Origin of the sequence: Shewanella sp. AS1, from assembly GCF_021412565.1 — a bacterium.
GTDB lineage: Bacteria > Pseudomonadota > Gammaproteobacteria > Enterobacterales > Shewanellaceae > Shewanella.
Window position 1 is genome coordinate 1 of the sequence record NZ_JAKCLJ010000005.1, and the last position, 230686, is coordinate 230686.

The 230686-nt window shown below is 49.5% G+C and carries 170 protein-coding genes, 2 tRNA genes, 1 other RNA gene, 1 pseudogene and 2 riboswitches (1 of these 176 cut by a window edge); of the genes and pseudogenes, 76 read left to right on the forward strand and 98 right to left on the reverse strand.

The window, feature by feature from the left end; genetic code table 11:
- From LZP69_RS08695 to LZP69_RS08710, 4 genes are all read right to left on the reverse strand, one after another.
- Positions 1-4903 (reverse strand): beta strand repeat-containing protein (locus LZP69_RS08695; RefSeq protein ID WP_234199919.1); only part of this gene is annotated, 4903 nt, incomplete at its 3' end.
- Positions 4904-4912: 9 nt separating this feature from the next.
- A complete protein-coding gene (locus LZP69_RS08700) occupies positions 4913-6238 on the reverse strand; it encodes an HlyD family type I secretion periplasmic adaptor subunit (RefSeq protein WP_234199921.1) in 1326 nt (441 codons plus the stop codon).
- Complete coding sequence (locus LZP69_RS08705) at positions 6235-8313, reverse strand: peptidase domain-containing ABC transporter (RefSeq protein ID WP_234199923.1); 2079 nt, start codon at positions 8311-8313, stop codon at positions 6235-6237. Before LZP69_RS08705 ends, LZP69_RS08700 begins: the two co-directional genes overlap by 4 nt.
- Positions 8310-9965, reverse strand: coding sequence for an ATP-binding cassette domain-containing protein (locus LZP69_RS08710; protein ID WP_234199925.1), 1656 nt, complete (start codon positions 9963-9965; stop codon positions 8310-8312). Before LZP69_RS08710 ends, LZP69_RS08705 begins: the two co-directional genes overlap by 4 nt.
- A 526-nt stretch (positions 9966-10491) precedes the next feature.
- Here LZP69_RS08710 and LZP69_RS08715 point away from each other — a divergent pair.
- Positions 10492-11688, forward strand: a complete 1197-nt coding sequence (locus LZP69_RS08715; protein WP_234199927.1) for a conjugal transfer protein TraF — start codon at positions 10492-10494, stop codon at positions 11686-11688.
- 32 nt (positions 11689-11720) lie between these two features.
- Here LZP69_RS08715 and LZP69_RS08720 read toward each other — a convergent pair whose 3' ends face one another.
- Together LZP69_RS08720 and metJ are read right to left on the reverse strand one after the other, a co-directional pair.
- Positions 11721-12449, reverse strand: coding sequence for a sulfite exporter TauE/SafE family protein (locus tag LZP69_RS08720; RefSeq protein ID WP_234199928.1), 729 nt, complete (start codon positions 12447-12449; stop codon positions 11721-11723).
- A gap of 87 nt (positions 12450-12536) precedes the next feature.
- Complete coding sequence (gene metJ / locus LZP69_RS08725) at positions 12537-12851, reverse strand: met regulon transcriptional regulator MetJ (protein WP_234199929.1); 315 nt, start codon at positions 12849-12851, stop codon at positions 12537-12539.
- 222 nt (positions 12852-13073) lie between these two features.
- Here metJ and metB point away from each other — a divergent pair, with 222 nt between their 5' ends.
- The 4 genes from metB to LZP69_RS08745 all read left to right on the forward strand — a co-directional run bounded on the left by metB (position 13074) and on the right by LZP69_RS08745 (position 18092).
- Entirely contained in the window at positions 13074-14240 is a 1167-nt protein-coding gene (metB, locus tag LZP69_RS08730) for a cystathionine gamma-synthase (protein ID WP_234199930.1), read from the forward strand.
- 19 nt (positions 14241-14259) lie between these two features.
- The gene (locus LZP69_RS08735; RefSeq protein WP_234199931.1) at positions 14260-16653 is read left to right on the forward strand and encodes a bifunctional aspartate kinase/homoserine dehydrogenase II; all 2394 of its coding nucleotides are present in this window, start codon (positions 14260-14262) and stop codon (positions 16651-16653) included.
- Between the two features lie 205 nt (positions 16654-16858).
- Positions 16859-17749 carry a methylenetetrahydrofolate reductase gene (gene metF / locus LZP69_RS08740; RefSeq protein ID WP_234199932.1) on the forward strand — a complete coding sequence of 297 codons (891 nt, stop codon included), beginning with the start codon at positions 16859-16861 and terminating at the stop codon, positions 17747-17749.
- A gap of 121 nt (positions 17750-17870) precedes the next feature.
- On the forward strand, positions 17871-18092 hold the full coding sequence (locus tag LZP69_RS08745) for a cysteine-rich CWC family protein (RefSeq protein WP_234199933.1): 222 nt from the start codon (positions 17871-17873) through the stop codon (positions 18090-18092).
- Between the two features lie 113 nt (positions 18093-18205).
- Here the strand turns inward: LZP69_RS08745 and LZP69_RS08750 are convergent, their stop codons facing one another.
- Entirely contained in the window at positions 18206-19108 is a 903-nt protein-coding gene (locus LZP69_RS08750) for a hydrogen peroxide-inducible genes activator (protein WP_234199934.1), read from the reverse strand.
- 301 nt (positions 19109-19409) lie between these two features.
- On the opposite strand from LZP69_RS08750, the gene katG reads away from it, so the two are divergent.
- Positions 19410-21623: a catalase/peroxidase HPI gene (katG, locus tag LZP69_RS08755; RefSeq protein WP_234199936.1), complete on the forward strand. Its 2214-nt coding sequence runs from the start codon at positions 19410-19412 to the stop codon at positions 21621-21623.
- A 64-nt stretch (positions 21624-21687) separates the two neighbouring features.
- Here the strand turns inward: katG and LZP69_RS08760 are convergent, their stop codons facing one another.
- From LZP69_RS08760 to uvrA, 3 genes are all read right to left on the reverse strand, one after another.
- On the reverse strand, positions 21688-23493 hold the full coding sequence (locus tag LZP69_RS08760) for a DEAD/DEAH box helicase (RefSeq protein ID WP_234199937.1): 1806 nt from the start codon (positions 23491-23493) through the stop codon (positions 21688-21690).
- A gap of 236 nt (positions 23494-23729) precedes the next feature.
- The gene (locus LZP69_RS08765; protein WP_234199939.1) at positions 23730-24740 is read right to left on the reverse strand and encodes a M28 family peptidase; all 1011 of its coding nucleotides are present in this window, start codon (positions 24738-24740) and stop codon (positions 23730-23732) included.
- A 204-nt stretch (positions 24741-24944) separates the two neighbouring features.
- Positions 24945-27767, reverse strand: a complete 2823-nt coding sequence (uvrA, locus tag LZP69_RS08770) for an excinuclease ABC subunit UvrA (RefSeq protein WP_234199940.1) — start codon at positions 27765-27767, stop codon at positions 24945-24947.
- Positions 27768-27996: 229 nt separating this feature from the next.
- Here uvrA and LZP69_RS08775 point away from each other — a divergent pair, with 229 nt between their 5' ends.
- From LZP69_RS08775 to LZP69_RS08790, 4 genes are all read left to right on the forward strand, one after another.
- Entirely contained in the window at positions 27997-29364 is a 1368-nt protein-coding gene (locus LZP69_RS08775; protein ID WP_234199942.1) for an MFS transporter, read from the forward strand.
- A gap of 78 nt (positions 29365-29442) precedes the next feature.
- Positions 29443-30087, forward strand: a complete 645-nt coding sequence (ssb, locus tag LZP69_RS08780) for a single-stranded DNA-binding protein (RefSeq protein ID WP_234199943.1) — start codon at positions 29443-29445, stop codon at positions 30085-30087.
- Positions 30088-30228: 141 nt separating this feature from the next.
- Positions 30229-31221 carry an NAD(P)H-quinone oxidoreductase gene (locus LZP69_RS08785; protein ID WP_234199944.1) on the forward strand — a complete coding sequence of 331 codons (993 nt, stop codon included), beginning with the start codon at positions 30229-30231 and terminating at the stop codon, positions 31219-31221.
- A 290-nt stretch (positions 31222-31511) separates the two neighbouring features.
- Positions 31512-31943: a hypothetical protein gene (locus tag LZP69_RS08790; protein ID WP_234199945.1), complete on the forward strand. Its 432-nt coding sequence runs from the start codon at positions 31512-31514 to the stop codon at positions 31941-31943.
- Positions 31944-32090: 147 nt separating this feature from the next.
- Here the strand turns inward: LZP69_RS08790 and galK are convergent, their stop codons facing one another.
- The 4 genes from galK to cutA all read right to left on the reverse strand — a co-directional run bounded on the left by galK (position 32091) and on the right by cutA (position 37543).
- A complete protein-coding gene (galK, locus tag LZP69_RS08795) occupies positions 32091-33263 on the reverse strand; it encodes a galactokinase (RefSeq protein WP_234199946.1) in 1173 nt (390 codons plus the stop codon).
- Between the two features lie 323 nt (positions 33264-33586).
- A complete protein-coding gene (locus LZP69_RS08800; protein WP_234199947.1) occupies positions 33587-35215 on the reverse strand; it encodes a cation:proton antiporter family protein in 1629 nt (542 codons plus the stop codon).
- Positions 35216-35390: 175 nt separating this feature from the next.
- Complete coding sequence (locus LZP69_RS08805) at positions 35391-37223, reverse strand: protein-disulfide reductase DsbD (protein WP_234199948.1); 1833 nt, start codon at positions 37221-37223, stop codon at positions 35391-35393.
- Positions 37220-37543, reverse strand: coding sequence for a divalent-cation tolerance protein CutA (gene cutA / locus LZP69_RS08810; RefSeq protein WP_234199950.1), 324 nt, complete (start codon positions 37541-37543; stop codon positions 37220-37222). The genes LZP69_RS08805 and cutA overlap by 4 nt, the downstream gene beginning before the upstream one ends.
- A gap of 273 nt (positions 37544-37816) precedes the next feature.
- Between cutA and LZP69_RS08815 the strand changes: the two genes are divergently transcribed.
- On the forward strand, positions 37817-38371 hold the full coding sequence (locus LZP69_RS08815) for an FxsA family protein (protein ID WP_234199952.1): 555 nt from the start codon (positions 37817-37819) through the stop codon (positions 38369-38371).
- A 49-nt stretch (positions 38372-38420) separates the two neighbouring features.
- Here LZP69_RS08815 and LZP69_RS08820 read toward each other — a convergent pair whose 3' ends face one another.
- Positions 38421-40256: a protein kinase domain-containing protein gene (locus LZP69_RS08820; protein ID WP_234199954.1), complete on the reverse strand. Its 1836-nt coding sequence runs from the start codon at positions 40254-40256 to the stop codon at positions 38421-38423.
- A 207-nt stretch (positions 40257-40463) separates the two neighbouring features.
- Between LZP69_RS08820 and LZP69_RS08825 the strand changes: the two genes are divergently transcribed.
- Positions 40464-40808: a hypothetical protein gene (locus LZP69_RS08825; protein WP_234199956.1), complete on the forward strand. Its 345-nt coding sequence runs from the start codon at positions 40464-40466 to the stop codon at positions 40806-40808.
- 125 nt (positions 40809-40933) lie between these two features.
- Positions 40934-41593 (forward strand): thiopurine S-methyltransferase, encoded by a 660-nt coding sequence (locus LZP69_RS08830; RefSeq protein WP_234199957.1) that lies wholly within the window; start codon positions 40934-40936, stop codon positions 41591-41593.
- A gap of 143 nt (positions 41594-41736) precedes the next feature.
- Here LZP69_RS08830 and LZP69_RS08835 read toward each other — a convergent pair whose 3' ends face one another.
- Positions 41737-42783, reverse strand: a complete 1047-nt coding sequence (locus tag LZP69_RS08835; RefSeq protein ID WP_234199958.1) for a porin — start codon at positions 42781-42783, stop codon at positions 41737-41739.
- A 648-nt stretch (positions 42784-43431) separates the two neighbouring features.
- Here LZP69_RS08835 and tcdA point away from each other — a divergent pair.
- Positions 43432-44244, forward strand: a complete 813-nt coding sequence (gene tcdA / locus LZP69_RS08840) for a tRNA cyclic N6-threonylcarbamoyladenosine(37) synthase TcdA (RefSeq protein ID WP_234199959.1) — start codon at positions 43432-43434, stop codon at positions 44242-44244.
- Between the two features lie 259 nt (positions 44245-44503).
- Positions 44504-45115: a superinfection exclusion B family protein gene (locus LZP69_RS08845; RefSeq protein ID WP_234199960.1), complete on the forward strand. Its 612-nt coding sequence runs from the start codon at positions 44504-44506 to the stop codon at positions 45113-45115.
- Positions 45116-45235: 120 nt separating this feature from the next.
- Here the strand turns inward: LZP69_RS08845 and LZP69_RS08850 are convergent, their stop codons facing one another.
- Complete coding sequence (locus LZP69_RS08850; RefSeq protein WP_234199961.1) at positions 45236-45370, reverse strand: DUF3149 domain-containing protein; 135 nt, start codon at positions 45368-45370, stop codon at positions 45236-45238.
- Positions 45371-45663: 293 nt separating this feature from the next.
- On the opposite strand from LZP69_RS08850, the gene LZP69_RS08855 reads away from it, so the two are divergent.
- Positions 45664-45748 (forward strand) — tRNA-Leu (locus LZP69_RS08855).
- Between the two features lie 78 nt (positions 45749-45826).
- A tRNA-Leu gene (locus LZP69_RS08860) sits at positions 45827-45913 on the forward strand.
- A gap of 125 nt (positions 45914-46038) precedes the next feature.
- Here the strand turns inward: LZP69_RS08860 and LZP69_RS08865 are convergent.
- The 3 genes from LZP69_RS08865 to LZP69_RS08875 all read right to left on the reverse strand — a co-directional run bounded on the left by LZP69_RS08865 (position 46039) and on the right by LZP69_RS08875 (position 50164).
- Entirely contained in the window at positions 46039-47100 is a 1062-nt protein-coding gene (locus tag LZP69_RS08865) for a site-2 protease family protein (RefSeq protein ID WP_267962063.1), read from the reverse strand.
- Between the two features lie 174 nt (positions 47101-47274).
- The gene (locus LZP69_RS08870) at positions 47275-48945 is read right to left on the reverse strand and encodes a DUF342 domain-containing protein (protein ID WP_234199963.1); all 1671 of its coding nucleotides are present in this window, start codon (positions 48943-48945) and stop codon (positions 47275-47277) included.
- A gap of 184 nt (positions 48946-49129) precedes the next feature.
- On the reverse strand, positions 49130-50164 hold the full coding sequence (locus tag LZP69_RS08875; protein ID WP_234199965.1) for a methyltransferase: 1035 nt from the start codon (positions 50162-50164) through the stop codon (positions 49130-49132).
- A 337-nt stretch (positions 50165-50501) separates the two neighbouring features.
- On the opposite strand from LZP69_RS08875, the gene LZP69_RS08880 reads away from it, so the two are divergent.
- Positions 50502-52970 carry a putative bifunctional diguanylate cyclase/phosphodiesterase gene (locus LZP69_RS08880; protein ID WP_234199967.1) on the forward strand — a complete coding sequence of 823 codons (2469 nt, stop codon included), beginning with the start codon at positions 50502-50504 and terminating at the stop codon, positions 52968-52970.
- Positions 52971-53017: 47 nt separating this feature from the next.
- On the opposite strand, the gene LZP69_RS08885 is transcribed toward LZP69_RS08880, so the two are convergent.
- The 7 genes from LZP69_RS08885 to LZP69_RS08915 form a co-directional block, all read right to left on the reverse strand.
- Positions 53018-54424: an alkaline phosphatase gene (locus LZP69_RS08885; RefSeq protein WP_234199968.1), complete on the reverse strand. Its 1407-nt coding sequence runs from the start codon at positions 54422-54424 to the stop codon at positions 53018-53020.
- Between the two features lie 13 nt (positions 54425-54437).
- On the reverse strand, positions 54438-55385 hold the full coding sequence (gene gshB / locus LZP69_RS08890) for a glutathione synthase (protein WP_234199970.1): 948 nt from the start codon (positions 55383-55385) through the stop codon (positions 54438-54440).
- Between the two features lie 61 nt (positions 55386-55446).
- Complete coding sequence (gene rsmE / locus LZP69_RS08895) at positions 55447-56178, reverse strand: 16S rRNA (uracil(1498)-N(3))-methyltransferase (RefSeq protein ID WP_234199972.1); 732 nt, start codon at positions 56176-56178, stop codon at positions 55447-55449.
- Between the two features lie 3 nt (positions 56179-56181).
- The gene (locus LZP69_RS08900; RefSeq protein ID WP_234200154.1) at positions 56182-56925 is read right to left on the reverse strand and encodes an endonuclease; all 744 of its coding nucleotides are present in this window, start codon (positions 56923-56925) and stop codon (positions 56182-56184) included.
- A gap of 234 nt (positions 56926-57159) precedes the next feature.
- Positions 57160-57702, reverse strand: coding sequence for a SprT family zinc-dependent metalloprotease (locus LZP69_RS08905; RefSeq protein WP_442800675.1), 543 nt, complete (start codon positions 57700-57702; stop codon positions 57160-57162).
- 90 nt (positions 57703-57792) lie between these two features.
- Positions 57793-58953, reverse strand: coding sequence for a hypothetical protein (locus tag LZP69_RS08910; protein WP_234199974.1), 1161 nt, complete (start codon positions 58951-58953; stop codon positions 57793-57795).
- Positions 58954-59196: 243 nt separating this feature from the next.
- On the reverse strand, positions 59197-60108 hold the full coding sequence (locus LZP69_RS08915; RefSeq protein ID WP_234199975.1) for a LysR family transcriptional regulator: 912 nt from the start codon (positions 60106-60108) through the stop codon (positions 59197-59199).
- Between the two features lie 121 nt (positions 60109-60229).
- Between LZP69_RS08915 and LZP69_RS08920 the strand changes: the two genes are divergently transcribed.
- Positions 60230-64780: an ATP-binding protein gene (locus LZP69_RS08920; protein ID WP_234199976.1), complete on the forward strand. Its 4551-nt coding sequence runs from the start codon at positions 60230-60232 to the stop codon at positions 64778-64780.
- A gap of 142 nt (positions 64781-64922) precedes the next feature.
- On the opposite strand, the gene LZP69_RS08925 is transcribed toward LZP69_RS08920, so the two are convergent.
- From LZP69_RS08925 to LZP69_RS08955, 7 genes are all read right to left on the reverse strand, one after another.
- Complete coding sequence (locus LZP69_RS08925) at positions 64923-65183, reverse strand: DUF5062 family protein (RefSeq protein WP_234199977.1); 261 nt, start codon at positions 65181-65183, stop codon at positions 64923-64925.
- Positions 65184-65318: 135 nt separating this feature from the next.
- Entirely contained in the window at positions 65319-65738 is a 420-nt protein-coding gene (locus LZP69_RS08930) for a nitrate reductase cytochrome c-type subunit (RefSeq protein WP_234199978.1), read from the reverse strand.
- A 29-nt stretch (positions 65739-65767) separates the two neighbouring features.
- On the reverse strand, positions 65768-68248 hold the full coding sequence (gene napA / locus LZP69_RS08935; RefSeq protein ID WP_234199979.1) for a nitrate reductase catalytic subunit NapA: 2481 nt from the start codon (positions 68246-68248) through the stop codon (positions 65768-65770).
- Positions 68238-68510, reverse strand: a complete 273-nt coding sequence (locus LZP69_RS08940) for a chaperone NapD (protein WP_234199980.1) — start codon at positions 68508-68510, stop codon at positions 68238-68240. Before LZP69_RS08940 ends, napA begins: the two co-directional genes overlap by 11 nt.
- Before the next feature lie 240 nt (positions 68511-68750).
- Entirely contained in the window at positions 68751-69902 is a 1152-nt protein-coding gene (locus LZP69_RS08945; RefSeq protein WP_234199982.1) for a lipocalin-like domain-containing protein, read from the reverse strand.
- Positions 69899-72400, reverse strand: coding sequence for an ABC transporter permease (locus LZP69_RS08950; RefSeq protein WP_234199983.1), 2502 nt, complete (start codon positions 72398-72400; stop codon positions 69899-69901). Before LZP69_RS08950 ends, LZP69_RS08945 begins: the two co-directional genes overlap by 4 nt.
- A 34-nt stretch (positions 72401-72434) precedes the next feature.
- Positions 72435-73103, reverse strand: a complete 669-nt coding sequence (locus LZP69_RS08955; RefSeq protein ID WP_234199984.1) for an ABC transporter ATP-binding protein — start codon at positions 73101-73103, stop codon at positions 72435-72437.
- A 306-nt stretch (positions 73104-73409) separates the two neighbouring features.
- On the opposite strand from LZP69_RS08955, the gene LZP69_RS08960 reads away from it, so the two are divergent.
- Positions 73410-78695 carry a PAS domain S-box protein gene (locus tag LZP69_RS08960; protein WP_234199985.1) on the forward strand — a complete coding sequence of 1762 codons (5286 nt, stop codon included), beginning with the start codon at positions 73410-73412 and terminating at the stop codon, positions 78693-78695.
- Positions 78696-78788: 93 nt separating this feature from the next.
- Positions 78789-79805, forward strand: coding sequence for a response regulator (locus tag LZP69_RS08965; RefSeq protein ID WP_234199986.1), 1017 nt, complete (start codon positions 78789-78791; stop codon positions 79803-79805).
- 136 nt (positions 79806-79941) lie between these two features.
- Here the strand turns inward: LZP69_RS08965 and ygfZ are convergent, their stop codons facing one another.
- Together ygfZ and serA are read right to left on the reverse strand one after the other, a co-directional pair.
- Positions 79942-80907, reverse strand: a complete 966-nt coding sequence (gene ygfZ / locus LZP69_RS08970) for a tRNA-modifying protein YgfZ (protein ID WP_234199987.1) — start codon at positions 80905-80907, stop codon at positions 79942-79944.
- 163 nt (positions 80908-81070) lie between these two features.
- Positions 81071-82300, reverse strand: coding sequence for a phosphoglycerate dehydrogenase (gene serA, locus LZP69_RS08975; protein ID WP_234199988.1), 1230 nt, complete (start codon positions 82298-82300; stop codon positions 81071-81073).
- Between the two features lie 167 nt (positions 82301-82467).
- Between serA and LZP69_RS08980 the strand changes: the two genes are divergently transcribed.
- From LZP69_RS08980 to katB, 5 genes are all read left to right on the forward strand, one after another.
- Positions 82468-83076 (forward strand): DUF2238 domain-containing protein, encoded by a 609-nt coding sequence (locus tag LZP69_RS08980; protein WP_234199990.1) that lies wholly within the window; start codon positions 82468-82470, stop codon positions 83074-83076.
- Between the two features lie 151 nt (positions 83077-83227).
- Positions 83228-83893, forward strand: a complete 666-nt coding sequence (locus LZP69_RS08985) for a helix-turn-helix transcriptional regulator (RefSeq protein WP_234199991.1) — start codon at positions 83228-83230, stop codon at positions 83891-83893.
- 137 nt (positions 83894-84030) lie between these two features.
- Positions 84031-84468 carry a PaaI family thioesterase gene (locus LZP69_RS08990; RefSeq protein ID WP_234199993.1) on the forward strand — a complete coding sequence of 146 codons (438 nt, stop codon included), beginning with the start codon at positions 84031-84033 and terminating at the stop codon, positions 84466-84468.
- Positions 84469-84629: 161 nt separating this feature from the next.
- A complete protein-coding gene (locus LZP69_RS08995; protein WP_234199994.1) occupies positions 84630-84872 on the forward strand; it encodes a hypothetical protein in 243 nt (80 codons plus the stop codon).
- 481 nt (positions 84873-85353) lie between these two features.
- Positions 85354-86811: a catalase KatB gene (katB, locus tag LZP69_RS09000; protein ID WP_326490259.1), complete on the forward strand. Its 1458-nt coding sequence runs from the start codon at positions 85354-85356 to the stop codon at positions 86809-86811.
- Positions 86812-86929: 118 nt separating this feature from the next.
- On the opposite strand, the gene LZP69_RS09005 is transcribed toward katB, so the two are convergent.
- Positions 86930-87484: a TMEM165/GDT1 family protein gene (locus tag LZP69_RS09005; protein ID WP_234199996.1), complete on the reverse strand. Its 555-nt coding sequence runs from the start codon at positions 87482-87484 to the stop codon at positions 86930-86932.
- Between the two features lie 686 nt (positions 87485-88170).
- Between LZP69_RS09005 and LZP69_RS09010 the strand changes: the two genes are divergently transcribed.
- Both LZP69_RS09010 and LZP69_RS09015 read left to right on the forward strand, forming a co-directional pair.
- A complete protein-coding gene (locus tag LZP69_RS09010) occupies positions 88171-89370 on the forward strand; it encodes an aromatic amino acid transport family protein (protein WP_234199997.1) in 1200 nt (399 codons plus the stop codon).
- A gap of 218 nt (positions 89371-89588) precedes the next feature.
- Complete coding sequence (locus LZP69_RS09015; protein ID WP_234199998.1) at positions 89589-91745, forward strand: S46 family peptidase; 2157 nt, start codon at positions 89589-89591, stop codon at positions 91743-91745.
- 131 nt (positions 91746-91876) lie between these two features.
- Here the strand turns inward: LZP69_RS09015 and LZP69_RS09020 are convergent, their stop codons facing one another.
- From LZP69_RS09020 to LZP69_RS09045, 6 genes are all read right to left on the reverse strand, one after another.
- On the reverse strand, positions 91877-92767 hold the full coding sequence (locus LZP69_RS09020) for a dienelactone hydrolase family protein (protein WP_234199999.1): 891 nt from the start codon (positions 92765-92767) through the stop codon (positions 91877-91879).
- Positions 92768-93006: 239 nt separating this feature from the next.
- Complete coding sequence (locus LZP69_RS09025) at positions 93007-93510, reverse strand: NlpC/P60 family protein (protein ID WP_234200001.1); 504 nt, start codon at positions 93508-93510, stop codon at positions 93007-93009.
- Positions 93511-93676: 166 nt separating this feature from the next.
- Positions 93677-94390 (reverse strand): 23S rRNA pseudouridine(2604) synthase RluF, encoded by a 714-nt coding sequence (locus LZP69_RS09030; RefSeq protein WP_234200003.1) that lies wholly within the window; start codon positions 94388-94390, stop codon positions 93677-93679.
- 37 nt (positions 94391-94427) lie between these two features.
- Positions 94428-95132: a DUF998 domain-containing protein gene (locus LZP69_RS09035; protein ID WP_234200004.1), complete on the reverse strand. Its 705-nt coding sequence runs from the start codon at positions 95130-95132 to the stop codon at positions 94428-94430.
- 273 nt (positions 95133-95405) lie between these two features.
- Positions 95406-96734, reverse strand: coding sequence for a Na+/H+ antiporter NhaC family protein (locus LZP69_RS09040; protein WP_234200005.1), 1329 nt, complete (start codon positions 96732-96734; stop codon positions 95406-95408).
- Positions 96735-96953: 219 nt separating this feature from the next.
- Positions 96954-97928, reverse strand: a complete 975-nt coding sequence (locus LZP69_RS09045) for a LysR family transcriptional regulator (protein WP_234200006.1) — start codon at positions 97926-97928, stop codon at positions 96954-96956.
- Positions 97929-98056: 128 nt separating this feature from the next.
- On the opposite strand from LZP69_RS09045, the gene LZP69_RS09050 reads away from it, so the two are divergent.
- From LZP69_RS09050 to lgt, 3 genes are all read left to right on the forward strand, one after another.
- Positions 98057-99514, forward strand: coding sequence for an NAD-dependent succinate-semialdehyde dehydrogenase (locus LZP69_RS09050; RefSeq protein ID WP_234200007.1), 1458 nt, complete (start codon positions 98057-98059; stop codon positions 99512-99514).
- A gap of 34 nt (positions 99515-99548) precedes the next feature.
- A complete protein-coding gene (gabT, locus tag LZP69_RS09055; RefSeq protein WP_234200008.1) occupies positions 99549-100826 on the forward strand; it encodes a 4-aminobutyrate--2-oxoglutarate transaminase in 1278 nt (425 codons plus the stop codon).
- A gap of 231 nt (positions 100827-101057) precedes the next feature.
- Positions 101058-101843 carry a prolipoprotein diacylglyceryl transferase gene (gene lgt / locus LZP69_RS09060; protein ID WP_234200010.1) on the forward strand — a complete coding sequence of 262 codons (786 nt, stop codon included), beginning with the start codon at positions 101058-101060 and terminating at the stop codon, positions 101841-101843.
- A 160-nt stretch (positions 101844-102003) separates the two neighbouring features.
- On the opposite strand, the gene LZP69_RS09065 is transcribed toward lgt, so the two are convergent.
- The 5 genes from LZP69_RS09065 to LZP69_RS09085 form a co-directional block, all read right to left on the reverse strand.
- Complete coding sequence (locus LZP69_RS09065; protein ID WP_234200012.1) at positions 102004-102744, reverse strand: SIMPL domain-containing protein; 741 nt, start codon at positions 102742-102744, stop codon at positions 102004-102006.
- Positions 102745-103162: 418 nt separating this feature from the next.
- A complete protein-coding gene (locus tag LZP69_RS09070) occupies positions 103163-103408 on the reverse strand; it encodes a hypothetical protein (protein WP_234200014.1) in 246 nt (81 codons plus the stop codon).
- Positions 103409-103941: 533 nt separating this feature from the next.
- Positions 103942-105582, reverse strand: a complete 1641-nt coding sequence (locus LZP69_RS09075; protein WP_234200015.1) for a PepSY-associated TM helix domain-containing protein — start codon at positions 105580-105582, stop codon at positions 103942-103944.
- Entirely contained in the window at positions 105579-105878 is a 300-nt protein-coding gene (locus LZP69_RS09080; protein WP_234200016.1) for a hypothetical protein, read from the reverse strand. Before LZP69_RS09080 ends, LZP69_RS09075 begins: the two co-directional genes overlap by 4 nt.
- A 3-nt stretch (positions 105879-105881) precedes the next feature.
- Entirely contained in the window at positions 105882-106136 is a 255-nt protein-coding gene (locus LZP69_RS09085) for a hypothetical protein (RefSeq protein ID WP_234200017.1), read from the reverse strand.
- A gap of 142 nt (positions 106137-106278) precedes the next feature.
- Between LZP69_RS09085 and LZP69_RS09090 the strand changes: the two genes are divergently transcribed.
- Positions 106279-108321 carry a TonB-dependent receptor gene (locus LZP69_RS09090; protein WP_234200018.1) on the forward strand — a complete coding sequence of 681 codons (2043 nt, stop codon included), beginning with the start codon at positions 106279-106281 and terminating at the stop codon, positions 108319-108321.
- A 336-nt stretch (positions 108322-108657) separates the two neighbouring features.
- Here the strand turns inward: LZP69_RS09090 and nrfD are convergent, their stop codons facing one another.
- The 4 genes from nrfD to LZP69_RS09110 all read right to left on the reverse strand — a co-directional run bounded on the left by nrfD (position 108658) and on the right by LZP69_RS09110 (position 111379).
- Positions 108658-109599 carry a cytochrome c nitrite reductase subunit NrfD gene (nrfD, locus tag LZP69_RS09095; RefSeq protein ID WP_234200019.1) on the reverse strand — a complete coding sequence of 314 codons (942 nt, stop codon included), beginning with the start codon at positions 109597-109599 and terminating at the stop codon, positions 108658-108660.
- On the reverse strand, positions 109596-110288 hold the full coding sequence (locus tag LZP69_RS09100) for a 4Fe-4S dicluster domain-containing protein (RefSeq protein ID WP_234200020.1): 693 nt from the start codon (positions 110286-110288) through the stop codon (positions 109596-109598). Before LZP69_RS09100 ends, nrfD begins: the two co-directional genes overlap by 4 nt.
- A 10-nt stretch (positions 110289-110298) precedes the next feature.
- Positions 110299-110754, reverse strand: coding sequence for a cytochrome c3 family protein (locus tag LZP69_RS09105; RefSeq protein WP_234200021.1), 456 nt, complete (start codon positions 110752-110754; stop codon positions 110299-110301).
- A 115-nt stretch (positions 110755-110869) separates the two neighbouring features.
- Entirely contained in the window at positions 110870-111379 is a 510-nt protein-coding gene (locus tag LZP69_RS09110) for a DUF2726 domain-containing protein (RefSeq protein ID WP_234200022.1), read from the reverse strand.
- Positions 111380-111849: 470 nt separating this feature from the next.
- Here LZP69_RS09110 and LZP69_RS09115 point away from each other — a divergent pair, with 470 nt between their 5' ends.
- Positions 111850-112728 (forward strand): LysR family transcriptional regulator, encoded by an 879-nt coding sequence (locus LZP69_RS09115; protein ID WP_234200023.1) that lies wholly within the window; start codon positions 111850-111852, stop codon positions 112726-112728.
- 98 nt (positions 112729-112826) lie between these two features.
- On the opposite strand, the gene LZP69_RS09120 is transcribed toward LZP69_RS09115, so the two are convergent.
- Complete coding sequence (locus LZP69_RS09120; RefSeq protein ID WP_234200024.1) at positions 112827-113837, reverse strand: LysR family transcriptional regulator; 1011 nt, start codon at positions 113835-113837, stop codon at positions 112827-112829.
- Between the two features lie 393 nt (positions 113838-114230).
- Here LZP69_RS09120 and LZP69_RS09125 point away from each other — a divergent pair, with 393 nt between their 5' ends.
- The 3 genes from LZP69_RS09125 to LZP69_RS09135 all read left to right on the forward strand — a co-directional run bounded on the left by LZP69_RS09125 (position 114231) and on the right by LZP69_RS09135 (position 126091).
- Entirely contained in the window at positions 114231-119366 is a 5136-nt protein-coding gene (locus LZP69_RS09125; protein WP_234200025.1) for a S8 family serine peptidase, read from the forward strand.
- Between the two features lie 642 nt (positions 119367-120008).
- On the forward strand, positions 120009-125057 hold the full coding sequence (locus LZP69_RS09130) for a S8 family serine peptidase (RefSeq protein ID WP_234200026.1): 5049 nt from the start codon (positions 120009-120011) through the stop codon (positions 125055-125057).
- A gap of 578 nt (positions 125058-125635) precedes the next feature.
- Positions 125636-126091 (forward strand): hypothetical protein, encoded by a 456-nt coding sequence (locus LZP69_RS09135; protein WP_234200027.1) that lies wholly within the window; start codon positions 125636-125638, stop codon positions 126089-126091.
- 477 nt (positions 126092-126568) lie between these two features.
- Here the strand turns inward: LZP69_RS09135 and metH are convergent, their stop codons facing one another.
- Complete coding sequence (gene metH, locus LZP69_RS09140) at positions 126569-130300, reverse strand: methionine synthase (RefSeq protein ID WP_234200028.1); 3732 nt, start codon at positions 130298-130300, stop codon at positions 126569-126571.
- Positions 130301-130679: 379 nt separating this feature from the next.
- Positions 130680-130855: riboswitch (cobalamin riboswitch) on the forward strand.
- 30 nt (positions 130856-130885) lie between these two features.
- On the opposite strand from metH, the gene LZP69_RS09145 reads away from it, so the two are divergent.
- The 10 genes from LZP69_RS09145 (at position 130886) to LZP69_RS09190 (ending at position 143187) form a co-directional block, all read left to right on the forward strand.
- Entirely contained in the window at positions 130886-131863 is a 978-nt protein-coding gene (locus LZP69_RS09145; RefSeq protein WP_234200030.1) for an ABC transporter ATP-binding protein, read from the forward strand.
- Positions 131863-132942, forward strand: a complete 1080-nt coding sequence (locus tag LZP69_RS09150; RefSeq protein WP_234200032.1) for a FecCD family ABC transporter permease — start codon at positions 131863-131865, stop codon at positions 132940-132942. Before LZP69_RS09145 ends, LZP69_RS09150 begins: the two co-directional genes overlap by 1 nt.
- A 166-nt stretch (positions 132943-133108) precedes the next feature.
- Positions 133109-134659 carry a cobyric acid synthase gene (locus LZP69_RS09155; RefSeq protein ID WP_234200033.1) on the forward strand — a complete coding sequence of 517 codons (1551 nt, stop codon included), beginning with the start codon at positions 133109-133111 and terminating at the stop codon, positions 134657-134659.
- A gap of 30 nt (positions 134660-134689) precedes the next feature.
- Complete coding sequence (cobO, locus tag LZP69_RS09160) at positions 134690-135307, forward strand: cob(I)yrinic acid a,c-diamide adenosyltransferase (protein WP_234200034.1); 618 nt, start codon at positions 134690-134692, stop codon at positions 135305-135307.
- A 259-nt stretch (positions 135308-135566) separates the two neighbouring features.
- The gene (locus LZP69_RS09165) at positions 135567-136466 is read left to right on the forward strand and encodes a cobalamin-binding protein (RefSeq protein ID WP_267962058.1); all 900 of its coding nucleotides are present in this window, start codon (positions 135567-135569) and stop codon (positions 136464-136466) included.
- 58 nt (positions 136467-136524) lie between these two features.
- The gene (locus tag LZP69_RS09170) at positions 136525-136908 is read left to right on the forward strand and encodes an MAPEG family protein (RefSeq protein WP_234200036.1); all 384 of its coding nucleotides are present in this window, start codon (positions 136525-136527) and stop codon (positions 136906-136908) included.
- A gap of 36 nt (positions 136909-136944) precedes the next feature.
- The gene (locus LZP69_RS09175) at positions 136945-137379 is read left to right on the forward strand and encodes an HNH endonuclease (protein ID WP_234200037.1); all 435 of its coding nucleotides are present in this window, start codon (positions 136945-136947) and stop codon (positions 137377-137379) included.
- A 253-nt stretch (positions 137380-137632) separates the two neighbouring features.
- Positions 137633-141316: an ATP-binding protein gene (locus tag LZP69_RS09180; RefSeq protein WP_234200038.1), complete on the forward strand. Its 3684-nt coding sequence runs from the start codon at positions 137633-137635 to the stop codon at positions 141314-141316.
- On the forward strand, positions 141317-141970 hold the full coding sequence (locus LZP69_RS09185; protein WP_234200039.1) for a hypothetical protein: 654 nt from the start codon (positions 141317-141319) through the stop codon (positions 141968-141970).
- Complete coding sequence (locus tag LZP69_RS09190; RefSeq protein ID WP_234200040.1) at positions 141967-143187, forward strand: phosphoenolpyruvate carboxylase; 1221 nt, start codon at positions 141967-141969, stop codon at positions 143185-143187. Before LZP69_RS09185 ends, LZP69_RS09190 begins: the two co-directional genes overlap by 4 nt.
- 55 nt (positions 143188-143242) lie before the next feature.
- Here LZP69_RS09190 and LZP69_RS09195 read toward each other — a convergent pair whose 3' ends face one another.
- Together LZP69_RS09195 and LZP69_RS09200 are read right to left on the reverse strand one after the other, a co-directional pair.
- Positions 143243-144622, reverse strand: coding sequence for a sigma-54-dependent transcriptional regulator (locus LZP69_RS09195; protein WP_234200041.1), 1380 nt, complete (start codon positions 144620-144622; stop codon positions 143243-143245).
- Between the two features lie 3 nt (positions 144623-144625).
- Positions 144626-146557 (reverse strand): ATP-binding protein, encoded by a 1932-nt coding sequence (locus LZP69_RS09200; protein WP_442800676.1) that lies wholly within the window; start codon positions 146555-146557, stop codon positions 144626-144628.
- A gap of 443 nt (positions 146558-147000) precedes the next feature.
- Between LZP69_RS09200 and LZP69_RS09205 the strand changes: the two genes are divergently transcribed.
- Complete coding sequence (locus LZP69_RS09205; protein ID WP_267962059.1) at positions 147001-148788, forward strand: flavocytochrome c; 1788 nt, start codon at positions 147001-147003, stop codon at positions 148786-148788.
- 132 nt (positions 148789-148920) lie between these two features.
- Here LZP69_RS09205 and LZP69_RS09210 read toward each other — a convergent pair whose 3' ends face one another.
- Entirely contained in the window at positions 148921-149910 is a 990-nt protein-coding gene (locus LZP69_RS09210; RefSeq protein ID WP_234200043.1) for a class 1 fructose-bisphosphatase, read from the reverse strand.
- A 188-nt stretch (positions 149911-150098) separates the two neighbouring features.
- Here LZP69_RS09210 and LZP69_RS09215 point away from each other — a divergent pair, with 188 nt between their 5' ends.
- A complete protein-coding gene (locus tag LZP69_RS09215) occupies positions 150099-152366 on the forward strand; it encodes a S9 family peptidase (RefSeq protein ID WP_234200044.1) in 2268 nt (755 codons plus the stop codon).
- A gap of 200 nt (positions 152367-152566) precedes the next feature.
- On the opposite strand, the gene LZP69_RS09220 is transcribed toward LZP69_RS09215, so the two are convergent.
- The 3 genes from LZP69_RS09220 to arcA all read right to left on the reverse strand — a co-directional run bounded on the left by LZP69_RS09220 (position 152567) and on the right by arcA (position 156762).
- Positions 152567-154111, reverse strand: a complete 1545-nt coding sequence (locus LZP69_RS09220) for a S8 family serine peptidase (RefSeq protein ID WP_234200045.1) — start codon at positions 154109-154111, stop codon at positions 152567-152569.
- Positions 154112-154140: 29 nt separating this feature from the next.
- Positions 154141-154728 carry a hypothetical protein gene (locus tag LZP69_RS09225; RefSeq protein ID WP_234200046.1) on the reverse strand — a complete coding sequence of 196 codons (588 nt, stop codon included), beginning with the start codon at positions 154726-154728 and terminating at the stop codon, positions 154141-154143.
- Between the two features lie 1314 nt (positions 154729-156042).
- Complete coding sequence (gene arcA / locus LZP69_RS09230; protein WP_234200047.1) at positions 156043-156762, reverse strand: two-component system response regulator ArcA; 720 nt, start codon at positions 156760-156762, stop codon at positions 156043-156045.
- A 586-nt stretch (positions 156763-157348) separates the two neighbouring features.
- Here arcA and LZP69_RS09235 point away from each other — a divergent pair.
- The 3 genes from LZP69_RS09235 to LZP69_RS09245 all read left to right on the forward strand — a co-directional run bounded on the left by LZP69_RS09235 (position 157349) and on the right by LZP69_RS09245 (position 160684).
- On the forward strand, positions 157349-157780 hold the full coding sequence (locus LZP69_RS09235) for a DUF3293 domain-containing protein (RefSeq protein WP_234200048.1): 432 nt from the start codon (positions 157349-157351) through the stop codon (positions 157778-157780).
- Between the two features lie 129 nt (positions 157781-157909).
- Positions 157910-158085, forward strand: a riboswitch (Lysine riboswitch).
- A gap of 131 nt (positions 158086-158216) precedes the next feature.
- A complete protein-coding gene (lysC, locus tag LZP69_RS09240) occupies positions 158217-159575 on the forward strand; it encodes a lysine-sensitive aspartokinase 3 (protein ID WP_234200049.1) in 1359 nt (452 codons plus the stop codon).
- Entirely contained in the window at positions 159575-160684 is a 1110-nt protein-coding gene (locus LZP69_RS09245) for a succinylglutamate desuccinylase/aspartoacylase family protein (RefSeq protein ID WP_234200051.1), read from the forward strand. The genes lysC and LZP69_RS09245 overlap by 1 nt, the downstream gene beginning before the upstream one ends.
- 9 nt (positions 160685-160693) lie before the next feature.
- Here LZP69_RS09245 and asnC read toward each other — a convergent pair whose 3' ends face one another.
- The 5 genes from asnC to LZP69_RS09270 all read right to left on the reverse strand — a co-directional run bounded on the left by asnC (position 160694) and on the right by LZP69_RS09270 (position 163384).
- Positions 160694-161155 (reverse strand): transcriptional regulator AsnC, encoded by a 462-nt coding sequence (gene asnC, locus LZP69_RS09250; RefSeq protein ID WP_234200053.1) that lies wholly within the window; start codon positions 161153-161155, stop codon positions 160694-160696.
- Between the two features lie 102 nt (positions 161156-161257).
- Positions 161258-161935 (reverse strand): bifunctional tRNA pseudouridine(32) synthase/23S rRNA pseudouridine(746) synthase RluA, encoded by a 678-nt coding sequence (gene rluA, locus LZP69_RS09255; protein ID WP_234200054.1) that lies wholly within the window; start codon positions 161933-161935, stop codon positions 161258-161260.
- Between the two features lie 184 nt (positions 161936-162119).
- Positions 162120-162407: a hypothetical protein gene (locus tag LZP69_RS09260; RefSeq protein WP_234200056.1), complete on the reverse strand. Its 288-nt coding sequence runs from the start codon at positions 162405-162407 to the stop codon at positions 162120-162122.
- 58 nt (positions 162408-162465) lie between these two features.
- Positions 162466-162999 (reverse strand): class I SAM-dependent methyltransferase, encoded by a 534-nt coding sequence (locus tag LZP69_RS09265; RefSeq protein ID WP_234200059.1) that lies wholly within the window; start codon positions 162997-162999, stop codon positions 162466-162468.
- Entirely contained in the window at positions 162974-163384 is a 411-nt protein-coding gene (locus LZP69_RS09270; protein ID WP_234200060.1) for a hypothetical protein, read from the reverse strand. The genes LZP69_RS09265 and LZP69_RS09270 overlap by 26 nt, the downstream gene beginning before the upstream one ends.
- Positions 163385-163697: 313 nt before the next feature.
- Here LZP69_RS09270 and LZP69_RS09275 point away from each other — a divergent pair, with 313 nt between their 5' ends.
- The gene (locus LZP69_RS09275) at positions 163698-164687 is read left to right on the forward strand and encodes a 2-hydroxyacid dehydrogenase (protein WP_234200061.1); all 990 of its coding nucleotides are present in this window, start codon (positions 163698-163700) and stop codon (positions 164685-164687) included.
- Between the two features lie 103 nt (positions 164688-164790).
- A complete protein-coding gene (locus LZP69_RS09280) occupies positions 164791-165528 on the forward strand; it encodes a dienelactone hydrolase family protein (protein ID WP_234200062.1) in 738 nt (245 codons plus the stop codon).
- 48 nt (positions 165529-165576) lie between these two features.
- On the opposite strand, the gene LZP69_RS09285 is transcribed toward LZP69_RS09280, so the two are convergent.
- Complete coding sequence (locus LZP69_RS09285) at positions 165577-166548, reverse strand: magnesium transporter CorA family protein (RefSeq protein ID WP_234200063.1); 972 nt, start codon at positions 166546-166548, stop codon at positions 165577-165579.
- A 3-nt stretch (positions 166549-166551) separates the two neighbouring features.
- Positions 166552-167097: a mechanosensitive ion channel family protein gene (locus LZP69_RS09290; protein WP_234200064.1), complete on the reverse strand. Its 546-nt coding sequence runs from the start codon at positions 167095-167097 to the stop codon at positions 166552-166554.
- Between the two features lie 305 nt (positions 167098-167402).
- Between LZP69_RS09290 and LZP69_RS09295 the strand changes: the two genes are divergently transcribed.
- The 3 genes from LZP69_RS09295 (at position 167403) to ahpF (ending at position 170713) form a co-directional block, all read left to right on the forward strand.
- Positions 167403-168146, forward strand: a complete 744-nt coding sequence (locus LZP69_RS09295; RefSeq protein ID WP_234200065.1) for a spermidine synthase — start codon at positions 167403-167405, stop codon at positions 168144-168146.
- A 231-nt stretch (positions 168147-168377) separates the two neighbouring features.
- Positions 168378-168947 carry an alkyl hydroperoxide reductase subunit C gene (gene ahpC, locus LZP69_RS09300; protein WP_234200066.1) on the forward strand — a complete coding sequence of 190 codons (570 nt, stop codon included), beginning with the start codon at positions 168378-168380 and terminating at the stop codon, positions 168945-168947.
- 200 nt (positions 168948-169147) lie between these two features.
- A complete protein-coding gene (gene ahpF / locus LZP69_RS09305) occupies positions 169148-170713 on the forward strand; it encodes an alkyl hydroperoxide reductase subunit F (protein ID WP_234200068.1) in 1566 nt (521 codons plus the stop codon).
- A gap of 95 nt (positions 170714-170808) precedes the next feature.
- Here the strand turns inward: ahpF and LZP69_RS09310 are convergent, their stop codons facing one another.
- The gene (locus tag LZP69_RS09310; protein ID WP_234200070.1) at positions 170809-171144 is read right to left on the reverse strand and encodes a DUF3144 domain-containing protein; all 336 of its coding nucleotides are present in this window, start codon (positions 171142-171144) and stop codon (positions 170809-170811) included.
- Between the two features lie 186 nt (positions 171145-171330).
- Here LZP69_RS09310 and ung point away from each other — a divergent pair, with 186 nt between their 5' ends.
- The gene (gene ung, locus LZP69_RS09315) at positions 171331-171999 is read left to right on the forward strand and encodes a uracil-DNA glycosylase (RefSeq protein WP_234200072.1); all 669 of its coding nucleotides are present in this window, start codon (positions 171331-171333) and stop codon (positions 171997-171999) included.
- Between the two features lie 102 nt (positions 172000-172101).
- On the opposite strand, the gene LZP69_RS09320 is transcribed toward ung, so the two are convergent.
- From LZP69_RS09320 to LZP69_RS09335, 4 genes are all read right to left on the reverse strand, one after another.
- The gene (locus LZP69_RS09320; protein ID WP_234200074.1) at positions 172102-172509 is read right to left on the reverse strand and encodes a copper resistance protein NlpE; all 408 of its coding nucleotides are present in this window, start codon (positions 172507-172509) and stop codon (positions 172102-172104) included.
- 118 nt (positions 172510-172627) lie between these two features.
- Entirely contained in the window at positions 172628-173278 is a 651-nt protein-coding gene (locus tag LZP69_RS09325; RefSeq protein WP_234200075.1) for a 5-formyltetrahydrofolate cyclo-ligase, read from the reverse strand.
- Positions 173279-173780: 502 nt separating this feature from the next.
- Positions 173781-173961, reverse strand: a non-coding RNA gene (gene ssrS / locus LZP69_RS09330) — 6S RNA.
- A 95-nt stretch (positions 173962-174056) separates the two neighbouring features.
- Positions 174057-174365 carry a cell division protein ZapA gene (locus LZP69_RS09335; protein ID WP_234200076.1) on the reverse strand — a complete coding sequence of 103 codons (309 nt, stop codon included), beginning with the start codon at positions 174363-174365 and terminating at the stop codon, positions 174057-174059.
- Positions 174366-174634: 269 nt separating this feature from the next.
- On the opposite strand from LZP69_RS09335, the gene LZP69_RS09340 reads away from it, so the two are divergent.
- From LZP69_RS09340 to gcvP, 6 genes are all read left to right on the forward strand, one after another.
- Positions 174635-175204: a UPF0149 family protein gene (locus LZP69_RS09340; protein ID WP_234200077.1), complete on the forward strand. Its 570-nt coding sequence runs from the start codon at positions 174635-174637 to the stop codon at positions 175202-175204.
- A 61-nt stretch (positions 175205-175265) separates the two neighbouring features.
- Positions 175266-176588 carry a 2-octaprenyl-6-methoxyphenyl hydroxylase gene (gene ubiH, locus LZP69_RS09345; RefSeq protein WP_267962060.1) on the forward strand — a complete coding sequence of 441 codons (1323 nt, stop codon included), beginning with the start codon at positions 175266-175268 and terminating at the stop codon, positions 176586-176588.
- A gap of 29 nt (positions 176589-176617) precedes the next feature.
- Complete coding sequence (locus LZP69_RS09350) at positions 176618-177826, forward strand: FAD-dependent monooxygenase (RefSeq protein ID WP_234200078.1); 1209 nt, start codon at positions 176618-176620, stop codon at positions 177824-177826.
- A 478-nt stretch (positions 177827-178304) separates the two neighbouring features.
- Positions 178305-179399 carry a glycine cleavage system aminomethyltransferase GcvT gene (gcvT, locus tag LZP69_RS09355; protein ID WP_234200079.1) on the forward strand — a complete coding sequence of 365 codons (1095 nt, stop codon included), beginning with the start codon at positions 178305-178307 and terminating at the stop codon, positions 179397-179399.
- Between the two features lie 64 nt (positions 179400-179463).
- Positions 179464-179853, forward strand: coding sequence for a glycine cleavage system protein GcvH (gene gcvH, locus LZP69_RS09360; protein WP_234200080.1), 390 nt, complete (start codon positions 179464-179466; stop codon positions 179851-179853).
- A 123-nt stretch (positions 179854-179976) separates the two neighbouring features.
- Positions 179977-182865: an aminomethyl-transferring glycine dehydrogenase gene (gene gcvP, locus LZP69_RS09365; RefSeq protein ID WP_234200081.1), complete on the forward strand. Its 2889-nt coding sequence runs from the start codon at positions 179977-179979 to the stop codon at positions 182863-182865.
- Positions 182866-183229: 364 nt separating this feature from the next.
- Here the strand turns inward: gcvP and LZP69_RS09370 are convergent, their stop codons facing one another.
- The 6 genes and pseudogenes from LZP69_RS09370 to LZP69_RS09395 all read right to left on the reverse strand — a co-directional run bounded on the left by LZP69_RS09370 (position 183230) and on the right by LZP69_RS09395 (position 187998).
- Positions 183230-184324 carry a Fic family protein gene (locus LZP69_RS09370; protein ID WP_234200083.1) on the reverse strand — a complete coding sequence of 365 codons (1095 nt, stop codon included), beginning with the start codon at positions 184322-184324 and terminating at the stop codon, positions 183230-183232.
- 206 nt (positions 184325-184530) lie between these two features.
- Positions 184531-184632 (reverse strand): annotated as a pseudogene (locus LZP69_RS09375) (dCMP deaminase family protein); the annotation flags it as partial.
- A gap of 16 nt (positions 184633-184648) precedes the next feature.
- Positions 184649-185746, reverse strand: a complete 1098-nt coding sequence (locus LZP69_RS09380; protein WP_234200085.1) for a Fic family protein — start codon at positions 185744-185746, stop codon at positions 184649-184651.
- Positions 185747-185952: 206 nt separating this feature from the next.
- Positions 185953-186387, reverse strand: coding sequence for a dCMP deaminase family protein (locus LZP69_RS09385; protein ID WP_234200087.1), 435 nt, complete (start codon positions 186385-186387; stop codon positions 185953-185955).
- Between the two features lie 170 nt (positions 186388-186557).
- Positions 186558-187139 (reverse strand): hypothetical protein, encoded by a 582-nt coding sequence (locus tag LZP69_RS09390; protein WP_234200089.1) that lies wholly within the window; start codon positions 187137-187139, stop codon positions 186558-186560.
- 223 nt (positions 187140-187362) lie between these two features.
- A complete protein-coding gene (locus LZP69_RS09395; RefSeq protein WP_234200091.1) occupies positions 187363-187998 on the reverse strand; it encodes a MarC family protein in 636 nt (211 codons plus the stop codon).
- A 912-nt stretch (positions 187999-188910) separates the two neighbouring features.
- Here LZP69_RS09395 and LZP69_RS09400 point away from each other — a divergent pair.
- The 4 genes from LZP69_RS09400 to LZP69_RS09425 all read left to right on the forward strand — a co-directional run bounded on the left by LZP69_RS09400 (position 188911) and on the right by LZP69_RS09425 (position 198747).
- Complete coding sequence (locus LZP69_RS09400) at positions 188911-190224, forward strand: molybdopterin-dependent oxidoreductase (protein ID WP_234200092.1); 1314 nt, start codon at positions 188911-188913, stop codon at positions 190222-190224.
- A gap of 5 nt (positions 190225-190229) precedes the next feature.
- The gene (locus tag LZP69_RS09405) at positions 190230-190904 is read left to right on the forward strand and encodes a c-type cytochrome (RefSeq protein ID WP_234200094.1); all 675 of its coding nucleotides are present in this window, start codon (positions 190230-190232) and stop codon (positions 190902-190904) included.
- Between the two features lie 322 nt (positions 190905-191226).
- Positions 191227-196272 (forward strand): S8 family serine peptidase, encoded by a 5046-nt coding sequence (locus tag LZP69_RS16680; protein WP_326490257.1) that lies wholly within the window; start codon positions 191227-191229, stop codon positions 196270-196272.
- 321 nt (positions 196273-196593) lie between these two features.
- Entirely contained in the window at positions 196594-198747 is a 2154-nt protein-coding gene (locus LZP69_RS09425; protein ID WP_234200096.1) for a TonB-dependent siderophore receptor, read from the forward strand.
- A 105-nt stretch (positions 198748-198852) separates the two neighbouring features.
- Here the strand turns inward: LZP69_RS09425 and LZP69_RS09430 are convergent, their stop codons facing one another.
- The 3 genes from LZP69_RS09430 to LZP69_RS09440 all read right to left on the reverse strand — a co-directional run bounded on the left by LZP69_RS09430 (position 198853) and on the right by LZP69_RS09440 (position 201181).
- On the reverse strand, positions 198853-199095 hold the full coding sequence (locus LZP69_RS09430) for a DUF3297 family protein (RefSeq protein ID WP_234200098.1): 243 nt from the start codon (positions 199093-199095) through the stop codon (positions 198853-198855).
- Between the two features lie 128 nt (positions 199096-199223).
- Positions 199224-200000: an SDR family NAD(P)-dependent oxidoreductase gene (locus tag LZP69_RS09435; protein ID WP_234200099.1), complete on the reverse strand. Its 777-nt coding sequence runs from the start codon at positions 199998-200000 to the stop codon at positions 199224-199226.
- Positions 200001-200011: 11 nt separating this feature from the next.
- Positions 200012-201181, reverse strand: a complete 1170-nt coding sequence (locus LZP69_RS09440) for an acyl-CoA dehydrogenase family protein (RefSeq protein ID WP_234200101.1) — start codon at positions 201179-201181, stop codon at positions 200012-200014.
- Between the two features lie 763 nt (positions 201182-201944).
- Here LZP69_RS09440 and LZP69_RS09445 point away from each other — a divergent pair.
- From LZP69_RS09445 to LZP69_RS09460, 4 genes are all read left to right on the forward strand, one after another.
- Complete coding sequence (locus LZP69_RS09445; RefSeq protein WP_326490258.1) at positions 201945-202808, forward strand: DMT family transporter; 864 nt, start codon at positions 201945-201947, stop codon at positions 202806-202808.
- Positions 202809-202921: 113 nt separating this feature from the next.
- The gene (locus tag LZP69_RS09450; protein WP_267962061.1) at positions 202922-203161 is read left to right on the forward strand and encodes a hypothetical protein; all 240 of its coding nucleotides are present in this window, start codon (positions 202922-202924) and stop codon (positions 203159-203161) included.
- 131 nt (positions 203162-203292) lie between these two features.
- Positions 203293-205470 (forward strand): OsmC domain/YcaO domain-containing protein, encoded by a 2178-nt coding sequence (locus tag LZP69_RS09455; RefSeq protein WP_234200102.1) that lies wholly within the window; start codon positions 203293-203295, stop codon positions 205468-205470.
- 498 nt (positions 205471-205968) lie between these two features.
- Positions 205969-206580, forward strand: a complete 612-nt coding sequence (locus LZP69_RS09460; protein ID WP_234200103.1) for a hypothetical protein — start codon at positions 205969-205971, stop codon at positions 206578-206580.
- A gap of 132 nt (positions 206581-206712) precedes the next feature.
- Here LZP69_RS09460 and yghU read toward each other — a convergent pair whose 3' ends face one another.
- From yghU to LZP69_RS09490, 6 genes are all read right to left on the reverse strand, one after another.
- Complete coding sequence (gene yghU, locus LZP69_RS09465) at positions 206713-207573, reverse strand: glutathione-dependent disulfide-bond oxidoreductase (RefSeq protein WP_234200104.1); 861 nt, start codon at positions 207571-207573, stop codon at positions 206713-206715.
- A gap of 91 nt (positions 207574-207664) precedes the next feature.
- The gene (locus tag LZP69_RS09470; protein WP_234200105.1) at positions 207665-209602 is read right to left on the reverse strand and encodes a TRAP transporter permease; all 1938 of its coding nucleotides are present in this window, start codon (positions 209600-209602) and stop codon (positions 207665-207667) included.
- A gap of 190 nt (positions 209603-209792) precedes the next feature.
- The gene (locus LZP69_RS09475; RefSeq protein ID WP_234200106.1) at positions 209793-210719 is read right to left on the reverse strand and encodes a TAXI family TRAP transporter solute-binding subunit; all 927 of its coding nucleotides are present in this window, start codon (positions 210717-210719) and stop codon (positions 209793-209795) included.
- A gap of 323 nt (positions 210720-211042) precedes the next feature.
- Complete coding sequence (locus LZP69_RS09480; RefSeq protein WP_234200108.1) at positions 211043-213118, reverse strand: M13 family metallopeptidase; 2076 nt, start codon at positions 213116-213118, stop codon at positions 211043-211045.
- A 208-nt stretch (positions 213119-213326) separates the two neighbouring features.
- Positions 213327-213569 carry a YdcH family protein gene (locus tag LZP69_RS09485; protein ID WP_234200110.1) on the reverse strand — a complete coding sequence of 81 codons (243 nt, stop codon included), beginning with the start codon at positions 213567-213569 and terminating at the stop codon, positions 213327-213329.
- A 125-nt stretch (positions 213570-213694) separates the two neighbouring features.
- The gene (locus LZP69_RS09490; RefSeq protein ID WP_234200111.1) at positions 213695-214753 is read right to left on the reverse strand and encodes a PepSY-associated TM helix domain-containing protein; all 1059 of its coding nucleotides are present in this window, start codon (positions 214751-214753) and stop codon (positions 213695-213697) included.
- Positions 214754-214998: 245 nt separating this feature from the next.
- Between LZP69_RS09490 and LZP69_RS09495 the strand changes: the two genes are divergently transcribed.
- A complete protein-coding gene (locus LZP69_RS09495) occupies positions 214999-215691 on the forward strand; it encodes an energy-coupling factor ABC transporter permease (protein ID WP_234200113.1) in 693 nt (230 codons plus the stop codon).
- 74 nt (positions 215692-215765) lie between these two features.
- Here LZP69_RS09495 and proC read toward each other — a convergent pair whose 3' ends face one another.
- Genes proC through putP form a run of 4 tightly spaced genes read right to left on the reverse strand, consistent with a single transcriptional unit; the run spans position 215766 to position 220580 of the window.
- Positions 215766-216665 (reverse strand): pyrroline-5-carboxylate reductase, encoded by a 900-nt coding sequence (gene proC, locus LZP69_RS09500; RefSeq protein WP_234200114.1) that lies wholly within the window; start codon positions 216663-216665, stop codon positions 215766-215768.
- Between the two features lie 44 nt (positions 216666-216709).
- A complete protein-coding gene (locus LZP69_RS09505) occupies positions 216710-217957 on the reverse strand; it encodes a glutamate-5-semialdehyde dehydrogenase (RefSeq protein WP_234200115.1) in 1248 nt (415 codons plus the stop codon).
- 15 nt (positions 217958-217972) lie between these two features.
- Entirely contained in the window at positions 217973-219073 is a 1101-nt protein-coding gene (gene proB, locus LZP69_RS09510; protein WP_234200116.1) for a glutamate 5-kinase, read from the reverse strand.
- A gap of 10 nt (positions 219074-219083) precedes the next feature.
- On the reverse strand, positions 219084-220580 hold the full coding sequence (gene putP, locus LZP69_RS09515; protein WP_234200117.1) for a sodium/proline symporter PutP: 1497 nt from the start codon (positions 220578-220580) through the stop codon (positions 219084-219086).
- 598 nt (positions 220581-221178) lie between these two features.
- Between putP and LZP69_RS09520 the strand changes: the two genes are divergently transcribed.
- Positions 221179-222099 (forward strand): mechanosensitive ion channel family protein, encoded by a 921-nt coding sequence (locus LZP69_RS09520; protein ID WP_234200118.1) that lies wholly within the window; start codon positions 221179-221181, stop codon positions 222097-222099.
- A gap of 30 nt (positions 222100-222129) precedes the next feature.
- Here LZP69_RS09520 and mgtE read toward each other — a convergent pair whose 3' ends face one another.
- On the reverse strand, positions 222130-223485 hold the full coding sequence (mgtE, locus tag LZP69_RS09525; protein ID WP_234200119.1) for a magnesium transporter: 1356 nt from the start codon (positions 223483-223485) through the stop codon (positions 222130-222132).
- Positions 223486-223719: 234 nt separating this feature from the next.
- Between mgtE and LZP69_RS09530 the strand changes: the two genes are divergently transcribed.
- Both LZP69_RS09530 and LZP69_RS09535 read left to right on the forward strand, forming a co-directional pair.
- A complete protein-coding gene (locus LZP69_RS09530) occupies positions 223720-224253 on the forward strand; it encodes a YbhB/YbcL family Raf kinase inhibitor-like protein (RefSeq protein ID WP_234200120.1) in 534 nt (177 codons plus the stop codon).
- Positions 224254-224468: 215 nt separating this feature from the next.
- Positions 224469-224858 (forward strand): universal stress protein, encoded by a 390-nt coding sequence (locus LZP69_RS09535; RefSeq protein ID WP_234200122.1) that lies wholly within the window; start codon positions 224469-224471, stop codon positions 224856-224858.
- A gap of 135 nt (positions 224859-224993) precedes the next feature.
- Here the strand turns inward: LZP69_RS09535 and LZP69_RS09540 are convergent, their stop codons facing one another.
- The 5 genes from LZP69_RS09540 to ppiC all read right to left on the reverse strand — a co-directional run bounded on the left by LZP69_RS09540 (position 224994) and on the right by ppiC (position 228959).
- Positions 224994-225305, reverse strand: coding sequence for a hypothetical protein (locus tag LZP69_RS09540; RefSeq protein WP_234200124.1), 312 nt, complete (start codon positions 225303-225305; stop codon positions 224994-224996).
- The gene (locus LZP69_RS09545) at positions 225298-225633 is read right to left on the reverse strand and encodes a helix-hairpin-helix domain-containing protein (RefSeq protein ID WP_234200125.1); all 336 of its coding nucleotides are present in this window, start codon (positions 225631-225633) and stop codon (positions 225298-225300) included. The genes LZP69_RS09540 and LZP69_RS09545 overlap by 8 nt, the downstream gene beginning before the upstream one ends.
- A 46-nt stretch (positions 225634-225679) precedes the next feature.
- Positions 225680-226024 (reverse strand): VOC family protein, encoded by a 345-nt coding sequence (locus LZP69_RS09550; RefSeq protein WP_234200127.1) that lies wholly within the window; start codon positions 226022-226024, stop codon positions 225680-225682.
- A gap of 785 nt (positions 226025-226809) precedes the next feature.
- A complete protein-coding gene (locus tag LZP69_RS09555) occupies positions 226810-227766 on the reverse strand; it encodes a hypothetical protein (RefSeq protein WP_234200128.1) in 957 nt (318 codons plus the stop codon).
- A 914-nt stretch (positions 227767-228680) separates the two neighbouring features.
- The gene (ppiC, locus tag LZP69_RS09560) at positions 228681-228959 is read right to left on the reverse strand and encodes a peptidylprolyl isomerase PpiC (protein WP_234200129.1); all 279 of its coding nucleotides are present in this window, start codon (positions 228957-228959) and stop codon (positions 228681-228683) included.
- Between the two features lie 366 nt (positions 228960-229325).
- Here ppiC and LZP69_RS09565 point away from each other — a divergent pair, with 366 nt between their 5' ends.
- Positions 229326-230225, forward strand: coding sequence for a LysR family transcriptional regulator (locus LZP69_RS09565; protein WP_234200130.1), 900 nt, complete (start codon positions 229326-229328; stop codon positions 230223-230225).
- A gap of 91 nt (positions 230226-230316) precedes the next feature.
- Here the strand turns inward: LZP69_RS09565 and LZP69_RS09570 are convergent, their stop codons facing one another.
- Positions 230317-230686, reverse strand: partial view of a LutC/YkgG family protein gene (locus LZP69_RS09570; RefSeq protein ID WP_234200131.1) — the 3' portion only. Its footprint extends 200 nt past the window's final position; 370 of the gene's 570 nt are visible here — the last part of the coding sequence; its start codon lies off the right edge, out of view — the gene reads right to left on this strand; its stop codon occupies positions 230317-230319.

A 230686-nucleotide genomic window follows, 5' to 3' on the forward strand; every position in this document is an offset into this window, starting at 1 on the left:
CCACGTCTGAGCCGGTGACTTTACCTGAGATGCTCGCATCTTCCTTCACGCTTTGGGCAGCGATGGCGTTCACCACCGGTGCATCGTTGGTGCCGGTGAGGTTAATCACCAAGTCTTGGGTGTCACTCGCTCCCGCCGCATCGGTCACGGTGATGGCGATGGTTAGGGTCAGTGGATCGCCTTCGGCCAAAGATTGATAGGCTGCATCACTAGGATCAAAGCTGTAACTGCCATCGGCGTTTAAGGTAAAGCCTGGAACGGCGTTGGCAATCGAATAGGTCGCCGTGTCGTTGACATCGATATCGGTGGAGGTGATAGTGCCGGAATAAACCGCATCATCTTCTTTAAGTGACACTGCTGCAATTGGGTCAAGCACTGGCGCATCGTTGAGGTTATTAACCACCAAATCGAAGGTACTGGTGACGGTTGCACCCTGACTGTCGGTAGCGGTGACGGTAATGGCCTGAGTCCCGACATCGCTGTTGCCTGGGGTACCGCTAAAGGTGCCGGTGCTGGCATCGAAGCTCAGCCAGGTTGGCAGACCGCTTGCTGATAGGGTTAAGCTGTCGCTGGTGTCGATATCCGCAAACGTGCCTGCAGGCACGCCAAAGCTAAAGGCGGCGTCTTGGTCAACACTTTGGTCAGTCAGTGCCGCTGCAACGGTGGGCGCATCGTTAGTGCCGGTGACCGTAATGGTCAGGGTCTGCACATCAGACGCACCTTGGCTGTCGGTGCCGGTGACATCGACGTTAATGACTTGCTGCTGACCTTCAGCCAGTGACTGATAAGCCGCATGAGAGGCATCAAATGACCAGCTGCCGTCGCTGTTGACGGTTAAGCCATCCACAGGGCTTGCGATGGTGTAAGTGATGGTGTCACTTGCATCCACGTCTGAGCCGGTGACTTTACCTGAGATGCTCGCATCTTCCTTCACGCTTTGGGCAGCGATGGCGTTCACCACCGGTGCATCGTTGGTGCCGGTGAGGTTGATCACCAGGTTTTGGGTATCGGTTAAGCCGGCTGTGTCGGTGACCGTGACTGGAATAGTCAGGGTCTGGGCCTGGCCTTCAGCCAAGCTTTGATACGCCGAATCGCTTGGGTCAAATTTCCATGAGCCGTTACTGTTAAAGGTTAAGCCTGCAACTGGCGCTGCAATCGAATAGATCGCCGTATCACCCACATCAATGTCAGTTGAGGTGATGGTGCCGGAATAAACCGCATCATCTTCTTTAAGTGACACTGCTGCAATTGGGTCAAGCACTGGCGCATCGTTGAGGTTATTAACCACCAAATCGAAGGTACTGGTGACGGTTGCACCCTGACTGTCGGTAGCGGTGACGGTAATGGCCTGAGTCCCCACATCGCTGTTGCCTGGGGTACCGCTAAAGGTGCCGGTGGCGGCATCGAAGCTCAGCCAGGTTGGCAGACCGCTTGCTGATAGGGTTAAGCTGTCGCTGGTGTCGATATCCGCAAACGTGCCTGCAGGCACGCCAAAGCTAAAGGCGGCGTCTTGGTCAACACTTTGGTCAGTCAGTGCCGCTGCAACGGTGGGCGCATCGTTGGTGCCGGTGACCGTAATGGTCAGGGTCTGCACATCAGACGCACCTTGGCTGTCGGTGCCGGTGACATCGACGCTAATGACTTGCTGCTGACCTTCAGCCAGTGACTGATAAGCCGCATGAGAGGCATCAAATGACCAGCTGCCGTCGCTGTTGACGGTTAAGCCATCCACAGGGCTTGCGATGGTGTAGGTGATGGTGTCACCTGCATCCACGTCTGAGCCGGTGACTTTACCTGAGATGCTCGCATCTTCCTTCACGCTTTGGGCAGCGATAGCGTTCACCACCGGTGCATCGTTGGTGCCGGTGAGGGTAATCACCAGGTTTTGGGTATCGGTTAAGCCGGCTGTGTCGGTGACCGTCACCGGAATGGTTAGGGTCAGTGGGTCGCCTTCGGCCAAAGATTGATAGGCTGCATCACTAGGATCAAAGCTGTAACTGCCATCGGCGTTTAAGGTAAAGCCTGGAACGGCGTTGGCAATGGCGTATGTTGCCGTATCACCCGCATCAATGTCAGTTGAGGTGATGTTGCCATTAACTACTGCACCATCCTCAACTGCGGTCACGCTGCTGATGGGGTTCAGTACAGGTGCGTCGTTGATGTTATTAACCACCAAATCGAAGGTGTTGGTGACGGTTGCGCCCTGGCTGTCGGTGGCGGTGACGGTAATGGTCTGAGTCCCCACATCGCTGTTGCCTGGGGTACCGCTAAAGGTGCCGGTGCTGGTATCGAAGCTCAGCCAGGTTGGCAGACCGCTTGCTGATAGGGTTAAGCTGTCACCGGTGTCGATATCCGCAAACGTGCCTGCAGGCACGCCAAAGCTGAATGCACTGCCTTGGTCAACACTTTGGTCAGTCAGTGCCGCTGCAACGGTGGGCGCATCGTTGGTGCCGGTGACCGTAATGGTCAGGGTCTGCAGTGCAGACGCACCTTGGCTGTCGGTGCCGGTGACATCGACGTTAATGACTTGCTGCTGACCTTCAGCCAGTGACTGATAAGCCGCATGAGAGGCATCAAATGACCAGCTGCCGTCGGTGTTGAGTGTCAGACCATCGACAGGATTGGCAATCGAATAGGTGATGGTGTCATTGCTGTCTACATCTGAGCCGGTGATTTGGTCTGAGATGCTGGCATCTTCCGCCACGCTTTGGGCAGCGATAGCGTTCAGCACCGGTGCATCGTTAGTACCCGTGAGGGTAATCACCAGGTTTTGGGTGTCACTGTCACCTGCGGTATCAGTGACCGTCACCGGAATGGTTAGGGTCAGTGGATCGCCTTCGGCCAGAGATTGATAGGCTGCATCACTAGGATCAAAGCTGTAACTGCCATCGGCGTTTAAGGTAAAGCCTGGAACGGCGTTGGCAATGGAGTATGTTGCCGTATCACCCACATCAATGTCAGTTGAGGTGATGGTGCCGGAATAAACCGCATCATCTTCTTTAAGTGACACTGCTGCAATTGGGTCAAGCACTGGCGCATCGTTGAGGTTATTAACCACCAAATCGAAGGTACTGGATACACTACCGCCGTGATTGTCGGTGGCGGTGACGGTAATGGCCTGAGTCCCCACATCGCTGTTACCAGGGGTACCGCTAAAGGTGCCGGTGCTGGCATCGAAGCTCAGCCAAGCAGGTAAGCCGGAGGCTGATAAAGTCAGCGTATCATTGCTATCAATATCACTGAAACTTCCTTGAGGGACTGTAAAGCTAAACTTGGCACTTTCGATTGTAATTTGGTTTTGAATGACTGAGCTGATCATGGGGAGGTTGTTACTTCCCATGATGTTGATAGTGATGGCTTGTGTTGTACCATCGACAGAGTGAACGACTAGGCTTTCGCTGACAGACTCACCAAGGCCCAGACTTTGTAGCGCGTTTTGTCCATTATCCGCACTGTATGTCCAGTAGCCTGTTTGATCTAGGGTCAGGGAACCGAATTGGCCCTGTATGGTTTCTGCAATAAAATGATCTTGGCCTAAGTCTGGATCTATGATCGTAAGTTGGCCATTTGCGACTAGGTTACCTGCACTGAGATTTTGCCCTTCAACCAGTGACGCACTGGCAATACCACTAATACTCGCAGCTTGATTAGTACCGTGAATTTCGATGGTAATTGTTTGGCTGACGCTTTGACCTGAGCTATCCGTTGCTAGTATCTGAAAGGTTTCAGCTGCAACATCGCCAGCGTTAAGCCCGAGTGTATCGGTAGAGGTATTATCAAGTTGATACTGCCATGCGCCAGTTGTGGCATCTAGGGCGAGTTGACCAAATTGCCCAATCGTTTGTGGCGTCGACCATTGGATGGTATCGCCTGCATCGGGATCGGTTGCGATTAACTGACCTAAAACTGTGTCGACAGCTCCCATCTCATTGAGGCTGGCATTAAATACTCCCGAGATCTGTGGTAGATCGTTACTGCCATTGATCACGACATCAAGAACGGTTTGTGCTTTACCACCTGTGCTATTTGTGGCAGTGATGACAAATTGTTCAGTGTGTTGCTCACCTTGTGCCAATGCATTGGTTTGAGCCAATGCATTGTCTAATTGGTAGTGCCAATCACCATTGTTTGTGTCGAGCGTTAGCTCACCAAAAACGCCTTGAATGTGGTCACTGGACCATAGGATTGAAGCACTGTTATACCCATGGGCGATGAGTTTTCCACTAACATTATCTGTACTGCTATCTTCGGTAAGGGATTGTGGAGTCTGGCCATCGATACGCAGTGGTTTATTGGTGACAAAACCAGGTACTATGGGTTTAGTCTGCGTTACCGGCGCTGTAGTTGTGTTGTTATCTGACTGTGCAGCAATATAAAACGCTGGGGGTGTTGACCCCAGGGCATGGGCGATCGGCGTTAGCTGGTTGCCAATCGAGGCATTATCTTTAAATCCTGAGAATGAATCCAATCCTGTGGTTTCGGTAGAACCCTTATTGACAGGCTCTGCATGTGCAACTGCGTCAGGTGTTGCTGTGTCTTGCGCTGGAAGTGGTGATGCTGTTGCTACCGACCCCGTTTCTTTAGCCGTTGTTGGCGGAGCAACTTTTGGGCTATCGTTAGTGGCTTCAGGGGTAATGTCCTTTTCCCCTTCAGCAGCATGTAGATTCTCAGGTGCTTTTTCTTGTTGCGCATGCTGGAGTTCCCAAGACTTATTAGCAACAAGATCTTGGTTATAGTTACCTTTTACTCTGGCGTCTTTAAACTCTTTGACTTTGAGTTTTTTAACGTCTTTATCCATTTGCTGAGCCTTGCGTATGGATTTTTCATCTCTTTTTCTTGCATCAGCTTTTGCTTGAGCTTGTTTCTTTAGCTCTTCGGGTGTGGGGTGTTTCTTTTGGCTCATTTACTTCTCCTAACGTTCACCGAAGGCTTGAGTTACGTTGGTAAAAACGGGTTTCCATAGGTATTGGAATACGGTTTTGTCACCTGTGATAATGTCGGCTTCACCTGTCATGCCAGGGATGAGCATTAATTTTCCAGGTTGACTTCCAAAATAGGGCTTCTCGATGGCGATCTGTACTTTATAGTATACGCCGCCTTTCTCATCTGAGTCGGTGCTAGGCGAGATCCGCTGTACTACACCGTCGATTGCGCCATAGCGGCTGTAATCGAAGGCATCAATTTTGATACGTGCTTTTTGTCCTACAGTGACAAAGCCGATATCTCGAGGTGAGAGTCGGGCTTCAAGTAGAGCAGTCGGCGTAGTGGGTACTATCACGGCCACTGTGCCCCCCGGTTGGATCACACTGCCTGTGCTGTTGTTGGGGATGGTTTGGATAATACCATCAACAGGGGAAACCACAGTGGTTTGCTGTACCTGGGAGTCCGAGGACTTGAGGCGGGCGATGATCCCGAGCAGCTCTGCCTGGGCTTCTGTACGTTTTTCTCCCACCTCTTTGAGTAAGGTTGCCTGTTTTTGCTCAAGTTGTTTATTCAGGTTTTCGATATTACGTTGTAAGACCTGATGTTTACCCTGTAAGCCTTTGAGTTCTCGATTGTAAGAGTCCAATTTCTGCTGTGCTTCAAGCATAGTAAGTTTAGATACCGCCTGAGCTTCTTTGACTGAATTCATCATAGTTAACGTCTGTTTAGCAGAGGCAATTTGACTTTTGAGTAGTGGGAGTTCCTGTTCTATACCGTCGAGTTCCGCCTGGGATTTAGCTATGTCAGATAGCGACAGCTGCGCTATGGCGGCTTTCTCTTCATTCATTCTTTTCAGGTTTTGAATATGCTCATTGACTAAGATGGGATAGTCGGCAACATAGATTTGAAAATTAGCTTCACGTCCTTCGATAAAGGCATTATAGCGTTCGATTTTAAGCTCTAAATTAGCTTTTTTACTCAGGAGTTCTTCGAGTACGGCCTCACTGTCAATTGCCACAAATTGGGCGATAGGATCGCCCTTTTTGACCATATCCCCTTCGCTGACCTCAATAGAGGCTAAAGTTCCCCCTAACTGGCTTTGAATGACCTGACGATGACCTAAAGGTACCACTTGGCCGTTAGCTTTGGCTATCTCTTCAATATTGGTAAAAATTGACCAAAGAAACATGATTAAGACTACTGACGCAGTGAAAATCGTGATCTGCTTTATCGCTTTTTTCTCAGCAGGGGCTTCAATGGCTTCGGCAAACTCATGTTCTGGCCAGGAGCGATGGGTGAGTTGACGATCATTCATTTTGATGCCTCCAAAATGGATGTTGCTGCAGTATTAGCTTCATCCTCTGTTTGATTCGGGATTGGACCGGCATATATCACAGTCCCTTTATCTAAAATAACGACCTTGTCCGCTTGTTTTATCAATTCCTGATCATGACTGGTAAACAAGATAGTCGTATTTCCTCTTAACTTATTTAATGTGTTGATAAAGGCTTTTTTGGCGATAGGGTTTCGATTGGATATAGGTTCGTCCATCACCAATAGTGGTGATTTTTTCAATAATGCCCGGGTTAGATTCAGTGCATCGCCTCTGACGGTTAAGAACACATTGGAACCTTGAGAGATTAATTGTGTATTGAGATCATCATCTAACGCTGCCAGTAGGGATTTGCCTCCAGCAGCATAGATCGCTTCACGCAACTCTTCATCAGTGGCATCGGGTTTAGCCAGGCGTAAGTTGTCTGCCACTGTACCTGGCATCATCTCGCTGTTGTTGGAACTGAAGGCGACCCATTGACGTAAAATTTCTGGATCGAACTGTTTTAAGTTTTTACCATCGATAGTCACATAGCCAGCTTGTGCTTCAATAATGCCAACAATGGACAGTAACAGTGAGGATTTACCACAACCATTAGGGCCAATAATGGCCACGATTTCCCCCGGCGCGACATCAAACGAAACCCCTGACAGTGCCGGTTGAGTCTCGGCGCTATAACGTAAAGTTAAGTGTTTGACCGAAATAGGGGGGGCTTTTTGTAAATTAGGCACGTCCAGTCTGAGTTCATTAAACTCTGTAGGAACCTCCATAAAACGGTCAAATTGCTTGATTGCGCCATCCATCATGGTGAACTTTTGTTGTGATGCCATGGCAACTTGAGCCGGGCCTGTAATACGCCAGATCAGCATCACACAGGCGATAAGCGCCCCTGAGGATATGCTTTGATTTAACACCAAAAAAATACCAGTAAAGACAGTTGCCAAGGCGGTGAGTAACCCCATAGCATGGGCTATTGCCTCTTTCAAACCGTTGCGCTTGGCATAGATAAAGTTTTGGCGGCAATGTTCTTTTGTGCGGCGCAGAAATTGGGTATACCAGCCCTCGGTTTCGCCCGCCATTTTTAGTTGTAATAGGGTTCTGGATAACTCATTTAAGCTATTTTGATATTCACTGTTTATCTGGGGGGTGGCTGCCTGAGTGTATTTATTGAGCAGTTTCATCACCAGGAAAAAGAGTACCAGCATGATGATAGGTACTAAAACTAGCCAGCCACTGAGCGCGGCGATGGCAATTAACGCGATTAGGGTAAAGGGCACATCGATTAACCCTGAGCCGCCAGGACCAGAGATTAAGCCACGAACCTTCTCAGCATTGTTGAGTCGGGCAAGATGATTTGACAATCCCACTCTAGATAGAATAGTCAGTGGCATACTGAGTAGGCGATTAAACGTAATACCTGAGAGATCCCGGGCAAAGCGGTTACTCGCTGCAGCCACTTGTTTTGCTCTGAGCATGCGACTGGATATATAGATAGCGAGCGCCAAAATGGCACCTAATGCAATATTAGGCAGGATACTGGGAGACTGACCGCCAATGACTCTGTCGTAAACCACCATAGTAAATAATGGGATGGCCAAACCGGTAAGGCTGGATAAGATACTGAGCCAAAATAGGGGGCCGAACCATTTAGTGCGTTTCTTTAAATGAGAAGCAAATACACTGGCTCTTTTCTGAGAAGGTAAGGTTTCAATAATAAACACGCGACCGCTATTTGGCAGCGTGGCTAAGGGCTCCCATTTACCATTATCACTGAAATATTGGAAATTTTGATCACTTCTACGGGCCAATAAGGGAGCCCCATTTTCCGGTAAAAGGATAAAGGGATACAGGGTGTGGATCAGCAAGTTCTTATCTATGTTTTGGACATTGATCCCCACATGATGCTTCTTCAGCAATATGTAGGTTTCTAGGTAAGTCAGCTGCTCCTGAAGATCGCTATTGGCGATATTACTAGCCTGAACTGTTAGCCCAAGTTGTTTAAAAAGGCTAACCAGTAAGGTTTTGGGGCAGTTGTTATAAGTGGTGGCTTGCGTCATTGCTTACCTCCACGCTTTGGCGTAATAGCATTTTCACTTGGATTCGTTATATCCAGAGTTAAATCGCTGATCTGGATAGCTTCAGTAAAATAGGAGTTGATGATTACGGTCATTTCGCCTTTATATTCTTGCAGTAATACCAGCAGACGCATTTGTGCGTCTGCATCTAATGCCACTAGAGGATCATCAAGCAGTAAAATGGATGGTGATTGCGATAGCGCCCTGACCAAAGAGATCAATTTTACTGCACCTTTATTGAGTTGCTGACTGTCGTTATTGGCAACCACTGTCTGATACCCTGAAGGTAATTGGGCTATGGCTTCCGACAGGCCAAGTTTATCCGCCAGTTCCATAGCATAGGCATCTCTTTCATGTCTGAAGAGGGTCAGGTTATCTAAAATTGAACCAGCAAAAAGGGTGGCTACAGGTGCAACATAGGCGATGGATTGGCGATACTCATTGCCATCATGATCTTGTAAAGGCACCCCAGCAATGGAAATTTGTCCCTGTTGCGGCTGATTGAATGCGGCTAATGTCGTCAGCAACAAACTGGCGTGAGTGAGAGGGTTCGATCTTAATGTGACTATGCTACCGGGGGGAATTTCCAAGTTAATGTTATCCAGTTTTGCGCTGGTTTGTTTGCAGCTAACGCCCGTAAATTTTATTGGCCCAAGGGGCAATTTCTGGTTATAGCAAGTTTTACTGTTAAAGGATTCTTGTGGGACAGCGACTAAGGCATTGACTTCCTGCATTGCATTCTGTGCCGTAATAAATTTTGCCCGCAGACTACCTAAGGCGCTTAGTGGTGCAATAGCTCTGCCTGCAAGAATCGAACAGGCGGCGAGTCCACCTGTGGTCATGTCGCCATTAAGTACCTCAAAGCAACCGATCAATACCAAAGCCAAAGTTGTGGCCTGGGAGGCACCTTGGATAAGTTCTTGCAGTTGCGATGAGAGCCAATCGACTTCAGCTTGTTGTGCTAAGCGTTTGTGGTTGAGCTCCTTGTAGTTGTAGGTGATCCTCGATTCCAGTGCTAAGGATTTTGCTGTTGTGAGCCCGGATAAGACCAACATAAGTAAGCGTGTCCGCTCATTATCGGTCAGGTTTAATTCGGTGGTTGCCAGGGTGAGTTTTTGGCCGATACGGTAAACCTGGATCCCTGCTATTACCCAGACCACGACAGGAATAAACACCAGTGGGCCACCTATATAAGCAACTAATGCTAAGAAAATTAATACAAAAGGAAAATCCATCAGGGCGACCGTTGCCTGACCTGAGTGCATCTCTCGCATGGTTGCTATGCTATTGATACCACGGTATATTTTTCCACTTCCTAGGGATTCAACATGGTGATAATCGGCTTTTATCAGACGTTCAACTAAGGTTTTGGTCGATTGTAATTCAAAATTCGCGGCAGAAGCGCTCAATACCCAGCTACGGGTATAACGTAATAACAATTCAAGTAAGATAGCTAAACTGACACCAATGACGAGTACTTGGGCTGTACCATAGCCTTCATTGGGAAGAATGCGGTCATAGATTTGCAAGATAGTAAAAGGCAGTGCCAACGACAACAAGTTAATGAGTGTCGATGACAGTAAAAGTTCGATAAACGACTTATTTTTTACTAGTGGATGAAAAGATGGATTCATTCTTAATTTAGCCCTTTACTGCTAACGTTAGCCTTGTATATAACGATGTAAAATCTATTTGTTAACATTAGCATTAACGAATCAGAGTGTAAATTGAGCAAAACTCCTTATTTTTACGATAAATATAATGTAATTACCAAATGATAATGCTAAATCCATCTTGCATATATTTTGCATTTTTTTGCGTGTTGCAGATCACTGTTTCGAGAGGTGTTGGTGTTGTTTCTTATAATGATTTGCTAGGAGATATTTGTTTTGTGACCAATTGTTAGTAACTGTTTGCTAATATGTTTTTAAAATTCTAGGCTATCATGATGAAGTAACAAATTTATTACTCAAAGATGAATTAAAATAAACTTAAAACATAATTAATAACCATGGTTGCTTTTGTTGCGGAATGTGTTGCGTAATCTTGATTAAATTGTTGGCTTTATTTCTTCATAACCCTGCCTACCTGTGATTATTGAGCTATCTTTAATTTGGTTATTTTCGCTATAAAAAATAACGATGACTCAGGGGGTATGTGATGAAATTTTCAACAAAGATATTAGCTGTAACACTGTGCAGTTTATCTGGTTTAGTCGTCGCTGGGCCGCAATATCATGAGGCACGTAGTGATGCCATGGGCGGCGTCGGTGTTGCGTCATCTAATCCAGAAGGTGCCGCTTTCATTAACCCTGCTCTATTAGCGATTCATGCACCAGACCAAAGAGGTGGAGTCATGATGTTGCCCGTCTTAGGTGCAGAAGTTTCGAATCTCAGTGATTTTCAGGATCAGTTTGATGAAACTCAGGCAACCTATGACGATCTAGATGTTGCGATACTTACAGGTAACGTCAATGAGATTGATAGTTTAAGAACCCAGCTTATCCAAGATCTGCAAGGCCTGGATAATCAGATGGCCTTTGGTAATCTAGGCATGGGCCTTTCGCTTGTTCTACCAACGAAAAAGATGCCTATAGCATTGTTTTATAAAACCTATATTGATGCTGTTGGTGTTGCAGATGTGGCACAGACAGATATAGATGATTTGCAAAACATCGACCCGAATAATCCCCCCGCATTGCGGGATCTGGATTCTCAAGGTGTGGTCCTTGCTGGCGCCGTGTCTGACTTCGGGGTGGCGTTGAGTTTTCCCCTCTCTATTGTCAATATGCCGATTTCGGTGGGGGTGTCACCTAAACTGCAGCGTATCGATACCTACAACTATGTGATCAGCGCCAATAATTTCGATTACAGTGATTTTGACGATGATAAATACCGTAATAGTGATAATGCGTTCAATCTGGATATTGGATTGGCGATGCAACCTGTAGAAGGCATGACCTTAGGCTTATCAGGGCGAAACCTGATCAGTCATAATGTGGACACAGTCGTGTCAGATGGCCGCAGCTTTACCTACCATACTGAGGCCAGATACACAGCCGGGATCGCCTATGAATGGGGGATATTCAATGTGGCGAGCGATCTGGATCTCAGTACTAATGAAAGTTTTGACGTACTTGGGCAAACTCAGTACTGGCGTTTTGGTGGTGAGATGAAGCCAATGGATTGGGTGGCCCTGCGCCTGGGTTATCGTCTCGATCTGGAAGATACGGTTGCCGATATCTACTCTTTTGGTGCCGGCTTTAGCATAGGCAGTACATTTAATTTGGATTTGACCGGCATCTTAGGAACGGACGATACCGTTGGTGGCGTGATCCAAACCTCTTATCACTTTTAGCCGTAAGGCACTGCTCTGGCTGATGAGAAGTATCAGCCAAATAAGGCTAGTAATGACTTGCCTGTCAGTAGCAGGGCGCTTAAACCACAGAGCAGCAGGGTGACACTTCTCACCCTCTGCTTATCTATATGCCCCACTAATCTGTTTGCCAACAGATAGCCCAGAAACACAGCCGGTAGAAAAATGAGCGAGATGGTGAAATGCCATTTCGTTATTAGTCCTGCGAAACCCAAGATAATCAAGGCAATCAATGAGCTGAAGATAAAAAATGCCGATAATGCGGCTCTAAATAGCTTGGGATCTTTACCCGCCAGTAGGATCGCCATTGGCGGTCCACCTATCGCGGCGATATTGCCAAAAATCCCTGAGATGATACCAGCCCCAAAGAGGGTTCTACGGTTAATGGGTAAAGAAAAGCGAAATATGCTGAGGGTGACTGCGAGGGCAACGATAGCGGCAATCGCCAATCCCAACAGGGGTTGTGGCGCGACTAACAGCAGTATTGCGCCTAAGATGCCCCCCGGAATGCGGCCAAGGAGGGCATATTGCAACGGACTGAATTCCAGCCCACGCCCCTCTCTAAACAGGGTGAGTAGTGCGGTGGAAAAACCCATGATAATCACAGGGGCCGGCACCAGTGCAGGCTCAATCAGGTAGAGGAGCGGGGTGGAGACCACTGCCATGCCAAAGCCGATAAGACTCTGAACCAGCGCGCCAACGAAAATGACCAAAGAGGAGAGGATGATGATTTCAAAGGACATTTGTAGATCCATCATAGCCTCTTTACATTCGAAGTGGGTTTATAACAGGCGAGGATTATTCCCTTGCTATTATAATAAGTGTAGCTATTACTCCAGCTCTTCCCATTCTATGCCCATCTCAGTCATGAGTCGTTTGACTTCAGCCGGGATGCTATCAGGCTTATCTTTGGCAAGATCGTTATCATGGGGAAGAGGCTGGCCAGTATAGGCATGTAAAAATGCTTCACAGAGGAGTTCACTGTTAGTGGCGTGTCTAAGGTTATTCACCTGACGACGTGTACGTTCGTCGGTTAATATTTTAAGCACCTTAAGAGGAATTGAGACTGTGATTTTTTTCACTTGCTCATTCTTCTTACCATGTTCAGCATAAGGGCTGATATAATCGCCATTCCACTCAGTCATTGACTCACCTGTAAATTTTAATTTTGGGGCAGATTCTATACCCTTACAAATCACAGTCAAATTATTGCCTCGAATTTTTGAGAAATGCAAATAGATTTCTAAATGTTTGGACGTCTAAACGTCTAAATATGTTGACGTCCAACTATTGCTTAGGTAAATTTAGACGTCCAGACATCTCTTTTGGTCATGACCTTTTGTCCATCAATTTTCAGGAGTAGCAAGATGACAGCGCGTAAATTAGCCACAGCCGCCGTTCGTAGGGGCATAGAATCTGATACTCAGCATGGTGCTGTGGTTCCGCCTATCTATTTGTCGACTAACTACTCCTTCGATGGCCATAAAAATCCTCGCGACTTCGATTACAGTCGCTCCGGCAATCCGACTCGTTCTATTTTAGGTGATGCGATAGCCGAACTGGAGTGCGGCGCAACTGGGGTGATCACCTGCACGGGCATGGCGGCGATCACTTTAGTGACCAGTTTGCTTGGGCCTGACGATCTGCTGATCGTGCCCCACGACTGTTATGGTGGTAGCTATCGCCTTTTTACCAATCTAGCCAATAAAAATGCCTTTAAACTTATCGTTGTGGATCAGACCGACAGCGAGGCATTGGCCAAGGCGATCGCGCAGCAACCTAAGATGGTCTGGCTGGAAACGCCTTCTAATCCCTTGCTGCGGGTGGTGGATATCGAGGCCATCGCCGCGACGAGCCATAGAGTGGGGGCGAAAGTCGTAGTGGATAACACCTTCTTGTCGCCTATCTTGCAGCAACCTTTGCAGCTGGGTGCCGATATAGTGATCCACTCGACCACTAAATATATTAATGGTCACAGCGATGTCGTTGGCGGCGCCGTGGTGGCCAAAGACGCCGAGCTCGGCGAGCTGCTGCATTGGTGGTCGAACACCCTGGGATTAACGGGGTCGGCGTTCGATAGTTATTTGACCCTGCGGGGTCTGCGTACCCTAGCATTGCGGATCCGTGAGCATCAGGCCAATGCCCAGAAAGTATTGGCGGTATTGACTCGTCACAGCGCGGTGGAAAAAGTATATTATCCAGGACTGAAAGATCATCCAGGCCATGAGATCGCAGCCAAACAACAGAAAGGGTTTGGCGCTATGCTCAGTTTTGAGCTTAAGGGCGGTGAAGATCAATTGGTGACCTTTTTAGCGACGTTAAGCTGCTTCTCTGTGGCCGAAAGTCTGGGTGGGGTGGAGAGCCTGGTTGCCGTGCCCGCCACCATGACCCACAGGGCGATGGAGCGAGAAGCGCGTCTCGAGGCGGGCGTAAAAGATACCTTGATCAGACTCTCTGTGGGTATCGAAGATGGCGACGATCTGGTAGCCGATATACAGGCGGCATTAGATGCTGCTAACGCAGTTAGTTGTTAACAGTATTGAGGAGCAGAGAATGACACCTTGTCATTTGCATAAATTTGGTGGTTCGAGTCTGGCCGATGCCGATTGTTACCGCCGTGTCGCTCACATTTTACTTACCCATGGCCACAGTGATGATTTGGTCGTGGTGTCTGCCGCGGGTAAGAGCACCAATTTTCTCTATAAACTGCTGGACTTAAGCGACAGCAAACAGCTGTGGCAGGAAGAGCTGCAGCTGTTGATTAGTTATCAGCAGAATCTTATCGAGCAGTTGCTCTCCAATGAGCAGGCGCGCAGCTTGCGCGAGCGACTCTCCACAGATAAATCTCAGTTGAGCACCTTACTCGCCCTTACCGAGCTCAATGACTATCAACGTAATCAGGTGGTGAGCTTTGGTGAGCGCTGGTCTTCAAGGCTGCTGGCTGCCCTGCTGCGAGAGTCAGGTGTGGCCGCTGCCGATGTGGATGCCCGTACCCTGCTGGTCGCCGATGAGGGGGCTGTGCCACAGATCCGTATCGAGGAATCGAGACGTAAACTGCAAGCCTTATTGGCACAGCATGCCAACGAGCGACTGGTGATCACTGGCTTTATCTGCGCCAATGATAAAGGGGATACGCTGCTTTTAGGGCGAAACGGCTCAGATTACAGTGCAACCCTGTTTGCCAGTTTAGCCAATATCGATCGCGTGACCATCTGGACCGATGTGGAAGGGGTATTTAATGCCGATCCCAATCGGATCAATGATGCTAAATTATTAAAGAGTATGTCGCTCACCGAGGCCAATCGACTGGCTCACTTAGGTTCCCCTGTGCTACATAGTCGAACCTTGCAGCCTTTGTTTGATACAGAGGTGAGCCTGGCCGTTCGCTCCAGCTATGCGCCCCATACCGATTTTACCCTAATCGCGCCTAAGAGCTCCCAGGCCAGCGCCCCTGTGGTCACCAGCCTGCCCAGTGTCTCGCTCTTTAGCCTGAATCTGTCTGCCGAACTGCCACAACTGCTGGACGCTTTTGTCGAGGCTGGGCTGACGCCGCTGGCATACTGGGCCTTGGCCCATAAGCGCGTCGAACTGGCCTTTACCCATGAGAACCAGAAACAGGCACAGGTGATTTTTGAGGCGAACCGTCAAGCTTTAGGGATTGAGGATCTGCAAGTCAATCAAGAGCTAGGTCTGGTGGCGCTGGTCAGTGCCGATGCCAATCTGTACCGCCGCGGTTTTGCGCGTTTGCTCAGTCGTGATGCTCATCCCTTATGCAATGATGGCCTGAGCCTGGTGACTTTGGTGCCTAAGAAGCAGGTTAATCTGTTGACACAAAAGGTCCATCGTCGCTGCGCCGGTCCGCGTAAACGTATCGGTATTTTACTGCTGGGTATCGGCAATATTGGTGAGGCCTGGGTCGATCTGTTTAAGCGGGCGCGGTCAGCACTGAATAAAGAGCTGGAAGTGAGTGTCGAACTTGTGGGGCTATTGAGCTCGAAACGGGCATTACTCAGTGAGACTGACATTGATTTAAGCAATTGGAAACAGGAGTTTGAGCAGCGTGCGACACCTTGGCAATACTCTCATCTATTTGAGCAGTTAGAAAATCTTGAGTGTGATGAGCTAATTGCGCTGGATATTAGCGCGAGCGCAGACTTAACCTTGCAATACCCTGAGTTTTTTGCCCGCGGGATCCATATCGTCAGTGCCAATAAGCTGGCTGGCTCGGGTCCGCTGACCTTTTATCAGGAGCTGAAACAACAGCTGGGTAATCGCCGTTTGTTTTGGCGCTATAACGCCAGTTGTGGTGCTGGCTTGCCAGTGCAACATGTGCTCAATGATCTGCATAACAGTGGTGACGATGTTCAAGCTGTCGGAGGCATTTTCTCCGGTACCTTGTGTTGGCTGTTCGAAAACTATGATGCCAAGAAGCCTTTCTCCGAGTTAGTGCATGAGGCTAAGGCCCTTGGGATCACCGAGCCCGATCCTCGCGACGATCTGTCTGGTCGTGATATGCAACGTAAGCTGCTTATTTTGGCCCGTGAGATAGGTTACGAGCTTGAGCTTGATGATATCGCACTGCAATCTTTGGTGCCTGCTCACCTGGCTGAGATTAAATTAGACGCCTTTCTTGAGCGCATGTCGCAGCTCGATGATGAAATGTTCAGGCAATATCAGGCGGCAGCAGAGCAAAATAAAGTATTGCGATATGTTGCTTCCCTTGAGCTGGTTGAATCTAAGTTGAAGGCTCAGGTCGGCATCGAGTGGGTCGATAATCATCATCCCTATGCTAATTTAACTCCTGGGGATAATGTGTTTGTGATCCGCAGTCATTTCTATCAGAGCAATCCGCTGATCATCCGTGGTCCCGGTGCCGGACGTGAGGTGACCGCGGCGGCAGTGCAGTCAGATCTGACGCAGATCTGTCGCGATCTCCTGCAGGAATAGGCCAGCGATTGGAGCAGCCCCATTCTGGTTTGTGACCAGAGTGGGGCTTTTTGTTACCAGCTCTAGGCTCTGCCAGAGATAGGGTCTACTTTTTAATAGATAATTGGACATTTGCCCTTGACTTCATTCTGAGTTTCTCTAGTATATGGACATATAGACGTCCAAACGTCTATACCTTTTAGTTAGATTTTCTGAGGAAATAGAGATGGCTTTTCACCACGCCCAACATGCAAATTCACTGAACCAAAGCTTGGCTGAGCTCAATGGTGACATCAATGTTTCTTTCGAGTTTTTCCCGCCGGCAACCCCCGAGATGGAAACCATACTCTGGGATTCTATTCGTCGTCTCGAGCCGCTTAATCCTAAGTTTGTTTCTGTCACCTATGGGGCCAACTCGGGTGTGCGTGACCGTACTCATGGGGTCATTGAGCGTATCCAGAAAGAGACGGATCTGGTGGCGGCCCCTCATCTCACGCTTGTGGATGCCAGCGATGAAGAGCTTATTGAGCTGGCGAAACATTACTGGAATTCGGGGATTCGCGATATTGTCGCTCTGCGCGGCGACTTGCCGGAAGGCAGCCCTAAACCGACCCGTTTTGCCAATGATTTAGTGCGTCTGCTGCGTTCGGTGGCCGATTTCGATATCTCGGTGGCGGCCTATCCAGAAGTGCATCCCGATGCGGCCAATGCACAGGCCGATCTGATTAACCTGAAGAAGAAGATCGATGCCGGTGCCAATCGCGCCATTACCCAATTCTTCTTTAATGTTGAGTCTTATCTGCGTTTTCGCGATCGCTGTGTCAGCGCCGGAATTGATGTTGAGATAGTGCCGGGTATCCTGCCCGTAACCAATTTCAAGCAGCTAAAACGTTTCGCGGGTATGACGAATGTGTCGCTTCCTGGCTGGTTACACAAGCAATTTGAAGGCTTGGATGATGATCCTTCTACCCGGCAGTTAGTGGGTGCCAACGTCGCTATCGATATGGTGAAAGTGCTGTCCCGTGAAGGGGTGAAAGATTTTCATTTTTATACCCTGAACCGCGCCGAACTGACCTATGCCATCTGCCATACCTTAGGGGTGAGACCGGGTAAGTAATTATTTATCATCAGTATTTTTGTCAAATTTAACAAGGCCTCAGTTTAAAAATCTGGGACCTTGTTGTTTTGTCGCGCTACAATGCTAGTGTTAAACCAGTTTCTCATCCTTTGATTGTGATATGAATCCCAGTACCTGTCCCCTCTGTCAGCAGCCTAATCATTGCGCTCTTAGTCATAATCGAGACGTCCAAACCTGTTGGTGTTACCAACAGGTGTTCGTCTCTAAATCTTCAGCGGTGCAGCAGCATGCTGCACTAAAGGATGTTCAACATTGTATCTGTCAGCGGTGTGCTGAAGGGTTACGACAAGAGGTCAGTTTAAGGATCCGCCGTCTAGATTAAGCGATTAAGTAACAGCAGCCCTGTAAAAAGCTGACTGTCACCGATTCCCTTGACTATCAGTCTTTGAACTTCTGGAGCTGATACTTCTTTTGCAAATTTATATTGTGAGCCTCTCAGGCACATTTCTTTGCCAACTGGGCATTGAAGAGTTTTTGCAGCAGGGTGATCTCATGGGTTCTGACATAGTTAGGTCGAATGATCAATGAGATGGTGCGATGGGGGCCGGGCTCGTTGAGATGGATGGCCCGTAGCTCAGATTCGTTAAAGATAAGTTGATCTAGCGCCATCTGTGGCACTAAGGTGCTACCGAGTTTACCTGCCACCATCTGGATTAAGGTGTGCAGGCTGGCGGAATCAAACTCTGAACTGGGATTTTGTTTCTGCAATTTACAGGCGGCGAGCGCATGATCTTTCAGGCAGTGGCCATCTTTGAGTAACATGAGTTTCTCTATCTCCAGTTCTTCACTGGTGATCTCCTGTACCCTGCTTGGGCATTCATCTTTATGGCTCACCCAGTAGAAGTCCTCCTGCCAGAAGTCGAAGCTCATCAGGCCATCTATGGGGAAGGGCAGGGCTAAAACTGCCGCATCGATATCGCCATTTCTGAGCATATCCACCAGCACATGGGATTGATCTTCTATGATCTTAAGCTTGAAGTCAGGATGATTTTTTCTCAGTTCAGGCAGTACCTTAGGTAAGAGATATGGCCCAATAGTAGGGATAACCCCTAGGGTCATGGCACCGGAGAAGGGGTGTTTATTCTGCTGTGACAGTTGCATGAGTTCATCGACTTCCAGCTTCACCTTCTTGGCTTTGGCAAGGATCTGCTTGCCGTCATTAGTAACGAGAACCTGCTTATTGTTACGCTCAAAAATGATCATCCCCAGCTGTTTTTCCAGCTCATTGATCGCCGTACTCAGGGTGGATTGCGACACATTACAGGCTTCTGCCGCCTTCTTAAAATGCAGGGCGCGCTCGAGGGCAAGGGCATAATAGAGTTGTTTTATCGATATCATAGTGACCTAATCGCAATCGTCATTGGCAGTTGGGTTAAGTGTAATAAAAACGGCTTTAATTCAATCGTTTGTACATTAACACAAATAAATACCAGCGCTATATTGGCACCGGGGAATAAACTGGGCATCATCTTGTTTTGTATTGTTTAACTAACTAAATATAAAAAACTTTTCATTTAAATTTAGCATTCATTAATTTAATCGATTGTTATCTTCAAGCTAATCAATTAGTCAAAAATAATTCTCATTTCTATCCTGATGGAGTAGTTCCAGATGAACAGATAGAAATGAGGAAATCATAATGTATAAGAAAATGTTACCTGTAGCCGCGGCGCTCTCTATGGCGCTATCTGCGGCAGCGGTTTCGACATCAGCGGTTGCCGAAAGCAAAACCAATCAGTTCTGGTGGCCCGATCAACTTAACCTGAGTCCACTGCGCCAGCATGGCGTCGAATCTAACCCCTATGGTGCCGATTTTGATTATGCCAGCGAGTTTTCTAAGCTGGATCTTGCTCAGCTTAAAAAAGATATTCAAACCACACTCACAGATTCTCAAGCCTGGTGGCCTGCGGACTGGGGACACTATGGGCCTTTGATGATCCGCATGGCCTGGCACAGCGCCGGGGTCTATCGTGTCCACGATGGTCGTGGCGGCGCCTCAGGTGGTCAACAGCGTTTCGATCCACTCAACAGCTGGCCAGATAACGCCAACTTAGATAAAGCCCGCCGTTTACTCTGGCCAGTAAAGCAAAAATATGGCCGTTCGATTTCATGGGCCGACCTAATGGTGCTCGCCGGTAACGTGGCGCTGGAGTCCATGGGCTTTAAGACCTTTGGTTTTGCCGGTGGTCGCACTGATGATTGGGAACCGGATTTAGTGTACTGGGGGCCAGAAACTGCCATGTTGACCGATGAGCGTCGCGACAACAAAGGTAAACTCAAAGGCCCATTGGCAGCGGTTGAGATGGGTTTGATCTATGTGAATCCAGAAGGCCCTCACGGTAAGCCAGATCCCCTATTAGCCGCTGAAGATATACGTATGGCCTTTGGCCGTATGGCGATGAACGATGAAGAGATAGTGGCACTGATTGCCGGTGGCCATACTTTAGGTAAGGCTCACGGTGCCAAGAAGCCAAGCGAGTGTGTGGGTAAAGAGCCTGCCGCCGCGGCTATTGAAGAGCAAGGTCTAGGCTGGAAGAACAAGTGTGGTAAAGGTGTAGGTGCCGATGCAACCACCAGTGGTTTAGAAGGGGCTTGGACTATTACGCCGACTCAGTGGTCGTCAAATTACCTAGATAACCTGATGAATTTCAACTGGGTACAGACTAAGAGCCCTGCGGGGGCAACCCAGTGGATCCCAGACAACAAAGAGGCGGCTAACTTAGTGCCAGATGCGCATATTGCGGGCAAGCGCCATGCGCCTATCATGTTCACTACCGACTTAGCCCTGAAAGAAGATCCAGCGTTTCGCAAGATAGTTGAGCGTTTTAGACAAGATCCGACGGAATTTGATAAAGCCTTTGCTAAAGCCTGGTTCAAGCTGACTCACAGAGACATGGGCCCACGGGCACGCTATGTGGGCAGTGAAGTGCCAAGTGAAGAGTTATTGTGGCAAGATCCCTTGCCAATGGCGCAAGGTAAAGCAATTGCAGCAAGCGAAATCGCCAGCCTGAAGAAGCAGCTGCTAGATTCTGGCCTGAGCAATAGCGAACTTATCCGCACCGCATGGGCTGCGGCATCGAGCCATCGTGTGACCGATATGCGCGGTGGGGCAAACGGGGCGCGTATTCGCCTTGAGCCGCAAAACCAGTGGCAAGTGAATAACCCCAAAGAACTGAAAAAAGCCCTGACTAAACTGGAGTCTGTGCAATCTAAGTTCAACGGCAAGTCATCGAGCAAGGTATCACTGGCCGACCTGATAGTACTGGGCGGAGCGGCTGCGATTGAAGATGCGGCGAAGAAGGCGGGTTATGATATCGAGGTGCCATTCGTGCCTGGCCGTGTCGATGCGACTCAAGCGCAGACAGATGTGCAATCTTTCAACTACCTTAAGCCCACTGCCGATGGTTTCCGTAACTATTACTCCGCTGAGAGTTATATGTCACCCACCGAGATGCTGGTGGATAAGGCTAACCTGCTTGGTCTGAATGTACCTGAAATGACAGTATTGGTCGGTGGTATGCGCGCCCTTAACGCTAACTATGATGGTTCATCTTACGGTGTATTTACCGATAAGCCGGGTCAGCTTAGTAATGACTTCTTCATCAACTTGCTCGATATGTCTACTGTTTGGAGCAAAGATGCTAAGCAAGAGGGAGTCTACCTAGGCCATGATCGCGCCTCGGGTGAGCTTAAGTGGCAAGCCACGCCAGTGGATCTGATCTTTGGTTCCAGCTCAGAACTCAGAGCCATTGCTGAAGTCTACGCCTCGAATGATGCCCGCGATAAGTTCGTTACTGATTTCGTGGCAGCCTGGGTCAAGGTGATGCAGTTAGATCGCTTCGATCTTAAATAAGCGATAAAGTCAGATAAGAACGGGGCGCAGTGCCCCGTTTTTTTTGTTGTCGGCTCAATGAAGATTAAGCCTTATCTCTGCCGCCTTTACGGTGTGGTTTCTTGTCGCCTAGAGGCTTACGGCGTCTAGGTGAACGCTCGCTGTCACTGCCGCCTTTAGGCATTTCTGTACCCGCTTCGCGTATGTTAAGCGGCTTGCCACAGACGCGCACTTTCTTCAGATGCTGAAGAATATCTTTTGGCATGCCATCTGGCAGATCGACAGCAGTGATCTGATCGAACAGCTGAATTTGACCTATGTAACGACTGTCGATGTTGGCTTCATTGGCGATGGCGCCAACTATGTTACCCACACCTACGCCATGGTCGCGACCCACATCGATCACATAGCGGCACATCTTCACATCCGGATGATCTTTGAGGGTATCGGCAGAGCCTAGGCTAGCCGGGGTAGGACGCGAGTCACGACGACCACCGCGATCGCTACGCTCACGTGTGCCACGATCACCACGTTCTCTGCGTTCGTCACTTCTATCGCGCTGACGCTCCTGCATTGGAGGCAGTTGTAGCGGACGCTCCTTCTGCACCAAATTAAGTAGGGCGGCGGCCAGGATATCTGTATCCACTTCCAGCTGTTGACACAACTGGGCAACGGCGCCTTCCATAAAGTCCAGCGATTCATTGTTAATGCAGCTGGCGACTTGCTCACCTAAACGTGACAGACGACGCTCGGTGACGGTTTCTGGACTAGGCACGTTCATGGGAGAGATACGGCTTTTAGTGGCACGTTCGATAGTGCGTAGCATACGCATCTCTCTGTGCGTCACAAACAGAATCGCCATACCGGTACGACCTGCGCGGCCAGTACGACCAATACGGTGAACATAAGCCTCAGTATCATAAGGGATATCATAGTTGATCACGTGACCGATACGCTCAACATCCAGACCACGGGCCGCAACGTCGGTGGCGATAAGAATATCGAGTTTACCGCTCTTAAGCTGATCGACGGCACGCTCACGGGCCTGCTGGTTCATGTCACCATGCAGGGGTGAAGAAGCATAACCTCGGGCTTCAAGCTTTTCGGCCAGTTCCACACAGCTGTTACGGGTACGTACGAAGATGATGATACCTTCGGTATTTTCTACTTCTAATACGCGAACCAGAGCCTCAAGTTTGTTGTGCTGAGAAACCTGCACGAAACGTTGCTCAATTGATTCAACTGTGGTGTGGCTGGCGGCAATGCTGATCTGAGTTGGTGATTGCAGATATTTATTGGCGACGCGTTTGATCTGTTCAGGCATAGTCGCCGAGAACAGCGCCAGCTGACGGGTCTGAGGCGTGTGTTCTAAGATCCACTCGATATCATCGATAAAGCCCATCTTCAGCATCTCATCGGCTTCATCGAGCACCATGGCTTTCAGAGTGTCCAGCTTGAGGGTGCCACGACGCATATGATCCATCACACGGCCAGGTGTACCGACTATGATCTGTGGACCGCGACGCAGGGCGTTAAGTTGCTGATGCATGCTCTGACCGCCGTAGATAGGCAGTACATGCAATCCCTTCATAAATTTAGAGTAGCTGGCAAAGGCTTCGGCAACTTGCACTGCAAGTTCACGGGTCGGGGCCAAGACTAAGATTTGCGGCACATTGACACTCGGATCCATTGCGTTAAGCAGTGGCAGGGCAAAAGCCCCGGTTTTACCTGTACCTGTTTGTGCCTGACCTAAAATGTCTTTACCGGCCATCAAAGGCTCGATACTAGCAGATTGAATTGGCGTTGGTTTTTCATAACCTAGCTCGTCAAGAGCACGCAACAAAGGCTCGGCAAGGCCGAGTTCACGGAAAGTTTTTTCACTGGATGACATGGGTTGTAACCTTGTGGTGTAACAAAAGTGCAGTGGCTGCACTCAAGATTTCATAGACAGAAAATCAACCCCGTGTCGACTTCCCGCACCGAAAACAATCAATAAGCCGATCATTATAGCAGCATCTTATTCGATTTGCTATATATAGCTATGATATTCACTAATAAATCATGATGTAGTTTAATAAATTATTATTTAACAATACGTTAATATTTTAAAAATAACAAAGTAGTCTACTATTTCTTGGACTTATCAAGAAGATAACTGTCAATAATTAGCAGTTTAAAAGCGGTTTCAGTTACAGCCGCTAGAAAATTCATATCTATCTTATCGGCCGTGTCACTCATTTGGTGATAATCCGGGTGTGGCGGCACACCAAAATAGAGCCAGGGAACACCTGCACGATAAAAAGGGTAGTGATCTGAGGCTCTTAGCCAATCGACCCTTTGAATTGACTTCCCGGCTTCGGGTGGATGATTGGCGCGGATACATAAGCCAACTGTGCTCTCTAGTGTCTGTTCTAACTGGTCAAATTGAGCAAAGCCCCGTCGTCCTTCCAGGTAGATACTGTTTCCCCTGGCTGGATGGCCTATCATGTCCAGGTTTATTACCAGCTCTATGTCGTTGATTGTGGGATGGCTGGTTTTATTGGTCAGCAGATCCACTAAGGCTTTGCTGCCAAATAGTCCAGGCTCTTCGGCGTCAGTGGCAATAAAGAGTAAATTGGTTGGCATGGACTGGGTATTGGCGTGGCTGGCGATGGCCAGCATGGCGGCGATCCCCGAGGCGTTATCGTCGGCGCCGGGATAATAGCGGCTGCCTTTCATGCCTAAATGATCATAGTGGGCGACGATAACACGCCATTTTTTCGTCGGGTTATCGGCCAGTTTCATGCCGACTAAGTTATAGCCCCTGTGTTTGGAAAACTGATATTCATATTCAAACTCCTGATCGAAATTACGCTGCCAGGGCACCAGACCAGATTGCAGCATGCGCACGATTAAATATTCCCTGGCAGCCGCCGCGCCTTTAGTGTTGGTTTTGCGACCTTCAAAAGGCGGTGAACTTAAGGTTTCAACATCTTTTTGTAGCTGGCGTTGATTGCTCCAGCTTAATTGGAATGGTTCTTGGCAGGATGGACCATCGCTACTAGCGCAGCCTCCCAGCATGAATAGGCTAATGACAGTTAATGCTAGCAGGGGAGAGTGCCTGCACAGATTGAAAGCCAAGTGCGATTTTGCGTCCATGAGAGATCACTTTTTATCCAAGATAGGTATTAAGCTAGCCCTAATGGGTTAAAAATGAAAGGCTTGGCTATCAAGAAATGCTGTATAGAAAATTGGTATAAAAATGCTGGTAAAGCAAAGTCAGTAAACAAAAAACTGTAAACAAAAAACCAGTGTATCGCTACACTGGTTTTTATCGTGATTTTTTACGATTATCGCTAATCGCTATTTCAGTAGGGGTTTGAGGAAGCGCGCCGTATGGGACGTCGGATGCTCTGCCACTTGCTCAGGCGTGCCGCTGACTAAAATAGTGCCGCCACCTGAACCGCCCTCTGGGCCGAGATCCACTATCCAGTCGGCGGTCTTGATCACATCCAGATTATGCTCAATCACCACTATGGTATTGCCGTGGGCCTTGAGGCGATGCAGGACATCGAGCAGCAGTTGAATGTCGGCAAAGTGCAGCCCTGTGGTGGGTTCATCGAGAATATACAAGGTCTTGCCTGTATCGCGTTTTGACAGTTCCTTGGCCAATTTAACCCGCTGGGCCTCCCCGCCTGAGAGAGTCGTGGCACTTTGTCCCAGGCCGATATAGGAGAGGCCGACTTCCATCAGGGTTTGTAGTTTGCGGGCGATGGCAGGCACGGCGTCGAAAAACTCCCGCGCCTCTTCCACAGTCATCTCCAGCACTTCATGGATATTCTTGCCCTTGTAGCGCACCTCTAAGGTCTCGCGGTTGTAGCGTTTGCTCTTACAACTGTCACAGGGAACATAGACATCGGGCAGGAAGTGCATCTCCACCTTAATCAAACCATCGCCCTGACAGGCCTCGCAGCGACCGCCTTTGACGTTAAAGGAGAAACGTCCCGGTTTGTAGCCACGGCTTCTGGCTTCCTGGGTGGCGGCAAACAGCTCACGAATCGGGGTGAAGATGCCAGTATAAGTGGCCGGATTGGAGCGAGGAGTACGCCCGATTGGGCTCTGGTCGATATCCACGACTTTGTCGCAATGATCCATGCCGACCACGCGCTTGTAGGGCGCGGGTTCATCGACTGTAGCACCGTTGAGTTGCCGGTGGGCAATTTTATAGAAGGTATCATTGATCAGGGTAGATTTGCCTGAGCCTGAGACTCCGGTAATACAGGTAAACAGACCCACAGGAATGGTCAGGTCGACCGATTTTAAGTTGTTACCCGTGGCGCCAAACAGCTCTATCACTTTGGTGGCGTCGAACTGGGCGCGCTCCTCGCTGATCTGGATCTGTTTCACGCCTGAGATATACTGGCCGGTGACCGAGGCTTCACAACGAATAATCTCGTCAAGTGTGCCATCGCAGATCACTTCACCACCGTGGACGCCAGCCCCCGGGCCGATATCGATAATATGATCCGCCATGCGAATGGCGTCTTCATCGTGTTCGACCACGATAACCGTATTGCCCAAGTCACGCAGGTGAATGAGGGTGTTTAACAGGCGTTCGTTATCCCTCTGATGCAGGCCGATGGAGGGTTCGTCCAGCACATACATAACCCCGACAAGGCCGGCGCCAATCTGACTGGCCAGGCGGATCCGCTGTGCTTCCCCGCCTGAGAGAGTATCGGCAGACCGTGACAGACTCAGGTAATTGAGGCCGACGTTGACCAGGAAGCCTAAGCGATCCCGCACCTCTTTTAAGATCTTTTCGGCGATCTGAGCGCGCTGTCCGGTTAGCGTCAGCTGCTCGAAATAGCCCATGGCCTCGCCGATGGACCAGTTGGTTAATTTGGGCAGGTTAAGATCTTCGATAAATACATGGCGGGCTTCTTCTCTCAGGCGCGAGCCGCCACAACTCTTACAGGGCTGAGTGCTGATATATTTGGCCAGCTCCTCACGTACCGAGTTGGACTCGGTTTCGCGATAGCGTCTATCCATGTTGTTTAAGATCCCTTCGAAGGGGTGATTACGCACCACCACATCGCCGCGATCGTTAATATATTTAAACGCAATGCTTTCCTTGCCCGAGCCGTGCAGCACTATCTGACGCACCTTGTCGCTCAGTGCTTGATAGGGTTTTTCCACATCGAATTTATAATGCTCGGCTAGGGAGGTGAGCATCTGAAAATAGTAGAAGTTACGTCTGTCCCAGCCTCGGATAGCGCCGCCAGCTAAGGAGAGTTCAGTATTAGTAATGACTCGCTCAGGGTCGAAAAACTGCTGTACGCCCAGACCATCACAGGTGGGGCAGGCGCCGGCGGGATTGTTAAAGGAGAAGATACGAGGCTCTAGCTCGGCCATGGAGTAGCCACAGTGAGGGCAGGCAAAATTTGCCGAGAAGATCAGCTCTTCACCCTCGCCATCCATGGATGCGACTGTGGCGATGCCGCCCGAAAGCTCCAGCGCTGTCTCGAAGGATTCTGCCAGACGCTGCTGAATATCATCGCGTACCTTAAAGCGATCGACTACTACTTCTATGGTGTGTTTGACGTGTAGTTCTAATGTTGGCGGATCTGACAGATCGCACACCTCGCCATCGATACGGGCACGGATAAAGCCTTGGGCCGCTAAGCTGTCGAGCAGCTTAACATGCTCACCCTTACGGTTGTTGATCACTGGCGCCAGCAGCATCAAACGGCTGCCTTCGGCTTGTTCCAGCACTTTATCTACCATCTGGCTGATGGTTTGCGCCGCCAGCGGTTGATTATGGGTTGGGCATCTTGGCTCGCCCACCCGGGCAAACAGCAGCCTGAGGTAATCGTAAATTTCGGTGATGGTGCCCACGGTCGAGCGCGGGTTATGAGAGGTGGACTTCTGCTCGATGGAGATAGCCGGGCTTAAGCCCTCGATATGATCCACATCGGGCTTCTCCATCAGGCTCAGGAATTGGCGCGCATAGGCCGACAGGGATTCTACATAGCGCCGCTGTCCCTCGGCGTATAAGGTATCAAATGCCAGCGATGACTTGCCTGAGCCAGAGAGGCCGGTAACGACAATCAGCTTGTCTCTTGGGATTGTCAGGTTGATGTTTTTGAGATTGTGGGTACGGGCGCCACGAATTTCAATCTTGTCCATCTTGCTCTCTGATTGACCGAATAAAAAAGAGGGTAATTATCACATAAAATTAAACTGGGTCATAGAAAACTAGGACTTAAAATCTTGACTCGACTGGGTGGCTTAGTTTAACCATCTCAGCCGAGCCAGGGGGCTGAGATGGATTATGTTTCATCTTTTTCTTTTTGAGCTGCTTCCTTGCATCTGCTAGTATGCGCTCCTTATTGATTACTTTAGAACAGGGCAAGAAATGGCCAAAAATGGACTGTCTAAGACTGAGCAAAGAGTCGCATTTTCGTTAGCCAGTGTATTTGGTTTGCGCATGATGGGCTTGTTTATGATCATGCCTGTGTTTGCACTTTATGGACAACACTTAGAAGGGTTTTCGCCATTGTGGGTCGGCATTGCCATTGGTGCCTATGGATTAACCCAGGCGCTATTGCAGATCCCTATGGGGATCTTATCCGATAAATATGGCCGCAAGCCGATTATCCTGGGGGGACTGCTGCTGTTTGCCATCGGCAGTCTGGTAGCTGCCATGTCGGATACCATTTATGGCGTAGTCGCCGGACGGGCGATGCAGGGGATGGGCGCCATTGCCGCCGCCGTCCTAGCTTTGGCCGCAGACTTAACCCGAGATGAGCAGCGAACTAAGGTGATGGCGATCATCGGCATGTGTATCGGATCTTCATTTGCACTCTCTTTACTTTTTGGCCCCATAGTGGCCCAGCATCTTGGTTTGTCAGGCTTGTTTGCCATGACCGCAGGTTTGGCCATTTTAGGCATGTTGATCGTACAGCTGCTGGTGCCAAATCCCATCACTCAGGCGCCTAAGGGCGATACTGTGGCGGCGCCCGCTAAGCTCAAAGCCATGCTGACCGATCCCCAGCTGTTTCGTCTCGATGCCGGTATTTTTATTCTGCATCTGGTACTGACGGCTGTGTTTGTCGCCCTGCCACTGGATCTCGTCGATGCCGGACTGGCAAAAGAGAAGCATTGGATGCTCTATTTCCCTGCCTTTGTGGGGGCGTTTTTGCTTATGGTGCCGCTGATCATTATCGGGGTGAAGAAGAAAAACACTAAGGCGACCTTCCAGGTGTCACTATTGATCATGATGGCGGCGCTCGCGGTGATGGCGCTGTTTGCTCACAACTTGGTGATGCTGAGTCTTGCCATCCTCTTGTTCTTTACTGGCTTTAACTATCTTGAAGCCTCTTTGCCGAGTCTTATCGCCAAGTTCTGCCCCGTGGGAGACAAAGGTTCAGCTATGGGGGTCTACTCCACCAGTCAGTTCCTCGGCGCCTTCTGTGGTGGTTTGTTGGGCGGCGGAGCCTATCAGCTGATGGGCGCAGAAGGGGTGTTTGCCGTAGGCCTTGGCCTGATGGCACTCTGGCTCTTGTTGACCTTAGGCATGAAAAATCCTGTATTGCTCAAGAGCTACACCTTAGAAGCCAAGGTGCAGGGAAAAGAACAGGCCCGCGCCATGGCAACCAAGCTGTCTCAACTGACCGGCGTCGCAGAGGCTATGGTGGTACTTGAGGAGCAGGTCGCTTATTTGAAAGTTGATGAGCATTTCGATTTGAGAGAAGCGCGGGCTGTGTTAGGCTCTGTCAATTAGCTTTTTAATGCTTGAGTTTTGTTCAGTATTTAAGCAGTATCGATTTTTAGCATATTAAGAATATCGCAGGAGATTTCAATGGCCAGTCGTGGTGTCAATAAAGTAATTTTGGTGGGCAATCTGGGACAGGATCCAGAAGTGCGTTACATGCCAAGTGGCAGTGCCGTAGCGAATATTACTGTGGCCACAAGCGAATCGTGGAAGGATCAACAAGGCCAACAGCAAGAGCGCACCGAGTGGCACCGAGTGGTGATTTTCGGCAAGCTGGCTGAAATCGCGGGAGAGTATCTGCGCAAAGGCTCTCAGGTTTATCTGGAAGGTAAGCTGCAAACCCGTAAATGGCAGGATCAGAGCGGCCAAGATAAATACACTACAGAGGTGGTTGTCGATATCAACGGTTCTATGCAGATGCTAGGTGGCCGTAACCAGAATCAAGCGGGTCAAGCTCAAGGCGGTTATGCACCGCAGCAGCAGAACCAGTATGCACAGCAACAGGCTCCAGCCCAAAAGGCGACACCGCAGCAAGGTTACGCACAGCAGCAACCTCAGCAACAACAAGCCCAGCAGCAATCTCAACAGCAGGGCTATGCTCCTCAGCAGCAGGCGCCAGCCTACGCGCCTAAGCAGCAAGCACAGCAGCGCCCAGCGCCGCAGGCTCAGCAGCCACAACAGAACTTCACCCCAGATCTGGATGATGGTTGGGACGACGATATCCCCTTCTAGCAGACGGTTTATTTAAAACTGTAAAGTTAAAGCTCAATTCGTGTATGAACCCAGTGTAAAAGCTGGGTTTTTTATTGACGATTTTAGCCATTAGTCGATACATTCCATAGGGTTAAAATCATTAACGAGCAGGAGTGCAGTATGCAGTGCAAGCAGATTCAGTTTGTGGCGCCGGGAGGCCCTGAAGTTCTGTCTCTGGTCAATGGCGAGGTGGCGGCACCTGAGGCAGGACAGGTGTTGATTAAGGTAAGCTATGCCGGTGTTAACGGCCCTGATATCGCCCAGCGTAAGGGGCTTTATCCCGCGCCGCCGGGGGCGAGTGATATTTTAGGGCTGGAAGTCTCAGGCACTGTCGTCGCCGTGGGGGAGTCGGTCACTCAGTGGCAGGTAGGCGATCTGGTGTGCGCCTTAGTGCCTGGCGGAGGCTACAGCGAGTACGTGGTGACTTGGGCTGACCACTGTTTACCTATCCCGAGCGGTGTGACCTTGGCTCAGGCGGCGGGATTGCCCGAGACCTTTTTCACCATTTGGGGACACCTGTTTATGCGCGGCGTTCTTAAGGAGGGTGAAACCCTCTTGGTTCACGGTGGCTCTGGCGGCATAGGGTCGGCGGCCATCGCCTTGGCTAAACAGTTTGGCGCTCGGGTGATCGCTACCTGCGGCAGTCAGGAAAAGTGCGATTACTGCCTGGGACTCGGCGCCGATTTTGCGTTTAACTATCGTGAGGATTGGCTGACTCAGGTGCTTGAGGTGGCACCGCAAGGGGTCGATGTCGTGCTGGATATGGCCTCGGGTGACATGATCAACTTAAATCTTCAAGCACTGGCCATGGAGGGACGGCTAGTAACTATCGCGCTGCAGCGAGGGGCGACGGCTAATGTGGATGTGTTTCGCCTGATGTCAAAGCGACTCACTTGGACCGGGGCGACTCTGAGGCCGCAATCGGTTGAGGCTAAGGCGGCGATTGCCCAAGCATTAGTGGAGACTGTATGGCCACTGTTTGCCAAGAGCGAAAACTCGGCCTTGATCCCTCAGGTTTTTGCACAATTTCCGCTGGATCAGGTCACTAAGGCTCACCAGCTGATGGAGTCGGGGCAGCATAGGGGCAAAATCCTGTTGGCGGTTGCGCCATAGTCGGTTCAGAGGGCTGAGGAGTCGGTCTCCTAAGAGGTGAAATTAGCTTGCAGAAAAAACTTGAATAACTTGTTTGTTCGGCTAAATTCGTTACTAGTATCTGCAGAGTGCACAATTTGATAGCAGTTGGTAAAAATAGATCGATTTGGCTATTGATTTCTGTCGGTATTTAATAAAAATGTGGGCATAATCGCTGCAGTCTGTTTTTGTGCGATAACACTGACAGAGCAAACGCTTGTCTGCTTGATCATTTTATATTGGTATGTGTTGATTTAAGGGTATTAGCATATATGTATGACACTTCTAAAGAACCTGTCTGGTATGGTGAATTACGCACAGCTCGCGGTAACACCATCCTTATTCACGATAAGGAGTTCCCAGAAGCTTCTGCTGGGCGCATTTATCTCTACAATACGGTAAGAAATGCCGTGATCGAATATGCAGAAGATATCGTTAAGGTAAATCTGCATGATCTAACGGGTGAGGAGTTGAGCGCAGCAAAAACGGAATATGATGCTAACTGGCAAGCGGCACGTGCGGCCTTTATGCAGCAGCATTCGGGTTGGGTTGAGGCGATACATGCTAAGCCTGCTCCGGCACCCAGGAAGGCAAAGGTTGACGCTGACGATTCAAACAGCGATGACGATGATGACGATGCCGAATTGGAAGTGGATAGTTTAGACGATGATTTTGACGATTGGTCCGATGACGATGAGTCTTAATCTCGTTACCTTGTAAAAGTGTCTACTGGGGTTGAGGCGCAAGTTTATTGGCCTCAACCTGGTATGATCCCCTCAGGCTTTCCCTGCTTAAACTCTTCGCTACTTATTTCTCCCTCTGCCTACAGCCTTTATTTTGCTTTTTAACGATCAGAGATCGTAAATTTCATCATCCATTCGACTGGCTCCGTCGCTAGCTGAGCAGAGATAAACCGTGGCTTCGATACCGGTTTTCGCCTGATATTGCTGCTCGACGGCATCGACAACGGCATCGGTAAGGTCGTGATCCACTAAGGCCACCACGCAGCCCCCAAAACCTCGACCCGTCATGCGTACGCCACCCTTATCGCCGACCACCTGGTGGATGATCTCAACCAAGGTATCTATCTCCGGGGTAGAGATGTCAAAATCATCGCGCATGGAAGCGTGGGATTGGGCCATCAATTCGCTGAGTTTACTGATATTGCCATCTTGCAGCGCATGGGCGGCATGCTGAGTACGGCGGTTTTCTGTCAATACATGGCGTGCGCGGCGGTAATTGACTTCTGGAAGCTGATCTTGAGCGGCTTCTAAGGCTGGCAGTTCGAGGTGGCGCAGGGTTTCGATACCGAAATGATCGGCGACAAATTCACACTCCTGACGCCGTTTTTGATACTCGGCCTCTACCTGGCCCCGAGCCACATTGGAGTTAACTATGATCAGACTCAGGCTCTCAGGAATAGAGACTGGCTCGCTGTCGAGATCTTCGCAGTCGATCAGCAGGGCATGATCCTGCATTCCGAGCGCACTGATCATCTGATCCATAATCCCGCCACAGTAGCCGACAAACTGATTCTCCCCCCGCTGGGCGATTTGTGCCACCGCCAGTGGTGAGAGGCGCAGTTGATTACTGTCGTTAATCGCGGTACCAAAGGCGATCTCTAGGGCGGCGCTCGATGAGAGGCCTGCACCTACAGGCACATCGCCGACCACGGCCAGATCCATCCCCTTGGTTTTGAGCCCAGATGCCGCCATCGCGGCAGTAAAGCCTTTGAGATAATTGACCCAAGCTTGGTCGGGATTCATCTGCCCCTCCTGACCGAAATGCCAGGTGTAGAGCTTGCCGGGAAAGGCGCTGGACACGGCTCTGAATAGATCGTCATCTCGGTTTCTCACCGCGATAATCGTATGGAAGTTGATCGCGGCAGGCAGGACAAAGCCGTCGTTATAATCTGTGTGTTCGCCGATTAAATTGACTCGGCCTGGGGCAAGATAGAGGTCATCGGCATTAGTGCCAAAGGTTTGCACAAATAGTTTGTTCACGCGCTGTGCGGGATTTGCCATGCTTTACATTTCTCATGAAAGGTCATCTTCTCTGCTCAATGATAAGGCAGTTTTTCTCGGCGCCCTAACAGTTAACTTGCGCCGAAACTCGTTCCATTACAATTTTATAGCACGACTTTGTGTCGGGGTGACAGCGTTTTTTATCAAAGGGAACAGAGATAAGGAATAAAGATTAAGAGCGGCTTTGGCTAGGGTGTCGGGCATAGAGGGCGGAGAGAGGGGAAGGGTAAGGCGGGCAATTAACCGCTGGCTCTTTAGCGGGATCATTTTCAAAAGCTGATCCCGCTAGATAGCTTATCGGCGCCTTGCTAAAACAGAGCCGTTTAGGCAGTTTTTTCTGTCTCATCGACAGCGAGATCGGCTAGGTGCTGCTCGCCTGAGGTTAACTCATGCAGTACATGGTCGACAAAACCGGCCCCGGCGGCTTCATAGAGGTTAAACACGCTATGCACTCCAGACTCCTTGAGTGAGGCGGCATCCTCGCTGTATTGAACTATGGCACTGAGCTTGCCTTGGTAATTGAGGCGCTGCAGCTGCTTGACCGCAAACAGATTCCCTATGTGGTTTGGCATTGCCAGCAGTACTAGCTCCAGATTGGGCGCGCGGTCGAGCTTTTCCCAGAAGTCGGTATCGGCGGCATCCCCCTGAACCACGTTACGCCCGGCCTGCCTATGGAAGTCGACTAACTCCTGTTTATGTTCGACGCCTAAGATCTCACCCTCAAACTTATTGGCTAACTCGTCATAGGCACCGCTACCGACACGCCCCATGCCTAAGATTAGAAAACGGGGATTGCCGACACGGATCTGCCTGTCTTCAGGATGCAGCGGATGACGTTCTAGTCGTTTCAACCTGTGCTGATACTTCTGATAGATACGGCTGGCGGCGTTGTTCAATGGTGCGGCCAGCAGGAAGCTGAGGCTTAAGGCGACGGCGATAATGATCATCCACTGTGCAGGCAGCCAACCCTTGCTGGTGGCGACGGCGGCGACAATCAGACCAAATTCGCTGTAGTTACCCAGGTTAAATGAGGTTAGTAAGGAGGTGCGAGATCTGAGCTTAAAGTGAGTGAGCAGATAGAGAAACAGTATGATCTTAATCGGCACCACTAACACCAGTAGGGCAGCGAGGCCGATATCGGCAAAGCTGGGTAGCCCGTTCAACCCCACAGTTAAGAAGAAGGCGACCAGGAAAAGCTCTTTAAAATAGAAGAGTGACTTAGCCAGCTCGGAGGATTTTGCGTGTCCCGCCAGTAAAATGCCTATCACGAGTGCGCCGAGATCCGGCTTTAGCCCAACTAGCTCAAACAGACCGGCTCCCAGCACCAGTGCCATCACTAAACCAAAGAGTACCAGTAACTCACCATGACCGACGCGATCGAATGCCTTATAGATAAGGGGCTTGGCCAGTGGCAGCAAGATCAATCCCAGTGCCCATATCGAAGGAATATCGCCCTTGGAGATGGTTAAAAACAGCACGGCGAAGATATCCTGCATGATGAGGATACCAATGGCAACGCGGCCATAGAGGGATTGCATATCGCCCTTATCTTCGAGCACTTTTACCGCAAAAATGGTGCTGGAAAAACTTAAAGCAAAGGCCAGCAGGGCGAGTTGATTAAGCTCAAGACCGCTGAGTTGCTCCAGCCCCAATAAGCCGAGAAGTTTAAGCAGAGGCACCAGAAAGACTATCGATGCTAACAGATGCAGACTCGAACCCGCCCATACCTCGGCCTTAAACAGGCTGCGAATATCCAGCTTGAGCCCGATGGCAAACAGCAGCAGTATGACACCCAGGTTAGCCAGTTGCTCGAGTAGCGGCAGGCTGGACTCATCGATCCCGAAAAGATAGAGCACAAATCCCGCCACCAGATAACCGATAAGCGGTGGCAGGCCGATACGTTTGACCAGCAGGCCGCAGGCTAAGGTAATGATAAGAATGGCGGGTTCCATGTGACTCCTTGGATGTTGCTGATATCCGTTTGTGCCAGCTTATTGTATAAGGTCTGCCTGAATTTGAAATAAAAAAGTGATGGAATCCGCTTTATATTGTTTAACTAACAGCTTGTCGCGGTTAATAAAAAAGCCTCATTAAGAGGCTTTTTAGGGTGAATGCTACCGGACTTGCTTACTCTGCCAGCAGGCGGTCCAAGTGGGCGGCAAAGGCATCAGGCTTCATAAAGCCGGTGACGCGCAGCTCATCTCGCAGGGTGCCAGTGCCATCAAACATCAAGAGTGTGGGTAGCCCCAGCACATTGTAATGCTCTAACAGCTCGATATCGATGGCATCATTTTCGGTGACATCGGCCTGCAGAAATACCATCTGCCCCAAGCGCTGCTGCACCTCTGGGTCGCTGAAGGTGAATTTCTCAAACTCTTTACAGGCTACGCACCAGTCGGCATAGAGATCCAGCATCAGAGGTTTCCCCTGAGCCTTGGCCAGCGTGATTTCGCTTTCGAGATCGGCCAATGACTTGATTTTCTTATGGGTCACAGCCTGAGTGCTATTGAAACTGTGTGCCTGGAAACCCAGGCTGCTCATGACCGCCTGGAAGCCATAGGAGAAGCTGCCCAGTAAGATGAGTAGTAAGAGAACCGAGCGTACCGATTGCTTCCAGTTAAACTCGGTGAGCTTGTTCTGGTGCATCAGGTAACCGGCCAGCGCGACGCCCCAAAGTGCCCAGAGCAGATCCGACACTAGGCCGGTCCAGATACGTCCCAGCATCACGATAGAAACCAAGATCAGCAGGAAGCCGAAGACAGTCTTGATAACATCCATCCAGGCACCGGCTTTGGGAAGCAGTTTTCCGCCGGAGGAGCCGATAAGCAGCAGTGGTAAGCCCATGCCCATACTCAATACATAGAGGGCGAGGAAACCTTGCAGTAGATCGCCGGTAGAGGCGACATAGACTAAGATGCCTGACAGCGGCGCTGTGGTGCAGGGAGAGGCCACAAGACCTGAGATCACCCCCATCATAAACACGCCAAAGATATTCCCGCCCTTCTGGTTATTGGAGAGTTTGTTCATCTTCTCCTGCCAGCTCGATGGCAATCTCAGTTCATACAGGCCGAACATGGAGAGACTGAGCACCAAGAAGAGAATCGCCAGGGTGATGAGCACGGCTGGGTGTTGCAGTGCCGCCTGATACTTCATGCCTGCCGAGGCGACAATCAGCCCTAAGATGGAGTAAGTGATCGCCATCCCTTGGACATAGACCATAGAGAGGCTAAAGGCTTTGGCGGTAGACAGCTGTTTGCCCTGTCCAACGATAATGCCGGAGAGGATGGGGTACATGGGGAAGACACAAGGGGTCAGAGCCAGACCTATGCCGATGCCGAAGAAGATGATTAAGGTCCAGATCAGGCTATCGTCAGAGAGCTTCTGCGTCAGAAGATCTTGCTCAGTGATTGGCGCCTGAACCTGTGTCTCGGCTTGTGTTTGTGTCTGAGCTTTGGCCGGCACGGTAGCTTGACTGTCTGCCGTTGCCGGCAGCACACCGCTGTTTTGCGCGACGGCAGTTAATGTGGCGTGACGCTTGGTGGGCGGATAACAGAGTTTGCCCTCGGCGCAGCCCATAAAGGTGACCGTGAGGGTGCTGTTATCCAGCGCCTGTTTGATGGCGACCGGCACCTCAACAAAGGTGTAGAACACCTGCTGCTCACCGAAATACTCATCTGTGTGAGGCTTACCCGAGGGCAGTTGTATCTCGCCTAAGCTTGCGCCATCGGCCTCAAACTTGAGCTTATCGCGATACATATAGTAGCCATCGGCGATCACCCAGCTGAGTTTGATCTGTTGACCTTGCTGCTTAAAGTCGAATACAAATGCCTCATCGACCGGCATCAGTTTAGGTTCGTCTTTCAGGAAGCTGAATTTATTGCTGCTAAAAATGCCTTCGCTGTGCACTGTTGGGGCAAGCAGCAGAAGTGATGAGAGCAAAAGGAACAGTATTTTTTTCATATTTGTGTGGTTTCTTTAATCCAATCTAAATAAGCAGATGAGCCGGCTTTAATTTTTACGGCAATAAGCTCTGGCACCTCATAGGGATGCAGCGCCAGTATGGCCTGTTCGATTTTATCGAAACATGCACTGTGACACTTAATCTGCAGTGCATATTCCTGCTCTTCACAGACCTCATCCTGCCAACGATAAACCGAGGTAACAGGTGATGATATCTGTATACAAGCGGCGAGCCGTGCCTCGACTAAGCTTTTGGCAATGGCCTTGGCCGAATCGATATCGGGGCAGCTGGTCATCACGAGTAAGCAGTTGTCCTTCATGGGTGTATCTTCTCTTGGTTGAGCCTGTCTTTATTGAGCCTGTTTTTATTGAGCGTGAGCCGTTAAAGCTGGCTTAAGTCGCAGCGGTTACACTCTATCAAATGCTTGCTACTTTACGTGTTTTAGTCTCAGTTTGCATTAAGCAGTTACTAAAATAGTGAGCTTATCCAAGTTAACAACAGGCGGCTTTTTGGCCACTGGCTTGAAAGTAGACCCGTTAGTCCCCATTTAGTTTTCAATTAATTAAGAAAAGTTTTCTTCTGTGAGGTCAGCGTGTTTTTTATTCTGTTAATGATTTTTGTCCTGGTGCCCGTTATCGAGCTCAATGTGCTGATCCGTGTCGGAGAGAACATAGGTAGCTGGAACACTGTGGGACTGGTGATCCTCACCGCGGTTGTGGGTGTTTCTCTGGTGCGCAGTCAGGGGATTTCGACCCTGTTGCAGGTGCAGCAAAAACTGGCAAGAGGGGAGGCGCCCGGTCAGGAGATAGTCGAGGGCATGATGCTGGCCATGGCTGGACTCTTGCTGTTAATCCCAGGCTTTGTGACCGATTTTATCGGTCTGCTGCTGTTGACGCCGCTGACCCGCAAGCCTGTGGTTAAGCTGCTGTATAAGAAGATGCAGGTTCGTGTCAGCCGTCAGGGTGGCTTTCAGGCAGGTTTTGGCCCGGGCTTTCACCAGCAGCATCAGCAATCACCCTTCGAGAAGGACTCCTCTAAAGGCCATACTATCGATGGCGACTATGAACACAAGGATGACAAGGACAATAAAGAGACTGACTCACGCCGTCTTGATGACTCGAGCCATTTTGACGATAAGAATAAATAGTCAGGCAAACTTAGAATGGCCGTCGCTCGTAGCCCGCAGCTCGTCGCTATCAGTCATTTTCACCTAAACCTATCGCCTTGGGGTTTTTCGGATAGAAGCTATCTGGCTTGCTGTCGATATGGCTAAATAGGCGGGTATTCTTGTAGGGCAGTTTCATAAAACCCGATACCCCCTTGCCGTGAATCTTGTCCACATGACTGATGATACGATCTAGGCTTGCGCGAAATGCCGCCTGTTTGCGCGGATTAAGCAGGCGCAGATAGCTGTGTATCTTCATGTGATTAGGCAGCGCCTCAAAGATGATGCAACCTGTGTGGTGGATCTGGTTGATTCGATTGAGTTCGGTCATGATCTCAACGGGCAGCTCCAGGTTTTCATCGGGATCCGGCCCATCCTCAAAATAGGAATGCAGGCGGGATTTGTCCTCCAAGGAGGGCACATCGCCAACTTCGAAAGGCAGTTGCAGATCTGGGCTGGGAATAAAGGGCTGATTGATATCTTCTCGCTCGAGATGCAGCGTATCGCGGGCGTTAAAGAAGCAGGCCTTAAACACCCCTATTCGGCGAATGCCCCTGGCCAGAGTCACCATATTATTGACCGCCAGAGTCAGAGCCGCTTTCTCTTCACTGTTATAGGTCGCCAGATTCGAGTCGATATAGACGCCGGATTCCTGCCAGTGGATCGCCAGACCACCGACAAGTGAGTATTGACCAACCCGGCCGACCGCGGCGATAAAGCCTTTCTCCGTATCTCCCATGCCGGCCATAAAGTTGCGGTAGTATTTCTCCAGTTGCAGATCGTCCATTTTTTCTATGGGATCATCGGCATTATGCTCTTTTAAGAAAGATTTACGGGAACTATAGGTTACCGTTTCTACCTCTTGATGCCGGGCCTGCTGCCAGACAGGAATATCCGCCTGCAGCGGCGGCGAAGCCAGTTCAGGCAGATGCATTTTATGCTTATGGCGCATGCTCTTGAGGAAATAATCTCCTGCCTCATTGCGTGTGGCAGCATCGTCACTGAGCATACCATCTAAGGTGCGCGCTAGTTCGACGGGCAGGCCTATGCTGGTAGCGGGGATCACCTTGCTGCCAAAGCGGCTCGATTGCCCCGAGGCTAGGGCATAGAGGGTGGCCGCCGCCCCTTGCTCATCAAACCTTGGACTAGAAAGGGCGCCGTTTAGCTGCTCTTCCCCAATAAAATAGACATCGCCCATGCGGGCATTGGTGTGCTGCTGATCGCCAGAAAGCAGATCCATCACATTGTCATTGACCGGATTTCCCTTGGCGTCTCGCTGGGCGAACACAGCCGAGCCCCAGTCGATGAGCGACAATCTGTGGGTCTGCATGTCATAGACCAGATTTGAGGGTTTGATATCGCCGTGGACTAAGGGGCGCCCAGAGTGCAGGTATTGCAGTATATCGGCGAGCTGGCGGGCGATACTCATTATGATGGCGACCGGCAGCTTGCCGAGCCGTAAACAGAGTTTGTCGAGATCTTCCCCCGGCGCTCTCGCCATCACAAGTATTCCCTGTTTGCCGATCCGCTCAAATTTGATCACAGGGGGCACATTGGGGTGCTTGACCTGTGACAGCATAAAGGCCTCCTCTTCGAGGCGATCCTGAATATGCTGGGGCAGTGTCAGGCGGGAGAATTTAAATACATGGGCATGGTGGTGCTTATTAATACCGGAGAACACAAAACCATAGGCGCCTTTGCCCACCAGTTCGATATCATGGTAGCCAAGTTTACTCAGCTGTTTCTTACACAGGCGGATCCAGGCCTTATGCTTGCGGGCATCATCGGCTTTCAGCAGATAGATGGACTGCTCTTCTGAGATATAAAAGTGCTGCAGCTCAGGAGTGGGTGCGCTTAAGTCTGGCATGGGCGGGATCGTTTGTTAGGAATAAGGTTTTTATAGCAAGAAGAGGCTGGACTGCACAATAGCTGGATTTGTCTCATCTCATACGCCTAACGTATCTTTTCGGCGACGATATTGACCTATATCAAATCTTAGTAAGATGCATAAGAGTAATCTGAAGTGAATAGTTTCCACTTAACAGTTGCAGTATCCGATAAGAAGGAGAGAGTGATGGAAGAGGCAGAAAAAGCCCTGTTGATATCATTGCTTGAATATCCCAGGAAACGTATTGTGGAGTCGATGGATCTTAAATTTTGTCCCCATGCAGGCTTCTATAATACTACCGATATGCAGTGTATCCATTGCCACCAGGGCATGGAGTGTGTCTGGATGAATCGCAATGATGAGCTGGTTGCCGTTGAGCGAAAATCGGTAAAAGAGCTGAAACAGCAGTTATTGATTGCCGTCGATTTTATCGACTCGACTCTGACGCCCCATCATCTGTCGCGACGTAACTGCGAATGTGATAACTGTGTCTGGCTTCGAAAAGTGCAGCAAGTGATCGACCTGCCTTAAATTTTCTTTTCAATACGCGCTAATAAGATGAATTAGCGCGTATTTTATCTCTTCTTTGCATCTTTCCTGACTTGCCATTAAAGTAGCCTGCATTATTTTGTGATCTGGCTTCTTAAGGTGTAACTATGCAACCGAGTTTTTGGCATGAGAAATGGGCTTCTCAGCAGATAGGCTTTCACTTAGGTGAAATCAATCCTCTGCTGCTGAAATATTGGGACAGTCTATCCCTCCCCTCGGGAGCCCAGGTGTTTGTGCCTCTTTGTGGCAAGAGTCTGGATCTCTGCTTCTTGGCCGAGCAGGGGCTGGATGTGATCGGCTGTGAATTGAATCAAAGCGCGGTGGAGCAGTTTTTTAGTGAAAACCAGCTCGACCTTGAGGTGAGGCAATCGGGTGAGCATCAGTGTTATTCCACAGAGCAAATCACCCTCTATCAGGGGGATCTGTTTTGTCTGCCATCTGAGCTTATTAGCAGGGTGAGCGGCTTCTATGACAGGGCCGCCTTGATTGCCTGGCCAGAAGCGATGCGCCGTCAATATGTACAGCAGTTGGCTAAGTTGTTGCCCGCTGGCAGTAAGGGTTTATTGATCACCTTAGATTATCCCCAGGAAACCTTAAATGGCCCGCCGTTTGCCGTCTCCCATGATTGGGTAACGGCAAATATGAGCGAGTACTTTGAGGTGATACCTTTAAGCACTGAAGATGTGCTGAGTGAGAACCCCAGATTTGTCAAAAAACAGGTGCCCTGGTTAACTGAGTCTGTGTATCGTTTAACGCGCAAAGGCTAGGAGCTAGGGGCTAGGAGCTAGGAGCTAGGAGCTAGGAGCTAGGAGCTAGGGGCTGCGAAAATAGAGGTTAGATTCTAGATTCGAGAAAGCAAAAAGGCGACCCTGAGGTCGCCTTTTGTGTTTAAGCCAGTGGCTTAAAGCCATTAGAAGTCGTAACGAACACCAACAGAGAATACGTTATCATCTTCTAGGTCAGTTTTTAGACCAGCTACAGAGTGTTCACCTTCGTACATAGCGTAGTGAGCGAATACCATAGTTGACTTAGCGATACGGTAGTCAGCACCTACAGTCAGGTTAGTTACACTGATATCATCTTGAATAACTTTTGTGCCATTTGCATCAGTAACAGGGTTTACACCACCGTAGTATCTACCGAAGCCAGCTTCGTCGATACCGAATTGTACTTTCAGGTTAACGCCGTTCAGGTTGTAAGCTGCGTTCACAAAGTAAGTGTTGTTTGCATCAGAACCTGCTGCAACGCTTTCAGAGCTTTGGAATAGACCGCCAACTTTGAAATCACCAAACTTAACTTGAGCTACAGCACGGTATGCATCGATACCAGAGATGCCTTTGTTATATGCACCGGCAACATAGAAGTTTTGTGCCTTGAAGCCTTTATCACCAACTGTGACGCTTAGTGCATATTGGTCATCAGCATCAGCAACACCTGCTTGGTTGTTGTCTGTCATCAGGTAAGTAGCATTAACAGTGATCAGATCGGCAATCTTTGGTGAGTAGTACCAGATACCGTCTGCAGAACGAGTTTGTGCACCCACTAAACGATCGATATCGGCGTTAGTGTTACCGAACATGTCGATAGCACCTTCAGATTGCTTGAATACTGTGTCGTTACGACCCACAAGTACAGTACCTGCAGCAGTCTTAACACCTAGGTAAGTGTTACGTTGTGTGAAAATGGTAGAGCTAGAAGAAGTGTTCTCTACGCCGAACTCCATTTGGTAAACCATGTCAAAACCATCGGCGATGGTTTCAGTGCCTTTAACACCAACTAGAGAGAAGTTGTTTTCAATGACAGTGCCTTCTTTGCGTTCTTGTGTAGTAACGCCAGTGTCTGAGTTAGTTAAAGCGAGTTCTAAACGACCGTAGAAGTTAGGACCATCGGCTAGCGCGCCGAATGAAGCTAGAGTTAAAACTGATGCAATTGATGCCGAGATTACAGATTTTTTCATGTTTGTGCTCCCAAGAACTGAGTTCTTTCCATTTTTTTATGGTTATTAACATAGTTTTAGCATTTTGTTCCAAGAATCCGTCCCTGCAACAAAAGATGGCCTGAGTTTACAGCTTTATGTCAGCAAGATTGTGGCATGGATCAAATTTCTGTCCTTTCATATTCGCTTTACGTCGAATTTGTGAAAATTTGACCACTTTTAAACAAAATTGAAATGAATTTTGTAAAAGTCAGCTTTTTACTTATTTATAAGCAGCTAGCCACTACAGGTTAGTAAATTCGCCTCTTCTCTATATAAGTCGATGCTGAAATTGTAGGTGATTTGCTAACAAACGTTTAAAAATGTTTGAAAAATGTACAGTGACAGCATCTTATTATGAAGTTTTTGTGATCTGCGTCACTTAATCTGGTTGGCTGATGAGTAAATTACCGGTTTTTAACGCTTATTGCCGATCACATTCAGGCGGGTGAGGGGCGATTGTGGTTGAGGCTATTTTTGTTTTTCGGCTGCTGGAAATCGCTGTACCTCAATCTTGTGCAGGCATAGATTGTCGCTTTACTGGGCTTTAGGATAAAATTGCTGCCAATCGGTTTTTAAAATTGTTTTTAAGTTAGCTTTATCAAAAGTTAGCTTTGATTGGAGATAGCTTTGAGTCAAGCCAGACTAACAGATGCCTACCTGAATCGTTTTGCCGGAATAGGACGACTTTATGGTGCGGGAGCTTTGCACTTGTTTGCTCAGTCCCATGTCGTTGTCGTCGGGATCGGCGGTGTGGGCACTTGGGTGGCCGAATCTTTAGCCCGAAGCGGTATAGGTGAAATCACACTGATCGATCTCGATGATATCTGTGTTACCAATACCAATAGGCAGATCCACGCCCTTAAAGAGACCATAGGTGAGTCGAAAGTGGCCGTGATGGCGCAGCGGATTAAAGCGATTAACCCCGAGTGTAAGGTCAATGAAATTGAAGATTTTATTACTACAGACAATTTAGGGGAGTACTTCCAGGGTAAAAAGAGTGGTGGCACCTTAGATTATGTGGTGGATTGTATCGATGCGGTGAAGCCTAAGGCGGCGTTGATCGCCTGGTGTAAGCGGCAGAAACTCCCCATAGTGACAGTGGGCGGCGCCGGTGGCCAAACCGATCCCACTCAGGTGCAGGTGAGCGATCTGGCCAAGACCTATCAAGATCCGCTACTGGCGAAAGTCAGAAACTTGCTAAGGAGAGAATATCAGTTCTCTAAGAATGTGCAGCGTCGTTTCAGTATTGAAGCGGTATTTTCCACCGAGCAGTTAGTCTATCCTCAGGCCGATGGCAGTGTCTGTAATACTAAGGCCACGGCAGAAGGCAGCATGCGTATGGACTGTGCTTCAGGTTTTGGCGCCGTGACTGTAGTGACAGGTACCTTTGGTTTTGTGGCCGTAAGCCGGGTACTGACTAAGCTCGCCGCGAAAGCTTAAGCAATAAGCTCGTAGCACGAAGCTCGAAGCTCGAAGCTCGAAGCTCGAAGCGATTAGCCTGTGTCTCAGGCTGACTTTGATTGCACTAAGCAGAGTCAGCCTTTTCATTTTTATTTCTCATCTTTTGTTTCCCATTTCTCGTTTTATCTTTCGAGGCCGTTGGCACCTAACTTGCTTGGTTTACTCGGGCTATGATAGCTGTGCAGTTTTTTGACACTATATTTTGACACTAAATGAAGAGTGACTTTTGAGGGATGAAATGGAGAAGTTGAATTTATCGCTGTTTAAGCAGACGACACCTAAACAAGTGATATTTAACTTGATGCTTTGGCTGACCTTAGTTTGTATGGCATTACTGTTTGCTCCTGCCGGAGTGATGGCTGAGTTGAATCTGGCTCCGTTTGTGACTCAGTACGCCCAGCTACTTGGCCTGGGTCTGATCTTAGGGTCAGCTTATCTGTTGATGGGGGTGGTTAACTATTTCCTTGATGAAGCGATCGATTATCTAAAGACTAAGCGTGCCATCGAGACAATAGAGGAAAAAATCCAGCTGCTCGATCCCACTGAGCGTGCGCTATTAAGGGAGTTTTTTCTGCAAGGTGAGACCATTTTATCTTTGCCCGAAAACGAAACGGCGGTAAGAGGTTTGCTCGAATGTAAGATTCTGGAGTGTCTTGGCAATCAGAAGCATTATGCGATCCAGGGTTCGACGGCCGATTATAAAATTTCTATGCTGGCACGTCGTTATCTCAATCGTCAGGTATTACGCTTACCTGCGGGTGAGCCGAGTCAGGCACAGATGCAGCTGCTGATCCAGGCCAGACCCCATTTCATCCATACGGCCATGCCAACGCGCAAACATGCCGCCTGATGGTTATTGGCTAACATTAATATATTGAGATATTGAGATAATACTCAGAATTTTTGGTAAAAAAATGGGGGCCAAGCCCCCAAAGCAAATCAAAAAGCGTCTTAAATGAGAGTTTCGAGTTTAACTATCAGTTGATGCAGACTTCGCGATAAATAACCAGGTCAGGTATGACATTATGCCTATGGTCGCAAAAATCACGATCATGGACAGTAAACCAATGGGGTTACCAAACATTAAATCTAACCAGAATGCCATCGGTGAACTCCTTGTTCCTTAGGTATTTATCTTGATGTCTGGGTTAAAATAGCCTGTTTAGGTTGAATACTTGTTGATCTGGCGCAACATTTTGTTATCTAGGTGGTAACTTTTTGCCAACTTTCATTGTCCTGAATTTATACGCTGCCTTGGTTAGAATTAGGGGAAACCTGAGTTAGGCTGAATTTTGCTCATTTGAGAATTTCACCTCATCAAAAGGCTTGCCATTAGCTAAAGCACAGGTATAATTCCGTTCACTTGCTGGGGCCACCTGGTTAAGTCTATTTGATAATGCCGGAGTGGTGGAATTGGTAGACACGACGGATTCAAAATCCGTTTCCTTCGGGAGTGACGGTTCAAGTCCGTCCTTCGGTACCATTATCAAGTACAGCTTTAGGTGAATTATTTTAGTAAAATGTTCAGATAAAGCAGGGATTAAATCCCAATATCAATGATGCAGATGTGGTGGAATTGGTAGACACGCTAGCTTCAGGTGCTAGTGGCTTAACGGCCGTGCGAGTTCAAGTCTCGCCATCTGTACCAAACTTTAAGACCTTGCCTATGCAAGGTTTTTTTGTGCCTGAATTTTGGCTCTAAAAAATAGGGCTGCATTTGGGCAGCTCTATTCTTTAGAGCAAATAAGCTAAGAGCAAATAAGGTACGAGCAATTAACTCTGCAGTATCTTCAGCGGTAGGCCTAACATATCGTCGCCGCTACCGGCGAAATACCAGATGATTGCGATCAGGGCACCGACCGTGAGTAGATACCAGACGGCCGAAAACAGCTGGCCATATCTGTCCAGCGGCAACAGATGGCTCTGGTGGCGGCTTTTCCATTCAAACACAATTTCCATACTGCCGATAAGTAGCAAGAAGCCTAATAGGGCAAGTCCTAAACTGTAACTGATAAACACCCCGATGGCCGCGCCAGCAACGCAAGCAATCAGCCCCATCAGGCTATTCATAGAGAAGCTGATGCTTTTTAAGATATGGCCGCCATCCAGCGGCAGGATAGGCAGCAGATTAAACAAGTTGAGCAGGGCGTTGAAGGCGGCGAGGCCGGCAAAGAAAACATTGCCAGTGATCCAGTAAGCCAGCAGTGCGGCAATGGACATTAACAAGCCGAATGTCGGCCCCATGATGGAGATCACCACATCCTGCCAGCGGGTGTTGATCTTCTCATCGCTCAGTGCCAGCCCGCCCATGAAGGGAATTAAATAGATGCCTTTGGTTTTCATGCCGAAATATTTCATGGCGCGAATATGGCCGTACTCATGGAACATAAGGCAGGCGATAAGTGCGAGGGCAAACTGGAATGAGAATAGCCAGGAGTAAGCGGCGATACTGGCGCCCGCCAGCACGACTTTTATCATCTTGGCGCTTTTGAGCAGCTTAAATCCCAGGGAAGCTAGGCCGATAATGCTCAGCTGCTTCTTGACCTCAGGCGCTTGTCGCGGCGCCTGACGCTCGATATCTTTGGTGGTGCGCTGCCCTTGTGTGAGCACTTCATCATCTTTCAGTAATCGATAATCGAGAGAGAAAGGCTGCCAGAAGAGATCGATCTCCAGAGTGATCTTAATCCTATTGAGCGGCTCTGAGGTGTCAGATTCGACAGGGGTATGAGATTGATGCAATTCAAACTGATGGTTGCTTAAGCCTTCATTATTGGCTTTAGCTTGTTTGACTGAGACAAGTTGGTTATCCCAGTAGAGTTGTTGCCAGCCTGCCATTGAGCCTTCGAGGCGAAGCTCTTTACCTAAACAGTCGATTCTGAGGAGTTCCACGCTTTGTTTCTCACTCTATTATATTGATGTGGCGATTATGCCTGTTAAGGGGGAGAAATTAAAAGTGGCATCGGAGGTATGATGCCACGTTTTGAGCTTTATCGGTCGTTATCTGGGCGACTATTTGCGATTGCTGTGATCGAAATGGATCTCTTGGTTTTCGTTGGTCACTATGCAGGGACCGTGCTCCCTCTGGGTACGCTTGTGTGCTGGGCCAAGATGCAGTTCTACATTGGCGAAAATATGCTTACAGGCCTGGATATGGTAGTTGCGGTAATAGTTTTCAATCTCCTGCTGTAACATGCGATATTCAATCTCTACCTGCCCACACTCAGCTTGTATGCGCCGCTTTTCTTCCAGCATGCCCCGCACCTGCTCAACCATGAGTTCATCATCCTGCCATTGTGCTTTTGGTGGCAGTTTGTTCAGGCTGGCTTCGATATTGAGTCTGGCGACCGTCATCTGCTGAATGCTTTTATCGAACTGTTTAAGGCTTTCTTTCAGCTCACTGTAATTCATGGCGCAGTAGATTTCAGTTTTGGTACCGGCGGTGGCGCCAATGGTCACGGCCTTTACCCCTTTATTGGCGTGGATTGTGCCGCCAACCAGATCGCCGCGTCGCTCGCTGGCATCGCTGACCGTTAGAATTTCGTCTGTGGTGGTATTGCTGTGCAGCAACTGTTTGGTGATCAAAATATTACCAGTGGCTTTAAGCTCGGAATATTGCACAAACTGGGCGGCAATTTCGCCTTTGGCCTCCAAGCGGGTAGAAAGTTGCTCTTCCTTTAATTGACGACCTATCACCCCTTTACTGACAGTAATATCCCCCTGGGCGATGAGCTGCGCAGAGTCGACGAAGCCCATCACGGTAATATCCCCTGAGCTTTTCACCAGCATGCCCTCGTGGACATCGCCAGTGATCAGTATGCTGCCTTTAAAGTCGACATTGCCGTAACCGATGTCGACATTTTTTATTTGCAGTACATTATCGACCTGCATGCCGTTTGATGTCTGTACCGGCTGACCGGCGACAGTGGCGATCAAGACGTTAGGATCGGATTCGAGGAGTTTGCTGCCGGTGCCGGCAACTAAATTGATATCCTTACCCGCGATGGCGATAAGCTGATTGCCTATGACATTAAAGCCGTTGCTGCCTTGGGTGGCGGGGGTTTTCACCATGAGGATATCCTTGGGCTTGACCATGATCACAGCCCCCAGATTACGCATATCTACCGTGCCATCTTCGCGCTCCTGGGGCTGAAGCAGCCGTTCTCTGGCGAGGGGAACTTTGCGTGTGATAACGGCATTTTTGCCGTTGATTGCTGGCTTGCCGTGGGCGATGACATCACTGCAGCTTTGGCCCGGTTGCAGTGTCTTTACAGTGTGTAACAGATGCTCAATTTTACGCTTGCTTAACCCTTGGGTGATATTGTGCTGCTTGAGTGATTTTAAGATATCTTGCAGGGTGATCTCTTGTCCGCCCCAGGCCGCGGTTAAGCACACCTCGGCGCTCATGGCATCTTCTGACAGGCTAATGCTAATTTCGCCGTTGCGTCGTTCGGCTATCTCAAATGTGAGTTCGGTGAGGCCATCATCCTGTCCGATAAGTCGGTTAACTTGGGTGACGGCCTGCTCTATGGCGGGCAAACGGGGATAGAGCCTAGATAACTCGGGAAAAGACAGCAGCTCATTAATACCTTCGACACTGATAGGGCCATGAGTATTGGGTATGACTCTAAATTCAGCGAATAATCCATCACTTGTGAGTTGTATGAGCCCAGGCGCCAACATAGATCTTTTCCAAAGTTATATTTGTTATGAAATTGTTTTTATCTCTTGAGTATAACAGTAGAAAGTTTTGCCAATGAAGCCTTTATTAATGAGGCAGTTAAGTTAAGTTTAAACACAGTATTTATCGCTCTAAATAGGTGTTTTTTGCTGCAAATCCTATATTTTATGGTTGTTTTGTTTGTTTTTATCGGTTTGAGTAGATTTTGTACTTGTTGTTCTCGGCGGCAATGTTCACAGTTTTAAAATATTGAGCTATGGTTTCGCTGTAGGGTAGATGACGGTTGGCCACTATCTGCCAGGTTCCGTTTTGAATGAGCCGCTCCGCGCTATCGCGTACAAACTGGGTCGCAATATCGGTTGTGCTACTCAAGCCGTCATGGAAGGGGGGGTTAGAGATAATGGCATCGAAACTACCACTGGTTTGATGCAGACCATCTGATGGATAGACTTTGGCCTGCATGCCGTTAGCCGCCAGGGTCAGTTGGCAGGAGGCTAGAGCCATGGCATTGATATCGACACATTCCATCTTCAGAGTCGGCTGTGCCTTTAACAGTGCTACGCTGATAATTCCCGCGCCACAGCCAAAATCTAACACTCTGCCATGAAGTTGTGGCAGGTGTTCTAATAGGAGCTGGGTTCCGTTATCGAGTTTTTTCTCGCTAAAGACACCGACCAGATTGAAGATGGTTAACTCTCCCTGCGGGGTGGCCAAGGGGTAGCGTTTGACCCAGTCCTGCAGGTTCATTTTTGGGGGCTGCTCCAGCATCTCACTGGCAAACAGTAGGCAGTGACGGGCATTGTCCAATTTACTGGCCGGACCGAAATAGCTGGGCAGTTGCTTGGCGACAGAGCGAATGCCCCCTTTATTTTCTCCGACAATAAAGAGTTCCCCCCCCGGCGCGAGTTGATTTGCCGCCAGTTGGATGAGGTAGGGGGCGAGACTCTTAGATTTAGGATAGTAAATAATGGCACAGTCGAACGCAGGCTTGAGCTGCACCTCTTCAGGCAGCTGATGACCAAAATAACTTTCCAGCTTTTCTGTCTGGTGACTTGAAAGTTGCTGATAGTGGTTAAAGTCCAGTGCCAGGGCAGTTACTCGCTTGGCAAAATTCAGTAACTCTTTGGCAAATAAGTCACTTTCGAAATTGAGCAGTAAAACGTTTTTATCGCTAAATAGCTCGCTGTTTCGTAATAGGAGTTGTGAAGGGGTCGATAGCACGGAAAACCAGCCTGAGAAAAATTTGTTCCATTATATCTTCTATCCAGAGTGATTCAGTAACTATTTATTATGCCCTTGTGCTTATTCTTGTCTAAGCTGTAGCTAGGAACTGCTTTAGTGTAGGTTTTTTGTTTGGGCACTTACCTGCCCTGGAAAAATATAATGGAATTATGAATCAAACAGTTATAGCTTATCAGCATAGTCTGTCGACATGGATGTTAGCCGTATTCTCTCCCCTTATCCATCTCAATACAGCTGCAATTTTGATTGACCACTCATACAATGCTTATTGCAATAAGCATGCGTCTTTTGTGCCAACCGAAATAGGGTGACGGGCATGGCTAAGACACATTTCTTGAGTATCAGGTGGAAGTTACTGATTGTGGTCATGGCGATCCTTTTCTTGGTCGGTGGCGTGATCAGCGGCTTTGCCTATCTTCAGCTGCATCAGCAGCAGCTGGACATGCTCGAATCCCAGAAAGATGAGTTCGCCCAAAGTATAGATACCACTATGGACAGTGTTGTGGAGAACTCATTGCAGGCTGCAATGCAATTGGCTTTCATCGCCAAAGAGAGCGGCATAGAGGGTAGTCAGGCCTATCGACAGATGTTGGCTCGGGATTGGGCCGACATTCAGCTTTATTGGAACTTGAGTGCCTTCAGTCTATTTAGTATCGATGGGGTGCAACTGGCGCATGCTGGTAAGGAGCATACCGAAGATGATGTGCTCTGGTTATTGTCCAGCGAAGCCTCCTATGAGCTTGAATCCAGAGTGGTATGTGCCGCCAGCTGTGCAATTCAGGTTTTGGTGCCCACTCTGATTAAGAGTAAGCCCCACCTTTTTCTAATCGAGTCGACCCTGACTGAGATGCTGAGCCATTTTCGTGTCGATAGAGATGTAGAGCTGGCCATATTGGACGCTAGGCAGGAGCAGGCTGATAAAGAACAGTTTTGGCAAAGGGTGCTCTACAGTGTCAGTAACCGACCTATCAGCCTGGATTTGTTATACCAAATGGCTGACAAGTATGAGTGGGAGCAAGTGCTTGAAGGTGATGGGGTGTTTGACTATCAGCAGCAGCCGTGGGCGGTATGGTTTTTTCCATTAGACAGTGGCGATAACTCGCCTATGTTGGTGCTAATGACAAGCCTGGAGCTGTGGCAGCAGAGGGTCAGCACATTTCAGCAGGGGATGGCGGGTACACTATTGTTTGGCTTTCTGCTGGCCGGTGGTTTGATCTTATGGATAGTCAGGGCGCCGGTATTGAGTCTTGCTCATCATGCCAGAACCTTGCCCCTGTTGGCTGAGCATGAGTTTTCAGAAGTTAACTCGAGTGTGCCGCTTGTCCGTAGCTGGCTGCGCGATGAGGTCGATCTGATACATCAGGCCACCCGAGAGTTGTCTCAAACCATGCAGCGGTTTGAGAGTGATACCGATGAGTACACCAAAGAGCTGGAAAGACGTGCCATGCTGGACACGCTCACCTGTCTTCCCAATCAGTCCATGTTGTATCACGAGTTACAAAAGGCGATAGCCTGTATCGGGGTCAATAATGACAGGGTGGTTTTGTTATCGCTGGAGCTGGATGAGTTTCAGCGCATTAATGACACGCTAGACCATATTCATGTTGATGAGTTAATTAAGATTATTGCGGCGCGTCTGAGCAACAGTGTGCGTGAGAAGGACACGATATTTCGTCAAGAAGGTGACAAGTTCCTGATCTTATTACGCCATGTTAAAGGCGATCAGGAGGTGCGCACCTTGATCCACCGTATCTTTGCTGCCCTGCAATTTCCTGTCGTTTTGGGTAACCAGAAGTTGATTGTGACCGCGAGTATAGGTCTTACCTACTGCAATGAACCTCATATTACCGCAGAGGAGCTGATCTGGCGGGCAGCCCTCGCATTACACCATGCCAAGAGAGCCGGTCGCAGTAATTACCGCTTTTTCGACGAAGAGATGCTCAATCAGGCCAATGATTTTTCGACAATCGAGCTGGATATTACCCATGGGATGGAACAAGAGCAGCTGCTACTTTTCTTGCAACCTATAGTGGAACTTCCCTACGGTAAACTGGTGGGATTTGAGGCCCTGGTGCGTTGGTTCCACCCCGAGCGAGGCTTGATCATGCCGGGAGATTTTATCCCCAGAATTGAGAAGAGTGATGTCAGCATAGCCTTGAGCCACTATTTAATCAGAAAAGCCGTTGCATTGATTGGGCGTCTGCAACAGGCTGGGTGGGATGACCTTTACCTGTCGCTCAATCTCTCGGCCAAACAGTATTTAGATCAGACCTTAGTGCAAGTTCTGGCTGAAGAGTTGAGTAACAGCGGTATTTCAGGGCATTGCCTGTTACTGGAAGTCGCCGAAGATTTTGTTGTTGGGCAAGTAAAGCAGGCGATGGCCGCCATGGAAGCGATACAGGCTTTAGGGGTGAGGATCGCCATTGATGATTTTGGCACAGGCTATTCATTATTAAATCATTTTGAGCGTCAGTCCTTTGATTTATTAAAAATAGATCAATGCTTTATTTCAAATATGCTCGAAGGAAAGGCTGATTCTCATATCGTGACCAGGGTGATCGAATCTGCCCATAAACTGGGTAAGCAGGTGGTGGCCGAAGGCGTGGAGAGTCAGGCTCAGGTGGATTTTCTCAGCATGATAAATTGCGAATTTGCCCAGGGGTATCATTTCTCTCGGCCGCTGGAGATTGAAAGCGTTTTCAATATATTGAGTGCGATGCAAGCGGACAGGCTATGGCCTGTAAAGACGCTGCCCCAGCTGGTGATGGCCAAGCTGGGGAGCTGAGAGTCAGTTGAGGTTAACGCTTTCTTGGCAGACTCGATTTCAGCGGCCTACGTGTTCTTATCTAGCGTGACAAGGCTCGGTAAGGCCGTGTTTACTGGCTTTGTAGGCGCAACCGCTTTCGTCTGGGCCTTGGGTTGTGGCTCCTTGGGCAGCAGGCTGATCAGATGCTTGGCTATATCGGTATTATCCAGCTGACCGAAGAAGAGAGGCGATGCCGGCCCAGAGGCAAACACTTGTACATCTATGCCTGTATGGCCTTCTGTCGTCCAGCCGGTATTTGAGCGTTTATCTATCAGCTGTTTCAGGCTGGCATGCAGTCGCTTTTGTCCCTGCATTCTGGCGTTGGCAAGCTGTTGATACTCTTGCTCGTCCAGTTCCAAGCCGAGTCTGAGTTCCACCAGAGTACGCCAGTCATCAATTGCCACAGCATCTTTGGCGATCTTCTCTGGACTTGCCTGAATGGTGCGCAGTACTTGCGGATCCCAGCGATACTCATCGTTGGCGCCTATGGATAAGCCGCCCGTATTATGATCCGCCGTAACCACCATCAGGGTATCATTGTTGTTGCGAACATACTGTTCCACCACTTCAACGGCATTAGCAAATTCATGTATCTCGGCCATGGCACTCGCGATATCGTTATCATGGCCTGCCCAGTCGATAAGGCTGCCTTCGACTAACAGCACAAACCCTTTGTCATTGCGGGAGAGTAGTTCCAGGGCTTTTTGCACCATTTTACTCAGGCGATTGGTATTGGGTTCATCTATGGCCCAGGGCAGCTCTACCTCAGCAAACAGACCGATCACCTTTGGCTGATTGAGATCATTGAGCCGACTAAAATCTGACAGATAGTGATAACCCTTGGCCTCGAACTGTTTGATTAATGAGGCTGGGAAATATTTCTGCCCACCCCCTAACATCAGATCGGCATCTGTATTCAGGTAGCTCTGTGCCAAGGCGTCGTAGTGACTTCTGTCGGCTTCATGACTCAAGAAGGCGGCCGGTGTGGCATGGTTAATTTGTGAGGTGACCGCCACGCCTGTACTCATACCTCGGCGCTTAGCCAGTTCCAGCAGTGTGGGGATCGGCTGCTTATTGGTATCCACAGAGATGGCGCCATTATAGCTTTTCACTCCGGTTGCTAGGGCGGTAGCCGCGGCAGCCGAATCTGTGACTAAGCCGCTAACGGCAGCAGGATAGGTGCTGGCCTTACCCACAAACAGACGATCGAATACCGTTTGCTCTATCTCCTGGGTGTTGGGATTATCTTGATAGTAACGGTAGGCGCTGGTGTAGGCCGGCCCCATGCCATCGCCAATCATGATCACCATATTTTTGGGGCGATTGGGCGCTGAATCTATGGATAGCAGATCGGCAGAATCGGCAGAAACCGCGCCCCAACTCAGCAAGCTTGTACTCATTATCAGGCTGGCAAACAGCTTAATTCGCTTCATTATGACTCCAGTCTTAGGCCTTGATACGTTTCTCTATGGCATCCATCAACATGCCTGTAATATCCACATCGAAAGCGGCTTGGATCTCTTTAATACAGGTTGGGCTGGTGACATTAATTTCGGTGAGTTTATCACCAATCACATCCAGGCCAACGAAGATGAGTCCGCGCTTTTTCAGTTCAGGGCCTAGGGTGTTCGCTATAGCCCAGTCGCTGTCAGACAGTGGCTGAGCCACCCCTTTGCCGCCAGCGGCCAGGTTGCCGCGGGTCTCTCCTTTTTGTGGGATCCGTGCCAGCGAGTAAGGCACAGGTACACCATCTACGACTAAAATTCGCTTATCGCCAGCCGTGATATCGGGAATGAAGGCCTGGGCCATGGCATACTGCTGACCGTGGTTGGTTAAGGTCTCGATGATCACCCCAAGGTTGGGATCACCTGCTTTGACACGGAAAATGGAGCTGCCGCCCATACCGTCCAGCGGCTTTAAGATGATATCGCCCTTGTCTTGATAAAAACGGCGGATCCGCTGAGCATCGCGGGTCACTATGGTTTCAGGGGTAAACTCGCTGAACCAGGCGGTAAAGAGTTTCTCGTTGGCATCGCGCAGACTCTGAGGCTTGTTAACGATTAACACGCCTTGCTCTTCGGCGCGCTCCAGCATGTAAGTGGCATAGATAAACTCAGTATCGAAAGGCGGGTCCTTACGCATTAAGATCACGTCCAGTTCCGCCAGTGGCGTGTCCACCGCATCCTCGAGTTGATACCAGTTTTGTGGATCGTCCTGCACCGACAGGTTGCGCATACTCGCCATGGCAACCCCGTTCACCATGGCCAGATCTTTCATCTCCATATAAAACAGTTGATAGCCGCGAGCCTGCGCCGCTAATAACATGGCGAAGCTGGAATCTTTCTTGATATTGATGTCGTTGATGGGATCCATCACTATGCCAAGCTTGATCATAATATTCCTTAAACTGTGTCGGTCTGCTAAAGGCGGGGTGAGTAAAACCCTAATGTTAGCCTTATCCTAAGTCACCAAATTTGAGTTGCAGTGCGCTGATGGCTGTCAGGGCTGCGGTTTCAGTACGTAGCACTCTGGGGCCGAGCAGCACATCGGTAAAGGCGTGGGTTTCTGTCATGGCGATCTCTGCCTCTGACAATCCCCCTTCCGGGCCGATCAAGAGTCGCACCCGTGCCGTATTCAATGCTAAGCCATTGATACCGTGTGAGGCACGCGGATGCAAGTTGAGTTTTATCGCCTCGCTCTGCTCGCTGCACCACTGCTCCAGCGACATGGCTTCGCGAACCTGAGGCACGACGCTGCGTCCCGACTGTTCACAGGCGCTGATAACGATTTTTTGCCACTGCTGAATTTTCTTCTCCAGACGCTCACCGCTGAGCTTTACGCCGCAGCGCTCCGAAAACAGCGGGGTGATGGTGTTGACTCCCAGCTCAACGGATTTTTGCAGAGTAAAATCCATGCGATCGCCCCTGGAGATCACTTGCCCTAGGTGTAGATTCAGTGGCGATTCAGCGTCATTAATCGCTTTCGCTAACACCTTTACCTGCACATGTTTCTTACTGGCCTCGATGATTTCGCTTAAATAGTTGCAACCATCGCCATTAAACAGCTCCAGTTGTTCGCCGCTGCCCATGCGCAATACACGGCCAACATGGCCCGCCGCTTCGCTGTCGAGCATCACAAGCTTATCTGTGGCGAGTTCGCCGGTTTGGTAGATTCTGGGTATTCTCATTGCTTACTCCGCCACTTGTTTTATGTCATTTTGCCGCTGACATTGTGCTTGCACAAAGGGGTTATGATTGCCCTGATGTTTTGCTATGGCATTATCGCGTTGACACTCCAGGTGATCGACGGGATAACTTCTATCCCAGGCCTGAAAGAGTTTCAGCTGACTGCTGGCGATTTTTAATCCGTATGTGTGCTGCATATAGAGATAAGTACGGGCAATCTGGCCCCGAGTATAGCTGGGCGGCTCGACTTTACGATCCTTAAAGTCGACTGTCATGGCGCACTGCCCATATTGCAGGGCTTTAGCGTTCCACTGACTAAAACGATAGTTGCTGCGATCGCCGTTCACTTCACCTATGGCGGGCACAAGATTGTGCAGGTCGCTCTCCATCTTGGTGAACTCACTGTCTTGCTTGCCGCAATTTTTACGTCCGCCCTGTTGCCAGCATTGTCTTTGGTGACCAAATTCCCAGGCCGGTACTATATGTTCCCACTCGATTCGATTGGCACGTTTTTGTTGTTTTCGCACCTGATAGCCGCAGCGGTTAAAATCAGGCTGCCAGTTTTTGTTTGATGTATCTATGTCGCAACCACAATAGAAGCTGGTGGCCGACAACTCTTGAGTATAGATAAGACGGGCCACTTTTTTGGCTTGGGTAAAACTACTGGGGTGCGAGGCCAATGCGCCATGGCTGGCAACAGACAGTACAAGTGCAGTCAGTGCGACAGCGCACCGACGAGGTGAAATCATCAATCTGGCATCCCTAAAGAGTATGTTGGCTTTTTTGTATAAGGTCGCGAGTGGTATAAGGTCGCGATATGACCTTAGGCAGCCGACTACTTAGTATCAATCATTAGCGTTATGTCGCCGATTTTACGGGATCTGGGGCATGCTAAGCAAGGAGGGCGCCCTTGTGAATGATAGCCCTGGCCTACAATCAGGGCTTGCGCTCTGAGCTTGCAAGGCAGGTTTGCAAAGAAAGTGCTAGAGATTTGGGCTGAGGGGCTGCTGGCAGCGGCGACAGCGGTATTGGGTTTCCTTACGAACGACCTTGTTATGACGGCGGATACTCAGCTCTACTGGGCCGCAGTCGCAGCGGTAGGTGAAGGTTTTGCCTGCCACAGAGCGGGTATCCAGGCTGTGGGTGGTATCTGGCTTAAGGCCATAGATAGACACCATCAAGGATTGCCACTCCTTACCGTGAGGTTTGACCCGGCCAAAAAGCTGATAGGCAAGCAGATGGCAGATCTCATGGGGCACTACCTGCTGCATAAAAATGTCCGGATTCTCTTCCAGTAAGGTAGCGTTAAACCTAAGTTTATTGAGCTGCAGATGCGCCGTGCCTGCGCTCTTCCCTCTGAGTTTGAAGTTGACCTCAGGGCGCGGGAAAGAATGCTTGAGTTTACCCTCGGCCTGTTGATAACAGGATTCAACTTGGGATAGCAGCTGCGCCTGCTGCAATGTCTCTGTTGAGGCCATAGGTGAGATAGGCCTGTGAGTTTGTTTGCGAAACAGCGATTTAAACATAGGGCGTCAGGGTTAAGATAAAGTGCGATTGAAAAAATGAGCCCGCATAGGCGGGCACACTTTTAACGATACTTATCTTACGTCAGCTTGTTACAGAGTGCCAGCCGCCGCTTTAATCATCTCGGTGATCTGTGCCACTATCTGGGCTTCTGTCTCTGCCTCATAGGCGGCAACTCTCGGGGTGTGAATGTGACCGACAGGAATGGGGCTATTGAACTGCTTGCCTAACAACACGGCACGGTAGGAGATCTCGTTAGAGAGATAACTGCCGCCCGATCCCGCCACTGAGATTTCATCCTGGAGTTCGGCCAGGGATTTTGCCTCGAATTTGCCCCGGCTCAATGTAGCGACTGTGTGGTTGTCATTGATCTGCCACTTGCCTTTGACCGTCTGCATGGCGGTCACAGGCAGAGAAAACTCCACAAACTCCGGACCATTGAGTGTTTTGCCATCAAACATAGGGGGCTTAGGCGCCGTGGGGGTTGCACCTGTTAGCACATTGAGGTTATCGGGAGCTTCGGCGCTGCGGTTACGGCCGGGGAAACGTTCTAAGTCAAAGTCGGTACGTCCCATGCTGACGGTAAAAATCGCATCTACGCTGCTTTCTCGATACACTGGGGTCAGCAGAGATTCGATAATGCCTTGATCGAAATCGGCAAAACGTACCGGTATCATCACTGTCTCTACTTGAGCCTGCTTGCCATTGACCTTGAACTTATAACCATCGAGCGCCAGGGCCGTCAGTCCAGAGGGATTGCTCTGATCTATATGGCGGTCGAGAAAGAAAGGATCGAAACCGGTTAACAGTATACGGATCTGGGTATCATCATCGTAATGGATGTCGCTAAAGCCGCGGGACGCTTTCTCCACTGCATTCAGGGCAATATCTTGCTGCCAGGGGGCAAGCTTAAAGGCGGGCTGATTTTGCTTTAATGTCTGTTTCATCGACAGGCGGCTCCAGTAGAGGGCCCTGTCATCTTTTCCGCCGGACTGAACATCGCGCACGGCTTGCTGCCATAGGCGCTCGCCCTGATGAGCGACCATTTGAGTCATGACCAGTTCATCTTTTTGCTCACGATATTTACTACCAAGATCATCGACCAGCGCCTGATAACGTTCAACCACTTCCGGCATCGCCGCTTTGGCAGTGGGAATACGCGCTTCTTCCACATCACCTTGTGCCAATGCGGGCAGCGCTAAGCTACTTGAGATTAATAATGAGAGCGCCAGTGCTGAGGTACCATAGGTCATTAGCATTTCCTTGAAATTAGAGTCCAGAGGTATAACTGTTTTGAGTTTAATTTGAGTTTAATATTAGCTGTTTTTTTGTATTATTTTCTTGATATTACAGCTTTCTTACCTAAAGGCTAAATCCTTTGGCCTTTCTTGTCACTATACTGTAAACCAAACAGGTGCAGCTATCACTGTTAAAGATGACAAACTAAGGAGATGGGTGCTGCAGCTGCGAGTGAGGCGTTTGAGCATCCGTTTGGATTACATCATCAAGGATTGCAGTGATTCATGGCTGTTAAAACGTTTAGTAAAGAAATCTAAAAACACACTGATGTTGGTGGCTAACTGGCGCCGACTCGAATAGACACCATACACTTTGAAGGGTTCGATGGGCCACTCCTGAAGCAGCGGCACTAAGCTGCCACTGGCAAGTTCATTCTTGCACACAGAGTTAGATAGCATGGCGATGCCAAAATCATCCAAGGCCAACTGTTTGACCATCACGGCACTGTTTACCCTGACTTTACGTTTAAAGTTGACCATGGTTTTTTGCTCGCCTTTCCCCAGTGGCCAAATCGGCGCCGAACGTGAGGTACCCAATAAGATACCGCTGTGGTTTGCTAATGACTGAGGGGTTGCCGGTGTGCCACGTGTTTTAAGGTAGCCAGGACTGGCGACCAGTATGGGTTGACGTTCAAGCAATAGACGGGCGACCAGATCTGAGGATTGCAGTGGCCCGTATTTAATGGCGATATCGTAGCCTTCGCCAACCAAGCCAACATCGTTGTCGGTAAATTGCACATCTAAATCAACATTGGGATAGAGTCGCATAAAGCTACTACAGAGGTTGGCGATCAGCTCTTGACTGAAAGAAACAGGGATTGCTATGCGTAATGAACCAGATACGTCATTATGAGTATTTTCAATGGTTGCCTTGGCAGCTTCGATTTCATCGCTAATACTACTGCAATGCTGATAAAACAGTGCCCCTACTTGAGTCAGGCTTAAATTACGGGTATCTCGCTGTAATAAACGTACCCCAAGGGTCTCCTCCAGCTGGGCAATTTTTCGACTTATGGTGGATTTTGGTATACCTATATTGCGTGCCGCTTGGGAGAATCCTTTTGCTCTCACCACGGCGGCAAACAGCATCATACCGTTTAAATCTGGCATATTTTATAACTGTCTCAAATATGGAACAAAGCGTCTAAGCCAGTTTAATAGCATTTAACCTTATAAGAAAGCTATATTTATGGGCTAAAAATTTTAGAGGCTAAAGCAGAGGATCTAATTGATGACCAGCAACAATCAGCCCACAAACAAGACTCACGCGCAAACTGCCGACCCGCTGTTTCTCCAGGCCGAGCATTTGGCACAAGATTTTTCTCTGTTTCCTAAGCACAGCAAACAGAGTCTTTCAGAGCAGATCAATGGTCTGTTGACTGACGAAACCATCCAGGCAAATTTGAAGGCATTGGAACACTTAGATGTTGACGGTTATGTCGCGAAAGTGATTCAGCCCACTCTAGACAAGAGCCGCCCTGGCGCAAAACGTGTGATTGCCGATCTTAAAGGCAAGTTGATCACCGAAAAACACTTGGGGCCCTTCTATAGTGCTGAGATCGAACTGAACTTCGGTGTTCGTACCCGTCGCATCGGTTTTATTGCCCAGGAGCGTACCACCAGTAACGGCGCCTGGATGCCAGAGCATCATCTAGCCGCTTGTAGCGCGATTCGTCATTTTGCCGAACTCTCTATGCCGATTGTGTATCTTATCGATACCCCAGGCGCAGACGCAGGTGAAATCGCCAATAGCCAGAATCAGGCGCACACTATTTCGAAAGCCATAGCCGAAAGTGCCAATGTGGACGTGCCTACTGTCGGTATCGTTATCGGTGCCGGTTATTCGGGGGGCGCGATTCCATTAGCGGCCGCTAACATCCTGCTGTCGCTGCGCGATGGTATTTTCAACACCATTCAGCCACAGGGTCTGCAGAGCATTGCCCGTAAGTACAATCTGTCTTGGCAGGAGTGTGCTAAGTCTGTGGGTGTGTCGCCAGAAGAGCTTTACACCTCAGGTTGCATCGACGGTATTATCGATTTTTCTCCTTCCGATAAAGATGAGCGTCAACACAACCTGCGCCGTGCCATCATCAGCAGTATCGAAGCGGTAGAGAACGCCGCCGTGCAGTTTGTGCGTGAATCCAAAGATCTGCGTGAGCATTATGATCGCAGTCTAAAGCGTTTCCTTCACCCTTCGAAAAACCTCGAGGCGCTTGAGAACCACGCTGAGTTAGCGGTTGCTAACAACCCGACCATGCACCTTAACCTGTTCGGTAGCTCTTACCGTTACCTGCGTTACCTGACCCTGCGTAGTCGTATTCATTCTATTTCTCAGGAGCAATATGGCCGCCTGTCTAAGGTGAGCGTACCTGAAGGGGATCTGCTGGCGCGTATTCAGCAAGAGCAGGACAAGGTGTTCCAGTCTTGGTTATCCACGCCAGATAAGCTGGTTTACGATGAAGAGCTTAACAAGCTATGGGGCAATTTCACCGCCAAGCGTGATGAGATCTCAACCGAACGTAACATGCTCACGCGCTTCATCTTAGGTGAGCCAAAAGAGAATTATAAGAAGGCCCGTAAGGCGCTGCTTTTTAACATCGGCTGGTCACTGTACCACCGCTGGAAGAGCAATGCAGAAAACAACTTCAAAGGCTTGATCCAATATCTTGAGAGCCTGCCCGGTGAGGTAACACAAGCCGATTGGCCTGAGCTTAATGAGCTGACAGTGCTGGACGTGATAGTTCATGACGAGTTACGTGAAGACTTTATCTGGCAATGTCACAATATCCTGATCTTCAACGCCTTATATGACAATGTTGTGGGTAATTTGGCCTCGATCGCTAAAGAAGCCATGATGGCGAAGAGTCTGTCACGCGCCTCAGTGGATAACCTGCTGCATGACTCAATCGACCGCGCTATCTCTAAGCAAGACACGGCGAACGACAAGAATAAATTCTATAAGTGGCTGAAGTACTTTATGTCTCAGTCAAATCGTGCCGATCTACTGACCAAAACTGAGCAGTGGAAGAGTGTTGGTTTCCCTCAGCTTAACGACAGTCTGTTCGTTATCCTGACCTACTTCTTCGAGCGTCTGCTGCCTGAGTATTTTGCCAGCGAAGAGAAGAGCAGCGAATACACAGGTGCCATTAACCCTGTGCGTATCGGTCGTCGTAAAGACTTCTGGAACCGTTTGACTATGGGTTATCAGGATCTGCTGATCCAGAAGGTGCTGCGCGATGAGAAGCGTGCCGGCAAGATGACCTGGGAAAATGTGATCGCTAAGTTCTTCAATCATTTTGAAGAGCTACATGGCGATAAGATGTCGGCTAACCTGCTTAATTTCCCAGGTTTCCGTCTGTCGATTGAAGATGCATTGGATAAGGGCATACGTCCTTGTGGTTTAATCACAGGTCTTGCGGATTTCAATCACGGCGATCAAACCCTTCGTGTCGGTGTGGCTGTGTCGAATACTGCCTTCCAGGCCGGTGCCTTCGATATGGCTAGTGCCGAGAAATTCAGTGCCCTGCTTATCGAGTGTGCTAAGCGTAAGCTGCCGGTTATCTGCTTTATCAGTTCTGGTGGTATGCAGACCAAAGAGGGGGCGGCGGCGCTCTTCTCTATGGCGGTAGTGAACGATCGTATTACTCGCTTTATCCGTGATAACGAGTTGCCAGTGCTGATGTTTGGTTTCGGCGACTGTACCGGGGGTGCACAGGCGAGTTTCGTGACTCACCCATTAGTGCAGACCTACTACTTCTCTGGTACTAACATGCCGTTCGCCGGTCAGATGGTGGTTCCCGCTTATCTGCCATCGACGTCGACTCTGTCTAACTACTTGTCTAAAGTACCAGGCGCGATGAACGCCTTGGTGGTGAATCCATTTAGCAAGACTATCGATGATCAGCTTGGCAGTATCGATCCGCTTATGCCTAAGCCAACCCTAGAGGTTGAAGATGTGATCGCCGGTGCATTGTCGACTCTGGTGCCAGAGATGATGGTGGCCGAAGAGGAGATAGTCCAAGACGATCCACGTCAGTTGATGAAGCCTATCGACAAGGTATTGGTTCATGCCCGTGGCTGTACTGCGGTGAAACTGATCCGTAAGGCTCACGACAACAATATTAAAGTGGTATTGGTGGCGTCAGATCCCGACATGACTTCAGTACCCGCGGATATGCTGACCGAAAACGATAAGTTGGTGTGTATCGGTGGTAACACTTCCGATGAGAGTTACCTAAACGCCTACTCGGTACTGAAAGTGGCCGAGTATGAGAAGGTGGATGCACTGCACCCAGGTATCGGTTTCCTATCAGAAAGCCCACAGTTTGCCGCACTTTGTGTCAATAACGGCGTTAACTTCGTGGGTCCAAGCGTGCACAGCATGACGACCATGGGTAACAAGTCGAATGCGATTAAGACCTCGCAATCACAAAATGTCCCAGTCGTACCCGGTAGCCACGGTATTTTGACCAATGCCGAGCAAGCGGTGAACGTAGCAAATGAAATTGGTTACCCTGTGCTGCTTAAGGCGGTACAAGGGGGTGGCGGTAAGGGTATCCAGGTCGTTCAGCGTCCAGAAGATATGATTTCGTTATTCCAGAAGACCTCGACCGAAGCGGCTGCCGCCTTTGGTAACGGTGACTTGTACCTAGAGAAATATGTTACTTCACTGCGTCATATCGAAGTCCAGTTGCTGCGTGACAAGTTTGGTAATACCAAGGTACTGGGTCTGCGTGACTGTTCGGTTCAGCGTAATAACCAGAAAGTGGTCGAAGAGTCAGGTTCGACCATGCTGCCGGAAGAACTCAAGCAGCAGGTGATGGAATATACCCGCGCCTTAGGTGATGCAACCGATTACATGGGGGCGGGTACCGTTGAGTTTATCTATAACTTAGATGCCAACGAAGTCTACTTCATGGAGATGAACACGCGTCTGCAGGTAGAGCATCCTGTCACTGAAGCGACTTCTGGCATAGATATCGTGAGCGCAGGTTTCGATATTGCCGCTGGCCGCTCGATCGAAGATCTTGAACCACAGAATATTGGTTACGCTATCGAAGTACGTGTGACCGCTGAGAAAGCCGCCCTCGACAGTAACGGCGTGTTGCAGCTGGTGCCACATCCTGGCCTGATCACTGAATATGCGATGCCTGAGCGCGATGATATCGAAGTGATCTCTATCGCCGGTGAAGGCAAAGAGGTATCGCCCTACTACGACAGCTTGATCGCGCAGATCATCTGCCGCGGCGAGTCTCGTGAAGATGTGATCAACAAGCTACATGATTACTTGAAAGATCAAGTGGTTATCAAGGGTATTGCGACTAACATTCCATTGTTAACTCGCATCCTTAAAGATGGCACCTTCAATGAAGGCGTCTACGACACTAACTACCTGCCACGCTTTATGGCTGAGTTGGATGTACCAGCGCTGATTGCTGAGATGGAGTCTTCTATCGAAGTGGTGGGTGTCGATACCGAATCACTGCGCGTGGGTGAGAGTAATGAGCTGAAAGTATTGGCACAGGGTGCCGGTATCTTCTATACCTCGCCAGCGCCGGGTGAAGCGGACTTTGTTAAGGAAGGCGATATAGTCACAGTTGATCAGACTCTGGCGCTGACCGAAGCGATGAAGATGTTCTCTCAGGTAACTCTGGCTGGCTTTAACCGTCAAGATGCCATCCTATATCCAGAAGATAGGCAGTATCGCATCGAGCGTATCCTTAACGGCAATGGCCAGCAGGTGTCTCAGGGCGATCTACTCTTCGTGGTATCCCCTGTATAGGGCAGAGGTAAAGATAATCACCTGCTAGCAGGATTAAAAATACCCATCTTAGTGATGGGTATTTTTTTGCCTGAAATTAAGCTGGGTTAAAGATACAGGACTAGAGCTACAGGACTAGAGATACTGAAATAAAGACGCTGTGCTAATTAAGCAGGGCATGATCTTTAGGCAACTGCCGACTTATCCATAGAATCAATTTATGCTTCATATTGGGGCCATCTTCTTTATCGACGGCCAGAGGCTGAATCAGCTTATCCTGCACAAGCAGGCGATAGATACACTCCACCTTGTCTTTGGGAGAGACACCCTTGTCGAAATCGTCAAAGCCTCGCTTCTTGGCATACCCGACCCCTATCTCCATGGCCAGTTTTAACAGCTGTGCATCATGCTTACCTTGTTTCATAAAGCGCTCCATCTGTGATTCTTATGTATGACTCTAACACCTATTATGGTTATTTTGTGGGATAGCAAGCATAAAAAAGCCACTTTACTCATGGAGTAAAGTGGCTTTGAGATCTTAGCGAGAAAAGAAGCTGAGTTAGCGACTGAACTCGTTACCCACTAGCTCAGTTTTATTATCAGCCTGAGGCACATGACACTGATTACAGTTGTAAAAATGATCGTCTAGGCTGTTATCGGCCTTAAGGTGCTTACTGAAGATAGGCGTTGCTTTCATCCGCTTGGCCTTGTCACTGCTGTGACAGCTCATGCAACCATTCTTTTTTAAGGTGATGGGATAATCCGCCTTATGAGGGATCAGCGGTGGCTGATGCGCAAAAGTGCGTTCGATCGACTGACCCTTAGACGGGTAGCTTGGCATAGCGTCCGCAGGGCGCACCTCCGTCAGCTTAGCCTTACCCAAGGAATCAATGTTTACCGGCTCTGTTTGTTCATTTGTTTGTTGACCAGAACAGGCACCTAGCGCCATAAGCGCGACTAATGTGAGTATTTTCTTCATTGTTTTTTCTCCGCCTTAGGCTATTCGAGTTAGGCTTTGGTCACTTTGACCGGACACTTCTTGAAATCCGTCTCTTTCGAGAGCGGATCGGTTGCGTCCAGCAGCAGCTTGTTGACCAGCTGACGCGCATCGAAGAATGGCATAAATACCACGCCTCTAGGTGGCTTGTTGCGTCCTTTGGTTTCAACTCGGGTTTTGACTTCGCCTCGGGGAGAGGCCACCACGACCTCATCACCGCGTTGCAGACCACGTGCCTTGGCATCTTCGGGGTGCATAAAGATCTGGGCATCGGGATAGGCGCGATACAGCTCAGGCACGCGAGCCGTCATTGAGCCTGTGTGCCAGTGCTCCAGTACGCGGCCGGTGGACATCCAGAGATCATATTCGCTGTTTGGTTCTTCGGCGGCGGGCTCATAGGGCAGGGCGAAGATCACCGCTTTGCCGTCGGGCTTACCGTAGAAATTGTAACCTTCACCGGCCTTCACATAGGGATCGCTGCCTTCGACGAAGCGGCGCAGTGTCTCTTTTCCGTTGACTACAGGCCAGCGGGCACCGCGGTTCTCATGGTAAGTGTCGAAATCGGCCAGATCATGGCCGTGTCCGCGGCCAAATTGGGCGTACTCTTCGAACAATCCCTTCTGCAGATAGAAGCCAAAGGCGTCAGCTTCATCATTGAAGTCACCTTTGCAATCTGAGGCTGGGAACTTGTTGACCACACCGTTGGCAAACAGCACATCATAAAGTGTCTTGTCGGCGTATTCCGGCTTTTTGGCGACAAGCTCTGCAGGCCAGACTTCACTGACTTTAAAGCGTTTAGAAAACTCGACCAGTTGCCAGAGATCAGACTTAGCGCCTTCGGGCGCTTTCACCTGTTGATGCCACATATGGGTACGGCGCTCTGCGTTACCGTAGGCACCCTCTTTCTCGACCCACATGGCCGTTGGCAGGATAAGATCCGCCGCCATGGCGGTTACTGTTGGATAAGGATCTGATACCACGATAAAGTTATCCGGATTACGGAAACCAGGATAAATCTCATCATTGATGTTAGGACCCGCCTGCATATTGTTGGTACACATGGTCCAGTAGCAGTTCAGCTTGCCATCTTTGAGCATGCGGCTCTGCAGCACGGCATGGAACCCAGGTTTTGGCGGGATAGTCCCTTCTGGCAGTTGCCAGAGTTGCTCGGTTTTCGCTCTGTGATCAGGGTTAGCGACCACCATGTCGGCGGGCAGACGGTGGGCAAAGGTACCCACTTCACGGGCGGTACCACAGGCCGAGGGCTGGCCTGTCAGTGAGAAGGGACTGTTACCCGGAGTGGCGATCTTACCTGTGAGCAGGTGGATGTTGTACAGCATATTGTTGGCCCATACGCCGCGAACGTGCTGGTTGATCCCCATGGTCCACAGGCTCATCACCTTGATCTTAGGATCGGCGTAGGCCTTGGCCATGCGCTCCAGTTTCTCAGGCTCGACGCCACTCATCTTGGCGGCATACTCTAAGGTATAAGTGCTGACAAACTTGGCGTATTCATCGAAGCTGATCGGGGTCGACTTGCCATTGCCTGGGTTCTTGGCTTTCATCTCCAGCGGATGATCCGGGCGCAAGCCGTAACCTATATCTGTGGTGCCCAGGGCGAACTTGGTATGCTTGCTGACAAAGTCTTTGTTCACCGCACCGTTTTGAATGATGTAGTTGGCGATATAGTTGAGGATCACTAAGTCTGACTGAGGACGGAACACCATAGGGTTGTCCGCTAAGTCGAAGCTGCGGTTTTGGAAGGTCGATAACACATGTACCTGGCTGTTTGGATTGCTCAGGCGGCGATCCGACAGTCGCGCCCAGAGTACCGGGTGCATCTCGGCCATATTGGCGCCCCAGAGCACGAAGTGATCGGCGGCTTCAAAGTCGTCATAACATCCCATAGGCTCATCGATACCGAAGGTACGCATAAAGCCACCCACGGCCGACGCCATACAGTGACGGGCGTTAGGGTCTATGTTATTGGTGAGAAAACCTGCCTTATGCAGTTTTGAGGCGGCGTAGCCCTCCCAGACTGTCCACTGGCCCGAGCCAAACATACCCACGGCTGTTGGGCCCTTGGTCTTGATAGTGTTTTTCCACTTTTCAGCCATAGTATCGAAGGCGACATCCCAGCTAACAGGGGTAAACTCGCCCTCTTTATCGTATTGGCCATCCTTCATTCTAAGTAAAGGCGTGGTGAGACGATCTTTACCGTACATGATCTTAGAGAGGAAGTAGCCCTTAATACAGTTGAAGCCTTTGTTAACTGGACTTTCTGGGTCGCCCTGGGTGGCAACCACTTTACCGTTTTGGGTGCCGACCAATACGCTACAGCCCACACCGCAGAAACGGCAGGGGGCTTTGTCCCATTTTATCTCTGTATTTTCGGCGGCCTCGACTACCTTAACTGGCAGCGTGACGCCGACCGCAGTTGCAGCGGCAACGGCGGCATTGGCTTTTAGAAACTCGCGGCGGCTAATGCTCATTGTGTTCCTCACTTTCTTCTTCTGATTCGACTTGGTGATAGACAAGACTGCTGGACAACACCCCTTTAATGGCGTTGATCGCTTCGATATTGCTTAAGATGGCGCCCTGAGTGGCGCCTTCTAAGGTGACAATAAACTTACCTTCCTGGGTGACCGCATGGATTTCGGCACCTGGCAGGGATTCAAGCTCATTTTGTATAGCGGTAATTGCAGAGGGTGATGCGTGGATCACTAAACTGCTGACATGGTATTCCTGATTCATGCATATACCTTGGTCAATTGGGTTACTCTGAATAACTCAATAGCGGTAAACCCCTAGGGGTGGTTGGATGAAATTCAGTCTAAACCTTGTTTTTTATAGGGATATACCTCTTCGGAGGTAATCCTCTATTTCATCGATCCAGTTCAAAGTTTTGAGTATGACGGGTATCACAAATTTTGCGAGTTGATCGGCCGGGGACGTCAGCGGAAGTTTTTATGAAGCGGCTTTTAAAATGCATGATTAATAACCGGTTAGCTCCATGTAGCCTACGCCTGTGTGACTACCGGAAATTTTAATCGGGCCTTCCCAGTAACTGATAGACAGGGGCATCAGGGCATTGGGATTAAGGGGGCTAATATGCAGATCTATCCCCTGATTGGTCTCATCTGCCTTGGCAATTTTGATCTGCCAGCCGATGGGATAGGACTTGCCATTGAGGCTGTGCCACTTAGTTGCTTGCATTGTAATACGTTCGCTTGCAATGGTTTCTCCTTGACCGTCAGCGAACATGCGTCTGGCGCTGTAGAAGGGCGCGCCACCCTTGTTTGCGGGTCTTAATTGAAACAGCATCAGCGCCGAGCCATCGTCCAGGCGCAGAGAGAACCAATCCCATCCCTGTTGATTTCGATTGAGAAACTGCGAGCTCCACTCGCGATCCAGCCAGGCATCGCCTGTGACTTGAACCCATTGGTCGTTCAGTTTCACTTCGCCGGAAACTTGAATAAATGGCTGGCTGTAATAATAGGATGCCACGCTGCCATCAGGGGTCTTAATACTGTAGCCCTTGTCGCCTTGCAGTTGAAAAGGGGCGGTGGAGGTCAGAGAGAGCTGATACTCAGGGGCGCGATATTCGAGGATGTGCTCCCCTGCAGCTTGCTCTTTTAACTGCCCCTGTTCAACCTTAAGCTCGGCGGGAAACAGTCGGTTGCCTTCACTCTGCCAGCGCCAGTTTTCCAGCGCCAGGGTGATGGGAGATGGGAAAGCACCTGTCAGTGCCGCTCGCCCCCGAGACCAGCGTTCAGTTGCCAGATGTTGATCGACTGAGGTCAGCGCGGCATGAGCCATATAAAGTTGATTACTCGCCCAGGGGGAAAGTGAATGAGGCGGCTCGGAGGCGAGGGCGACGCGAAACTGAGTCCACTGTATGCCGATAGGTTCGCCGCTTGCTGTGGTCAGGTTGGCGGTGAGATACCACCATTCCTGACGAAAAGCCGGGTGGGCAAGATGATCGGCAGGAAAGGTGAATTTTTTGCCAGCCACCACCTTGTCAAATGCTTGAGCATCCTCGCCGAGGATCGTCCCCATGCTGTTGGCTCGTGACTCTTGATTCTGCTCACAAGCTGAGCTTGACAGCAGTAGGCAAGCGATAAGTAAAACACGAATGTACTTCATAGCACCTCACTCTGCAGGCTGCCGATAAGGGGCCTGCGGGTCTGGATATAGAGGGGCATGGCCACGGCTAAGGTGCTGATACAGAGTGCCAGCAGGATCACCTCGAAATAGGCAAGCCAGTTCCAGACCATAGGTATGGTCCAGCCAAAAGCTTGCAGTGTGACCTTATGGATTAGCAAATAGCCCAGCAGTGCCCCGGTCGGCAGTGCGATAACACAGGTGAGTAAGACGATCAGCAGCATCTGACTTAAGGCCATAAGACTAAGCTGGCGTCGATTGACCCCAAGACAGTAGAGCCTGGCGATGGCGGCCAGCCGGTTTTGGGTCAGCATGTAACAGGCGCTGAACAGGCCGATGGCGGCAACCAGCAGGGTGAGACTGTTGAGCACCTTAGTGATGGCGAAGGTGTGTGTAAACATGGCGATCGCCTGAGATTTTATCTTTTCCTGGCTAAAAATGAGTGTCGGTGAAAGTGAAAATTGCGCGGCGAGTTGCTGGCTGTAGGTGCCGATATTACCGCGATAATTGAGTCCAAGACTCAAAGGGACGCTCGAAAGCCCACTTGCGCGCCATAACTCAGGGGCGATCATCACTTCGCCATAGGGATTACCGTAATCGAAGTAGATCCCGGCAATTTGCAGTTCAAAGCCGTTCAGTCTGGGCAGAGTAAAAGTATCATTAAGTGCGAGGCTGTTCTTAATGGCAAAAGGCTCACTTACCAGTACCCATTGGCGCTGCTTGCCTGCTTGATTGAAAAAGTGCGGCCATAGCTCATCATGTGCCTGTTTGAGTATGCTGGTCTGTTCGATGGATTCTCTATCCCGAGTGAGTAGCTGAGTGGGTACCTGCCGGTATTGGGTGGTGATTTTCCACTGCTGATAGAGATCACTGACCTGGCTGTCATTACTGAGATAGTCAGCGATCGCCACTATTTTCTCTTGGGGCGGTCTGAGATAGAGCTGGGCATGCAGCCGGGCATCGAGCCACTGTTTCAGGGTGATCTCGAAGCTACCTACCAGGCTGTTCATGGCGATATTGGCACTGAGCGCCAGCAAGATGGCCATCATGGCCAGAGACAGTGGCGCGATTAACTCTTTGGTCTCCGCCACTTGATAACCCAGTAATCCACCGCGGGTCAGGGTTGAGAGGAAGTTAACCAGCCGCTGTAATAGCCAAGGTAAGGCGAGAGGAATACTGACCACGACTAGGCCTAAGAGTGCCATGGTCAGGTGATAGTCCCGGCTGAAGGGCATAAACACAGCGGCAATGGCGGCCAGCAGCAAGGAGGTAAACAGCTGCCATTTCTGGGTGATGCGAGCGTTAACCTGCACGCTATATTGCCCCGTGCTTTGGGCTAGGGGCTGGCGCATAATTTCACGAAACAGGGAGCCACAGGCCAGCACTGTGGCGGCAAAGGTAAGCAGAGCAGCCTGCAGCAGCCATTGCCAGCGCCATTGGCTGGTCGATATCGTGGCGCCGTAGAGTTGTTCCAGAGTGACATTGACTAATGGTTGCAGCCAGAGACTGAGCTGCAGACCTAAGATAAATCCCATTAGCGAGCCGATTAAAACCAACAGCAGCAGCTCGAGGATCAGTGCCAGCAGCAGGCTGGGTTTCATTACTCCCTGTTGCTGTAACTGGGTCAGCAGGCGTTTGCGTTTGAGCAGGCTGTATCTGACGCCGTTATAGGCGATAAAAAAGCCCACAATAAAAGCCAGCAGGCTCATGGCAGTGAGGTTAAGATGAAAGCTGCTGGTTAACGCTTTCATCCCATCACCTGAGTCATTGGCGATCAGCTGCCCTCTGTCACTTAACCAGGCTCGCAGTGGGGTCAATTGTCCCTCCAAGTCGCCAAAGAGGGCGATATAGCTCAGTTTCCCCGTCTGATTGAGTAGTGGCTGCGCCGCCGAAATATCCATTAACAGGCGATCCCCCAGGTGAAAATTGTCTGCTACTGGGATCAGCTCGATGCGCGTGTCAGCCAGTTGCAGGCTGTTTTTACCTAAGATATTTGCCTGAGTCTGGCTGATGAGTGCGATGTTTTTGCCACTGAGCATCTGACCAAGGGGCAGGAAAAAGGGGTTAAAGGAGGATGCCTTGTCAGGGAGATTGGACTTGGTAGCAAAGCGACGCCCCTGCAGGGCAGCGATAAGATCGATCCCCATCATCTGCCAGCGACGCTGCTGCTCATCTTCGACTGTGCCTTCGACAACCGCCAGACTCTGATCTAATCCAAGACGTTTTAAATCCAGATACACTTGCTCATCCAGGCTAGGGGTAGCTTTGGGGGTGATAAGCCAGTGGATCTGGCTGCCCAATAACTCATTGTTGTGGCTATAACTCTTGATGGCGCTCTCGTTGGTCGCCCGCACCCCAGTTAACAGGGTGACGGCTAAGATGATGCCAAGCAGTATGGCGCCGGCCTGCAGTGGCGCCTGAGTGTAGTGGGCGAGAAACACCCTTAGGGTCAGTCGGATCGCGTTTAGCTGTGTGTTCATGATGCTTTACTCATGACGCTTTACTCATGACTCTTTACTCATGGAGCAGGCCCTTGTCTAAATGCCAGCGCCTTTGCATAAACTCGGCGCATTCGCTGCTGTGGGTGACCATTAAGATGCTGGTGTTTTGCTCCTGGGCCAGTTCACAGATAAGTCCCATCACCTCCAGGCTGGTGACTTGATCCAGATTTCCCGTTGGCTCATCGGCCAGGAGTAATGCTGGTTTATGTGCAAGGGCCCGGGCGATGGCGACTCTCTGTTGTTGCCCGCCTGAGAGGGTTTCTACGGCGCGTTTTAGCAGGGGTCTAAGCCCTAAGGCATCTGTGAGGTGATCGCACCAGGCGTTCCAGCGTTGGCCATTAAGTGCTAATGGAAAGCAAATATTGTCGGCGACATTCAATGGTGTCAGCAGGTTAAATTGCTGAAACACCACCCCCAGTTGCTGGTGGCGAAACCGGCTCCAATGGGCATCGTTCCAATCGTCAGTGCTCTCGCCCAATAAGCTGAGTCGGCCTGAGGTGGGCGGGGTAAAACCGGCAATAATATTCAGCAAGGTGCTTTTGCCACAACCACTGGGGCCGGTTAAGGCCACGGTTTCGGCAAATTTCAGCGACAGTGAGAGGTTATCCAGCACCAGATGAAATTTATCGCCATCGGTAAAACCTTTACTTATCTGCTCCAGGGTCAGCACATGGCGACTCATCTCTTCTCCTTAACAACCCAAAATGTTTAGCTGGGATGATGGGGCTCCCTGTGGTTAAACATACAGTCCAATTGGTATTTATTCAAAGTTGCTTTGACTGGGATAATTGTCGTTCTTGGTTGGTATTTCAAGTTAATGAAGAAATTGATTTTATTATTGAATACCCCATAGCAAGCTGTTTAAATAAACTACACTTTGATTGAATTTTATGCGGCAATAGCTGAGTTCGATATGGTGCTGGTATTTTCATTTCAGATTTGTCTACACTGAGGCGAGTCATTGCTCTTTACGCTGTGGAATAGGGATATGAACAGGTTTCGAAGTTTTCGTAGTAGGATCTTATCGCTGATCGCCATCCCCTTAATTGGGATAATGGCTATCGCCTATGGCATTACCGCTTGGTTTAATTACCAAGCTGAAGAAAAATATATTTACGATGAGCTGGCTCGACAAGCCGATAATGTTGCAAGGCGTATGCAACTTTTTCTCTCCTCAGCCGAGAAAGATACCCAGGCGATTTCCGAAATGCTGGGTGAAGTCGGTGGTGACTCCGCCTACAGCAACGATATCCAGCTTAAGATGCTGCTCACGCGACGTTTAGAGCGTTATGATGATTTTTATGGCGCGGCTCTCGCATTTCGCCGTGATCGTGTCGCGGGGCGCAAACTCTATGCCCCTTATGCCTATCGTGATAAAGGCCAGATAAAGATCATAGATATAGGTGTCGATGGCTACGATTACACCGATGGCCAGTGGGATTGGTGGAATAAGGCGATAGACACTAGCCATGGCTATTGGTCTGCACCCTATTTTGATGAGGGGGCGGGTAATATTCTGATGATCACCTTCTCCCAATCTTTTGGTCATGCACCACCTTATGATGGTGTGTTGACTGTGGATTTAGCCCTCAATACCATTCCCTTTATCGCCGGTGTTGCTGCGGATCAAATTGTGATCATCGATGATCGTGGTGAATTGATCTATCACAAAGATAGCAAGCTATTATTGACTCAGGGTCGTGATAAATGGCTAGGGGAGCTCCCTGAAAATAAAGCCTTTATCGATCTGATGGCAGAGGGTAAAACCGGTAGCAGCTTGATTCAGGATAGTCGGGGAGAACGATTTTTAGCCAGTATTGGCATGGTGCCTACCTTAAGCTGGCGGGTGATCATCATGACACCCGAGAAACAGTTTTTGAGTCAGTTTTTTTACCACTCATCAACCATGACCTTCAACTTGTTTCTTATCTTCATCGTATTACTCCTGACCAGTTATCTTACTGCCAAGCGTTTAACCCGACCTATAGAAGAACTGGAGGAAGGAATTGTTAATTTTGCCGCCGGTAAGAGTAAAAGGATCGAGCAACCTGAGGGCGCGGTCAATGAGATAGTTACACTAACCACTAAATTTAATGAGATGGCATCGGTTTTGGAGGAACGTGAACAAGCCTTGCTGGACTCTCGCGGTAATCGTTTCGCCAAATTGATCGATGGCATGAGTGATAAGTCTTTCTATTGTTCACTCAATTCCGATGGCCAGATAGTGCAGGTGAGTGACGGAGTGGAAAAGGTATTAGGGGTCAGCCCATCCCTGCTCAAGCGTAAATATCAGCGGATGTTTTCCGATAATTCCATCAATGAGCAGAATTGGGAATATATGGATCTGGCGCTGCATGGACAGAACGTGCCCCCTCATCAAGTAGAGATGGTGGACGCGAAAGGCAAGTTACGCCAACTGGATCTGTTTATGCAGCCCTTAGTCTCAGACAATAATGAGCTGCTGTCGGTCGAGATGCTATTTAATGATGTGACGGAGCAGTTTTCCGCTGCCGCCTGGTCAAATGCGGTGCTGGAATCTGCGCCCGAGGCCATGCTTATCGTCAATGAGGCGGGCAAAATTGTCTTTACCAATACCCGATGCCAGACCCTGTTTGGCTATGACAGTGAGCAGATGTTAGAGCTCTCAATCGAACAACTGGTGCCAGAGCGAGCCCGGCAACACCACCCAGAGTTGAGGGCAAAATTTCTGGCCGAAGGCAAAGACAGAAAGATGGGTCGCGGCGCAGGATCTGAGCTGTTAGCCTTAAAGTCCAATGGCACCTCTTTTCCTGTGGAGATAAGCCTAGGGATCTTACCCGAAGATGGCGAAGGTGGCCGTCAGGTTGCTGCTTCTGTGCGGGATATGACAGAGGAGCTGGCGATTGCTAAACGGATCCGCGACAGTGAAAACCGTTTTCGTGGTCTGGTGACCAATATTCCTGGGGCCGTTTATCGAACTCGTATCGGCTTTAAGTGGGTGATGGAATATGTCAGCGACAATATCCTTGAGATCACAGGTTATCCCGCGGAAGATTTTATCGAGGGCAACAAACGCAACTTTGCCAGCGTGATTGTCGAGGAAGACAGCCAAATGGCGTTCGATGTTATCCAGCAGGGGATCACTGAACAGCGCAGTTTTGAGGTGCAATATCGGATCCAGCATAGAGATGGCAGTGTGCGTTGGGTGCATGAGAAAGGTAAGGCTATCTATGACGACGACGGTCGGCCTTTGTGGTTCGACGGCAGTATCAATGATGTGACTTTGAGTAAATTGGCGCAGGAAAAGATAGAGCAGTCGCAGCAGCAGTTAGAGACCATTACCGAATCTATTCCCAGCACTGTCTATCAGATGCGCTGGCGCAATACGGACGATCGCCAGTTTACCTTTCTGTCCAGTGCCTGTATCAGCACCTTGGGTTTTCATCGCATTCAGGCCATGAATGACTTTAATCTGGTGGTCAATTGTATTTTGGAGAAAGAGCTACCGCGTGTCACCTCCTTGCTGTCGGGGAAAAGTCCGGAGGGACTAAAATGGATCGAGGAGTTTCGTTATCGTCACCCTAAAGGGGACGTGCGTTGGTTACAGGCCGGGGCTCATGGCAGTTATCAGGAAGATGGCAGTATCATTTGGAACGGGTATCTGATGGATGTGACCGAACGTAAGCAACTCGATCATGAGCTGGCCAATCGAGAAGCCCATTTCAGGGCGCTGTTTGATAATGCAGGGATCGGGATAGTCAATATCGACGAACGCGGCTATATCATCGACTGTAATGAGCAGTTTAGTCAGTATTTACAGCAAGATGTGGCAGAGATTAAGGGCGGCTCTTTTTATGATCATGCCGATGAGCAGGACAGGGATAAAGCCAAGGCTATGCTACAACAGGCGGCCGAGCATGAAGATGGCAGTGTTCGGATGGCCATCAGATTAATCAACGGTGCCGATGAGTTGATGTGGATGGACGTCACCCTAACTCGCCTGCTGGATAAGCAAGGACAACTGATGTCAGCCGTACTCTCCATGGCCAATATTACCTCGCAGAAGAAATTACAGCTGGAACTCAGAGAGGCGAAAGATATTGCCGATGCAGCCAGTAAGGCAAAGAGTGATTTTCTTGCCAATATGTCCCACGAGATCCGCACGCCGATGAATGCCATTATCGGCATGTCGCAGCTCTGTCTGCAGACTGAACTTAACAGCCGCCAGCTCAACTATGTGCAGAAGATAGATAGAGCCTCTAAATCTCTGCTGGGGATCATCAACGATATTCTCGATTTCTCGAAAATTGAGGCAGGTAAGCTGGATATCGAATCCGTGCCTTTCCAGCTCGACACTATGCTCGAAGATCTGAGCGATATGTTTTCGGTTAAAGCGGCAGATAAACAGCTTGAATTGCTGTTTGCGGTTGCCCCCCATATTCCGCGGCAACTGGTGGGCGATCCCTTGCGTCTAAGCCAGGTATTAATCAACCTGATGAATAACGCCATCAAGTTTACCGATCAGGGTGAGGTGTTGCTGTCTATCAGCGAGCTGGAACATGATGACGACGATATTGTGCTGCGCTTTAGTGTGCGTGACAACGGGATAGGCTTAACCGAAGAGCAAAGAGGTAAGCTGTTTAAATCATTCAGTCAGGCGGACACCTCCACCACACGTAAATATGGCGGCACAGGTTTAGGTTTGGCTATCAGTAAACAGCTGGTCGAGCTGATGGGCGGCGAGATAGGGGTTGAAAGTCAGTTTGGTAACGGCAGTACCTTCTTCTTCACTGTTCGCTTAAAAGTCGCTGATCGCCAGCCCTTAAAGGTCGAACAGGAGTTGGGGGGAATGCGGATCCTCGTGGCCGATGACAATGCCACCGCCCGGGATATTTTACGCACCACATTAGAGAGTATGGACTTTGTGGTTGATACAGTGAAAAGCGGTGAAGAGGCGATCGCCCGGGCTGAAAAGAATGACTATCCCATCGCGCTTATCGACTGGCGTATGCCGGGCATGGATGGACTCGAAGCCGCCGATCAGATCCTCAAACAGCCCAATCCACCGAAACTGCTGATCGTCTCGGCCCATGCCAACGCCGAATTTATTGAGCAGATAGAAAAGAGTGAGATCTCAGGTTATATCACTAAACCCATCAGCGCCTCGCGTATGCTCGATGGCATCATGATGGCGTTGGGTAAAGCAGGGACTATGCCGGTTAGGCGCAAAGGCAGTGAAATCAGTGAAACCTTGCTCTCACAGCTCAAGGGTAAGCACATCCTGCTGGTGGAAGATAATGAGATGAATCAGGAGGTGGCGACCGAGTTCCTCGAACAGGTCGGGGTTGTCTTATCCATCGCCGAAAATGGTCAAATTGCCTTAGAGAAACTGGCCACCCAAAGCTTTGATTTAGTCCTGATGGATTGCCAGATGCCTGTGATGGATGGCTTTCAGGCGACAAAAGCCCTGCGTCAAAATCCCGAGTTTGCGTCACTGCCAGTGATTGCCATGACAGCCAATGCCATGGCAGCAGACAAAGAGATGTGTCTGCAGGCGGGGATGGATGATCACATAGCCAAACCCATAGAAGTCTCTATTTTGTATAAGACACTACTGCACTATCTTGGTGATGGGCCAAAGTCCCTAGATGGCCAGTTAGCGCAGCAGAAGCAGCAAGCCGATCCCGCTCTGTTCTGGCCACAACATGAGGCGCTGGATATAGACAAAGGCCTACAGCTGGTACAAAACTCGGTTCGACTCTATCGCCGTATCTTCGAGCGATTTTACACTGGGCAGATGCAGGCCGCCGAGCAGATCGATCTCGCGCTCGCGCAGAACCGGGTCGATGATGCGATCCGTTGTGCCCATACATTAAAAGGGGTGTCGGGTAACTTAGTCTGTCAAAGGTTAGTCGAGCTGGCCCGGGAGGTAGAAGCAAAACTGACAGAGTCTGCCAAAGCCGATGTCTCGGCTCAGTTAGCGGAGTTAAGTGCGCTAATCGCGTCAATTTGTGATGCTATAAGTGACTGGATGTCTCATATGCAGTTCGATGACAAAACCGCCTCGGATGCCAAGCCACAGCTCACTATGATGACCAGTGAGGAGCTAAGCGAGGCGGTAAAAGTGCTACTCGAGTTGCTCGATGATGCCGATTCAGGGGCGGTGGATAAGATCAACGAGATGAAGGGACGCATCCCTGCCGATCAATGGCAAAAAATCAGTCCAGCCTTAGCCATGATCAACAGTTATCAATTTGATGAGGCGGCTGAGTTGATCCAGGCCTATTTTGACTGATCAAGCTAGAGAAAATGAGCTTGTTTAAACGCGTTTTGGACGGCTAGCTATACTCAATAGGCTTGTACGACTTTTTTACTTGACGGAGGGGTTATGGATAATGCCACTGTGTTAGTTGTAGATGATACGCCGGAAAATATCGATATTCTGGTTGGTATCTTAGGCAGTGAATATAAAGTAAAAGTGGCTATCGATGGTCCTAAAGCCCTGGCCTTAGCGGCTAAAAGCAGTCCAGATATTATTTTGCTCGATGTCATGATGCCGGGCATGAACGGTTATGAGGTGTGTAAACGCTTAAAACAGGACCCACTCACCTGCCATATCCCGGTGATTTTTGTCACTGCGCTCTCTGAAGTCTCAGATGAGACTCAGGGCTTCGAACTGGGGGCGGTCGACTATATCACTAAGCCTGTGAGTGCGCCGGTGGTCAAGGCCAGAGTCAGGACTCACCTGGCCTTATATGATCAGAAACGCCTGTTGGAACAAGAGGTCAAGGCGCGAACCAAAGAGCTGGAAGAAACCCGTTTTGAGATCATCCGTCGTCTCGGTCGTGCCGCAGAATATAAAGACAATGAGACAGGATTACACGTGATCAGGATGAGTCATTATGCCCGGCTGCTTGCCCAGCAGCTAGGGATGCCTGACACTTACTGTGAACTGCTTTATAACGCTGCCCCCATGCATGATATAGGCAAGATAGGTACGCCGGATTCCATCTTGAAAAAACCGGGTAAACTCGATGATGAGGAGTGGCTGGAGATGCAGCGCCACGCCGAAATTGGCGCCGAGATCATAGGGGAGCATAACGATCCGCTATTGGAGATGGCGCGGCGCATCGCCCTGAGTCACCACGAGAAGTGGGACGGCAGCGGTTATCCTAAGGGGCTGTCCGGTGAAGATATCCCTATCGAAGGACGGATTGTGGCGATTGCCGATGTATTCGATGCCTTGACCTCGATTCGCCCCTATAAGAAAGCTTGGACCATAGAGGAGACTATGGCCTTGATTGAGAGCGAGGCGGGTAAACATTTTGATCCAGCCCTGGTCGAGCAGTTTAAACTGATCTTAGATGAGGCGATTAAGGTGCGTGACGCTCATAATGAAACTTAAACTTGGCATGAGATCCAAACTTAGCTGTCTGGATCAGCGATAAAATAAAATTAACCGTACACCATAAACAGTAAAAGGCGCATCATGCGCCTTTTTTCTTTAGCCATTTCGGGTCAGCCCTGATGGCTTGCCCTTGTTATGCTTCCTCTTCGAGAGAATAAGGCAGAGGCAATAGGCTTAAATCCGATGCCGGGTCGCCAGCGATACGCAGCTTGGCATCCATAGGTGTATCGTTGGCTAATACCGCAGTGAACAGCACTTGGCCATCCCTTTGTACCAGTTCGACAATGGTGCCAGCGCGGCGATAACTGTCATCCAGTGCTATCTCTAACTGGCTATCGGCGGCGACGGGCGAGCCTATACTACCGCTGACAATATAGAGGGCGCGCTTATTGCCGCCACGGTATTTCATGCGGGCCACAGTTTCCTGTCCCATGTAACAGCCTTTATTAAAGCTGATGCCATTGAGTGCCTGTAGGTTACACATCTGGGGGATAAACTGTGATGAATGGCTGGCGTCGATATTGGGGTATCCGGCAAGGATCTCCAGTGCCTGCCAAGCCGAAGCATGGTAGATGGGGGCGTCAATTTGGTTGAGCAGATTGTCGCTTGCCGCCTTACTGACGCCGAGAATATAGCGGCCGTCATGGTGCAGGATAAAGCCAGAATCAATCAGAGTCAGCTCTGGGCTTAATGGGCCAAATTGTGTGCTTAACCAGTTAGAGGCCTTATCACCGGCAACACCCAATAAGAGCCAGTTGTCGCTGGCGTCGGTTAATTCGGCTTTGCTGAACACTGCATATTTCTGCAACTGAGGCAGATCTTGGCTCAGGGTCGTCTTTGGCATCAGCATGAAGAGGGTGCCATCTTTGGCGAAGGTTCTGAAACTGGCGAGCATCTTGCCTTTAGGATCACAGTGAGCGCCCCAGCGCCACTGATCCGCTTCCAGTGAGCTGATATCGGTTGTCACCTGACCATGAATAAAGCTGTGTCCCTGTTCGCCTGTGATGGTGATTAACCCCAGGTGAGATAGTTGGGAAAAAAACAGTTCGGGTGTGGGGCCGTTTAGTGGCCAGGTTGGCGAAGAGGTCGACACTGTCATGAATAAGTCCAAGAGGTAAACAAATTGAGCCTTGATTGTAACCCTAATTAAATCGTGCGCAAAGGCTCAAACTCTCAGAGATAAAGCTGTTTTTTGGGATTGATAATTAAGCCGCCAGAGTTTGCTCATGGCGGCTTAAGGGATGGTGAGATCAGACGATAGTTTAGAACAACAGGCGAGTTCTGATGGTGCCATCAATCGCCTTCAACTCTTCCAGGGCCTCTTCAGCCTGATCTGAGTCCACTTCCATGACCACATAACCAATATCCGCCGTGGTTTGCAGGTATTGGGCCGCGATGTTAATGCCTTTTTCTGCAAACGCCTGGTTAATCTTGATCAGGATACCGGGACGGTTATGGTGCACGTGCAGCAGACGCGAGGTATCTTTATGTTGAGCCAGGGAGACTTCGGGGAAATTAACAGCCGTCATGGTCGAGCCATTGTCTGAATATTTCGCCAGTTTACCGGCCACTTCGATACCTATGTTTTCCTGCGCTTCCTGGGTGCTGCCACCTATATGTGGCGTCAGGAGCACATTGTCCAACCCGCGCAGCGGACTGATAAACTCATCATCGTTTGACTTGGGCTCGATAGGGAATACGTCGATGGCGGCGCCGGCAAGATGCTGCTCCTTGATGGCATCGGCCAGGGCTTCAATGTTCACCACAGTCCCGCGGGAAGCGTTGATTAATATGCTGCCTGGGCGCATACAAGATAGCTGTTCTTTGCCGATTAGCTCCTTGGTCTGCGGTGTTTCAGGCACATGCAGACTGACCACATCGGCCAGGGAAAGCAGCTGTTCCATTGAGTGCACCTGCTGAGCGTTTCCCAGCGGCAGTTTGTCTTCAATATCGTAGAACATGACGCGCATGCCCAAGGTCTCGGCAAGGATCCCGAGCTGAGTACCTATATGACCATACCCGATAACCCCTAGGGTTTTCCCCCTGGCCTCGAAGCTGCCTGCGGCACTTTTTAACCAACCGCCACGGTGTGAGATGGCGTTACGCTGAGGTATGCCACGCAGCAACATGATGATCTCGCCCAGCACCAGTTCGGCAACGCTACGGGTATTAGAGAATGGCGCATTGAAAACCGGGATCCCCAGTTTCTCTGCGGCGCTCAGATCCACCTGATTGGTGCCGATACAGAAACAGCCGATCGCAACCAGCTTGTCGGCATGTTGTAATACGGAGTCAGTGAGCTGGGTTCGGGAGCGAAGCCCCACAAAATGGGCATCCTTAACGGCATCGAGTAACTCGACTTCGCCAAGGGAGGCTTTGTGGTATTCAATGTTGTTATAACCTGCGCGCTTAAACACATCTACCGCAGATTGGTGAACGCCTTCCAGCAGCAGGATCTTGATCTTATCCTTGTCCAGCGAGTGTTTCGCCATGATTGGGGTACCCTCTTCGTCGGTTGTTGCTATTATGTGATGGTCATTTTTGTATCATAATCGTCGGAGCACCCTCAAAATAGCACTTTTTTTTGTCAGTGTGGAGGGCTAGATGGCTAAAATTATTAATTTAATGTTAAAACAATATCGTCTAAGGAGTATCCATTTTGAATAAAACGGCTCTGTGGCTCTTACTGTTTTTTGTTGTCTTAATCTGGTCTGGGATTCATCCTAAAGAGACCCTGACCTGGTTCCTTGAGGTGGTACCGGCGCTGCTCGCCTTGCCAATTCTTTATTTCACCCGCAAGCGCTTTCCCTTGACCTCTTTAGCCTATGTACTGATCCTTATCCATGCTGTCATCCTTATGGTTGGTGGGCATTACACTTATGCCGAGGTGCCGCTGTTCGATACACTGGCCGAGTGGATGGGCAGTGAGCGCAATAATTACGATAAAGTCGGGCATTTCGCTCAGGGTTTCATTCCGGCACTGCTGGCCAGAGAGGTGATTATTCGTGTTGCCATGGTAAAGCCCGGCGCCTGGTGTAATTTCTTTGTCTGCTGTTTTGCTTTGGCGTTATCGGCCTTGTACGAGTTGATCGAATGGTGGGTTGCAGTGCTCATCGGCGAGGATGCAGAGTCATTTCTCGGCACACAAGGCTATGTGTGGGACACTCAATCGGACATGGCGATGGCGCTGCTGGGCGCCATAGTGTGCGTGATAACCCTGTCTCGTTGGCATAATCGTCAGCTAACTGCTTATATTAACCTTAGGTAATGATTTGCCTTCAAAGCGTATGTGCCATACTGGAAGAATAGTTTTCATAGCGGTTTGATTATGCTTAGTAGCAGGTACAAGTGAGTGTTATTGGCGGGCTTGGGGATCGCAACATCTAGGTCGATTGGAAACTTTTCAGGGAGAGAACTGAATGAGTAAAACCTATGAGTTGGTGTTTTTACACCAGCTTTCAACGCCTTGTCATGTAGCCATTTTGGCAGAGTCGATAGGATTAAAGACTCGCATTATCAAGCAGGTGAGCGATCTCGATCCCGAGCGGGATCGTAACAGTTTTTATCTTATCGCCCAGCAGGGAGCCGCACTGGATAGCCAGGGTGTGCCCTTGATTGTCCCTAGATTACTGCCCCATGTGCCGGTCGCTCTTTATCTGGTTGAACGCGGCAGTTTAGTACCTGAGTCAGCTTTGCTGCTGGGAATACGTGGATTGCTTTTTTCCGATCAGAGAATGGATCTTTTGCTCACAGGGCTGAGAAAAATGGTGGGTGATGAGCTTTGGTATGACAGGCCCTTGATCTCCAAAGTGTTTAGACGCCTGGTCAATAGCCAGGATACTGAGCTTGAACTGACTCCGGATTCGGTCGCCATGCTGCAGCAATTGACGGGCAGAGAGCGCACTATTATTCAGCTGGTGTCCAGTGGCGCCAGAAATCGCGAGATAGCCGATCATCTTTGTATCAGCGAGCACACAGTAAAAGCGCATATCTCCTCTATTTTTAGAAAGACCCAATCCCGTAATCGTGTCGAGCTGTTACGCTGGGCACAGCACAATGTTTCTGCCTTAGATTCCAACCACTGATCCTCTGTATTCGATTGAACCCCCACCGTTAGCTGTTTGTTTTTTTGCGCCTGTTGAGCCTGAGGTTTCCAGTTTCATCTTACGCCTGAACCCAGTAGACTAGGCTTCTCTTTTTGCTAATGAAAATGGAATATCAGATGAGCATTTGGTTTAGACCTGTCACCCTGCAAGATTGTGAAAAAATGGACGCCGGTATGGGCGGCCAAGGAACATTGATGCAAACGTTAGGGATTAAAATAGTTGAAATTGGCGACGATTATATGAAAGCCACTATGCCAGCATCGCCCGCAGTACATAATCCATTAGGCATAGTCCATGGTGGCGCGAATGTGGCGCTGGCGGAAACCGTCGCCAGCTATGCGGCCAATTTTGCGGTGGATTTTACCCAGTACTATTGCGTTGGTCAGGAGATCAATGCCAATCATCTTAAGGCCTCACGCAATGGTACCTTAACGGCAACCGCCAGGCCGGTGCACCTGGGTAAACGCAGCTCAGTATGGGAGGTGCGAATTCATAACAGCGGTGGCGATCTTTGCTGTATCTCACGCATGACGGCGGCAGTCGTTAAACGATAACTCAATTCAAACACCTTACCCGATTAAACGGCTTCCCAGAAAGCCGTTTAGTTTGTCATTGAGTCAAATTACCACTTAGTCAATTTGCCACTGAGTCGATTTGTCACTTAGCCAATTTGTTATCCATACTAAACAGGTCTCTGGTTAACTGAGGTGGCTTTATGGAAGCTGCAACGATTTGGGAATGGGTAGGTTATCTGGCCTCTGTGGTGGTGGCTTTTTCTCTTATGATGGCCAATATCAAGAAACTGCGCTGGTGGAACCTGATTGGCGCGGCGCTGTTTGTCGCCTATGGTACGGCTATTTCGGCCTATCCGGTGGCATTGGTGAACTTCTTTATTGTGCTGATCGATGCTTATTATCTGGTAAAAATTTATCGAGCCGAGTCAGAGTTAACCGGCTAATCTCCTAAAGTTTCTTCTGGTTTTTTTGTTATCGCAGCTAAGGAGAGCATACTCCTTTGTGGCTGATGGCTTTATCCTCTGTGGCTGATGGCTCTTCTCTTGCTGTCGCTTGTCGATTATCTTCTTGTTTATTCTAGTGCTGCCTTCATCTGTTCATACCGAACATCTCACATTTCTCACATCTCTGATATCTCCAACACTTCTTTAGTCCGTTTTAGGTCTATCCATCACGAACGGTATTTTTAATCTAAAAAACAAATCAATCTCATCTGTTTTAATCGCTTTATCTGTTTTGTCGATTAACTTACTATTTCTTCATCGAGACAGCGAATTGATATCACCGCAAGAGGAGTTATCGCCATGTCCACCCTTTATGACTTGATTGAAGATTGGATTAACAACAAAGCGTAACCATTTAGCGCAGCAGCTTGAACACAAGCGCAACCAAATACACTTTAGGAGAAAAAAGATGAGCACTTCAATGAATTACCCCTTAACCAGCCAGAACGGCGCCCCGGTAAGCGACGATCAAAACTCACTGTCAGCGGGCGAGCGCGGACCATTACTACTGCAAGACTGGCACTTAATCGAGAAGCTAGCTCACTTTAACCGTGAGCGGATCCCCGAGCGTGTGGTGCATGCCAAGGGCACAGGGGTTTACGGTACTTTTACCCTGACAAAAGATCTGAGCGATTACACTATCGCGGAACACTTCATCGGCGAAGGCAAACAGACTGAGACTTTTGTGCGCTTTTCAACCGTAGGCGGTGAGATGGGCTCAGCGGACGCCGAGCGTGATCCTAGAGGTTTTGGCCTGCGTTTCTACACTAAGCGCGGTAATCACGACATAGTGGGTAACAATACACCGACCTTCTTCCTGCGTGATGGCATCAAGTTCCCGGACTTTATCCATACTCAGAAGCGTAACCCTATGACTAACCTTAAAGATCCCCAGGCGATGTGGGACTTCTGGTCACTTAATCCTGAGGCCATGCATCAGGTGACTGTGTTGATGTCGGATCGTGGTATTCCTGCCAACTATCGTCAGATGCACGGCTATGGTTCACACACTTTCTCTTTCTGGAATGCCAAAGGGGAGCGTTTCTGGGTCAAGTTCCACTTCAAGTCTCTGCAGGGGGTGGCCAACTTAACTAATGAGCAGGCGGATATGTTAAAGGGGATCGATCCCGACTCATCCCAGCGTGACATGGTCGCCGCCATTGAGGATGGCAACTTCCCGTGCTGGAGTGTTAATGTGCAGATCATGCCTGAGGCCGATGCCAACAGTTATCATATCAATCCGTTCGATCTGACCAAGGTATGGCCCCATGGAGATTATCCGCTGATCGAAATCGGTGTGCTTGAGCTGAACCGTATGCCACAGAACTACTTTGCCGAAGTGGAGCAGGTGGCGTTGGCGCCAAGCAATCTGGTGCCGGGTGTGGGCGCATCGCCCGATAAGATGTTACAGGCGCGTCTGTTTGCCTATGCCGATGCCCAGCGTTACCGCATCGGGGCTAACTATAATCAGTTGCCGGTAAACTGCCCCCATGCAACTAAGGCGAATCACCATCAACGTGGCGGTGCGATGGCCGGGACTGTGTGCCCATTAAGCGGCAGCCAGACGGGCGGCGATGCCAGTGCCAACTATGGTCCGAATACCACAAGTGCGGCATTAACCGAATCGGTCGATTTTGCCGAGCCACCACTGAGATTGGACGGCGAAGCGGCCCGTTACAGCCGTTATGGTCAGGATGATTATACCCAGGCGGGAGATCTGTATCGTTTATTCTCCGAAGAGGAAAAACAGCGCCTGATCACCACCATATCCGGTTCACTCCGTCAGGCGAGTCTGGATGTGCAGCGCCGCATGCTGGAGCACTTTATCCAGGCCGATAGCGACTATGGTCAGCGCATCAAACAGGCCTTAGGCTTGTAATCGTTAACGGGAGATAAAGAAGCCAGTGGAATTACCACTGGCTTCTTTGTTTTGGGCGCTCGGCTTTCCCCCTCGCACCACGTTCCTCGCTCTCGGCTCTCGGCCCCCGTCTCTGGCTTTACCAGATCAGGGTGGCGACACCGAGCAGGAAGAACAGCAGGGCGCAGCCACGGTGGATCCAGGTGAGCGGCAGCTTATCGGCGCTGAAGTGACCGGCAATCACCACGGGCACATTGGCTATCATCATCCCCAGAGTAGTGCCCGCAACGACCATGGCCAGCGCGTCATATTTGGCCGATAAGATCACGGTTGCCACCTGGGTCTTGTCGCCCATCTCGGCCAGGAAAAACAGGATAAAAGTCGCAAGGAAAGGGCCCATTTGATAGAAGCGGCTCTCCTCGGCATCCACCTTATCCGGCACTAACACCCAGAGCGCGATGGCGAAGAAGGAGAAGGCAACCAGATAAGTGGCAATTGCAGGGCTGAGCCAGTCTATCGCCCATTGACCAAACCAGGCGGCCGCAAAATGGTTCGCCAGGGTAGAGAGTAAGATCCCTAAGATTATCGCCGTTTTGTTTTTGAATCGCGCCGCAAGAATGAGGGCTAACAGCTGGGTCTTATCGCCAATTTCGGCAATAGCCACAGTGAGGGTTGAGGCAAGTAAAGCTTCCATAACAGGTCCTTAGGGGGCAAAAAATCCAAGCATAGTCCGCCGCCCCCTAAAGATTGAGCGGTAACCATACTTAGGTCTTGCTGGGCAAATTGTGTGACACAAACTTGCTGTGAGCACCATGGCATGTGGCCAAGTATGTTGATACTCACCCGTGAACCTTTGCGCCGAACCGGCAGCGGTTGTGGTTCACGTTAGCTACTCCCCTAAAGTCGTGGCGTCATTATACGGTTTTCGACTCAGTTGGCAAGTTAAGGGGAGGTGCCTGAGTTTGTCATTTTGGTTGAATTTTCGCTTATGGGATTAACAGTTCGCAACGATTTAGTTGTTGCTCTGTTTTAAAGCTGTATCTCATAAGAGGCTTAGTATCAGTTTGCAGCCAAGCCTCTTGCTCACTGAGTTTGCCTCTGTTAATGTGCCAGACAGTCATATTTATAGAGTTAAGGTAGCGATGAATCAGTTCTATCGATATTTGCCGCGATTTAGTTCGCCTCAGGAGCTTAATTAGATATCGAAGAATTAGATGAATTAAGCTGTTGAGGCCAATCCTACTCAGATCATGAGGTTTTGCGATCTGCTTGTTCGATTCGGAGGCTAAGCTTGATTTGTACCATTGCTAAATCCCGCCTTTGAAGCCGTTCTAGATCTGACCTTCCAAATTAAAGATAAATAAAAGACAGGACAATTTTGTGAACTTAAAAATGCTTGGCTCTATTGCCATAGTTGCAGGAACCGCTATTGGGGGCGGCATGTTGGCACTGCCGCTGGCCACCGCGTCATTGGGGACGATTCCCGCCTTACTGCTGTTAGTGGCCATCTGGGGCATATCTATCTATACCTCTTTGTTAATGTTAGAGATTAACCTGCGCGCTGGGGTTGGCCTCAATGTGCATATGATCACAGGCATGACTCTGGGTAAGGTGGGACAGTTTATCCAGGGCGCCTCTTTCTTAAGCCTGCTGTTTGCCCTGACCATGGTGTACCTGATGGGCGGCTCATCCTTGCTGGAATCCCGTTTCGAGCCATTAGGCATAGAGATGAGTCGTAACACGGCAATATTACTCTTCACGCTGATTTTCGGTGGTTTTATCGCGATCGGCGTGGCCTGGATAGACAAGGCCTCCAGACTACTGTTCACCGCTATGGTGGCGCTGTTTGTGGTGGTTGTGTTCTTTCTGCTGCCGGAAGTGAATCCGGCTTATATTCTGCGTGAGTCGGCCAGCACTCTGGTCTCTAAGGGCGAGTTGGGTAACCTTTGGTTAGCCGCGATTCCTGTGGTTTTCACCTCCTTTGGTTTCCATGTGTGTATCGCCACAATCGTGCGTTACTTAGATGGTGAGGCGATGGCGCTGCGTAAGGTGTTGATCATAGGCTCCACCATTCCTTTAGTCTGCTACATACTTTGGCTTATGGTGACCTTAGGCACAGTGGGCGGCGCGACGGTTCATGGTTTCGAGGGTTCCTTGCCTAAGTTGGTTGGCGCCCTGCAAGGGTTGGCACACTCCTCTGTTTTGCAACAGTGTATCGATCTGTTTGCTAACCTGGCACTTATCACTTCTTTCCTCGGGGTGACCATGAGTCTGTTTGACTATATTGCCGAGCTGACCCGTGCCAAAGAGAATGTGCCTGGCCGTATTCAAACCTGGCTGGTGACCTTTGTGCCGCCACTCCTGTGTGCTCTCTACTATCCTGATGGTTTTATTCAGGTGCTGGGTTTTGCGGCGATCCCGCTGGTGGTGATGATTATCTTCCTGCCGATTGCCATGGCGTTGCAGCAGCGTGTGCAAAAGCTGGGTGGTTATCAAGTTAGCGGCGGCAAACCCGCACTGGTGCTGTCTGGCATATTAGGGGTGATTATTATCGCCGCGCAATTGTGGGTTGCCCTGTAGCGCGTAACTTAAATGGCATCATCCTAATCAGCTATTTTACAGTTGCTTACAACTTCATCTCGTTTGAATGCATGCCAATTTAGGTGAATTTTAAGCCTTTTGTGATAAAGTCGGGTCTTACCCGGCTTTTTTGTATCTATCACATGGAAAGTCAGGGAGTGCCGACCGTTCGGCATTGATTGCTATGACCTTAAAGCATAATAAAAATGGATTTATAAATGAAAAAATTAATCTTATCCGCAGCGCTAGCGACCGCGTTTGCTGCCCACGCCGACGAAGGTATGTGGCAGCCTTACCAGCTTCCAGCAATGGCCGACGAACTCAAGGCCAAGGGATTAGAAATCGATGCTAAATCAATTTCTAAATTGACCGAATTCCCAATGAATGCCGTGATCAGCCTAGGTGGTTGTACGGCATCATTTGTCTCGCCAAAGGGCCTGGTCGTGACTAACCATCACTGTGCCTATGGCTCAATCCAGTACAACTCGACACCCGAGAAAAACCTGCTTAAAGATGGCTTCCTGGCTAAATCTTTCTCCGAGGAGCTGCCGGCGACTCCTGGTTCTCGTATCTATGTGACCGAGGAAGTGACCAATGTGACCGATAAGGTCAAAGAGGGTCTAGGTAGCCAGGTGGGTAACGCTTTTTATCGGGGCATTGAAGCCAAAGAGAAAGCCCTGGTTGCCCAGTGTGAGGCACAGGATGGCTATCGCTGTCAGGTTTACAGCTTCCACGGCGGACTGGAATATTATCTGATTAAGCAGCTTGAGATCCGCGATGTGCGCCTGGTTTACAACCCGGCGGTCAGCGTAGGTAAATATGGCGGCGATATCGATAACTGGATGTGGCCACGCCACACGGGAGACTTCTCCTTCTACCGAGGTTATGTGTCAAAAGAGGGCAAGCCTGCGGATTTCAGCAAAGACAACGTGCCTTACGAGCCAAAGAGCTTCCTGAAAGTGTCGGCTAAAGGGGTCAGCGAAGGTGATTTCGTTATGGTCGCCGGTTACCCAGGTCGTACCAACCGTTATCGCACCGCCAATGAAGTGCAGAACCAGTTCGAGTGGGCGTATCCGGAAGGTAAGATGCTGCGTGAACGTTTTATCGAGCTGATCAAAGCAACCGCGCCTGAGGGCAGCGATGAACGTATTAAGTATGAAAGTTTGATCGCGGGTCTGGCCAACTACGCTAAAAACTTCACTTCTATGATCGAGTTTTACGGCAAATCGACCATGCTGGCCGACCGTAAGGCGCTGGAAGCCGAGCTCTCTGCATGGATTGAGCAGGACAGCAAGCGTAAGGCACAATATGGCAAGACCCTGAACGAGCTGGACAAGCTGATTGTTGAAGGCCAGCAGAACCAGGAGCGCGACATCATACTGGGCTATTTGGGTTACACCACCATGCTGCCGACTGCTCGTCGTCTATACCGTCTGGCTAACGAGAAGCAACTGGATGACATGGCCCGCGAGCCAGGTTATCAAGAGCGCGATATGACTCGTTTCACCTCCAGCATGGAACGTATCGATCGCCGTTATGCGGCCAGCGTCGATAAGGCCCTAGTGCTGGATATGCTAAAGCGTTACGCCAAACTGCCGACTGAAGATCGTCTGCCTGCGCTGGATAAGGCGTTCGGCATTGGTAAGAAGTTTGACGAGGCTAAGCTGGTCAAGACGTTAGATAAGATGTATGCAGGTACCAAGCTTGGCGATAAAGAGACGCGCCTTGAGTGGATGAACAAGTCCGTTGCCGATTTTAAGGCCTCGAAAGATCCTATGATCCAGTTCGCCGTTGCCCTGTATGACACAGATATGGCCGAGGAGAAAAAATCTAAGGAACTGGCGGGTAAGCTGATGAAGGTGCGTCCAGAGTTTATGGCTGCCATCATAGCCTACAACAAGTCACTGGGTAAGCCTGTGTACGCCGATGCTAACTCTAGCCTGCGTGTGACTGTGGGTAATGTTAAAGGTTACTCGCCTCAGGATGGCTTGGTTGCCGTGCCTTTCACTCGCCTAGAAGGTCTTGCCGCTAAGGCGACCGGCGAAACGCCATTCGATGCCCCGGCTAAGCAGCTGGAGCTGATCAAGCAGAAGCAATATGGCGAATACTATATGAAAGCCATCGACTCTGTACCTGTGAACTTCCTCTCGACCTTAGATACCACAGGGGGTAACTCAGGCTCACCAACCCTGAACGGCCGCGCCGAACTCGTGGGTCTGCTGTTCGATGGTGTGTATGAGAGCATCATAGGTGACTGGGGTTATGATTCACAAACCAACCGCTCTATTCAGGTCGACAGCCGCTACATGCTGTGGGTGATGAAGTATCTGGATAATGCCGATAACCTACTGGCAGAGATGGAGATAGTGCATTAATCTTCTGGGCTGATCTTGTGACTGAGGCTTAGCCATAAATCAGCATTAAAAAGGCACTTAAGTTAACCGCTTAAGTGCCTTTTTGTTTCTTATTCCTATTTTTATGGCAGTGTTTTACGCTTTCATGGCAGCTACGCCAGCTTGTCGTTAAAGAAGGCTAAAGTACGCTGCCAGGCCAACTCGGCGTTTTTCTCATCATAACGGGCAGTCGAGTCGTTATGAAAGCCGTGCATGGCGCCCTTATACATGTGCATCTGATACTCGACACCAAGTGATTTAAGGTCTTTCTCATAGTCCGGCCAAGTGGCGTTGACCCTATTGTCCAGCTCCCCAAGCTGGATCAGCAGCGGCGCCTTGATGTTTTGTCGTAGGGCCTCACTGGCGGGTGTTCCGTAAAAGGGCACACCGGCACTCAGCAGTTGGCTGTCCACCGCCGCAAGGTAATTCACTATGTAACCCCCGAAGCAGAAACCCACGGCGCCCAGCTTGCCATTGCCGTTTTTATGGGTTTTTAGAAACCTGGCCGCCGCGACAAAGTCCTGCTGTATCTTGTCGCGATCCATTTTGCTCTGCATCGCCCGGCCTTCATCGTCATTGCCGGGATAACCTCCAAGCGGATAGAGTGCATCGGGGGCGAAGGCGATAAATCCTGCCTTGGCCAGACGGCGAGCCACATCTTTCACATAGGGATTTAAGCCGCGGTTTTCGTGGACAACCAGCACGACTGGCAGCTTACCCGTGTTATTGGTGGGCACTACCAGATAGCCCTGACCTTCACCGTGCCCCTGAGGCGAGGCAAATTTCTGGTAGCTGGCCTTGATATCGGGATCGTTAAAGGAGACCTGTTCGGCTAGGGCATAATTGGGCAGTAGGGCGCTGGTGAGCAGGGTCATCGAATACCCCAGAGCCACCAGGCTGGTAAGTTTGCCGATAAAGGTGCGGCGATCCATCATGCCATGGGCATATTCATCGTACCAATCGAAGGCCTCTCGCGGGATATGATCTGAAATAGGATGATTCATGGCATTTTCCTGTGCATTTTTTCTAGGGTGGGTTTAGGTATACAAACAAGTGGTTTGATTGGCTATTGAACTCTAGTCTAAATTTTGCACATTTTTTATTTTAAGCACCGCTTTAGGTATTTCGAGTAGAAATAAGCATGAGGAAGCATTATGGGAGTCTCACAGAGGCCTGTGATATTGAAAATAGTTGGACACTGGCCTGCAGCGGCGGCTGAAATTTGGCAAGAACCAAAGTCGAATCAGCGGCCAATCCGTCTGGCTTGCCAGAATTTATCCTTCCAATAATAATCACTCAGCCTGGAAATCATCACGCCTTTCGAGGTGGACGCATGCAAAAATTTCCCCTCTTCTAGGTAAATACCCACATGCCTTTGGGATCTTCCCGTCATAAAGAAAACCAGATCCCCGGCCTTTAACTCTTTCTTTGAAACTTTAGTGCCGACATTTTTCTGATGATCCGTCGCCCTGGGTAGCTTGATACCGAACTTATCCCTGTAAGTCACATACACAAAGCCCGAACAGTCGATCCCTTTGCTGCTCAGCCCGCCAATCTGGTATTTGGTGCCTTTCCACTGGGTATATTGTTGATACAGTGTCGATTTCACTTTGGCTGAATTCTGCAGCAGGGTTTGCTGGGACTTAGATAATGCAACCTCTTCCTTGGGAGCGGTAACAGGCACAGTGCTACAACCGGAAATAGACAGACCCAATAGCAAAATGAGGGATAGATAAGAGGCTTTCATCGCATAGTCACCTTGAGGAGTATCAATCAGACGATACTATCAAAAAAAGTGAGGTGCAGGCATATACAGGCATACACGGGTATAGAGTCGGGTGTGCTAAGCCTTAAGCTCGTAGCTCGTAGCTCGTAGCTCGTAGCTCGTAGCTCGTAGCTCGTAGGTGGTAGCTTTAAGCCTTAAGACTGGCCATCAGGTCTTGAATTTCCTGCGCCGTTAATGGCCGCATCTCACCACTGGCAAGATCGCCAAGTTGCAGGGACTGGATGGCGATACGCTTAAGGTCAATCACCCTGTAGCCAAGGGCCTGACTCATGCGGCGGATCTGGCGATTTAAGCCTTGGGTCAGGACTATCTCGAAACGGCGGTCGCTCAGTCGGCTAACCTGGCAAGGCAGAGTGGTTACCTTCTTGTAGCTAACGCCTGCGGCCATCCGGGCGAGGAAATACTCATTAAATGGCTTGTCCAGCTCGACATGATAGCGTTTGTGGTGCGCAAAGCTGGGGTGCATCAATCTTTGGGCCAGCTCGCCATCATTGGTCAGCAGCAGTAGCCCGTGGGAGTCTTTATCGAGACGCCCAACGGGATACAGGCGTGGCTGCTTAGGTAGCAGGTGAATAAGGCTGCTTGGGTCTTCTGGCCTCAGGCGACAATCTGTGCCAACGGCTTTATTGAGCAGCCAGTAAACCTTGTCGGCAATGGCCCCCAAAGCCTGGCCGTCGATACAGATAAGGCTCGCCGTTTGCTGTGTGGTTTGGTTCAGCGTGAGTTGGTCGACGTGTTTGGCTAGGGCGCCATCGAGTGTGACCCTGCCTTCGCGGATCAACCTTGCGGCTGCGCGGCGGGAGCAGTATCCAGTCTGGGCAATATAGTGGGCGATCCGCATAGGGTTTAATTGACAGCCTGTTTATCCGTCACCAGATCTATTGGTAACTGGCCGACATCTTAGTGGTGATCGCATCGTGATAGCTCTGTCTGGCGAGCTTCTTGATGCCGATCGCCAGCGTGATGCACCAGATCACCACCAGGCTGGTCTGACACCACATGACAAACGAGACAAGACAAAACCTCTGAGATTGATGAGGACAGGGATAGAAATCCAGAGTCTGCCAGTCCAGCAGAGCCGTGAGGCTTGCCGCGGCAAGGAACCCCAGCAGGCTGACCACAAACAGGGGACGGGAGCAGAGCTGCTTGTGATTGAGCCGGGCACAAAGGGTGAGAACATAGAGCAGCAGGGTCGCTATCAAAAAGCCGGTGGAAAATAGCCTGTGTTCAAACAGATAGTTAATGGGGTAGATGCCGATTAGGATGACAAACATCCCCACCAGATAACCTGACATGGCGATATATTTGCCAATCTCCGCCAGGCGCAGTTGTTGCAGCCCGTACATGGCCAGCAGGATGCATAGGCCGGCGACAATCAGTCCCATATTAAAGATATAGGCCAGGGGAGAGTCGATATAGTTACCGAGATAATCGGGTCTTTGATTAAAAACCAGCGGGCCAATTTGGGCAAATTTAGCCATAAAGGTGATCGAGATGCCTAGGGCGGAGATAAAAGCCCCAGCTAGAATGGCAATTACTACCATACGATGGAAATCGTAATTTATTGGATGTTCATTTGTCATAAGTTTGCCAGTTTATTGTTTTACAAAGAGCACGAATGGTTGGGCTCTCTTAATTTTTGGCTTTTTACTTGCGACTAAAATGTGCCAGTGAAAGCATTCCCTCTTGGCCTGTCGCAATAAAATGATATCCCTATGGTGACAGTCTATGTGAATTAGCTTAGTTTTTAAACTCCCAAATGCGTTTATCTTACAGCCGCGCAGATGAGCGACTGTAAGATACTATGAGTTTAGTAACTTGTATATCAGTGACTTTTGTATCAGTAGCTTAAGCGATTAGTGACGCTTACGGATTGTCACTATCACTACCGCAACGACGGCCAGCACTAGGCAGTACCAGGCGTGACTAACGGCTTCCAGCGGGCTGATACTGAAGGTAGAGGCGATAAGTAATGCCTGGGCACCGTAAGGGATAAGGCCCTGAATAATACAGGAGAAGATATCCAGCATACTGGCGGCGCGTTTGGGTGTTACCTGATGCTTCCCGGCAAGTTCCTTGGCAATGTCACCCGTGACCACAATAGAAACAGTGTTGTTGGCGACACAGGTGTTGGTCAGTGCAACTATACCAGCCATGCCGAGCTCGGCGGCGCGAGGAGAAGCCTCACCCTTGGCCTTGGAGAAACGCACGATCAGTTTTTCAATCTGCTTGTTTACATAGGCCAAACCACCGGCTTGCTGCATCAGTGCCGCGAGGCCACCCACCAACATAGACAGAATAAAGATCTCCTGCATATTGCTAAAACCGGCATAGATATCTTGACCAAACTTGATCACGCCATAGTCTGTGGTGAGCAGACCTGAGATACCAGCAAGTAATATACCCACAGTTAGCACCACAAATACGTTCAGCCCAGCTACCGCCAGCACTAAGATGGTCAGGTAGGGCAGTACCTTAATAAAGTCGATCTCCTGGGCGGCAATATCGGCCTGTCCCTGGGCGGCTAAGGTAAACAGCACCAGTGTGATAAGCGATGCTGGGATGGCGAAGATCAGGTTCTCTTTGAACTTGTCCTTCATTTCACAGCCTTGAGTACGGGTCGAGGCGATTGTGGTATCTGAAATGATCGACAGGTTGTCGCCAAACAGGGCGCCAGACATAACTGCACCAGCCATTAGGGCGAGATCTATCTGTGCCTGATCGGCAACCCCCAGCGCGATAGGCGCTACGGCGGCTATGGTGCCCATAGAGGTACCCATGGCGGTCGCGATAAAAGCGGCGATCACGAAGAAACCGGGCAGTAGCAGATTAGAGGGCACGAGTGACAGACCTAAGGCAACGGTTGCATCGACACCACCCGTGGCTTTGGCTACCGCGGCGAAAGCGCCCGCCAGCAGATAGATAAGACACATGGCGATGATGTTGGCATGGCCGATCCCGCCGATAAAGGTTTCGATACTCTGGTTGAGTTTCTGTTTCGAGATAAACAGCGCCAGTATGATGGCTGGCAAAATGGCTACAACACTGGGTAACTGATAGAAGGCGAAATCAACGCCCTGGCTTTGAAAGTAGAGGCCGGCACCGATAAACAGGGCCAGAAACAGAAACAGTGGTAATAGGGCAACAAAGGACGGCGTGTTGCTGGTGTCAGATGATGTTGTCAAAGTGTGTTCTCTCTTACTAAGACGTCTTGCGCCGAAGAACGTCAATTGAAATACAGGTAAATCCCCAGGGTTCCTTTGCCTCCTAGCCGGAACACTTCGCGCAAACGAAATGGATCCATTTGTGGGAATAGAGAATAGGAGATCCTAATACAAGTGTCAATTTAGACGTCTAGATGTTTTTACTTCTATTTATGCTTTTTAAATAAATTAGAGATATGTCTACTTTTGAGTCGGATTCATGGGAGATATATCCCGATTTTGCTGTGGCTCACTGAGGTTAAACACAGTTTTAAAGGCATTTACCAGCAGATCCACCTTGGCCGATTCCCGCGCCGCATGTTTAAACACCATGGAGAGATTGAACTGATAGCTGGCTTGCTCGCTGTGAATAATCTTCATCTGCCCGGCGCTGAGTTCCTGCTGGATATAGCTCAGGGGCAGGTAACCTATATAACAGCCAGACAGAATTAAGGTTTTACGAGTATCAAACTGATAGGCCTTAGCCGACAGGTTCAGGCGCTTTAATTGCTCGCGTCCCTCGGGATCGATATCGATACCTGGGTGGATAGAGGGGGTCTTGGCCAGCATTTCGGCGCTGATCTCCTCATCTTTGAGGTGAAAATAGGGATGTTCCTTACTGCAACAGAGGTAGATGGGTTCGCTGAAAATAGTGCGATAGTGCAACCCCTGGATCTGCTGGTAGCTGGGTAGCAGGCCGATATGGGCCTTATCCTGTAGCAGGGATTTTTCGATCTGGTGCAGGGCTTCACCATCTAAAATTAGATGAAGTTGGGGCTGGCGGGCATGGATATAAGCGATCACCTGTGCCAGTTTTTGCTGCAGTGTGTGTTCCAACTGATCGGCACAGAGGATCACCAGCTCGCCGATCAACTCTTCGCCTAAATTATTCACAAACATAGCGAAAGTATCGAGCGAGTCGAACAGTTCGATACAGGCGTGATACACAGATTGCCCCGCTTCGGTGAGAGCGAACCCTCCCCGGCCTCGACGGCAGAGTTTGAGCTTCATGCGACTCTCAAGATTCGCCATGTGCACACTTATGGTGGAGCGGGTCACCCCCAGCTCCGCCTCGGCGGCGGCAAAGCCACCATTCTCCACTACAGTGCGGAAAATACGCAGCAGACGCAGATCATATTCTGTGACTGTCTTGGGGATGATGGAGCTCTTACTCATGGGAAATTCTCATTAGTTTTACAGCTATAAAACTTTATGTTGATTATTTGGTATTTAACCTGAGCTGGATTTAGGATTCAATAGGCAAATAGATGCCTTAAGTCGAGCGATAGCTTGTGGGAGTGATTATGCAAGGAATACAAGATCAGGGGCTGATTAAACTCGCCTCCTATATAGATGGGCAGTGGCTGGAGAGTGATAAACACTTCGAGGTGATCAACCCGGCCAATCAGCAAGTGATCGCCAGGGTGGCAGATGCGGGCATTCAGCAGACTGAGGCGGCCATACTGGCGGCGAAAAAAGCCTTGCCTGCCTGGTCGAAAAAGTCGGCTAACGAGCGTGCCGCGCTGATGCGTAACTGGTTTAATCTGATGATGCAACATCAGGAAGATTTAGGCCGTCTGCTGACCTTAGAGCAGGGCAAGCCGTTGGCGGAGGCCAAGGGGGAGATCGCCTACGGCGCCGCCTTTATCGATTGGTTTGCTGAAGAGGGCAAGCGCATTTATGGCGATACCATTCCGGCGCCCGCCAATGACAAACGTATCTTAGTGATCAAACAGCCCGTGGGTGTTGTGGCTTCTATTACGCCCTGGAACTTCCCCAATGCGATGATCGCCCGTAAGGCGGCGGCAGCGCTGGGCGCAGGTTGCAGCTTTGTGGTGCGTCCGTCGCCATCGACTCCGCTATCTGCCTTGGCCATGGCCGAGCTGGCCGAGCGCGCCAGTATTCCGGCCGGGGTATTCAATGTGGTGGTGGGAGAAGATGCGGTGGGCATGGGCAAGGTGCTGACCCAGCATCCCGATGTGGCCAAATTTACTTTCACCGGTTCGACCGCCGTGGGCAAGCTGCTGCTCGCTCAGTGCGCTAGCAGTGTCAAGAAAGTCTCCATGGAGCTTGGCGGCAATGCCCCCTTTATCGTATTCGATGACGCCGATATCGATGCCGCCGTGCAGGGGGCGCTGCTCTCCAAATACCGCAACGCCGGTCAAACCTGTGTCTGCACTAACCGTATCTTGGTGCAAAATAAGATCGCGGCAGAATTTACCGAGAAGTTTACCGCTGCCGTGGCCAATCTCAGGGTTGGCGATGGCTTGGGGGATGGCATTAGTGTTGGGCCTATGATCTCGCCATCGGCGGTACAAAGTGTGCTTAAGTTGGTGGAGGAGACCCGGGCTCAGGGCGCGAAGGTGTTAACCGGCGGCGAGCCAAGCGCCCTGGGTGAGAGCTTCCTCGAACCTGTGATAGTCACCAATGTCACCAACGCCATGCCGCTGGCGCGCAATGAGATCTTTGGCCCTGTTACGCCCATCATCAGTTTCGACAGCGAAGAGGAGGCGATCAGGCTGGCCAATGATACCGAATATGGCTTAGCGGCCTACTTCTACGCTAGGGATATCGGACGTATCTTCCGTGTCGCCGAGGGGCTGGAATATGGCATGGTCGGTGTCAATGAGGGACTTATCTCCAATGCCGCCGCGCCTTTTGGCGGGGTGAAGCAGTCGGGCAATGGCCGCGAAGGGTCTAAATATGGGCTGGATGATTATTTAGAGATTAAGTATGTGTGTCTGGGTGGCTTAGATAAGTAGTCATCACAGTGGTGTTAACTGAGGACAGTTTAAGATGAACAACGCAGAATTACAGGCGCGCAAGGTCAAGGTCATTGCCCGCGGACAAGGCAACAGCTATCCCGTGTATGTTGAGCGGGCGAAGAATGCTGAAATCTGGGATGTGGAAGGCAAGCGCTATATCGATTTTGGTACCGGCATAGCCGTGTGCAATACCGGCCACAGTCATCCTAAGGTGGTCGAGGCGGTCAAGGCGCAGTTGGATAACTTCAGCCATACCTGCGTCATGGTTAATCCCTATGAGTCCGCGGTCGAGTTGGCGGAAAAGCTCACTCAGCTTGCCCCAGGCGCGAGCGACAAGAAGGCGATTTTCGTTACCACAGGCGCCGAGGCGGTGGAGAACTGCGTTAAGATCGCCCGCGCCTATACTGGTCGCCGCGGGGTGATCGCCTTTAACGGTGGCTTTCATGGCCGCACCAATTTGACCATGGCGCTGACGGGCAAGATAAGCCCCTACAAGCATCAGTTCGGCCCCTTTGCCGGGGATATTTTTCATGCCCCTTATCCCATTGAGTTGCATGGGATCAGTGTTAAAGACTCACTCAAGGCGATCGCCAATCTGTTTAAGGTGGATATTGCCCCCTGTGATGTGGCGGCGATTATTGTCGAGCCAGTGCAGGGCGAGGGCGGCTTCTATCTTGCGCCCCCTGAGTTTTTACGCGCCCTGCGCGAGCTGTGCGACCAGCACGGCATAGTGCTGATTATGGATGAGATCCAGACTGGCTTTGGGCGCACAGGCAAGATGTTCTGCTGTGAATATGCGGGTGTAGAGCCGGATCTTATCACTATGGCGAAAGGGATTGCCGGTGGTTTTCCGCTTTCTGCCGTGGTGGGTAAGAGTGAGATCATGGATGCGCCCCTGCCGGGCGGCCTTGGCGGCACCTATGGTGGCTCGCCTGTCGGCTGCGCGGCGGCGCTGGCCGTGTTGGATGTGATAGCAGATGAAAATCTGGTAGCGCGGGCAAATCAGATAGGCGCCTACTTTAATGAACAGCTAACAGCCCTGCAGCAGGATTATCCAAAACTGATTGCTGATGTGCGTCATCAGGGCGCTATGATTGCCATCGAGCTGATAGAAGAGGGCGATGTCGATAGGCCAAACACCGCCCTGACCCAGGCGATTATCGCCAATGCGGCCAAACATGGTTTAGTGCTCTTGGCCTGTGGTTTCTATGGCAATGTGATCCGTTTCCTACCGGCGCTGACCATTACCGATGAGGTGATGGCGGAGGGCTTACAAAAGTTTGCCGAGTTGTTTTCCGAGCAGGCTTAGCTAGTCTGATGGAGTATTAGTGAGTCTGATGGAGTAAAAGGCCGGACAAGTCAGTTTTCTCGGCCTTTTTATCTTGTTTTTGCTGCCTGCTAAATCGCTTTAATTAATGGGATTTAATTGTACAATCCCTTGAATAATCATGTTGAAGCGCGTAAAACACCCATTCGGTCACTCAATTTTTCGCGAGTCACTCGGCTGGCAGGCTTTGATTTATACAAGGGAGCAAAGCATTTGAACCACCTAGTTTGGAATATCGATCCTGTGATGATCTCCTTTATGGGATTACAGATTCATTGGTATGGCGCCCTGTTTGCGCTTGCCATCGCCAGTGGATTTCAGGTGATAAAACACATCTTTATCCGTGAAAAACTGCCGGTCGAATCTCTGGATAACCTGCTGATCTACTCAGTGGTGGGCATAGTGCTCGGGGCGCGACTGGGTCATGTGCTGTTTTACGATCCCAGTTATTATTTTTCCCATCCGCTGAAAATCTTCGCCATCTGGGAAGGGGGACTTGCCAGCCACGGCGGTACAGTCGGCGTGGTGATTGCCATGTATCTGTTTAAGCGTCAGGCGAAACTGCCTTTTCTGTTTCTGCTCGACCGGCTTGCCATTGCCACAGGGATCTTCTGTGTGTTTGTGCGCATGGCGAATTTTGCCAACTCGGAAATTGTTGGGGTGCCGACCAGCAAGCCTTGGGGGATTATCTTCGAGCGTATCGATATGCTGCCCCGTCATCCGGCGCAGCTTTATGAGGCGCTGGCCTATTTGGTTATCTTTATTACCCTCTGGCTGCTGTATCGTTATACCGAGATGAAGCGCAGGGAAGGGGCGCTGGTGGGGCTGTTCCTCACCCTGGTTTTTGGCGCCCGTTACCTGATTGAGTTTGTAAAGGTGCGTCAGGCCGAGTTTGCCCAGGACTGGAGTATCAGTGTCGGCCAGATGCTGAGTGTTCCCTTTGTGCTGATAGGGCTGACACTGCTGGTGCTGGCCTATTTAAGAAAACGTCCGAACTAAATTAGTCTGCGCTGTCGGTCTAATGAAAAAGCTCAACCTAGGTTGAGCTTTTCTATGTCTGGAACATTTATGCCCACACCCATGGATGGAAAGTGTGGGTGTTTATGTCTGGAACATTTATGCTTGTGCACCTCGCACCTCGCACCTCGCACCCCGCACTTTATTCCAACCTGTAGATCACCTCTACGCTGTCTCTGATGGTGATCTGCGCTTCCTGATAGCTGGCGCCAATATCGGCCTTGGCTGCCGCTTCCATGCGGTAGTGAACGGGAGTCGTAGGAGACTGCGGCAGATAGCGGATCTCCCACACCTGCCCTAAGGTTTCCCCAAATCCTGTGGCCAGTGACTGCGCTTTTTGTCTGGCATCCTGAATCGCCAGCTGTCGCGCCTTTTCCTGCAGTTCTTCATATCGGCTGGATTTGAAATTGATCTGCCCAATGCGATTTATCCCTTGCTCGAGGGCGAGGTCTAGAATGTCGTTGAGCCTGTCTAACTGGCGTAATTGCAGTGTCAGTTGCCTGCTGGCCTGATAGCCTATCTGGTTATTTTGGCGTGTGGTGGGATCATATAGATAGTCGGCCGAAAGATTAAGGTTCGCACTGTCGATCGCTTGTCTGTTGACACCCATTTGCTGCAATTTTTCTATCAGGTTCGCCAGGGCCTTATCGGATTCGGCTTTCGCCTGGGCACTGGTTTTGGCCTTAGTCACCACGGAAAATTTCAGTTCAGCCATATCGGCTTGAACCAGAAGTTGACTGCTGCCGATAGTTTCTAGGTGGCGAAAATCCTGAGCCTGTGAGGTTGCTTGTGATTGCGCTTGCGCCTGGACTGTGAGTAATGCGGCGCCGAAAAGGCTCACTATGATAGCGCCCCATAGACGGGGTTTTCTGTATTGGGTCATAAGTTGCTCCGTTTGCAGAGTGATAATGATAAATAAGTAGTCACGGCGCTATTAACGGCGATGGGGCGAAAAAGGGTTAAACGGTGGAGTTTTATTTGCACTAGGGCAGGTAAGGCTAATGAGCGAGTCTAATGGAAAGCCTAGATGGCTCATAAAAGAGGTGGCTGATTAGAGAGATAGCAAAAAGAAAAAGTCTGATGAATAAGCATCCTGCTATTCACCAGACGAAAAGCGCCTTTGGGGGTGCGCCTCGAGATACCACCTGTAAAGTATCTCGATGAAAAATGGTTGTCATGATTAAGGCCGCCTTATGGCATGGGCTATTGTTATTTATACTGCCCTCTAGCGCTAATCCTCACTCGCGTCCTGCGACCACTTTCTTTTATTCTTATTATGTAATGTAGGGCACAAACTTAGGTTAATGACGTCTTAACTTAAAACCGCGCATTAACAGATTCAGCTGTTGGGCTACCCTGTCGGTTTCAATTCTGAAACGGCCGGCTGACCCATTTTGTTTTTCATTTTGCCTAATGAGTTGGCTTACTATCTCATCACTAACGCCAAAGCGGCTGGCGACGTCCGATAATAAAGCGTGGTTATGTATCACCTCATCCACGATACGCTGAGCCATCTTGGGGGTGAGACTTTTACCTACATCATTCATTGCTGCGCCTCGTCATTTTATCTCTTGTTTATTACGACAAGATTAATGGGGTATTAATCTAGAGTCGTAATCCCTAAAGTTACTTAAGCTTCACATTGGCCTATGGCGAGAGCTGATTGCTCAGTTCTTTGCCTATTCCATATCCCATTGGCTAACGCCTAGGTGGGAGAAGAATTGCCATTGCTGCTGAATAAGTGAACCCATTCGTACAAGATGTTTCATGATTGACTCCTCAACTTCAGATCCATCATCAGGGTCAGTATCACTGATACCTGTTTTCTTATATGTAAGTTTTGTGCCAACTTTTCATATCTGTAATAAGTGGTTAATTCTTATTTAATTTTTATTTATCTATTCAAAAATGGAAGCCAAATATGCCTTTTTCGATTCACCAAGATGGCGCAAGCCTGCCTAAGCTTGGTGCGTTGTGGATTTAATGAACTGCGTGAGGAGTAAAAAATAACCGAGCACCTTGGCTCGGTTATTGGGCTCAATGATGTTGATTTCATCTTGAGCAGTTGTTCGTCTATTCGTTAGCGCAAGTTGGAGGAGCTAAGTTGCGCTAGGGGTGGGTGAGTTTGCCCTGATGGGATTTGCTTGGGCTGCGCAATGGCCCAGATGCTGTTGGGTTCGCCGTGATATGCGCGATGTTTCACCTTGGCAGCGAAATAGAAAAACAGGATTGCGGAAAATAACGCAAAGATCTCAATTAATAGTCCACTGAAACTGTGTGGTGCCCAAATCCCAATATTGGGCAGTAACAGTGCGAGGATTGAGGTCGCAGGGATGAGCAGGCAGCTAACGGCGGTTAGTTTCAATAAGCCTATGGCGGCAATAGCGGCACCACGGGCAAAGCTGTAAATAACTGCAACTATGAATGACAGATAATAGCAGGCCAAATAGGCATAGTTTATCTGGCCATCAAGCAGATAAATCCAGCGGCTAGCGAACATTGTGACCGCCACACCTAACAAGGAACCTAAGCATACACCCACAGTTAATGCGCCCATAAAGCGGCTAGAGCGGGTTTGCTGTGGTTGTTTCTGACGGCGTTTTTCTAACCAGAGTAAATTGCCACTATAGAACAGGAAGGCGCCTACTAATCCCATAACGAAATAGAGCCAACGGCCAAAATCACCGGCATAGTTACCAAAATGCAGGCCAAAGAAGGTAGCGACAATCGCTGGGTAGTTACCTTCATTCATCGCCGAGATGGTATTGATCTGCACATCATAGGTATAAGGATTCATGTAGATGAAATCGTTAAATGCACCACGAGTCATCGTGCCTTCTGAGGTGATAGAAATAGCCAAGCTTGGCATGGGAGAGCTGAGTCCGGAAAACTCCATCGACTTGACCTGGTAGCCGGCGGGTATGTCACTCACCTTCTCTAGATAGGTGCTGATAGGCGCTAACTGCTCAATCTTATATTCAACGGCGGATCTTGCTCTCGGTTCAAACATAGGTTTATCGCCGTAGATGGCAGTTAAACCGCCGTAGAACAGATCGTGAAACGCAAAGGCAACCACGGTTAGGGCGATGATCACATGAAACGGAAAGCTTAGTACACCGGCTAAGTTATGACTGTCTAACCAGAAACGGTTCGCGCCTTTCTTCGAGCGTAGGGCAAACAGGGTTTTTACCAGGGTTGGTAACAGGAAAATAATCCCTGAAATTAATGCGATAAAATATAGAATAGAGGCCAGACCCAGCACCAATACTCCCAGCTCTTCGTGTCCGACTTCCCCTGGAATGCCTGCAGTGCGGTGCAGCTGATCGATTAAGGTGCCTAGTTCATTTTTGCCGCTGGCTTTGGTGATCAATTCACCAGAGCCGGAGAAGCTGGCATGTATCAACTGATCATCGAGTCGGTAGCCACGTCCACCGCCTTTTTCATACCAAAGCATCGGCGAGCTTTGTTCATCGAAGTTAATGATAAAGCCTTCTCTGGCCATATCATGTTCACCGATCACCTCGGCAATCAGTTGATCATATTTTGAGGCTTCAATCTGCTGTAACTGCTCGGTCGGTGGGGTTGCCCATTGTGTTATCTGCGGCTTGAACATGGTCAGTGAGCCTGCGTAAAACGCAATAAACAGCACTAAACCGGCAATGATCCCGGTCCAAGTATGGATCGATTGATAGGTGCGAAGAATATCGGCACGAATTTTCACAGTGACCACCTTAGTAACACAAAAATTGAATAAGCAATGAGGTTGGCCGTACCTAGATAGGTAAATGCGCTGCGACCAGTTTTGAACATAAAGCTAAAGGTAATGATGGTGAGCCAGATAGGGGCGATCATCCACATGTTAAATTGCACTTTTACCGGGGCATCAATTCCACCCGGACCATACCAGGCAAAAATGCCAACTAAGGCATAGGTTAAGGTTAAACCTAATAGGGTGGCTGTAATGGATTTACGCCACCAATGGGGTTGAATTTTTTCTGATTGAGAAAGCCTACTCATGGTTCATGCTCTGTTTTTACTAAGGGTAATGAAAGGAATACAAATTAATATCGTGGTGGAAGTGAACAACCAGATAAAAATCGCCGCAGTTGTGGTTAACATTTGTAGCCAAGCCAACAATGCACCCACCAAAACACACAGTCCTAAAAGGGTGAAAACCCCCGGAAGTTTTTTGGTTATCAAGCCTTGATGTTTACTGGAAAGGTAGACAAGCACCGAACCCAGCAGAGTTAATGCAATTGCCGTCATCTGAATCATTAGGTTAATCCTTGTTAAAAAATCTAAAAGAATACTAATGTAAATGTTAATCATTATCAATTGCATTTAGTGGGGTGTTATCGTAAATTACAGCGGCCTTCACAGAATTTCGTTGTTTATTAACAGAATGTTGAGATGATCCATGAAAAACCTAACCTTTAAAAAGAAACTGCTCGTCAGCGCTATGCTATGCAGTCCAATGTTAAGTTCAGTTGCCTTAGCTGATGACGTTGAAGTGATCACAGTACTGGGTGAGAAAATTGAGCGCAGCCTTAAAGATACTGCTTCATCGGTATCGGTTATCGACAAAAGCACTTTAGATAGCGGTCAATATCGCTCTATTTCAGATGCCTTGGCTGAAGTGCCTAACGTCGTGGCATTAACAGGTTCGGCGCCGGATATTCGTGGGGTGACGGGTAATGGTGCCGCAGGTGGATTTAATTCATTCACCGGTGGTGCAAACGCGCGGGTATCGACCTTGATCGATGGTGTTGCAGAGCCCTTTATCGCAGATTTAACGGGTGATACTGGTTTATGGGACATCCAGCAAGTTGAAGTGTTCCGTGGTCCTCAGTCGACCCTGAATGGCCGTAACAGCATTGGCGGTACGGTTTACATTAAGACCATGGATCCCACCTTCGATTGGACTGGTGCGGCACGTTTAGGTTATCGAAATCAAGATAACTTTATCGACAGTGCGGTGATGTTGTCGGGTCCAATTATCGATGATCAGTTGGCGTTTCGCATCAGTGGCCAAAACGTCACCGGTAACACCTACACAGAGGAGCAAGTGTATGACACTAATCCTGACAGTTTCGATCAAAATGAGGTGCTGACTAATCGCTGGCGTGCCAAGTTCCTCTGGCAACCCGAAGGCATCGAAGATCTGAAAGTGATGTACAGCTACTCATATAACAATGAGAAGGGCAATACCGGTCGTCGTTACTTCTCTGGTGATGATCCTTGGGAATACAAGCAGATCTATAACCGTTACATGGATACCACGGCTAATAGCCATGCACTGAAATTTGATTACAAGTTAAGTGACAGCCAAAGCTTTGATTTATTAGTGTCTTACATGGACTATAAATGGGGCTTTAACGATTACACTGCCCAGGAAGCGGCGCAGCAATATGTCAACATGCATGACACCAGCTATACCCTTGACGGTAAATTTAACTTCGGTTTAGACAGTCAAATATTCAATGGCTTTATCGGCCTGATGTATTACGAGCGTAGCCAGGATTTCGATAGCACTGGCGGCACGGTTTATGAGGGGGATGACAGCAGCGAATCTAAGTCTATCTACGGTGAAGTTAACTATAGCCTGAGCGATGATTGGCGCATTACTGTCGGTGGTCGTCTAATGAATGAGCAGCAAAAGCGTAACTTCCAGATGTTACGTGGCGCCGCTTTGATTAATGAAGATCTTGATAAAGATAACGACGTGTTCCTACCTAAGCTGGTGGTGCAGTATGCCGTTGCTGAGTCAACGACGCTTTTGGCCAGTGCCCGTAAAGGTTACAACGCGGGTGGCGGAGCGTTGGAGTTTGTGACCAACAGTTATTACTACTACGACGAAGAGTCTGTGTATACCTATGAGCTGGCGTCACGCAGCAGTTTCGATAATGGCAATATTACCCTCAATGCCAACCTCTTCTATAACGATTATGATGGTTATCAAGCGTCAAACAGCTCGCGAATGATCACTAACATCGATAAGTCGGTCACTATGGGGCTTGAAGCGGAATTTACTGCCATGTTAACCGATAGTGTGCAGTTGTTCTCTGGCATTGGTTTGCTCGATAGCGAGATCAAAGAAGCCGATCCTGCCTATGGTGACATCATAGGTAACGCGTTGAACTCAACGCCGAACTTCACCGGTAACTTGGGCCTGAAATATTGGATCACCGATGAGCTGACTTTTGGTCTGTCAGGCCATTATGTGGGTGAATATTATGGTGATATCGCCAATACCGATGAGCGTATTGCCGGCGATTACACCACCACACGTTTGAATGTGGATTATCAAACCGATCATTGGCGTGTTAGTGGCTTCGTTAATAACCTGTTTGACGAAAAAGCGGTCACAGTGAAAGAGCCAGCAGGACGTGCTTACGCTGACGGTTATGCGGCGATCATAGATCCGATCAACTTTGGTATATCAGTGACTTATAGTTTCTAAGTGCAGTCTGATTTAATGCAAAAGCGCCGCTAATTTTAGCGGCGCTTTTTTTGTGGTTCTTTCGCGGCGAAACCTATTTCTGTATTGCTGAGGAATCATCGTCTACATCTGCATCTACATCAGTATCTTGCCAGAATGCATAGTTATGTTTACCGCGCTTTTTTACTTGATACATAGCGCTGTCAGCATATTCACAGCAACTGGCAAAGTCTTCATTCACAGCAAAACAATAGATGCCAATATCACAACCGTCATGCGGGCTAGACATAGGTCTGATGGTGCTACAAGGATATCTTTTTACTGCATTGCAGCCGAAGATACCCCTGCACGATTAGGTTATACCCCTGTCATCTGCCCTGTGTAGAGGATAAAGTTACGCAGCAGAAACACCCCGATCAGGCTAAAGCTGGCGGTGACGGCCACATAGGTAAACTTGCGGTCAGCAGAGACCTTCATCCACAGGTTAAAGGCCAGTGGCAGCGTCAGGCCGATACCGATCACTCCGGCCCAGAAGATCCAGCCCCAGAATCCTTCGCCAATGGCATTCAATGCGGCTACCTGACTCTGCCCTCCTGAGAGAATAAGTCCGGCGAAGAAGGTAAACAGCAGGCCTATCTCGACTAAGATCAACGGGATCTCTATGCCGTGAATAAAACGGACTTCGACGCCGTTGGGATTGCCCCTGAGCAGTACGCCCCCCAGCAGGGTGGCCGCCGCGCCGGAGGAGAGACCGGAAACCAGAAACAGCAGTGGCAGTACAGGGTTATTCAGCAGTGGGAAGCCGATCAATGCCGACAACAGGAATCCGGTATAGGCCCCGAGGGAGATGGCGAGGATCACTAAGACCCCAGTGATCGCCGCTTCCTGTCTGACTAAATAGTCCAGCAGGCATTTCACTATTGGCCATCTATCTTGCAGCAGACGGCTAATGGCGCGCTCGAACACACAGGCAATCCAGGCAAACAGCACCACTTGATAGGCCATCAGTACCAGTACCCCCATGGACATCACTGAGCTGGTGTTGTAGAAGACCAGGATCTTCCAGAAATCCAGTGGCCGGGTGAGATCTAAGACTAAGATCCCCAGCCCGCCGAATACCGCGATGGGCGCGATAATTGCTGCCGCCTGCACGAAGGGCGAATGCCAGGCATCAAAGGTGAGCTTAAAGTGCTTTAGCATGATGGCAAAAAACACGGCACCTGCGGATAATCCGGCGAGAAACAGATAGATGGCGATAGGCCAATGCCATACCAGGCCTTCAAAATGAAAAGCACTCATAGCTTGATCTCCCCTTCTATGGTTTGAATATGAAACAGCTTAGGTCGGGTTCCCAGATCCACTTTGGCGCGGTAACTGGGTTTCTGTTTCAGCAGTTTCACTAAGTCCGATTCGGGATCTTTGAGGTTGCCAAAGGTCAGTGCCTGGGTTGGACAGGCCTCAACACAGGCGGGTTGCAATCCCTGTTTTAACTGAGTCTGCTGGCAGAAATCACACTTGTCAGCGGTGCGACTTTCAGGATTGATAAAGCGCACCTGATAAGGACAGGCGGCAATACAGTACTGGCAGCCGACACAGCGATCTGCGTTGACCGCCACTATGCCTGTCTGTTTATCTATGTAGGCGGCGCCCGTTGGGCACACCTTGACGCAGGGCGCGGCTTCACAGTGCTGACAGGAGAGGCGGCTAAAGTGATAACTCTGATGGGGGTACTCACCAAAAGGCCCGGTGCGCTCAATCTTCAGGCGGGTAACGCCCTCGGGCACATGGTTGACTTCGCGGCAGGCATGAACGCAGGCCTCACAGCCGATACAGCGATTCTCATCATGTACCATGGCATATTTTATTTCTGGGCTTTCTCCCTCTTCATTGGGGGATTCGGCCAGGGGCGCACGGGTGACAGAGTAAACGGAGGCACCAGCCAGCAGAGCGCCGCAACCTTTTATAAATTGTCGTTTTGAGCGTTCCATGATTGGCCTCCTATTGCGTTAACTGATGGCAACTGACACATAACTGACTGCGCTGTTTGTCGTCCATTGACAAGATAGGATCTTGCTCTGGATGCAGCTGGTGACACTGGCCGCAGCCTAATTGACTGGCGTGGACATTATGGGTCCATTCGGCCTCGGCTAAGGCCTGATGATCATGACATGTGAGGCACACAGCTACGCGCTGCGTCACTGTCATTTGGCTATCGGCGCCAAAGGTGTTAATGCTTGATTCTTTCTTTGGATGTGTGCCTTGCTCACCATGACAATCCTGACATAAGATCCCCAGAGCTTGATTGCCGTGTATGCCGACCAGTTGGCCATTGCGCTTATGGCATTTAATGCAGTTCGTTCCTGGCTCGGCCATCAGACTCGGGGCTAAGCTGCATAGCATGAGTGTGACTGTGAAAAAGATCAGCGACGAGAAAAAATGCTTACTTGGGTACATACCGCATCCTTACATCCTTAAGGGAGATGATCGCTATGTTAAATCAGAGCGCCAAGTGGTCAGTTTGACGCTCGGTTGGACTTGCTTTATTAGTATTAGCTAGAGCAGACTCATATCAGGCGGCGAGGGCACTGCGCAGCAGGGCTTCGTCACACTGCTTATGTTCGTCCAGCTTAATGAGTTTCACCCCTATGTAATCCAAGCATTTTTCGACAAATCGCATCTGCTCTGGTGAGCTGGCACTGGGATCGCTGACCACAAGTTTGACCGCAGACGATTCATTGTCGACGACCACATAATCCAGGTGGCAGTGTTCCATAAAGTCTTGCACCTCTTCGTGGTTGCGAATTGAGTCATCAATATCGACCACATTCACCAGTGACGCTCCGTAAAGCACATCATAGCGATTGCTGGCAATGGCTTTGAGACCTTTAAGAAAATGCATTGATTCTTTATCTAACAAGTGTGGCTTGATGCTAACCGCGGCATCGGCCATCTGTGCCTCGTTTGATCTAAAGAACTTTATGCAAGTCATTACGAAGGTCACTACAACCAGAGGGACAATAATAAATAGAACAAAGTACATAAAGGCATAACTGATAAAAACAGTGGCTATGTTGTTCATGATAAACCTCCATCGGTATTTTCATTTTTTTACTCTCTAGTTAATTATTACTTTATGTGTATTATTTACAATAATTATCGAAATCAATTTATTTAAATTTTGCAGCAGGTCTGATAGTTGTTTTTAACTATTTTGTTTTGTAGATTATTGATAATTGAATATGTGTTTTTCAAATAGTGGATATCTGTTTTTATATCTATTATTTAATTTTTAATAAGTTATTTATTAATTAAATTTTTCTTGTTAAGTTATTGTTTGTGTTGATTTGTTTGTGTTTTCTTTTGTTCGATTGCAGATTTTGAAATAAAAGTATTGTAAGCATTTTCATATTAACTATAATTCAGTTTATATATTTTATTAGGGGGTATTTTCAAATGAAAAATATAACTATAGATAGTTTGGATATGCTGAGTGCTAATATATTAGTTAATCTTTATGAAAAACATTCTGCATCCACTGTTGCAAATGATATGAATATCCCCGCGCCTAAAGTGAGTCGTTGTTTACAACATGCCAGAATGATATTTAATGATCCGCTTTTTATCAGAAAGAAGCATGGTCTGGAGCCCAATGAGTTTACTCGCCAGCTCTATCCCATAGTCAAAGAGTTAGTGCAATGCAGCGAGTCACTCTATCAGTTGAATCAGAGCAATACGAAGGCGGCAACCAATATCGTGATTTATATCAGTGAGCTGCTGATCCAACATCTGTCGCAACAGCTCAGCAGTGCCATAAGCGATGCACAGTTAGCCATCAGTTATGAACTGCGTAATGACTCGGAGGATATTCTCGATGATATCGCCAATGGGCTGATCGATCTGGCGGTGTTGAGTGAATCGAATCCGCTATTACTGCAGGCCGATACGCGCCTGGAGGTGGTGCCCCTGAAAACCCTGCAGCATCTCTATCTCTTGTGTGGGCTCAATCATCCCATAATGCAACAGCAGATCAGTCTGGCAAATATTGCCAGCTATCCTTATTTGAGTGCGTTTAGCCAGATAGATAAGCGTTCACCGGATCCTTTTGAGCTCTATTGCCGTCAGCAGAAATGGTGCTGTCACCTGGCTCCTACCGATCACAGCCAGTCTTCCTTAGGTTTTTACGATCTGTTTCGCTATCTATCCGATGATAAAACTGTGAGTCTGCTGCCCTTTAATAAGGTTTACGAACAGAGCCATTTGTTACCTGGGCTACATGTGTGTTGCCTGTCGGCGATAGATACCGAGCGTTTATATCAAGATCAGTCCTATCCCAGACTCTATCTTATCAGTGCTAAAGGGCAGCCTAATCTTCATATCAGCTGGATGAAACAGGAGATCACATCACTGATCAATCAGAGTGTGCATTAGTAACAGAGTTAACTTATTCAAACGACATGGTAAGCTTTATCGCCCCAGTCGCATTCTCTATCATGCCCTGGGGTCTTTTTTATGCCAGAGGCTGCCCTTTAATGACAGCTGCACTGGTTGGCATCATCGCCACTCTCGCCAGCAGGGGATCGTGTTTGTGCCATCTGCCGGTAGTGAAATTGCATCTCGATCAGTTTTTCGCTGAGCACTTTCTTCAAACAGCTGGCCAACTGAGGCTTAATGCCCTTATGGCAATGCAGATAATAGCTTTCGCTCTCGAGCTCGCTGGTTTCGCGCCAAATATCTGAGATATCAAGGTAATCGAGGTCATCACGGTTCTCGAAATAACTGACCGACATGGCCGAGGCCAGCACAGCCACATCCTGACTGTGACTGACATGATCGACCAGCATCCTCAGGCTCGGACTCTTCAGCGCCACATGGATCTCGATTTTTTTGCTTCTGGCGTAGTTTTCAAGTGGATGAGGCTGTTGTTCATGCAAGTTGGTATTGGCCAGGGCAAGATGATATCTAAACAGCCCAGCAAGCGGATCGGTGGCGGTAAAAATGGGATGACCACGCTTGGCAACAATAAAAAAGTGGTTGATATCGCCGAGTTTATAGTTATTCACCATAGGATGATTAATCAGCTCGGTCGAGATACTGCAATCGAGTTTGCCCTGACATAAACGCTGACTGACTTTATCTGACCAGGGCTGAATATTGATACTGACACCGCCATCGACACAGTGACAGATCTGTTGCACGCAGTTGAGTGCCATCAAAGACCACTGCTCGTAAGTTGCCACGCTCAGCTGAAAAGGCTCGGCGTCCTTGTCTATGGTGGCGGCGACTATCCTGTCGTATTGCTCCAGTATGGTTTGCACCATAGGGTAGATGGTCATGGCGACCTGATTGGGTTCGAAACCATATTGCTGACGGATAAACAGCTCATCCTCCAATACCTCACGCAGACAGGTTAAGCTGCGACTCACCTTAGACTGAGTCGTACCCAAACGCTCGGCCGCCGCGCTGCCACTTTTAAGCTCAACCAATCCGATAAAGACTTGTAAAGTAAAGTAATCGAGTCGACTCACTTTTTTAAGCATGGCCATATCCTTTGCGTTGCTATTCTGCCGGCCTGGATTAGAGGCATAAATAATGGATCTTTTACTTAATAATTAAGTAGTTGATAACTTTTCCTTGTAACACTAAGTGGCAAAAAAAACTGCAATCTGGGTCACAAATGTGTGGTGTTTTTGAGCAGATTTAGTCTAAGAGGATTATTGATTTCGTTAGTCAAATTAATTTAAAGCTAATTTTTATAATTGCTTAGCTTAGTTTTTTATCAGCATTTTGCTGTTGCATTTATGTTGCTCGATTGATGCTCAAATGTGGGGTGGTGTTACAAAAAGGTACTCAATTATTTAACTGCCTTTGATATATCTATCGCGTAAGAAAATTTATCAAAAAAATAATTAACTGATTTTAAAGGAAGTTTGATGAGTACCCCAAAACTGTTTAAGCAAAGTGCGATAGCAAGCTTCACGGCTCTATATATCGGCGGCGCTTGCTCGGTTGCTGTGGCCTCTCCAGGCATGGAGAAGGTGCCCGGCACGAGTTTTTATACCCCAACTTTTACTGCTGAAGATATTCAGCGAGTTAATGATGCCCGCAAGCTTGAATTATCGGGTGATGTTTATCTGGGTCAACCAGGTCAAATTAACCGCATTATTAAAAAGCGTACCCCGGCGGAGATTTTCCAGCCTGAAGCACAGTCTAGTGGCGTTCAAACTTATATTGTTCAGCTAGATGCTGAGCCACTAGCGACCTATACCGGGGATATTCCTGGTTATGCCGCGACCGCTGCGCCAAAGAACCGCTCTGTGATCGCTAAAGGCCGTGTCAGTGTTAACACAGCTTCTGCGCAGTCATACAAGAGCTTCCTGCTAGGTAAACAAGATAGGTTTATCGCTAAAGCGTCTCAGGCTGGTGTATCAGCAAAAGTGAACAAGCAGTTCACTGTGGCCAGCAATGCCATGGTGGTTGAGATGACCCAGGATGATGCGATCAAGATGTCACATCAGTCTGGTGTAAAACGCATCAGCCTAAACCGTATTTTCCAGTTGCGTACCGACCGTGGTCCAGAATTTATCGGCGCCGATAAAGTGTGGCAGGGCACGGCAACTTCAAGTAACAGCCTGAATGCCAAGGGTGAAGGCATGGTGGTTGGTATTATCGATACCGGTATCAATACAGATCATGTGTCGTTTGCCGATGACGAAGATTATGCGATTGCTAACCCGTTTCAAGCGGTAGGTTTCCGTGGTGATTGTGTTGAGTCACCCCAGTTGTGTAACAACAAATTGGTGGGTGTGTACTCATACCCTGAGATCACAGATGTTTATGACGCCGATGAGTTCCAAACTTCCTATCGTCCTGTGATGATACGTCCAGCCAATGGTGAAGACTATAACGGTCACGGTTCTCATACCGCCAGCACGGCTGCGGGTAACGCCTTAGAGAATGTGCCGCTACAAAGTTTTGATGGTGAAGCGACCAGTGATGGTATCGATCTGCCATTCACTTTCCCTAAAGTCAGTGGTGTTGCGCCTCGTGCTCATGTGATCTCTTATCAGGTGTGTTGGCCTGGCGGCAGCGGTGATCCTTATGCGGGTTGTCCTGAATCAGCCATTCTTTCTGCATTTGAAGATGCCATCGCCGATGGGGTCGATGCCATTAACTTCTCTATCGGTGGTGCAGAATCGCTGCCATGGGCAGACCCAATGGAGCTGGCCTTCTTAGCCGCGCGTGAAGCGGGTATCTCTGTGGCTGTTGCTGCCGGTAACAGTGGTGCCTATTGGACTGCTGACCATACTTCACCTTGGGTAACCACTGTGGGCGCGAGTACCCACGACCGCCAACTTGAAGCGGGTGTGAAGACCTTAGACGGTTTTGAAGGAAGCAGCAACATCCCTTCTGCAGCTATCGAAGGTTTGAGCTTTTCTGGTGGCATCACAGGTCAAGTGGTGCTGGCTGAGAACTTTGCCGACCCTGATACCACAGATAGCTATAAGTCTGCAACCTGTAACGTACCTTTCCCTGAAGGGACTTTTACTGCCGATCAGATAGTCGTGTGTGAGCGTGGCGATATCGCCCGTGTGGATAAGGCGAAAAACGTTGCAGCAGGTGGAGCCGGTGGTATCATTCTGCAAAACCTTAGTTCAAGCGAAAACCTGGTTGCCGACAGTTATGTGATCCCTGGTATTCATGTTAAATCAGTGGATCGTTTTAAGATCCGTAACTGGGTGATTCGTAACGGCGAAGCGGCCCGTGCGACCATCTCTGATTACACCAACGAATACACTTTCAATGCTGAGCTGGGTAATAACCTGGCGACCTTCAGCTCCTTAGGCCCAAGTAAAACCAATAATACCTTAGTGCCAGATTTGACGGCCCCAGGTGTGGATATCTATGCGGCAAACGCCGACGATCAACCGTTTACTTCTGTGCCAGCTGCATCAGATTGGACCTTTATGAGCGGGACCTCTATGGCCGCGCCTCATGTCACTGGGGCTATGACCTTGCTGACTCAGCTGCATCCTGATTGGACCCCTGCTGAGATCCAATCTGCATTGATGATGACAGCCGGTCCTGTGGTGCTAAACACAGGCTATGAGCTAGTTGAGCCCTTCTACAACTTCATGGCCGGTGCCGGTGCCATTAATGTTGCCCGTGCAGCAGACACTGGTCTGGTGATGGATGAAACCATAGATAACTACCGTAATGCTGACCCAACCAATGGTGGTTTAGTGAACTGGCTTAACATCCCATCTATGGTTGAAATGGAATGTGAGAGAACCTGTAGCTTTATGCGTACGGTTAAAGCGACCCGTGACGGTAGCTGGACAGTGGAAGGCATAGGCAAAGAGGAAGGCTTCGACGTGGCCGTTTCTCCAGCACAGTTCAGCCTAAAAGCGGGTGAGTCACAAAGCATCATCATCACGGCAACCACGCCGAGTATGATTGAGATGAACATAGAGCCGGAAGATGCAGGTCTACCTTGGAGCACTGTGCTCAATAAAGATACCTTCTTCAACGGTCAGGTGAATCTGAAAGAGGTGAGTGGTAACGCTCCTGATGTGCACATGCCAGTTGTTGTTGCAGCCGTTGCTGACCAATTACCTGTATCACATCGCTTTGAGATCACTCGTGACCAAGGCACTGAAACTCTGATGGTGAATACCGATTCATACAGCGAGCTAACGCCACGCTTCTATGGTCCAGTTAAACCTGAGATGGTTAACACCACGCTCACTGCGGTTTCACCTTTCCTGAACCCTGAGAATCTTGAAGCTGGTTGGGATATCCGTCCTATTACCATTCCTGAAGGCACTAAGCGTCTGGTGGTAGAGGTGTTGGATGCCAATATGGTGACGACCGAAGAAAACCTTAATCCACGCTACACCATCCCACATCCCTTTGTGGCGATTGGTCGCGATGCAAATGACAATGGCACTTTCATCCCTGAAGGTACTGTAGATTCCACGACTATTCGTGAGGAATATGTCGAAGAGATCTTGTGTCTATCGAGCAGCCAGTCACAGCATAACTACTGTAGCATCGAGAGTCCTGCTGCCGGTACTTACTGGATTGCGACGGCTATGGCCTATGGCCAAGGTTTAGGTGATGTTAATCTTGATACGGGTTATGCCATTATCATGGAAGATGATGATCGCGGCTATCTGAGCCTGTCTGGTCCAGCGTCTCACGATGGTAACGGTAATTACAACATCGATATCAACTGGAACATTCCAGAGACCCAAGCTGGCGACATCTACTACGGTGGATTCGACATGGGTAGCATGCCGGGCGCCGAAGGTACCTTAGGCTTTACCGCTCTGGATATTCGTCGTAGCGATGATGCAGTTCAGTGGTCTGTTAGCCAAGATACCGCGCGCAGCATGGATGTGCTGGATATTACTCTTAGCATAGCGCCTAACCTGGAAACTCAAGATCGTAACTTTAAGTTTGAAGTGAAGTTGCCAGAAGGGATGCGCTTAGCCACTGATACTATCGTTACCAACAAAGAGGAAGTCACGCAGGCTGTGGTTGCCGATGAAACTGGTTTCGTATTATCAGGCGTGCAGCCAACCACTCGTGATGTTAAGCGTGACTATAAAGTCAGCACTAACTTCACCAATGAGATGTGTCATACACCGCTGATCGATGAATACTCAACCGGCGGTTATATCGACTTGTTCGGTGAGTTTAAGTTGCAACCAACAGCCGATTGGTTGGTGGGTGACTTTAATACTAGCTTCGATGTGCCTATCGATTGGTTGTTCTACAAAGAAGGCGCTAAGTTTGAGCTTTATAACCAGCCAAACGGTGGCTATATGCGTATGCACACTGTCGGTGCATTACAGCTAAATACTGCCTACTGGTATATGAAGTTGCACCGTGGTCCTGGTTTCTTACTTGAAGGTTTAGCACCTTTCTGGCGTGGTGATTTCGAAACTAAGTATCGTCGTAACCCTGAAGATCCGTGGGGACTGACCATTGCTTCACAATATGCTGAAGATCGTCCAGATCTAGGGGATCTGCTGTTCCTTGAGTTTGATAACGTGACCGATACTAAGACAGGCGAAGAGTTTGACTTCGAAGTGATCTTGCGTAGCGGTATTGATTATCGCCAAGGCCAATATGAGATCATCTATGCCTACGATAACCTGGGTGCCGATCTGGCTAAAGGTGTGGTGATGGTTGAAGGTTTCGATTCACCCTATTCAAGCGGTGTAGGTCCTAAAGATGGTGCGTTATACCAAGTATTAGGTTACGACAATCTTGATGAAGTATTGTCTGATGACTTGGTGGTTTGTTATGACTACGTAGGCCCAGAACAGAGCCGTATGGAAGTGACTTTCAAGGCGGTGATTAAGCCTGAAGCGACCGGTTCAACTATGGATGTCACCTTAGACTATGATCTCGAAGGTGCTGAATCAGTCAGTATGAGCCATGCTATCAATGTACAAGGCAACATCAAGGTTGCTGAGATCGCCGATCAGTTTGTGGCTGAAAATACACAGCTTTCACTGAGCGTGATGTATGTTGACGCCAACAAGGTACCGAATACCGTTGAAGTGACAGGTGAGAACATCACTGCAGAGGTTAATGGTAACGACTTTACTATTACGCCTAAGAAAAACTGGCACGGTGAAACCACTGTGATAGTAACGGTTCGTGATAACGAACACAGCGGTGATGCCACTAGCACCAGCTTCAATTTAACGGTAGAGTCTGATGGGAAAGAGCCTGAATCAGCAGGTCAGGAAGATGAGGTTGAAGTTGAGACTGAATCTGATGACAGTTCAGTTGGTCAGGAAGATGAAGTTGAAACTGAAACTGAAACTGAATCTGAATCTGATGAGAGCTCAGTTGGTCAGGAAGATGAAACTGAATCTGAATCTGATGACAATTCAGTTGGTCAGGAGGATGAAGTTGAAGTTGAAGTTGAAGTTGAAACTGAATCTAAATCTGATGACAGTTCAGGTGGTGCCTTAGGCTTTGGCTTGTTGACACTATTGCCGCTGGCCATGCTGCGTCGTCGCCGCGCCTTAAAGCTAGTGCGTCATTAATCAAAATAAAAGAGGAGCTTAGGCTCCTCTTTTTATGTTCTATTTTTGAAAGTTACTAAGTTACACACCCGTCATCAGCTCTGTTTGCTATGGTCTAAAGGCTGTGCAACGCTTTGCAGCTATTTGAGAGTGGGTTGAATAGAGCGGCTGCATGAGATTAATTTTCAGCAATCTTCTTGTTTGTACTGTGAATCATAATTAAAAAAGAATATATCCCCACCTTTACTACGTGACCAGTTTTAGTGACTTTAAAATGTGGGAAAGCAAAGAATTAAATATCGTAACAGTTTGAAATGTAATCAATTTATTGTCGTAAACTTAGCTATACAATTAGTGTAAAGTTACATGTTGTTACACTTTAAAGTTCGCTCTCATTTATTAAGCCAGCCAGTTTATTTTCACTTTTCCTACTTTCGCTACATGCGGCTTTTAGCCTGTGTTTTGACATTGGCGCTGCCGTTTTCTTACCCGACTTTGTCACCGATGCTAAGTAAGCAATCTTGCTGAATTCGATTGTAAACAAACTGCAATGTTAATTAAGTGTATAGTTTTTGTTAATTAATTTTGATATATCTAGCGCGCTCTGTAAGTTAATGAAAAATAAAAAATATATTAGCAATTGTTGAATTAGAAGGAATTTTAATGAATACCTTACATATCTTTAAACACAGTGCGATAGCGAGCTTGACAGCGCTCTATATCGGCGGTGTTTGCTCTGTTGCCTCGGCCTCTCCCGGTATGGAGAAAGTGCCAGGCAGCAGTTTTTATACGCCTACTTTTACAGCCGCAGATATTCAGCTTGTTAATGATGCTCGTAAGCAAGAGCTAAAGGGGGATATCTTCCTTGGTCAGCCGGGTCAGGTTAACCGGGTAATGAAGGCACGCACACCAGAGGAAATTTTCCAGCCTAGGGCTAATGCATCGGGTGTTCAAACCTATATTGTTCAGTTAGATGCCGAGCCGTTAGCGACTTATGCTGGTGATATTCCAGGTTATTCTGCGACTAAAGCACCGAAAAACCGCTCTGTGATCGCTAAGGGGCGTGTCAGTGTTAATACTGTCTCGGCACAATCCTATAAGAGCTACCTGTTAGCCAAACAAGATAAGTTTATTGCTAACGTTCGACAGGCCGGGGCGACGCTAAAAGTGGGCAAACAATTTACTGTCGCCAGCAATGCTATGGTGGTTGAGATGACTCAGGATGATGCGATCAAGATGTCGCATCAAAGAGGAGTCAAGCGCATCAGTCCAAGCCGGGTGTTTAAATTGCGTACCGACCGGGGCCCTGAATTTATCGGTGCCGACAAGGTTTGGCAGGGCACAGCTTCAGCCAGCAATAGCCTAGCAGCGAAAGGGGAAGGTATGGTTGTCGGTATTATCGATACTGGTGTGAATACCGATCATATCGCCTTCGCCGACGATGAGGAGTACGCGAACGCAAACCCATTTAACGCGGGCAATTTCCGCGGGGATTGTGTTGAGTCCCCTGAACTGTGTAATAACAAGTTGATTGGGGTTTACTCCTATCCCGAGATCACCGGTGTTTATGATGCAGATGAGTTTCAAACCTCTTATCGCCGCGAGATGATACGTCCAGCTAACGGTGAAGACTATAACGGTCACGGTTCACATACTGCCAGTACGGCAGCGGGTAATTTAATTAAAGATACCCCGCTACAGACTTTTGATGGTCAAGCGACCAGCGATGGCGTCAATGTGCCTTTTAATTTCCCTCAGACCAGTGGTGTTGCGCCGCGCGCCCATATCATCTCCTACCAGGTTTGTTGGCCTGGCGTTCAGGGCGATCCTTATGCGGGTTGTCCAGAAACAGCCATTTTATCGGCATTTGAAGATGCCATTGCCGATGGTGTCGATGCGATTAACTTCTCTATTGGTGGTGCCGAAGATCTGCCTTGGGGAGACCCGATGGAATTGGCCTTCTTAGCCGCTCGTGAAGCCGGTATCTCGGTTGCGGCAGCAGCGGGTAACAATGGTGACTATTGGACCGCCGATCACAGTTCACCTTGGGTCACCACAGTGGGCGCTAGCTCTCATGATCGTGTTCTCGAGGCTGGTAAGAAAACCTTAGGCGAGTTTGAAGGGGTGGCGACACCTTATTCTCAGACGATTGACGGTATGGGTTTCTCTGGTGGCATTAACGGTCAGGTGGTTTTGGCAGAAAATTATGCCGATCCCGATCTTACCGATACCTACCCTGCCGCTAAGTGTAACGCACCTTTCCCTGCGGATACCTTTACCAGTGATCAAATCGTGATTTGTGAACGTGGTGATATAGCCCGTGTTGATAAGGCGAAAAACGTGGCTGCGGGTGGAGCTGGTGGCATCATCTTACAAAACGTGGATTGGCGAGCGGATGATCTGGCTGCAGACAACTTCGTTATTCCAGGTATTCACGTTAGCTCATCGAATCGTTATTCACTGAAAAACTGGGTCAATAGTAATGGTGCTGCGGCACGTGCGACGATTTCTGAATTTACCAATGATTACCGATTTGATCCTGAACTGGCTAATAACCTAGCGTATTTCAGCTCAATGGGCCCCAGTAAAACCAACAACACCTTAGTGCCTGATCTGACCGCGCCTGGTGTGGATATCTATGCGGCCAACGCCGATGATCAGCCCTTTACCGCTATGCCTGCCGCATCGGATTGGACCTTTATGAGCGGCACCTCGATGGCGGCGCCTCATGTGACAGGTGCTATGGCCTTGTTGACTCAGCTGCATCCTGATTGGACACCAGCTGAGATTCAATCGGCACTGATGCTGACTGCTGGTCAGGTGATGCTCAATACGGGTTATTCAGAGTTCCCATTGATTGAGCCTTACTACAACTTTATGGCGGGTGCCGGTGCGATAAACGTCGCCCGTGCGGCAGATACCGGACTTATCATGGACGAAACCATAGATAACTACCGTAATGCCGATCCAACCAATGGTGGTTTAGTTAATTGGCTCAACCTACCTTCTATGGTTGAAATGAATTGTGAAGGCAGTTGCAGCTGGATGCGTACCGTTAAAGCGACCCGTGATGGTAGCTGGACGGTCGAAGGTGTAGGTAAAGAGGAAGGCTTTGAAGTTTCTGTTTCACCCGCCCAATTCAGCCTAAAAGCCGGTGAGTCACAAAGCATCATAATTACTGCAATCAATCCAAGCATGATCGAAACGCCGACTGTTCCTGTCGATGATAACGGTGTCTGGACGAGTGTGGAAAACAAGGATGTGTTCTTCAACGGTCAGGTTAACCTGAAAGAAGTGAACGGGAATGCGCCTGATGTACATATGCCGATAGTCGTGGCGGCTAAAGCCGATCAACTGCCGGTTTCACATCGCTTTGAGATCACCCGTGATCAGGGAACTGAAACCCTGCAGGTCAACACTGATGCTTATAGTCAGTTGACGCCGCGTTTCTACGGCCCTATCAAGCCAGAAGTGTTTAACAGCACGTTGGAAACCGTATCGCCTTTCCTGAATTTAGCGAATATCCAGATGGGTTGGGATGTGCGTGCCATTACCATTCCAGAAGGTACCAAGCGTTTGGTTGTGGCAGTGCAGCAGGTAGAGTCGCTCTCAACAGAAGAGAACCTGATCCCGCGTTATACTAAGCCTCATCCTTATATCATGGTGGGTTATGACGAGAATGGTAACGGCACATTTGTCCCCGAAGGCACTGAGGACACTAACCTGATCGCCGATGAGTATCAAGGCGAGCTGATTTGTCTATCAACCAGTCCGGCTGAGGATAACTACTGTAGTCTCGAGAGCCCAATGCCCGGTACTTACTGGATCGCCACCGCCAATGCTAACGGCCCTAGCAAGGTGAGTGTTGACACAGGTTATGCCATTATCATGGAAGATGACGATCGCGGTCTTCTGAGTATTTCGGGCCCAGCCTCTCACGATGGTAACGGTGACTATATTCTCGATCTGAACTGGAATATTCCAGGCACTCAGGCAGGTGATGTTTACTATGGTGGTTTTGACATGGGTAACATGCCAGGCGCTGAGGGTACCTTGGGCTTTACCGCATTGGATATTCGTCGTGGTGATGATGCGGTGCAGTGGACTGTAAGTCAGGATACCGCCCGTAGCATGGATGTTCTGGATATTAAGCTGAGCGTTGCACCTAACATGGAGTCTCAGGATCGCAACTATAAGTTCGAGCTTAAACTGCCAGAAGGGATGCGATTAGCGCCAGCCACCTTACAGACCAACAATGAAGCTATCGCTCAGGCCATAGTTGCTGACGAGACAGGCTTTACCTTATCTGGCCTACAGTTATCGACCCGTGATGTTAAGCGTGACTATAAGGTGACGACTAACCTGACCAGCGAGATGTGTCATACACCGCTGATCGATGAGTACTCAACCGGTGGTTATATCGATCTGTTTGGCGAGTTTAGAATTCAGCCTCAGGCAGACTGGTTAGTAGGTGACTACAATACCAACGTCGATGTACCTATGGAGTGGTTGTTCTACAAAGATGGCGCCCGTTTTGAGCTATATAATCAGGAAAACGCCGGTTATCTGCGTATGCATACTGTTGGTGTGATGCAGCTTAATACTGCCTGGTGGTATATGAAGCAGCATCGTGGCCCTGGATTCCTGATGGAAGCGCTTGCGCCATTCTGGCGTGGTGATTTCGAGATGAAATACCGCCATCACTGGGAAGAGCCATGGGGACTAACCATAGCGTCACAATACGCTGAAGAGCGTCCTGATCTTGGCGACCTGCTGTTCCTCGAGTTCGATAACGTGACAGACATAACCACAGGTGAAGAGTTCGACTTCGAGACTATCCTGCGCAGTGGTATAGACGATCATGAAGGAATGCATGAAATGATCTTTGCCTACAAAAACCTAGGCGCAGATTTAGCCAGAGGGGTTGTGATGATCGAAGGATTCGACGCACCTTGGTCAAACTCTGAAGGTCCTGTGGGTGGACAGCTGTTCAACGTGTTAGGTTTTGACAATCTCGATGAAGTCTTGTCTGAAGATTTAGTGATCTGTTATGACTATGTGGGTCCAGAGCAGAGCCGCATCGAAGTGAACGTCAAAGCTGTGGTCAAGCCTGAAGCCACAGGTTCAACTATGGAGCTCCTGCTCGATTATGATCTGGAAGGTAATGAGTCTATTAACCTGAGCCATGCTGTTAGCGTCAATGGCAACATTAAGTTGGCGGCTATTGCCGATCAAGAGGTCGATGAAAACACGGCACTGGAAGGACTGAGCGTAATCTACATCGACGCCAATAAGGTTCCTAATACAGTGGAAGTGACGGGTGAGCATATCACCGCCGAGATCAATGGCAATAATTTTACCCTGATCCCTGAGGAGAATTTCCACGGCGAAACCATAGTGACTGTGACAGTGCGCGACAACGAGTACAGCAGTGATGCCGCCAGTACCAGCTTTAAGCTGACGGTTATCTCTGATGGCGTTGAACCTCCAGCACCGGCTCCTGAGCCAGAGGTTGAGCCGACTCCTGAACCTGAACCTGAGGCTGAAGCAGAGCCTGAAGCAGAGCCTGAAGCAGAGGCGACTCCTGAGCCCGTGCTTGAGCCAGAGGAAGATGACTCAGACAGTTCAGGTGGTGCCTTAGGTTTTGGTTTACTTACACTATTGCCATTGGCCTTCCTGCGTCGCCGCGTGTTAAAGCCTGTGCGTCATTAATGGCGAAGAAGATATAGAAGATGATTAAGGCTGAAGCCTGAAATGGTCGAATTTAAAAAGAGGAGCTTAGGCTCCTCTTTTTTATGGCTGTAAATTTATCAATATTTGCTCTATCTTTGGATCAGCTTTTTTCGGTCTGACGACCGAGAAACTGGTGGGTTACATCCCCAGTGTTGAATTCGGTCTTGCGACCGAGAAAGTGGTGGGTTACATCCCCAGTGTTGAATTCGGTCTTACGACCGAGAAAGTCGTGGGTCTTCAACCCACACCCGACCAAAAGGGGAAAAGCGCTTGTTCCCCTTTTGGAAATCCCTCAGCGCCCCTAACGAAGTTGTTATTCCTGAGTGTCTTTTTGAAAATCCCTATCGCCTCATATTCGCCATCCATGGCTCACCTGAGGCTATTTCGGCATCCATGCCTCAATCACGGAATTTTCTGCAAGCCACTCAGGCAACTTCGATGGGGATTGGCACCCTCAGACTCTGTCGTGAAGATTTATTTGTGATGTTTCTAAGTGCTGACTAATCTCTAAAACGGCAAGATCAATTGTTGCACTTAAAAGGGAGTTTAGGTTTGCCATGAAACTAATCATTCAAATCGCATTGGGTATTTTGCTTGCTGGGGTGGTTGTCGCTGTAGGGGAGTTGGTTGTTATCTCTTATGCAGCTTATCAAGCCGATCTTTATTTGAAACAGCAAAGTCAACTTGCTCAACAGAAACTACTTGCCCAACAAGAGGCAGAGAAACAACGCAAAATAGAAGCCTATAAGAAAAAATATCTCGCAGAGCAAAAAAGTATCCAGACGCGCCGAAAAGCTGCCGATGAATATTCGAAGCGCCAGCGGGCTTGGAAGAGTTATTATGTCACTCCTGAATCTTGCAAATCATTTAAAAATGAAAAACATATGGTGGAGTGCATAAACCACAAAGCAGAAGCCAAGCAAGAATTCGATCGATTATACGCGACTGGAAATATGATTATCCCACCGCCATCCAGAGATCAAATTGAGATGTTTAACTTTAAGGGAAAATGAAGAGTTCCACCTAAAGGTACAGTCAATATTTGATTTTTTGAGAATTCTAACCACAACCACAGAGGTTGAGGTTGAGTCTAACCCCATCGAAGTTGCCGAAATACGTAGATGAAAATGCCGTGTAGCCATCATGGATGATGGCTAAGGCTCGGGGGGACATGGATGTCCCATCTGAGCCGTTAGGCAATTTTTATCGGAGTATGAGGAAGCACAACTTCGATAGGGGCGCTGAGGGATTTCCAAAAGGGGAACAAGCGCTTTTCCCCTTTTGGTCGGGTGTGGGTTGAAAACCCACGACTTTCTCGGCCGACAGGCCGCATCCCTAGTGTGGAACGGAGTTCCACGACTTACCTCGGTCGTAAGACCGAACTCACTATTGTGGGTTGAAGACCCACGACTTTATTCCAAACAAAGTTTGGCCAACTATCAAAGAGTAATGACGATTACTCCGGATCGCTCTCTATTCTGGGTCACTCTCTATTCAGGATCGTAGTCCAACACCGGCGCCAACCAGCGCTCAGCTTCAGCAACCGTCATCCCTTTACGGGCCGCGTAATCCTCTACCTGATCGCGACCGATATTGGTGACCCCAAAGTAGCGTGACTGCGGGTGAGCGAAGTACCAACCCGATACTGCGGCTGTGGGGTACATGGCGAAGCTTTCGGTGATCTTAAGATCGATAGTCTCATCTGGCTTTAACAGTTCCCACAGTAGACCTTTTTCTGTGTGATCCGGGCAGGCTGGGTAGCCGGGGGCGGGGCGAATGCCTTTGTATTTCTCACGAATAAGCGCTTCGTTATCCAGGACTTCATCGCTGGCATAACCCCAGAACTCCTTACGCACCCGCTCGTGCATCCGCTCGGCGAAGGCCTCGGCCAGGCGATCGGCCAGGCATTTGAGCATGATGGCGTTGTAATCATCATGATTGGCCTCGAAGCGGGCGATATGCTCGTCGATACCATGGCCTGCGGTGACGGCGAAGCCGCCCATATAGTCGGCGACGCCGGATGCTTTGGGTGCGACAAAATCCGCCAGGCAGAAGTTGTGGTTGCCCATGCGTTCAATCTGCATCCGCAGATGGTGTGTGGTCATCTCAAGCTCGCTGCGACTCTCGTCTGTGTAGAGCTCGATATCATCGTGATTGACTGTATTGGCCGGGAACAGGCCGATCACCGCCTTAGCCGTCAGCCATTTCTCCGCTATGATGCGCTCTAACATCATTTTGGCATCTTGATATAACTTGCGCGCTTCTTCACCGACCACTTTATCTTCGAGGATCTGCGGGAAGTGGCCGTGCAGCTCCCAGCTGCGGAAAAACGGTGTCCAGTCGATACGTTCCACCAAATCTTCCAGCGGGTAGTCATCGAACACCTGACGCCCCAATTTATTGGGCACGAAAGGCGTGTAGTTGGCCCAGTCGTGCTGGCAGCGATTTTCCCGCGCCGCTTCGATGGATATGATCTGCTTGCGTTTGGCTTGTGAGTTACGCTTGTCGCGCATCACCTGATACTCTTCATAGGCCGCATCGATCGTGGCCTGGCGAGTTTCGTTATTGATCAGTTTCGACACCATAGGCACGGCGCGGGACGCATCGGCAATATAGATGGCGCCGTTAGGGGCATGGGGGACGATCTTCACTGCGGTATGGATTTTCGAGCAGGTGGCACCACCGATAATAGAGGGGATAGTCAGCCCTGCCTTGTGGAAGGCTTTGACGTTGTGCACCATCTCATCCAGACTCGGGGTGATAAGGCCAGACATACCGATAACATCGACATTCTCCGCCTTGGCCACTTCGATGATTTTCTCCACTGGCACCATGACCCCAAGGTCGATCACCTCATAGCCGTTACAGGCTAGCACCACGCCGACAATATTCTTGCCTATGTCGTGCACGTCGCCTTTCACCGTCAGCATCAAGATCTTGCCGTTGGACTGGCCTTCGACTTTTTCCTGTTCGATAAAAGGATTGAGATAGGCGACGGCTTTTTTCATCACCCGCGCCGATTTTACCACCTGAGGCAGAAACATCTTGCCCGAACCAAACAGATCGCCCACCACATTCATGCCGTCCATCAGCGGGCCTTCGATCACATCCAGCGGCCTGCTGGCCTGCTGGCGCGCCTCCTCGGTATCCTGGTCTATATAGTCGGTGATGCCCTTGACCAGCGCATGTTCCAGACGTTTATGTACGTCCCAGCTGCGCCACTCCAGCTCGCCTTTTTGGGGCCCTTGACTGCCATCGCCACGGTATTTTTCGGCGATCTCCAGCAGCTGCTCGGTATTATTGATTATCTCGCCCTCGGCATTTTTGGCCGTGCTGGGCAGATTCTGTACTACGGCTTCGACCCGTTCTTTGAGCTCAGGGTCGATATCATCATAAATCGCCAGCTGACCCGCGTTGACTATGCCCATATCCATGCCCGCCTTGATGGCGTGATAGAGGAATACCGCATGGATCGCCTCGCGCACCGGGTTGTTACCGCGGAAGGAGAAGGAGACGTTGGATACTCCGCCCGAGATCATCGCATGGGGCAGGGTGCGTTTGATCTCACGAGTGGCTTCGATAAAGTCCACCGCATAGTTGTCGTGTTCATCTATGCCCGTGGCGATAGCAAAAATGTTAGGGTCGAAGATAATATCCTCTGGCGCAAAGCCCACTTTATCTACTAACACCCGATAGGCGCGGGTACAGATCTCGATTTTACGCGCCTTGGTATCGGCCTGACCCACTTCATCAAACGCCATTATGATGACTGCGGCGCCATAGCGTTTCACTAAGGTGGCCTGCTCGATAAATTTCTGTTCGCCCTCCTTGAGGGAGATGGAGTTCACTATGCCCTTGCCCTGAATACATTTAAGACCCGCCTCGATCACCTCCCATTTAGAGGAGTCGATCATGATGGGCACCCGGGAAATATCCGGCTCGGAGGCGATAAGGTTGAGGAATCTCTGCATCACCTCCACGCCGTCCAGCATGCCTTCATCCATGTTGATATCGATGATCTGCGCGCCGTTTTCCACCTGTTCGCGGGCGACAGAGAGCGCCTCTTCATATTCGCCGGTTTTGATCAGGCGCAGGAACTTGGCCGAACCTGTGACGTTAGTGCGCTCACCCACGTTCACAAACAGGGAGTCGGCATCTATGGTGAGTGGCTCAAGGCCGGAGAGGCGGCAGGCCACAGGCAGATCCGGTATCTCACGGGGCTGATATTGGCTGACGGCTTGTCGGATGACGCGGATATGATCTGGTGTGGTGCCGCAGCAGCCACCGATAATATTGAGCATCCCCTCTTTGGCCCACTCGCCTATCACTTGTGCCATCTGCGCCGGGCTCTCATCATAGCCGCCGAACTCGTTGGGCAGACCCGCATTGGGGTGGGCCGAGACATAGCAGTCGGCGATTTTCGACAGCTCCTCTATATAGGGCGTCAGCTCCTGAGGTCCGAGGGCGCAGTTAAGGCCGATAGAGAGCGGCTTAACGTGGCGCAGCGAGTTGTAGAAGGCCTCCGTAGTCTGCCCCGTCAGGGTGCGGCCGGAGGCATCGGTAATTGTGCCTGAGATCATGATGGGCAGGCGCGCGCCTAACTGCTCAAATACGGTTTCGATGGCAAACAGCGCCGCCTTAGCATTCAAGGTATCGAAGATGGTTTCCACCATCAGGATATCCGCGCCGCCTTCGATTAACGCCTCGATGGACTCGCTGTAAGCCTCCACTAGCTGGTCGAAATGGACATTACGATAGCCGGGGTCGTTCACATCCGGGCTGATAGAGCAAGTGCGGTTAGTGGGGCCGAGCACCCCGGCAACATAGCAGGTGCGTCCGGTTTCCCGGCTGACTTCATCGGCGGCCAGACGTGCTAGCTTCGCGCCTTCAAGGTTTATCTCGCGCGACAGATCTTCCATCTCGTAGTCGGCCATGGCGATGCGGGTGGCGTTAAAGGTGTTGGTCTCAATAATATCGGCGCCGGCCAGCAGATATTGCTTGTGAATCTCTTTGATGATCTCAGGCTGGGTGAGTACCAAAAGGTCGTTATTGCCTTTGACATTACAGGGCCAATCTTTAAAGCGTTCGCCGCGATAGGCCTCCTCTTCCAGTTTGTGTTCCTGGATCATGGTACCCATCGCCCCATCGAGGATCAAAATCTGCGATTTAAGCTGAGCTTCAATCTGCGCGGATATCTGTCTGACAGGAGTCTGAGTCGCCATAAATGTCACCTAATGCTACGTATGCCTATGCCACAGGTTTGTGGAAGGAAATTATTTTGGATGTATAAACGTATAGACGTCTATAATAAGCGACTTATTGCATCGAGGGCAAGTCACAATAAGTATAACTTGAGTGAGTCGGATTTTTGCGCCTCTTGCAGGGTAAAAGTCTGGCCTATGCTGCACCGATAAGTTGGCGATAAGTTCTGCTTAGTTTGTCGGGCTTAGGGTTTATAGTGACTGATTACTGCCAGACTTAGGCTATTCACCAACTTGACAGTGATGAGGCTTGCCTAATAAGTCAAATGCTTGATAATAGCCAGGCAGTTAAGTGTAAATCGTTTCTCGGGATAGTTTTAGGTTCGGGAAAAGTGTCAAAATCAATCGAACTGAGTAAGGTGCTGAGCGCCGCCATTGGCGGAGAACTCAAACTTAATAGGGAATTGGGAAGGCGAGCGCCTCAGCCCAAACTGTACCCGCAACTGTGTGTGAGACTCGCTAAGCTGTTTTAGCGGACTCACGAGTCAGGATACCTGCCTTACTCCCTAGCCTAATGACTCAAGCGGGTGACTTGAGGGAGCTAATATGAGTAAGCAATGCGGGAGTTCGCTCCCAGCCGGCAGTACGCCAGCCAATACCTTGTGTCAGGACCAGTTTCAGGACCAGTTTCAGGAACCGAAATCCAGCGCCATCTCGACGCGGGATCTCTGCTGGCACGCAGGCGAGCGGGCTATCTTATCCGATATCCATCTCGAACTACCCCAAGGGCAGATGCTGGGCATTATCGGCCCCAACGGCGCCGGAAAATCTACTCTGCTGCGCTGTCTCTATCGCTACCTTAAGCCCAGTCACGGCGAGATAAGCCTGTTTGGCCAGTCGATCGACACGCTATCGGCCAGAGCCTTTGCCCGGCAGGTAGCCGTGGTGCTGCAGGACACGCCGCACCATTTCGATATGACCACCTCTCAGCTGGTGGCTCTGGGACTCACGCCCCATAAATCGGCCTTTGCCTTTAGTACGCCGGATGATAAGTCAAAGGTGGCCGAGGCGTTGGCGACAGTGGGATTAACTGAGCAGCAAAATCAAGCCTTCGAGCAGCTTTCTGGCGGCGAGAAACAGCGCGCCCTGATCGCCCGCGCCATAGTGCAGCAACCCAAACTGCTGATCCTCGATGAGCCAACCAATCATTTGGATATTCGCTATCAAATTCAGATCTTAGAGCTATTGCGAAGTTTGCAGATGACTGTGGTGATCTCTATCCACGATCTCAATCTGGCCAGCGCTCTGTGCGATCAACTGCTGCTACTGAACAAGGGTAAAAAAGTGGCTCAAGGATCGCCTGGTGAGGTGCTCACAGAAACACAGCTGTCGCAGGTATTTGGGATCTGCTGTCAGGTGTCGCCCCATCCCCAGCATGGGCGGCCGCAGATCAGTTACTACTATGGTTATCACGAGCATGGTTATAGCGAGCATGGTTATAACGGCCAAGGCGAAAGGGGTTATAACGAGCATGGTTATAACGAGCAAAGCGATAAGCCTTATCATAAAGGAGAGAGTGCGTGATGTCGCCGCTTGTTTTGCATTCACCCCGCTATCTTGCCCTGCTGGCCGCGCTGCTGCTCTTTAGCTTTTTAACGCCGCTGCTGGCGGCCGGTTTTGGCGCCGCCGAGATAGGCTTTAGCCAGGTCGTCGATCTGCTGCTTGCTGCCATGTCGGGCGCCGAGCCTGGCAGTGAGGGTGGCAGCATAGCCAGTCGCATTTTACTTGAGCTGCGATTACCGCGTATTCTGCTGGCCTTTGTCGCTGGTTTCGGTTTGGCTATCGCGGGTATGGTGCTGCAAACTGTGACCCGCAATCCCCTGGCCGACCCCTATCTGTTTGGGATCTCCTCTGGTGCCTCCTTCGGCGCTGTGCTGGTGCTGACCCTGTTTGGCGGTGTGGGGATTGCCGGTTCCTCCATCGCTCAGACACTCTCTTTATCTCTCTCGCAGTCTCTGTCGCTGCCACTGGGCGCTTTTATCGGCGCCAGTCTCTCGGTTCTGCTGGTGCTGGCACTGTGCGGGCGCAACATGAGCACTCAGATTGAGCGCATGCTGCTCTCTGGGGTGGCTGTCTCCTTTATGTTTGGTGCCCTCACCAGTCTGTTGCTCTATTTCTCCGGCCCCCAGGCGGCGGCCTCATTGCTGTTTTGGAGTTTGGGCAGCTTTGCCAAGGCCAGTTGGGGCAGCTTAACCTTGCCTGTCGTGACACTGGTGTTCTCGACTCTGGTTATTCTGCTGTTTAAACGCTCGATTATCGCCATGAAGGCCGGCGATGAAACGGCTCACACCTTGGGGGTGAATGTTCAGAAGCTGCGTCTGGGTATGCTGCTGCTCTGTTCGCTGATAACGGCTGTGGTGGTGGCGCACTGCGGCGGCATAGGGTTTGTGGGTCTGATGATCCCCCACATGGTGCGTCTCTTGCTGCCGGGACAATTTCCATTGCTGGTGACCGGTGTCGTGGGGGGATTATTTATGATCTGGGTCGATGTGCTCGCCCGTAGCCTGCTCAGTTATCAGGAGCTACCCATAGGGATCATCACGGCTGTGATAGGCAGTGTGTTCTTCCTGTCGATTCTCGTAAGTAAGCGCCGGGAGACATGAGTGCGCAAAGAGGTAAGTGCACAAAGCATTAGGTGCGCCAAGCCCTATGTGCTCAGGGCAGTAAGTTCACAGGGCAGTGGGCGCAAGCTTATTAGATGAAGCAAAGAGGTTATCGTGATGTTGAGTCGTAATAGTGGCGTTGAGTCGTAATAGGGCGAAAAAAATAATGGAAAAACAAGCGGCTGACAGTAATAAAGGTGCCAGTATCTTAATGGTGCAGGGCACCACATCCGATGCGGGTAAGAGCACCCTAGTGGCCGGGCTGTGCCGCTATTTTGCCCGTCAGGGGGTGTCGGTCGCGCCTTTTAAGCCCCAGAACATGGCACTAAACAGCGCCGTTACTCGTGACGGCGGCGAGATAGGCCGCGCCCAGGCGTTGCAGGCAATCGCCTGTGGTATTGCCCCTCACACAGACTTCAATCCTATCCTGCTAAAACCCAACTCGGATACCAGTTCCCAGGTGATCATTCAGGGGCGGGCACTCTCTAATATGGAGGGGCAGGAATACTTTGGTAAGAATGCCCAGGGGTATCGGGTGAAGGCGATGACAGCCGTTCTCGATTCCCTCTCTCGTTTGCAACGTCAGTATCAACTTGTGATGGTGGAAGGGGCGGGCAGTCCGGCGGAGATCAATCTGCGCGAAGGCGACATAGCTAATATGGGCTTTGCTGAGGCGGTAGACTGCCCGGTGATCTTAATTGCCGATATCGACAAGGGCGGCGTATTCGCCCATATAGTCGGCACGCTGGCCTTGTTGTCCGAGTCAGAGCAAGCACGCATCAAAGGGGTGGTGATCAACCGTTTTCGCGGCGATATCTCTCTGCTGCAATCTGGGCTGGACTGGTTAGAAGCTAAAATCAATAAGCCGGTTCTGGGGGTCTTACCCTATCTTGAGGATCTGCATCTGGACGCCGAAGATGCCATCAGTCAAGCGCCGGATAAATCGGCGCAGGCCAGATTCAAGGTGCGTATCCTGCTACTGCCTAGGATCAGCAATCACACAGATTTCGATCCCTTGAGGCTGCACCCTGAGATAGATTTTGCCTATCTGAATGCCACAAGCGCGCCCGAGCGCCTAAGCCGAGAGTTGTTGCAGGCAGATCTTGTGATCCTGCCTGGCAGCAAGAGTGTGCGCCAAGATTTGGCGACCCTATTGGCCAATGGCTGGGACAGCTGGCTCAAGAGGTACCTGCGCTATGGTGGTAAACTGATGGGGATCTGCGGCGGTTATCAGATGCTGGGGCAGGTGATAAGCGACACACAGGGTGTCGAAGGAGAGGCGGGTGAGAGTGAGGGCTTAGGTTTGCTGCCTATCATCACTGAGCTGACGCCAAAGAAGCGGTTAACTCAGGTTGCTGGGCAGCTGAGGCTTCTGGGCGCGCAGACAGAAGTGAAAGGCTATGAGATCCATTGTGGCCGCTCTCGAGTATTGGATGAAAGCGTACCTCTTCTTAGGCTGTTCAACCAGGCTGACGCGATCGAGCCGAAAGACCATATTCTTGATGGCTGCCTCTCCGATGACGGGCGGGTGTTAGGCACCTATCTTCACGGTATTTTTGACCAGCCGCCTGCCTGTGAACTTCTGCTAAGCTGGGCAGGAATGGCTCAGAGCGGTGCGATAGAGATGAGTCAGCTCAGGGAACAACAGTTGGATCGCCTGACCGATATGCTCGAACAACATCTGGATCTGGATAAGCTGAAAGAATGGATTAGGTAACGGGTGAATTTAAGTAAAAACAGGATAAACATGGCAGATCAACAATCGAGTGATAGGCGCAAGGCCGAGCGGCATAAGGCGCGCCAGCAGAAAGTGAAGGCGGCCGTGGATGCCAAAATCGCCAAGGCGCAGATAGAGAAGGGCGTGCTTCTGATATTAACAGGTAACGGCAAGGGCAAGACCACAGCAGGCTTTGGCAATATCACCCGCGCAGTCGGACACGGTAAGAAAGCGGCCGTGGTGCAGTTTATCAAAGGTAACTGGCCCTGCGGCGAGCGAGCGGTTCTGGAAAAAGTGGGCGTAGAGTTTCATGTGATGGCCACAGGTTTCACCTGGGAAACCCAGGACAAGGAGAAAGACACCCAGGCAGCCATGAGCGCCTGGCTGGAAGCGGAAAAGCTGCTGCAGGATGAGACGGTCGATATCCTGCTGCTCGATGAGCTGACCTATATGGTGAGTTATCACTATATCGAGCTGGAAAGGGTATTAACTGCCTTGAGGAATCGACCGCCCATGCAGCATGTGATCATCACGGGCCGCGCCTGCCACAGAGCTATAATCGAGCTGGCAGATACGGTCAGCGAAGTGCAGCCGATTAAGCATGCGTTTGATGATGGAGTTAAAGCCCAGCTCGGCTTCGATTACTGATTTCTTTTAAATTGCTATTGCAGAGCCCAATAGCGGCGTTGCGTCCTCACTCACGACTCGCCTACCTAAAGGTATGTCTTCGTCGTTCGTTGTGGGGCGCCTTGCTCTTGGGCTCTTCATGACGCAATTTGGTTAGTTTGTAGCGATGCCAGCTCACCCAATCACATACTGAAGTATGCTCATGGGCTGAGCTGACTTGACGGCTTAGCCACAGCGGCAAACAGATTGAAATCAGTTTAACGATACTTTTTGGACGGATATGTTTAGATTAATAAGTAATTTAAAGCTTAAGTGTGGCTCCTTCGCCATCGCCCCCCGCGCCTCGTTCCTCGCACCCCGCTTTTTGCTCATTCCTTTGTTATTTGTGGTTTGTCTCGGCGCCAATGCCGCCGACGAGTTTAAACCGGCAAGCAAGATAGTCGCTCTGTCGCCTCACGCCGTGGAAATGTTGTTTGCCATAGGGGCAGGCGATAAGATAGTGGCGACCACAGACTATGCCGACTATCCCGAACAGGCGAAGGCTATTCCCAGAGTCGGCGGCAATTATGGGGTTCAGATAGAGAGAATCATTGAGCTCAATCCGGATTTGATTCTGGTCTGGGGGAGCGGCAATAGGCCTGAAGAGATAGCAAGGCTCAGGCAACTTGGTTTTGCGCTTTATGACAGCTCGCCTAAGACGCTTGAGGATGTGGCCAAGGATCTGCGTGCATTGGGGGAATTGACCGGGCAACAGGTTCAGGCAGACTCGCTCGCCGATACTTATCTGGCAAAGCTTGCCCAGCTTAGATCGGAGAATTTAGCCAAGGCGCCGGTCAAGGTGTTTTATCAGCTCTGGTCGACGCCCTTGATGACGGTTGCCAAAGGCAGTTGGATAGAGCAAATTATCCAGGTGTGTCATGGCGATAACGTGTTTGTCGATGCCGCCAACGCCTATCCTCAGGTGAGTCTAGAGGCGGTGCTGCTCAAACAGCCCCAGGTGATATTGCAGAGCCAAGATGAGGGTAATATCAAGGGACTGGATTGGTCGGTTTGGCAGGAGATCCCAGCGGTGAAACAGCAGCACATTTATCAACTGAACGCAGATTTATTGCACCGCGCATCACCTAGGGCACTGCTTGGCGTCGAGTCCGTGTGTGATGCCTTGGATACTGCTAGGTAATAAGTTTGCAAAGTAATAAGATAGAGTGAAATCGAGGCGATGAGCCAAGGAGAAGAGAATGAATATACTACTGAGCTGTTTACTGATCGCTTTACTATTGCCCTATATCACCAAAGGGCCTGTGGCCTATGCCATGGCAAAACTGGGCGGTTATGACAATCACCATCCCCGCGCTCAGCAGGCGCAGCTCACTGGCTTTGGTGCCAGAGCGGTTGCAGGACATCAAAATGCATTCGAATCTCTGCTGGTGTTTGCCGTGGCATCCTTGACTGTCATGGCGCTCGATAAGGTCAATGATATTGTCTCTACTTTGGCCCTTGTCTATGTTGTCTCGCGTATTGTCTACCATATCCTCTATCTACTGGATAAGAGCACCCTGCGCTCTCTGTCCTGGTTTGTGGGTTTCTTTAGCGCTATCGGGATCTTTTTGCAGGCGTTTTAGTGTGATGGCTTTTGAGTGAACGCTTAAGGCGGCAATATGTTTTCAGTGATTTTTGATGGCGATAATCGACGAACCAAAACCTTTAAAACCCTCAAAGGAGCGCAGCGCGCTATCTGGAAATGGCTCAAAGCCAATGAGCAACATCTAGGTTATTCGGCGACCCTGATAGGGCCAGGTATAGAGACAGCAGTGTTTCAGGATGCGGCTATGCTGCCTTTCGAGGAGCAAAAGCCTATCGACTTTCTACAAACCGGGGCATGGGTCAATCTTAAACACTTAGCTTATAAGCGATATGGTAACCACTGTGCTTGCTGCGGCAAGTCTCCCAAGGAGGGTGTGGTGTTGCATGTGGATCATATAAAACCCCGCTCTCTCTATCCCGAACTGGAACGAGATATTAATAACCTGCAGATCCTTTGCCGTGATTGTAATCTGGGCAAATCTAACCTGTCTGAGATGCAATGGCGTTAGTTGGCTATTGGATGAATACTGCCCCTGTGTCGATTTTTTAACTGAATTTTAGTCCGCAATTTCTACCTTGAGCACGGTTTTTAAACGTCTGCACGCCTCGACTCCTCGCCCCGATTGCCAAGGCTACGGCTTTGTTTTACTTTAAGGGACAAACTATTTATTCCCCATCTAGCAGGTCTGTACTTCGCAGGTTTGTCTCAATGGATTTTGACACGAATATATGCGCTGCCCGTGTCGTTAGGAAAGGAAACAGATGCCAAGCTTAAATCGAATTGTGCTGATAAATACGCACCTTCCCGGTGTCGTCGAACTCGCCCTCGATGGACACACTAACATTTGTGGTACCAATGCCTCGGGCAAGACCACGCTGCAACGCCTCATCCCCGTGTTCTATGGCGAATACCCCAGCCGTGTGGTGCCATCGACCCGTGACAGTTTCGAGCGTTGGTATCTGCCCCACGATTCGAGCTATATCATCTATGAGTATGGCCGCGATGATGGCCAGTTTTATCAGGCTGTACTGGCCTCGGCGGGGGACGGTAAAGGGGTGAATTACCGATTTGTGGCCAAGGGGTTCGAGCTTGAGGATTATGTCAAATCCCATCAGGACGACACCATTTTATGCCACAACATGGCCGATTTTGGCCGTGAGATGAAGCGCCAAGGGGTTGCCACCACAAACCTGCTTAATACCCGCGAGTTTCGCGCTATTATACAGAACGATCGCACCCTGCTGAGCACAGGCAGCAACCGCAGCGAGCTGCGTGCCTATGCCCGTCAGTTCTCTCTGTGTCAGAGCGAGCACTCACTGCGCCATATCGAGAAACTGGCCAAGGCGGTGCACTCCAAAGAGGGCAAGATGGAGACGATTAAGTCGATGATCGCCGCCATTCTGGAGGAGGACGGGGTGAATCCGCCCACCTCGCGTATCAATCCTCAGCGAGTGGAGGCCTGGATCCGCGAGAGTCAGTTGATTCAGGGGTTCGAACAGATACGCCCCGAGTTTGAAAAATTGGAACAGGAGTTCAATCAGCTGCTCAGCGCCGAGCAGCGTCTGGCTGGCTTAAAGCGCGGCTATGCCAAGGATGAGAGCGATGAGATCGCCCGTCAGGAGGAGCATGAAGAGCGCTCCAAATCCTTAGGTCAGCAGCTTCGCAACTTAGATGAAGAGTGGAAAGAGGTGCGCGATGAGCTCAACCAGGAGTTGTCGGCGGCCAAGGGCGATATCGCTAAATTTGAACATGAACTTGACGCCATCGAAGATCAGCACACCAGCTTTCTCGATGCCGATATCGAGCAGGCCAAGTTAGATCTCGAGCAACTGCCCAGCTGGCGCGGCAATCTGGAAAACCTCACCGAACGCCATAAGCTGCAGACAGAGAAGCATCAGGATATCGAGGCGGCTTACAACGCGCGTCGCAGCAAGATAGGCGAGAACCTCAACCGCGAGTTGGAGCAACTGGATAAAGATCAAGACAAACACCGTGAGGCGCGCGATAAGCAGCAGAACCTGGCGCGCAGCGAATTAGCCGAGCTGGAGCAGCAGTGGCGCGAACAGATAGAGGCGGGCAACTCGAAGCACAAGGATAACTTGTATCAGCACAGACTCAGCGCCGCCGAGCTTTCGCTGCAGGTGAAAAACGTCACCTACACAGAGGAGGAGAAACTGGCGCTGGCGATATTCGATGAGCGTATCAGTCGTGCCGATGAGGAGCAGGAGGTGTGTAACCTCAAGCTGGATAAGCTGAGCGTTGAAGAGCGCAAGATCAGAGCTAAGCGGGAGCAGGCCAATGAGGCCCTGCGTCAGGCGGGCCAAAGGGTGTTGGAACGTCAAGGTGTGCTCGATGAGCTGCACCATGTGCTCTATCCCCAGTCCCATACTCTGCTGGAATACCTGCGTAAAGAGGCTGAGGGTTGGGAGAGCAGTATCGGCAAGCTTATCAATCCCGAGCTGCTGCATCGCAGCGATCTGCATCCTGCTCTTAGTCAGGGAAGCAGGGGGCAGGGCAGCAGTTTCTGCGGTCTTGAGCTGGATCTTAAAGCGATCGATATCCCCGAATATGCCGCCTCAGAGCAGGAGCTGCGTGGCCGCTACAGCGAGGCCGAAGAGGCGCTCGCCGCCGCCAAGGAGCTGCAGGCTCAGGCGGAAGCCAATCTGGTGGCCATCAACGGTGAGCTGGACAAACTCAACCGCGAACTGACTTTCGCCAGAACCGCTTATAAGAACAGCCGTGACGATCTGCGCCGCCTGTTCGATGAGAAACGCAGCGAGCAGGAGAAGATCAATAAGGCGCTCAGCGATCGCAAGGCGCAGGCGCAAAAAGCCCTGACCCGCCTGGAGAGTGAGCTTAAGCAGCTCGAATCTCAGCACCAAGTTTGGGTCGAGGAGCAAAAAGAGCTGGCGCTGGAAGCACGCATGGAGAAAAGCGCCTACTGGCAAGAGGTTGTCGGCGTTCTGGACAATCAGCTCGCTCAGGTGAAAAGCACCATCAACGAGCGCCGTGAAGCGGCTAAGCAGGAGCAGAAAGCCTGCGAGCAGTGGTACAAGAATGAGCTTAAATCCCGCGGCGTCGATGAGGATAAAATTGTTCAGCTCAAGCAGCAGATCCGCGAGCTTGAGCAGCAGATCAGCAAGGCGGAGCAGCGTCGCAGCGAGGTACTGCGCTTCGATGACTGGTATCAGCATACCTGGCTCGCCCGCAAGCCTAAGCTGCAGACACAGCTGAGTCAGGTGAAGATTGCCGCCTCCGAGCTGGAGCAGCAGTTAAGTGCCAAGGCCAATGAGGTCAAGCAGCAACGTCAGCAGTTGGACGGTGAGCGCAAGCAGTCCGACGCAGTGCAGGTGGAGGCTTCAGAAAACCTGACCAAGCTGCGTAGCGTGATGCGTAAGCTGGCGGAGCTAAAACTGCCTGCCAATAACGATGAGCTGCAGGGCAGCCTGAGTGAGCGTCTGCGCCAAGGCGAAGAGCTGCTGCTCATACGGGATCAACTGCTGGGCTCGGTGAAGCAGTATATTGAGCATTTCGATTCGGTGATCTTAAGTAAATCCGGCTCCAGCCTGTCGGAAACCTGGGAGCGAGCCCGTGAAGATTCCAGCTTTATCAATGACAAAGGCATACGTCTGCTGGATTACCGTAAGCTGGTGCCTCAACTTGAGCAGCTGCTCAATGTGATGGTGCCGCAAGTGGTGATGGGGCTGCGGGAGCAGGGACGAAACTTTGGTATCGACTTGACGGCTTTCTACGATGTGCTGGCGGATATCGATCGCCGTATCGCCTCCCAGAGCGCCCGCATCACTCGCGAGGTGGGCGAGGAACTGTTCCTCGATGGCGTCAGCGAGTCGGCAGTTAAAATCCGCTCGCGCATCAGCGAACTGGAGTTTTGGCCCGAGCTGGAGGTGTTTGTTAAAGCCTTCCGGCAGTGGAAGGCCGGCGGCTTCGCCGAGTTGCCGGACGAGCACTATACCAGCAGCATGCGCCGCGCCCTGGACATTATCGGCCGGGCAGCACTCACGGGCGGTATCGCCAAACTGCTGGAGATAGAACTGCGCCTCAAGGAGGGTAACAGCGATCTGGTGATCCGCACCGACCGTCAGCTCAACGAGTCCTCTAGTCACGGTATGGCTTATCTTATTTTGTGTAAGTTCCTGCTGGCCTTTACTCGCCTGCTGCGTGGCCGCGCCGATGTCACCATTCACTGGCCTATCGATGAGCTGGGCACTTTGCACCATGGTAACGTGAAGAAGATTTTCGATGCCTGTGAAAACAACAATATCAGCGTGTTGGGTGCATTCCCCAACCCCGAGTCCGAGGTACTGAACCTGTTTAGCAATCGCTATATCATCAATAAACAGACCAAGAAACTGCAGGTGGTTAAGCCGCAGATGAATCCCATAGCCGACAAGCTCAGAGAGCGATTGACTAAGGAGGCGGTGTAAATGAGCGATCCAATGCAAAGCGTATTAGTGGGCCAGGGCGCCGTTATCGAGAGCCTGCTGCGGGGCGAATTTATCTGCCGCACCAGCAACGAAGAGGCCTGGCGGGCGCTCAAATCCGGCACAATGCGAGGTAATGTCGAGCAGTATCTGAATCAGATCAACCGCACTGTGGCCTGCGCCGGCGAGGGGGATGTTTTCTTCTGCGGCTATCTGCAGCTGGGGGAGAATGAGCGCAAGGTGATATCGAGTCAGTTTCGCGATATTTGTAACGCCCTGATCCCGCTGGTGGAGTGGCTGGTGTTGGTGCAGGAGGCCAGTGGCCAGGATGCGCCGCTATCGGAAGGGGCGGCGGTGCGCCTCAATGAGCTACAAAGCCGCATCGAAGATACCCCGGCATTTCGTGAGCAGCTGACCAAGATCAGCCATTATCGCCTGTTCGGTTCCACCAGTCCCCAGGTGGATGCCCAGATAAAGTTAGTGTTTAAGCGACTGGTGGAGCTGGGTTACCTGCTGCGCCCCAATGTGGAGAAACAGATCTATATCGCCACGGGTAAGCTGGATTATCTCTATGAAGTGATCCGCTTTATCGATGAGACCGAGGGGCTGAGCCTGGAGGCCCAGGCGGAAACGGCGATTCAACGGGATCTGATATGAGCAGCAACCTACATCAGGCCGGTGTTGCTCTGCTAAAACAGCTGGGTCGCCATGCGGATCTTGTGATGGATGTCTACCTGTCCGGCTCCATCAGCGAGGGCGGTGAGCAGGCGCAGGCGATAGAGAAGCTGCGTCAGGCTGATATCCTCTGGCGCCCCGAGCCGGGACAGGATCTGCGCCTGAAACGCTCGGTGCGCGCCCTGTTAGAGGAAGCCTTAAAGGATGAGCGCAACAGGCAGATAGATGCCAATGCTGGATCTGGTCTGGCGACCATTAAGACCTTGGCGGATCACTACAAAGAGGCGCGCCACAACGCCGACTATAGCGCCAGCGAGGCCTATCTTAGCGATCTCAATGAACAGGTCTACAGCTTCGCCGAAGGCTTAAAGTATTCGATCCGTGTGCTCTGGAGCCGCATCAATAACGAGTTCGGTTATGTGGGCACTATTAATGCTAAGATCCGCGAGAATGAGCTGGCTCAGAGTCAGGTCAGTGAACTGCTCAACGGCCTGGAGATGTTCCAGTTTAGCGAGCTTGGGGAGATAGCAGGTGATATCCGCGAGCTGAGAAAACTCCTGGTCACTACCCTGCAGGAAACCCTGAGTGACTGTACTCAGGAGCTGGGCGTGGTGCAGAGCCGTCTGCTCGAACTATTGGGGCGCTTTAGGCAGATCCAGGGACGAACCCGTCTGCTCAAGGGATGGCTGCTACACACGGATATGCATCCCGATTATCAGGTGAGCGATCATGTGGGCCACAAACAGCTGCCCGTGCTGTTTAACTGCGCCGAGCCTTTGCTATCGCCCGCCAGTGTGGATGTGACCAACACAAGTCAGGAGAGTGAACTGCTGGAGATGGTGGCCAGCATCAAGTCTATCAGTCGCACCGAGCGAGACTTCTCCTACCGCGAGCAGGATCAGGCCTTTGCCTTAGTGGATGCAGAAGATTTCGATATCCCCGATAACCCGCTCAAGCTGGCGGTGGACGAGTATTTCTGTGAGGTGATCGACTCGGGCCTGCGCCAATCGGCATTGCAGTACCATGAACAGAAGGCGCTGGCGTGGGACAAAGAGAGCTGGCTCTATCAGGTGATCTGCGGCTTTGACGGCCTACCCGAGGAGCACAGACGCTATTTCGAGCTTGAGCCCATAGGTGAGCCTCATCCCGTGTACAACGGTAACTTTATTATCCGCGATGTGGAGCTGTGGATGGCCTAGGGGCTGTTGATTCTTTGCGAGAAAAGAAGAAGGGACGCATTGGCGTCCCTTCTTGCTACTGATTTTTCAATCGGCGACTCAGGGCACTTTGGCTGATCCCCAGTAGTTGAGCCGCTGCGGTTTGGTTATTGGCGGTGCGACTCATGGCTTCATCCACTAAAGCCTGATTCACTTCGGCTAGGGTCGGCAGTACTCTGGGGAAGATGAGCCTGTCCGTGGGCGCGTCATCCAAAGATCTGTGTTCGTTGATCGCTTCCATAAAGGGAGAGGTATTCAGCGCCACTCCGTCACTGCGGCTGACGGCATCGAACACCATGCCTTTGAGTTCATGCAAGTTACCTGGGAAGGGGTAGTGGCGTAATTGCTCCGCAAGCTCTCTGGGCTGGATCGGCGCTGGTAATGCCATCTCAGTGGAGGCCAGCTGGATAAAATGGTTGATCAGCATGGCGATATCCAGCTGTCTTTCGGCCAGAGGTGGCAATTTGATCTTGTGGGCGCGCAGGTGGTAGAGCAGATCGCTGCGAAACTCGCCGGCTTGATGCAGTTTCAGCAGATCTTTCTGGGTGGAAAGCACGAATTTACACATTATCGGATACTGAGTATCGCTGCCTATCGGGGTGTAGTAGCGGCTTTCTATCATCTGCAGCAGTTTAACCTGGGCATCTAAGCTAAGGGCATCGACATCGCTGAGATAGAGTACCCCCTCGCCAGTTTGATGCAACAACCCAGCAAGGGCATCGACCTGACCACTGTTGTGATGATACAGCTGGCCGCAGAGCTTCTGCTCGAAGGTGGCGCTATTAATACTGCTTAGATTGAGGCTGACAAAGGGTGCATGGGGACGGCAAAGGGCATGACAGGAGCGGGCAAACTCATGTTTGCCAGTGCCATGTTCGCCGCAGATCAGCAGAGGCTCCGGGCTGATGGCCACCGCTTCGAGATAGCGAAACTGATCCAGCAGGACAGGCTCGCAGGTGAGAATATTATTAAATGCCTTGGGGTTGGCCAGGGTTCGGCTCAGGAAGCGCTCTTTGATATGCAGGTAGTTACGCTCCAAACCCACAACTTCCAGGGCGCGTCTGACCGAGTGAGCCAGTTCATCCACATTATCTGTCTTAATGAAATAGTCATAGGCGCCTTTTTTGATACAACGCACGGCGGTTTCCACCTCGTTGACCCCAGTGACAATAAGTACCCGGGTATTGGGAAACTGACTGCGGATCTGCGCCAGCAGCTCCTCACCCGAATGATAGGGCATGGTGAGATCCAGTAGCACCAAGGCATAGTCTCCCACTTGCAAACGGTTCAGTACCTGACGGCTATCGACACAGGTGTCGATTACTGCCTCAGGCACTAAGCGTTTTAGTGTGATCCCTAAGGTGCGCAGCCAGGTGGCTTCGTCATCGACTAGGAGAATATTTCTTGCCAGTTTCATGGTTTATTCCTCCACCTTTTCAAATATCAGACTGACACTGCTTCCTTTACCTTGACTCGAATCTAACTGCATCTGGCCATTATGCTGTTTAATGATTCTACTGCTGACAGATAAGCCTAATCCTGTTCCGCCTTCGTGGCGGCGGCTAGTAAAGAAGGGTTCGGTTGCCCGTTTGAGTGTGACACCATCCATGCCAATGCCGTTGTCACTTAGTTTGATAATGGCCTGGGTCTGGGTCGTTTGAGTTTCAATCACTATCTGGCCAACATTACCCTGAAAGGCATGGCAGGCATTTTGGATAAGATTGATCATCACTTGTTGCAGTTGCAGCGGATCGCCATACACCACAGGGCTAGGCTCAGTTAGCTTAAGTCTCACTCTATGTAGTTTGGTTTGATTTGTGGTTAAACGCAGAGCCACGTGTACAACTTCGTTCAGTGCGACTCGAGTCTGTTCATCTTGATGGTGAGGTGTGGCGTAACGCTTGAGATCGTGCACAATTCGGCTGATGCGCTGGGCGGCTTCTTCTATGCTCTGGCAGCTTTGGTGAAGCTCAGTCATGGCCAGATCGGGTGAGAGTCCCGCAACCTGCCAGAAGGGGTTTTGTTTTTGATAGTGGTGGCTGGCTTGTGCTAGATCTTTCAGGGCCGAGGAGAAGAGTGCCACCGCATGTATGATAAGTCCAGTTGGGTTGTTGATTTCATGGGCGATCCCCGCCGATAGCTCGCCCAGTGAAGCGAGACGGCTGCTTTCTTCGTTGGCCTGTTTGAGTCTGTGTTGCTCGGTGGACTCCTCCAGCAAAACGACGACTTGTTCCTGGGCTATGGGGTGGATCTGCAGGTGCCAGAACTGCTGGCGATGGCTAAGTTCAGCACTGAGGGATTGCTGCCCGGATAACACTTTTTTGAGAGCCACTTGTAATGAAAATCGCTGCCTGTCCAGATAGTGCAGTTCATCTGAGGTGAGAAGTTGGATATTGTTGTCATTACTCCAGAGCCGTTGCTGCTGTTTGTTTAAGATGGTGACCCCGTGAGGGATACCGTCTAATACCGACTGAAACTGGGTCGAGAGCTCGGAGATTTCGGCCTCGACCCTATGGCGATGGGCGAGTTCCTGATCTAGTGCCAGAGTACGACGGCGCAGACGGATACTGATATAGCCAGTGTAAAGCATGCCGGAAATCGAGATGATAGCTGTGATAATGGCGATATTGAATACCATATGCTCTGTGCTGGTCAGGTCTACTTTTTCTCGTCCCGTACCGAACCATTTATTGACCAGTTCGTCATACTCACCCGAGAGTTTCAGCTGTCTGAGGGCATCATTGATCTGTCCCATCAACTGCGCCTTACTCGAGTTAGTGATAAAGTTAAAGGCACCATAGATTAGGGCGTCGCTGGAGCTGCGCACATAGGGATAGAGGGGCATCAGGCGTCGGGCAACAAAGCTTTCGGCGATGACGACATCTACCTGATGGTTGAAAAGTAGTTGGAAACCGGTTTCATAGAGATCTACATCCACCCGTTGAAACTGCTGTGGATAACCCGAGAGATAAACATCAACAAAGGAGCTACGTTTAATGGCGACCCGTTTATCCTTGAGATCAGCCCAACTGGTGATAAGCGCATGACCATGCAGGGTATAGGCGTTGGCGTGGGTGGCATAGATGGGATCCGACTGGCTCAGTTGCCGCCCTACATTGACCGGACTGACGACCGCAATAACATCGATATCGCTCATAGGGTCGTGCACATCATCGAGCAGTTGCTGAAAGCTTTTTCGCCTGATAATTATTTTCTTATCAATAAGCTGACCTATGCGCTCCATTAGCTCAATATTGAAGCCTTGATCTATGCCGTTGTTGCGCCACTCAAGAGGGGCTGTGGTCGAGTGTACGCCAAGCACGACATAATCATCTACTTGAGTATGACGCAAAGCAGTGTTTCCCTGCGCCTCTGGCTCGAGGGCAGCAAGGGGAAAAGTTATGCTGAGCAGCAATGTCAGGAGTAACAGGTATCTCATCGCGCCATTCTAAACCCTCTGTTGTACTCGAAACTGTGCAGTATTACGCGAATTAGCGATTGGTGAAATACTATTTTTTGAGATGTGATTTAGCTCTATATTAACTATGCAAATTTGCATAATGCCCTTTTGTATCATGCATCTATGCATAGCATGTTTTGTGCCCTGTGACTGAGTTGTCATTTCTGTTTTCCTTTCAGCGAATCCCTTTGCTCCTCGACATTGCTTATTCGAAGATAAATCCCAATAAGCAGTTTAGGTCGCAACCTTTACCTATTCTTGCTAAGCAACACTTAGTATTAAATTTGCTTCAAATACTGCCTAAAAATTGGTGGGTGTTTGAAAGGGGAATACAGATGAATAAGATGAAACTCGCTGTCTGCCTGGCCAGTATCTTAGGGACTGGTGCCTTTATGGGGCATGCTATGGCGGCCGATAACCTAGCTGATTTCCATAGTCAAAATCAGGAGTGTGATAGTTGCCATCAGCCAAGTGGTGAACTGTCAAACGACAGCTTAACCTATGAAAACAAACAGTGTGTTTCCTGTCACGGCAGCCTAAAGGAAGTTGCTGAAGAAACTAAACATGAGCATTATAACGCCCATGATTCTCACTTCCCTGGTGATGTTGCCTGTACTTCCTGTCACAGTGCTCATCAGAAATCTATGGTCTACTGTGATTCCTGCCATAGCTTTGATTTTAATATGCCCTACGCCAAGAAGTGGGAACGTCATGAACCGAGCATCGCCGAATTGGCTAAAGATAAATCAGAACGTCAGGCTGCTCTTGCTAGCAGACCAAGAGATACAGTCGATGTGGTGGTGGTTGGTTCAGGCGGTGCCGGTTTTTCTGCTGCCGTGTCTGCTCATGATAATGGTGCCAAGGTGATACTGATTGAGAAGGAGCCTGTGATCGGTGGCAACGCTAAACTGGCCGCTGGAGGCATGAATGCCGCCTGGACTGAGCAGCAAAAAGCCAAAAGCATCGAAGATTCGCCTGAATTAATGTTTAAGGACACAATGAAAGGGGGTCGTGATATTAACGATCCTAAGTTGGTTGAGATCTTAAGTTCCCACTCAAAAGCGTCAGTCGACTGGATGACGAATATGGGCGCAGATTTGAACGATGTGGGCCGAATGGGTGGTGCCTCAGTTAACCGTTCACACCGTCCAACCGGTGGTGCAGGTGTGGGAGCCCATGTGGTGCAAGTGCTGTACGATAATACCCTAAAACGTAATATCGATCTGCGTATGAACACTCGTGGTATCGAGATCTTAAAAGAGGGCAATAAGGTCACAGGTATCTTAGTTAAAGGCATGTACACAGGCTACTACTGGATTAAGGCCGATGCGGTTGTTTTAGCTACCGGTGGTTTTGCAAAAAACAATGAAAGGGTTTCTAAGTTAGATCCTAAGCTGAAAGGTTTTGTGTCTACCAACCAACCTGGCGCAGTCGGTGACGGTATCGATGTAGCACAAAATGCTGGTGCGGCAACACGGGATCTTGAATACATTCAGGCGCATCCAACCTTATCTGTTAAAGGTGGCGTAATGGTGACCGAGGCGGTTCGTGGTAATGGTGCCATCTTAGTGAACCGTGAGGGTAAGCGCTTCGTCAATGAGATCACCACTCGTGATAAAGCTTCTGCGGCTATCTTGCAGCAAACAGGTAAGTCGGCCTTCCTATTGTTCGATGACTCAGTGCGTAAGTCGCTCTCTAAGATAAACCAATACATAGGATTAGGTGTTGCCCCTTCAGCAAGCAGTTTAGTGAAACTGGGTGAAGAGCAAGGTATCGATGGCAAAGTCCTAACCGAGACTGTTGCGCGCTATAACGAGTTCGTGAAAAACGGTAAAGATAGCGACTTTGAACGGCCGAACTTGCCACGCACGCTGAACGAAGGTCACTACTATGTGATCGAAGTGACTCCGGGTGTTCATCACACTATGGGTGGTGTGATGATTGACACTAAGGCGGAAATTGTCGATGCCAAGAAACAGGTCATCCCAGGCTTATACGGTGCAGGTGAGGTAACTGGTGGTGTTCATGGTGCTAACCGATTAGGTGGTAATGCCATCTCTGACATTATTACCTTCGGTCGTCTCGCTGGTGAACAGGCGGCAAAATACTCGAAAGAGCATTAATGAGTGTTGATTTTAGGAAGATGAAATAGTGTCATGGATGACGCTTCTGAAATCATATAACAGTTTGCTTTTTATGCCTTATTAATCCATTAAAAAACCGCCATCTGGCGGTTTTTTAGTGAGCTTTAAGCCTTACAGCTCAGGTTCCTGGCTGTAATCCTGTTCGTGATACTCAAGACAGGTATCGACCTCATTGGCCGAGCCCAAAATCACGGCGACGCGCTGGTGGATCTCACTTGGCTGAATGTCCATGATGGTTTCATAGCCTGTGCTCGCCTTGCCGCCCGCCTGTTCGACCAGGAAAGACATAGGGTTGGCTTCATACATCAAGCGTAGCTTATAGGGTTTTTCTGGATTTTTATTGTCGGTTGGGTAAGTAAACAGGCCGCCACGGCAGAGCACTCGGTGTACATCACCCACCATGGCCGCAATCCAGCGCATATTAAAGTTGCGCTCTCTTGGGCCTATCTTGCCCAGAACTAGATCGCTGATATAGGTCTGCATCGGCGCTTCCCAGAACCTTTGGTTCGACATGTTAATGGCGAACTCGCTGGTGTCGGGCGTGATGCTAACCGCCTCGTTGGTGAGCAGGTACTCTTGGGTTTCGGGATTAAGGGTAAACAGCTGCACCCCTTTACCTGTGGTCAGTGCCAGCATGGTCGATGGGCCGTAAAGCACATAACCGGCGGCAACTTGATTGCGCCCTGATTGCAAGAAGCTCTGCTCGCTTAACTCGCCTTGAGGCGCCGGCAGCACAGAGAAAATGGTGCCAACTAGCGAGTTAATATCGATATTGGATGAACCGTCTAGCGGGTCGAAACAGACTAGAAACTCACCGCGCTTACCCACTTCGACTATATGATCTTCCTCTTCGGAGGCCAGGCCGCGCACTGTGCTGTCGGCTTTAAGGGCATCTTTAAGCATCTCGTTGGTGATCACATCCAACTTCTTCTGTGTCTCCCCTTGAACATTCTCCGATTCGGTCGCACCCAATACGCCGGCCAAGGCGCCATGACGTACCGCCTGACTGATCGCCTTGGAGGTATCGGCCAGAGTTAAAATGAGTTGCGACAGAGGTGCATCAACCCCTTGTGAACTTAGATGTTGCGCCAGAGTTTGCATGGTTTTTCCTATGATCTGAGAGCCGGGCTCTCCTGTGAGGTCTGATTTTTTGTTATGGCGGCAATTTTACCTCAGTTTGGTGGCTTTTTCAGTGTTATGTGGTGAGTTTTTGTTTTTGCTGAAATTAGGGCACAATGCTGGTCGCAGTTTTATCTTGATTTTACTATCTCAATATCCAGGACATAATAATGACTAAAAAATGGATAAGTTCAGCCCTTATGGCGGTGCCTATGTTGCTATCTCAATCGACCTCTGCAGCCGCTTTGCAGCTGTCACAACCTCAACTGCAGCAGCCTGTGGGCGGCTCCAGTGCGCTCACTATTGAACGCCTCTACGGTTCGCCGGCGCTGGCGGGCACCAGCCCCCGAGGCCTGAAACTCTCTCCCGACGGCAAGCGGGTGACTTATCTGGCCGGTCGAGTAGAGGATCAATACTTCTATGATCTGTGGCAGATGGACGTGGCCACGGGTGAGCAGAAGGTGTTGATCGACGCCGATAAACTCAGAGTGGGTGAGCTCTCCGATGAAGAGAAAGCCCGCCGGGAACGCCAACGTATCTATGGTCAGGGGATCATGGAATATTTCTGGTCGCAGGACAGTCAGGCGATTTTGATCCCGGCATCTGGTGCCCTCTACTACTATTCCCTTGAGGATGGCTCTGTCAAGGCGCTGCCCACAGGCGAAGGTTTTATTACCGATGCGCGCCTGTCACCTAAAGGCCATTTTGTCTCTTTTATCCGAGATCAGAATCTCTATCTGCTTGATCTGAAAACCTCAGCCTTAACCGCACTGACCACAGATGGTGGCGGCGCGATTAAAAATGGTATGGCAGAGTTTGTCGCCCAGGAAGAGATGGATCGTATGACAGGCTACTGGTGGGCGCCGGATGAGTCGGCCATCGCCTTTACCCGTATCGATGAGTCTGGGGTCGAACTGGTGACCCGTAATGAGATCTACGCCGATGGCATCAAACTCACAGAGCAGCGTTACCCCTATGCGGGCAAGCATAACGTCGTCATCGCCTTAGGTGTGATCAAGCTGGCCGGTAAGCAGGTGAGCTGGATCGACTTAGGCGATGAGCCGGACAGCTATCTGCCGCGGGTAGCCTGGTTGCCCGACAGCCGTCACCTCTCTTTCCAGTGGCAGAGTCGGGATCAGCAGACCTTAGATCTGCGTATCGCCGATCTCAATAGTGACGAGCCGCCTATGACTATGATCAGGGAGCGGAGCAAGGCCTGGGTCAACCTTAACGATGATCTGCATTTCTTAAAGCAGCAGCCGCAGCTGATCTGGGCATCTGAGCAGGATGGCTTCAATCATCTCTATCTGTACGATCTCCACGGCCGCCTGATCCGCCAGTTGACCAAGGGCGAGTGGATGGTCGATAAACTGGAGTATGTGGATGAGAAAGGGGGCTGGGTCTATTTTACCGGCCGTAAAACCAGTGTGATTGAAACTCAGCTGTTTAAGGTGCCATTAAAGGGCGGCAAGATAGAGCAGGTCAGTCAGCGCAGCGGCATGCACTCGCCTGTATTTGCCGACGATCAGCCCATCTATCTCGACTACTTTAACAGTCTGGTGCAACCACCGCAGATCAGTTTGCATAATGAAAAAGGGGAGCGTTTAGCCTGGGTTGAGCAGAATCAGATAGATGAACATCATCCCCTCTATCCCTATTTCGGCCAGTGGCAGCTACCTAGCTTTGGGCAGATTAAGGCCGATGATGGCCAGGCCTTAGTGTACCGTCTGTTTAAGCCAACCCATTTCGATGCCAGCAAAAAGTATCCAGTGGTGGTGCGCGTCTACGGCGGTCCCCATGCTCAGCTGGTGGTCAACAGCTGGAGCTCACAAGATTACTTTACCCAGTATCTGCTGCAACAGGGGTATATTGTGTTCCAGCTGGATAATCGCGGCTCGGCCCATCGTGGCACCCGTTTTGAGCAGGTGATCTACAAGCAGCTGGGTGAGGCTGAGGTGAATGACCAGAAGGCTGGAGTGGATTATCTGCGCAGCCTGGATTATGTGGATGGCGACAATATTGCTATTTATGGCCACAGCTATGGTGGTTATATGTCGCTGATGAGCCTGTTTAAGGCGCCGACCCACTTCAAGGCGGCTATTGCGGGTGCGCCCGTGACTGACTGGTCTTTGTATGATACTCACTATACCGAGCGTTACCTGTCAAGCCCTGTGACCAATGCCAAAGGTTATGAGGCCAGCAGCGTGCTGCCCTATGTGAAGGGTTATCAGTCGGGCTTATTGATGTATCACGGCATGGCCGATGATAACGTGCTGTTTGAAAATAGTACCCGTGTGTATAAGGCGCTGCAGGATGAAGGCAAGTTGTTCCAGATGATGAATTATCCCGGCTCGAAGCATTCGATGCGCGGCGAGAAGGTAAGCACGCATCTGTATCGTTCCTTAGTAGACTTTTTAGATAAGCAGTTAAAACACTAGGCTTCGAGGAACGGGGAAGCGGGATTCGAGCCAAGAGTTAAGAATAAAAAGCTCTGAGCATTAATTAATCACATTGAAATTGAAAGCCCTGTCGATAACAGTGACAGGGCTTTTTGTATCGGCTGATTAAATCTCTACCTAATGGCCTAATAAAAAAAAGCGACCCGAAGGTCGCTTGATTAGCAGTAAAACCTCAGTGATTAACGGGCTGAACCGTCACCACCACGAACTTTACCACTAGGCGCATTACAGCCATTTTCAGTGAGGTAATCGAATGCGGCTTTAGCCTGCACCAGGCCCCAACCTGTCTTGTAGTCGTAACCAGGCTCATCCAGATCCATCGCACTGGCAGTTAAGGCATGACGAATTGCATTAGCGCTACAATCTGGGAAGTGACTCCACACCAGAGAAGCAACACCGGATACATGAGGTGTCGCCATAGAAGTACCTGACTTATAGTCGTAGTCAACTTCTCCCTCAAGTGAAACAGTGGTTTCAACATCAAGATTATTTAACAGTGTCATACCATCTTCCTGACTGATACCAACAGCAACCAGAGGGCTGGTTCCACCCAGATCGCCGGCAACACCACCTGGCTGATTGTTGTAGACGATTGCAGCCACACCGCCGCCCGCTTCACAGTTAGCAACCTTGATACCAAAGCTGACTTCACCACGCTCGATCAAACAGATCTTACCGGCAGCATCATCACAGGGCTCAGTGCCCAGACCGCAACTTGCTAGCATACTAGTGGCACTGCCAGTTGAACTACCTACCATAGCAAGAGCATCCATGGCTTGGCCGTTCTGAGAGACTGCAGCTACACCATTAGCGCCTGTGCCACGAGGCACAGTAGAGAGAGTCTGCACGCCTGGACCTGAAATCTCAACTTGAGATGTACGCTGAGAGAAAGAGGCATGCTTTTCCACAAAGTCGATAGCTGCGACAGACATAACGCTGTCATAAGATGCTGGGTAGGAATGAGCAGCGTTTGCATCATTACCTGCAGCGGCGATCATCAGGATGCCTTCTTTAGCTGCTTTGTCCATGGCACGACGTTCAATATTACTGTCTAACCAGCCGCCAAGACTCATAGAGATCACACTGGAGCCTGCATCGATACAGTCGTTTACTGCACCCGCTAGATCAGAAGCATAGGCAAAACTACCTTCACCATTGAAGACGCGCACTATGTGCAGATCTAGGCCGTCTGGGTTCACACCGATAACACCGGCTCCGTTACCAAGAGCCGCGACTGTGCCTGCTACGTGAGTACCGTGACCAACACCGTCTTCATACCAAGGACCTGATCCACCGTCATCGGCACCAGTGACAGTCGCTGCTGGTAGATCTGGATGGCCCAGATCATAGCCTGAGTCTATGATACAGACTTTTTTACCACCCATATTCTGGATTTGATCGGCTTGCACCATAGCGATCCCGTAAGGTGAGGCTTCGCTATTTTCCAGACTCATTAGTTTGCGTGGCGCATCGACTGAGATACCGGCAATGCCGTCCATCTCAACCAGTTCAAGATACTGTTCTTTGCTCAGGGTTAATGACAGGCTGTCCATTGAGGCCAAGTCTCTACGTATGCCAATGCCTTTGTCTGCCAGTTGGGTTTTGAGTGCATTGCCTTTACCAGGCTTGTATTCAACTACCATGTGTAGTGGATCTGCAGCCAGAGCCGGCATACAGAGTACGGCGGAAATTGCGGCCGCCAGCAAGGTTGTTTGCTTTTTCATAATATCACCTTTGTTGGTTAGGGGCCGGATTAGCCGTTAGTTTCTTCGTCGTCAGCTGGACCGCCACACTCTTTGGCGTTTAGGTTGCCGCTGACACTACCTTGGTTCCAGTAGGTGTGGTATGGACCGCTCTGGATAATAAGCGCTCTGACCATGCCGTTGATATCATAGGCACGATTAGCGCCTTCACCTGTATCTAACATACAGACAAAGCCTCTACCTTCACCAGGCGCATTAGGGTTAGTTGAGGTGTAATCGAAGTTGACTTCGAAGAAGCCTGGTTCACACAGTTGTTGACAGGCTGTGCTGGGATCCTCTGCATCGAGAGCACTCCCCACTAACTCTGAACCACAAAGACCTGCACCGATTACATTAGCTTTAAAGCTCACGCCGCCAATATCTTCGTAATCGATGGCTGTTTTGTCTTGGAAGTTGACATGGCCGCTGAGTTGGCCATCGCAACGTTTAGCATTAACGGTAAATACGGCTTTGCCTTTACCGCCGAGGGAGTTCATTGTACCGCCACCGTTGATCTGGCCGTCGAGCTTGACGCAACCACCGAGTGCCATTGCACCGGCAAGCAACATCACCCCTTTGCTAATTGAAGTTAATCTCATTCTTCTCTCCTGGAATTATAATAATTTCAGATTTTAGTTAAGACAGTTCCCTGTCCCGTTAATACATACCTCGACCACAACTGACCAATAAGGTAACAACGGTACGCATGGATACATTTGTAAAGCAGGGTAAATAAAATGTAAATAAGTTGAGGTTAAATTGTTAATGTACAATTTGATACGTTTGTTAAAACACCTGTTTAAAACTCCTGAATTCTGAAACATAACTTAGTTAATTTGATGAATGGATCTTCATTTTTTGGGAGTTTGTTCATTGAAATTGTTAGATAATATTTGACCTGCATTATTGGGTATTTATTTTGAAATTAAATTTTTATTCTCATTTTTTGAATTTTTTTTCGTAGGTGAGATTTTTTTCATCAAGAGGTTTTTGGAGAATTTAGCGGTTTTGTGTAATAATTTGTTTACAAGTTTACATCTGTAGGTGGGGGATGAATTGTTTTTTTTCGCGGGAATATAGTGTAAACAAAAATCATGAGTTCCGATGAGCACTGACCCTTGTATCTATTTGGTGATAGTAATGCTTATTTGGCGGGCTTATCATCGTGGGTTTGAATCTAGAGGCGCTTGCACAGCGGATAGAGGATGGCGGATATGAGGAAAGGCCAAAAAATGTAGGGAACATTTTGGTGCATGGGCTTTGGCACTTTCTATTAATAAGAAGTGTTCCAGACACAAATCCCCTCATTGGCGTCTGACCTCTATGGATGGAGGAAATGCCAAAAAATGGAGGGAACATTTTTGGCCCATGGCCACCGGGGATAAGTACAATCCATGTACAAACCCCCTCATTGGCCATTCATGGCCATCGGGGATAAGTACATCCATGTACAAATACCAAAGCTATCATCTGACCTCCATGGATGGAGGGAATGCCAAAAATGTAGGGAACATTTTGGTGCATGGGCTTCGGCATAAGTGTTCCAGACACAAATCCCCTCATTGGCGTCTGACCTCCATGGATGGAGGGAATGCCAAAAAACGGAGGGAACATTTTGATCCTGGCCATCGGGGATAAGTACATCCATGTACAAACCCCCTCATTGGCCATTCATGGCCATCGGGGATAAGTACATCCATGTACAAATACCGAAGCTATCATCTGACCTCCATGGATGGAGGGAATGCCAAAAATGTAGGGAACATTTTGGTGCATGGGCTTTGGCATAAGTGTTCCAGACACAAATCCCCTCATTGGCCATCCATGGCTATCGGGGATAAGTACATCCATGTACAAAAAAAGCCAGTCGTAGGACTGGCTTTAATCTTGTTTATCTTATCTGAATCGGCGGATTAGGCTTCTTCTAAGTTACCGCAGAAACGGTAGCCTTCACCGTGAATGGTGGCGATGATTTCTGGCGTATCGGGTAAGCTTTCGAAATGCTTACGGATACGACGGATAGTCACATCCACAGTACGGTCATGTGGCTTAAGTTCGCGGCCTGTCATCTTCATTAGCAGATCGGCGCGAGTTAAGATCTTGCCTGGGTTCTCGACAAAGTGCAGCATAGCGCGGAACTCACTGCGAGGTAACTTGTAAGATTCACCCTGTGGACTAACCAGTGAACGGCTATTGATCTCAAGGCTCCAACCATTGAAACGGTAATGCTCGACTGCGCTTTTCTCTTCTGTTTCGCCAACATTGCTGTTAACACGAGTCAGTAGGTTACGTGCGCGGATAGTCAGTTCACGAGGATTGAAAGGTTTAGTGATGTAATCATCTGCACCGATTTCAAGTCCTAAAATCTTGTCGACTTCGTTGTCACGACCAGTTAGGAAGATCAGGCCGATATTGTTGATTTCACGAAGTTCGCGAGCCAATAAAAGCCCATTTTTACCAGGAAGATTAATATCCATAACCACAAGATTAATCTTGTTTTCCTGCATAGCTTTATGCATTTCTGCGCCATCATTGGCTTCAGTTACCACATATCCTTCAGCCTCAAAAATACTTCTCAGTGTGTTACGGGTAACGGCTTCATCTTCAACGATGAGAATGTGCGGGTTTTGCATACTTAATTACCTAATATTGATTTAAATCTGGTTCTAACCATGAGCGCAGATTGATTGAGCGCCCCACTTATTTTGCTGACGACTACTGATCCACTTAGGTGTATTCATAAAAAAAGAGTCTGAAACAACACACACATCATGATTAGTATAGTATTTTGTATCTCTTTCAAATTGTATTGAAAAGAGAAATCAAACTGCATTCACTTCGATTAACAATAGTAGGAAATAGTTCCTTTCACTATCTATTAATTTCACGTTTTAATGCTACAACAGCCTGAGCTCACATTTTATACAGGAAATCGACAGACTTTTAGGTTACCGCTGAAAGACAAGTTGTAACTAAAAGTATCTCATCGCGAGATGAATTGAAGTGAATCAACAACCTAATTGTACTCGTTTTAGTCATTTGTTAACAAATGAAATGTTAATAAAATTCTTGTTAGTTTTGACCTAAGTCACATCAAGATAGCTAATACGATGATTTTAAATGTAAAATATATTTTGCTTTATGGCGTTGGTACTCGCTCTAGGCAACTGAGGTGGCTTTGCTATAATCGATAGCATCTAATCTAGGAATATTTTAGTGATGTGTACTGTGACCGATCATCTCTGGCATTGTTATCAGCAAACCCAGTTTCTTTTGACTCAAACTTTTTCCTCTTCGTTATCATTTGCCATTATTACCGCGCACAATCCCAGAGGCCAGTCCTTAACGGCCTCCCAAAATCGTTTGTTAGATAAGCAGTTACAGCAGCATATTATTCGATTGCAGCGGCCTTATCGTGCCCTGATAGGGAGTTCTGTCGATCGCACTTATATGGAAAAAAGCTGGGCGATTCCGATAGATAAGGCTTCGGCTATCGAGCTGGCCAGGCAATTTAATCAAAATGCCATCTACTATATTCACAAGGGTGAGCTGCAATTGGTCCCTTGCTTATTACCCTATGGCGAGGTCGATCTCGGTGATTTTTCGGCGAGAGTATCAATCGTGAGTGAGTTACCCGATTTTTATTCATAATGACCTAAGCAGCCTTATTTAGGTTCTAAGAGTGAGAATTGGATAAAAAGTGAGTTTCATCGAATAAATATCATTGACTTGGTCAATGTATGTTTGCTAATTTCCCTAGCTCTTAATTTTTATGGTTAAGAGTACAGAAGAGGAGCGTTAACTAGGTAGTAAGTCGGAGGAGCCCAAACTCTATTGATGACTTATGAGGGAGATTAACGCCGAGGTAAACATCTATTTGGTGCAGCTGTTTATCGGTCGTCTGGGCTGAATCCCGTCGATTGTCACCTGTTTATTGGTGGAGAGCTTCTGGTGGTGATTGCTGTTTCCCGTCTTGGGGTGCGTTATCTTTGCACCAGGCTCTTCGAACGAAGTCAGTTCGGAGTGTAATCATGTTAACTTTTTCTCTATTTCAGCCTGTCTCATTTTGTCAAAGTGAGGTGTGCTAATGTCTGCTATCGTCGTTGCTAAATTTGGTGGAACCTCGGTTGCCGATTATCAATCTATGAGTCGCTGCGCCGATATAGTGCTGGCCAACCCCGACACCCGTCTAGTGGTGGTAAGTGCCTCCAGCGGCGTGACTAACTTGTTGGTAGAGTTGACACAGGCGCAGCTTGAAGATGAGCGTCGCCAGCAACTGCTCAAAGAGATCGCCTCAATCCAATATAAGATCCTCGATAAGCTCGGGTATCCAGATAACGTGGCGGCGCGTATCGATAAACTGCTTAGCCGCATCGGCGTTCTGAGCGAATCTTTAACACTCAATCGCAATAAAGCCATCATGGATGAACTGCTCGCCCAGGGCGAACAGTGTTCATCGGCATTGTTTGCCGCCGTGCTGCGGGAGAAAGGGGAGTCGGCCTCGGCATTCGATGTGCGCCAAGTGATGCGAACCGACAGCCATTTCGGCCGCGCCGAACCTCAGATTGAGCAGATCGCCGAGCTTTGCAGCCAGCATCTTGCCCCTCTACTTGAACAGCAGCGCATAGTGACGCAGGGCTTTATTGGCGCCGACGAACAGGGCTCGACGACCACATTAGGCCGGGGCGGCAGCGATTATTCGGCCGCCTTGTTGGCCGAGGCATTGAAGGCATCGGCGGTTGAGATCTGGACAGATGTTGCCGGTATCTATACCACAGACCCCCGACTTGCGCCCAATGCCAGCCCTATAAAAGAGATCAGTTTTAACGAAGCGGCGGAGATGGCGACTTTCGGGGCTAAAGTGTTGCATCCTGCGACTATTCTGCCTGCGGTCAGACAGAAGATTCAGGTATTTGTCGGTTCGAGTATTGCGCCAGAAAAAGGCGGCACCTGGATACGTCATCAGGTGAGCGATGAGCCTATCTACCGCGCCGTTGCGGTGCGCCGCGACCAAACCCTGCTGAATCTGCACAGCCTGCAGATGCTCCATGCCCAAGGCTTCCTAGCAGAAACCTTCGCGACGCTTGCACGACATAAGATCAGTGTGGATTTGATCACCACCTCAGAGGTGAATGTATCCCTGACCTTAGATAAAACAGGGTCTGATTCCGCCGGTAACAGCCTGCTGAGCGAGGCGCTGTTACAGGAGCTGTCACAGCATTGCCGTGTTCGCGTCGAAGAAAATCTGGCGCTGGTTGCCATAATCGGCAATAAGATAGCCACCACGGCTGGCGTGTGTCGCCGGGTGTTTGAGGTGCTTGAGCCCCATAACGTGCGCATGATCTGTCAGGGCGCCAGCCCGCATAATCTGTGTGTGTTAGTGTCTGAGTCAGAAGCGGCGCAGGTGGTGCGTGCGCTGCACGAAAACTTGTTTGAAGCGGCATAATGAAACCTAGCCTCAGCAGATTAAAAATCGGTGAGTTGGCAACAGGACAAGATCTCGACTTGCCCATTTTCCAATTTATCCCTGAGCAGATAAGTGCACCCAGCGTCTATATTCAGGCCAACGTCCACGGCGCCGAGGTGCAGGGCAATGCGGTGATCTACCAGTTAATGCAGCTGCTCGAAAGCTGTGAACTGCGCGGTAAGATCACCCTGGTGCCACTGGCGAATCCGCTGGGGATCAATCAAAAAAGCGGCGAGTTTACCTTAGGCCGCTTCGACCCTATTACCGGGGTTAACTGGAACCGTGAGTATTTAGATCATCAGCTCGATCTTGACGTCTGGTACGCCTCGCACAGGGAGCTGGATGATAAGGCGTTAATCCATGCCTATCGGCAGTTGCTGCTCGAAGGCTGTGAGCGTCGATTGCAAAATGGCTGGGGCGTGACCACGGGCCATCGCCAGGCGGTCTCATTGCAGCAGATGGGGCATGAAGCGGACATAGTGTTAGATCTGCATACCGGGCCTAAGTCCTGCAAACATCTCTATTGTCCTGAGTATGATCTGGCGGCGGCCAAATGGTTTAGCATTCCATACACTTTGGCCATTCCAATGGATTTTGGCGGGGCGATGGATGAGGCCATCTTTTGTCCTTGGTGGCGTTTAAGTGAGTATCTTAAATCTCAGGGGCGGGATCTGAGCGTGCCTGTGTCGGCCTTTACTCTGGAGCTGGGTTCTCAGGAACATATCGATCTTGAAGATGCCCTTAAAGATGCCAAGGGGATCTTGGCTTATTTAAGCCACAGAGGGGTGATCGCCGAAACTGTGCCAGCTGTACAGATGACACGTCAGGCCTGCTACTTGAAAGATTACAAAAAATACCACGCGCCCTTAGGCGGCATGGTGGAATACAAGGCGACAGTCGGGCAAGCCCTGTCTGCAGGTCAGCCTCTGGCGACAATTTTGCGCCTGGACAGATACGGCAGCGATAATGCGCTAACCAGCCTGAGCCTGGAGCAAGATTGTGTGCCGATTTTGCATTTCGCCTCTGCGTCTGTCTATCAGGGCACAGAGCTCTATAAGGTGATGACGAATCTGTTTGAGCTGACTTAAGCTCAGGCGTTAGGGCTTAACCGCCCTGGAGATTGGGTTTTGCAGGCTGATCAGGGTTTCGGTGGATTGGATCTCATCGATGGACTGAATGCGGTTGATCAGTACATGTTGCAGCTCATCGATGGACTGACACATCACCTTGGCAAAAATGCTGTAATTACCTGTGGTGTAATAGGCTTCAGTGACTTCATCGAGGGCGTTGAGTTTGGCTATGGTGGCGGGATAATCGCCGGCACTCTTGAGGTTAATGCCGATAAAGCAGCAGACATCATAGCCCAGGGCTTTGGGATTAACTGTTATCTGCGCGCCGGTAATGATCCCCGCTTGTTTCATCTTTTCCACTCGCACATGTATGGTGCCTGCGCTGACGCCAAAACGTTTAGCTAGTTCGGCAAAAGGGGTGCGCGCTTCCTGCATCAAGGCTTCAAGGATCTGGTTGTCGAGTTGATCCCGCTGAAATGAAGTATTCATAGTTAATTGAGTTTTATCTGAGAGTTTGTCGATTAATTTACGCATTTTTTTAGCAAACTGCGAATTTTTATCGCCAAATCATCAATATTGCCAATCACAAGATTACTGCTCGTCACTCACCTGAGTAAAGGGGATCTCGGTGGCGAAAGTCATCGACTCACCAGTGTAAGGATGTTTTATGGTGAGGGATTGGGCGTGCAGTAACAGTCTTGGGGAGAGACGTTTTGCCAGCGGATCGGCATAGAAATTATCCCCTAAAATGGGATGCCCGAGCGCCATCATGTGCACCCGCAGCTGATGAGAGCGGCCTGTTATTGGGGTCAGCTTGACTAGGCTTGAGCGTTTGGCGCGGCTGATCACTTCGAAGTGGGTCGTGGAGGCTTTGCCTATCTTGTGATCTACCTTCTGCTTGGGGCGATTGGGCCAATCACAGATAAGAGGCAGATCCACGGTTCCCTGCTCGGCTTTCAGATGACCGGCGACGCGGGCATAGTAGGTTTTTTCGGTTTCCCTGTCTCTGAACTGACGTTTGAGCTCCCGCTCGGCGCTGCGTCTTAAGGCCACGACCATAACGCCGGATGTGGCCATATCCAGCCGATGGACGATTTGCGCGTTGGGGTGATCCCTTAACACCCGGCTAAAGATGCTGTCGTGATAAGCCGCTTCCCGCCCCGGAACCGATAAGAGTCCCGAAGGCTTATTGACCACAAGAATATCCTTGTCCTGATGGAGAATATCGAGCCAGGGAGTGGTGGGAGGATTATAGTGAAAATTAGCCATGGTCAGTTTATGGGTGGAATCGTCAGTTTATCGATGAAAAGACGGCGGCAAAGATACCCGTAACGCTACTCTGGAGCAACTTTTAATGCAGAAAATGCCTTGTTGTTTCTCAAAGCTCGCTCTTCTTTACTCGCACCTCGCACCTCGCACCTCGCACCTCGCACCCCGAACCCCGAACCCGCTCCTAAAAGCTGTGACCATTAATATGCATGATAGCAAAGGTCCAGACCACGAAGGCCAGCGACAGATGAATAAAGGCATAGATAGACTGGTCCAGTTTTTCCACGCCTTTAGCCGACCAGATCAGGTGCCCGTGAAGCAAGATCACTAGAGGGAACAACATAAATAGAGGGTAGAAGCCAAAAGGGCTGTTGTCCCCAAGCAGAGCGCGAGACAGTAAAGACCAGACCACCATTAAGGCAGTGATCAGTGGCGGTGCGGCCAGTCGGTACTGTTCGGGATAGGGAAACATAAAATGCCTCTGCTAAAGCTGACGGGTGGTCTCTGATTTTGTTTGCCTGTGTTCGCGTTCAGCTGTCAGTTTGCCGAGCTATCAGCTGAGCTTTAAAACAAGGCTGCTGCTCACAGCCTACATTACCTTCAAAGTAGTGCAAAGGGGTAAATGAATCAAATACCTGCATAAGCTCACCAGGGTGCAGTAAAAAGTCGGGATTTTTAGGCCGGCCCACATTTGCCTGCTCGGTCAGAAAGGTTTCATACACGATAAGGCCGCCGGGACGGATGAGCCGCTTCAGCGGTTCAAACAGAGGCCTGTGTAAATAATTAAAAATGATGACAATATCAAATTGCGCATCGAAAGGCGGTAGGCTGTGTTTTGCTTCGAGATCGAAACTCAGGCTGTAGCAGTTTGGCGGTATGGCATCGAGCCGGCTCAGATCGCGATCCACAAAGGTGACCTTGGCGCCATATTCCGCAAACCATAATCCGTTGCGGCCACTGCCGCAGGCGAGATCCAATACTCGGGTATCGGCAGACAGCTGGAAAATTTGTCTGTGCTGTAGCAGTAACTGGGCGGGGCTAGCCTTTGATCTCTTTCTTTCCATCGATACGCCGCCTGTGAATAATCGAGTAATGCCGCAGGCCGGCAGGGCCGTGGGAGACGATAACCGAGAGCAATATAATGACGATGACAAGTTCATGCTGGTATTGCGCCAGCGGAATAAACAAAAGTAATAACAGCAATTTGGCTAAGGTAAGTACGCCTTTGAGCTGAATGAGCCAGCGCCAGTCACGGATGATCTCCCAGAGCATCAACAGGGCGCCTGTGATCATGGCGAGCATCCAGTAGTGGTTCCAAGTTTCATTGAAGGTGTCCAATATGACACCGCCGCCCGCACCGACCACACCAAGAATATGGAGGGCACGTAAGCTGGTTTTACTGAGTCTTTGTAGCCAAAACTGTTTTTCTGAGATCGCTTGTTTGCCCATGTGTTCGTTTGCCAATCCTGGTAATTGATAGGGTGATTTTTTTAGCTTATCAGGAATAAGGCATAAAACACATTTGAAAACCCATACAGCCAGTTCTATATTGCTAAAATTGTGCAATATGCAGCATTTATGGAACAGACTCTGGGGCTAAATCAGAGTAATTATTCTAAGGCTGTTTAGGCTTGGTTATACTCAAATCAGAGCTGTTATTCATCGGGATTGCACCAAGGAGGGTAATCCGAGGTGAGGGGCAAAAATTTTTATTGAATTGAGACTCTCTTAATTCTGTCACCACCAACAAGGTAACGAAAATATGAGAATAGGTTTTTTCAGTGCTAAATATTATGATATTCAGCATTTTAACCGTACTAACAAGACCTTCGGCGCACATATCGAATATTTCGATTCTCGTCTGTGCATGAAAACGGTCAAGTTGGCCCTGGGGTTTGAGGTTATCTGCGCCTTTGTTAATGACTCGCTTAATGCAGAAGTCTTAACCGAGCTGGCGAAAAATGGCACTAAAATTATTGCCATGCGCTGCGCCGGTTTTAATAATGTTGATTTGGAAGCAGCCAAGCGCCTCGATTTAAAGGTAGTCAATGTGCCTGCCTACTCGCCAGAGTCAGTGGCCGAGCACACAGTCGCCCTGATGCTGACCCTGAACCGCAAGGTGCATAAAGCCTATCAAAGAACTCGAGATGCTAACTTCTCCCTCGAAGGTCTAGTGGGCTTTAATATGTTTGGCCGTACTGTGGGTGTGATAGGCACAGGTAAAATAGGCGTCGCCACCATCAAAATTCTGCTTGGGTTTGGTTGTAAGGTACTGGCCTTCGATCCCTATCCGAGTCAGGCGGTTATCGATCTCGGCGTGAGCTACTGCAGTCTGGATGAGCTTTATCCCCAGTGCGACATTATCAGTCTTCACTGTCCGTTAACCCCTGAAAATCATCATCTGCTCAACCAAGAGAGTTTCGATAAGATGAAACCTAAGGTGATGGTGGTCAACACCAGTCGTGGCGGTCTGCTCAATGCAATCGATGCCATGGAAGCCTTGAAAACCGGACAGATTGGCGCCCTGGGTCTGGACGTGTATGAAAATGAGAAGGAGCTGTTCTTCGAAGATAAGTCTAACGAGATCATTCAGGACGATGTGTTCAGACGCCTCTCCGCCTGTCACAATGTGATTTTTACTGGTCACCAGGCCTTCTTAACCGAAGAGGCTTTGGGCGCCATTGCCCATACCAGTCTGACGAATATTAAACAGCTGCTCAATGGCGAAGCGTGCCCGAATCAGCTGTTCTGATTTTAGCTGCTGAGCAGGGCGATTAAAAAAGCAGCTTTTACCTGACAAGCTCTCCTTTGGCTGATAACTTAGCCTAATAAGTCATAGGTCAAAGGAGACGCGTATGAGGGTAATACAGGAAGTCCACGACATAGACACACCCACAGGTGTGATGCGATCTTATCTCTACCGCCCCGACGCAGACGGGGCTTTTGCCACCATCATCTTCTATTCAGAAATTTTCCAGCAGACAGCGCCCATCGCCAGGGCGGCGACCATCATGGCCGGTCACGGCTTTGTGGTGTTAGTGCCGGAAGTGTTCCATGAGCTTAATCCCATTGGCACTGTGCTGGCCTATGATGATGCAGGCAAAGATAAGGGTAATCAGGATAAATTTACCAAGATGCTGGAGCATCATGACAGCGATACCCAGGCACTGATCGATTTTGCCCTGAGCCAGCCCTATTGCACCAGCCTGGTGGGGGCTATGGGGGTTTGTATCGGTGGTCACTTGGCCTATCGCGCCGCCCTCAACCGGGATATTTCCGGCGCATTTTGTCTCTACCCCACAGATATTCATTCCAATACACTGCCTTGCCAGAAAGGCAATGATTCTCTCAGTCGCACCGGCGATATTAAGGGAGAACTGGTGATGGTGTTTGGTAAGCAAGATCCCCATGTGCCGCAGGCGGGAAGGGAGCTGCTGCACAATCAGCTGAACCAGCAAGACAACCGTTTTACCTGGCTGGAGGTTAATGGCGAACATGCCTTTATGCGTGATGAGGGTGAGCGTTACGACCCTGCACTGGCGGTGCAGATGTACCTGCAGGCGGTGGCGTTTTTCCACCGGGTCTTAAGGTAAGACCCAATATGAAAAAGGCGAACTCAGGTTCGCCTTTTTACTTTATTATCAGAGCCATTTTCGTTTGCGGAACAGCCAGATAAGCACGGCAGTAATACTCAGCATCACGCCCCAGACAATGAAGTAGCCATCCTTATATTTCAGCTCGGGAATGTACTCGAAATTCATGCCATAGATACCCGCAATAAAAGTCAGCGGCACGAAGATGGCGGTGATGATAGTGAGCACCTTCATTATGTTGTTCAGGCGATGGGCACTGATGGAGATATAACCATCGATAAGATCGCTGGATACCTGATAGAAGAGATCCGCAAGACTGGCGGCGCGCTGCTGGTGTTCGCAGACATCATAGAGTTCATGGGCGAGTCTGCTGTCGAAGGGCGCTGATGGCTCTTCTCTTAGGGTGTTAAACAGCTCCACATGGTAGTGGAAGTTGCGCCTTAAGCGAGTCAGATCTGTCTTGTAGAGCACCACTTCGGCCAGAATTTTGTCATCGGCCGTGGTCAGCATAAAGGTTTCCAGCTCCTCCAGTCTGGTTTCAAGATCGAACAAAATCTTGTGGTAGCGTTTCACCACGAAGCGGCTGAGTTTCAATATGATATGACCCGTGCCTGAGCTAAAGGCGATATCGCCATTTTCCACCGCCGTCATGGTGCGCTCAATACTCAAAGAACGTTCCAGATGGCGGGTCACGATAAAGCGTTCGCTAACGAAGATGGCCAGCAGTATGTTGTCGCAATTAACCGAATCGGAGTCGGCAGACAGTCCCCGCAGCACCATAAAGGTATGATCGTCGAAATTCTCTATCTTGGGTGGGTGGCGATCCCGGGAGGCATCCTGAAGTGCCAGATGGTGCAGGCCAAAGGTCTGTTTCAGTTTCATCTGCCATTCGACAGAGAGTTCGCCTTCGATGTTGAGCCAAATCACCTTGTCATCGCTCTGCTGCCACAGCTCGATATTGCTCTCATCGCCCTTGATAAGAGACTGATCTTTCGGATCAAAGAGTAAGGTCTTTATCATGATTTAGTCGCTCTGCTGCTGGGTGTGATCTTTTTCGCCAGCCACAGGCTGAGTCACTGGCGTCAGACTGGATAATTTTAGTACGCCTTTTTGTAGCATCAAATTATTGGGGTAGGTGATCAGGATATGATCGCTGCGCTCAATTAATACATGGAACAGGGTGATCTCGGCGATAACCCCGCTGACATCCTCATCCTTGTCCACCACCTTAATCCTGTCACCGATGCGGTAGGGAAAGACGAAGAAAATTAAAATGCCTGCGGTGATATTACTCAGAATCGACCACTGGGCTACTAAGGCGACCCCAAGTACGGCAAAGACAGATGAGATAAACAGGGACACCTGCTGATACTCAATGCCTAAGGAGACCACCATAAGACCTGACATCACGATAAACAGCAGATAGCTGATGTATTGAGTTACCAGCTTAGCGCGGGTGTCTGTGACCTGTTTGAGTCGGGCGAGCCGGTGGATCCAATGGCTTAACATCCGCTGGGCAAAAATAAACAGCACGAGATAGAGAAAGATGATGAATAGGGTCTGAGTCATAAGCGCTTGAATGAATTGGATGTAAATTGTCGATTTTAAACAAATACTACAAGATTTATGCTTATGCAATCATTCAATCTTGTGGGAGAGGTTAGCAATTTCACTCCAAACTCCTGTGGTTCACGCCGCGATTGCGGCATACTGGCGCGTTAGGAGTTAGCCTTTTTCTGTGCGCGTCTATGGATGCGAGATGCCCTCTCGCTGTAGAAAAGCAATGTAGAAAAGCAATGTAGAAAAGCAATGTAGAAAAGCAATGTAGAAAAGCAATGTGAAAAACTAATCTGGAAAACCAATCTGGAAAGCCGATGTCAGATTTTCAAACCTTGTATCAGAGTGAAGATGAGTATGGTCCGCTGTTTGTGCTTGAGGACAGTCAGGTACGCCTGCTCAGTTTTGGCGACAATGATGAGCAGAGCAAGCTATTAAAGAGTGCGCCCCATATTCCCCAGCACACCTATATCCAGGCCATGTTGCTGGTGTTGCTGTTTATCCAGCCTAAGCGCGTCATCATACTTGGACTCGGTGGCGGTGGACTGGTGCATGCGCTGCGCCACTATGATCGCGCCATCAATATCACGGCCGTCGAACTCAGAGCTCAGGTGATAGAGATAGCCAAACGCTATTTTCAACTGCCCATAGGTAAGAAGCTGAATTTAGTGCATCAGGATGCCATCGAATTTCTGACCGAGCGGGAGCACAAGAAGGCCGATGTGATTTTTGCCGATATCTATGGCGCCGAAGGGGTCGATGAAAATCAGTTGACCGAGACCTTTATCGCTAATGCCGCCGCTATGATCAAGGCGGGAGGCTATCTGGTGTTAAATTGCTGGAAAGAGCACAGTCAGGACAGGCAACTGCTCGCCCTGCTGCAGATCCATTTCAGTGAGGTTCGCGCCTGCCTTACCGGCGGTGGTAACTGGGTGGTCATAGCCTCTACTGTTACTCGGGATATCTCTGCCTCAGGGCTGAAAGCCGATGCCCAGCAATTATCTCAGCAACTGGATTTTCAGCTAGGCCGCAGCCTGACCCGTTTCGATCTCTGGCATTAACCCTCGCGCCTCTGTCCCGCCCTCACTTCTATTATCTGAAAAGACCCGGCCAGTTCGGGTCTGAATGCAGAGTGTATTTATCATCAAAAAAAACGATTATATTGATAGTTTTTCTTCGTTATCCTTAATCGTCAATCCTAGCTATTATCTCTCCATCGACAAGGTACTCAGGGTTTAGCAGAAAGCTAAGTCCTCAATAATTCACTATAAATAATGTAAATGGAGCATCAAATGACACAGTCAATCATCAACACCGAAATCAAGCCTTTCTCAGCGACTGCTTATCACAAGGGTGATTTCCAGTCAGTAACAGAGCAGGATTTGCTAGGTAAGTGGTCAGTTGTTTTCTTCTACCCAGCCGACTTCACTTTCGTATGTCCAACTGAACTGGGTGACATGGCAGATCATTACGAGAAGCTGCAATCTATGGGTGTTGAAGTGTACTCAGTGTCTACCGACACTCACTTTACTCACAAAGCATGGCACGACAGCTCTGAAACCATTGGCAAGATCAACTACCCAATGATTGGCGACCCAACCGGTGTTATCTCTCGCAACTTCGGCGTGATGATTGAAGAGGAAGGTCTGGCACTGCGCGGTACTTTTGTTATCAACCCAGAAGGTCAAATCAAGGTTGCTGAAGTACATGACTTAGGTATTGGTCGTAGCGCTTCTGAGTTGGTTCGCAAAATCCAGGCAGCTCAATATGTTGCGACTCACGACGGTGAAGTTTGCCCTGCTGCATGGCAGCCTGGTGAAGCAACACTGGCTCCTTCTTTAGATCTGGTTGGTAAGATCTAAGTTACAGCGACTAACCCCATTGGATAAGGCTTCATCACCCTTATCCAACTGGCCTCAGGGCCAGACAGTGAATAAGGTCTCATCTCCCTTATTCAGCCTGGTTTGACGCCAGGCAGCATTTTCTCCGGCCAGCTCAGTCTCCCCCTGCAAGGTTGAGCTGGCTTTTCATATCTATACATAAGCGTTACTTAGGAGTTTTCATGTTAGATGCCAATGTAAAAAATCAGCTGACTACTTATCTGCAGAACCTCAAGCGCCCAGTTGAACTTGTCGTATCGGCAGATAACAGTCCTAAAGCGCAAGAACTTAAGTCTTTGGCGAATGATATTGCCGGACTATCAAATTTAGTGTCATTGACCGAATCAGAGGGTAAACGTACCCCGTCCATGACAGTGACCAATAAAGAGAGTGCCACGCAGATCAGTTTTGCTGGCCTGCCAATGGGACACGAGTTTACCTCCCTGGTATTGGCGCTGCTGCACACAGGTGGTCATCCGCTCAAGCTGGATGCAGATCTGATTGCACAGATTCGCGATCTGCCTGGCGAGTATCATTTTGAGACCTATGTGTCTTTAAGCTGCCAGACCTGTCCAGAAGTGGTGCAGGCATTAAACATGATGGCGGCCATTAACCCAAATATCACTAACGTTATGATCGACGGTGCCCTGTTCCAGGAAGAGGTGGATCAGCGCAACATCATGGCGGTGCCGACAGTATTCCTCAACGGCGAGCAGTTCTCCGTTGGCGGCATCAGTGTGGTCGAGATTTTAAACAAGCTGGATGTGAACGCCGCTTCCCGTAAGGCTGAGCAGCTTAATCAGAAAGAGGCCTTCGACGTGTTAGTCGTTGGTGGTGGCCCAGCGGGTGCCTCAGCCGCCATTTATGCCGCCCGTAAAGGTTTACGTACCGGCATAGTGGCCGACAAGTTTGGTGGTCAGGTTGCCGAAACCGTGGGTATCGAAAACTTTATCTCGGTTAAGGCGACCGAAGGGCCAAAGCTGGTGGCTAACCTTGAGGCTCATGTTCACGATTATGATGTGGATATCATGGATAATCAGCGCGCCTTTAGCCTTAAGTCTGGCGAGCTGTTTGAGCTGGAGCTGGAAAGTGGCGCCATTTTACGCAGTAAAACTGTGCTGCTGGCAACCGGTGCCCGCTGGCGCGAGATGAACGTGTCCGGCGAGAAAGAGTATCGCGGCAAAGGGGTCGCTTACTGTCCACACTGTGATGGCCCGCTGTTTAAGGGCAAGAAAGTGGCTGTGATAGGTGGCGGTAACTCGGGTATCGAAGCGGCAATTGACCTTGCTGGTATCGTCGAGCATGTGACTGTGCTTGAGTTTGACAGCAAGCTGCGCGCCGATGAGGTATTACAGCGCAAGGCGGCTTCCATGGGCAATATCAAGATCATCACCCAGGCGATGACCACAGAGGTCACAGGCGATGGCAAACGTGTGAACGGTTTAAACTACACAGATCGCGCCACAGGCGAGAGTCATCACATCGAGCTGGCGGGGATCTTCGTACAGATAGGTTTGATGCCCAATGCCGAGTGGTTAAAGGGCACGTTAGAGTTGACGAATCGCGGCGAGATCATAGTCGATGGTAAAGGGGAAACCTCCTTGCCTGGCGTATTTGCCGCCGGTGATGTGACCAACTCTGCCTATAAGCAGATCATCATCGCCATGGGCAGTGGCGCCACAGCATCCTTAGGTGCCTTCGATTACCTGATCCGCCACAGCGAATCGAGTAGCGAACAAGCCGCTTAAAGAGCGTCTAACCGACATGAAAACGCCCTCATCAGAGGGCGCTTTTCTGCTTATTTTTGGCAGCGCTTGCGAGCCATAGACCTAGGGGGTTCTATTTAGCCCTTGTAAACCTGCACGGCTTCATCCTGTGCTGGCTCATTTTCAGCGGCCTCATTTTCAGCGGCTTGTGGTGGGTTGTCGATATGATCGTCTAAGTTATCGTTGAGCATATCTTGATATTCGTTAGTGAACCACTCCAGGGCAGCCTGCTTCTCTGTGGCCAGATCTGCGGTTTTAAGCGAGGCTTCGAAGGCGTTAAAACGCGCCGCAGCAAAGCGCAGTGCCGTGCCGACTTTACCCACATCCTGCTCCTGAGCGGCCAGCTCGTTGGCTAAGGCGATAAATTGATCGGCGAGTTCGAATATAGTGGTCTCTTTTTGCTGTTCTGACATCTTTAGTCTCACGATTGTGTGGGTATTTGAGAGCGATATTAACGTAAATTAGTCAAGTGTGAATCATCAATTTAAGGTTCTGGGATCTCAATCGGGAATTGATGCCTGTGGCTTGGCTCGATTTTCCTCATGACTCAAGGGATAATGGCCTGGTTTATCCAAAATGTAAGTAGAGAAGGTAAGGGCATGAGTGAGATTGCAAGCTGGGATGAGTTTATTGCGCAGCAGGAAAAACAGGAATATTTTCAAAACTTACAAACCTTTGTTGAAAATGAGCGCGCCGCCGGTAAGGCCATCTATCCCGCCGCATCGGATGTGTTTACCGCCTTTAAGCTCACGCCGCTGGAAAAAGTGCGCGTGGTGCTGATTGGTCAGGACCCTTACCATGGCGAGGGGCAGGCCCACGGTCTGTGTTTTTCTGTGCAGCCGGGCATAAAACCCCCGCCATCCTTAGTTAATATCTACAAAGAGCTGGCGACCGACATTGCCGGATTTACTCCTCCCGAGCATGGCTATCTGGCAAAATGGGCCGAGCAGGGAGTCTTGATGCTCAATACCATTTTAACGGTCGAGCAGGGTAAGGCCCACTCCCATGCTAAGTCGGGCTGGGAAACCTTTACCGATAGGAGTTTAAGCCTGCTTAATCAGCAGCAAGAGCCTATCATCTTCGTGCTCTGGGGCGGCCATGCCATAAAGAAAGGCAAGCTAGTTACCGCACCTCAGCATCAGGAGATCACAGGACCCCATCCCTCGCCGCTCTCGGCTTATCGCGGTTTCTTTGGCTGCGGTCATTTCTCGAAAATCAATGCATTACTGCAACAACGGGGTGAAGCCATCATAGATTGGCAAGTGTAAGGCTGATTGATGATAATGATATCAGTCTGACAGAGTATCAGCCTGACACTCTTTTAGGCAGAGAGTCAGGCTGAGTCTTTAGGATTGACTTGGATAGATGATTTACTGCTGTTTGAGCAGTATGTATCTTACCGAGCGGGGGCCTGTGTATCTTTTGCCCTGTTCATCGAGAATAAACAGCTGATTCTCGCCGACCTGCAATTGAGTAGGCCACACCTTAGTATCGAGCTTTATCTGACTGCCGTTTTTCAGCCAGGTAAACTGTCCTGTGACCACTTCTGGTTTTCTGTCTATTCCTATGTGCTGCTGGGTAAAGCTGTAGCTATTGTCCTGCGCCAGTTCTAAGGTAACGGCGATAACATCACAGTTACTGCAGGGAAGTTTTCCCTGATAGATGCCGGGCCAGTCCAAGGCGTTTTGACTCGTGTCGCCTATGGGTTTATCTGTATTTGAGCAGGCGCCAACAGCCAGCAGGAGTAACAGGGTGCCCACTGATGTGAGAAGTTTCATGGCAGTACCTTTAAAGATGAAATGAAAGCCAGTTGCAAGCTTAGCACAGATAAATGAGCCCTTTGTACTGCTTGCAGTTAGCTATCTGTATATAAAGGCTATTTTATTTCACCCGATCCTAACTTAGTTTTTTACTGACTGGCTGATTGAGAGGACTAACGAGCTCAGAGGGGGTGATAATCATAGGCAGCGGCACATCCCAATATTCACTCTTTAATTGACTCACCTTCTGGCAGTCGTGAGCGTACCCTATGGGCAGAGGCTTACCCGATTGCTGCCAGTTGGCTAAGGTTCTGTCATAAAATCCGCCGCCCATGCCCATGCGCTGACCTGAGCTATCAAACGCCACTAGGGGAGTGATCACTAAGTCTAATTGATGGGGCAAGATCATCTGCTTGATATCCAGTTTTGGCTCTCTGATTTTTAATGAATTGGTCTGTAACTGCGTGTCCTCTTGATAGCGCAGAAAGATAAGATTGCCAGGGCTAAAAGGATGTAGCCTAGGTAGGTAGACCTCAATCTCTCGCTGCCACAGCGCCTCGATTAAGGGCTGGGTATCGAGCTCGCCATCATTGGTCAAATAGAGGGCGAGCCGCTTTACTTTTTGTCTGGAAATCAGTTCTAGGGCCCGCTGACAGGCGAGTTCGGCAAACTCCCTTTGTTCCCGCGCACTCAATTGCCTGCGCGCCTGACGTATCTGCTGGCGCAGCTGTTGGCGTTCGCTTTGAATTTGTTTGTGACGGGCAGAACTGTGGGCGGCTGAATTCATAGTTTTGGCGTTCATTTAGGCAGATAGGGGAATAAGTTCCTAGTCTAGCTTTAGCCAGGATTCAAATCTAGGGTGCGGGGAACGTGGGGCGAGGAATGGGAAACGAGGTTCGGGGAGCGAGGAACTAGCTTAGCGCTTACAGCTTAAGGCTTACAGCTTACAGCTTACTTTTAAAGATTGAGATGCTCCCCAAGGTGCCGTTTTCGGTGTAGCCCTTGAGCCCATAGATGTTTCGAGGCGGATATTTGTTCAGGTATATTGCTGTCGTAAAGCTGCAGTAAAAGTTGAGATGCTCCCCAAGGTGCCGTTTTCGGTGTAGCCCTTGAGCCCATAGATGTTTCGAGGCGGATATTTGTTCAGGGATATTGCTGTCGTAAAGCTGCAGTAAAAGTTGAGATGCTCCCCAAGGTGCGGTTTCGTTGAGGCCCTTGAACCCATAGATGTTTCGAGGCGGATATTTGTTCAGGTATATTGCTGTCGTAAAGCTGCAGTAAAAGTTGAGATGCTCCCCAAGGTGCCGTTTTCGGTGTAGCCCTTGAACCGTAGGTTCAAGGCGGGTAAATGATTAAATCCTAAGGCTTCTCGGTTCAAGCCGAGCTTGCGCAATGTCATTAAAACATTCACCCTGAGTTTGTAAATATCGGCACAGGGACATAACCGATCCACGCACACCACAGGGAGCAAAATTGTGCGGGTATCCGTTGATAGGGCTCGACGAATACCACATAAAATTCGTCAATTGAAGTGAAATCACCTCAATACTGACATAGAGCCTAGTTTAATCTTCTTTATCTACACGCTCAACCAGTGCGTTCTCTAAAGTCGACTGCAGTAGACCAATTCTTTCATCCATCTGCTTAATATAATCTTGATTTTTCAGCTGTTCTTCTAAAAGTTCATGGCTGATATTTAATGCGGCCATGATGGCAATCTCTTCCCGACTCAAGTTATTGGTACGGGCACGAAGTGTGCTCAGCTGTTTTTCCAGCTTCGCGGCTACATGACGCAGGGCATCTTCTTGACCTACCGGACAAGCGATAGAGTAGGTGCGGCCCAATAAGCTAATCTCTATAGCATGGCTACTCATTGCGATGTAGTTCCTTTTATCCTGTTATTGAGCGGACTATATCGGTCTGTATCTGAAAGTGCAATAAGACCCGCTCGCTAATAATACTTTGTTAGATTAAATGTTGTTTAGATAACCAATAATAGCGATTTTCTGCTGCATTCGGGGGAAAAATTGGCCGCTAATAATGACATTCATTTGTTATTCTTAGGGTTATAAGTATTTCATCTTGGTCGAATAGGCCAGTTCTGCTAGCATGTGCGCAGATAAAAGTAAGAGTGGAAACAGATATGGCAACGCCCCCTTCCTTAAGTATTGATAGTTTATTGGCTGAGCTTGCAGGAGCCGAAATTGCCCAGCATCCAGTTGAGGTTCACGGCTCTTTGGTGGGACTGATTTGTGGTGGTGTGGGTCGTGATAAAAGTCAGTGGTTTAAGGCCTTACTGGATCTGATTAACGATGGTCAACTGCCGCCGCCATCGCTGACGCAGCTGCTCGAAGAGTTATATCAGGATACCCTGGCTCGCATTACCGACGCCGATTTTGGTTTTACCCCTATGGCTCCCGAAGAGGAGGAACCCTTAAGTAGCCGGGTCGAGGCGCTGTCGCTGTGGGTACAAAGTTTCCTCACTGGCATTGCCATGGTGCAGCCCAAGCTAAATCGCGCTTCGAAAGATATCAAAGAGGTGATTAACGATCTGGCGGAGATCACTCAGGTCGAGTTCGATGTTGTCGACGATCCTGAGTCCGAGGCGGCCTATATCGAACTGCTGGAGTTTACCCGTATGTCGGCGCTGCTCTGTTATGCCGAGTTTGTGCGAGAGCCTGGGATCAAAGATCAGGACTCGACGTTGCACTAACTAATATTGACCAGCTATAGACCAGCCTCAGCAAAAGCCAATTACGCTTAAGGGACAGTGAATGACCCAACCGGATTCACCTCAAACCCAAAAGGATAAAGATCTTACCGATCTCGATGTTGCCGACCTCGATGTTGCCGACCTCGATGTTGCCGATCTCGATGTTGCAGACCTGAGTATTGCCGATGTCGATATCGCAATCGTCGGCGGTGCCATGACAGGGGCGACGCTGACCTTAGGTCTGCAGCAGTTATCTACTCAAAATCGCCCGTTAAAGGTCGCCCTTATCGAAGCGAGTCGACCAGATCAGCAGCCTGACTTACACCAAGGCTTCGATGCCCGCTCCATCGCCATCGCTCATGGTTCGATTTTTCAACTGACCCGCCTTGGGCTCTGGCCCAAACTGGCCCATCTGGGCACGCCCATTGAGAATATCCATGTGTCGGATCGCGGCCATTTCGGCATGACAACCCTCAATGCCGCCGACTTTCACCTGCCTTACTTGGGTCAGGTGGTCGAGCTGGAAAAGGTGGGGGCGGCGCTGTTTTCCCAGTTGGATAAGAGCGATGCCCAGCTATATTGTCCGGCCAAATTAGCCAGCATGCAGCCGGGTGTGGGCAACAACCTCCTGCAGCTCGACGATGGACGAAAGATCCGCGCCAAGCTGGTGGTCGCCGCCGATGGTCTTAACTCTGTGGTGCGCCGCGCCGTCAATCTTCCCCTTGAGCAAGTCGACTTTCAGCAGCGTGCGATAGTCGCCAATATCGCAACTGACAAGTCTCATCAAGCCTGGGCTTATGAGCGATTTACTCAGACAGGCCCTTTGGCCTTGCTGCCTATGGGCAAGCAGGATGGTCAGCACAGATTATCTTTGGTGTGGGCCGTATCCCCTGAGCAGGCCGAGCAACTGCTCGAGCTTCCCGAGTCCGAATTTTTACACAGCTTGCAGCAAGCCTTTGGCCACAGGGCCGGGCGCTTTATCGGCGTTGGGCAGCGCTACAGTTACCCGCTGATGCTCTCATACATGCCAAGGCCGATTTTTCAGCGCACCGTCTTTATCGGCAATGCGGCGCAGACCCTGCACCCTATAGCGGGTCAGGGTTTTAACCTGGGGCTTAGGGATCTGGTGGATCTTATCGAGGCGATAGATAATGCGCTGCAGAATGATGAGGATCTTGGCGGCGCCAAGCTGACCCATGCTTACCTTGCTAAGCGTCAGGCAGACAGAGAGTCGACCATCAATAATGTCGAGTGTCTGGTGCGCGGTTTTTCGAATCAACATTGGCCGCTGGTGGCGGGACGTAACTTAGGTTTGCGCCTGCTCTCCTGGTGTCCGCCATTAAAAACGCCCATTGCCCGTATCGCAATGGGGTGGAAAGGGTAAATTTTGCGTAAGCAAAAAGGATGAAATAGATGTTCAGCACGCAAACCTATGATGTCGCCATAGTGGGCGGCGGAATGGTCGGACTCGCAACCGCTATCGGACTGGCGATGGAAGATCTACGTGTGGTGGTTATCGATGCCGGTGAAACTCAAGCGGTTTGCGGCGAAGCCAGATTAAGGGTGAGTGCCCTCAATAAGGCGAGCCAGCGCTTGCTGACCCATCTGGGCGCCTGGGGCAATATCGATGAAATTCGCATAGGGCCTTATCAGAAGATGGCGGTGTGGAACAAAGATGGCCTGGGCAAAATCGAGTTCGATGCCAGTAGTATCAGCGAGCAGAGCCTGGGCAGCATCATAGAAAATGACAATATCAGCCATGCGCTTGCCTGCCGCGCGGCCGAGTGTGAAACCTTAACTCATCTGCAGAACCATAGACTGGCCAAGATTGCTTTTGGCGAGCGTGAAGCCTGGCTGACCTTAGATAATGGCGACAATCTGTCGGCGGCGCTGGTGATAGGCGCAGACGGTGCCAACTCCTGGGTGCGTGAGCAGTGCAAGATCCCGTTGACCTTCTGGGATTATGGCCATCACGCCATAGTGGCAAGCATAGAGACAGAATTGCCCCATAATGACACCGCCCGGCAGGTGTTTTTGCAATCCGGCCCGCTCGCCTTCTTGCCACTGTTTGAAGATAAGCTCTGCTCTATCGTCTGGTCACTGCCGCCTCAGCAGGCACAGCAGCTGCTTGCGAGTTCGCCTCAGGCATTTGAACGCGCCCTGACTGCGGCATTCGATGGCAAGCTGGGCATGTGTAAGCTGCGGGGCGAGCGGCAAAGCTTTCCCCTGCGAATGCGCTATGCCCGCCATTTTGCCCGCCACAGGTTAGTCCTGGCTGGCGATGCGGCGCACACCATACATCCGCTGGCGGGACAGGGGGTAAATCTCGGTTTTCTCGATGCGGCAGCGATCATCGAAACATTGACTGAGCTCAAAACAAAGGGCGCAGATTTAGGTGATTATGCGAATCTGCGAGCGCTTGAGCGCTGGCGTAAATCGGATGCCTTGGAGATGATCGCCGTCATGGAAGGCTTTAAGCGTTTCTTCAATGGCAGTAATCCGGTTAAAAAAGCCTTGGGGGATCTTGGGTTAAATCTGGTTGATAATTTTTCTCCTATGAAAACACTGTTTATGCAACAGGCGATGGGCAACAAGAAAGGGTTACCCAAACTCTGTTTATAACAGAAACTGAAAAGTTGAAATCTTTTATTTTTCCATTAAATACAAGTGTTTGACTTTACAGCTAGGGACGGGCTTATACCCCTGTGGAAACATAGCGGGCTTTTGCATTAAAAAAACTAATGCAAGGCTGTTCGGATTAGAAAATTCAAATGTATACAAAATTGTGACGCGAGGTATAATTTCGCCGCATTTTGATACCAGAGATCATGCTGAAACTCAGCATGTTTAGACTAAGACAGTCGCCGCACCGGTCGAGGTGATGCAGCCAGGATAACGTTTCCTAATGCAGATGAAGCCGATGCAAAATTCACGTTTGGCAACCATGTTGCCCAGGTTAATAAGCCTTGGAAAGGCTATTAAGCGACCTTACAGCTTGATAGTGGAAAGTGCCGTAACACCAAGTCAAGGTTGCGGTTTTCGAAAGCGATGTGATTGCCATTAAACAAGCCCTGCTAAAAGGGTGAAAAGAAGAGAGAATATGGCTAATAAAACTGTACTTTTTAACAAGCACTTGGAATCAAACGCCAAGATGGTCGACTTCCACGGTTGGGACATGCCGCTAAACTACGGCTCTCAAATCGAAGAACATCACGCCGTACGTCAAGACGCAGGTATGTTTGACGTCTCTCACATGACAGTGGTCGATGTAACTGGTGCCCAGGCTTGTGACTTCCTACGCAAATTATTGGCCAACGACGTTGCCAAACTGACTGTACCTGGCAAAGCGCTTTATGGCGGCATGCTTAACCATGAAGCTGGCGTGATTGACGACTTAATCACTTATTATCTCGAAGACACCCATTACCGTGTGGTGGTTAACTCGGCCACCCGCGAAAAAGACTTAGCCTGGATTGCCGAGCAAGTTAAAGGTTTTGATGTCACAGTAACCGAACGTCCAGAACTGGCGATGATCGCCGTTCAAGGCCCGAATGCCAAGGCGAAAGCCGCTGCGGTATTTAGCGCCGAGCAAAATGCCGCTGTCGAAGGCATGAAGCCTTTCTTTGGCGTGCAGTCAGGTTCTCTGTTTATTGCCACCACAGGCTATACCGGCGAAGCGGGTTACGAAATTATCGTACCGGAAGCCGAAGCCGAAGCCCTGTGGCAAGCCCTGCTCGATAACGGCGTTAAGCCATGTGGCTTAGGTGCCCGCGACACCCTGCGTTTAGAAGCTGGCATGAACCTCTATGGTCTGGATATGGACGAAAGCATTAATCCGCTGGCGGCCAATATGGGCTGGACCATCGCCTGGGAACCACAAGACCGTGACTTTATCGGTCGTGAAGCATTAACTGCGATTAAAGCCGCTGGCGCCGAGAAGCTGGTGGGCTTAGTGATGGAAGAGAAAGGCGTGTTACGTCATGGTATGGCGGTCTTCTTTACCGATGCCGATGGTGTTGAGCAGCAAGGCACTATTACCAGTGGCACATTCTCGCCAACCTTAGGCTATTCTATTGCAATGGCACGCGTGCCAAATTCTGTTGCCGATATCGTAGAAGTCGAGATGCGTAAGAAGCGTGTCCCTGTTAAAGTGATCGCGCCTAGCTTTGTACGCAATGGTAAACAGGCTTTCTAACGATTTGAGTAACCCTAAGTTAACTAGTCAAAATTAAGTATTACGGGATTAAGGAACAAAAATAATGAGCAATATTCCAGCTGAACTTAAGTATGCATCTTCTCATGAGTGGGTTCGTAAAGAGTCTGACGGTTCATACACTGTTGGTATCAGTGAGCACGCCCAAGAGCTGTTAGGTGACATGGTGTTTGTTGAGTTACCAGAAGTGGGTGACACAGTGAGCGCCGGTGATGACTGCGCCGTTGCTGAATCAGTAAAAGCAGCCTCTGACATCTACGCACCACTTTCAGGTGAAGTGATTGCCGTTAACGAATCATTAGAAGATTCACCAGAGCTAGTAAACAGCGATGCATACGGCGATGGCTGGTTCTTCCGTATTATGCCATCTGACGAATCAGAAATTGGCAGCCTGCTTGATGCCGATGGCTATCAAGCCGTTATCGACGAAGAATAAGCGTCGAGATAAACAAAGCCCCGTGCCAATCAGACATGGGGCTTTGTTGTTATAGCCCTATAATATTAAAACAAAAACTGGTGCCCTATTAGGGAGCACTGGCAAATATGGAAGTAGGTTATCATGACCAAAGAAACTCTCACTCAGTTAGAGCAGCACGACCTCTTTATCCGTCGCCATGTAGGCCCGGACAGCGCAGAGCAGCAAGAAATGCTGAACTTCGTTGGTGCCGAATCCTTAGAAGATTTGACACAACAGATCGTTCCTGAGTCGATTCGTTTAGGCCGCGACTTAGCAGTAAGCCCTGCGTGTGGTGAAGCCGAAGGTATCGCCGCGCTTCGCTCAATTGCAGACAAAAACAAGGTATTCAAAAGCTATATCGGTATGGGTTACCACGGCACCTTAGTGCCGAGTGTTATCCAGCGTAATGTGTTTGAAAATCCGGGTTGGTACACGGCTTATACTCCATATCAGCCAGAGATCGCTCAGGGGCGCCTCGAAGCTATCTTAAACTTCCAGCAAGTCTCTATGGACTTAACGGGTCTGGATCTCGCTTCGGCATCACTACTCGATGAAGCCACAGCTGCCGCCGAAGCTATGGCGCTGGCTAAGCGTGTATCAAAAGCCAAGAAAGCCAACATCTTCTTTATCGCCGACGACGTACTGCCGCAGACTATCGACGTGGTGCAAACCCGCGCCGAGTGTTTCGGTTTTGAAATCGTGGTTGGCCCAGCAATTGAGGCCGTTAACTACGAGCTGTTCGGTGCCATGTTCCAATACGGTAACCGTCACGGCGAAATCAGCGACTACACTGAGCTGTTTGCCGCGCTCAAAGAGAAGAAAGCGGTTGTGACCGTGGCGGCCGATATCATGTCGCTGGTGCTGCTTAAGTCGCCAGGCGCTATGGGCGCCGATGTGGTCTTTGGTAGCGCCCAGCGCTTTGGTGTGCCAATGGGCTTTGGTGGTCCGCACGCCGCGTTTTTCGTGTCACGTGACGAGCACAAGCGTTCTCTGCCAGGCCGTATTATCGGTGTATCACAAGATACTCGCGGTAACCGCGCACTGCGTATGGCGATGCAGACTCGTGAGCAGCATATCCGCCGTGAGAAAGCCAACTCTAACATCTGTACCGCTCAGGTACTGCTGGCGAACATGGCCTCTTTCTACGCCGTCTTCCACGGCCCACAAGGTCTGAAAACGATCGCATCACGCATTCACCGTCTGGCCGATATTCTGGCAACAGGTCTGAAGGCCAAAGGCGTTGAGCTGGTGAATAATACCTGGTTCGATACCCTGTCATTTAAAGTGGCCGACAAAGATGCGGTTATCGCTCGCGCACTGGCCAATGAGCTTAACCTGCGTATCGATAACGACGGTATCTTAGGTGTTAGCATCTCTGAGCCAACCACACGTAATGATATCGCTCAGCTGTTCGATGTGATCTTAGGTGAAGGCCATGGTCTGGACGTTGCGGCAATCGACGCCGACATCCTGGCAAATGGCAGCGCCTCGATTCCAGCAGAATTAGAGCGCAGCGATGCCATCCTGACGCACCCCACTTTCAATCGCTACCAGAGCGAAACTGAAATGATGCGTTATATCAAGCGTCTGGAAAACAAAGATTTAGCACTGAACCACTCAATGATTTCTTTAGGTTCATGCACCATGAAGCTGAACGCGGCAACAGAGATGATGCCTGTCAGCTGGCCAGAATTTGGCAACATGCACCCATTCTGCCCACAGGATCAGGCACAAGGTTATGCCGAGCTGGTCGAGCAGTTAACAAACTGGTTAGTGGACATCACAGGTTATGATGCCGTTTGTATGCAGCCTAACTCAGGTGCCCAGGGTGAATACGCTGGTCTGCTGGCGATCAAGAAATACCATGAGTCACGCGGCGAAGGCCACAGAAACATCTGTTTGATCCCTCAGTCTGCTCACGGTACTAACCCAGCTTCTGCACAGCTTGCTGGCATGAAAGTCGTAGTAACCGCTTGTGATAAAGCCGGTAACGTCGACATGGAAGACCTAAAAGCCAAGGCTGCCGAAGTGGCCGAGAACCTTTCTTGCATCATGATCACTTACCCATCGACTCACGGTGTGTATGAAGAGACAGTTCGCGAAATTTGCGATGTGATCCATCAGCATGGTGGTCAGGTGTACCTTGACGGCGCCAACATGAACGCTCAGGTAGGTCTGACTGCACCAGGCTTTATCGGTGCTGACGTGTCTCACCTTAACCTGCACAAAACCTTCGCTATTCCACACGGTGGCGGTGGTCCAGGTATGGGCCCAATCGGTGTGAAAGCGCACCTCGCGCCATTTATGCCGGGTCACGCCGTAGTGAAACATGGTCTTGAGTCAGACAACAATGGTGCCGTATCGGCTGCGCCTTATGGCAGCGCCAGCATACTGCCTATTACTTGGATGTACATCAAGCTGCTTGGCTACCAGGGTCTGCGTATTTCAACCCAAACGGCGCTGCTGAACGCTAACTACATGATGAAGAAGCTGTCGGCCCATTACCCAGTGCTGTACACCGGCCGTAATGACCGTGTGGCGCACGAGTGTATTATCGACCTGCGTCCGCTGAAAGAAGCCTCAGGCGTCACTGAGATGGATATCGCTAAGCGACTGAACGACTACGGTTTCCATGCGCCGACCATGAGCTTCCCAGTTGCGGGCACCTTGATGATTGAGCCAACGGAATCTGAGTCTAAGTTCGAGCTTGACCGTTTTATCGATGCAATGATCTCCATTCGTGGCGAAATCGCTCGCGTCGAAGCAGGCGAGTGGCCAGCGGACAACAACCCGCTACACAACGCGCCGCACACTATGGCAGACATCATGGATCCCGAGTTCGACTCACGCCCGTACAGCCGCGAATTAGCGGTATTCCCGAGCGCAGCCGTGAAAGCCAACAAGTTCTGGCCAACGGTGAACCGTATCGATGATGTGTATGGGGACAGGAATTTGATGTGTTCTTGTGCACCGATTGATGATTACAAATAATTGCTGCTTAGTGTCGAGCTCGAATAAAGAATGCAACTACCGGAATAAAGTTTGCAACTCAAATAAAGTTTGCAACCGATAGTTGGATTTTGAGGTCAGTAAAATAAAAAGCGAACCAGAGATGGTTCGCTTTTTTTAACTGTTTGGAGCTTACGAGCCCAACGTTCAACTGTACTAGCTCAGACCTGATCTGACAGTTACCCAGTTTTCTGGTGTCTTCGGCAGATTAGATCTGAGCTAAATTCTTTTCCCATCAGTTAATGCTTCCATTGGCGTCCTGCCTAGGCAAACATATCCTCACTGACCTTAATCTTGTCGCCCCAGCGGGAGAGGAAGTCGTCGCTGGGCAATAAACCGAATATTTTTACTTCAGTAACAAATATCGCGTGCTGCGGCCTGCACCGGATTTAACTAAGCAGCGCTTTTCTACTAAGGCGGCCAAATGACGCGTTGCTGTCGGTTTACTGACCTGGGCGGCTTTGTGATATTGGGAGGTATTTATGCCATCGGCAAAATCGCCATCAAGCATTCGATTGAGCACTTTTACTTGTTCTTTCGCTAATTGGGTGTTATCTACTCTGCGCCAAAAATGGGTTTTAAATACAGTCCGTTCAATCTCTTGCAGCACGCCATCAAAGGTTTCATTCAAGGTATTAAAAAACCAGCTTAACCAAGGTGTGATATCAAGATCGCCTTTTTGAGTTTGCTCAAGGATTTCATAATAGCTTTTTCGGTTTGCCATTATGCCTACAGACATAGCATAGAAGCGTACCGATTGTTGCTCAGCCTGTGCCAGAGCTAAATCCGTGAGTAAACGAGTGATACGGCCATTACCATCGTCCAGAGGGTGCAAGGTTACAAACCATAAGTGAGTGATTGCCGCTCGTAGTAATGGATCGAGTGAGCTGTCCTCTTTAGTGCTGTTGAACCAATCGATAAATTGCGCAAGTTCGTTATCGAGTATATTGCGTCCTGGAGCCTCAAAGTGAACGACAGGCTTATCGATTCGACCAGAAACAACCTGCATAGGTGTATCGCCCCGTAACCTACCACCAACTGGATTAAATAGGGTATAACCGGCTGGAAATAAGCGGTCGTGCCAGTGCAGGATTCTTTCAAGGGTTAACGGCACATCAAGGTTATTAACCGCATCAAGCATGATCTCTGCGAGGCCATCGGTTTGTTCTGTTGTGGGGAAAGGCTGCTTTTCTGTCAATCCCAGCTTGGTTGCCAAAGAGGAGCGCACTGAGAAAGCATTCAGCTTTTCGCCTTCAATGGCACTCGAATGGACTATGTTTGCTAATAAGGTATCGAGCGTAGTCTCTTTTTGATCCTGAGCCTGACTGGTCATCTTACCAAGCAAAACGCCCTGATTGAGACGGGTCTTTCTTATCAGGGGTTCGATGACGTTTTTGTCCCACTGAAATGTCGGCCAATCAGTATGTTGCCAGATCCACATGAAACTCCCCAGATTTGAAATAGTCCATATTCAAATCATATTATGAGTTGAATATGGTTTTTAATCAAATCAAAATATGATTAGATTGCCGTTGCTATTCCAATCATCTCATCGAGAGTGGGATTGATGGTATTCAAAGTCGAAGGCTTTATGGCGTGTCTATCCACCCAATGAGTGGAAATGCCTAAATTTAGTAGAGATACTTGCTACTCCACCTGCATCCAATCGACTCTCACGCCAGCCTGGGCAAACATATCCTCACTGACCTTAATCTTGTCGCCCCAGCGGGAGAGGAAGTCGTCGCTAGGCAATAAACCGAATATTTTACTTCAGTAACAAATATCGCGTGCTGCGGCCTGCACCGGATTTAACTAAGCAGCGCTTTTCTACTAAGGCGGCCAAATGACGCGTTGCTGTCGGCTTACTGACCTTAGCGGCTTTGTGATATTGGGAGGTATTTATGCCATCGGCAAAATCACCATCAAGCATTTGATTGAGCACTTTTACCTGTTCTTTCGCTAATTGGGTGTTATCTACTGTGCGCCAAAAATGGGTCTTAAATACAGTACGTTCAATCTCTTGCAGCACGCCATCAAAGGTTTCATTCAAGGTATTAAAAAACCAGCTTAACCAAGGCGTGATATCAAGATCGCCTTTTTGAGTTTGCTCAAGGATTTCATAATAGCTTTTTCGGTTTGCCATTATGCCTACAGACATAGCATAGAAGCGTACCGATTGTTGCTCAGCCTGTGCCAGAGCTAAATCCGTGAGTAAACGAGTGATACGGCCATTACCATCGTCCAGAGGGTGCAAGGTTACAAACCATAAGTGAGTGATTGCCGCTCGTAGTAATGGATCGAGTGAGCTGTCCTCTTTAGTGCTGTTGAACCAATCGATAAATTGCGCAAGTTCGTTATCGAGTATATTGCGTCCTGGAGCCTCAAAGTGAACGACAGGCTTATCGATTCGACCAGAAACAACCTGCATTGGTGTATCGCCCCGTAACCTACCACCAACGACTGGATTAAATAGGGTATAATCGGCTGGAAATAATCGGTCGTGCCAGTGCAGGATTCTTTCAAGGGTTAACGGCACATCAAGGTTATTAACCGCATCAAGCATTATTTCCGCGAGGCCATCGGTTTGCACTGTTGTGGGGAAAGGCTGCTTTTCTGTCAATCCCAGCTTGGTTGCCAAAGAGGAGCGCACTGAGAAAGCATTCAGCTTTTCGCCTTCAATGGCACTCGAATGGATTATGTTTGCTAATAAGGTATCGAGCGTAGTTTCTTTTTGCTCCTGAGCCTGACTGGTCATCTTACCAAGCAAAACGCCCTGATTGAGACGCGTCTTTCTTATCAAGGGGTCGATGACGTTTTTGTCCCACTGAAATGTCGGCCAATCAGTATGTTGCCAGATCCACATGAAACTCCCCAGATTTGAAATAGTCCATATTCAAATCATATTATGAGTTGAATATGGTTTTTAATCAAATCAAAATATGATTAGATTGCCGTTGCTATTCCAATCATCTCATCGAGAGTGGGATTGATGGTATTCAAAGTCGAAGGCTTTATGGCGTGTCTATCCACCCAATGAGTGGAAATGCCTAAATTTAGTAGAGATACTTGCTACTCCACCTGCATCCAATCGACTCTCACGCCAGCCTGGGCAAACATATCCTCACTGACCTTAATCTTGTCGCCCCAGCGGGAGAGGAAGTCGTCGCTGGGTTGTGGGCTGTGTACGGCGCGCAGTCCGGTTTGGATGATTTTCGCGGCGCAGTTAGGGCAGGGGAAGTGGGTGACCCAGATCTCGCAGCTGCTGAGATCGCGCTTGGCATGGAGAATGGCGTTCTCTTCGGCGTGCAGGGTTTTAAGCAGTTTCATCTCGCGATCATCGGTTTCGGCACTGTCTGAAATGCCGTGAGGGTAACCGTTAAACCCTAAAGAAACGATGCGATTATTCTCGGTGATCACCGCGCCAACCTGGGTGGAGGGATCTTTACTCCAAGAGGCGACGAGTTCTGCCATCTGTAAAAAACGTACTGCCCATTTGCTCATCATCTCTGTGACGTTCCTTCTTTGCTATGACTAAAAGTATCAGATGCTATTTTCTGTTGAGAGCAATAATAAATCAAAGCTTTTGTGGTGAAAGATAATCAACTTATACCTGGCTTCCACCAAACTGGTGATCCAAGCACATCAGCGGTTTGTCTCTTGTCTGTATTGCCTGTTTAGATCGCATTAACAGCCCACCTGCGTTTAGGGCTTATGATATTGACTGTGCTTAATGGAGTGTCCTTATCGACCTGGGTGTAACAGATATTGGCAGGAGAATGTGAAAAAAACGCCTCTACATCCGATTCAAGCTGAATAAAACCAAGAATAATTGGGTTGGGTATATTGAGTTTCTGCAACTTTTCCAGATCCCGTAAACATGAATCTAATCTGAAGATATCACCTATCTTTCTAAATTTTATCTCTATACCTGCATAAACCGGGATATCATATAGATGCATGTCAAATCCTTTATGATTCCGCATTTCGTGATAGGCGGCTTTATCAATATCTAAGCATGCTATATCAATTCTATTTAAGTATTCACTGTTTACTATTGAGATATTATATTCTTGAAGTGGTTTGCCAAGTCCAGGTATTTTTAGTGTGCCGGGTATTGCTTGTCGTAATCGTGATAAGAGTTCGCATTGCACATCAGACTCGAATAAATAGCGAAATGAGTTATCTTGAAATAGGGATATAAACTTTAACAATTCTAGATTTACTGAATTTAGTATTTTGTCATTAGAAATGCTCATCAGAATTCCTTTGTATTTGTTTGTATAAAATCACTAGAGCTAAGAATTTTAATCTACTCTACGCCCGTCTAAATCATTTTCAACATTTATGAGTCGGTAGACTTTTATTAGTGCAGTGGTCAATTAAAATTGAAAGTAAGCAGCAGAGGCTCAGTCATCTAGCCAAGGGCGCTTTGGCAATGGGCGTTTTGGCAAGGTGCGGCTCTAAAACCTATGGATTAGATTACCCGGCAGTGATCATCAACATTTTTTGTACGTAAGGGGTGACACCGGTAAAGAAAAACTCGACGCCTATCAGCATGACCACCAGTCCCATTAAGCGCATCATCACTTTCGCGCCACTGTCACCCAAAAAGTTAAGAATTTTCTTGCCTGCCAGCAGCATGAAGCCGGTCAATATCGACACCAGTGCGATACTGCCAATAAGAATCGATTGGGACTGTAAATCGGTCGCTTGCTCCATAAAAAGTATCGCCATAGTGATAGCACCAGGCCCGCAAATCATGGGAATAGCCAAGGGCGTAATGGCAATTTCATTGGCGAAGGATGTATCACTCTCATTTTCGATGCGTTTAGTCACAGAGCGACCGCTGAGCATCTCATAACCCATCCGGAAAAAGATAAAGCCACCGACAATTTTAAGGCCGTCGATTGAAATATTAAAAAAGGCAAAAACCCATTGTCCGGCAAATGCGAGCAGGGTCAGCAAGATAAAGGCTGTGACAGTGGCTTTTATCACCACCTTGCGACATTGAATCGAACTAAATCCCTGAGTGAGGGCGATGTACAAAGGAATGCACCCCAAAGGGTTGATCATGGTGAAAAATGAGGTGATATAAAGTAGTGCGATTTCTTGCATGATGCCTCAAAAAAATTATTGCCGGTTAATGGACAAGCCCTAAAAAAGGTTCAACAAGCTCTCAGACAAGCCTTAAGCAAACTAGGCTGAAACAATTTCGGCCTAAATCAAGTTAGACCTTATCAAACTCAGTCTTAATCAAGCTCGAAACCTAGCTTAAATAAACTGTCCACTTTCTGTTTTATCTGTTGCAGGTGAGTATCTTATGTCGCCTGAGCTATGCTTGGCGTAGCAGACTATAGCAATAGTCATAAGGTGTCTAGGAGAGGGAGAAAGACTCATTCTCTCTGTTTTGGCAGCTGATTAGTCAATAAAAATTTACAGCTGGAGTGGCTGAGTCAAGTTGAGTAAATAACTGATATTAAGTGATATTACCTGATGTCGTTTTTACAGATGTTTATCAGGCTAGCTAGCGCTGCGGAAGATCAGAGGTTTTCTTACACTCTTTTTCGCTAATAGAGTGAGTCTTGTTTGCTGCAAGCTAATAAAAAGTGAAGTGAAATCTAGGATTTTCAGTGGTGCTAGGCTCAAACTTTCGTTTACTTGAAAATAATCTAATATATAAGGGCTGTATGTGAATTGGATTCGTCTAATCTCACTCGAATCAAGGGGATGAGGCTGAAAATAGGTCTGTTATTTTCTGATCCATTCCCGCTTGTATAAGCCTGTATCGCTTGTATAAAGACCCGTATAAAGAGTAGGGCAGAGCGATTAGCTTGCTGTGGCTCACCTGTAATATACAAGTCTTGAGTTGTTTTGTTTTTCATGGTGCCGAGTGTTCAGACGATCAATTGTCTAGGGTTAGTCAGCAATCAGCTGGCTGATGTTTATTTGGGAACTAATTGGTTTTACGAACAGTTGAACCAGGAGTGAAGTAGCGGTTCTTGGGCGTTGGCCAAAAAGGAACGCAACATGAAAAAGCTCGACAAAAACCAGACTCAAGGCATCTATAAGTACTACGAAAATAATCCCGAATCGGCCGATGAAAAGATCTTCGGCCGAGTCAGTTACCCCGACCGCCGAGGCTTTTTAAAAGGGGCGGGTCTAGCGACCATGGCCGCTGTGCTGGGGGGCGCCATTCCGTTTCATCGCAATATGCCGGCGGGCATCATTCCTGCCGCGTTCGCCGAAGGCCTGGATAATGTGGTTATCGAGGGCAAAGATGGTCTGACGGTACTCAACGACAGGCCAATGAATGCCGAAACCCCACCGCATCTGCTAGATGATGATGTGACGCCCACCAAGCATCATTTCATTCGCAATAACGGTATTCCGCCTATGCAGGCCGATCCCGCCAGTTGGAAGCTCACTATAGATGGTTTAGTGGATAAGCCTCTGACACTGTCTATCGCAGATTTGAAGAAGAACTTTGAGGTGGTTGAGCAGCAATTAGTGGTGGAGTGTGGCGGCAATGGCCGCGCGTTTTTCGATCCTAAAGCCAGTGGTAACCAGTGGACCTATGGCGCGGTTGCTTGCTCAAACTGGACTGGGGTGCGTCTGGCGGATGTGCTTAAAGCTGCGGGTGTGAAGAAAGACGCTGTCTATACCGCCCATTATGGCGCCGATACTCATCTGTCGGGAGATGCAAGTAAATTGCCTATTTCCCGTGGGGTACCAATGGTCAAGGCCATGGGCAAAGAGAACCTTATCGCCTTTGCGCAAAACGGTGAGGCTCTGCATCCTATGAATGGGGCGCCGCTGCGTTTGGTGATCCCAGGCTGGCCAGGTTCCTGCTCACAAAAATGGCTCAAACGTATTCAAATTCGCGATCAGATCCACGACGGCCCTAAGATGATGGGCACAGCATATCGCGTACCTAATCGCCCCATCGCCCCGGGTGAAGAGGTGGCGAAAGAGGATTTTGAGATCATCGAGCGTATGCCGGTGAAATCCCTGATCACCTCGCCTCAGACGAATTCCCAAGTGAATGGCAGCGAAGCCATGATACGGGGTCATGCCTGGTCTGGCGATCGCATGGTCAAAAAGGTGCAGGTCTCAATCGATTTCGGTGCCACCTGGATGGATGCGGATCTTGCTAAGCCCAATAATACAGGGGCATGGCAGACCTTTAAGGCCAAGGTGAAGTTTCCCCAGGCGGGTTATTACGAGGTCTGGGCCAAGGCGACTGATGATAAGGGAATTAGTCAGCCATTTGCCATCGCCTGGAACCCTAAAGGCTATCTTAACAATACCTTTCATCGCATTGCCTTGATTGTAAAAGGATAAAGTGGATGAAGAGACACAGGACAAGCTGGTTATCTCTGCTCAGTCTGCCGTTTATCTTAATAGGTTCTGTGACGGCCGATGATAACTTGATTCAGGCAGGGGAGCAGCAGGCTAGGGTGTGTATGGCCTGTCATCAGTTTGAGCCAGGCGGTGTTACGTTAGTCGGCCCTCCTTTGTGGGGGCTGGCAGAGCGTGATATCGCCAGCGTAGAGGGTTTTAGTTACAGTGACGGACTCAAGCAGCATCTGGGACGCTGGACTGGCGACAAACTGGATGGTTTTTTGGCATCGCCCAGCGAGTTTGCTCCCGGTACTAAGATGGTCTATCTCGGGGTGAAGGATGCTGGCGCCCGAGCGGCCATTATCGCCTGGCTGGCAACTAAGAATCCTTCGCCGCCAAACTGGCAAACTGATGTTGCAGACGTGGCTGCAGACAAGGCTGAGAGTACGTCGATCAAATCCCCAGGCGATGGCATTTTAGCGCCAGGGGAGAACATGGCGTTGGTCGCGTCCGTTTGCTCTGCTTGCCACTCGCTATATCTGGTCACACAGCAAGGCTTGAGTCGACAAAGGTGGGAGCATACGCTCGAGTGGATGGTAGAAGAGCAGGGCATGACTGAACTAACCCCTGAGGAGCATGAGGCGGTGCTCACTTACCTTGCGACCAACTATGGCCCTTGAACAGAGGCCTCGCTAGTTCCAACCAAAAAGGCTGGTCTGTTATGGACTGGCCTTTTGTTTTTTTGGTGAATATCACAGTATCAAGCCATGCCTTAATTTATTAACATCTCTCCCTGTTAATACTGTTCCTCAAGATGTAACTCTGTGAGTTTTATAGTGATTTATCTTGCTTGGATTTAATGTAACCCTTTGTTTGTGTGTAGCATTTTGTAGCAAATGCGGCCGGTGAATTGACGCTGTTGCCTTGTGAGGTGATTATTTGCGACGTTTCAAAATTGTTACCAAAAGGTAACGATTTCGCAAAGATCACTAAGGACAGAAAATGCTTAAACTCAATAGAGTCGCAACTATGGTTGCCGCTGCCTTATATGTAGGCGGCTCGATGGCTGCGGCAGATGCGATAAATGCGGGAGTCGACAGTTCACAATGGACGACGGCGCCAGCAGACTATGCTCCACAACCGATTCAACCCGAGCAATATACTTGGGAGAATCAGGTCAATAAGACCATTAGAAAACAGCGCTCAGTGTTTACGCCTGAAGATGATGTCACTGGCGTTAACAAGTACATCATTCAGTTAAGCGATGCGCCTGTCTCTACCTATAGCGGTGGCGTTAGCGGTTTAGCGTCGACTCAGCAAACGGTGTCTAAGGCGCGTATCTCTAAGGCGCCATTAAATCTGAACCAGCCGCAAATTCAGGCCTATAGCAGCTACCTTGCACAAAAACGTGCCAACGTGGTTTCTCAAGCGCAAGCACTGCAAGGTTTAGATGTTCAGGTGGGCCGTGAGTTCTCGGTCGCTCTGAACGGTTTTGTGACTGAGCTGACCCAAGAGCAAGCTGCCAAGCTTGCCAAGGTTCCTGGTGTTAAGCGTATTACCCGTGAAAAAATTTACGAGCTAAAAACCTTCAGCACGCCAGAGCAAACCGGTGCCACCAGTGTTTGGACTGGTAGCGCGTTAAATAGCTCAAACAAGGGTGAAGGTATGGTTGTCGGTATTATCGATACCGGTATCAACACAGACCATCCTTCATTTGCTGCCGTAGGTGGTGATGGCTATCAACACACTAATCCATTAGGAACTGGCTACTTAGGTGACTGCGCCGATTCGCCTGAATATTGTAACGATAAGCTGATCGGGGTTTATTCGTACCCTGAAATCACTCAGGCTTATAGTGATCCAGTATTTAGCGAAAGTCGTCCAGCCATAGGTGAAGACTATAACAATCACGGCTCTCACGTCGCGGGAACCGTTGCGGGTAACGTATTGACGGACGTCGCTCACGTTATTTCTGAAAACACCCCAGATGGTAAAGGGATTGAAACCGGTTTGGTATTGCCACAGGTTTCAGGTATGGCACCGCACGCTAACATCATCGCGTATCAGGTATGTTGGCCTGGTGGATCGGGCGATCCATACGCAGGTTGTCCGACTTCTGCGATCCTTGCCGCGGTTGAGCAATCGGCTATCGATAATGTGGATGTGATCAACGCATCTCTAGGTGGACTTGAAGAAGATCCTTGGCTGGAGCCAATCGAGCAGGCCTTCTATAACGCAGCCGCTTCAGGCGTATTCGTCGCGGTAGCAGCAGGTAACTCAGGTCCTTACCTACAATCGGCGGATCACTCATCGCCTTGGGTAACCACAGTGGCAGCACATACTGCCGATCAGATTGTGACGTTTGCCGACAATGGTGTTGAGCAGATGTCAGGTGGTGACACTGAGGTACCAGCGGACATCATAGGCGCGAGTAAGTCGTTTAAGTCTGCCTCTGGCATGATTGTCGATGCGACTAATTTTGCTAACCCGAATGAGAGTTACGCACCAAACATTAAGAACTGTGATAATCCATTCCCAGCGGGCACGTTTGATTTAGCTGATGATCCAGCCACCGTTGATATCGACGAGAGTCAGCAGGATGTGATCGTTATCTGTAACCGCAGTTCAAGACCGCTACTTTTTAAGGCGGATAACGTTAAGGCGGGTGGCGCAGAAGGCGTGATCATCACTAACCAGTATTCATTCCAAGATACTAATATCCCAGGTATTCCTTATTCAATTCCTGGCACCTTAATAGGTTTCGATGATGGTAAAGCGTTACGTACTTGGGTGAACTCAGGTACAGGTCACATGGGGACTCTGACGGCGAGCGCTGGTGAAATCACCGATGTAGATAAAGAGCGCGTTGCCAATTTCTCTGGCCGTGGTCCATCTTATTTTGGTATCGATACTCTGTTCGTTGATATTGCAGCACCTGGCGTGGATATCTTCGCGGCGGCATCTGACGATCAACCTTTCACCAGCAACCCTTATTCTGGTGAGTGGGCGACGCTGTCTGGTACTTCGATGGCAAGTCCTCATGTTGCAGGGGCTGCGGCATTGCTGCGTCAATCTCATCCATATTGGACGCCAATGGAAGTTCAGTCGGCGTTGATGATGACGGCTTCAAAAACCTTAACTAACGCAGGATTCCTGGATAACTACAGCGATTATGATGAGATCACCGGTTTACATGATGCGGGTGCGGGTCGTATGCATGTTGAGTTGGCAGATAAAGTCGGTCTAGTGCTTGATGAGTCTATCGAAAACATGGGTGCCGCTAACCCGAGTTTGGGTGGTCATCCGAAGAATCTGAACACCGCTTACATGGTCGATAACGACTGTCCACATGAGTGTTCATTTGTTCGTACCTTTAAGGCGACGGAAGATGCCAGCTGGACTATTGATACCGAAACCATGATTGGTAACTTCGATATTTCAGTGCAACCAACAAGCTTTAGCTTGAAGAAAGGTGAAACTCAATCGTTAGTGATCACCGCTAAGGCAGCACAAAATGTCTCGGCTACTATCTATCAAGATTTAATTGGTAACCAAGGTCTAATCAGACTGGTTTCGGATATCCCGAGCTCACCTGTACTTGAACTACCAGTTTGGACTTATAACGGTGATTCGGGTCTACCAGAGTACCTGAAGATCAATGCTCACCGCACCTCATCGACCTTGAACGTTGGACCGTTCAATACGGCTGAGATCACTGATTTTACGGCACGTAGCTACGGTATGGTGAAAGGTACCGATGAAACGGTTCATCTGTATACCGATGTGACAGGTAGCGATCCGTTCGATCTACTCGATGGTGAAGAGGGTGAGGGCCAATATAACCCTAACCATGTTCAGTGGACCGAGGTTCCTGAAGGTACTAAGTTACTAGCTGGAAGTGTCGTTGGTGATGAGTTTGAGCGTGTGCTGGTATTCATGGGGCAAGACAGTGATGGTGATGGTTTGCCGTCAATGGATGAAACCCTATGTATGTCTACCACTTACAGCATTGCTAACTTCTGTACTATTACCGATCCGCAAGCTGGTCGTTACTTCACCGTCTATATGAACCTGGCCACCATCTCTTATGGTGAAGAGGATATGGGCCGTGATATCACTATCTCAACCGCTTTGGTGACCGAAGATAACGCGAACTTAACTGTGAGCGCACCTTCACAAATCCCAGGTTACTCAGAGTACCAGCTAGAGATGGCTTATAACCTACCTGAGATGCAAGTAGGCGATACTTACTTCGGTGGTTTCGATATCGGTTCTAACGCCAATGATGCAGGTAACTTAGGTTTTGTCCCTGTGATCATCAATCAGATCGATCAGGATGTTAACTTCAGTGTTAATAAGCAAAATGCTAAGCCTGGTGATGTTCTTGAATTCGAAATCAGCGTCATTGCTAACAACGAAGACAGTGCTCGTGACTTTGCGTTAAATGCTAATTTCCCTGAAGGTATTCAGATCATTCCTGACAGTGTTATGGCATCTCATGCAACGCCTGGTGTGCCGGTATTAGAAGCTAACAGCCTGTCTCTGGAAGGGGTTCAGCAAACCACTAAAGATGTGGTGCGCAACTATACGATCACCAATAACCAAAATGATCCTATGTGTTCATTGACGGCGGCTAATTCTCCTTCTCCTGGTTATCTTGAACTCAAAGAAGGCCTAGGTTGGAGAACCTTAGAAGGCGTCGAAGGTGATTACCTTAATTACTTCGAATATAAGCTAAGCGATCTGATGAATACCTCTGCGGACATTAGCTTCCCGTTCTTCAACAAATACCATGTTGATACAGTGAGATTGAGTCCAGCGGGTCTTATCAGCTTTAACTCGGCGCGTCGTATTCCTTCGTTCCATGTTGAGTTCCCACGAGCGCATAACATGGTACCTGAGTACGTGATCGCACCATATTGGGTGGGTGATAACACTATTCCTGAACGCTTTGATGGCGGATATGGTCAATATCATCTTAATGCGGGTATTACCCCAACTTATACTCAGTCACGTGAGTGGTTAGTGCTTGAGTGGGATAACGTTGAGCGTACCAGTACTCCTGGTCAACTGGTGGACTTTGAGATGTTCTTGCGTATGAACATCAACTATGAGCCAGGTAAGTACGAGATGCTGTTTGCCTACGACAACCTACAGATGGTTGACTCTCAAGGTACGATAGGCTTTAAGGCTGCCGATGGCCGTATCATTGTCGATGGTGATATGCCTATCGATCTGAACTTAGGTGATTCTGTTGCTTACGATAACCTTGGTGATGTGCTAAGCGATAAGTATGTGGTTTGTATGGACTACACCGGTCCTGAGCAGTCACAGTTCAACGTTAAGTTTAACGCGTATGTTTCTGAAAAGGCTGCTGGCACCACGCAAACACTTGTGGTTGAAAACCACCTAGTGGGTTCAGATGTAGAGCAGCTTGAACTGCAAGTGGAAGTGACTGGTAACATTGTTATCGCTGAAATTGGCAATATCTTTACCGAAGAGAACGAAGAAGTGAGCTTTGAAGTTTACTACTCTGATGAAAATCAGGTGAGTAACATCATCGAAGTGACCGGTGACAACTTCTCTGCTGAAATTGACGGTAATACTTCAGGTAGCAAAGTTACTCTGACACCGAAGAAACACTTTAACGGTGAAACTGAGGTGACTGTGACTGTACGTGATTCGGTAAATTCTGGTGATGCGACTTCAACCAGCTTCAAGCTGATCGTCGGTTCTGATGGTATCGAACTGGGTTGTATCGATGCCGATGCCACTAACTTCGACCCATTTGCCAATACGGACGATGGTAGCTGTGAGTTTGTTACCGAGACCGAAGAAGAGGCTGAGGTAGAAGAGGGCGAAGTCGAAGAGCAGATTGAAGTTGAAGAAGAGACTGAAACCGAAACTGAAACTGAAGTTGGCACTGGCTCAGAAACTGAAGTTGAAGCCGAGGCTGAGGAAGAAGAGAGCAACTCAGGTGGTGCATTGGGTTGGTTGCTACTGACTCTGGTGCCATTGGCAATCAGACGTAAACGTAATATCCACTAAGTAAAGGTGTCGCTTAACTCGCCTAGGTCGCCGTCATTTCGACCTTAGGCTGAGATTAAGTTCACGCTCAGATAAAAGTCCCAGTGAAATATCACTGGGATTTTTTTATGTCACTCTTTTATTTCACTCGAAAATGACCCGACACAGAGCGGCTTTTGGGCAGTCAAAAGCAGGAGGCGAAACTGGCACTGAGTCGGCCGCGCAAGTGAGCCGGATCAATGGGGAAGTCAAAATTTGATCTCGGTTAATAAAAATAAGATTAATTCTCATTTGACTTTTCATCGTTAAAAAAGGCAGGTACAATCGTGACAATTAAAAATAATGAGAACCATTCTCAACTGTTCTCAGATGCTCAACGATTCTCAGGGGATTATGAATATGGTCGTTACACGTCCAACACCACTCGGTCAGTCTATTCGTCATGCACTTAGCCTAAGCCTGCTGCCTCTCTCATTTGCCCTAACGGCTCATGCTATGGCCGAAGAGGCCACGGCTGAAAGCGAAGCGATGGAAACCATAGTGGTGAGTGCCTCGGCATTAAAGCAGTCAGCGCCCATGGCGGAGACGGCTCAGTCTGTAGACATTATCGACAGCAGTGAACTGCAGATGCGAGATGTGCAAAAATTGGATGAGACCTTCCGTTACAGTGCGGGTTTTACTTCTCCCTATGGCGCCGATAACGATGCCGACTGGATGTACATTCGTGGCTTTGAACCTAGCGTGTTGTTAGACGGTAACCGCCTGTATAAAGAGGGGTTCTTTGCTTGGACAGTCGAGCCCTATGCCCTGGAGCGTGTTGAGCTTATCAAGGGCGCCTCTTCTGTGCTCTATGGTGATTCCATGCCTGGCGGTTTAGTGAACGCAGTGCAGAAAAAGCCAACCGATAATCCCCAAGGCAATGTCAGCCTCTCTGGCGGCAATAAAGGTTATGCCGGTATCGCGGCAGACTATTCTGGCTGGGCCAATGATGAGGGCAGTCAGCGTTACCGTCTGGTGATGATGGCCGATCAAAAAGAGGGTGAGCTGGATGGCACAGAATATGACCGTGTTTACCTTGCGCCTAGTTATGCCATCGATTTTAATGACGATACTTCGCTGACGCTGCTTGGCAGCTTCCTGAAAGATGAAGGGGTACCGCAAAATGGCTTCTTCCCCATGTATGGTACTCGTTACGCCTTGCCTAACGGCGAGACAATCGATCCGACCACTAACTATGGTGAGCCGGGCGATGATGAGTTTGATAAGACACAATTCTCCTTAGGTTATCAGCTACGCCATTATCTGAACGATACCTGGACACTGAAACAGAATGCCAACTACGCCCATACAGATCTGTATCTGCGTAGTACTTCTGCCTATGGTTCGCCCTGGGACCCGTCGGCAGATCACTATACCCTGAACCGCTACACACTCATCAACGATGGAACAGTTGACAGTTTTACCTTAGACAATAACGCTACGGCCGAGTGGGATAGTGCAGACTTTGAATACCGTTTCCTTGTGGGGGCGGATATCCAGCACCATGTGAATGAATTTAAAGGCAATGGCAGCGGTGCCTGGGTGGGCAGTGTCGATGCACTCAACCCGACTTACGGCAATGTGCCTGTGTTGACCTTGTATGATAATGAGATCACTAAGCAGCAGTTGGGTGTCTACTCCCAGTTCAACACTAAGTGGCAGGACAGCTGGATAGCCAATATCGGGGCTCGTTATGACTGGTTCGAAGTGGAGAATCAGGGGCTGTATCAGGATGCTATCGACGACAGCCAGCTGTCACTGAACGCCAGCCTGATGTATCAAGCAGATAACGGCATGTCACCCTATGTCAGCTACTCAGAGTCTTTCTATGTGATGAGCAGCTTAGATTACATCACCAATAAGCTCTATAAGCCGGTAGAAAGCAGCCAGTATGAGGTCGGGGTCAAGTATGAACCTGAGTGGATGAATGGTTACATTAACCTGGCCTGGTTCGATCTGGAGCAACAAAATGCTACCTCAAGTGCTATCGACAGCAATGGCGCCCTGACCAGTAGCCAAACCGATAAGGTTTCGACTCAAGGGATGGAGTTTGAAGGTAAGGTGCAGGCAAGCGAAAATTTAAGCTTCACCGCCAGCTACACTTATCTCGATGCCCGCACAGGTGCCAACGAGGTACGCAAGTCCATGGTGCCGCATCATTTGGCAAGCGGTTGGGTGCATTATGATCTGACGGGCTTAGGGATTGAGGGGTTAACCCTGGGCGCGGGTGTGCGTTATACCGGCACCAGTGTCGATAACCTCTATTTTATCAATGATAAAGTACCGGCCTATACCCTGTTCGATGCCATGGCAAGTTATGCCTTTACCGATAAGCTGAGTCTGCAGCTTAACCTGAACAATCTGGCAGATAAGGAATATCTCACCGGATGTGACTATGGTATCTGCTACTATGGCGAGTCACGCCGCATCAGCGCGAACCTTAGCTATAACTGGTAACCCTTTATTGGATACTTGCGGGATAAGGGACATATCCAAACAAAAAAGCGAATCATAGATTCGCTTTTTTATTCAGGTTTTTGTCTATCGATTAGCGCTTATCGCTTAACGGTAGAAGGCTTCTACTGTGCCTTTGCGGGTAAGCAGTAGAGGTTGACCGCGACGATCTAACGACTTGGTTGAAACCTTGACCCAACCTTCGCTGATACAATACTCCTCGACATCGAAACGCTCTTTGCCGTTGAAGCGAATGCCGACATCGTGCTCGAAAATTTCAGCCACAAAGTGGGGGCTGCGTGGGTTCACCGAAAGACGATCCGGTAATGCTGGTGGTGTGGTGTCTGTCATAATACTTATCTGTTAGAAATAAATGCACTGACATTGTAGGCAATCGCAGATTTTTGCTCAAGGAGTTCTCATTCTGAGGGGCCCAGAAAAAAAGCGCCAACGGGCGCTTTTATGATCTTGATGCCAGCTTATCTTGGCTGCATCCGAATGGCACCGTCCAAGCGGATGGTTTCGCCGTTGATATAGGCATTGGAGGCGATGTGCGCCACCAGATCGCCAAACTCTTTTGGCTGGCCCATACGTTTGGGAAACTGAATGTTGGCCACCAGACTTTCCTGTACGTTTTCTGGCATGGCCAGCAACATAGGCGTGCCCATGATGCCAGGGGCGATGGCGTTGACTCGAATTCCTGTTTTGGCCAGATCTCTAGCCATAGGCAGACTCAGTGCTATGATGCCGCCCTTGCTGGCCGCATAGGCTGCTTGCCCCATCTGTCCTTCGAAACCTGCGACCGAGGCGGTATTAACGATAACGCCGCGTTCGAGGGCTTCGCCCATGGGCTCGTTTTTCGCCATGGCTTGAGCAGCTACGCGCGCTACATTAAATGTGCCTACCAGGTTGATGTTGATGGCGCTGGCAAACTTGCTTAACGCCATGGCATTGCCGTCACGATCCAGTACCTTGGCCGCAGGGGCAATCCCGGCGCAGTTGACACACAGGTGCAGTGCGCCGTAGTGAGCCAAGAGTTGCTCCATGGCCGTTTCAACGGCCTCCTCGCTGGTGACATCGACCAGGCTGTAGATGGCATTGTCTGTCCCTAATTCGGCTACAGCCTGCTGGGCTGCATCTTCATTGAGATCCCAAATGGCCACTTTCATGCCTTGTTCAACCAGTTGTTCACAGGTTGCCCGTCCAAGACCTGAGGCGCCGCCGGTAACGAGCGCAATCTTATTTTGTAGCTTCATTCGACTTATCCTTAGGCAATTTCTTTTAATAGTTCGCGGGCAATAATAATCCGCTGAATTTCACTGGTGCCTTCATAAATCGAGGTGATGCGTACATCACGGGCCCAACGCTCCAGAGGATATTCTTTGCTATAGCCGTTACCGCCCATCATCTGTAGTGCGGTATAACAGGCTTTGTTGGCTTTTTCTGTGGCAAAGAGCTTGGCCATTGAGGCCTGTTTTGAGAAGGGCTGATCTTGCTCTTTGAGCGAAGCGGCGCTCATCAGTAGTAGTCTGGCGGCTTCCAGATCTGTGTAAGCATCTGCCAGCATCCATTGCAGCCCTTGGAAGCTGGACAGAGCTTTACCGAACTGCTCTCTTTCGGTCAGGTATTGGCGCGAGTAGTCCATAGCGGCCTGGGCAATCCCCAAAGCCAATGAACCCACACCTATCCGTCCGCCAGCCAGCTCAGCGACTGCGGTTCTAAAACCGTCGTTTTCTTTGCCCATCATAGCCGAGGCGGGGATGCGGCAGTTTTCGAATCTGACTTCATTGGTGGCAGAGCCCGTTTGTCCCATCTTATGTTCATGGGTGGCGACGATTAGGCCTGGCGTGCCGTTTTCCACTAGGAAGCAGGAGATGCCTTTGCCCTTAGGTGCATCGGGGTCGGTCACTGCCCAGACCACAAACACACCGGCATATTCGGCGCTGGTGATCCACATCTTGGCGCCGTTCAGAATGTAATGGTCACCATCCTTTACTGCGCGGGTTTTCATCGAGGCGGGATCGCTGCCGGCACCGGCCTCGGTTAAACAGAAACCTGCGGCGGCGTATTCTCCCGAGCAGATCAAAGGCAGGTATTTTTCTTTTTGTTCCTGATTACCCACAGCCTGGATCACTTCGGCCGCCATATTGGTGACTGAACAGGTGACCGCGGTAGCTGCGCAACCTCTGGCAAGTTCGGTAATGGCTAAGCTAAAGGCAATCGTCCCGGCTTCGGTGCCGCCGAAATCGGCGTTGACGTTAAGGCCCATAAAGCCTAAGTCAGCCAATTGCTTGAGATTATTTAGCAGAATGTCACGACATTCTTGAGGGTCGCTGTTTTCATCTAACTTGGCCGCCACGGGAAGTAGCTCGCTTTGTGCAAATTGGCGAGCGGTGTCCTGGATCATTAACTGTTCTTCGGTCAGGGTCATATCCATGGTGTATCACCTTTTCGTTGTTATTATCATTGAGGTTGAATAAGCCTGGTTTAGGTGAAGTGCAACAGGTGGCATTCTACGTACAACAAGGCCGTTAAAAACCGTGTATCAGACGCGCTGGCTCCGGCCTAGCTCACGTCGAGTCTCGATACTAAGGATTTTAGCTTGCTAGCTCAACTCGGTGCCGCGATTCGCTAAAACCCCCTTTTGCCGCAGGAAAGAGGGCCGTAAGGATAGTCTGCTTAACTCAAGATGTTTGGCTTGCCAGCGCGAACAGTTGTAAGCTGTGAAAGCAAATGGTGCCGGAGTTTAAATGTAATATTGTGATTTTAAAGGATTAATATATTCTGTTTTTAGTGGGGCGTAGTGCGGCAGCTTAATCCTTGATTGCTAAATAGCTTTTAAATCTTACGTGATCCCTGCAACCTTTTGATTGTTTTTGTTAACTGAGTGTGGCTAATCAGCCAGGATATTCCCTGCCAGCTGACAGATTGTAAAGCTATATTAACAGTTTAGTACGGGACTAAGTTGCGTTTTTGTTGTTTGTTAATTGCTTCAATTGCCCTGAGCTCAAAACAGAAGGCTCACAACAGAAAGCCAGGCCTGACTTGCAGCGAGGCCATAGGGATTGAGCTGGCTAGCTGTTGATTTCGGGCTCAAAAAGCGCTCTACTCTCTGAATAAGATAAGTCTAATCTTATGATTTAAATAGTTAATATTCTAGTGGTAACTGGGTGGCTTATGCAGGAGTCAAGATGACGGCCATGATGAAAACAATGCTTTGCACTTCACTGGCCTTGCTGGCATTTGCCAGTAACTCGGTCTTGTGTCGTCTGGCCTTAGGTGAGCAGGCTATCGATGCCGCCAGTTTTACCAGCGTGCGGCTGTTATCTGGGATCCTGGTCTTGATGCTTATTTTAGGTCTTAAACAAAGCCCTGATTCGGTTAGCTCAAAGGGCAGCTGGCGCTCGGCGCTGTTTTTGTTTATCTATGCCATCGCATTTTCATTCGCCTATATCTCGCTGGAAACCGGCGTAGGCGCCCTCATCCTGTTTGGCTCAGTACAGCTCACCTTGATCTTGTTGGGATTAGCCTCAGGCAGTCGATTACGGGCTTTGGAATGGTGCGGGTTACTGCTGGCTTTTTCAGGTTTCGTCTATCTGTTGCTGCCGGGGTTAAGCGCCCCACCTTTATTGGGGTTCTGTTTGATGTCGCTGGCTGGCGCCGCCTGGGGGTTTTATACCTTTGCCGGCAAAGGCTCAAAAAATCCTTTGATGGACACAGGTTATAATTTTTTACGCACTCTGCCTCTGGTACTCATTCTGATGGCTTTAAGTTTTTCGCAGTTTTCCTGGACACAAGAGGGGATCTTGCTGGCCATTATATCCGGCGGCATTACATCTGGGTTAGGTTACACCATCTGGTATATCGCTTTGGGCGGCTTGAGCGCAATTCAGGCGGCAGTGGTGCAGTTGTTGGTGCCGGTTATCGCTGCGCTGGGCGGGGTGATCTTTGCTGGTGAAGAACTCTCCGGGCGTTTGGTAATTGCGGCCTTGATGATCTTGGGCGGCACGCTTGTGGTGATCTTGGCTAAGCATGCTTTGACTTCCATCTGGAGGCGGGGTTAATTTGAGCGACCTGCCGATAAGCTGTTATGGTGGTAACTCGGATAGGTTTTGGCTCATCTAACCTGACGAGCGCGTTCACAGTTCACAGTTCACCATTCACATGAGAGGAAGAGATGATATCGGATAGCAAATTAATCAAACTGCTGAAAATTTGCATCGCCATAGGTATTGCTTTGATTATATTAGGTATCTATCTGCATAATTTTAACGACACTATCGAGGCCATGGGCGTTACAGGCATTATTATCAGTGCCTTGTGTGTGGCGCTTGGAATGGCGCTCTCTTTGCCGACTAAGATGTACCTGACCTTTATATTGATGAAGCGGGAAGGCGATAAGGACAACAAATCCTAGTTTTCTCGCCCAGCAAACGGCTTTATCACAATTAGACCAAGACTATTGAGTCAAAAACACCGATAATTCAGGGTAATTTCGTTTTATCGATCTCATTGTTTGTTTGAGATCTTGCAGCCCTGGATACCTTAATGGAAATCAAAGTTAACTTTCTCGACAATCTCAGACTCGAAGCCAAGTTTGACGATTTTATCGTTACCGCAGATCAGCCCATTCGCTATAAGGGCGATGGCAGCGCGCCAAGTCCTTTCGATTACTTCCTTGCTTCTTCTGCCCTGTGCGCCGCCTATTTTGTGAAGGTCTATTGTAAGGCGCGGGATATTCCTACCGAGAATATTCGCCTGTCGCAGAATAATATTGTCGATCCCGAAGATCGCTATAACCAGATCTTCCAGATCCAGGTCGAGCTGCCTGAGGATATTTCGGAAAAAGACAGAGAAGGCATTTTACGCTCCATCGACCGCTGCACAGTCAAAAAAGTGGTGCAGACCGGCCCAGAGTTTAAGGTGGATATCGTTGAGGATCTTGAGGCCGATGCGAATGCCATGTTAATGGATCAGAAGGGCGATGCCAGCACCTATATATTAGGTAAAGATCTGCCTCTGGAGCAGACCATAGCCAATATGACAGGCATTCTGGCGGATCTTGGGATGAAGATAGAGATCTCCTCCTGGCGCAATATAGTGCCCAATGTCTGGTCGCTGCATATTCGTGATGCGGCCTCGCCCATGTGCTTCACTAACGGTAAAGGCGCGACCAAAGAGAGCGCCCTGTGCTCGGCGCTGGGTGAGTTTATCGAGCGTTTAAACTGTAACTTCTTCTATAACGATCAGTTTTTCGGTGTCGATATCGCCGCCAGTGAGTTTGTCCATTATCCCAATGAGAAGTGGTTTGCCTTAGAAGAGGATGATGAGTTGCCCGATGGGCTGCTGGATGATTACTGCCTGAATATCTACAATCCTGACGATGAGCTGCGAGGCTCGCACCTTATCGATACCAACTCGGGTAATATCGAGCGGGGGATCTGTGCTATTCCCTACACACGCCGCTCCGATGGCGAGACTGTCTATTTCCCCTCTAACCTGATAGAAAACCTGTTCCTCAGTAACGGCATGAGCGCCGGAAATAACCAGCAGGAAGCCCAGGTGCAATGTTTGTCGGAGATCTTCGAACGCGCGGTGAAGCGGGAGATCATAGAGCAGGAGTTAGTCCTGCCAGATGTTCCCGAAGCTGTGCTGGCAAAATATCCCGGCATTCTTGCGGGTATCAAAGGTCTTGAAGAGCAAGGTTTCCCCGTGGTGGTAAAAGATGCCTCCTTAGGTGGCCGCTTTCCTGTGATGTGTGTGACCCTGATGAATCCAAAAACCGGCGGCGTGTTTGCCTCTTTCGGTGCTCACCCAAGTTTCGAAGTGGCGTTGGAGCGTAGTTTGACTGAGCTATTACAGGGACGCAGTTTCGAGGGGTTAAACGATGTGCCTAAACCTACCTTTAATAGCATGGCGGTGAGCGAGCCGGAAAACTTTGTCGAGCACTTTATCGATTCGACTGGGGTGATCTCCTGGCGCTTCTTTAGCTGCAAGGCCGATTATAAGTTCTGTGAATGGGATTTCTCCGGCAGCAATCAGGAGGAGGCCGATGGTCTGTTTGCCATTTTAGATACCTTGGATAAAGAGGTGTATGTGGCTGAGTTTAACCAGCTTGGCGCCTCGGCTTGTCGTATCTTAGTGCCCGACTATTCCGAGGTGTATCCTGTGGACGATCTTATCTGGGACAACACCAACAAGGCGCTGGCATTCCGTGAAGATATCTTAAATCTGCACTCGCTGGATCATGATGCCCTAGTGGATTTAGTCAATCGCCTCGAAGAGAGTCAGCTGGATAACTACACAGATATCCGTACCTTGATCGGTATCGTCTTCGATGAAAATACGGTTTGGGGCCAGCTGACTATCATAGAGCTGAAGATCCTCATCTATCTTGCCCTCGGTGCCCATGAAGAGGCTATCGAGCTGGTGGGGGATTTTCTGCAGTTTAACGATAATACGGTCGAGCGTGGGCTATTTTATCAGGCGATGAACGCCGTACTGGAAGTTACCTTAGATGAGGAGCTCGAGCTTGAGCACTTTATCCATAACTTTAAGCGTATGTTTGGTGAAGAGGTGATGACCCAGGTGGTGGGCTCAGTGAATGGCGAGATTCGTTTCTCGGGTTTAACGCCCACAAGTATGCAGCTCGAAGGCATTGAGCCCCACTTACGTCTGATTGAGAGTTATAAGAAGCTACATCAGGCTCGTGCAAAGCTCGCCTGACCCTCACCTGATACTCGCTTGGTACTCATTTGGAAAAAAAGCGAATAATTGAAATCCAAAAGTAAGTAATAGCGGCAAGATAAGAAGCGGATCTGATTTACCAGATCCGCTTTTTTATTTTATGTATTCAAGTGCTTCTATTTAAGTCATAAAGAGATTGAAAGTTATTCGTGTAATTTTGTTTCACAAATGGCTGTTTGTTGAGTTTTTGTGATACTTTTTGCTCTGTTTTTAACCTTTGTGGTGAGGTTTTTTGCATTTTATTGGCAGATTATTAACTTTGTTATCATATCCTTGCTGAATTATTTTTCGCTAAAACTACTTATTTATGGGTATTTTATGCGTAATTTGTGGGTTTTTATTCGTGCTTATGTCAGATTGATCACGCTTTTTATTTTTATTACAAAAATATGTTTTTTTATTACAGTAACTCGCTAATAATTGAACTCAAGAGACAGGTACTCGATTAATTCATATTTATAGAAATAGGTGATTATTATGAAAAAACTTTTAATTTCAGCATTAGTGTTAGGCGCGCTTACGGGTTGTAACGCTGATGATGTTCAAGATTATGTCACAGATAAAGTGGGTGTTGATATCAAAAACACTAACGATGTAGTGACTGCCGCCGATGCGACGACACTAAGTTTAGAAGTGATTGCACAGGCCGCTATCGATTGTGGTAACGATGATAACTGTGATGTTGACATCAACTATGCTAACGGTGGTGTGAAAGGTACCCTTAAAGTTGTAGACAACAATGGCGTATTGACTGTGACTTCTGACGGTCTACTCAATGTGTGGTCTAACACTAACAACCTGAAAGCAGAAGTTCGTCTGTTTGCTAGCGGTAACAAGGTAGTATTGACTCCAGTTGCTGGTACTGCAACTTACAACGTTGAGCTGCAAGATGCGCACATAGTTGTTGACCAGAAAGGTGACGATGTGATCTTTGATACCAGAACACTGACTCCATTCGTATTTGATAACAATGTAGCTGCTCTGCAAGGCTTCACTGGTGAAGCCGAGATCCAGGGTGAAGATGGCGATGTTCGTACCTTCACTTACAACGGCCCAGGTGGCGACGTTAACCTGAGCCCATTAAACTAATTCAGTTCAACTGACTAATCACCTAAGTACGTTGTCTAGGTTGATATTGATAGTTTAGGTCCAAAAAGACGCCCCTCTGTGTAGCAGAAGGGCGTTTTTGTTTTGGCTGTTTTCCTATGGCGGCGAGCCGCGTTATTTGGGCTGTTTGGCCAATACCTTATCTATATCTTCAGCGCTGTGGCGCTCGGGCAGCTGCTCCCACTCTTCACCTGTGACCCGATTGACGATACGACCGCGCTGTACAGCAGGGCGATCGGCAATGCTTTTTGCCCAGCGTTGAAGATTGGGATAGCTGCTCACATCGAGAAACTCGGCGGCATCGTAGAGTTTGCCCAGTACTAAGTTGCCATACCAGGGCCAGATCGCCATGTCGGCAATAGTGTACTCATCACCGGCGATATAAGTGTGCTGGGCTAACTGTTTGTCTAACAAGTCCAGTTGACGCTTGGTTTCCATGGTAAAGCGGTTAATAGGGTACTCAAATTTAGCTGGGGCGTAAGCATAGAAATGGCCAAAACCACCACCTAAATAGGGCGCCGAGCCTTGTAGCCAGAAGAGCCAGTTAAGGGTTTCTGTACGTTTAGCATGATCTTGTGGCAGGAAAAGACCAAACTTTTCTGCCAGATAAAGCAAGATGGCACCTGACTCGAATACTCTGACGGGCTGCTCGCCCAAATTATCCATTAGGGCCGGGATTTTGGAGTTGGGATTGATCGCCACAAAGCCCGATGAGAACTGATCGCTCTCGCCAATGTTGATGAGAAAAGCATCATATTCGGCATCACTGGCTCCTTTGGCTAACAGCTCTTCGAGCATAATAGTCACTTTCTGACCATTGGGTGTGGCAAGGGAGTGCAACTGCAGCGGGTGTTTGCCGACAGGGAGCTCGCGCTTATAGCGTGAGCCTGAGTCGGGACGGTTAATGCTGGCCCATTTTCCGCCATTCTCACTGTCCATGGTCCAGACTTTGGGTGGGGTGTATTCCTGTGTCATAGTATCTCCTCGTAAAAATGACCACCACTTTGTCTCATTCTGATATCTGGGAGTCTATTGTCAAAAATAAACCCCAATTCAAAGATTAAGTTCAGTTTGAGTGTTCAAATTTATCTCGGCTTTTCCACTGTAATACCGTTAATACCACAATGATGGCTATCCCTATGATCGATGTTTCATAAGATTTTAATAGCAGCAGGGGGACAGAGATAAAGGCGAACAAACGTTCTATCAGCCTGAGTTTCCTGAACATATAGCCTTCAATTGCCACAGCCAATGCCACTATCACTACAGCGGTTTGCACCAGCGAAAAACTGAAGGCGAGTATACCGGCACCAAAATGCAGCAGATCTGTATAGGCCATCATGATGGGGATAATAAATAATCCCCCCGCCAGCTTGAAGGCTTCCACCGAGGATTTCATCGGATTGGCATTGGCGACACCTGCGCCGGCAAAGGCCGCCAGTGCGATAGGCGGGGTGACATTGGAAGTTTGTGATAGCCAAAAAACGATCAAGTGCGCCGTCAGCAGAGGCAGGCCGAAGTCACCTAGCATGGGCACAGCCATCACAGCTAAAACAATGTAGGCGGCGGTGACCGGCAGCCCCATGCCGAGAACCAGCGCGACTATGCTGACTAAGAGCAGCGCGACCAATAGGTAACCGCCGGAAAAATCCATTACAAACTGAGTAAACTGCAGACCTATTCCGGTTTGTCCTACCACGCCGACTATAATTCCGGCCGCGCCGCAGGCAACGGAAATGGGCAGGGCGAGCAGGGCGCCATTTTTCATGCCTGAGATAAATTTGGCCAGACCGATACGACTGTGTTTTCGCAGCGCCGAGGTGAGTAATACCGCCGCGCAGCCCGCCACACCAACCAACAGGGGAGAGTAAGCCAACATGAGCAACAGGGTGATCAGCACCAGCGGCAGCAGGTAATGCGCGCCATCTTTGATCACAGAGAGCACCGCCTGAGTGCGGCTTTGAGTCTTGAGATCCAGTTTGCAGGCCATCAGGTGCACATAGAGCAAGGTGCAGCAGAAATAGAGAATCGCCGGTGCTATGGATGCCAGCATGATATCGCTGTAGGGCACGCCGGTAAATTGCGCCATTACGAAGGCGCCGGCGCCCATGATTGGGGGCATGATCTGTCCACCGGTTGAGGCCGCGGCTTCTATGCCTGCCGATTGCTCTGGTGTATAACCCAGTTTCTTCATCATGGGAATGGTCACTGAGCCTGTAGTGACCGTATTGGCAATGGCCGAGCCTGAGATAGAGCCTAAGCCCGCCGAGGCCAGAACTGCGGCCTTGGCCGGGCCACCACGATATTTCCCGGCAATGGAAAAGGCCAGATCGATAAAAAATTGCCCAGCCCCCGTCACCTCTAGAAAGGCACCGAAGAGCACGAACACAAACACTGTGGTGGCGGCTATGCCCAAGGCCGAGCCAAAGATGCCATTGGCCGAATAGATCTGAAACTGGACAAGCTCCTGCAGTGAGTAAGACTTAGTGGCCATGGCGCCGGGCAGTAAGTCACCAAACGCGCTATAGCTTAAAAAGAGCAGGGCGATAAATACCATGACCCATCCGACGGTGCGGCGACAGCCTTCCATTAAGAGTGCGATTAAGGCGCAGCCTGAGAGAAGATCGACCTTGTTAAGGCCATAGAGCAGATGGTCAATATCGTTATAGTCGAAAATCCACAGGCGATAGCCAGCAAAGATACAGGCCGCGCATAGCAGCAGATCTAAGCCTCGACCGGCGAGATAAAACGGACTCTGACGATTATTGACTAGCGGATAATGGAGAAAAATCAGCACTAACACCCAGGTAAGATGCACGGGGCGAAAATAGGTGGCTGAGATGGTGGAGGTGATCCCTTGCCAGATTTGAAATGCCGACAGCGCCACGGCGACCACTAAAATCAGATAACCAAAAAGCCGAAAGAGTCGCTCATAGCGCTCATGGTCCATTTGCGCTGATGGGATCTTTTTGCCTGTGAATTGAGCTGGTTCCTCTGGCGTCATCTATTACCTCTAATTCCTTATACCTCAAATTACTCAGGATATGGTGCTGTGGAGCAAGCTACCATTCAAATATCTGGTTATTATTGATTTTTACAATTGATGAACAGTCTGCCGAGGCTATTTCGCCTCGGCAGAGGTGTTATTGGATTTAATTGTCGTGATGATGCTATTCGTCTGGCTTGCGAACCGGCTATTTGGCCAGGGAATCTAAATATCGCTTTGCGCCGGGATGCAGTGGTACGCCTTTAAGCTTGTCTGCATTTTCTGGGGTGGTCGCCCCCGCGACATTCACGACTTTGCGAATTTCTCCCATGTTTTCAAAGGCTGCTTTAGTCAGGTTATAGGCCATCTCATCGCTCATGCTGGCATTGACCAGCAGCACGTTCCAGACACTCAGGGTCGAAACGGCGTCCACATTGTTGTAAACATCGGCTGGGATGATGTAGCTGCTATAGGCGGGATGAGTTCGGATAAAGGCGGCGCTTTCTGCCTGGGACACGGGGATCACATTGATATCCCGGGTCAGGGCTATCTGTGTTACTGCGCCAACGCCCTGACCGCCCACGATAAAGCCGGCATCAATCTGGCCATTGGCTAAGGCGTTGGTGGTTTCTGAGTAATTGAGGTAAACCGCATCGATATCCTTTTCGACATCTATCCCTATGGATTCCAGCAGTGCGGCGGCGGTCACAGCCGTGCCGCTGGCGGGCGCCCCGAGGGAGATCCGCTTGCCCCTGAGCTGTGGCAGCGAGCCTATGCCGGATTTTTTAAGGGTGATCACATGCACCAGGTTAGGGTAGAGGGCGAACAGTGTCTTGACCGGCATGGCACTCTTAAACTTACCTTCGCCTTTATAGGCATCCAGCGCCACATTGCCCATGACTATGCCCGCCAACATATCGCCGCGCACCACCTTGATTGTGTTCTCGACCGAGGCTGCTGTCACTTCAGCCTTGGCATTAACATCGGGCACGTTGGCAGACCAGACCTTAGCCAGGGCGCCGCCAAAGGGATAATAGATACCGCTCTGTCCACCGGTCCCAATGGAGTAATTTTCGGCTTGAACCGCCATAGGCAGGATAAGCAGGAGTGTAAATGTCAGGATACGATTAATCATGATATGTCCTTTAAATTAATCTGTTAGTGACTGATACAGCGCTAACCCTAGTCTAAGATTAGTGTTATCACGCGCCGCTTGAACCTCTATGTTCACTTGGATGATTGTTCGGGGTAACTCTGGTTGTTATTTCAATACTTGGTTGTTATTTCAACAATTGAAATCTGATAGTTAATTAAGGCGTGATTGATGTCAAGTTATTGCCCTTGGGCTATCGTCTTCTTGACAGGCCGATTTGGCCTAATGTAGGTAAATAGGTAGGGAAAAAAATGCCAGTCAAAGTGACTGGCATTGATATCGATCCGCGTTATTTATCTTGGTGATTACCAGATCTTCACACGTTGATCTTCAGGCAGGTACAGGGCATCGCCAGGCTGTACATTGAACGCTTTATACCAGGCATCGTGGTTACGTGGTGCCAGGGCGCGGTAGCGTCCAGGGGCGTGAGTACCACCGCGAAGCTGGTTAAGCATGCTCTGCTCTGTGCGTTTCTCTTTCCAAACCTGTGCCCAGGCAAGGAAGAAACGTTGATCGCCGGTCAGGCCATCGATCACAGGTGCTTCTTTACCGTTCAGGCTCAGCTTGTAGGCGTGGTAAGCCATTGACAGACCACCCACATCACCAATGTTTTCACCTAGGCTATTACGGCCGTTAACGAAGTTGCCTTCGATTGGCTCATATTGGCTGTATTGGGCAGCCAGTTGATCGGCTTTGGCTTCGAATGCGGCGCGGTCGGCATCAGTCCACCAGTTACGCTGAATACCTTTAGCGTCAGACTTAGAGCCCTGGTCGTCAAAACCGTGTCCCATTTCGTGGCCAATCACGGCACCAATACCACCGTAGTTAACGGCTGGGTCTGCGTTAGGATCGAAAAACGGCGGTTGTAGAATAGCCGCTGGGAAGACGATCTCGTTAAATGAGCTGTTGTAGTAAGCGTTAACGCGCTGTGGTGTCATGCCCCAACGGTTACGGTCGGTTTTTTGCAGCTCTTTGGCCACACTGTCGTTTCTGAAGAACTGTCTTAGGCTCTTGATGTTGCCGACCATGTCGTTCTTACTGATAACTAGGCCATCAAACTCCTGCCAAACATCTGGGTAGCCAATCTTAGGATTGAAAGAGGCCAGTTTCGCGTGAGCGTTAACCTTGGTTTCTTCGCCCATCCAGTCCAGGCCATCGATACGCTGACCCATAGCTGTACGCAGGTTCTTCACCAGCTCTGCCATCTGCTGCTTGGATGATTCTGGGAAGTAACGTTTAACGTAGACTTTACCGATAGCAAAGCCCAGTGATTGGGTGCCAGACATCTGCTCAACCGCACGCTTCCAGCGTGGACGAGGCTCCTGCTGACCGCTTAGGGTCTTACCGTAGAAGTCAAAATAGGTGTTGTAGATCTCGTCACTTAACAGATCGGCATTGTCACTGACTGTGTGGAAGGTGAGGTAGTCCTGCCAAACCTTGATATCTTCTTTGTTGATAAGATTGATCATGGCTTTGATAGGCTCAGGCTGAGAGATATTTAGCTGAGGCACTTTGTAACCGGTTTCTGCAAAATAGAGATCCCAGTTGAAACCTGGGTACTCAGTGCTGAGTTGATCGCGCTTGATCTGGTTCAGAGTGAGATCGCGGTTACGGCGCTTCTCACGTGGCCAGTGACCTTCGGCGATCTTGGTTTCCAGTGCTAGTATGGCCTCGGCACGAGGAGCGGCATCTTTCACGCCGGCAAATTCAAGCATCTTGGTGATATGGGCCAGGTAAGCCTCGCGGATTTTTACGAAACGCTCGCTGTCTTCCAGGTAGTAAGAACGATCTGGCAGACCTAAGCCGCCCGCGCCGAGTGACATCTCATATTGGTCTGGGTCAACGCGGTTAAACCACATGCCGCCGCCAATTGGCGTGGTGATACCAAGTAACCAGGAATCGCCGAAGAGTTTAGTCAGATCGTCGGTCGATTTAACGGCGGCAATTTGATCTAAGGTGGCTTGCACAGGTGTAATACCGAGTTTGTTGATTGTCTCAGTATCCATATAGGCGTTGTAGAAGTCGGCGATCAACTGCTCTTCGCTATTGAGATCTTTACGGCTGGCGATATCGTCGATGATCTCTTTAACCTGCTCTTCACTGCGCTCGGCTAAGGCGTTGAATGCACCAAAACGGGTTTTGTCAGCGGGCATGACGAAGTTGTCATACCAAGTACCACTGGCATACATGAAGAAGTCATCCCCTGGTTTTACATTCAGGTTACGGGCGCTTAAGTCGACACCAAAGCTGCCTAATTCAGCTTTAGCTGGGGTTTGGGCAACGACATCTGCACTAGGTGTGTTGTTAGAACTGGTATCTTGGTTGCTGCAGCCACCAATAAAAACGGTAGCTAATGCCATAGCAATTAAGGATTTTTTCATTTATGTTCTCTTCCTAATTGAGTTTGATGAACTGTTTATACGCTATACATCTTCTAGGACTGACACAAAATGTCAATCTTAGTTTCTCTGGGCTTGCTCAAGAAGCCTGCTTATTTCGCGCTAGAACAAGTGTGGCGGCGAGTGATGCGCGAGGGGACTGACCAGTCAGTCCCCTCGTCTTTATTCAGTTTAGGGTGCAATTTATCTATTATTGCGCCTGGGTTAGCCTTTGATAGAGGGCATCTTTCATCTCGGCCCTATCATGCTTTAGCTGATGCATGGCATCGTCTTCGATAGGAGCGCCGTTAAGTTCCAGCACCCTGATCTCTTTATCAAGGGCATCATACTTTTTGACTTCTTTGGCAAACTCGGCATCACTGGCAATTAGCTTCGCGATAATTGCTTGATATTCTGGAAAATCATTTGCGAGAGAGTGGCTTTCTCCTAACATAAAAACTCCTTTAGATTAAAATAGTTGCCCACTAATTAAAGCAAACATAAGCGGAATGACAAGTCAGAGTCTTAGGCCGGATAAGCCAGGCCTGATGCGCTATAGCATCAGCCCGACGGGCGGGTTTAGCGGGCGGGTTTTGTAAAGGTACGCCGGTAAAAGGTCACCAGACTGAAGAGCAAAATCACGGTGGCGACGCAGGAGACTAAGGTGATGAGCCATACATAGCTAAGGGGCATATTGAGCGCATCATGCAGGGGTCTGACAAAGGAGGCGATTTTACCTGTGATACTTCTGTCGCTGTGCTTCAATGCCGACAAGATTTGACCCTGCTGATAACTCATGGTGATGGCATCGGCTTCGCGTAGCCAAACACTAGGATGCGCGTTAAATCCTATGCGGTAGTTAAGCTCAGGCGGATTCTCAGCGTCGGTGCGGGCGCGGGGCTTGCTGACGGCAACCAGTTGCGACGCCCCCCAGACGTTTTGCGCTGTGCTCAGCTGACTCAACCAATCATTTGGCTCGCTGGCTGGGTAAGTGACGCCTTGCTCTGGCTGAGTTTTTAGGGCATCAAGCCATAAGCCTTTATAGGTGATTAAAAAGCCACTCAAACAGAGCACAAACAAGGGGATAGAGATAAACAACCCAAGTTGCATGTGACTCTTAAACAGGCTGGCAGAGCGGGTATTGCGCGGGATACTCTGGCTCAGGCGAAAGCCTTTTCGTACTCGCCACCATAGATAGATCCCCACTAAGGTGATAGCTGCCCCAATTAAGGATGCCCAGGCGTTAAGGTATTTACCCGCATCTCCCATCAGGAAATTGCGGTGCAACCAGAAGAAGGTACTGTAGAAGGGGTAATCTGAGTTTTGCCTGACGGCTATCTCATTGAGCTGATTATCAAATACAATCGACTTTCCTCGGGTCGAGGCCTGAATATAGGGAGTATATTCAGTGGGAAAGCGAACCGTGCTCATCTCAGGATAACGCTCAAATAGCTGGGCTACCGCCTCGGCTTTTTGGGAAAGCGTGAGGGGAAGGTAGGGCTGATCGTAATTTTGCGTGCGTTTGATTATGTCCACACTGCCTAGGTAAATGCCTGTGGTCAGCACTGTGAGCATAGTGAGCGTGATAAAAATGCCGACCCAGTTATGAAACCATTTTAATCCATGAACTACATTCATCTAGTCTTAACTCTGCCTGTGAAATGGACTGCTGACAGATTAAACAAATCAACCAAGCTCAGCATTATCCAGTGTGGGGTTAATGTTTTGCGAATGATAATTAATCTCAAATGGCCTTTCAATTAAAGAAGTGTAAATTAAAAGCTTCAAACAAAGCCTTAGGAGCAAATTGGGATCTCAATCATCTCTAGTGCATTAAGATAGAAAGAGGCAGTTTCGTTTTTCTGACCCATAGGGGAGAGCCAGTGACAGAGTTTCTAGCAGCACATTTTGCGTCCATAAATTGGCATTGGGATGTTGCCCAGTTGCTGGCCTTGGCTCTGTTGCTTTTGTGGCTGTGGGCCATCTGGCCGGTAAAGGATCTGCAGGCTGTGATGCACAATAAGGGGTCACAAAGGCGCGTCTGGCTAACGGCCTTTATGATCAACGGGCTTTGGTTGCTTAACGCCAGTATCACACAGGGGATACAGCTTCATTTCTTAGGATTGGTGACCCTGATGCTGATGTTTGGCTGGCGCCTGGCGACCTGTATCAGCCTGCTGCCTGTGCTGTTTTTCTCTGTTTTCGTGGTGAAACAACCCTTTGATTTTGCGCTGTATGGATTGTTTATGGCCGCCTTGCCACTATTTCTCTGCTTCGTTGTTTATAGCCAGATTTTTAAATTTCTGCCGCACCACCTGTTTATCTACATCTTTGGTAGCGCCTTTATCAACGGTTTTGCATCTATCGCCTTTTACATGCTGCCTTGGTCTTTATGGCTCTGGCTTAAGGGGGATTACGATTGGAGTTATATTGTAGATAATTACCTCTTGTTAATCCCTCTAATGGGATTTCCCGAGGCATTGCTGAACGGCATGGCGGTGACCTTGCTAGTGGTCTATCGCCCAGAGTGGCTCTACGACTATAGCGATAACACCTATTTCGGCAATCGCTCTTAACCTAAGGTAAAAGAGGTGCAAAAAACCGCCGGTTCGATTCATCCGGCGGCCAATATAAAGCCATTATTGCAGGATTAGCCTAAGGACAGCTCGTTAGCGCGCTCGGCGGCAGAGTTCATTGCATTGGCCACTAACTCATCGAGATCCCCATCCTGAAACGCTAAGATTGCTTGCTCTGTGGTGCCTTTGGGTGAGGTCACCTGCCGGCGCAGCGCAGCAAAGTCGAGCTGGCTTTCCATCGCCATGCTGATGGCGCCCATGGCGCTTTGTAACACGGCTTTGGTGGCGGTATTTGCCGGTAGCCCTTGTCTGATCGCGGCCTTTTCCATGGCTTCCAAAAACAGGAAGAAATAGGCGGGTGAGCTGCCAGCGGTGGCGACTATGGTCGACATCTGTTTCTCATCTTCCAGCCAGACGGTATCACCAACCGCATTCATCACAGCGTCCGCCAGTTGCCTTTGAGGCGCAGTGGTGTTGTGAGTGAACATGCCAGTTAGCCCCTGACCTATGGCCGTGGGCAGGTTAGGCATGGCACACACCACTGAGCTGTGGTTATTGAGCTTAGTACTGATGGTTTGGTGTGTAATGCCCGCAGCGATAGAGATAACCAGCTTGCTCGCTTGTTTATCTTGCTGCTCTGCCAATAATGGCTGCAGCTCCTCACACACTAAAGGCACGATAAAAGGCTTAACCGCTAGGATTAACACATGAGCAAAACTCACGGCGTCGCTGTTACTCTGACTCACGCCGACACCATACTGCTCGGCGATGGCGCTTGTGGTCGCCAGGCTCGGGGCGCAGACCAGAATGTTTTTAGGGTCGTGGCCATGTTTGAGTAATCCCGCGATAATGGCTTTGGCCATGTTGCCGCCGCCGATAAAGGCGATGCGAACTTGGGGATCTAACTTGGGCTGAGAGATAGTCAGACTCCTTTTTTTAGATAAAAAGTTGAATTTTATAAGATTGATAATCAAACGCCCCGCTAGATCAACAGCTGGGCGTGTGGAAATAACCGAGCCTAGGCTCGGATATGTCCGGTACCCTGAACCAGGTATTTCTCTGTGGTGAGCGATTCTAGCCCCATTGGGCCGTAGGCATGTAGCTTAGTGGTGGCTATGCCAATTTCGGCGCCCAGGCCTAATTCGCCGCCATCGGAGAAGCGTGAAGAGGCATTCACCATGACGACTGAGGCATCTACTGCTCGCTGAAAGCGCGCCGCCGTCATCTCATCTTGGGTGCAGATCACTTCGGTATGGTGGCTGCCAAAGCGGTGGATATGCTCCAGCGCCTGATTAAAGTCTTCCACCTGGCGTATCGCTATCTCTAAGTCTAAATACTCCTGACCAAACGCCTGCTCTTCAATAACCTGACAGCCGTTGAAGTAAGTGGCGGCCTGCTTACAGGCGTTGATCTTGACGTCATGCTCGGCCAGCGCTTTGGCGACCTGGTGCAGGAAGGCGTCGGCGATATCCTGATGCACAAGTAAGCCTTCGAGCGCGTTACACACCCCTGTGCGCTGAGTCTTACCGTTCAGCAGCAGCGATAGCGCCTTATCCAGATCGGCGTCTTTATCCACATAGAGGTGACAAACACCTTTAAAATGCTGGATAACCGGGATCTTACTGTTATCTGTTACGAAGTTAATCAGGCCTTCACCGCCCCTTGGGATAATGACATCGATATAGTCACGCTGCTGCATCAGCTCTAGCATCAGGGCGCGATCGGGATCCGGCACCACAGTGATCAGCGCCGGCGGCAGACCATAATGTTTAAGCACTGTTTGCATGATCTCGGCGATCACTTTACTGGTTGCCAGCGCCTCTTTACCGCCGCGAAGCACCACGGCATTACCGGATTTAAAGCAGAGCGCACCGGCATCTGCGGTCACGTTGGGGCGCGCCTCATAGATCATACAGACCACGCCTAAGGGAACCCGCATCTTGCTGATATTCAGGCCGTTAGGACGCTGCCCCATCTCGCGCAGTTCGCCTATGGGGTCGGGCAGGGCGGCAATATCCTCTATGCCTGCGGCCATGGCCCCAATTCGCTCTGGGGTCATCTTTAATCTGTCCAACATGGCATCGCTAAGTTGATTATTTTGGGCGTTGGTCATGTCGATGAGATTAGCACTCTGGATCTCGTAGCTGTGGGCGCGCAGGGCCCTTGCCATGTCGAGCAGTACAGTGTTTTTCAATTGTTCGTTCAGAACGGCGAGGGTTTTCGCCGCTTCGGCTGCCTGTTTCGACAGTGTTTGGATCAAGCTCATGTCTGCTCCTGTCCTTTATTCCAGTATGGCGATGTTTTTGTCCGAGATAATGGGCCCTGTCTTTTGCTGCACATCGCTGGCAAAGTCGGGATCTTCCTGCTCGGTAATAAAATTTAATAGGCAACTGCTGTAGTTAGATTTGGCCTTCGCCAGTTTAGTGCCATCGCCTTTACGCACTAATACTGTGTCGCCAACGGAAAAGTTGCCTTTGACCTCGACCACATCGTCGCTGGTCAACTGGGTATGCTCGCCCTCAAAATCACCTTCGAAATCATTCTCGACAATTAACTCCCCTTGGGCCTGAGAGGTGTGGGTCATCCAGTGCAGATGCTCCTGCATCGGCTTCTCGAAGGGACTGAAGAGGGTGCCGGGATTCTGCCCCTTCAATAGCTGATGAAAGGAGTCGGGGTCGAAGCCATCGACAATCACAGTTTCGACACCGTGAGAGATGGCTTTTTCCGCCGCTTCAATCTTAGTGCGCATACCGCCTGTGCCGACATCGCTGGTGGCGCCGCCGGCCATCTGATAGATACGCTCATCGATGGCGCTCACCTGTCGGATCAACTTAGCATTCGGATCTAGGTTCGGATTTTTGGTATAGAGACCTTTGACGTCAGAGCAGATGATCAAGGCATCGGCATCGGCCGCTGCCGCGACCATGGCCGACAGATTGTCGTTATCGCCAACTTTAAGCTTATCTGTGGTGACCGCATCATTTTCATTGATGATGGGCAGTAACCCATGCTCCAGCAGACTAAAGATGGTCTCTTTAATGCTGATGTAGCGCTCCCTGTCCCTGAGATCGCCATGGGTCACCAACAGCTGCGCCGAGGGGAAGTCAAACAGCTTATCCCAGGTTGCCATCATATCGGCCTGGCCTGCGGCGGCCATGGCTTTCTTGGTGGCGACATTGGGGTTGTTGACCTCGGGAAAGCGGTGCCAACCTGCGGCAACCGAACCCGACGATACCAATACCACCTGACATCCCTGTGCGCGACAATTAGCAATAAAATGCGCGATACCTAACAGGAAGTGACTGCTACAGCCTGCTTTATGGGGAGCAATTAAGGCACTTCCTACTTTAACGACTATGCGTTTCCAGTGTAATTTTGCCATGTTTGCTGCCCTACCTTTCCTCTGCTAATACTCGACTCGCTTCGTTAAAGGTGGCGACAGTATGCTTACAGGGCGCGCTGTCCAAGGCGCAGGTAACCCAAATCACCAGACTGCTCACCATAAAGCCCGGGATCATCTCGTAGATCACTGAACTCAATGCCTTGCCATCACTCAGGACGGGAGCATAAATCCAGAACAGCACAGTCGCCGCACCCGAGATAATCCCGGCCATGGCGGCCTTGTGGGTGAGATTTTTCTTATACAGACTAAACAGGATAAGCGGACCGAAGGCGGCACCGAAACCGGCCCAAGCATTACTGACTAAAGATAAGATGCTGTTGGAGCGATCCATTGCAAGCAGACTCGCGACAATGGCCACACCGGCCACGCCATAGCGACCCATTTTTACCATCTCCTGTTCGCTGGCTTCCTTCTTGGCGACCACACGATAGATATCTTCTGTCAGTGAGCTGGAAGAGACCAGTAGCTGAGAGGAGATGGTACTCATGATAGCCGCCAGGATAGCCGCTAACAGGAAGCCGCTGATCATAGGGTGGAACAAGAGCTCTGAGAACACGATAAAGATGGTTTCAGGATCGCTCAGTTTCATATCAAACTTGTTGGCATAGGCAATCCCCACCAGACCGGTTGCGAGCGCACCGATTATGGTAACTGTCATCCAGCTCATGCCGATATTTTTCGCCGTCTTAATATCCGATACCGAGCGGATCGCCATAAAGCGCACTATGATGTGCGGCTGACCAAAATAGCCAAGCCCCCATGAGAGCGCCGAAATCAATCCCAGCAAGCTGATGTTCTGCATCGCCTCGCTAAAATGGGGGATAGACTCATAGGCGAAGTTCATCATTCTGTCGGCATCGTTAAACTGCTGATAAGCCACAACCGGCACTAAGATCAGCGCCACAAACATGATGCAGCCCTGCACGAAGTCGGTCAGACTCACAGCCAAAAAACCACCCAGCAGGGTATAGGAGACCACAACCCCTAGGGTGATGAACAGCCCCAGTTCATAGTTGAGTTCGAAGGCAGATTCAAACAGCTTACCGCCCGCCACTAAGCCAGCCGAGGTATACAGAGTGAAAAAGATCACTATGATCGCGGCCGCGACGATACGGATATGGTTGTTGGTGTTATTAAAGCGTTTCGCAAAAAACTCTGGGATTGTCAGCGAGTTATCGGCAACTTCCGTATAGACCCTGAGTTTAGGTGCCACCACCAGATAGTTGACCAGCGCACCGATCAACAAACCAAGGGCGATATAGATGGTCTCGAACCCCACCAGGAACATGGCGCCGGGCAGACCCATTAACATCCAGCCGCTCATATCCGAGGCGCCCGCCGACAGGGCTGTCACCTGAGGGCTGACCTGACGGCCACCTAAGATATAACCCGACACATCGCTGGTAGATTGTTTATAGGCAAACAGACCGATGCAAAGCATGGCGATGAAATAGATGGCCAATGACACATAAGTTAGGTAGTGCATTTATTAATGACCTCCTAACGCTTTGTTATTTTGAATCCAGCTTGGTTTCAACATGACAAAGAGATAGGTGCTTAAAATGGCGATTAAGCAGAATAACTGAAACGCCTCTTTGCACTTTAAGCGGGTCTTTGACCAGAGTGAATAGATGAGATTTTCTTCCGTTGCATTGTCTGACGACATTGTGCCCTCCTGAGCTTATAGAAATGTGTAGTTAACCAAGTATTAAACACAATTGTTATACGTCTAATAGTTAGTGTTGTAACTATCTTAGCATTGTTGTGGAACTAATTTCCACCTTAAACCCTGTTTGCTACTGTTTTGTGGCAGTTTTATGGCAGGTAAAGCTTGATGTTAACTTGCTTTTTTAATTTGAATTCTTATTAATTCTCCAGGGTTCAGCGATTTTTTCGGTGAGATTTCGGTGAGAGTTTGATTGGGTAAAGTTTGGCCTAAATTGGCAATTACCTGTTATATGGCCCAGATAACTTGCCCTTAATGATAAGGCGAATGGTTTTGCCTTTGGTTTTGCCATTGCTTTTGCAATTGCTTTTGAGACTTTTTGTTATACTCAAATAGGTTTGTCTGCACTGGAGAGAAGATGAGCTGGGAAAACATAAAAGCAATTTTGTCTTATGTCTTGTTTACCTATGGCGATACATCGATAACTGTCCTGCAAGTTTTGCAGGTGCCCTTGTTGCTCCTGCTCGCCTGGTTTGTGGTGACCCGTATTGGTAAGTTAATTCGCAAAGGACTGCTTGCCCGTAAAGTTGCCCCCGATGCCGTTCATCTGTTTTCGAGACTCTATCTGGTACTGGCCATCACCACCATATTGATCACCAGTCTTGAGATCCTCAATATTCCCCTTAAGGCCTTTGCCTTTGTCTCCGGCGCGATCGCCATAGGTGTGGGGTTTGGCGCGCAGAATATTATCAATAACTTTATCAGTGGCTGGATCTTGATGTGGGAGCGGCCAATTCGTATCGGCGATTTTTTAGAGATAGGCGATACCAAGGGGGTGGTGGAGAGCATCAATACCCGCTCGACCCTGATCCGCCGTAACGATGGCGTTCACATGCTGGTGCCGAACAGCCAGCTGCTTGAGAACACAGTGACTAACTGGACGCTTATCGACAACAAACTGAGATCGACACTAAGTGTCGGCGTCGCCTATGGCTCAGATGTGAATCTGGTGGCCAGTTTGATAAAACAGGTGCTGGATGAAGACAGCACCGTGATGAAATCCCCTGAGCCTGTGGTGCTGTTTGCCGACTTTGGCGATAATGCATTGCAGTTTGACGGCACCTTCTGGATTTATGCCAATACCGAAACCGACACACGTAAGATCCGCAGTAATATCCGTTTTCGTATCTATGAGCTTTTCAACGAAAACCAGATTGTTATTGCCTTCCCACAGCGGGATATCCACCTCGATGGTGCCATCAGCATCAAGCACGAACCCCAATATCCGTCGCTTAATGAGAGTGAGGAGGAGAAGCCAACTCCCAAGCTGGACGGATAGTTGTTATTTTTATCGAGGGTTGATCAGGCTCTAAAGAATAAAGGCCGTTGCCAGCCCTAAAAAGGCGAAAAAGCCCACCACATCGGTAATAGTGGTCAGTACCACGCCACCGGCCAGCGCAGGATCTATCCCTAGCTTTTTCAGCAAGGTCGGAATAAGGGTGCCAGCCAGTACGCCGCACAGCAGCACTATCATCATCGCCGCCCCAAATACTATCCCAAGTTGCCAGTCACCAAACCAGAGATAGGCGATGCTGGCCACCACAGCCGCCCACAGCGCGCCATTTAATCCTCCGATAGCGAGTTCATGACCAACCAGTTTTGCCAGATTGCTGCGATTAAGCTGATTCAGTGCCAGGCCGCGGATCACTAAGGTTAAGGTCTGGCTGCCAGCCACGCCGCCCATGCTGGCGACTATGGGCATCAAGACCGCCAGGGCGACCACCTTTTCGATGGAAGCCTCGAACTGGCCTATCACCCAGGAGGCGAGAAAGGCGGTGATAAGATTCAGCCCTAGCCAGAGGCCGCGTCGCCCGCTGCTGCTGACTATGGGGGCAAACATATCCGGGTGGCTGTCCAGACCCGCGCGGGAAAACACCTCTTTATCGGCTTCATCCTGAATCACATCGATGACATCATCAACCGTGATGCGGCCAATCAGCTTATGCTGCTCATCCACAACCGGCGCAGACAGCAGATCGTCATCCTTAAACACTTGAGCCACCTGACTTGCGGGGATAAGCGGTGTAAAGCGGGTTACCTGGGTGGACATCACCTGGCGAACACTTAAGTTAAGATCGTTAGAAACCAGCTGGCTCAGGGGCACGACGCCAAGCAGGACATTGTTGCGATCCACCACCATTAAACTGTCTAAATGTTCAGGCAGCCCCGCCTTGCGCTGACGCAACCTACGCAGGTAACGCAGGGCGGCCTTGATGGAGACATCGGCGCGCACCGCGGTAATATCCACATCCATCAGGCCGCCAGCGCTCTCGTCCGGGTAATGTTTTACCAGCTCATAACGCTGGCGGCGCTGTGAGTCCATCGCCTGCACCATGGCCGAGATCACCCCCATGGGTAGATCCTCATCGATATCGGCCAGCTCATCCATCTGCACCGCACTTAGGCTATCGAGCAGCTCCTGCTCATCGGTTTCGGCGATTAACGCGCGGCGCAGCTCGCCATTCAATTCCAATAACACCTTAGTACGGCTGGCGGTGGGCACCTGCTGCCAGAGCGACAGGCGCATCTTCAACGGGAGAGATTCGATTAGGCGGGCGATTTCGGCGGCCGATATTTTGGCGACCAGCTGTTTAATGGCCTCAACATCTTGACTGGCGATGGCATTATCGATGGCGTTGACAAGATGCTGAAATTTTTCGCTCAAAATAAATTCCTCAAGATAATCGACTAAGATCTTGGTATTAAATGCAACTCTAGTTTCAGTATACAGACTCAACCCCTAAGTGTAAGGCCTGTTTGAATGAGTCTGCCGATCGGGTGAGCCATAAGCTAAATACCTGAAAATGGCTTATATAATAGATAATTGAAATCCATTGTTGTAAATGACCCGATAGATTTAACTGATAGAATATTCAGTTCACCCCTTGAGGAGCCAATGATGAAACGACTCACCTTCAGCCTCTTAATCGCCAGCTTATACGTGCCCGGCAGCGCGGCGGCAATCGAGATCAGTAGTCAGGATATTCAGGAAGGCCACCCCATGGCCAAGACCTTTGAGTTTTCCGGCTGGGGCTGCGATGGCGCCAACCAATCGCCTCAGCTGATGTGGAAAAACGCCCCGAAAGAGACCAAGAGTTTTGCCATTACCGTTTATGATCCCGATGCGCCCACCGGCAGTGGTTTCTGGCACTGGATTGTGCTCGATATTCCCGCCAATGTGACTCAGCTTGAGCGCGGCGTAGACATTAAGAAACTCGGCGGAGTCGAGGTGGGAATAGACTATGGTACGGCCGGTTTTGGCGGCGCCTGTCCCCCTAAGGGGCATGGCATGCACCGTTATCAGTTCACAGTGTGGGCACTGCCTGAAGCCAAATTGGAATTAAACGAAAGCACCCCCGCCGCTGTGGTGGGTTTTACCTTGAACAGCATTGCACTCGATAAAGCCACACTCACAGCTACTTATACTCGCTAGGAACGCTGGGTGCGGGAAGCGGGAAACGAGGAGTGATAAACGGGGGCGAGCAAATCTGGCTTGCCCTTAACGCAGATGCTTACCTGAAATAGTGACTCTAGTGTGTGCTCTTGCTGAGAAATAAAATTAATGTAATGGATTTATTGGTGTTCTCGACTTGTAGAAAGTGTCAGCTGCTAGACTGAAAGTATGTAATCACTAACTGGAGAAGCCCCATGAGTTATCAACATATTTTAGTCGCCATCGATTTATCACAATCTAGCCCTATCCTGATTGACAAGGCGGTAGCCATAGCTAAGCCGACGCACAGTAAGCTTTCTTTTGTCTTTGTGGATGTTAATCGGGTCGTGTTAACCCCGGATGAGGAGCAGGAGATAGAGCGAAAATTATCGACTCTGGCACAGTATAGTGGTTACCCAGTTACGGACACCCTGGCGGTCGTTGGCGATCTGCATATGAAACTTCAAGGTATCATCAAAGAAAACAATATCGACCTGCTGGTGTGTGGGCATCACCATGATTTTCTAAGCCGTTTTTTCTCCCCTGTGCCCGATATAGCTAATACAGTCGAGGCCGATCTCTTAGTCGTTTATCTTAACCACTAAATACGCCATTTGCTTGCGATTGTGATGCCAATTGATGGATTGAATCAAACTTCCATACCACTCAAGACGAGTAGGGCTGCTTACATAGAGAGCAACTTCATATAGGCAATAAGCCAGTAAAATCACACCTGCTCATTATTGGTAAAATGCCGAAATCACCTTGTCCTCGGCATTAAAGTCAATGGTACACCTCAAGGCGTTAAAGTGCAGATTACTGTTGTGGATGATGCGTTTACCAGTAGGGGGATCGGCCACGGCATAATGGGTAAAATGTGTGGTCGCCAGCTGCCTGACTACCTCACTATAGGTCACGCCTTTGGTGAAATTGCCGCACAGATAATAGATCTCTTTTCGCCCCTCATTGGCGACAAAGCCGTAAATGGCCGCCAGCAGAACCAGCAGTGAAATCACGATGCGTTTAGGCGTTAACCCAGCTTGGCTAGGCATCATTCATACCCTGTAAAGCGGTCCTATCTTGTAAATGGGCCTTATCTTGTAAAAAGGCTTTGCGCTGCGCCGTATAGTGCCACCAGGCTTTAGGTTCGGCCTCCTCGATAAAATCGGTGATCGAGAGAAACACATCGAGTACACACAGATCTTGCCTGCAGCCGGTTAGTTGGCAAAGTTGCTGATACATCTGGTAAGGAGATCTGCCCAGCAATTGCTCGGGCTTACTGATCCCCAGCAGCTGCAGATCTTTAGCCATTGCTGGGCCAATATTGGGTAGATCCGTTAATGCGTTCAGTCTGTCTCGGTTTACCTTACTGGGATTCATTTAGGGTTTCTCGCAGTCTGGTTTTCTATCTTTGCATTTTAGTTAATCAGAGCTGCCACAGCCCGTGGTCATTACCGCCGAGAAGATAGATAGCAAATTTGCCCTTGCCGGGAATCTCCATGGGTGGCAGGGCGATTGTCGCGCCCATAGCCTCGACCGCTGCCGTGGATGCTTCGATATCCTCCACCAGCCAGTAGGGACGAACCACAGGTTGCTCGGTCTCGCGCATCGGTGCCCTGACACCCACAATTGAACCATCGGCCATCAGGCAAGTTCGCGCGCCACCCAGCATGGCATCCGGCTCACTAAACTCAACCCCATAGACAGCCTCATAGCTTTTGCACACCCCATCGACATCATGAGACACCATTTCCAGATAGTGGATTTTCATTTTCGCTCCAGAGTTTGTTGGCAGACAAGATAGTTGAATAGATTTCCTGCAAAAACGTTAACACTGTGGCCCAAATAACTTGACCACTTCACCTAACCAGAAAACAGGTTAGGTGTTCTAAATGAACCGCCCTGTGCGGAGCCGCAAGCAGGGGGGGGGGCTGGAGGCTAGAAACCTCCGGCTACCCGATTATGTTATTCATGTTAAAAATCGCCTCCATTTTTGGGGTGCCCTCCTTTACCCAAAGGTGGCACATGATGGTGTTTATGTATGTGATCGACTGGTATGGTCATTCTTACAACAAGAGGATAGCACTTTCTTAACTCGAAAGTGCCCCAAAACGAGTCAGGGAAGCCAGATTGCTTTTTGTTACACATAGGGTTGACCTAAATTTAGCAATGTTACAAATTGCCTACACATCGGTAATATTTCAGTTTTCGAGCCATTAGAGTACCAATTAAATTTAATTTTTGTAATTAGACTAAGTTGTTATTATTGACTTCGGGCTTAATCATATATCATTGAATAATGTAGGCGCCTCATGATGTGAATTTAGCGCCTACATTATTTGGCTATATTTAACCCTGTGACTTATCTTTTATAATTTTTTCTAACTCACTAAGCTTTACCCACACAGCAACTATAAGCGCCAAACAAGCGCTAAATAATAAACTAGGGTCTTTAACTCCATCACTAAAGTAATACATACACGAAAAAGCTATAGAAATTAAAAAAATAATTGCAATTCGAAAATTCAACATAAATTAATATCCCGTAGATTTTTGTTACAATAACCAAGACTCGCAATATAAACCATCAGCTGTAGTTCCAGTATATTCAACCCAAAGTTCGCAAGATGCATCAACCGAAAATGAACTCCCGCCACTTGGCCCAGAGGTAACCTCTCCGGTACTAACACCACCGCCAGTGCTCTTATTTGTAACATCTTCAATAGTCAAACCTTGTTCAGCTAAACAAGATGAGTAGGCATTTGTTGCTGATTCTGCTGACGACATGCAACTGACATCTGCGCTGAATAACCCCGCAACGCTGTCTGCGAAATGGTAAACTCCACTGGCACAGGTCACTGTTGCCGCAGGTGTTGGGCAAGTAACAAGGAGAAGTACCGCTGAACCTATAACCCTCAATCTTGGAAGGGCTAAACAATCACCAATAGTAGAGTATCCGTTAAAGCGGGTTGAATAGTTTGCTGATTCTAGTGCACACGAAGTATCGCTTTCTGCTGCACCTGCAGGTAAATTATCGAACATACTTGATGTATTTAAAGGTCTAAATGGATCTTTCTGCGGTAAATCAGCAAAACCAAGCCGGTCAACAAATCCATTAAATCTATTTAACAATGTTTGATTTTGAGAGAGCAATGTCCAGCTAGGATGAGAGGTAGCTGTTAAACTATATGTTTTTGTTTCCCGGTAAGGAATATTATCGGGGAATGAAGGCTGTTGGTTCGGATATGGGAGGATTGTTGTAGATACCTCCTCAACTATCTTTGAATTTAAATTAATTTTTCGATAACTTCCATCTGCGAAGGAAAGTTTTAAATAATTACTATCTACAAAAACAGTTAGTTTTGCAGCCCCCGTTGAACTTGTTGAAAAATAATAGCCTGACTGTGTTATATCTAAATAATCACCATTATCTGATATATGCGCTACTTCCTCCGCCTTCGCTAGGCCAAACCCACTAATTACTAATGCTATAATCCATAAAGCTTTTTTCATGTGATTAAACTCCTTGTCTTGTAAAACACACAAAAATTTTCTAACAAATTTTTATCACTATTGCAATGGTAAAATGTATGTTTGTGCTGATTCGGTGGTTTCCCAAAGGGAGCCCGGAATAACGACGCGAATTTAACTCCGAAGTGCACCACTCGCTAATTTAGGCAACCTTACGTAATTCATTGAATACCGCGACAGGCTGCCTAATGGCGATTCTCATTGCACCACTTCTTTTCCCGCGCTGACTCGTTGTTTGTGCCAAACGAGAGATTCACTGGAAGTTTTTTACTATAAAACTTAATCCAAGATTGGTGTTTGTATCCCGTGATGAATAAGAAGAACCGCAAGCTTCGTTGTAGATGAATGCTCGCATATCATTAAGGTTGTATTGGTTTGTATAATTTCTCGCTGCGATATTAAGAACGTCTGAGCAGTCTGCTGATGAGACAGCGGAAAATAGAACAAGGGGTAAAACTGAAAATAATTTTAGTACTTTCATTTCGATCTCCATAATGATTTTTGCATCTCATGTTAATTAACCTTTTATTCAATCTTCTTATCACTGCTGCGCGCACAACCTATAGCATTATTAGTGCGCACGGATTTTGGCTGAAAAATACACAAAATCCATTGGGTTCAAATACGACTGTATAACCATACAGTTTTGCCACTTTTGCTGAAAGGGTAAACGCAGCTGCGACCTTCGGCAGCATGGCCGCTCCTTGACGTCCATGTCACCGCGGCATTTGTGAATCCATTCACATCAGATGCCATCGCTGAGCCTCCATGGACGGATTCACGGCGTGTAGCAGGTGTATCTGCACGCAGGGAGTTTTAGGACTGTCGCAGTTAATTAACACAAATTGAAATGTGAGCTGCGATCTCAGTGAAAGTTAAGTGCAAACTAAGTGAACTTATGTCCTGTACAGCACCTTGATGACATGCCAGCCGAACTTGGTTTTGACTAAATGCGGAGTGATCAGCTCGCCGCTGAAACAGACTTTATCGAACGCAGGCACCATCTGGCCTTGCTTAAATTCTCCTAAGCTGCCGCCTTTTTTACCCGACGGGCAGGTGGAATATTTCTTGGCAAGCAGGTCGAATTTAGCCCCCTTGTTGAGCTGCTTGATGATCTCTTCGGCCTGTTCTTTGTGCTTGACTAAAATATGAAGTGCCGCTGCTGTTCTTGCCATACTCTGCTCTGTTTGGTTATTTAGGCTCGTAGCTCGTAGCTCGTAGCTCGTAACTCGAAGCTCGTAACTCGTAGCTCGTAACTCGTAGCTCGTAGCTCGTAGCTCGTAGCTCTAAGCTTTAAGCTCGAAGCTGTTCTAACTGATTCGATTAAAAGAGGTGAAAGTGAAATTATACCAAGCTACTAGCGCAGATCCATCCTAGTGGAGAATTTCACCATCAGATAATGATTATGTTAGCTTTTATTGATTTAGCATAAGTTTGCAGCCGAGTTTGCTGCTGTGGCAATTGGGTGGCTTTGTTATACTGGCTCTTTTTTGATTCTGACTATTTTAATCTGGCATTTCAGTTTTCGGCGGAGTTGCGTTATGGCGCGTTATCTAGGCAATGAGTTACAGCTTATCCACCTGTTCGTCCATCTGGTCAATGTGGGCGGCTTCTCTCAGGTGGCCAAGGAGCTGGGCATGCCCATCGCCACCGTCAGCCGCAAGATCACTAAGCTGGAAGAGAGCCTCGACACTCAGCTGATCATGCGCAGCACCCGCAAGCTCAGACTCACCGAAGAGGGCAGTCGCCTGTTTGCCCGTTATCAGAACGCCGTGGCCTATTTCGACAGCTGTGGCGATACCGGGCTGGAAAAGCCTGAGGGTACGCTGCGTATCGCCGCCCCTGTGTCGATCATCTCGATGATCTTTATGGAGGTGATCAACGCCTTCTCTAAGACCTATCCCGATATTCAGCTGCACATTACCCAGAACAACAGCAGTATCGATCTTATCGACGAGGGGGTGGATGTGGCGATTGTCGGCGGCGCCCAGCCCGATTCCTCCTGGGTGTCAAAATCCCTGGGGGTGCTGGATTACGGCCTGTTTGCCTCGCCCGCTTATCTGGCGGCGCGATCTGCCTTGACCCATCCGTCTCAGCTGCCACAGCACAGCTTGATCAAGGTCTGGCCGCTGTTTAACTGGTCGATGCAACATATAGATGGCGAGCGTTTCTATTATGAGGGGCCGGCTAAGCTGACTCTGGGCGATATTCACGGCGCGGTGAAGGCCTGTGTGGATGACGGCGGTATCCTCTATGGACCGGCGCTGTTTATGAAACAGGAACTCAATCAGGGCTTGTTGTTGCCTGTACTGCCCGAGTGGCAGGGAGAGCAGCGGCGTATCTCACTGCTGTACCATCAGCGCAGTCAGCAGCCGCTGAAGGTGAAGCTGTTTATCGAGTTTATGCAGCAGCGCGCCACCGGCTTGTTCGATCGCCACTGATCTGCATTCTGCTATAAATAAAAACGGCCAGCGACTTCCATCGCTGGCCGTTTGCTTGTATCAGGACTCTAGCTTTAGCTGCTATGAAGCGTTAAACCAGATACACATCCAGGCTACAGGCGCCGTGGGCACCCACGACGAGCGCCTGCTCGATATCGGCGGTTTTCGAAGGACCGGCGATAAACAGGCCAAACTCGCCCTGATTGAGTGTTATGCGCTCAACTGCCTGATGCATGTTGGCCAGCACTGTCTCTGGTTTGACCGTCAGTAACAGGTTCTCGCAGATGAAGGGGGTGACCCGATGGCCAAGGCGACTGGTGTTCACCCAGATGGCGCCATTTTCGGCCACGCCGAGATCGCCCTCGATCACCGCAAAGTCGATATCTTTGAGCTCGTGGGCGGTTTCTGGCGTTTCGCGGTTGCCTTTGATGCCATCCACGGTTGAAATCACCTGTTGTCCG

Coding starts and splice junctions, on each gene's coding strand:
- LZP69_RS09180 (WP_234200038.1), top strand. CDS start 137,633: ATGCCAAGCTTAAATCGAATTGTGCTGATAAATACGCACCTTCCCGGT.
- gshB (WP_234199970.1), bottom strand. CDS start 55,385: ATGATCAAGCTTGGCATAGTGATGGATCCCATCAACGACATCAATATC.
- LZP69_RS09370 (WP_234200083.1), bottom strand. CDS start 184,324: ATGTGGATCTGGCAACATACTGATTGGCCGACATTTCAGTGGGACAAA.
- lysC (WP_234200049.1), top strand. CDS start 158,217: ATGTCTGCTATCGTCGTTGCTAAATTTGGTGGAACCTCGGTTGCCGAT.
- LZP69_RS09035 (WP_234200004.1), bottom strand. CDS start 95,132: ATGACAAATGAACATCCAATAAATTACGATTTCCATCGTATGGTAGTA.
- LZP69_RS09210 (WP_234200043.1), bottom strand. CDS start 149,910: ATGCAAACTCTGGCGCAACATCTAAGTTCACAAGGGGTTGATGCACCT.
- metB (WP_234199930.1), top strand. CDS start 13,074: ATGACAGCGCGTAAATTAGCCACAGCCGCCGTTCGTAGGGGCATAGAA.
- LZP69_RS08920 (WP_234199976.1), top strand. CDS start 60,230: ATGACCAGCAACAATCAGCCCACAAACAAGACTCACGCGCAAACTGCC.
- LZP69_RS08750 (WP_234199934.1), bottom strand. CDS start 19,108: ATGATATCGATAAAACAACTCTATTATGCCCTTGCCCTCGAGCGCGCC.
- LZP69_RS09115 (WP_234200023.1), top strand. CDS start 111,850: ATGAATATCCCCGCGCCTAAAGTGAGTCGTTGTTTACAACATGCCAGA.
- LZP69_RS08885 (WP_234199968.1), bottom strand. CDS start 54,424: ATGAAGCGAATTAAGCTGTTTGCCAGCCTGATAATGAGTACAAGCTTG.
- LZP69_RS09090 (WP_234200018.1), top strand. CDS start 106,279: ATGAAAAACCTAACCTTTAAAAAGAAACTGCTCGTCAGCGCTATGCTA.
- LZP69_RS09445 (WP_326490258.1), top strand. CDS start 201,945: ATGATGAAAACAATGCTTTGCACTTCACTGGCCTTGCTGGCATTTGCC.
- LZP69_RS08720 (WP_234199928.1), bottom strand. CDS start 12,449: ATGTCCTTTGAAATCATCATCCTCTCCTCTTTGGTCATTTTCGTTGGC.
- LZP69_RS09470 (WP_234200105.1), bottom strand. CDS start 209,602: ATGACGCCAGAGGAACCAGCTCAATTCACAGGCAAAAAGATCCCATCA.
- gcvH (WP_234200080.1), top strand. CDS start 179,464: ATGAGCAATATTCCAGCTGAACTTAAGTATGCATCTTCTCATGAGTGG.
- LZP69_RS09290 (WP_234200064.1), bottom strand. CDS start 167,097: ATGACTCAGACCCTATTCATCATCTTTCTCTATCTCGTGCTGTTTATT.
- LZP69_RS09220 (WP_234200045.1), bottom strand. CDS start 154,111: ATGAAAAAGCAAACAACCTTGCTGGCGGCCGCAATTTCCGCCGTACTC.
- LZP69_RS09565 (WP_234200130.1), top strand. CDS start 229,326: ATGGCGCGTTATCTAGGCAATGAGTTACAGCTTATCCACCTGTTCGTC.
- LZP69_RS08800 (WP_234199947.1), bottom strand. CDS start 35,215: ATGGAACCCGCCATTCTTATCATTACCTTAGCCTGCGGCCTGCTGGTC.
- LZP69_RS09380 (WP_234200085.1), bottom strand. CDS start 185,746: ATGTGGATCTGGCAACATACTGATTGGCCGACATTTCAGTGGGACAAA.
- proB (WP_234200116.1), bottom strand. CDS start 219,073: ATGGCAAAATTACACTGGAAACGCATAGTCGTTAAAGTAGGAAGTGCC.
- putP (WP_234200117.1), bottom strand. CDS start 220,580: ATGCACTACCTAACTTATGTGTCATTGGCCATCTATTTCATCGCCATG.
- katG (WP_234199936.1), top strand. CDS start 19,410: ATGTATAAGAAAATGTTACCTGTAGCCGCGGCGCTCTCTATGGCGCTA.
- LZP69_RS08820 (WP_234199954.1), bottom strand. CDS start 40,256: ATGCCAGACTTAAGCGCACCCACTCCTGAGCTGCAGCACTTTTATATC.
- LZP69_RS08945 (WP_234199982.1), bottom strand. CDS start 69,902: ATGAAGTACATTCGTGTTTTACTTATCGCTTGCCTACTGCTGTCAAGC.
- gabT (WP_234200008.1), top strand. CDS start 99,549: ATGAACAACGCAGAATTACAGGCGCGCAAGGTCAAGGTCATTGCCCGC.
- LZP69_RS09535 (WP_234200122.1), top strand. CDS start 224,469: ATGAGTTATCAACATATTTTAGTCGCCATCGATTTATCACAATCTAGC.
- LZP69_RS08990 (WP_234199993.1), top strand. CDS start 84,031: ATGAGCATTTGGTTTAGACCTGTCACCCTGCAAGATTGTGAAAAAATG.
- LZP69_RS09065 (WP_234200012.1), bottom strand. CDS start 102,744: ATGACCCAATACAGAAAACCCCGTCTATGGGGCGCTATCATAGTGAGC.
- LZP69_RS09505 (WP_234200115.1), bottom strand. CDS start 217,957: ATGAGCTTGATCCAAACACTGTCGAAACAGGCAGCCGAAGCGGCGAAA.
- LZP69_RS08845 (WP_234199960.1), top strand. CDS start 44,504: ATGGAGAAGTTGAATTTATCGCTGTTTAAGCAGACGACACCTAAACAA.
- LZP69_RS08715 (WP_234199927.1), top strand. CDS start 10,492: ATGAAATTTTCAACAAAGATATTAGCTGTAACACTGTGCAGTTTATCT.
- LZP69_RS08765 (WP_234199939.1), bottom strand. CDS start 24,740: ATGGACGCAAAATCGCACTTGGCTTTCAATCTGTGCAGGCACTCTCCC.
- LZP69_RS09070 (WP_234200014.1), bottom strand. CDS start 103,408: ATGAATGATGTAGGTAAAAGTCTCACCCCCAAGATGGCTCAGCGTATC.
- katB (WP_326490259.1), top strand. CDS start 85,354: ATGAATTACCCCTTAACCAGCCAGAACGGCGCCCCGGTAAGCGACGAT.
- LZP69_RS09455 (WP_234200102.1), top strand. CDS start 203,293: ATGGAAATCAAAGTTAACTTTCTCGACAATCTCAGACTCGAAGCCAAG.
- LZP69_RS09430 (WP_234200098.1), bottom strand. CDS start 199,095: ATGACAGACACCACACCACCAGCATTACCGGATCGTCTTTCGGTGAAC.
- LZP69_RS09285 (WP_234200063.1), bottom strand. CDS start 166,548: ATGATAAAGACCTTACTCTTTGATCCGAAAGATCAGTCTCTTATCAAG.
- LZP69_RS09405 (WP_234200094.1), top strand. CDS start 190,230: ATGAAGAGACACAGGACAAGCTGGTTATCTCTGCTCAGTCTGCCGTTT.
- LZP69_RS09145 (WP_234200030.1), top strand. CDS start 130,886: ATGAGTAAGCAATGCGGGAGTTCGCTCCCAGCCGGCAGTACGCCAGCC.
- LZP69_RS09135 (WP_234200027.1), top strand. CDS start 125,636: ATGAAACTAATCATTCAAATCGCATTGGGTATTTTGCTTGCTGGGGTG.
- ahpF (WP_234200068.1), top strand. CDS start 169,148: ATGTTAGATGCCAATGTAAAAAATCAGCTGACTACTTATCTGCAGAAC.
- LZP69_RS09085 (WP_234200017.1), bottom strand. CDS start 106,136: ATGATTCAGATGACGGCAATTGCATTAACTCTGCTGGGTTCGGTGCTT.
- LZP69_RS08735 (WP_234199931.1), top strand. CDS start 14,260: ATGACACCTTGTCATTTGCATAAATTTGGTGGTTCGAGTCTGGCCGAT.
- rluA (WP_234200054.1), bottom strand. CDS start 161,935: ATGGCTAATTTTCACTATAATCCTCCCACCACTCCCTGGCTCGATATT.
- ung (WP_234200072.1), top strand. CDS start 171,331: ATGAGTGAGATTGCAAGCTGGGATGAGTTTATTGCGCAGCAGGAAAAA.
- LZP69_RS08710 (WP_234199925.1), bottom strand. CDS start 9,965: ATGAATCCATCTTTTCATCCACTAGTAAAAAATAAGTCGTTTATCGAA.
- LZP69_RS09100 (WP_234200020.1), bottom strand. CDS start 110,288: ATGGAACGCTCAAAACGACAATTTATAAAAGGTTGCGGCGCTCTGCTG.
- LZP69_RS08775 (WP_234199942.1), top strand. CDS start 27,997: ATGGCCAAAAATGGACTGTCTAAGACTGAGCAAAGAGTCGCATTTTCG.
- LZP69_RS09080 (WP_234200016.1), bottom strand. CDS start 105,878: ATGAGTAGGCTTTCTCAATCAGAAAAAATTCAACCCCATTGGTGGCGT.
- metF (WP_234199932.1), top strand. CDS start 16,859: ATGGCTTTTCACCACGCCCAACATGCAAATTCACTGAACCAAAGCTTG.
- LZP69_RS16680 (WP_326490257.1), top strand. CDS start 191,227: ATGCTTAAACTCAATAGAGTCGCAACTATGGTTGCCGCTGCCTTATAT.
- LZP69_RS08835 (WP_234199958.1), bottom strand. CDS start 42,783: ATGAAAAAATCTGTAATCTCGGCATCAATTGCATCAGTTTTAACTCTA.
- LZP69_RS09045 (WP_234200006.1), bottom strand. CDS start 97,928: ATGAGTAAGAGCTCCATCATCCCCAAGACAGTCACAGAATATGATCTG.
- ssb (WP_234199943.1), top strand. CDS start 29,443: ATGGCCAGTCGTGGTGTCAATAAAGTAATTTTGGTGGGCAATCTGGGA.
- LZP69_RS08985 (WP_234199991.1), top strand. CDS start 83,228: ATGAGTAAAACCTATGAGTTGGTGTTTTTACACCAGCTTTCAACGCCT.
- LZP69_RS09265 (WP_234200059.1), bottom strand. CDS start 162,999: ATGGAAAGAAAGAGATCAAAGGCTAGCCCCGCCCAGTTACTGCTACAG.
- arcA (WP_234200047.1), bottom strand. CDS start 156,762: ATGCAAAACCCGCACATTCTCATCGTTGAAGATGAAGCCGTTACCCGT.
- LZP69_RS09190 (WP_234200040.1), top strand. CDS start 141,967: ATGAGCAGCAACCTACATCAGGCCGGTGTTGCTCTGCTAAAACAGCTG.
- LZP69_RS09235 (WP_234200048.1), top strand. CDS start 157,349: ATGTGTACTGTGACCGATCATCTCTGGCATTGTTATCAGCAAACCCAG.
- gcvT (WP_234200079.1), top strand. CDS start 178,305: ATGGCTAATAAAACTGTACTTTTTAACAAGCACTTGGAATCAAACGCC.
- serA (WP_234199988.1), bottom strand. CDS start 82,300: ATGGCGAAACACTCGCTGGACAAGGATAAGATCAAGATCCTGCTGCTG.
- ygfZ (WP_234199987.1), bottom strand. CDS start 80,907: ATGACAGTGTCGACCTCTTCGCCAACCTGGCCACTAAACGGCCCCACA.
- ahpC (WP_234200066.1), top strand. CDS start 168,378: ATGACACAGTCAATCATCAACACCGAAATCAAGCCTTTCTCAGCGACT.
- LZP69_RS08865 (WP_267962063.1), bottom strand. CDS start 47,100: ATGGCAGGCTGGCAACAACTCTACTGGGATAACCAACTTGTCTCAGTC.
- LZP69_RS09545 (WP_234200125.1), bottom strand. CDS start 225,633: ATGAATCCCAGTAAGGTAAACCGAGACAGACTGAACGCATTAACGGAT.
- LZP69_RS08955 (WP_234199984.1), bottom strand. CDS start 73,103: ATGAGTCGCCATGTGCTGACCCTGGAGCAGATAAGTAAAGGTTTTACC.
- LZP69_RS08905 (WP_442800675.1), bottom strand. CDS start 57,702: ATGTTTAAATCGCTGTTTCGCAAACAAACTCACAGGCCTATCTCACCT.
- LZP69_RS09325 (WP_234200075.1), bottom strand. CDS start 173,278: ATGAATTCAGCCGCCCACAGTTCTGCCCGTCACAAACAAATTCAAAGC.
- LZP69_RS08700 (WP_234199921.1), bottom strand. CDS start 6,238: ATGAATGATCGTCAACTCACCCATCGCTCCTGGCCAGAACATGAGTTT.
- cutA (WP_234199950.1), bottom strand. CDS start 37,543: ATGAAGGACAACTGCTTACTCGTGATGACCAGCTGCCCCGATATCGAT.
- LZP69_RS09030 (WP_234200003.1), bottom strand. CDS start 94,390: ATGCGGATCGCCCACTATATTGCCCAGACTGGATACTGCTCCCGCCGC.
- LZP69_RS08910 (WP_234199974.1), bottom strand. CDS start 58,953: ATGACCTATGGTACCTCAGCACTGGCGCTCTCATTATTAATCTCAAGT.
- ppiC (WP_234200129.1), bottom strand. CDS start 228,959: ATGGCAAGAACAGCAGCGGCACTTCATATTTTAGTCAAGCACAAAGAA.
- LZP69_RS08785 (WP_234199944.1), top strand. CDS start 30,229: ATGCAGTGCAAGCAGATTCAGTTTGTGGCGCCGGGAGGCCCTGAAGTT.
- LZP69_RS09350 (WP_234200078.1), top strand. CDS start 176,618: ATGTTCAGCACGCAAACCTATGATGTCGCCATAGTGGGCGGCGGAATG.
- LZP69_RS09155 (WP_234200033.1), top strand. CDS start 133,109: ATGGAAAAACAAGCGGCTGACAGTAATAAAGGTGCCAGTATCTTAATG.
- LZP69_RS09185 (WP_234200039.1), top strand. CDS start 141,317: ATGAGCGATCCAATGCAAAGCGTATTAGTGGGCCAGGGCGCCGTTATC.
- metH (WP_234200028.1), bottom strand. CDS start 130,300: ATGGCGACTCAGACTCCTGTCAGACAGATATCCGCGCAGATTGAAGCT.
- LZP69_RS08925 (WP_234199977.1), bottom strand. CDS start 65,183: ATGAAACAAGGTAAGCATGATGCACAGCTGTTAAAACTGGCCATGGAG.
- LZP69_RS09440 (WP_234200101.1), bottom strand. CDS start 201,181: ATGGATATGACCCTGACCGAAGAACAGTTAATGATCCAGGACACCGCT.
- LZP69_RS09025 (WP_234200001.1), bottom strand. CDS start 93,510: ATGAAAGCCTCTTATCTATCCCTCATTTTGCTATTGGGTCTGTCTATT.
- LZP69_RS09130 (WP_234200026.1), top strand. CDS start 120,009: ATGAATACCTTACATATCTTTAAACACAGTGCGATAGCGAGCTTGACA.
- LZP69_RS08705 (WP_234199923.1), bottom strand. CDS start 8,313: ATGACGCAAGCCACCACTTATAACAACTGCCCCAAAACCTTACTGGTT.
- LZP69_RS09425 (WP_234200096.1), top strand. CDS start 196,594: ATGAGAACCATTCTCAACTGTTCTCAGATGCTCAACGATTCTCAGGGG.
- LZP69_RS09170 (WP_234200036.1), top strand. CDS start 136,525: ATGAATATACTACTGAGCTGTTTACTGATCGCTTTACTATTGCCCTAT.
- LZP69_RS09555 (WP_234200128.1), bottom strand. CDS start 227,766: ATGAAAAAAGCTTTATGGATTATAGCATTAGTAATTAGTGGGTTTGGC.
- LZP69_RS09540 (WP_234200124.1), bottom strand. CDS start 225,305: ATGCCTAGCCAAGCTGGGTTAACGCCTAAACGCATCGTGATTTCACTG.
- LZP69_RS09435 (WP_234200099.1), bottom strand. CDS start 200,000: ATGAAGCTACAAAATAAGATTGCGCTCGTTACCGGCGGCGCCTCAGGT.
- rsmE (WP_234199972.1), bottom strand. CDS start 56,178: ATGAGAATACCCAGAATCTACCAAACCGGCGAACTCGCCACAGATAAG.
- LZP69_RS08950 (WP_234199983.1), bottom strand. CDS start 72,400: ATGAACACACAGCTAAACGCGATCCGACTGACCCTAAGGGTGTTTCTC.
- napA (WP_234199979.1), bottom strand. CDS start 68,248: ATGAGCATTAGCCGCCGCGAGTTTCTAAAAGCCAATGCCGCCGTTGCC.
- LZP69_RS09340 (WP_234200077.1), top strand. CDS start 174,635: ATGGCAACGCCCCCTTCCTTAAGTATTGATAGTTTATTGGCTGAGCTT.
- LZP69_RS09485 (WP_234200110.1), bottom strand. CDS start 213,569: ATGTTAGGAGAAAGCCACTCTCTCGCAAATGATTTTCCAGAATATCAA.
- LZP69_RS08965 (WP_234199986.1), top strand. CDS start 78,789: ATGGATAATGCCACTGTGTTAGTTGTAGATGATACGCCGGAAAATATC.
- LZP69_RS08930 (WP_234199978.1), bottom strand. CDS start 65,738: ATGAAGAAAATACTCACATTAGTCGCGCTTATGGCGCTAGGTGCCTGT.
- LZP69_RS09270 (WP_234200060.1), bottom strand. CDS start 163,384: ATGGGCAAACAAGCGATCTCAGAAAAACAGTTTTGGCTACAAAGACTC.
- LZP69_RS08805 (WP_234199948.1), bottom strand. CDS start 37,223: ATGAAAAAAATACTGTTCCTTTTGCTCTCATCACTTCTGCTGCTTGCC.
- metJ (WP_234199929.1), bottom strand. CDS start 12,851: ATGACTGAGTGGAATGGCGATTATATCAGCCCTTATGCTGAACATGGT.
- LZP69_RS08825 (WP_234199956.1), top strand. CDS start 40,464: ATGGAAGAGGCAGAAAAAGCCCTGTTGATATCATTGCTTGAATATCCC.
- LZP69_RS09215 (WP_234200044.1), top strand. CDS start 150,099: ATGACTAAAAAATGGATAAGTTCAGCCCTTATGGCGGTGCCTATGTTG.
- LZP69_RS08760 (WP_234199937.1), bottom strand. CDS start 23,493: ATGTCATCCAGTGAAAAAACTTTCCGTGAACTCGGCCTTGCCGAGCCT.
- LZP69_RS09335 (WP_234200076.1), bottom strand. CDS start 174,365: ATGAGTAGCCATGCTATAGAGATTAGCTTATTGGGCCGCACCTACTCT.
- ubiH (WP_267962060.1), top strand. CDS start 175,266: ATGACCCAACCGGATTCACCTCAAACCCAAAAGGATAAAGATCTTACC.
- LZP69_RS08940 (WP_234199980.1), bottom strand. CDS start 68,510: ATGAATCAGGAATACCATGTCAGCAGTTTAGTGATCCACGCATCACCC.
- LZP69_RS09385 (WP_234200087.1), bottom strand. CDS start 186,387: ATGATGAGCAAATGGGCAGTACGTTTTTTACAGATGGCAGAACTCGTC.
- LZP69_RS09520 (WP_234200118.1), top strand. CDS start 221,179: ATGAGCTGGGAAAACATAAAAGCAATTTTGTCTTATGTCTTGTTTACC.
- LZP69_RS09480 (WP_234200108.1), bottom strand. CDS start 213,118: ATGAAAAAATCCTTAATTGCTATGGCATTAGCTACCGTTTTTATTGGT.
- LZP69_RS09275 (WP_234200061.1), top strand. CDS start 163,698: ATGAGAATAGGTTTTTTCAGTGCTAAATATTATGATATTCAGCATTTT.
- LZP69_RS09150 (WP_234200032.1), top strand. CDS start 131,863: ATGTCGCCGCTTGTTTTGCATTCACCCCGCTATCTTGCCCTGCTGGCC.
- LZP69_RS08790 (WP_234199945.1), top strand. CDS start 31,512: ATGTATGACACTTCTAAAGAACCTGTCTGGTATGGTGAATTACGCACA.
- LZP69_RS09020 (WP_234199999.1), bottom strand. CDS start 92,767: ATGAATCATCCTATTTCAGATCATATCCCGCGAGAGGCCTTCGATTGG.
- LZP69_RS09400 (WP_234200092.1), top strand. CDS start 188,911: ATGAAAAAGCTCGACAAAAACCAGACTCAAGGCATCTATAAGTACTAC.
- LZP69_RS09165 (WP_267962058.1), top strand. CDS start 135,567: ATGTTTAGATTAATAAGTAATTTAAAGCTTAAGTGTGGCTCCTTCGCC.
- LZP69_RS08915 (WP_234199975.1), bottom strand. CDS start 60,108: ATGCCAGATTTAAACGGTATGATGCTGTTTGCCGCCGTGGTGAGAGCA.
- LZP69_RS09310 (WP_234200070.1), bottom strand. CDS start 171,144: ATGTCAGAACAGCAAAAAGAGACCACTATATTCGAACTCGCCGATCAA.
- LZP69_RS08870 (WP_234199963.1), bottom strand. CDS start 48,945: ATGTTGGCGCCTGGGCTCATACAACTCACAAGTGATGGATTATTCGCT.
- LZP69_RS09530 (WP_234200120.1), top strand. CDS start 223,720: ATGAAACGACTCACCTTCAGCCTCTTAATCGCCAGCTTATACGTGCCC.
- LZP69_RS08880 (WP_234199967.1), top strand. CDS start 50,502: ATGGCTAAGACACATTTCTTGAGTATCAGGTGGAAGTTACTGATTGTG.
- LZP69_RS09120 (WP_234200024.1), bottom strand. CDS start 113,837: ATGCTTAAAAAAGTGAGTCGACTCGATTACTTTACTTTACAAGTCTTT.
- uvrA (WP_234199940.1), bottom strand. CDS start 27,767: ATGGACAAGATTGAAATTCGTGGCGCCCGTACCCACAATCTCAAAAAC.
- LZP69_RS09205 (WP_267962059.1), top strand. CDS start 147,001: ATGAATAAGATGAAACTCGCTGTCTGCCTGGCCAGTATCTTAGGGACT.
- LZP69_RS09005 (WP_234199996.1), bottom strand. CDS start 87,484: ATGGAAGCTTTACTTGCCTCAACCCTCACTGTGGCTATTGCCGAAATT.
- LZP69_RS08830 (WP_234199957.1), top strand. CDS start 40,934: ATGCAACCGAGTTTTTGGCATGAGAAATGGGCTTCTCAGCAGATAGGC.
- LZP69_RS09475 (WP_234200106.1), bottom strand. CDS start 210,719: ATGATTAATCGTATCCTGACATTTACACTCCTGCTTATCCTGCCTATG.
- LZP69_RS09260 (WP_234200056.1), bottom strand. CDS start 162,407: ATGTTTCCCTATCCCGAACAGTACCGACTGGCCGCACCGCCACTGATC.
- LZP69_RS08850 (WP_234199961.1), bottom strand. CDS start 45,370: ATGGCATTCTGGTTAGATTTAATGTTTGGTAACCCCATTGGTTTACTG.
- LZP69_RS09320 (WP_234200074.1), bottom strand. CDS start 172,509: ATGAAACTTCTCACATCAGTGGGCACCCTGTTACTCCTGCTGGCTGTT.
- nrfD (WP_234200019.1), bottom strand. CDS start 109,599: ATGAGTGCTTTTCATTTTGAAGGCCTGGTATGGCATTGGCCTATCGCC.
- LZP69_RS09245 (WP_234200051.1), top strand. CDS start 159,575: ATGAAACCTAGCCTCAGCAGATTAAAAATCGGTGAGTTGGCAACAGGA.
- LZP69_RS08960 (WP_234199985.1), top strand. CDS start 73,410: ATGAACAGGTTTCGAAGTTTTCGTAGTAGGATCTTATCGCTGATCGCC.
- LZP69_RS08745 (WP_234199933.1), top strand. CDS start 17,871: ATGAATCCCAGTACCTGTCCCCTCTGTCAGCAGCCTAATCATTGCGCT.
- asnC (WP_234200053.1), bottom strand. CDS start 161,155: ATGAATACTTCATTTCAGCGGGATCAACTCGACAACCAGATCCTTGAA.
- LZP69_RS08900 (WP_234200154.1), bottom strand. CDS start 56,925: ATGATTTCACCTCGTCGGTGCGCTGTCGCACTGACTGCACTTGTACTG.
- LZP69_RS09390 (WP_234200089.1), bottom strand. CDS start 187,139: ATGAGCATTTCTAATGACAAAATACTAAATTCAGTAAATCTAGAATTG.
- LZP69_RS09450 (WP_267962061.1), top strand. CDS start 202,922: ATGATATCGGATAGCAAATTAATCAAACTGCTGAAAATTTGCATCGCC.
- LZP69_RS09490 (WP_234200111.1), bottom strand. CDS start 214,753: ATGAATGTAGTTCATGGATTAAAATGGTTTCATAACTGGGTCGGCATT.
- LZP69_RS09015 (WP_234199998.1), top strand. CDS start 89,589: ATGAAAAAATTAATCTTATCCGCAGCGCTAGCGACCGCGTTTGCTGCC.
- LZP69_RS09195 (WP_234200041.1), bottom strand. CDS start 144,622: ATGAAACTGGCAAGAAATATTCTCCTAGTCGATGACGAAGCCACCTGG.
- yghU (WP_234200104.1), bottom strand. CDS start 207,573: ATGACACAGGAATACACCCCACCCAAAGTCTGGACCATGGACAGTGAG.
- LZP69_RS09460 (WP_234200103.1), top strand. CDS start 205,969: ATGAAAAAACTTTTAATTTCAGCATTAGTGTTAGGCGCGCTTACGGGT.
- LZP69_RS09050 (WP_234200007.1), top strand. CDS start 98,057: ATGCAAGGAATACAAGATCAGGGGCTGATTAAACTCGCCTCCTATATA.
- LZP69_RS09175 (WP_234200037.1), top strand. CDS start 136,945: ATGTTTTCAGTGATTTTTGATGGCGATAATCGACGAACCAAAACCTTT.
- LZP69_RS09280 (WP_234200062.1), top strand. CDS start 164,791: ATGAGGGTAATACAGGAAGTCCACGACATAGACACACCCACAGGTGTG.
- LZP69_RS09395 (WP_234200091.1), bottom strand. CDS start 187,998: ATGCAAGAAATCGCACTACTTTATATCACCTCATTTTTCACCATGATC.
- galK (WP_234199946.1), bottom strand. CDS start 33,263: ATGGCAAATCCCGCACAGCGCGTGAACAAACTATTTGTGCAAACCTTT.
- LZP69_RS09295 (WP_234200065.1), top strand. CDS start 167,403: ATGTCAGATTTTCAAACCTTGTATCAGAGTGAAGATGAGTATGGTCCG.
- gcvP (WP_234200081.1), top strand. CDS start 179,977: ATGACCAAAGAAACTCTCACTCAGTTAGAGCAGCACGACCTCTTTATC.
- LZP69_RS08995 (WP_234199994.1), top strand. CDS start 84,630: ATGGAAGCTGCAACGATTTGGGAATGGGTAGGTTATCTGGCCTCTGTG.
- LZP69_RS09110 (WP_234200022.1), bottom strand. CDS start 111,379: ATGAACAACATAGCCACTGTTTTTATCAGTTATGCCTTTATGTACTTT.
- LZP69_RS09105 (WP_234200021.1), bottom strand. CDS start 110,754: ATGTACCCAAGTAAGCATTTTTTCTCGTCGCTGATCTTTTTCACAGTC.
- LZP69_RS09225 (WP_234200046.1), bottom strand. CDS start 154,728: ATGAGATTAACTTCAATTAGCAAAGGGGTGATGTTGCTTGCCGGTGCA.
- LZP69_RS09125 (WP_234200025.1), top strand. CDS start 114,231: ATGAGTACCCCAAAACTGTTTAAGCAAAGTGCGATAGCAAGCTTCACG.
- cobO (WP_234200034.1), top strand. CDS start 134,690: ATGGCAGATCAACAATCGAGTGATAGGCGCAAGGCCGAGCGGCATAAG.
- LZP69_RS09550 (WP_234200127.1), bottom strand. CDS start 226,024: ATGAAAATCCACTATCTGGAAATGGTGTCTCATGATGTCGATGGGGTG.